Source organism: Archangium minus, assembly GCF_044360475.1.
GTDB lineage: Bacteria > Myxococcota > Myxococcia > Myxococcales > Myxococcaceae > Archangium > Archangium minus.
In genome coordinates this window covers 857,250-1,086,345 of record NZ_CP043494.1, presented here as the reverse complement: position 1 = coordinate 1,086,345, position 229,096 = coordinate 857,250, and the positions used below count along the sequence as shown (strand labels likewise).

The 229,096-nt window shown below is 67.5% G+C and carries 204 protein-coding genes (2 of these 204 only partly in view); 91 read left to right on the top strand and 113 right to left on the bottom strand.

Features of this window, described 5'->3' with window-relative positions; genetic code table 11:
- On the bottom strand, positions 1–513 hold the beginning of the coding sequence (locus F0U60_RS04620) for an LA_2272 family surface repeat-containing protein (RefSeq protein ID WP_395814440.1). 690 nt of this gene lie to the left of the window's left edge; the window shows 513 of its 1,203 coding nt (coding positions 1–513); it begins with the start codon at positions 511–513; its stop codon lies off the left edge, out of view.
- A gap of 86 nt (positions 514–599) precedes the next feature.
- Between F0U60_RS04620 and F0U60_RS04615 the strand changes: the two genes are divergently transcribed.
- A complete protein-coding gene (locus F0U60_RS04615; protein ID WP_395814437.1) occupies positions 600–1,421 on the top strand; it encodes an aldo/keto reductase in 822 nt (273 codons plus the stop codon).
- Between the two features lie 9 nt (positions 1,422–1,430).
- Here F0U60_RS04615 and F0U60_RS04610 read toward each other — a convergent pair whose 3' ends face one another.
- Positions 1,431–1,835 (bottom strand): hypothetical protein, encoded by a 405-nt coding sequence (locus F0U60_RS04610; protein WP_395814434.1) that lies wholly within the window; start codon positions 1,833–1,835, stop codon positions 1,431–1,433.
- Between the two features lie 127 nt (positions 1,836–1,962).
- Entirely contained in the window at positions 1,963–2,460 is a 498-nt protein-coding gene (locus F0U60_RS04605; RefSeq protein WP_395814432.1) for a hypothetical protein, read from the bottom strand.
- A 352-nt stretch (positions 2,461–2,812) separates the two neighbouring features.
- Here F0U60_RS04605 and F0U60_RS04600 point away from each other — a divergent pair, with 352 nt between their 5' ends.
- The 4 genes from F0U60_RS04600 (at position 2,813) to F0U60_RS04585 (ending at position 8,157) form a co-directional block, all read left to right on the top strand.
- Entirely contained in the window at positions 2,813–3,793 is a 981-nt protein-coding gene (locus F0U60_RS04600; protein ID WP_395814429.1) for a lysylphosphatidylglycerol synthase transmembrane domain-containing protein, read from the top strand.
- 126 nt (positions 3,794–3,919) lie between these two features.
- Positions 3,920–5,377: an ABC transporter substrate-binding protein/permease gene (locus tag F0U60_RS04595; protein WP_395814425.1), complete on the top strand. Its 1,458-nt coding sequence runs from the start codon at positions 3,920–3,922 to the stop codon at positions 5,375–5,377.
- Positions 5,374–6,060: an amino acid ABC transporter ATP-binding protein gene (locus tag F0U60_RS04590; protein WP_395814422.1), complete on the top strand. Its 687-nt coding sequence runs from the start codon at positions 5,374–5,376 to the stop codon at positions 6,058–6,060. Before F0U60_RS04595 ends, F0U60_RS04590 begins: the two co-directional genes overlap by 4 nt.
- Before the next feature lie 195 nt (positions 6,061–6,255).
- Complete coding sequence (locus F0U60_RS04585) at positions 6,256–8,157, top strand: glycoside hydrolase family 15 protein (protein ID WP_395814419.1); 1,902 nt, start codon at positions 6,256–6,258, stop codon at positions 8,155–8,157.
- Positions 8,158–8,173: 16 nt separating this feature from the next.
- On the opposite strand, the gene F0U60_RS04580 is transcribed toward F0U60_RS04585, so the two are convergent.
- Positions 8,174–8,881 (bottom strand): NAD(P)H-dependent oxidoreductase, encoded by a 708-nt coding sequence (locus F0U60_RS04580; protein WP_395814416.1) that lies wholly within the window; start codon positions 8,879–8,881, stop codon positions 8,174–8,176.
- A gap of 132 nt (positions 8,882–9,013) precedes the next feature.
- Here F0U60_RS04580 and F0U60_RS04575 point away from each other — a divergent pair, with 132 nt between their 5' ends.
- Positions 9,014–9,442, top strand: coding sequence for a winged helix-turn-helix transcriptional regulator (locus F0U60_RS04575; protein WP_395814413.1), 429 nt, complete (start codon positions 9,014–9,016; stop codon positions 9,440–9,442).
- 13 nt (positions 9,443–9,455) lie between these two features.
- Here the strand turns inward: F0U60_RS04575 and F0U60_RS04570 are convergent, their stop codons facing one another.
- Positions 9,456–9,797, bottom strand: a complete 342-nt coding sequence (locus tag F0U60_RS04570) for a hypothetical protein (protein ID WP_395814410.1) — start codon at positions 9,795–9,797, stop codon at positions 9,456–9,458.
- A gap of 380 nt (positions 9,798–10,177) precedes the next feature.
- On the opposite strand from F0U60_RS04570, the gene F0U60_RS04565 reads away from it, so the two are divergent.
- Entirely contained in the window at positions 10,178–10,705 is a 528-nt protein-coding gene (locus F0U60_RS04565; protein WP_395814407.1) for a pyridoxamine 5'-phosphate oxidase family protein, read from the top strand.
- A gap of 55 nt (positions 10,706–10,760) precedes the next feature.
- A complete protein-coding gene (locus tag F0U60_RS04560; protein WP_395814403.1) occupies positions 10,761–11,951 on the top strand; it encodes a cysteine desulfurase-like protein in 1,191 nt (396 codons plus the stop codon).
- Positions 11,952–12,008: 57 nt separating this feature from the next.
- Here F0U60_RS04560 and F0U60_RS04555 read toward each other — a convergent pair whose 3' ends face one another.
- Entirely contained in the window at positions 12,009–12,410 is a 402-nt protein-coding gene (locus tag F0U60_RS04555; protein WP_395814400.1) for a helix-turn-helix transcriptional regulator, read from the bottom strand.
- Positions 12,411–12,671: 261 nt separating this feature from the next.
- Between F0U60_RS04555 and F0U60_RS04550 the strand changes: the two genes are divergently transcribed.
- The gene (locus F0U60_RS04550; protein ID WP_395814397.1) at positions 12,672–13,070 is read left to right on the top strand and encodes a hypothetical protein; all 399 of its coding nucleotides are present in this window, start codon (positions 12,672–12,674) and stop codon (positions 13,068–13,070) included.
- Here F0U60_RS04550 and F0U60_RS04545 read toward each other — a convergent pair.
- Complete coding sequence (locus F0U60_RS04545; protein WP_395814394.1) at positions 13,067–14,377, bottom strand: CapA family protein; 1,311 nt, start codon at positions 14,375–14,377, stop codon at positions 13,067–13,069. The genes F0U60_RS04550 and F0U60_RS04545 overlap by 4 nt on opposite strands.
- Positions 14,378–14,583: 206 nt before the next feature.
- Between F0U60_RS04545 and F0U60_RS04540 the strand changes: the two genes are divergently transcribed.
- The 5 genes from F0U60_RS04540 (at position 14,584) to F0U60_RS04520 (ending at position 20,759) form a co-directional block, all read left to right on the top strand.
- Positions 14,584–15,939 carry a DUF2254 domain-containing protein gene (locus tag F0U60_RS04540; protein WP_395814391.1) on the top strand — a complete coding sequence of 452 codons (1,356 nt, stop codon included), beginning with the start codon at positions 14,584–14,586 and terminating at the stop codon, positions 15,937–15,939.
- 7 nt (positions 15,940–15,946) lie between these two features.
- Positions 15,947–16,690, top strand: a complete 744-nt coding sequence (locus tag F0U60_RS04535) for a TIGR02269 family lipoprotein (RefSeq protein ID WP_395814388.1) — start codon at positions 15,947–15,949, stop codon at positions 16,688–16,690.
- 14 nt (positions 16,691–16,704) lie between these two features.
- Positions 16,705–17,418 (top strand): double-CXXCG motif protein, encoded by a 714-nt coding sequence (locus F0U60_RS04530; protein ID WP_395814385.1) that lies wholly within the window; start codon positions 16,705–16,707, stop codon positions 17,416–17,418.
- 32 nt (positions 17,419–17,450) lie between these two features.
- Positions 17,451–17,996, top strand: coding sequence for a glutathione peroxidase (locus tag F0U60_RS04525; RefSeq protein ID WP_395814382.1), 546 nt, complete (start codon positions 17,451–17,453; stop codon positions 17,994–17,996).
- A 219-nt stretch (positions 17,997–18,215) separates the two neighbouring features.
- Complete coding sequence (locus tag F0U60_RS04520) at positions 18,216–20,759, top strand: VIT domain-containing protein (protein ID WP_395814379.1); 2,544 nt, start codon at positions 18,216–18,218, stop codon at positions 20,757–20,759.
- 9 nt (positions 20,760–20,768) lie between these two features.
- Here F0U60_RS04520 and F0U60_RS04515 read toward each other — a convergent pair whose 3' ends face one another.
- Positions 20,769–21,452, bottom strand: coding sequence for an SOUL family heme-binding protein (locus F0U60_RS04515; protein WP_395814376.1), 684 nt, complete (start codon positions 21,450–21,452; stop codon positions 20,769–20,771).
- 108 nt (positions 21,453–21,560) lie between these two features.
- On the opposite strand from F0U60_RS04515, the gene F0U60_RS04510 reads away from it, so the two are divergent.
- Positions 21,561–23,231 (top strand): hypothetical protein, encoded by a 1,671-nt coding sequence (locus F0U60_RS04510; RefSeq protein WP_395814372.1) that lies wholly within the window; start codon positions 21,561–21,563, stop codon positions 23,229–23,231.
- 85 nt (positions 23,232–23,316) lie between these two features.
- Here the strand turns inward: F0U60_RS04510 and F0U60_RS04505 are convergent, their stop codons facing one another.
- Positions 23,317–23,799: a RebB family R body protein gene (locus F0U60_RS04505; protein ID WP_395814369.1), complete on the bottom strand. Its 483-nt coding sequence runs from the start codon at positions 23,797–23,799 to the stop codon at positions 23,317–23,319.
- Positions 23,800–23,939: 140 nt separating this feature from the next.
- Between F0U60_RS04505 and F0U60_RS04500 the strand changes: the two genes are divergently transcribed.
- Together F0U60_RS04500 and gloA are read left to right on the top strand one after the other, a co-directional pair.
- Positions 23,940–24,683: a hypothetical protein gene (locus F0U60_RS04500; RefSeq protein ID WP_395814366.1), complete on the top strand. Its 744-nt coding sequence runs from the start codon at positions 23,940–23,942 to the stop codon at positions 24,681–24,683.
- A gap of 5 nt (positions 24,684–24,688) precedes the next feature.
- Complete coding sequence (gene gloA / locus F0U60_RS04495; protein ID WP_395814363.1) at positions 24,689–25,075, top strand: lactoylglutathione lyase; 387 nt, start codon at positions 24,689–24,691, stop codon at positions 25,073–25,075.
- 3 nt (positions 25,076–25,078) lie between these two features.
- Here gloA and F0U60_RS04490 read toward each other — a convergent pair whose 3' ends face one another.
- Entirely contained in the window at positions 25,079–26,764 is a 1,686-nt protein-coding gene (locus F0U60_RS04490; protein WP_395814360.1) for a CotH kinase family protein, read from the bottom strand.
- A gap of 195 nt (positions 26,765–26,959) precedes the next feature.
- Between F0U60_RS04490 and F0U60_RS04485 the strand changes: the two genes are divergently transcribed.
- The 5 genes from F0U60_RS04485 to F0U60_RS04465 all read left to right on the top strand — a co-directional run bounded on the left by F0U60_RS04485 (position 26,960) and on the right by F0U60_RS04465 (position 30,591).
- Complete coding sequence (locus F0U60_RS04485) at positions 26,960–27,133, top strand: hypothetical protein (protein WP_395814357.1); 174 nt, start codon at positions 26,960–26,962, stop codon at positions 27,131–27,133.
- A 108-nt stretch (positions 27,134–27,241) separates the two neighbouring features.
- Positions 27,242–27,526, top strand: a complete 285-nt coding sequence (locus F0U60_RS04480; protein WP_395814354.1) for a hypothetical protein — start codon at positions 27,242–27,244, stop codon at positions 27,524–27,526.
- 100 nt (positions 27,527–27,626) lie between these two features.
- On the top strand, positions 27,627–28,418 hold the full coding sequence (locus F0U60_RS04475; RefSeq protein ID WP_395814351.1) for an alpha/beta fold hydrolase: 792 nt from the start codon (positions 27,627–27,629) through the stop codon (positions 28,416–28,418).
- A 91-nt stretch (positions 28,419–28,509) separates the two neighbouring features.
- On the top strand, positions 28,510–29,160 hold the full coding sequence (locus F0U60_RS04470; RefSeq protein ID WP_395814348.1) for a GNAT family N-acetyltransferase: 651 nt from the start codon (positions 28,510–28,512) through the stop codon (positions 29,158–29,160).
- Positions 29,161–29,256: 96 nt separating this feature from the next.
- Complete coding sequence (locus F0U60_RS04465; RefSeq protein ID WP_395814345.1) at positions 29,257–30,591, top strand: HAD family hydrolase; 1,335 nt, start codon at positions 29,257–29,259, stop codon at positions 30,589–30,591.
- Between the two features lie 4 nt (positions 30,592–30,595).
- Here F0U60_RS04465 and F0U60_RS04460 read toward each other — a convergent pair whose 3' ends face one another.
- The 6 genes from F0U60_RS04460 to F0U60_RS04435 all read right to left on the bottom strand — a co-directional run bounded on the left by F0U60_RS04460 (position 30,596) and on the right by F0U60_RS04435 (position 36,855).
- Positions 30,596–30,877 (bottom strand): hypothetical protein, encoded by a 282-nt coding sequence (locus F0U60_RS04460; RefSeq protein WP_395814343.1) that lies wholly within the window; start codon positions 30,875–30,877, stop codon positions 30,596–30,598.
- An 89-nt stretch (positions 30,878–30,966) separates the two neighbouring features.
- Complete coding sequence (locus F0U60_RS04455) at positions 30,967–31,371, bottom strand: two-component system response regulator (RefSeq protein ID WP_395814340.1); 405 nt, start codon at positions 31,369–31,371, stop codon at positions 30,967–30,969.
- A 171-nt stretch (positions 31,372–31,542) separates the two neighbouring features.
- Positions 31,543–31,944 (bottom strand): response regulator, encoded by a 402-nt coding sequence (locus F0U60_RS04450; RefSeq protein ID WP_395814337.1) that lies wholly within the window; start codon positions 31,942–31,944, stop codon positions 31,543–31,545.
- Between the two features lie 185 nt (positions 31,945–32,129).
- The gene (gene polX, locus F0U60_RS04445; protein ID WP_395814334.1) at positions 32,130–33,896 is read right to left on the bottom strand and encodes a DNA polymerase/3'-5' exonuclease PolX; all 1,767 of its coding nucleotides are present in this window, start codon (positions 33,894–33,896) and stop codon (positions 32,130–32,132) included.
- Between the two features lie 98 nt (positions 33,897–33,994).
- Positions 33,995–34,831 (bottom strand): Uma2 family endonuclease, encoded by an 837-nt coding sequence (locus tag F0U60_RS04440; protein ID WP_395814331.1) that lies wholly within the window; start codon positions 34,829–34,831, stop codon positions 33,995–33,997.
- Positions 34,832–35,265: 434 nt separating this feature from the next.
- Entirely contained in the window at positions 35,266–36,855 is a 1,590-nt protein-coding gene (locus F0U60_RS04435; protein WP_395814329.1) for a glucose-6-phosphate isomerase, read from the bottom strand.
- A 144-nt stretch (positions 36,856–36,999) separates the two neighbouring features.
- Between F0U60_RS04435 and F0U60_RS04430 the strand changes: the two genes are divergently transcribed.
- Complete coding sequence (locus F0U60_RS04430) at positions 37,000–37,806, top strand: alpha/beta hydrolase family protein (protein ID WP_395814326.1); 807 nt, start codon at positions 37,000–37,002, stop codon at positions 37,804–37,806.
- A 6-nt stretch (positions 37,807–37,812) separates the two neighbouring features.
- On the opposite strand, the gene F0U60_RS04425 is transcribed toward F0U60_RS04430, so the two are convergent.
- From F0U60_RS04425 to F0U60_RS04380, 10 genes are all read right to left on the bottom strand, one after another.
- Complete coding sequence (locus F0U60_RS04425; RefSeq protein ID WP_395814324.1) at positions 37,813–38,616, bottom strand: sporulation protein; 804 nt, start codon at positions 38,614–38,616, stop codon at positions 37,813–37,815.
- Between the two features lie 200 nt (positions 38,617–38,816).
- Positions 38,817–39,554, bottom strand: a complete 738-nt coding sequence (locus F0U60_RS04420) for an SDR family oxidoreductase (RefSeq protein WP_395814320.1) — start codon at positions 39,552–39,554, stop codon at positions 38,817–38,819.
- A complete protein-coding gene (locus F0U60_RS04415) occupies positions 39,532–40,929 on the bottom strand; it encodes an FAD-dependent oxidoreductase (protein WP_395814317.1) in 1,398 nt (465 codons plus the stop codon). The genes F0U60_RS04420 and F0U60_RS04415 overlap by 23 nt, the downstream gene beginning before the upstream one ends.
- Entirely contained in the window at positions 40,916–42,196 is a 1,281-nt protein-coding gene (kynU, locus tag F0U60_RS04410) for a kynureninase (RefSeq protein ID WP_395814314.1), read from the bottom strand. The genes F0U60_RS04415 and kynU overlap by 14 nt, the downstream gene beginning before the upstream one ends.
- Positions 42,197–43,210: an amidohydrolase family protein gene (locus F0U60_RS04405; RefSeq protein WP_395814311.1), complete on the bottom strand. Its 1,014-nt coding sequence runs from the start codon at positions 43,208–43,210 to the stop codon at positions 42,197–42,199. It lies immediately after the preceding gene.
- Complete coding sequence (gene nbaC / locus F0U60_RS04400) at positions 43,207–43,731, bottom strand: 3-hydroxyanthranilate 3,4-dioxygenase (RefSeq protein WP_395814308.1); 525 nt, start codon at positions 43,729–43,731, stop codon at positions 43,207–43,209. The genes F0U60_RS04405 and nbaC overlap by 4 nt, the downstream gene beginning before the upstream one ends.
- A gap of 1 nt (position 43,732) precedes the next feature.
- On the bottom strand, positions 43,733–44,164 hold the full coding sequence (locus F0U60_RS04395) for a RidA family protein (RefSeq protein WP_203410376.1): 432 nt from the start codon (positions 44,162–44,164) through the stop codon (positions 43,733–43,735).
- Positions 44,161–45,603 (bottom strand): aldehyde dehydrogenase, encoded by a 1,443-nt coding sequence (locus F0U60_RS04390; RefSeq protein ID WP_395814305.1) that lies wholly within the window; start codon positions 45,601–45,603, stop codon positions 44,161–44,163. Before F0U60_RS04390 ends, F0U60_RS04395 begins: the two co-directional genes overlap by 4 nt.
- A gap of 112 nt (positions 45,604–45,715) precedes the next feature.
- Complete coding sequence (locus F0U60_RS04385; RefSeq protein WP_395814302.1) at positions 45,716–47,626, bottom strand: M48 family metalloprotease; 1,911 nt, start codon at positions 47,624–47,626, stop codon at positions 45,716–45,718.
- Between the two features lie 11 nt (positions 47,627–47,637).
- Positions 47,638–48,135 (bottom strand): DUF1579 domain-containing protein, encoded by a 498-nt coding sequence (locus F0U60_RS04380; protein WP_395814299.1) that lies wholly within the window; start codon positions 48,133–48,135, stop codon positions 47,638–47,640.
- A 197-nt stretch (positions 48,136–48,332) separates the two neighbouring features.
- Here F0U60_RS04380 and F0U60_RS04375 point away from each other — a divergent pair, with 197 nt between their 5' ends.
- The 3 genes from F0U60_RS04375 to F0U60_RS04365 all read left to right on the top strand — a co-directional run bounded on the left by F0U60_RS04375 (position 48,333) and on the right by F0U60_RS04365 (position 52,846).
- The gene (locus F0U60_RS04375; protein ID WP_395814296.1) at positions 48,333–49,805 is read left to right on the top strand and encodes a methyl-accepting chemotaxis protein; all 1,473 of its coding nucleotides are present in this window, start codon (positions 48,333–48,335) and stop codon (positions 49,803–49,805) included.
- A 75-nt stretch (positions 49,806–49,880) separates the two neighbouring features.
- A complete protein-coding gene (locus F0U60_RS04370) occupies positions 49,881–50,666 on the top strand; it encodes a 2-keto-4-pentenoate hydratase (protein ID WP_395814293.1) in 786 nt (261 codons plus the stop codon).
- 158 nt (positions 50,667–50,824) lie between these two features.
- Positions 50,825–52,846: an ATP-binding protein gene (locus F0U60_RS04365; RefSeq protein WP_395814290.1), complete on the top strand. Its 2,022-nt coding sequence runs from the start codon at positions 50,825–50,827 to the stop codon at positions 52,844–52,846.
- 3 nt (positions 52,847–52,849) lie between these two features.
- On the opposite strand, the gene F0U60_RS04360 is transcribed toward F0U60_RS04365, so the two are convergent.
- The 8 genes from F0U60_RS04360 to F0U60_RS04325 all read right to left on the bottom strand — a co-directional run bounded on the left by F0U60_RS04360 (position 52,850) and on the right by F0U60_RS04325 (position 62,809).
- Positions 52,850–53,155 carry a DUF5985 family protein gene (locus tag F0U60_RS04360; RefSeq protein WP_395814287.1) on the bottom strand — a complete coding sequence of 102 codons (306 nt, stop codon included), beginning with the start codon at positions 53,153–53,155 and terminating at the stop codon, positions 52,850–52,852.
- Positions 53,152–53,409: a DUF5985 family protein gene (locus tag F0U60_RS04355; protein WP_395814284.1), complete on the bottom strand. Its 258-nt coding sequence runs from the start codon at positions 53,407–53,409 to the stop codon at positions 53,152–53,154. The genes F0U60_RS04360 and F0U60_RS04355 overlap by 4 nt, the downstream gene beginning before the upstream one ends.
- Positions 53,402–53,779, bottom strand: coding sequence for a hypothetical protein (locus F0U60_RS04350; protein WP_395814280.1), 378 nt, complete (start codon positions 53,777–53,779; stop codon positions 53,402–53,404). Before F0U60_RS04350 ends, F0U60_RS04355 begins: the two co-directional genes overlap by 8 nt.
- An 82-nt stretch (positions 53,780–53,861) precedes the next feature.
- Positions 53,862–55,421, bottom strand: coding sequence for an ATP-binding protein (locus tag F0U60_RS04345; RefSeq protein WP_395825969.1), 1,560 nt, complete (start codon positions 55,419–55,421; stop codon positions 53,862–53,864).
- A gap of 14 nt (positions 55,422–55,435) precedes the next feature.
- On the bottom strand, positions 55,436–60,715 hold the full coding sequence (locus F0U60_RS04340) for a HAMP domain-containing protein (RefSeq protein ID WP_395814277.1): 5,280 nt from the start codon (positions 60,713–60,715) through the stop codon (positions 55,436–55,438).
- A gap of 137 nt (positions 60,716–60,852) precedes the next feature.
- Complete coding sequence (locus F0U60_RS04335) at positions 60,853–61,338, bottom strand: arsenate reductase ArsC (protein WP_395814274.1); 486 nt, start codon at positions 61,336–61,338, stop codon at positions 60,853–60,855.
- Positions 61,339–61,439: 101 nt separating this feature from the next.
- Entirely contained in the window at positions 61,440–62,198 is a 759-nt protein-coding gene (locus tag F0U60_RS04330; RefSeq protein WP_395814272.1) for a hypothetical protein, read from the bottom strand.
- A complete protein-coding gene (locus F0U60_RS04325; protein ID WP_395814269.1) occupies positions 62,195–62,809 on the bottom strand; it encodes an RNA polymerase sigma factor in 615 nt (204 codons plus the stop codon). Before F0U60_RS04325 ends, F0U60_RS04330 begins: the two co-directional genes overlap by 4 nt.
- 226 nt (positions 62,810–63,035) lie before the next feature.
- Here F0U60_RS04325 and F0U60_RS04320 point away from each other — a divergent pair, with 226 nt between their 5' ends.
- The 6 genes from F0U60_RS04320 (at position 63,036) to F0U60_RS04295 (ending at position 69,770) form a co-directional block, all read left to right on the top strand.
- Positions 63,036–63,680: a hypothetical protein gene (locus tag F0U60_RS04320; RefSeq protein WP_395814266.1), complete on the top strand. Its 645-nt coding sequence runs from the start codon at positions 63,036–63,038 to the stop codon at positions 63,678–63,680.
- A gap of 150 nt (positions 63,681–63,830) precedes the next feature.
- On the top strand, positions 63,831–65,090 hold the full coding sequence (locus tag F0U60_RS04315) for a hypothetical protein (protein WP_395814263.1): 1,260 nt from the start codon (positions 63,831–63,833) through the stop codon (positions 65,088–65,090).
- Positions 65,087–65,842 carry a hypothetical protein gene (locus F0U60_RS04310; RefSeq protein ID WP_395814260.1) on the top strand — a complete coding sequence of 252 codons (756 nt, stop codon included), beginning with the start codon at positions 65,087–65,089 and terminating at the stop codon, positions 65,840–65,842. Before F0U60_RS04315 ends, F0U60_RS04310 begins: the two co-directional genes overlap by 4 nt.
- On the top strand, positions 65,839–66,894 hold the full coding sequence (locus F0U60_RS04305; RefSeq protein ID WP_395814257.1) for an Ig domain-containing protein: 1,056 nt from the start codon (positions 65,839–65,841) through the stop codon (positions 66,892–66,894). The genes F0U60_RS04310 and F0U60_RS04305 overlap by 4 nt, the downstream gene beginning before the upstream one ends.
- Before the next feature lie 207 nt (positions 66,895–67,101).
- A complete protein-coding gene (locus F0U60_RS04300) occupies positions 67,102–67,737 on the top strand; it encodes a hypothetical protein (protein ID WP_395814254.1) in 636 nt (211 codons plus the stop codon).
- Positions 67,738–67,847: 110 nt separating this feature from the next.
- A complete protein-coding gene (locus F0U60_RS04295; protein ID WP_395814251.1) occupies positions 67,848–69,770 on the top strand; it encodes a S8 family serine peptidase in 1,923 nt (640 codons plus the stop codon).
- A 185-nt stretch (positions 69,771–69,955) separates the two neighbouring features.
- On the opposite strand, the gene F0U60_RS04290 is transcribed toward F0U60_RS04295, so the two are convergent.
- Complete coding sequence (locus F0U60_RS04290; RefSeq protein WP_395814248.1) at positions 69,956–70,504, bottom strand: molybdenum cofactor carrier protein; 549 nt, start codon at positions 70,502–70,504, stop codon at positions 69,956–69,958.
- Between the two features lie 162 nt (positions 70,505–70,666).
- Here F0U60_RS04290 and F0U60_RS04285 point away from each other — a divergent pair, with 162 nt between their 5' ends.
- Entirely contained in the window at positions 70,667–72,070 is a 1,404-nt protein-coding gene (locus F0U60_RS04285) for a cytochrome P450 (RefSeq protein ID WP_395814245.1), read from the top strand.
- A 15-nt stretch (positions 72,071–72,085) separates the two neighbouring features.
- Here F0U60_RS04285 and F0U60_RS04280 read toward each other — a convergent pair whose 3' ends face one another.
- From F0U60_RS04280 to F0U60_RS04270, 3 genes are all read right to left on the bottom strand, one after another.
- Positions 72,086–73,060, bottom strand: coding sequence for a hypothetical protein (locus F0U60_RS04280; protein ID WP_395814242.1), 975 nt, complete (start codon positions 73,058–73,060; stop codon positions 72,086–72,088).
- Between the two features lie 273 nt (positions 73,061–73,333).
- Positions 73,334–74,980, bottom strand: a complete 1,647-nt coding sequence (locus F0U60_RS04275; protein WP_395814239.1) for a M55 family metallopeptidase — start codon at positions 74,978–74,980, stop codon at positions 73,334–73,336.
- Positions 74,981–74,990: 10 nt separating this feature from the next.
- The gene (locus F0U60_RS04270) at positions 74,991–76,292 is read right to left on the bottom strand and encodes a c-type cytochrome (RefSeq protein ID WP_395814236.1); all 1,302 of its coding nucleotides are present in this window, start codon (positions 76,290–76,292) and stop codon (positions 74,991–74,993) included.
- A 264-nt stretch (positions 76,293–76,556) separates the two neighbouring features.
- On the opposite strand from F0U60_RS04270, the gene F0U60_RS04265 reads away from it, so the two are divergent.
- Positions 76,557–77,222, top strand: a complete 666-nt coding sequence (locus F0U60_RS04265) for a sterol desaturase family protein (protein WP_395814233.1) — start codon at positions 76,557–76,559, stop codon at positions 77,220–77,222.
- Positions 77,223–77,250: 28 nt separating this feature from the next.
- On the opposite strand, the gene F0U60_RS04260 is transcribed toward F0U60_RS04265, so the two are convergent.
- The 9 genes from F0U60_RS04260 to mmsA form a co-directional block, all read right to left on the bottom strand.
- On the bottom strand, positions 77,251–78,393 hold the full coding sequence (locus F0U60_RS04260) for a hypothetical protein (RefSeq protein WP_395814230.1): 1,143 nt from the start codon (positions 78,391–78,393) through the stop codon (positions 77,251–77,253).
- A gap of 287 nt (positions 78,394–78,680) precedes the next feature.
- Positions 78,681–79,244: an imm11 family protein gene (locus F0U60_RS04255; RefSeq protein WP_395814227.1), complete on the bottom strand. Its 564-nt coding sequence runs from the start codon at positions 79,242–79,244 to the stop codon at positions 78,681–78,683.
- 15 nt (positions 79,245–79,259) lie between these two features.
- Positions 79,260–80,573, bottom strand: coding sequence for an AHH domain-containing protein (locus F0U60_RS04250; RefSeq protein ID WP_395814224.1), 1,314 nt, complete (start codon positions 80,571–80,573; stop codon positions 79,260–79,262).
- A gap of 65 nt (positions 80,574–80,638) precedes the next feature.
- The gene (locus F0U60_RS04245) at positions 80,639–81,202 is read right to left on the bottom strand and encodes an imm11 family protein (protein WP_395814221.1); all 564 of its coding nucleotides are present in this window, start codon (positions 81,200–81,202) and stop codon (positions 80,639–80,641) included.
- A 16-nt stretch (positions 81,203–81,218) separates the two neighbouring features.
- Positions 81,219–82,508: an AHH domain-containing protein gene (locus tag F0U60_RS04240; RefSeq protein WP_395814218.1), complete on the bottom strand. Its 1,290-nt coding sequence runs from the start codon at positions 82,506–82,508 to the stop codon at positions 81,219–81,221.
- 75 nt (positions 82,509–82,583) lie between these two features.
- Positions 82,584–83,222 (bottom strand): uracil phosphoribosyltransferase, encoded by a 639-nt coding sequence (gene upp / locus F0U60_RS04235; protein ID WP_395825966.1) that lies wholly within the window; start codon positions 83,220–83,222, stop codon positions 82,584–82,586.
- A 76-nt stretch (positions 83,223–83,298) separates the two neighbouring features.
- Complete coding sequence (locus F0U60_RS04230; protein WP_395814215.1) at positions 83,299–84,489, bottom strand: URC4/urg3 family protein; 1,191 nt, start codon at positions 84,487–84,489, stop codon at positions 83,299–83,301.
- Positions 84,482–85,735, bottom strand: coding sequence for a GTP cyclohydrolase II (locus F0U60_RS04225; RefSeq protein WP_395814212.1), 1,254 nt, complete (start codon positions 85,733–85,735; stop codon positions 84,482–84,484). The genes F0U60_RS04230 and F0U60_RS04225 overlap by 8 nt, the downstream gene beginning before the upstream one ends.
- A 57-nt stretch (positions 85,736–85,792) precedes the next feature.
- Positions 85,793–87,277 (bottom strand): CoA-acylating methylmalonate-semialdehyde dehydrogenase, encoded by a 1,485-nt coding sequence (mmsA, locus tag F0U60_RS04220; protein WP_395814208.1) that lies wholly within the window; start codon positions 87,275–87,277, stop codon positions 85,793–85,795.
- A gap of 311 nt (positions 87,278–87,588) precedes the next feature.
- Between mmsA and F0U60_RS04215 the strand changes: the two genes are divergently transcribed.
- Positions 87,589–88,383, top strand: a complete 795-nt coding sequence (locus F0U60_RS04215) for an endonuclease/exonuclease/phosphatase family protein (protein ID WP_395814205.1) — start codon at positions 87,589–87,591, stop codon at positions 88,381–88,383.
- A 72-nt stretch (positions 88,384–88,455) separates the two neighbouring features.
- Positions 88,456–90,000, top strand: a complete 1,545-nt coding sequence (locus F0U60_RS04210) for an alpha/beta hydrolase family protein (protein WP_395814202.1) — start codon at positions 88,456–88,458, stop codon at positions 89,998–90,000.
- On the opposite strand, the gene F0U60_RS04205 is transcribed toward F0U60_RS04210, so the two are convergent.
- On the bottom strand, positions 89,964–92,075 hold the full coding sequence (locus tag F0U60_RS04205) for a CHASE domain-containing protein (RefSeq protein WP_395814199.1): 2,112 nt from the start codon (positions 92,073–92,075) through the stop codon (positions 89,964–89,966). The two genes, F0U60_RS04210 and F0U60_RS04205, sit on opposite strands and share 37 nt — an antisense overlap.
- Positions 92,076–92,290: 215 nt before the next feature.
- On the opposite strand from F0U60_RS04205, the gene F0U60_RS04200 reads away from it, so the two are divergent.
- Positions 92,291–96,274 carry a protein kinase gene (locus F0U60_RS04200; RefSeq protein WP_395814196.1) on the top strand — a complete coding sequence of 1,328 codons (3,984 nt, stop codon included), beginning with the start codon at positions 92,291–92,293 and terminating at the stop codon, positions 96,272–96,274.
- Positions 96,275–96,283: 9 nt separating this feature from the next.
- Here the strand turns inward: F0U60_RS04200 and F0U60_RS04195 are convergent, their stop codons facing one another.
- The 7 genes from F0U60_RS04195 to F0U60_RS04165 all read right to left on the bottom strand — a co-directional run bounded on the left by F0U60_RS04195 (position 96,284) and on the right by F0U60_RS04165 (position 107,134).
- Complete coding sequence (locus F0U60_RS04195; protein WP_395814193.1) at positions 96,284–97,246, bottom strand: DUF5995 family protein; 963 nt, start codon at positions 97,244–97,246, stop codon at positions 96,284–96,286.
- Between the two features lie 139 nt (positions 97,247–97,385).
- Positions 97,386–98,165 carry an SDR family oxidoreductase gene (locus F0U60_RS04190; protein WP_395814190.1) on the bottom strand — a complete coding sequence of 260 codons (780 nt, stop codon included), beginning with the start codon at positions 98,163–98,165 and terminating at the stop codon, positions 97,386–97,388.
- Positions 98,166–98,288: 123 nt separating this feature from the next.
- Positions 98,289–99,806 (bottom strand): fibronectin type III domain-containing protein, encoded by a 1,518-nt coding sequence (locus tag F0U60_RS04185; RefSeq protein ID WP_395814188.1) that lies wholly within the window; start codon positions 99,804–99,806, stop codon positions 98,289–98,291.
- Positions 99,807–100,108: 302 nt separating this feature from the next.
- Positions 100,109–104,608: a myxosortase-dependent M36 family metallopeptidase gene (locus tag F0U60_RS04180; RefSeq protein WP_395814185.1), complete on the bottom strand. Its 4,500-nt coding sequence runs from the start codon at positions 104,606–104,608 to the stop codon at positions 100,109–100,111.
- Between the two features lie 260 nt (positions 104,609–104,868).
- The gene (locus tag F0U60_RS04175) at positions 104,869–105,414 is read right to left on the bottom strand and encodes a DUF2062 domain-containing protein (protein WP_395814182.1); all 546 of its coding nucleotides are present in this window, start codon (positions 105,412–105,414) and stop codon (positions 104,869–104,871) included.
- An 84-nt stretch (positions 105,415–105,498) separates the two neighbouring features.
- A complete protein-coding gene (locus F0U60_RS04170) occupies positions 105,499–105,876 on the bottom strand; it encodes a hypothetical protein (RefSeq protein WP_395814178.1) in 378 nt (125 codons plus the stop codon).
- Positions 105,877–106,018: 142 nt separating this feature from the next.
- The gene (locus F0U60_RS04165) at positions 106,019–107,134 is read right to left on the bottom strand and encodes a metallophosphoesterase (RefSeq protein WP_395825963.1); all 1,116 of its coding nucleotides are present in this window, start codon (positions 107,132–107,134) and stop codon (positions 106,019–106,021) included.
- A gap of 333 nt (positions 107,135–107,467) precedes the next feature.
- Here F0U60_RS04165 and F0U60_RS04160 point away from each other — a divergent pair, with 333 nt between their 5' ends.
- Positions 107,468–107,980 carry a hypothetical protein gene (locus F0U60_RS04160; RefSeq protein WP_395814175.1) on the top strand — a complete coding sequence of 171 codons (513 nt, stop codon included), beginning with the start codon at positions 107,468–107,470 and terminating at the stop codon, positions 107,978–107,980.
- 22 nt (positions 107,981–108,002) lie between these two features.
- Here F0U60_RS04160 and upp (F0U60_RS04155) read toward each other — a convergent pair whose 3' ends face one another.
- Genes upp (F0U60_RS04155) through F0U60_RS04120 form a run of 8 tightly spaced genes read right to left on the bottom strand, consistent with a single transcriptional unit; the run spans position 108,003 to position 116,576 of the window.
- Positions 108,003–108,686 carry a uracil phosphoribosyltransferase gene (upp, locus tag F0U60_RS04155; RefSeq protein WP_395814173.1) on the bottom strand — a complete coding sequence of 228 codons (684 nt, stop codon included), beginning with the start codon at positions 108,684–108,686 and terminating at the stop codon, positions 108,003–108,005.
- Positions 108,687–108,712: 26 nt separating this feature from the next.
- Positions 108,713–109,915, bottom strand: coding sequence for a questin oxidase family protein (locus F0U60_RS04150; protein WP_395814171.1), 1,203 nt, complete (start codon positions 109,913–109,915; stop codon positions 108,713–108,715).
- Positions 109,912–110,361 carry a DMT family transporter gene (locus tag F0U60_RS04145; protein WP_395814169.1) on the bottom strand — a complete coding sequence of 150 codons (450 nt, stop codon included), beginning with the start codon at positions 110,359–110,361 and terminating at the stop codon, positions 109,912–109,914. Before F0U60_RS04145 ends, F0U60_RS04150 begins: the two co-directional genes overlap by 4 nt.
- A 3-nt stretch (positions 110,362–110,364) precedes the next feature.
- On the bottom strand, positions 110,365–110,835 hold the full coding sequence (locus F0U60_RS04140; protein WP_395814167.1) for a DMT family transporter: 471 nt from the start codon (positions 110,833–110,835) through the stop codon (positions 110,365–110,367).
- Positions 110,835–111,509: an HAD family hydrolase gene (locus tag F0U60_RS04135; protein ID WP_395814165.1), complete on the bottom strand. Its 675-nt coding sequence runs from the start codon at positions 111,507–111,509 to the stop codon at positions 110,835–110,837. Before F0U60_RS04135 ends, F0U60_RS04140 begins: the two co-directional genes overlap by 1 nt.
- Before the next feature lie 24 nt (positions 111,510–111,533).
- Positions 111,534–112,490: a pseudouridine-5'-phosphate glycosidase gene (locus F0U60_RS04130; RefSeq protein ID WP_395814163.1), complete on the bottom strand. Its 957-nt coding sequence runs from the start codon at positions 112,488–112,490 to the stop codon at positions 111,534–111,536.
- Positions 112,491–112,510: 20 nt separating this feature from the next.
- Positions 112,511–112,735 carry a tautomerase family protein gene (locus tag F0U60_RS04125; protein ID WP_395814161.1) on the bottom strand — a complete coding sequence of 75 codons (225 nt, stop codon included), beginning with the start codon at positions 112,733–112,735 and terminating at the stop codon, positions 112,511–112,513.
- Between the two features lie 28 nt (positions 112,736–112,763).
- On the bottom strand, positions 112,764–116,576 hold the full coding sequence (locus tag F0U60_RS04120; RefSeq protein WP_395814159.1) for an amino acid adenylation domain-containing protein: 3,813 nt from the start codon (positions 116,574–116,576) through the stop codon (positions 112,764–112,766).
- Between the two features lie 1,421 nt (positions 116,577–117,997).
- Between F0U60_RS04120 and F0U60_RS04115 the strand changes: the two genes are divergently transcribed.
- A complete protein-coding gene (locus F0U60_RS04115) occupies positions 117,998–118,612 on the top strand; it encodes an HD family hydrolase (protein WP_395814157.1) in 615 nt (204 codons plus the stop codon).
- A 51-nt stretch (positions 118,613–118,663) separates the two neighbouring features.
- Here F0U60_RS04115 and F0U60_RS04110 read toward each other — a convergent pair whose 3' ends face one another.
- Positions 118,664–120,808, bottom strand: coding sequence for an ATP-binding protein (locus F0U60_RS04110; protein ID WP_395814155.1), 2,145 nt, complete (start codon positions 120,806–120,808; stop codon positions 118,664–118,666).
- Positions 120,809–121,186: 378 nt separating this feature from the next.
- Here F0U60_RS04110 and F0U60_RS04105 point away from each other — a divergent pair, with 378 nt between their 5' ends.
- From F0U60_RS04105 to F0U60_RS04055, 11 genes are all read left to right on the top strand, one after another.
- The gene (locus F0U60_RS04105) at positions 121,187–122,404 is read left to right on the top strand and encodes a benzoate/H(+) symporter BenE family transporter (RefSeq protein WP_395814153.1); all 1,218 of its coding nucleotides are present in this window, start codon (positions 121,187–121,189) and stop codon (positions 122,402–122,404) included.
- Between the two features lie 256 nt (positions 122,405–122,660).
- On the top strand, positions 122,661–123,575 hold the full coding sequence (locus F0U60_RS04100; RefSeq protein ID WP_395814151.1) for a class I SAM-dependent methyltransferase: 915 nt from the start codon (positions 122,661–122,663) through the stop codon (positions 123,573–123,575).
- Between the two features lie 77 nt (positions 123,576–123,652).
- On the top strand, positions 123,653–124,459 hold the full coding sequence (locus F0U60_RS04095; protein ID WP_395814149.1) for a hypothetical protein: 807 nt from the start codon (positions 123,653–123,655) through the stop codon (positions 124,457–124,459).
- A gap of 13 nt (positions 124,460–124,472) precedes the next feature.
- A complete protein-coding gene (locus F0U60_RS04090; RefSeq protein WP_395814147.1) occupies positions 124,473–124,745 on the top strand; it encodes an acyl carrier protein in 273 nt (90 codons plus the stop codon).
- Positions 124,746–124,795: 50 nt separating this feature from the next.
- Positions 124,796–125,632, top strand: coding sequence for an alpha/beta fold hydrolase (locus F0U60_RS04085; protein ID WP_395814145.1), 837 nt, complete (start codon positions 124,796–124,798; stop codon positions 125,630–125,632).
- Between the two features lie 23 nt (positions 125,633–125,655).
- The gene (locus tag F0U60_RS04080; RefSeq protein WP_395814143.1) at positions 125,656–127,467 is read left to right on the top strand and encodes a non-ribosomal peptide synthetase; all 1,812 of its coding nucleotides are present in this window, start codon (positions 125,656–125,658) and stop codon (positions 127,465–127,467) included.
- Positions 127,468–127,490: 23 nt separating this feature from the next.
- On the top strand, positions 127,491–128,435 hold the full coding sequence (locus F0U60_RS04075) for a chlorinating enzyme (protein ID WP_395814141.1): 945 nt from the start codon (positions 127,491–127,493) through the stop codon (positions 128,433–128,435).
- A 14-nt stretch (positions 128,436–128,449) separates the two neighbouring features.
- A complete protein-coding gene (locus F0U60_RS04070; protein ID WP_395814139.1) occupies positions 128,450–129,115 on the top strand; it encodes an alanyl-tRNA editing protein in 666 nt (221 codons plus the stop codon).
- Between the two features lie 11 nt (positions 129,116–129,126).
- The gene (locus F0U60_RS04065; RefSeq protein WP_395814137.1) at positions 129,127–129,576 is read left to right on the top strand and encodes a VOC family protein; all 450 of its coding nucleotides are present in this window, start codon (positions 129,127–129,129) and stop codon (positions 129,574–129,576) included.
- 33 nt (positions 129,577–129,609) lie between these two features.
- Entirely contained in the window at positions 129,610–130,596 is a 987-nt protein-coding gene (locus F0U60_RS04060) for an isocitrate/isopropylmalate family dehydrogenase (protein ID WP_395814135.1), read from the top strand.
- Between the two features lie 41 nt (positions 130,597–130,637).
- The gene (locus tag F0U60_RS04055) at positions 130,638–131,429 is read left to right on the top strand and encodes a thioesterase II family protein (protein WP_395814133.1); all 792 of its coding nucleotides are present in this window, start codon (positions 130,638–130,640) and stop codon (positions 131,427–131,429) included.
- Between the two features lie 30 nt (positions 131,430–131,459).
- On the opposite strand, the gene F0U60_RS04050 is transcribed toward F0U60_RS04055, so the two are convergent.
- A complete protein-coding gene (locus F0U60_RS04050; RefSeq protein WP_395814131.1) occupies positions 131,460–131,870 on the bottom strand; it encodes a cupin domain-containing protein in 411 nt (136 codons plus the stop codon).
- Positions 131,871–132,152: 282 nt separating this feature from the next.
- Between F0U60_RS04050 and F0U60_RS04045 the strand changes: the two genes are divergently transcribed.
- The gene (locus F0U60_RS04045; protein ID WP_395814129.1) at positions 132,153–132,662 is read left to right on the top strand and encodes a Spy/CpxP family protein refolding chaperone; all 510 of its coding nucleotides are present in this window, start codon (positions 132,153–132,155) and stop codon (positions 132,660–132,662) included.
- Positions 132,663–132,726: 64 nt separating this feature from the next.
- On the opposite strand, the gene F0U60_RS04040 is transcribed toward F0U60_RS04045, so the two are convergent.
- The 3 genes from F0U60_RS04040 to F0U60_RS04030 form a co-directional block, all read right to left on the bottom strand.
- Positions 132,727–133,290 carry a Uma2 family endonuclease gene (locus tag F0U60_RS04040; RefSeq protein ID WP_395814127.1) on the bottom strand — a complete coding sequence of 188 codons (564 nt, stop codon included), beginning with the start codon at positions 133,288–133,290 and terminating at the stop codon, positions 132,727–132,729.
- Between the two features lie 85 nt (positions 133,291–133,375).
- A complete protein-coding gene (locus tag F0U60_RS04035; RefSeq protein WP_395814125.1) occupies positions 133,376–134,989 on the bottom strand; it encodes a glycine--tRNA ligase in 1,614 nt (537 codons plus the stop codon).
- Positions 134,990–135,171: 182 nt separating this feature from the next.
- Positions 135,172–135,873 carry a glutathione S-transferase N-terminal domain-containing protein gene (locus F0U60_RS04030; RefSeq protein WP_395814123.1) on the bottom strand — a complete coding sequence of 234 codons (702 nt, stop codon included), beginning with the start codon at positions 135,871–135,873 and terminating at the stop codon, positions 135,172–135,174.
- A 183-nt stretch (positions 135,874–136,056) separates the two neighbouring features.
- On the opposite strand from F0U60_RS04030, the gene F0U60_RS04025 reads away from it, so the two are divergent.
- From F0U60_RS04025 to F0U60_RS04015, 3 genes are all read left to right on the top strand, one after another.
- A complete protein-coding gene (locus tag F0U60_RS04025) occupies positions 136,057–136,449 on the top strand; it encodes a hypothetical protein (RefSeq protein ID WP_395814121.1) in 393 nt (130 codons plus the stop codon).
- Between the two features lie 597 nt (positions 136,450–137,046).
- Positions 137,047–138,054, top strand: coding sequence for a Rieske 2Fe-2S domain-containing protein (locus F0U60_RS04020; protein ID WP_395814119.1), 1,008 nt, complete (start codon positions 137,047–137,049; stop codon positions 138,052–138,054).
- Positions 138,055–138,114: 60 nt separating this feature from the next.
- The gene (locus tag F0U60_RS04015; protein WP_395814117.1) at positions 138,115–138,909 is read left to right on the top strand and encodes a TIGR00266 family protein; all 795 of its coding nucleotides are present in this window, start codon (positions 138,115–138,117) and stop codon (positions 138,907–138,909) included.
- Between the two features lie 33 nt (positions 138,910–138,942).
- Here the strand turns inward: F0U60_RS04015 and F0U60_RS04010 are convergent, their stop codons facing one another.
- Positions 138,943–139,443 (bottom strand): hypothetical protein, encoded by a 501-nt coding sequence (locus F0U60_RS04010; protein WP_395825961.1) that lies wholly within the window; start codon positions 139,441–139,443, stop codon positions 138,943–138,945.
- 34 nt (positions 139,444–139,477) lie between these two features.
- Positions 139,478–139,978: a cupin domain-containing protein gene (locus tag F0U60_RS04005; protein WP_395814115.1), complete on the bottom strand. Its 501-nt coding sequence runs from the start codon at positions 139,976–139,978 to the stop codon at positions 139,478–139,480.
- A 138-nt stretch (positions 139,979–140,116) separates the two neighbouring features.
- Between F0U60_RS04005 and F0U60_RS04000 the strand changes: the two genes are divergently transcribed.
- The 3 genes from F0U60_RS04000 (at position 140,117) to F0U60_RS03990 (ending at position 142,506) form a co-directional block, all read left to right on the top strand.
- Positions 140,117–141,409 carry a citrate/2-methylcitrate synthase gene (locus F0U60_RS04000; protein ID WP_395814113.1) on the top strand — a complete coding sequence of 431 codons (1,293 nt, stop codon included), beginning with the start codon at positions 140,117–140,119 and terminating at the stop codon, positions 141,407–141,409.
- Positions 141,410–141,487: 78 nt separating this feature from the next.
- Complete coding sequence (locus F0U60_RS03995; RefSeq protein WP_395814111.1) at positions 141,488–142,234, top strand: hypothetical protein; 747 nt, start codon at positions 141,488–141,490, stop codon at positions 142,232–142,234.
- Complete coding sequence (locus tag F0U60_RS03990) at positions 142,231–142,506, top strand: hypothetical protein (protein ID WP_395814109.1); 276 nt, start codon at positions 142,231–142,233, stop codon at positions 142,504–142,506. The genes F0U60_RS03995 and F0U60_RS03990 overlap by 4 nt, the downstream gene beginning before the upstream one ends.
- A gap of 132 nt (positions 142,507–142,638) precedes the next feature.
- On the opposite strand, the gene ychF is transcribed toward F0U60_RS03990, so the two are convergent.
- The 6 genes from ychF to F0U60_RS03960 form a co-directional block, all read right to left on the bottom strand.
- Positions 142,639–143,748, bottom strand: a complete 1,110-nt coding sequence (ychF, locus tag F0U60_RS03985; protein WP_395814107.1) for a redox-regulated ATPase YchF — start codon at positions 143,746–143,748, stop codon at positions 142,639–142,641.
- 45 nt (positions 143,749–143,793) lie between these two features.
- On the bottom strand, positions 143,794–144,333 hold the full coding sequence (atpF, locus tag F0U60_RS03980) for a F0F1 ATP synthase subunit B (RefSeq protein WP_395814105.1): 540 nt from the start codon (positions 144,331–144,333) through the stop codon (positions 143,794–143,796).
- A gap of 140 nt (positions 144,334–144,473) precedes the next feature.
- The gene (locus tag F0U60_RS03975) at positions 144,474–144,704 is read right to left on the bottom strand and encodes an ATP synthase F0 subunit C (protein WP_395814103.1); all 231 of its coding nucleotides are present in this window, start codon (positions 144,702–144,704) and stop codon (positions 144,474–144,476) included.
- Positions 144,705–144,846: 142 nt separating this feature from the next.
- Complete coding sequence (atpB, locus tag F0U60_RS03970; protein ID WP_395825958.1) at positions 144,847–145,872, bottom strand: F0F1 ATP synthase subunit A; 1,026 nt, start codon at positions 145,870–145,872, stop codon at positions 144,847–144,849.
- An 11-nt stretch (positions 145,873–145,883) separates the two neighbouring features.
- The gene (locus F0U60_RS03965; protein ID WP_395814101.1) at positions 145,884–146,282 is read right to left on the bottom strand and encodes a hypothetical protein; all 399 of its coding nucleotides are present in this window, start codon (positions 146,280–146,282) and stop codon (positions 145,884–145,886) included.
- Positions 146,279–146,542: an AtpZ/AtpI family protein gene (locus F0U60_RS03960; RefSeq protein WP_395825955.1), complete on the bottom strand. Its 264-nt coding sequence runs from the start codon at positions 146,540–146,542 to the stop codon at positions 146,279–146,281. The genes F0U60_RS03965 and F0U60_RS03960 overlap by 4 nt, the downstream gene beginning before the upstream one ends.
- 232 nt (positions 146,543–146,774) lie before the next feature.
- Between F0U60_RS03960 and F0U60_RS03955 the strand changes: the two genes are divergently transcribed.
- The 3 genes from F0U60_RS03955 to F0U60_RS03945 are packed head-to-tail and all read left to right on the top strand — an operon-like array spanning position 146,775 to position 148,690.
- Complete coding sequence (locus F0U60_RS03955; RefSeq protein ID WP_395814099.1) at positions 146,775–147,077, top strand: autorepressor SdpR family transcription factor; 303 nt, start codon at positions 146,775–146,777, stop codon at positions 147,075–147,077.
- Complete coding sequence (locus tag F0U60_RS03950) at positions 147,074–147,724, top strand: DUF1648 domain-containing protein (RefSeq protein ID WP_395814097.1); 651 nt, start codon at positions 147,074–147,076, stop codon at positions 147,722–147,724. The genes F0U60_RS03955 and F0U60_RS03950 overlap by 4 nt, the downstream gene beginning before the upstream one ends.
- Before the next feature lie 18 nt (positions 147,725–147,742).
- The gene (locus tag F0U60_RS03945; RefSeq protein ID WP_395814095.1) at positions 147,743–148,690 is read left to right on the top strand and encodes a lysostaphin resistance A-like protein; all 948 of its coding nucleotides are present in this window, start codon (positions 147,743–147,745) and stop codon (positions 148,688–148,690) included.
- Here the strand turns inward: F0U60_RS03945 and F0U60_RS03940 are convergent.
- Positions 148,672–149,190, bottom strand: coding sequence for a GNAT family N-acetyltransferase (locus F0U60_RS03940; protein WP_395814093.1), 519 nt, complete (start codon positions 149,188–149,190; stop codon positions 148,672–148,674). The genes F0U60_RS03945 and F0U60_RS03940 overlap by 19 nt on opposite strands.
- A gap of 191 nt (positions 149,191–149,381) precedes the next feature.
- On the opposite strand from F0U60_RS03940, the gene F0U60_RS03935 reads away from it, so the two are divergent.
- The 6 genes from F0U60_RS03935 (at position 149,382) to F0U60_RS03910 (ending at position 156,273) form a co-directional block, all read left to right on the top strand.
- Positions 149,382–149,873 (top strand): YbhB/YbcL family Raf kinase inhibitor-like protein, encoded by a 492-nt coding sequence (locus F0U60_RS03935; RefSeq protein WP_395814091.1) that lies wholly within the window; start codon positions 149,382–149,384, stop codon positions 149,871–149,873.
- Positions 149,874–149,938: 65 nt separating this feature from the next.
- Complete coding sequence (locus tag F0U60_RS03930) at positions 149,939–152,083, top strand: ATP-binding protein (RefSeq protein WP_395814089.1); 2,145 nt, start codon at positions 149,939–149,941, stop codon at positions 152,081–152,083.
- Between the two features lie 299 nt (positions 152,084–152,382).
- Positions 152,383–153,408 (top strand): hypothetical protein, encoded by a 1,026-nt coding sequence (locus tag F0U60_RS03925; RefSeq protein WP_395814087.1) that lies wholly within the window; start codon positions 152,383–152,385, stop codon positions 153,406–153,408.
- A gap of 51 nt (positions 153,409–153,459) precedes the next feature.
- Entirely contained in the window at positions 153,460–154,902 is a 1,443-nt protein-coding gene (locus tag F0U60_RS03920; RefSeq protein WP_395814085.1) for a hypothetical protein, read from the top strand.
- Between the two features lie 138 nt (positions 154,903–155,040).
- Positions 155,041–155,514, top strand: a complete 474-nt coding sequence (locus tag F0U60_RS03915; protein ID WP_395814083.1) for an ankyrin repeat domain-containing protein — start codon at positions 155,041–155,043, stop codon at positions 155,512–155,514.
- A gap of 204 nt (positions 155,515–155,718) precedes the next feature.
- A complete protein-coding gene (locus F0U60_RS03910) occupies positions 155,719–156,273 on the top strand; it encodes a DUF2378 family protein (RefSeq protein ID WP_395814081.1) in 555 nt (184 codons plus the stop codon).
- Positions 156,274–156,278: 5 nt separating this feature from the next.
- Here F0U60_RS03910 and F0U60_RS03905 read toward each other — a convergent pair whose 3' ends face one another.
- Positions 156,279–157,220, bottom strand: a complete 942-nt coding sequence (locus F0U60_RS03905) for a hypothetical protein (protein ID WP_395814079.1) — start codon at positions 157,218–157,220, stop codon at positions 156,279–156,281.
- A gap of 161 nt (positions 157,221–157,381) precedes the next feature.
- Here F0U60_RS03905 and F0U60_RS03900 point away from each other — a divergent pair, with 161 nt between their 5' ends.
- On the top strand, positions 157,382–157,648 hold the full coding sequence (locus F0U60_RS03900) for a hypothetical protein (RefSeq protein ID WP_395814077.1): 267 nt from the start codon (positions 157,382–157,384) through the stop codon (positions 157,646–157,648).
- 66 nt (positions 157,649–157,714) lie between these two features.
- On the opposite strand, the gene F0U60_RS03895 is transcribed toward F0U60_RS03900, so the two are convergent.
- Together F0U60_RS03895 and pip are read right to left on the bottom strand one after the other, a co-directional pair.
- Entirely contained in the window at positions 157,715–157,921 is a 207-nt protein-coding gene (locus F0U60_RS03895) for a PEGA domain-containing protein (RefSeq protein WP_395814075.1), read from the bottom strand.
- A 263-nt stretch (positions 157,922–158,184) separates the two neighbouring features.
- Positions 158,185–159,144: a prolyl aminopeptidase gene (pip, locus tag F0U60_RS03890; protein ID WP_395814073.1), complete on the bottom strand. Its 960-nt coding sequence runs from the start codon at positions 159,142–159,144 to the stop codon at positions 158,185–158,187.
- Positions 159,145–159,361: 217 nt separating this feature from the next.
- Between pip and F0U60_RS03885 the strand changes: the two genes are divergently transcribed.
- The 4 genes from F0U60_RS03885 (at position 159,362) to F0U60_RS03870 (ending at position 163,276) form a co-directional block, all read left to right on the top strand.
- Positions 159,362–161,017 carry an ATP-binding cassette domain-containing protein gene (locus F0U60_RS03885; RefSeq protein ID WP_395814071.1) on the top strand — a complete coding sequence of 552 codons (1,656 nt, stop codon included), beginning with the start codon at positions 159,362–159,364 and terminating at the stop codon, positions 161,015–161,017.
- Positions 160,923–161,657 (top strand): ABC transporter permease, encoded by a 735-nt coding sequence (locus F0U60_RS03880; protein WP_395825952.1) that lies wholly within the window; start codon positions 160,923–160,925, stop codon positions 161,655–161,657. Before F0U60_RS03885 ends, F0U60_RS03880 begins: the two co-directional genes overlap by 95 nt.
- A gap of 61 nt (positions 161,658–161,718) precedes the next feature.
- Positions 161,719–162,732, top strand: a complete 1,014-nt coding sequence (locus F0U60_RS03875) for an ABC transporter substrate-binding protein (RefSeq protein ID WP_395814069.1) — start codon at positions 161,719–161,721, stop codon at positions 162,730–162,732.
- Positions 162,733–162,817: 85 nt separating this feature from the next.
- Positions 162,818–163,276 carry a hypothetical protein gene (locus F0U60_RS03870; protein WP_395814067.1) on the top strand — a complete coding sequence of 153 codons (459 nt, stop codon included), beginning with the start codon at positions 162,818–162,820 and terminating at the stop codon, positions 163,274–163,276.
- A gap of 20 nt (positions 163,277–163,296) precedes the next feature.
- Here the strand turns inward: F0U60_RS03870 and F0U60_RS03865 are convergent, their stop codons facing one another.
- The 3 genes from F0U60_RS03865 to F0U60_RS03855 all read right to left on the bottom strand — a co-directional run bounded on the left by F0U60_RS03865 (position 163,297) and on the right by F0U60_RS03855 (position 167,317).
- The gene (locus F0U60_RS03865; protein WP_395814065.1) at positions 163,297–166,002 is read right to left on the bottom strand and encodes a phosphoenolpyruvate synthase; all 2,706 of its coding nucleotides are present in this window, start codon (positions 166,000–166,002) and stop codon (positions 163,297–163,299) included.
- Positions 165,999–166,850, bottom strand: coding sequence for a TetR/AcrR family transcriptional regulator (locus F0U60_RS03860; protein ID WP_395814063.1), 852 nt, complete (start codon positions 166,848–166,850; stop codon positions 165,999–166,001). Before F0U60_RS03860 ends, F0U60_RS03865 begins: the two co-directional genes overlap by 4 nt.
- 158 nt (positions 166,851–167,008) lie before the next feature.
- Positions 167,009–167,317, bottom strand: coding sequence for a hypothetical protein (locus F0U60_RS03855; protein ID WP_395814061.1), 309 nt, complete (start codon positions 167,315–167,317; stop codon positions 167,009–167,011).
- A 129-nt stretch (positions 167,318–167,446) separates the two neighbouring features.
- On the opposite strand from F0U60_RS03855, the gene F0U60_RS03850 reads away from it, so the two are divergent.
- The 8 genes from F0U60_RS03850 (at position 167,447) to F0U60_RS03815 (ending at position 179,759) form a co-directional block, all read left to right on the top strand.
- A complete protein-coding gene (locus F0U60_RS03850; protein ID WP_395814059.1) occupies positions 167,447–170,611 on the top strand; it encodes an ABC transporter substrate-binding protein in 3,165 nt (1,054 codons plus the stop codon).
- Positions 170,612–170,621: 10 nt separating this feature from the next.
- Positions 170,622–171,638, top strand: coding sequence for a ketopantoate reductase family protein (locus tag F0U60_RS03845; RefSeq protein WP_395814057.1), 1,017 nt, complete (start codon positions 170,622–170,624; stop codon positions 171,636–171,638).
- 166 nt (positions 171,639–171,804) lie between these two features.
- Complete coding sequence (locus tag F0U60_RS03840) at positions 171,805–173,517, top strand: glutamine--tRNA ligase/YqeY domain fusion protein (protein ID WP_395814055.1); 1,713 nt, start codon at positions 171,805–171,807, stop codon at positions 173,515–173,517.
- A 140-nt stretch (positions 173,518–173,657) separates the two neighbouring features.
- Positions 173,658–174,386, top strand: coding sequence for a hypothetical protein (locus tag F0U60_RS03835; protein ID WP_395814053.1), 729 nt, complete (start codon positions 173,658–173,660; stop codon positions 174,384–174,386).
- A 14-nt stretch (positions 174,387–174,400) separates the two neighbouring features.
- Positions 174,401–174,958, top strand: a complete 558-nt coding sequence (locus tag F0U60_RS03830; protein WP_395814051.1) for a hypothetical protein — start codon at positions 174,401–174,403, stop codon at positions 174,956–174,958.
- 47 nt (positions 174,959–175,005) lie between these two features.
- The gene (locus F0U60_RS03825; protein ID WP_395814049.1) at positions 175,006–175,602 is read left to right on the top strand and encodes an HD family hydrolase; all 597 of its coding nucleotides are present in this window, start codon (positions 175,006–175,008) and stop codon (positions 175,600–175,602) included.
- 52 nt (positions 175,603–175,654) lie between these two features.
- A complete protein-coding gene (locus tag F0U60_RS03820; protein ID WP_395814047.1) occupies positions 175,655–177,466 on the top strand; it encodes an OPT family oligopeptide transporter in 1,812 nt (603 codons plus the stop codon).
- 1,189 nt (positions 177,467–178,655) lie between these two features.
- On the top strand, positions 178,656–179,759 hold the full coding sequence (locus F0U60_RS03815) for an alpha/beta fold hydrolase (RefSeq protein ID WP_395814045.1): 1,104 nt from the start codon (positions 178,656–178,658) through the stop codon (positions 179,757–179,759).
- An 11-nt stretch (positions 179,760–179,770) separates the two neighbouring features.
- On the opposite strand, the gene F0U60_RS03810 is transcribed toward F0U60_RS03815, so the two are convergent.
- Positions 179,771–180,460: an endonuclease V gene (locus tag F0U60_RS03810; RefSeq protein ID WP_395825949.1), complete on the bottom strand. Its 690-nt coding sequence runs from the start codon at positions 180,458–180,460 to the stop codon at positions 179,771–179,773.
- 231 nt (positions 180,461–180,691) lie between these two features.
- Here F0U60_RS03810 and F0U60_RS03805 point away from each other — a divergent pair, with 231 nt between their 5' ends.
- Positions 180,692–183,070 carry an FdhF/YdeP family oxidoreductase gene (locus F0U60_RS03805; protein WP_395814043.1) on the top strand — a complete coding sequence of 793 codons (2,379 nt, stop codon included), beginning with the start codon at positions 180,692–180,694 and terminating at the stop codon, positions 183,068–183,070.
- A gap of 3 nt (positions 183,071–183,073) precedes the next feature.
- Here the strand turns inward: F0U60_RS03805 and F0U60_RS03800 are convergent, their stop codons facing one another.
- Together F0U60_RS03800 and F0U60_RS03795 are read right to left on the bottom strand one after the other, a co-directional pair.
- Positions 183,074–183,829, bottom strand: a complete 756-nt coding sequence (locus F0U60_RS03800; RefSeq protein ID WP_395814041.1) for a PP2C family protein-serine/threonine phosphatase — start codon at positions 183,827–183,829, stop codon at positions 183,074–183,076.
- 147 nt (positions 183,830–183,976) lie between these two features.
- Positions 183,977–185,686 carry a dipeptidase gene (locus F0U60_RS03795; protein WP_395814039.1) on the bottom strand — a complete coding sequence of 570 codons (1,710 nt, stop codon included), beginning with the start codon at positions 185,684–185,686 and terminating at the stop codon, positions 183,977–183,979.
- Between the two features lie 139 nt (positions 185,687–185,825).
- Here F0U60_RS03795 and ligA point away from each other — a divergent pair, with 139 nt between their 5' ends.
- Entirely contained in the window at positions 185,826–187,904 is a 2,079-nt protein-coding gene (ligA, locus tag F0U60_RS03790) for an NAD-dependent DNA ligase LigA (protein ID WP_395814037.1), read from the top strand.
- Between the two features lie 120 nt (positions 187,905–188,024).
- Here ligA and F0U60_RS03785 read toward each other — a convergent pair whose 3' ends face one another.
- Entirely contained in the window at positions 188,025–188,396 is a 372-nt protein-coding gene (locus F0U60_RS03785) for a hypothetical protein (RefSeq protein WP_395814035.1), read from the bottom strand.
- Positions 188,397–188,623: 227 nt separating this feature from the next.
- On the opposite strand from F0U60_RS03785, the gene F0U60_RS03780 reads away from it, so the two are divergent.
- Complete coding sequence (locus tag F0U60_RS03780) at positions 188,624–190,255, top strand: fumarate hydratase (protein WP_395814033.1); 1,632 nt, start codon at positions 188,624–188,626, stop codon at positions 190,253–190,255.
- Between the two features lie 51 nt (positions 190,256–190,306).
- Here the strand turns inward: F0U60_RS03780 and F0U60_RS03775 are convergent, their stop codons facing one another.
- Together F0U60_RS03775 and F0U60_RS03770 are read right to left on the bottom strand one after the other, a co-directional pair.
- Positions 190,307–190,705 (bottom strand): hypothetical protein, encoded by a 399-nt coding sequence (locus F0U60_RS03775; protein WP_395814031.1) that lies wholly within the window; start codon positions 190,703–190,705, stop codon positions 190,307–190,309.
- Between the two features lie 119 nt (positions 190,706–190,824).
- Complete coding sequence (locus F0U60_RS03770; RefSeq protein ID WP_395814029.1) at positions 190,825–192,732, bottom strand: M4 family metallopeptidase; 1,908 nt, start codon at positions 192,730–192,732, stop codon at positions 190,825–190,827.
- 611 nt (positions 192,733–193,343) lie between these two features.
- Between F0U60_RS03770 and F0U60_RS03765 the strand changes: the two genes are divergently transcribed.
- A complete protein-coding gene (locus F0U60_RS03765) occupies positions 193,344–194,936 on the top strand; it encodes a Kelch repeat-containing protein (protein ID WP_395814027.1) in 1,593 nt (530 codons plus the stop codon).
- Positions 194,937–194,969: 33 nt separating this feature from the next.
- Here the strand turns inward: F0U60_RS03765 and F0U60_RS03760 are convergent, their stop codons facing one another.
- From F0U60_RS03760 to hemL, 8 genes are all read right to left on the bottom strand, one after another.
- Positions 194,970–196,904: a response regulator gene (locus F0U60_RS03760; protein WP_395814025.1), complete on the bottom strand. Its 1,935-nt coding sequence runs from the start codon at positions 196,902–196,904 to the stop codon at positions 194,970–194,972.
- Positions 196,905–196,959: 55 nt separating this feature from the next.
- Positions 196,960–198,744 carry an ATP-binding protein gene (locus F0U60_RS03755; protein WP_395814023.1) on the bottom strand — a complete coding sequence of 595 codons (1,785 nt, stop codon included), beginning with the start codon at positions 198,742–198,744 and terminating at the stop codon, positions 196,960–196,962.
- Positions 198,741–199,754, bottom strand: coding sequence for an ATP-binding SpoIIE family protein phosphatase (locus F0U60_RS03750; RefSeq protein ID WP_395814021.1), 1,014 nt, complete (start codon positions 199,752–199,754; stop codon positions 198,741–198,743). The genes F0U60_RS03755 and F0U60_RS03750 overlap by 4 nt, the downstream gene beginning before the upstream one ends.
- Positions 199,745–200,149: an anti-sigma regulatory factor gene (locus F0U60_RS03745; protein WP_395814019.1), complete on the bottom strand. Its 405-nt coding sequence runs from the start codon at positions 200,147–200,149 to the stop codon at positions 199,745–199,747. Before F0U60_RS03745 ends, F0U60_RS03750 begins: the two co-directional genes overlap by 10 nt.
- Positions 200,130–200,531, bottom strand: coding sequence for an STAS domain-containing protein (locus F0U60_RS03740; protein WP_395814017.1), 402 nt, complete (start codon positions 200,529–200,531; stop codon positions 200,130–200,132). The genes F0U60_RS03745 and F0U60_RS03740 overlap by 20 nt, the downstream gene beginning before the upstream one ends.
- Positions 200,532–200,544: 13 nt before the next feature.
- Positions 200,545–201,423 (bottom strand): STAS domain-containing protein, encoded by an 879-nt coding sequence (locus F0U60_RS03735; RefSeq protein ID WP_395814015.1) that lies wholly within the window; start codon positions 201,421–201,423, stop codon positions 200,545–200,547.
- A 221-nt stretch (positions 201,424–201,644) separates the two neighbouring features.
- Positions 201,645–203,039, bottom strand: coding sequence for a serine/threonine-protein kinase (locus F0U60_RS03730; RefSeq protein ID WP_395814013.1), 1,395 nt, complete (start codon positions 203,037–203,039; stop codon positions 201,645–201,647).
- The gene (gene hemL, locus F0U60_RS03725; protein WP_395814011.1) at positions 203,023–204,318 is read right to left on the bottom strand and encodes a glutamate-1-semialdehyde 2,1-aminomutase; all 1,296 of its coding nucleotides are present in this window, start codon (positions 204,316–204,318) and stop codon (positions 203,023–203,025) included. The genes F0U60_RS03730 and hemL overlap by 17 nt, the downstream gene beginning before the upstream one ends.
- 338 nt (positions 204,319–204,656) lie before the next feature.
- Here hemL and F0U60_RS03720 point away from each other — a divergent pair, with 338 nt between their 5' ends.
- On the top strand, positions 204,657–205,586 hold the full coding sequence (locus F0U60_RS03720) for a DUF6929 family protein (RefSeq protein WP_395814009.1): 930 nt from the start codon (positions 204,657–204,659) through the stop codon (positions 205,584–205,586).
- A gap of 160 nt (positions 205,587–205,746) precedes the next feature.
- On the opposite strand, the gene F0U60_RS03715 is transcribed toward F0U60_RS03720, so the two are convergent.
- From F0U60_RS03715 to lspA (F0U60_RS03680), 8 genes are all read right to left on the bottom strand, one after another.
- Entirely contained in the window at positions 205,747–206,706 is a 960-nt protein-coding gene (locus F0U60_RS03715; protein ID WP_395814007.1) for a tetratricopeptide repeat protein, read from the bottom strand.
- The gene (locus F0U60_RS03710) at positions 206,706–206,963 is read right to left on the bottom strand and encodes a hypothetical protein (RefSeq protein WP_395814005.1); all 258 of its coding nucleotides are present in this window, start codon (positions 206,961–206,963) and stop codon (positions 206,706–206,708) included. The genes F0U60_RS03715 and F0U60_RS03710 overlap by 1 nt, the downstream gene beginning before the upstream one ends.
- A 68-nt stretch (positions 206,964–207,031) precedes the next feature.
- A complete protein-coding gene (locus tag F0U60_RS03705) occupies positions 207,032–207,418 on the bottom strand; it encodes a hypothetical protein (RefSeq protein ID WP_395814003.1) in 387 nt (128 codons plus the stop codon).
- Between the two features lie 181 nt (positions 207,419–207,599).
- Entirely contained in the window at positions 207,600–208,109 is a 510-nt protein-coding gene (locus F0U60_RS03700; RefSeq protein ID WP_395814001.1) for a KdsC family phosphatase, read from the bottom strand.
- Between the two features lie 11 nt (positions 208,110–208,120).
- Positions 208,121–209,134: an MXAN_5187 C-terminal domain-containing protein gene (locus F0U60_RS03695; RefSeq protein WP_395813999.1), complete on the bottom strand. Its 1,014-nt coding sequence runs from the start codon at positions 209,132–209,134 to the stop codon at positions 208,121–208,123.
- A 41-nt stretch (positions 209,135–209,175) separates the two neighbouring features.
- Positions 209,176–210,492 (bottom strand): prolipoprotein diacylglyceryl transferase, encoded by a 1,317-nt coding sequence (locus F0U60_RS03690; RefSeq protein ID WP_395813997.1) that lies wholly within the window; start codon positions 210,490–210,492, stop codon positions 209,176–209,178.
- Positions 210,493–210,603: 111 nt separating this feature from the next.
- Positions 210,604–211,224: a signal peptidase II gene (gene lspA / locus F0U60_RS03685; protein ID WP_395813995.1), complete on the bottom strand. Its 621-nt coding sequence runs from the start codon at positions 211,222–211,224 to the stop codon at positions 210,604–210,606.
- 9 nt (positions 211,225–211,233) lie between these two features.
- Complete coding sequence (lspA, locus tag F0U60_RS03680) at positions 211,234–211,854, bottom strand: signal peptidase II (RefSeq protein ID WP_395813993.1); 621 nt, start codon at positions 211,852–211,854, stop codon at positions 211,234–211,236.
- Positions 211,855–211,965: 111 nt separating this feature from the next.
- Between lspA (F0U60_RS03680) and F0U60_RS03675 the strand changes: the two genes are divergently transcribed.
- Positions 211,966–212,337: a hypothetical protein gene (locus tag F0U60_RS03675; protein WP_395813991.1), complete on the top strand. Its 372-nt coding sequence runs from the start codon at positions 211,966–211,968 to the stop codon at positions 212,335–212,337.
- Positions 212,338–212,356: 19 nt separating this feature from the next.
- Positions 212,357–213,109 (top strand): Mut7-C RNAse domain-containing protein, encoded by a 753-nt coding sequence (locus F0U60_RS03670; protein WP_395813989.1) that lies wholly within the window; start codon positions 212,357–212,359, stop codon positions 213,107–213,109.
- Positions 213,110–213,259: 150 nt separating this feature from the next.
- Here the strand turns inward: F0U60_RS03670 and F0U60_RS03665 are convergent, their stop codons facing one another.
- The 8 genes from F0U60_RS03665 to F0U60_RS03630 form a co-directional block, all read right to left on the bottom strand.
- Positions 213,260–214,759, bottom strand: coding sequence for a hypothetical protein (locus F0U60_RS03665; protein ID WP_395813987.1), 1,500 nt, complete (start codon positions 214,757–214,759; stop codon positions 213,260–213,262).
- The gene (locus tag F0U60_RS03660; RefSeq protein WP_395813985.1) at positions 214,756–215,403 is read right to left on the bottom strand and encodes a hypothetical protein; all 648 of its coding nucleotides are present in this window, start codon (positions 215,401–215,403) and stop codon (positions 214,756–214,758) included. The genes F0U60_RS03665 and F0U60_RS03660 overlap by 4 nt, the downstream gene beginning before the upstream one ends.
- Positions 215,404–215,607: 204 nt before the next feature.
- Positions 215,608–218,499: an isoleucine--tRNA ligase gene (gene ileS / locus F0U60_RS03655; RefSeq protein ID WP_395813983.1), complete on the bottom strand. Its 2,892-nt coding sequence runs from the start codon at positions 218,497–218,499 to the stop codon at positions 215,608–215,610.
- 52 nt (positions 218,500–218,551) lie between these two features.
- Positions 218,552–219,286: a hypothetical protein gene (locus F0U60_RS03650; protein ID WP_395813981.1), complete on the bottom strand. Its 735-nt coding sequence runs from the start codon at positions 219,284–219,286 to the stop codon at positions 218,552–218,554.
- Positions 219,283–220,236: a TadE family protein gene (locus tag F0U60_RS03645; RefSeq protein WP_395813979.1), complete on the bottom strand. Its 954-nt coding sequence runs from the start codon at positions 220,234–220,236 to the stop codon at positions 219,283–219,285. The genes F0U60_RS03650 and F0U60_RS03645 overlap by 4 nt, the downstream gene beginning before the upstream one ends.
- Positions 220,230–221,807 (bottom strand): pilus assembly protein TadG-related protein, encoded by a 1,578-nt coding sequence (locus F0U60_RS03640; protein WP_395813977.1) that lies wholly within the window; start codon positions 221,805–221,807, stop codon positions 220,230–220,232. The genes F0U60_RS03645 and F0U60_RS03640 overlap by 7 nt, the downstream gene beginning before the upstream one ends.
- Positions 221,807–222,649 carry a TadE family protein gene (locus F0U60_RS03635; RefSeq protein ID WP_395813975.1) on the bottom strand — a complete coding sequence of 281 codons (843 nt, stop codon included), beginning with the start codon at positions 222,647–222,649 and terminating at the stop codon, positions 221,807–221,809. Before F0U60_RS03635 ends, F0U60_RS03640 begins: the two co-directional genes overlap by 1 nt.
- 110 nt (positions 222,650–222,759) lie before the next feature.
- Positions 222,760–224,208: a sigma 54-interacting transcriptional regulator gene (locus F0U60_RS03630; RefSeq protein WP_395825946.1), complete on the bottom strand. Its 1,449-nt coding sequence runs from the start codon at positions 224,206–224,208 to the stop codon at positions 222,760–222,762.
- A gap of 69 nt (positions 224,209–224,277) precedes the next feature.
- Between F0U60_RS03630 and F0U60_RS03625 the strand changes: the two genes are divergently transcribed.
- From F0U60_RS03625 to F0U60_RS03605, 5 genes are all read left to right on the top strand, one after another.
- Positions 224,278–225,315 carry a RimK family alpha-L-glutamate ligase gene (locus F0U60_RS03625; protein ID WP_395813973.1) on the top strand — a complete coding sequence of 346 codons (1,038 nt, stop codon included), beginning with the start codon at positions 224,278–224,280 and terminating at the stop codon, positions 225,313–225,315.
- A gap of 137 nt (positions 225,316–225,452) precedes the next feature.
- Positions 225,453–226,124, top strand: a complete 672-nt coding sequence (locus F0U60_RS03620; protein ID WP_395813971.1) for a DsbA family protein — start codon at positions 225,453–225,455, stop codon at positions 226,122–226,124.
- A 131-nt stretch (positions 226,125–226,255) separates the two neighbouring features.
- On the top strand, positions 226,256–227,491 hold the full coding sequence (locus F0U60_RS03615) for a hypothetical protein (protein ID WP_395813969.1): 1,236 nt from the start codon (positions 226,256–226,258) through the stop codon (positions 227,489–227,491).
- A gap of 182 nt (positions 227,492–227,673) precedes the next feature.
- Positions 227,674–228,531: a carboxypeptidase regulatory-like domain-containing protein gene (locus tag F0U60_RS03610; protein ID WP_395813967.1), complete on the top strand. Its 858-nt coding sequence runs from the start codon at positions 227,674–227,676 to the stop codon at positions 228,529–228,531.
- Between the two features lie 211 nt (positions 228,532–228,742).
- Positions 228,743–229,096, top strand: the 5' portion of a protein-coding gene (locus F0U60_RS03605) for a class I SAM-dependent methyltransferase (protein WP_395813965.1). Its footprint extends 345 nt past the window's final position; only the first 354 of its 699 coding nucleotides appear in the window; it begins with the start codon at positions 228,743–228,745; the stop codon falls past the right edge of the window.

The window sequence follows — 229,096 nt, the reverse complement described above, 5'->3', positions numbered from 1 at the left end:
AGCCTGAAGACCCCGGGTCTCTCCCGCCGCGATGTTGACACCCGTGGAGAGCTGCGCGCCCACCATCTCCCCAGCAACCACGTTGGCGGCCAGCGACGCCTGCCAGCCCCGCATGGAGCCACCCGCCACGTTCACGCCCAGCGCCATCTGCGCGCCCCTCACCTGGCCGGCGTAGTTGGCGCCCATCGCCAGCGCGGCCCCGCTCGACTCCCGGTCCATCCAGTTGCCCACCATGGCCATGGCCAGGCCGTCCACCCGCCCCGCATTCGTGGTGAGCAGGCCGAGCGAGAGGCTGTTCACCACATTGCCGCTCGAGAACCCATTGGTGCTGAGCCCCCCCAGGATGGAGAGGTTCACGGGCTTGTAGACCTCCTGCACGGGCTGCACCGGAACAGACTGGGCGGCCTCGGCCGGAGCGGGCAGCGGAGCCTCGGGAGCCGACTCCTGAGCACCCGCCGAGAACGACACCATCGCCGCCATGACACCTGCACACACCGAGACCGAGCGCTTCATCGCGTAACCCTCTTTTTTCGTCATGAACCTTTCGGCGACTGGAACACCGGGGTGACGCGGAACTGTCACCTGCTACTTTCGGGTGCATGCTGACGCGCACCATTCCGAAGAGCGGTGAGAAGCTGCCCGTCATCGGGCTCGGGACCTGGCAGACATTCGACGTGGGGCCTTCCCCCGGCGACCGAAAAGACCAGAAAGAGGTGCTGAAGCGTTTCCTCGCAGCCGGCGCCCGGGTCATCGACTCCTCTCCCATGTACGGCCGCGCCGAGACCGTGGTGGGGGACCTGCTCCGGGAGCTCGGCGAGGAGCGCACGCCCTTCCTGGCCACCAAGGTGTGGACCAGTGGCCGCGAGGCCGGCGTGGAGCAGATGCGCGACTCGCTGCGCAAGATGGGCCACGGGCAGTTGGACTTGATGCAGGTGCACAACCTCGTGGACGTGCGCACGCACCTGGCCACCCTGCGCGAGTGGAAGAAGGCCGGGCGCATCCGCTACCTCGGCGTCACCCACTACCTGCGCAGCGCCTTCGACGACCTAGAGAAGCTCATCCGCGAGGAGTCGCTGGATTTCGTTCAGCTGCCCTACTCCATCGCGATGCGCGACGCGGAGCAGCGGCTGCTACCCGCGGCCGCCGAGCACGGCACCGCGGTACTGGTCATGCGCCCCTTCGAGAGCGGGGAGCTCTTCCGGCGGGTGAAGGGCAAGTCGCTGCCGCCCTGGGCCGCCGACTTCGACTGCAAGAGCTGGGCGGAGTTCTTCCTCAAGTACATCCTGGGACACCCGGCGGTGACGTGTCCCATTCCCGCCACCAGCAACCCGCGCCACCTCGAGGACAACCTCCGCGCGGGCACCGGGCGCCTGCCTGATACGAAGACGCGGGCCCGCATGGTGGAGTTCCTCGGCCTGTAGCCGCGCGACTCAGTAGAAGCGCAGCGAGGTGGTGACGTTGTCGAAGCCGGGAGGCATCGTGGGGCTGCTGGTCGGCGCCGCGAAGGAGGCTCCCGTGCAGTTGGCACCGTCGTAGAAGATCGTCCCACAGTTGGCGAGGCGGAAGGAGGACGTCAGGTTGTCCGAGGCCGCCGGAAGGTTGATGCACTGGCCCACGACCCCCGTCACCGGAAAGGGGTTGAGCGCCGGCGCTGCGAAGTTGGTGCTATCCAGCAGGTACGCATAGCACGTGGCCATCACGTGCACTCCCGGCTCTCCAGCCGCCTCCTCGGGAGCCACCTCGGAGGAATCCGTGTCGAGGCTCGGGTCGCTCCTGCCACACGCAACCAGCGACAGAGTGCACAGCGCCATCAGGGACAAGCGAAGCGTCTTCATCGGCTCGACTCCAAGGCTCCTGGATGGATCATTCCTCCAGGCTCACTTGAAGTATGAATCATGCTTTCCCGTTTTTTCAAGGAGATAGCGGCTACAAGAGCCCCTGTAGCCGCGCACGAGCCGGTGCTCAGTCTTCGAGCTGGGACTCGTAGACGAGCTCGCCCTTGAGCGTGAGGATGAGGCCGGTGCCCAGCTCGCCCTCCTCGTCGTCACGGCCCACATCGAGCTGCTGCGTCTCCTCGTCCCACTGGCCCACGTAGTACTCGCCACCGGCCGCCATCCACGCACGGTCGCCCGAGACGAGCGTCTCCACCGTTTCCCCCTTGTCGCTGGTGGCCCGGTAGACGCTCCACTCCACGCCGTCCTCCTTCATCTCGGACACCACCTCGGCGAGCTCCTCGTCCTGAGGCGTGCCTCCCTCCTTCGCCGGCTCCACCTTCCACTTGCGCTCGTCGGCCTTGGGCTTCTGCGCGAGCCAACCCCGCACCAGGTCCCGCATGGCCTGCTCGGCCTTGTCCTGGAGGCCCTTCATGTTCGCGGGCAGGCCCACCTCGTCCAGCGCCATCAGCGCCGTCTCCAGCTGGATTGCCTTCAGGGCCCAATCGTTCATCGCCGTCTTCAGCATCGCCTTCCATCTCCTCGGGCCATGTCCGGCCCGCAATCCAAACCCGGGGACGCCCCCTATCACGTTCCTTCTCCAGGGGGGGCCCTGCCTGTAACGCACAAGGGAGGGTTCCTTTCCTGGACTCCGGTACAACGCTCGTGTCCGCCCGTGAACGCGCGCCCACGCGCTTGCCGGCAGCCAACGGAGCGAGCAGCGCTCATGCTCGCCATATGGCGGGGCACTGCCCACCTTCACGGACACCGCCGCTCACACGGCGGCAAGGAGGCGGATGGTGGGCAGCGAGCGACAGGAACTGAGCCTGAATGGGCCCCCGGGAATTCCCCTAACGCGAGCCACGGGAAGCGTGCCCACCGTGAGCATCCCCCTGCAGATACGCAAGCCTACGCGGGCGAGGATGCTGGCGGTGCTACGCCCGGCGTTCGCGGTGGTGGGCCTGGGCGTGCTCGTTCTGCTCGTGCGGGACGTAGGGACCGAGGAGTTGGGGAAGGTCCTGTCCCGAGCGGCCCCCTGGCTGCCCCTGGTGCTCCTGCTCGAGGCGGCGCGTCTCGCACTGGACGCGGTGGGCACGTGGGTGGCGTACGGCAGCAGGGCCCAAGAGGTTCCCTTCCGCGCCATGCTCCGCGCGCAACTCATCAGCACCCCGGTGTCCACCCTGGCGCCCGCGGGGCGGACCGCGGGTGAGGCGATGAAGGCCGCACTGGTCAGCCGCTACACGGGAGGTGCCACGGCGGCGGCGGCGGCGGCCACGTCGCAGGCGGCCTCGCTGGTGTCAGGTGGCCTCATCTCCATTCCGTGCGCGCTCGCGGCGTACCTGTTGACGGGAAGTTCGTGGCTCACATTGGCGCTCGGAGTACACACGGTGGCGCTGGTGCTCGTGGGCATGGGAATGCGCGCGGGCATGCGAGCGCAAAGGATCGGGGCCTGGTTGAAGCGCCGCTTCCACCGCATCGCCACGCACACGGAGACCTTCCAGGACTCGGCTCGCTGCGACGGACTGCTCCCCGCCCGGCCCATCGTGGCCACCTTCCTCGGCCGCGCGCTGCAGGTGGTGCAGTACGGCACCCTCGCGGTGGCGGTGGGCATCGACACCAACACGTTGCAGGCGCTCGTCGCCCAGGGGCTCAACATGGTGGCGCTGGCGGTGGGCACGCTGGTGCCGGGGCAGTTCGGTGTGAGCGACGGGGCCTTCGCGCTGTCCGCGCAGCTCTTCGGCACCACCGTGGCCAAGGCCGTCTCCATCGCCCTGCTCGCGCATGTGGTGCAGGTGCTCTTCGTGCTGGTGGGCTCGCTCACGCCGATGGTGTGGAAGACGGACGCGCCGAAAGGTGATTAGACTCGCGCCCCCCGTTCCTGGAGGGAGCCCGCACTGATCAGAGCCCTGTTCCTCGGCCTCGTCCTCTTCTGTCTGCCCGGCTTCGCGCAGGAGCCCCCCTCCCCCGAGCCCGAGGGGCTCGCGGCGGTGAAGGCCCGCGGGGAGTTGTTGTGGGGTGCCGACGCGCAGGGCGGCGCCCCCTACGTCTTTCAGGACCCCATGGACCCCAACCGCCTCGTCGGCTTCGAGGTGGACCTGGCCGAGGCGATCGCCAGAAAGTTGGGCGTACGCGCACGGCCCGTGCTCGGACCCTGGGACACCCTGCTGGAGTTGCTGGCGCGCGGCGACTTCGACGTGGCGCTCAACGGCATTGAGGTGGCCGAGGAGAAGAAGCGCGTCTGCGACCTCTCACGTCCCTATTACACCGCCGCCGAGCGGCTCACGGTCCGCCGGGGAGACGCTCGCGCGCCCCACTCGTTGGCCCAGGTGAAGGGGCGTCCGGTGGGAACCCTGCCCGGCTCGCTGGCCGAGCGCATCCTCCGCCGAGAGGGTGCCCTGGTGAAGACGTATGAGGGCGGCCAGGACGAAATCTACGCGGACCTGAAGCTGGGCCGCACGGACGCGGTGCTGCTGGACGAGCCCATCACCCGCTACTACGGCGCCATCGACCCAGAGCTGGAGGTGGTGCCGGGCACCTTCGGCGAGGTGCGGTACGCGGTGGCCGTGCGCAAGGGCGAGGAGGAGCTGCGCCGGGCCATCGACTCGGCCTTGGAGGAGCTGCAGCGCGAGGGCACGCTGCGGACCCTCTACGAGCGGTGGGGCCTATGGACCGCGGAGACGGCGGCGCTGCTGGGCGACCCGAACCCGAGCCCCCGGGGCGTACCGGAGCAGTACGAGGCATGGCGCGCCTCGGTGGGGAAGATGCCCCCCTTCCTCGAGCGGGTGAGGGACCGCTACCCGAGCACGCTGGTGCTGTTCGCGCGCGGGGCGCTGATGACGTTGGGCGTGTCCCTGCTGTCCATGGCGCTGGCGGTAGTGGCGGGCGTGGTGCTGGCGGTGACGCGCGTCTACGGCCCCAGCCCCCTGCGCTGGCTGGCCATGGCCTATATCGAGGTGGTGCGTGGCACACCCCTGCTGGTGCAGCTCACGCTGGTGTACTTCGGGCTGCCCCAGCTCGGCCTGAACCTGGAGCCCCTGACAGCAGGTGTGCTGACGCTGGGGCTCAACTACGCGGCGGCCGAGGCGGAGAACTACCGGGCCGGGTTGTCCAGCGTACCCGCCGGCCAGCACGAGGCGGCGAAGGTGCTCGGACTCTCGCGGTGGCAGACGCTGCGCCACGTGGTGATGCCACAGGCCGTGCGCATCTCCCTGCCGCCGATGACGAATGACTTCATCGCGCTGCTGAAAGACAGCTCGCTCGTGTCGCTGGTGACGCTCACCGAGCTCACGCGCACCTACCTCAACCTGGCCAACGCCATGCGCGACCATCTAGGCCTCGGGCTCCTGGTGGCCCTCATCTACTTGCTGCTCGGCCTGCCCTTCGCTCACCTGGCGCGTACCGTGGAAGCCCGGCTCGGACGGCACCTCAAGGGGGTGCCGCGATGATCCGCGTCGAGGATGTGCGCAAGCGCTTCCCCGGCGCGGCCTCGGCCACCCTGGACGGTGTGTCCTTCACGCTGGAGACAGGTCAGCTGGCGGCCATCCTTGGGCCGAGCGGCTCCGGGAAGTCCACGCTGCTGCGCTGCATCGTGGGCCTGGAGCGGCTGGACTCGGGCTCCATCCACCTGGGCGGGCAGGCGGGGCTCGTGTTTCAGTCCTTTGAGTTGTTTCCCCATCTCACCGCGCTGGGTAACTGCACGCTGGCTCAGCGGCTGGTGGCCAAGCGCTCTCAGGAGGAGGCGGAGGCAAGGGCCCGTCTGCTCCTCGTGGAGCTGGGGCTGGGGCAGCGGCTGGATGCCTACCCGGAGATGCTCTCGGGCGGTCAGCGGCAACGCGTGGCCATCGCTCGCGCTCTGGCCATGGAGCCCGCAGTGCTCCTGTATGACGAGCCGACGAGTGCGTTGGATCCATCGCTGCGTCGTGAAGTGATGGAGGCCCTGCGCCGGGTGGGCTCGCTGGGAATGACTCAGCTCGTGGTGACGCATGATGTGCAGCTCGCACGAGCCGCCGAGCACGTCATGGTGCTGGACCATGGTCATCTCGTTGAACAGGGCCCTCCAGCGCAGGTGCTGGATTCGCCCCGACATGAGGCGACTCGTCGGCTGCTCGCTCAGGTCCACACTGACTGAGGTGGGAAGACGGTGACGGTTACCCTCACCCCGGCCCTCTCCCAGAGGGAGAGGGAGTGTTGTGCGCTGCGCACGGTCTCCTGCCTGGGGACGAGGCACACCTGAGCCGACCGCGTCACGGGCGTGGTTGCAACGTCGTCCTCCCGTACTCAATGACGGAAGAGGCCCCAAAGCTTGCGGCCTCCGGGAGATTTCATGAGGCAGCGGATCGACGACTACGCCCTGCTGGGTGACTGCCACTCGGCGGCCCTGGTGGGCCGTGATGGCTCTATCGACTGGGCCTGCTTCCCTCGCTTCGACTCGGCTTCGGTGTTCTGCCGCATCCTCGACGTGCAACGCGGCGGCTCCTTCCGCGTGAGCCCCGACGGCCCCTTCCAGTCCAAGCGCCGGTACATCGACGATACCAACGTGCTCATCACCACCTTCACCACCCCCACCGGCGTGCTGGAGGTGACGGACTGCATGCCCATCCGCACCGGCCTGGCTCGCAGCTCCCGCGTGGGAACACGGCACTCGTTGCTGCGACGGCTGCGCTGCACGAGTGGAGAGGTACATGCGCGCCTGGTGCTGGCTCCGCGCTTCGAGTACGGGGCCTTCGTGCCACGCATCCGCCTCACCTCACCCCAGACAGCCGAGCTGGTGGGGGGTGCGGACGCGCTGTGGGTGACGGCCACGCGCCCGCTGACGGCGCACGACAACGCCTTGCGCGCGCGCTGGCGCATGCGTGCCGGGGATGAGGTCTGGGTGGAGGCTGCGTGGACTCCCTCGCTCGTCGAGCGCACCCCGGCGGAGATGCCGGACCTGGCCACGCTGCGCCGACGGCTGGAGGACACGGTGTACTTCTGGCGCGATTGGATCTCCCACTGCGCCTACGAGGGCGAGTACACGCGCGAGGTGCGCCGCTCGGCGCTGGTGCTCAAGGCGCTCACGTACGCGCCCTCGGGAGCCATCGTGGCCGCCCCCACCACGTCCCTCCCCGAAGAGCTGGGCGGCGTACGCAACTGGGACTACCGCTACACCTGGCTGCGGGACACGACGCTCACGCTCATCTCGCTGATGCTCCTGGGCTACCAGGAGGAGACACTCGCCTTCCAGCGCTGGCTGGAGCGCACCAGCGCGGGCCGGGCCGAGGACGTTCAAATCATGTACAGCATCCGCGGCCACCGCCATCTGCCCGAGGTGGAGCTGCCCCACCTGGAAGGCCACCAGGGCTCGCGGCCCGTGCGGGCCGGCAATGGAGCGGTGAAGCAGCTCCAGCTCGACGTCTTCGGAGAGCTGCTGGAGGGAGCGTGGCTCTTCTCGAAGATGGGCGGAAGGATGTCACAGCGGCACTGGGACTTCCTGCGCGGGCTGGTGGATGACGTGTGCGTGCGCTGGCGCCAGCCGGACCAGGGCCTGTGGGAAGTCCGGGACGAGCCCCGGCACTTCATCCACTCGAAGCTGCTGTGTTGGGTGGCGTTGGACAGGGCCATCCGCATCGCGCGAACGCGGCGGCTCCCCGCCCCCGTGGGGCGCTGGGCACGCGAGCGCGCGTTGCTGCGCGAGTACCTCCTGAAGGAGGGCGCGCGCATCGGGTGGTTCTCCCAGTCGGTGGGCACGGACATACCGGACGCCTCGGTGCTGCAGCTCCCGGCGTTGGGCTTCCTCCCCTCGGCCCACCCGCTGGTGAGCCGCACGGTGAAGGAGATGCGCACGCGGCTGGAGAAGGACGGGCTGCTCTTCCGCTACCACGCGCCGGACGGCCTGAGCGGCGGCGAGGGCACCTTCCTCCTGTGCTCCTTCTGGCTGCACGACGTGCTGGTGCACTCGGGCAGGACGGGAGAGGCGGAGGATCTGCTGCGGCACCTGTTGAGCCTGTCCAACGACGTGGGCCTCTACGCGGAGGAGGCAGTGCCGGGCACGGGCGAGGCGCTAGGCAACTTCCCGCAGGCCTTCACGCACATGGCGCTGGTCGCCTCGTGCGCGCAGCTCTCCGCGGGCCGCAGCTTCCAGCTCCCGCGGCCGGGCGCGTACGACTACGCGGACTTCGCGCTCACCTACCACCTCGGCCGGCGCTCCATGTTCATGTCCCACTTCTCGTGGGAGGCCGCGCACTAGCCTCACCCCCCCGCGCTCAGCCCTGCCTGCGGGTGAACGTCACCGGGTCGTACTCCGAGAGCGGAAGGAAACGCAGCGGCTCCGTCGTACCGAGCGAGACGAGCCGCTGGCCATACTGCTCGAGGTAGCGGGCCCGCCCCTCGTCCCCGACGTGGGCGGCGCTCCAGGCCACGAACGGGGGCAGGACGTCGAACCCCGTGAAACGCAGGATGCCGTAGTGGATGGGGAGGAGCAGTTGGTCCAGGGAGCCGAACAACCCGACCTCGGAGAAGATGGACTCCGAGCCTCCCGTGGTCAACGAGAGCATGGCCCGTTTCCCCCGCAGCTTCCCGGCGTCGAACCACTGGCCTCCACCGTAGATGGTCCCCATGGCGAATACCCGGTCCACCCAGCCCTTGAGGATGGCCGGGAAGGAGAACCACCAGAGCGGGAATTGGAAGATGAGCACATCGCACCGCAGGAGCTTCTCCAGCTCGGTCTTGATGGCCGGAGTGAAGCCCCCGCCCTCCCGGGCGTGCAGCTCCTCCTGCTGCTGCTTGAAGAAGGTCGGATCCTTGCTCGTCACGAAGTTGCGGCGATCCGACACGGGGTCCCACCCCATGGCGTAGAGATCGGACACCACGACCTGGTGCCCCTGCGCGGTCAGCACACTCTGGGCGTGACGGGTGAGCGCGCCATTGAAGCTCTTCGGCTCCGGGTGCGCGTGCACGATGAAGACATTCATGAGGACCTCCCAGCAGACACACGCCCGGTCAGGCGGTGCCAGTGAAGGTCCTGTTTATCGGCTTGCGCTCGCGTTCGTTCAAGTACTCATGATTTTCGTATATAGTCATTAAAAACAGAGTATGGGTGCCGCATGAAGAAACAGCGCGAGCCCTCGGACTTCGAGTGTCCGGTGGAGCTGACCCTGGATGTCATCGGTGGGAAGTGGAAGGGCGTCATCCTCTACTACCTGCTCAAGGAGGAGACGCTGCGCTTCGGCGAGTTCCGGCGGCTCATGCCGCGGATCACCCTGCAGATGCTCACCAACCAGTTGCGCGAGCTCGAGGCGGACGGCGTGGTTCACCGTGAGGTCTACCCCCAGGTGCCACCCAAGGTGGAGTACTCCCTCACCGAGTTCGGTAAGAGCCTCGGGCCCATCATCCGCCTCATGCTCGAGTGGGGCCGCCGCCATGAGCAGCACCTGCGGGCGGATGCGGGTGAAGAGCGAGAGACACAGCTCCCGCCACCTCGTACGAGGCAGCCCGTAGCCCCTGGACGTCGCCGGGCAGCTTCCCCGGGATGACGCTACTGGCGGACTAATACCCCAGGCTTGGATCGTACCGGGGCGCCAGCAGCGAGAGCACCACCAGCTCCGTGACGTCCTTGCCACCCTGCAGGTTCGTGGCGAGGCACCGGGGCGTGTAGATGAAGCCCCAGGGCAGCCCCCACCACCCGAGGAACAGCGAGAGCAGGGTGTAGCCCAGACTCAAGATGAACGTGCCCTGTCCGGCCCGTACGAAGTACACGTCCGACGAGCGTTTCGTGGTCGTGACGAAGAATGAGACGCAGTACTCGAAGACCACGAACCTGCCGCCGCGGCGCAGCTCATCCTCGACTTGCGCCGTGGACAGGCCCTCCATACCGAGGATGCCAGCCATACAGCCCCCTGTCCGAGATTGCGGCCGGAGCCGCGAAGAACAGACTGTCACACGGTACATGGCGAAGATGCGGCTGCACAGTCACGCAGAGAGAGAAGTGGCGTGACACCACGACAAGAAAGAGGCCTCCAATACTCTGCGTACAGGTGCAATCCTGTAACGCCTCTCACCGTTGAAGACGACCACTCTCAGAGTCTGAGAACGGCCCTCCCAGACAGAATACAGAGGTTCAGTGTGTTGCTTTGGAAGCAACACACAAATGTCTCCACGTGAACGAAGGACACGGCATCGCCCTTTCCGAGCGGGCGGACGAGGGAGCGGCGTCCGCGCACGTGCCACGCCCGAGCCCCCTGCTTACCGTGAAGGGTCGGGAGGAAGGCATGGCCACGAAGAAGACGGAGAAGAAGGATCCCATCGCGCATCTGAGCGAGCTCATCCACGGCATCAAGGTCGCGATGATGACGACGGTGGAGGAGGACGGCACCCTGCGCAGCCGTCCCATGTGGACGCACGATCGGGACTTTGACGGGGAGCTGTGGTTCTTCACCCGCGAACACTCTCCCAAGGTGGATGAGGTGGAGCGAGACCACCACGTCAACCTCTCCTATTCGGAGCCCGGCAAGGATCGCTACGTGTCGGTGAGCGGCATGGCGCGGCTGGTGCTCGATAAGGAGAAGGCCCGCGAGCTGTGGAACCCCACCCTCAAGGCCTGGTTCCCCCTGGGTGTGGATGACCCCGAGCTCGCGCTGCTGTGCGTGACGGTGAACAAGGCCGAGTACTGGGACACGCCCAACAAGCGCATGGTGCAGCTCGTGGGCTTCGTGAAGAGCGTCATCACCGGCGAGCAGTTCCGCCCGGGTGAGAACGAGAAGGTGAACCTCGACGAGTCCGGCCCCGCGCTGCACTGACGCGGCCCCGCCGCACCCGGTGGGTGGAGGTCTTTCGCGCTATGCTGGGCGCGTCATGACCTCCTCCTTCGCCGAGCACTTCCCCGCCCTGCGGTCGGGTTTCAGCTACCTCGACAACGCCGCCGGGGCTCAGGTGCCCACCCACACCATCGACGCCCTCTCCCAGTTCCTCGCCAGTGGGAGCTGCAACGTGGGCCAGCCCTACGCGGCCTCCGTGCGCGCCACCGAGGTGAAGGCCCAGGCCCGCGCCGCCACCGCAGAGTTCCTCCACTGTCAGCCCGAGGAGGTCATGCTGGGCACCAGCGCGACCGCCCTCACCTTCCAGCTCTCGCGCGCCTTCTCGCGCCTGTTCCAGCCCGGAGATGAAATCATCGTCTCGGAGCTGGAGCACGAGTCCAACGCCAGCCCCTGGCGCTGGCTGGAGGCCCAGGGCGCAGTGGTGAAGGTGTGGCACGCGCGCTGGCCCGAGGGGCGTCTGGAGCCGGCCGATCTGCGCCCGCTGCTCACCCCACGCACCCGGCTCGTCGCCGTCACCGCCGCCGCCAACTCCGTGGGCACCACGCCTGACGTGGCCGCCGCCGGCGAGCTCGCCCACTCCGTGGGGGCGTGGCTCATCGTCGACGCGGTGCACTCCAGCCCGCACCTGCTGCCCGACGTGAAGGCCTGGGGCGCGGACTTCGCGACGTTCTCTCCCTACAAGGTCTTCGGTCCCCACCTGGGCTGCCTGTACGTGCGCCGGGAGCTGCTGCCCCGACTGCCCGCGGACAAGCTGTGGTTCGTGCCCGAGGACAGCCCGCAGAAGTTCGAGCCCGGCACCGCCAACCACGAGGGCCTCGCCGGCTGGCTGGGCTCGTTGCGCTACGTGCGCGAGGTGCTCGGTGGTGGGCAGCCCGGGCGCGCGGGACTGGAGCAGGCCTTCCGTCGCATCGAGTCGCTCGAGCGTCCGCTGCTGGAGTCCACGCTGGAGCGGCTGCGCACCCACCCACGCGTGCGGCTGTATGGCATCCCCGAGCCTCGGGGCCGAGTAGCCACCTTCTGCTTCAACGTCCCGGGACTCGCGCCGCGCGCCGTCGCCGAGCACCTGGCCCACCGCGAGGTCGGCGTGGCCGCGGGCCACTACTACGCCACCCTGGCCATGCAGGGGCTGGGCCTCATGCCCGAGGGCGCGGTGCGCGTCTCGCTGCTGCACTACAACACGCCCGAGGACGTCGACCGGCTCATCGCCGGACTGGACGCCCTTCCCTGAATCTCACGAGACAGGCCAACCTGCCCCATCGGGTCGGGCTGGCCTTCCCAACGTCACTCAGCGCGTGAGCGCGGTGGCGATGATGTTGAGCACCTTGAGCTGAGCTGGGGACAAGTTGCGCAACGAGCGCGCAAGCCGCCGCAAATCCGGCGAGCGCTCCTCCCGGGGCGGCAGCGAGTCCACCCAGGCCGTTACCTCCGAGTGACTCAGGCTCAGCAGCGTGTCGGAGGGAATCTTCAGGACGATGCTCAGACGGCGCAGCGTGGGGACGCTGGGCATCATTCCTCCGCGCTCGATGCGACCGTAGACGCCCGGGGCCAGGCCGACCTTCTCGGCCGCCTCCGCCTGGGTGAGCCCCGCGCGCAGCCGGGCGGCACGCGCCGCCGCTCCCAAGGCCAGAGCCAGCTTGTCGTCCATGCGCTGCTGCGAAGGGGGGGGAGGGGTACGTTTCGATGCCATGGTGCCTGACGTCCAAAGAGACGTTGGGGGACATTACCCGAGAGGCCAACCCGCGCCTAGAGACTTGCGGAATCCCCTCCCACTCGGAAGCCCCACCGCTCCGGTCCCCCTTGCCGTGTATTCCCATGACCTGAGGCGTCCCCCTCTTGCCACGTAGGGACGTAGGGCGTTCGGGTGAGCAGGCGCCTCCTGCGGGGTCGGAGTCCGCGTGCCCACGTTCGGGGTCAAGCAGCTGACACCCCAACCCACGGAGAAGAAACGATGGCCGGAAAGATGAAGACGCGGCTCACCCTGGCGGGACTGCTCGCGGCAGCCCTGGCGCTGGGCACCGTTGGAAGCCAGCGCGCCGAGGCACGTCCGCAGGATCTCCTCCAGCAGCAGCAGGGTGGGACCACCCAGGAGAACACCGATACGACCACCGAGGACCAGGACACGCTCGACGAGCCCGGCACCGGCGGTGCGGGTGACACCGGTGACACCGGCGGCACCGAGGGCATGACGAACGAGCCCGGCACCGGTGGCGCGGGTGACACCGGCGTGCTCGACGAGGACGAAGGCGTCCTCCAGCCGGGCGTGAATGACGAGGGGCTCGACTCCGACGAGGGTCAGGCCGACCAGGACACCGTGGAGCAGGGCACGCGCGCGCAGCCCGAGGACTAACCCGCTCCCGCCGGACGCCTCCCGGACTCCGCCGTGCCCACGTCGGAGCCGGGAGGCAGTACGATCTGAAGGATGAGCCCGCGCCGGCGTCGCGCCAGGTCCAGCCGACGCTCGAGCGCCATGCGCTCCTGGCGGACGTCCTGGGACTGGGTGAGCTGTGGCTGGGTGAGGACCCGCGCCGAGATCGCCAGGAGCCGCTCGTTGATGGCCTGCAATTCGTCATCGAGCAGCACAGGCTGGATGTGGCGCGGCACGTCGCGCTTGCTGAGCGCGAGGTAGTGGTTGTTCTCAATCCACACCGGCAGGACGGACATCCCCTCCAGCGACACGGGCGCCCCCGGCCTGGGACGCGACAGCGAGAGCTTCAGTAGCATCGAGTCCCGCTTCCTCCCGTTCTCCTCCATGTGACGACCCTGGATGAAGTGTCGGTCCTGGTTCGCGATGAGGTTGCCCAGGGAGAAGGCGATGAGCGTGTCGCGCCCCGAGGTGGTGCGGTACGACTCGATGGGCTGCAGCACGTGGGGATGGTGGCCGATGATGGCGAGCGCGCCGGCCTCCAGCAGGGCCCGGGCCAGCTTGCGGTCCTCCGGTTGCGGCGCGTGGGAGTACTCGATGCCCCAGTGGATGGAGACGATGAGCGCGTCACAGCGCCGGGCCGCGGCACGCACCAACTCCACGGCCGACTCGGGGTCGAGACCGACTTTGACTTTCGAGGGATAGGGCACGAAGGCGACGTGGGGAGAGGCATCCGGGTCCGTCGGGTTGCGAGCACCGTTCAGCCACCGGGTGAAGGACAGGAAGCCAATCCGCATCCCGCGCTTCTCGAGGATGAGGGGCTCCCACGCCGCGGCCTCGGAGGGACCCGAGCCAACGCCCTGGAGGCCCGCCTTGGCCAGGTGCGCCCAGGTGGCCTGGATGCCCGCGCGGCGCTGGTCGAAGGCATGGTTGTTGGCGAGTGACACCACGTCCACCCCAGCAACGGCCAGCGCGTGCAGCATGGCGGACGGCGCATCGAAGCGGAGGGGCCCGGTGGAGGCCAGCGGATCTCCACTGACAGGCGTCTCCAGGTTCACCATCGCGACATCGGCGGAGCGCAGCGCATTGGCGAGGGGGCCGAAGACGTGGTCCCACCCCTCGTTGTTGCGCGAGCGGGCCGGGCCGGCATCGCCCGAATCGACGCGCGCGTGGTCGGCCGCAGCCTCCTTCACCTCGCCATGGGGGATGACATCTCCTCCGAAGACGAGCTCCACGCGCTGGGGTGGGGTGGCACACAACAACGGGACGAGCAGGAACGCCGCAGCAAACACGCTCCCACGCTAGCCGAGCGGGCGGCCTGGAGGACAGCCCCCCATGTCCCAAAGGACATGGCCGAGGGTCCAGGTCGCCGCGCGGACCTCTCAGTGCAGGGACTCCCTTGTGGGGGAGCGGCTTGCGGCTGCCCGCATGCATCCACACGCTCGTGGAGAGGACCCACATGGTCCATTCAGGAGCCCCCTTGGCCAGAGGACCATCGATGTCACCGCACCTGGCGAAGTTGTGGAACTCCCTCCAGGCGAGCCTCTCGTTCCGGCCCGTGCTGTTCGTGACGCTGGGCATCACGCTCGGAATGGTGCTGCCAGCGCTGGACCAGAGCTGGCCGGCCATGGGCAGGCAGCTGCGCGGATTCTGGTTGTCCACCTATCTGCCCACCACCCCGGACAGCAGCCGTGATGTGCTCATCGGCATGGCGGCGGCGCTCGTCACCGTGATGGCGGTGGCGGCCTCCATGACGATGGTGACGGTGCAGCTCGCCTCCACGCAGTACACCCCGCGGCTGCTGGCCCGCTTCATGGCGGACCATGGCACGCAGCGGATGCTCGGCGCCTACCTGCTCACCGTAGTGTACCTCCTGCTGCTGCTTGGCGTGATGGGCACCCCCTCCGAGGACCCGCAGGGCACGTCCATCCCCGTCCTGTCACTCGGGGTGGCGCTGCTCCTCACGTTGTTCTGCCTGGTGCTGCTGCCCTACTTCCTCCACCACGCCGCCCGCTCCGTGGAAGCGAGCAGCATCATCGCGTCCATCGGGCGGGAGATCATCCGGGAGCTGGAGCAACTGAACGTCGATGAAGTCCTGGAGCTGAGCACCCCTCTACCCAGCCCCGCGGAGGAGGAGGCCACCGTCATTACCACGAGGGAGACGGGTTACGTGCAGCTCGTCGACTACGCACGACTGCTCGAGGCCCTTCCCCGGGGCGTACACACGGTGCGGCTCGACGTGCGCACCGGAGACTTCCTCTTCCCGGGCTTACCGCTGCTGTCACTCTGGCCCCAGGTGTCGCTGAGCGAGCGGCAACGGAGACGGCTCCACGCCGCGCTCGCGGTGGGACATACCCGGACCACGCAGCAGGACGTGCTCTACGGGGTGCGGCAGCTCGTGGACATGGCGCTCAAGGCACTCTCGCCCGCCATCAACGATGTCACCACCGCGGTGATGGTCGTCAACGAGCTGGGCGCGGTGGGACGGGCGGTGGCGGGCAGAGGTCGGCTCGGCCAGGGGTGGTGGATGCGGCGCTGCGACGGAGTGACGCTGCTGCGCCCCGGCTTTGGGCTCATCCCCTTCCTGCAGGATGCCTTCGGGGAGATTCCGCTCGCCGCGGCCTCGCAGCCCCGGGTCATCCTCCGCATCATGGAGGTGCTCGCGGAGATCGCCAGCGTGGAACAGGATCCGGCGATGCGGGTGGCGCTCGTCCAGACCGGGCGGGCGGTATACGAGGCGGCTCGACTCGCCAACCAGCGCGAGCGCGACGTGCGGCTCATCGAGGAGCGCTGGAGCGAGCTGCAGAAGAGGGCCACCACCCCGAGCACCCTGCCCTGCGAGACCGTGCACTGAGGCGTCCTTGTCCCGGAGTGCGAGGCCCTCTAGCCTCCACGGCTTGAGCCTTCTGCCCTCCATACGATGGCTCGCGCTCCTCTGCGTGCTGATGGCCGCATGTGCCACGTCGGCGCCAGGCGTGCGCGAGGACGACGAAACGCCGGATGCCGTGTCCTCGTGGGAGGAGGCTCGGGCGGATCCGAGTTGCGTGGTGCCGCTGTGCGACGAGGCGCGCTGCGCTCTGTGGCGCTGCCGGGACCTGGTGGAGGTGGATGACGCGCCTGCCCCGGCCGTGGTGCTGACACGCGGGCCCATGCCGCAGGCGATGCGTCCTCCCCTGGTGGGCAGTCCCAGCCGCTGGTGGGGACGCACCCTGGCCACCCCCACCTACGAAGAACCCGTCTTCGAAATCCCCTGGCACAACTGGAAGAGCCGCGAGCAGGGCACGCTTCAACCGAGGCACCCGCTCGCGTGCATGCTCCCGCCCGAGCCGCTCGAGAAGCACCACATCTTCCCGCAGGCCCGGGACCTGGCCGAATGGTTCGATACCAAGGGTATCAACATTCACGCCTTCACGATCAGCCTCCCCAGGAGCTTCCACCGAAGGCTTCATAGCGGCGGACCCAAAGGAGGCCAGTGGAATGAGGCCTGGCGTCAGTTCCAGGAGCAGAACCAAGGAGCCTCCACGAAGGAGATCTGGAAGTTCGCGTTCGAACTCATGTTCTTGTTCAAGGTGAATGGCTCATTCGTGCCCTACTGCCAGGATTGAGCCGAGGAGCAACAATGCGGTATTTCAGAGTCAAGAAAGACAAGGCATCGGGCTACACAGGGGATATTGACGCCACACATAGGTGGAAGATCCCAGGTGTCATTGGCTGCCCTGCCTGCCAGACCACCTGGGGTGACAATTCCAGAGCCTATCCCTCCGTGGACCTCACCCCCATTGCAACCCTGGCTGACTTCGAGAAGGCCCGGGCCGAGCCCATCGAAGAATATGAGAGACTGAGCGAGCTGGTCCGTCCCTTCCTGCCTCCAGGGGCACGGCTGCAACCCGGTGCCGCCTTTGGCCCACTCGTGGGCAAGGCCCAGGGCCGCTTCGGCTCGTTCACGGTCCATTCTCCCTGGTGGCCGCTCGTGCAGCGCGATGCGCTCGACAAATTGAAGAACGAGGGTTTGCAAGACCTCAAGGGTTGCCCGACCCAACTGCGCTTCCGCCAGCGGGCATCGCCCGAGTTCTTCGAGTTGGAGCTCCTGCCCGTGGGCCGCTCCCACCCGGACTGTCTCCCCCCCGACCGAAAACCGCCTTGCCCTCGCTGTGGCCGTTTCGGACTCAGGCTCCCCGATGAGCTCCTGTTGGATGCAGCCACCCTACCGGTCCACCTGAACCTCTTCCGCCTGGAAGACTTCTCCGTCCTCGTCTGCACCGAGCGCTTCGCCGAGGCCTGCCAGCGCTTGGAACTCGACGGTGTGACCTTCCACCCCCTGCAAGCGCGTTGAAACGATTCGTCGGCTCAGGCATCTGGGGCGGCATGCTCAACCGACTGATTCCCCTCACCGCGGCGGTCCTCCTGCTGGGCACCGCCGCCGTCTCCGCGGAGCGTGCGATGTCCTTCCATGACCTGCAGTCCAAGCGACTCAATGGCCAGCCCGTGAACCTCTCCGAGTACAAGGGCAAGGTGGTGCTCGTGGTGAACACCGCCTCCGAGTGTGGTTACACGCCCCAGTACGCGGGCCTCGAGAAGCTCTGGGGCCAGTACAAGGACAAGGGCGTGGTGGTGCTCGGCATCCCCTCCAACGACTTCGGCGGCCAGGAGCCCGGCAGCTCCGAGCAGATCGCCAAGTTCTGTGAGCTCCGCTACAAGGTCACCTTCCCCATGCTCGAGAAGGTGAAGACCAAGGGCGAGGGTCAGTCCCCTATCTACGAGTTCCTCGCGCGCAAGCACGGCGAGCCCAAGTGGAACTTCCACAAGTACGTGGTGGGCAAGGACGGCCAGGTGCGCGCCGCTTTCCCCAGCTCGGTGACTCCGGAGAGCGCCGAGCTCAAGGCCGCCCTCGACAAGGCCCTCGCCGAGTAGTCCCGGACGTCCCACCGGGGCTTCGTGGGAAGAGCACCCCCACCGCGAGCCCCGGCAGCATCCCGCGAGGATGCGAGTGCGGCCCGGCAGCCACAGCCCACGCCCGGCCCTCGCCTCCCGCCCCACCCGGCCCAGTTCTTCCGCGGACTTACCGCGACGCGACCCCTGGCCCGCTGGCTGCATTCCCCTGACGCGTACCCACCCAGTCCGAGGAATCCCATGCGAGCCGCACTCGCCGCGCTCATCGTCTGCCTTCTGTCCGTCCCCGCCTCCGCCCAGGAGCGGGAAGCGGAGACGCCCTGCCCCGCTCCCGCCTCGCCCCTGAGCTCCGGAGCCATCACCCAGGGCACGCTGGTAGCGAAGCTCCGCGGCCACGCCAACGCCCAGGGCTGTCCCGAGTCCCAGCCTCAGCACTTCAGCCTCAAGCACACCGAGGTGAACGCCGAGGTGAGCGGCTTCCTCGCCAGCGTCACCGTCACCCAGGTCTTCGCCAATCCCTACGCCGAGCCGCTCGAGGCCCTCTACGTCTTCCCGCTGCCAGAGAAGGCCGCGGTGGATGCCATGGAGCTCGTCATCGGCCAGCGCGTCATCCGCGGCGTCATCCAGACGCGCGAGCAGGCCCGTGACACCTACGAGCGCGCCCGCGCCGAGGGGAAGACGGCCGCGCTGCTCGACCAGGAGCGCCCCAACCTCTTCACCCAATCCGTGGCCAACATCCTCCCCGGAGAAGAAATCCGGGTGCGCATCCACTATGTGGAGCGGCTCGTCTACGAGAGCGGCCAGTACCGCTTCAACTTCCCCATGACGGTGGGCCCGCGCTACATCGGCGGCGAGCCCGTGGCCTTCCGTCAAGGCGAGGGAACCTCGCCGGACACCACCACCGTCCCCGACGCGAGCCGCATCACCCCGCCCGTGCTCCCGCCCGAGGTGCGCAGCGGCCGTGACATCCGCCTCACCGTGCGCCTGGACGCGGGCGTGCCCGTGCATGAGCTGCGCTCCACCTCCCACCGGGTGACGATGACGCGCGAGGGGACGAGCCGCGCCCGTGTGGAGCTGGCCGCGGACGACCGCATCCCCAACAAGACCTTCACGCTGGAGTACCGCGTGGCCGATGCGCTCATCCGCCCGGCCGTGCTGGTGCACCGCGCGCCCGGCGCCGAGGAGGGCTACTTCCTCGTGCTGCTCAACCCGCAGCTCGAGCCGAAGCAGGAGGAGGTGGTGCCGCGCGAGCTGTACCTGGTGCTCGACACCTCGTGCTCGCAGTCCGGCCAGCCCATCGAGAAGTCCAAGGCCATCACCGCCGAGGTGCTCCGTAACCTCCACTCCGAGGACACCTTCCAGGTGCTCAACTTCGACACGGCGGTGACGAAGTTCGCGCCCGCCGCGGTGCCGGCCTCGCCGGAGAACGTGGAGCGCGCCCTGCCCTACGTGGCCAACTTCTGGGGCAATGGTGGCACCGACATCCGCGTCGCGGCCGAGGAGGCCATGGTGCCCGCCAACGACCCGGCCCGGCTGCGCATGGTGCTGCTCATGACGGACGGCTTCATCGGCGGCGATGACGAGGTGCTCGGCACCCTCCAGGAGCACCTGCGCGAGGAGACGCGCGTGTTCAGCGTGGGCGTGGGCAACGACGTCAACCGCTACCTCGTCACCAAGATGGGTGAGGTGGGCCGTGGCGCCTCCACCTTCGTCAACCTCCGCCGCCCCGAGGACGAGGTGGCCCGCGAGTTCGAGTCGCGCATCCGAGGCCCGGTGCTGACCTCGGTGCGCGTGGACACGGACGGGCTGCCGGTGTCGGACGTCTACCCGCGCGTGATGCCGGACCTCTTCAGCGGCCAGCCGCTGTTCCTCGTGGGCAAGTTCCAGGGCACGGGCCAGGGCCTGCTGCGCATCACCGGCCGCGTGCGCGGGCAGGAGCGCCACTTCGAGGTGCCGCTCACCTTCCCCGAGTCCGCGCCGGAGCACTCGGCACTGCGCAGCCTGTGGGCGCGCCAGCGGATTGAGGAGCTGTCGGTGGAGAACTACCGCGGCGAGAGGCCCGAGGTCGTCCAGGCCATTACCGCCACGGCGCTCCAGTACGGGCTGATGAGCAAGTACACGTCCTTCGTCGCAGTGGAGGAAGTGGCGCGCACGCAGCCGGGCGGCGACACCGTGCGCGAAATGGTTCCGGTGGAGCTGCCCGAGGGCACCTCGTACGCGGCCGTCTCCGGCGAGCTGAGCCGCGAGGAGATTCCGCCCGGGGACCCCATCATCTCCGTGCTGGCGCCGAGGAACGCGCGCCGGGTGACAGCGTACTTCCCCTTCGGCCTGGTGAAGCCGCTCACCTTCGACACCGTGTCGGGCTACTGGCGGGGCCGCTTTCTCGTGCCCCTCTTCGTGAAGGACGGGTACTACGACGTGCTGGTGGCCGTGGAGATGAAGGACGGCACCGTGCGCCGCCGCGAGGTCCGCTACCGGCTGGACTCCCAGGGCAATGACATCGAGGTGACGCTGTCCTCGCGGCTGCTCGCGCCAGGTCAGACGCTGCGGCTGGACGTGGACGCGGTGGAGGCCACCAAGGAGGTGAGCGTCTACAGCGAGCTCTTCGGTGACGAGCAGCTCCTGCTGGAGACGCGCGACGGCCTGCGCTTCTCCCGCGAGCTGGTGGTGCCCGCCGGCACCGAGCCCGGCGAGTACGAGCTGGTGCTCGTGGCTCGGGATGCCGCCGGCAACCGCTTCGAGCGCCGCGAGAAGCTTCGCGTCGCTCTCACGGTCGAGCAGTAGCCCCGCGACTCAGTGCACCAGCTCCTCGGCCTGAACGTCGACGTGGATCTCATTGCGCCGCAGGAAGGGGGGCATGAAGGGCGAGTTGTACTGGGCGAGCACCGGCTCGCCCACCGGGCGCAGGCCCTGCTTCTTCAAATCCTCGAGGAGCCGCGCCTGCTCGGCCTTCGCCACGGACTCCGGAGCCGAGCCGGAGAAGCTCCGGACGGCCACGCGCCTGCCCGGCACGTTCTCCAGGCGCACCCGGGGGTCCACCGGCTCCGGCAGCGTCTCCAGCATGTACTCCGAGGGCATGGCGAAGGTCATGCGCCACACCTGGCCGCTGCGCTGCATGCCCACCGGGGCCGTCATGGGGATGGACTGCTTGCTCCGGTTGCCTCCGAAGATGTAGCCCGCGAGCCGCCGGAAGCCCTCGTTGAGGCTCGCGTCGAAGGCGCCCTCCACCTCCGTCACCGCCACAATTGAGGGCACGTACGCACGCAGCTCCACGCCGTCCTTCACGCTCAGCACCCGGTAGTGGGGCTCTTCGAGGTTCTTCTCCTTGAAGAACTGCCAGCCTGCCCAGCCGAGCGCGCCCACCAGGGCCGTCCCCGAGGCCAACAACACCGTCCGAGTCTGCTTGTTCATGCGCACGAGGTAGTCACGCAGGACCCCTATGGCCATGTCCTCCTCGGGCAGGGAGGAGTCAGCCACCCCGCATTCGAGTGCTGGCCCCCAGCCACACCTCGCGGCTGACAGAGGACAGGCCCGCGTGATTTCGCGGGGATGCACGCTGGCCCAAGCTTCGCAATGCAGACAGGCATGCTGCTCTCCACCCTGACCGCCGCCCTGCTCTCCGCCACCGTCACCAACACCGAGACGGTGCATGACCTCGCCGCCTACAACGACCACGTGGTGGCCTGCACCGAGGGAGGCCTGGAGCTCTTCACCCGCTCGGGGCGCCCGGTGCGTACGCTGACCGTGGAGGAAGGCCTGCCGAGCCACTTCTGCCGCGCGCTGGAGGTGGCGGGTGACCGTCTCTTCGCGGCCACGGACGAGGGCGTGGTGGCGGTGGACAAGCGCTGGCGCGTGGAGCCGGTGCTGGGGGCGAAGTGGTACGCGCTGCCGGCGGCGGGGAGCATGAACGCGGAGGTGTACCGCGCGGCGCTCGGCTGGCTCTCGGAGCGGCTGCCCGCGGGCCCCACGTATACGGCCTTCACCGAGCGCTATCTCGGCACGGCGGACGGGCGGGTGATGGCGCCGGCCTCGGAGCGCATGTGGACGGTCCCTGGCCAGGTGCTGCTGCTGGAGGAAGAAGGCGAATCGCTGCGCGTGGGCACCACCGAGGGCGCCTTCACGCTGGGACCGGACGGACTCGTGTCGCTGCCCGTGCCCATGGGGCCGCTCGCGTACGTCGCGGATCCGAAGGGCGGAACGCAGGTGCTCGGCAGTGACGGCGAGGCGCGGCGCTGGGGCGCGAGTACGGGCGAGCCCAAGGCACTGCCTTCGGGTGCCACGAGCACGCTCGAGGTGAAGGGCGTGGCCTGGGTGGGCACTCGCGACCAGGGCGTCTTCCGGCGCCAGGGCAGCGAATGGAAGCGGGTGACGCCCACGGGCCAGCTCTGTGGCAATCACATCACCGCGCTGACGCGGTACCAGGGGCAGCGGGTGGTGGGCACCTTCGACAGGGGCGTGTGCTGGGAGCTGCCCGACGGACGGTGGCGGACGATCCGCACGCCAAACCTCCCGAGCAACCACGTGCTGGGCCTCGCGACCGACGGGCGCAACCTCTACGTGGCCACGATGTACGGGCTGGGCCTCCACGATGGGAGGACGTGGACACCCATGGCGTACGGTGGCCGCAACCCCGTGGCGCTCGGCAAGCTGTCGGTACTGGCGGCGGTGGCGGGTACGGAGGACGGCGTCGCCCTGGTGGACGGACGTGGCACCTCCTTCGTGAAGCCGGCAAGCCAACCGATCGAGCTGGCGAAGCGACTGCAACTGCCCGAGGGCTGGAGCACCCACGTGTCGGGAGCGGATGGCGCAGGGCGCTACCTCTGGGTGGCGAGCGAGGACCGGGGCCTCCTGCGCTGGGACGGCATGCAGTGGACGCGCTTCCATGATGGAAAGCACCTCACGGACAACTGGGTGACGGCGCTCTCGGCGGATGCGGAGGGCCGTGCGGTGGCGGGCTCGTGCCAGGACGGCTTCAGCTACTTCGACGGCGAGCGCTGGACGCGCGTGCGCGACGCCGAGGGCCTGCCGAGCCGCTACGTGGTGTCCACCGCGCTGGTGCCGGGCGGCGCGCTGGTGGGAACACTGCTGGGCGCGGCGCACTACGATGCGATGAGCGGCAAGGTGCACCCGCTGCCGCGGCTCGCGGATCCGCGCGTGTACTCCATTCTTGTTGAGGAGGACTCGGTCCTCTTCGGCACGGAGGGTGGCCTCTCGCAACTGAGCTGGAGTGCCCCGGCTCCCGTCACCCGGCGCTGAGCCCTCGGAAGACTCACGCAGGCCTCACCCGGCACCGGGGTCCAGCGCACGACATTCGCCGGACCCCGGGTGTAGCCACTTCGACTCAGCCTGCCTTGAGGACGCCGGCCTGCGACGACTCGCTCGAGGGGCCCGCCGACAGCACGAGGACGGCCGACTGGCTCAAGGCCGCCTGGCCCAGCACGTTGAGCTGCTGCTGATTGGCCACCGCGTTGTGGAACGCCAGACCGAGCGCCTGCGCCGCCGCCTCATAGACGGAGGCCAAGGCCCGCGCTCGCACCTCGTCGGGGTGAATGGCCCGCGAGGTGGACTCCGCGGACTTCTCCGCCGGGGACAGGGCCTGCGCCGGCTCGATGGGCGGGAGCGAGGCGGACTTCGGCTCGTGAGCTGGACCGCGCACGGCCTCGCAGGCCATCCGCGAGTCCACGACGAGCTGCAGGATGCTTCGCTGCTGCTGCGCGGTGACATCGTTCAGCTTCGCCAGCACGTCGGCCACCGCCGTCCCGAGCCGCACCAACTCCGCCTCCGCGCCGAGCGTCGCCAGATTCACGTTGTCGCCATCCGCCATCGAGTTCCTCCTGGGAGTGAAGGGCACCACCGTGCCACCTGAGCGAAGTAAAGCCGCCCTGCCCGGCTGCGTCGAGCCAACTCGTCCCGAGGGCCACCTTCTCCTCCACCGCTCGGGCGTGACACACTGCGCCTTGCCCCATGCGACTGAGCGACGTGCAGGCGCTGCTGGACGCCTCCTTCCAGAATGTGAGGGAGGGCGCTCCCAGGATGTACGAACCCGAGGACTCTCGCTTCGACAAGCGCCTGAGCGCCGTGTGGCTGGAATACCGGTGGTACGTGCACGAGCGAGGGCTCGCCGAAGTCTTCGTGAAATGGAAGCGCGTGGAGAAGGAGGCCTGCGCACAGGAAGAAGTGTCCGTGCTGCGCATCCACTTGCTCGGGCACTCCGCCACACTCGCCGAGCGGGCCCAGCGTGTCTTGGACGCGGGCATGCCCTCCCCGGGACGGCTGCTCGAGCTGTTCGGCGCGGACGGAGTGAAGCGCGAGTGCAGCGTGGCGGGCACCACCGGCATCACGCTCGAGCACTGGCCGCACCCGGTGCCTCAGCCCCTGCTGCCGGAGGAGACATTCCAGGCGCTCTCCGCGGTCCTGGTGGATCCTCACGCCTCCTTCGAAGAGCGGCACGAGGCGGTGGACCGGCTGTGCCGCGAGCGCAGTCCCCGCGTGGTGCACACGTTGCTGGCCGCACTCGAAGTAGGTCCCTCGCTGTCCGCTCTTCGCCGGTTGTCCGAGTGGGGCGAGTCAGGCGCCCTGCCCCACCTGGAGCGGGCCCTCGCGGCCGTGGCGCCGGACAACCCCGCGGACCTCTGGGCGCTCACCGCCCTGCAGCGACGATTGCAGGCCTGGAAGCCCGAGACACCCGCGCACGAGCCCGCTATGTAGGGCGCATGCGAATCCTCCACACGATGCTCCGCGTCGGAGACCTCGAGAAGTCGCTCGACTTCTACACCCGCGTCCTCGGAATGCAGCTGCTGCGCCGCAAGGACTACCCGGACGGAAAGTTCACCCTGGCCTTCGTGGGCTATGGCCCCGAGGACACCCACCCCGCCCTGGAGCTCACCCACAACTGGGACACCTCGAAGTACGAGCTAGGCAACGCCTACGGCCACGTCGCCCTCGGCGTGACGGACATCCACGGCACCTGCGACGCCATCCGCAAGGCCGGTGGCAAGGTGGTGCGCGAGCCGGGTCCCATGAAGCACGGCACCACGGTCATCGCCTTCGTCGAGGACCCGGACGGCTACCGGGTGGAGCTCATCCAGCAGGGCACGTGAGCCCTACGGCAGCTGCCGATTCAGCAGCTCCCATCGCTCGTCCACCCACTGGCGGAGGTACTCCACCTCCTGCTCGTGGGTGGTGAAGTCCGTCCGGTCGCTCCAGCGCTCGAAGGTGCGGTACTGCTGAAGCCACCGCGCCTCGTCGCGCAAGGCCACGGCGTGAATCTCCCGCACGTAGCCGTCGATGAGCTTTTGCACCTCCTCCTTCGCCAGCGGGCCGCGCAGCATTTCCCGGTAGCGCTCGCGCATGGGCGTGGCGATGGTGGGCTCGGCCAGCATGCGGGCGAAGAGGTGGTTGGCGCTGGCGAAGTTCATGAGGGCCGTGGACCCGGTCCGGCGCGTGTCCCAGCTCTGGCCAAAGCTCGCGTCGAGGTCCCACGGGATGAAGCGCCAGGGGGCCTGCGTCGCCGGATCGTAATAGTGGTAGGCGTTCTTCCCGCCCGAGTCCACGCCGAGGATGGCCGTATTGAAGATCCACCAGTCCTCGTAGTCCTGGGTGTTCAGCCGGGAGCTCCACTGCGAGCGGAAGGTCTCCGCGTCCGAGTCCGCGATGAAGGCGATGAGGCCGTTCAGCGTGTCATAGGCGCCGACCCAACCGTCCTGGGGCTTGCCTTCCTTCTTCTCGAAGCCGAGCTGGAGCGGCTCCTTGGGCGCGCCATTCTTGTCGAGCCGCGAGAAGTTCGCGTCCGCCTCCACCGCCTTGAAGAGGTCTCCGTCATCGGAGAGGCCGTGCTGCTCCATCAGGTGCTCGTCCACGTGGTCCCCCACGGTGAAGAGGCCCCAGAAGCGTCCGTTCACATAGAGCACCGCGCTGAAGGTCTTCACCTGGATGTGATCCGGGGACATCCGGTTCCACAGGTCGAAGGCGAGCCTCGGCCGAATGTATGAGTTGTCATTGAAGCTGGTGATGAGCACCAGCTTGCGCCGGCCTGTGAAGCCTCCCGCGAGCTCCGGCTCGTTGAAGGGATCTTCCTTCGCGAATTTGAAGGTGTAGTTGCGCTTGGGGAAGATGCTGGAGGTGGCCCCGCGGTACTTGGCCTCCGCGGTGTAGCGGTGTCCGCGGTAGACGAGCTCCACCGGGCGATAGCCACCCGCCGTGAGCTGCCCCTCGAAGAAGAGGTGCATCACCGGCAGCCCGTACTCCTCCGTGTACGTGGTGGGATCCAACTCCCGGACGTTGCCCGGCGCCTGCCAGTTGTCAGCCACGCCCACCTTGAGGACGCCCGTCTCGCCCGTGCTGTGCTCGGTGATGGAGAGCAGCCACACGGCTGCCTGGGCCTTCCCGGGTGTCCAGGTGAAGGTGCCACTCGCCTCATCCACGCGAGCCCCCTCCGGGAGGGGAGACACGGTGAAGCGCAACCCCGCCGCCGAGTAACCGGTGCCACAGCGGAGCGTGACCGTCAGCGGCTCGCCTTCCTGGAGCCAGTGAGGACCCGCACCGGTAGGCGCGCAGACCGTGGGCTTCGGAGGCGGAGTGCTCTCATCCGGCCCCTGTGTACCCGCGTCGGGCGGAGACAGAGGCGGAGAGCCGTCCGTGGGTGTCTGTGCTCCCGGAATCGAGGGGGCCTCGGTGTCCACTCCGGCTCTTGATGTGTCGCCCGTCCCACCCGAGGACCCGCACCCCACCGCTCCGAGACACGCCATCAGCACCAGCGCGCGCCGGATCCACGCCCCCCTGCCCGCCATGTCCCCTCCCCTGAGTGCGAGGAGAAGTAACCATTCCGTGACCTGGAGGGCAGGGGAGTTCGAGCTGCCGAACTCTGTGCAAAGAGCCCTCGCTAAGTGAGCAGGCAGGCGTGCGTCATGAAAGCATGGAGGGATGAGATGGCTTCGAGAGGTCCATTTCCACCATGCACCCTGATGAATGGAACAAGTCGTCGGATGTCCTCGAACTCGAGGATGCCCCGGCGCGACCTGGACGAGGCCGCCGTGGTGGTGGGCGACAGAGCCTGGCTGCCCTTCCTGCGCGCCCGCCATTACCTGCAGTACCACGACGCCTCCCTGGACTTCTCACTCACCCAGTTCTTCCGCGAGGCGCGGAGGTTACGTGGCTGACGCTCGACGCTCGGCTACCTGCTCCCCTGCGGATGAAGCAGGCTGGCTTGTGCGCTCCTGCTCGGGGCGTTACTGCCCTCCGGGCTCGAAACGAGGAGACGGAGCGACGTGGCACAGCCGAAGGAAGTCCAGCCGAAGTGGGAAGGGCTGGTGTTCGTCTGCCGCAAGTGCATGAAGCGCGCGGGGGCAAAGGAGCTGCGAAGCACGCTGAAGGAGGAGCTGGGCCGGGGCGTGCGCGTCGTGAGCAGTGGCTGTCTGAAGCTGTGTCCCAAGAAACGCGTCTGCGTGGTGGTGGGCGGTAGCGAGCGCATGCGCTGCTTCCTCGTCGACCCCAAGGAGGACGTGGACCCAACCGTCCGCGCGATCTCCGACGCGCTCGAGCGCCCCTCGTAGCGCTCGCCTCGCACCCGGTGACACCTGCCCCCCCATGGCACGCGGTGCTATAGCCCCGGCCATGACCACCCCTCCTCCTCCCGTCCAGGATTTCGCCGCAGTGAACGGGGCTCGTCTGCACTACGAGCTCCAGGGTGATGGCTTCCCGGTTGTGCTGCTCCATGGCGGACTGCTCGATCTGCGCATGTGGGACGGTCAGGTCGGACCGCTCTCGCGGCACTTCACGACCCTCCGCTACGACCTGCGTGGCTTTGGCAAGACGCAGGCCCCCGTCGGACAGCCCTACGCGCCCCACGAGGAGCTGCGCGCCCTGCTCGACCACTTCTCCATGGACCGCGTCCATGTCATCGGCCACTCGCTCGGTGGACGCTTCGCGCTCGACTTCGCCCTCGCCTTCCCCGAGCGCGTCTCCTGTCTCGTCCTCGTAGCGCCCGGCATCAACGGCGCTCCGCCCTCGCCCCAGGAGTACGCCTGGTACATGTCCCTCATGGGCTCAGGGAGGGAGAAGGATCCCCAGGCCATCATCGAGGCGTGGCTCGGCAGCGACTACCTCGCCGCCGCCATGGCGCGTCCCGACCTGGCGCCCGTGGTGCGGCAGTGGACGCTCGACAACATGGCGAGCATGAAACCCGGAGCCAACCTCCCCCAGCCCCTGGAGCCCGCGGCGCATGGCCGGCTGGAACAGCTCCTCATGCCCACGCTCGTCATCGTGGGGGACAAGGACAACCCGGTCATGTTGAAGAACGCGGAGGAGCTGGCGCGGCGCGTGCCCGCCCTCACCCGCGTCACCCTCCCAGGCGTCGGACACCTGCCCAACCTCGAACGCCCCGAGGACTTCAACCGCGCCGTCCTCGACTTCCTCCTCCCGCGGAGCGTCTCACGCTCCCCCTGAGGCTCCTGTCCGGAGCGGGACATTCCTCCCGGGCCCCCTTGACGCAGTGCGGCATCACCCAGATGCTTGCACCTCGAAGGGAGCCCACGAGATGCAGCCACAACGTCGCTTCGATACCGGGTGGCGGGAGCGGCTGACGCTCACCGATGGAACGGAGGTGGAGCTCCGACTGCTCCAGCCCCAGGACGCGGAGTTGTTGCGCCAGGGCTTCGAGCGGCTGTCGATGCGCTCGCGGATCGGTCGATTCCACGTGGCCAAGCCACGGCTCTCGGATCACGAGGTGCAGTACCTCACCCAGGTGGATGGGGAGCAGCACCTGGCGCTGGGCGCGGTGCGCTGGGGACCCCAGGGAGAGGAGGAGGGATTGGGCATTGCCCGCTTCATCCGCCTGGCCCAGGACGCCGAGCTGGCCGAGGCCGCCATCACCGTGGTGGACCCGGCCCAGGGAAAGGGGCTCGGTCGCGTCCTCCTGGAACGGCTCGTGGAAGCGGCTCGGGAGCGCGGGGTGGATCGGTTTGAGTTCCGCATCCTCCCGGGAAATGTCGCGATGCTCCGCCTCCTCGAGGAGCACACCTCTGACAATCCACCCGAGGTGGACGAGGACTCGCTCTGCATCACCGTGCCCCTGGCGGCCACTCCCCGCCGCAAATGGAATCTGTTGCTCCTGCTGCTCTCGCTCGCCGCCCGGGGGGCGCAGAGCATGCTCGGGTCCGAAACACCCGCCCCACCAGACGAGCGCTAGGGGGGCTCCCGGAACACTCCACTCCTGGCGGTATCATGGGGCCGGGCGCTGCGAGGCGACACACCTTCCGCGCCCCTTCCTCTCAGGAGAAACCCCATGCCGCATTCCCACCGAGTTCCCTCGGGAGTCCGCCGCTCCGCGCTCTCCCTGGCCGGATGGCTCGCTGTTGGAGTCCTCGCCTGCGCCGGTCCACAGGGTCCCGAGGGCCCCGAGGGAAGCCCCGGGAAGGACGGCGTTCCCACGCCGGTGCGGCTCCTGGATGACAAGGTCGGACGCTGGCTCCCGGAGAACCGCACCCGGCTCAACGAGATGATCTCCTCCCTGGGCATCGCCAGCCCAACGTTCGACCCCAAGAACCGTCCCGTGGCCGTGTTCGACTGGGACAACACCGTGGTGAAGAACGACCTGGGGGACGCCACCTTCTTCTGGATGCTCCGGCACGACAAGGTGCTCCAGCCCGCGGACAAGGATTGGAGCGCCACCAGCCGCCACCTCACCCCCGAGGCCCGCTCGGCCCTCAACGCCGCCTGCGATTCCGCCGCCAACCCCGGCGAGCCCCTCCAGACGAGCACCTACGCTGACTGCGCGGACGAGCTCGTCCGCATCTACAACAACGGCCAGACGCGCGCGGGCCAGGCCGCCTGGAACAACCCCGTCACCCTGACGCTCAACACCTCCTATGCCTGGGTGGCCCAGCTCCAGGCCGGCTACACGCCGGAGGAGCTTCGCGCCTTCGCCCGCTCCGCCTACGCGGAGAACGCCTTCAACCCGCCGGGCACCACCCAGCGCGTGGGCACCACCACCGGGCTCACCTTCCATGTCCAGGTGTACGAGGAGATGGTGGACCTCATCGAGACGCTCCAGGCCAACGGCTTCGACGTCTGGGTGGTCACCGCCTCGCCCCAGTTCGTCATCGACGCCGTCTCCGAGGAGCTGGTCGGTATCAAGCCCAACCGGGTGATTGGCATCCGCACGGTGACGGACGCGCAGGGACGCGTGACGGCCCACTTCCAGGGCTGCGGAACCGTGGCCGATGGCGTGGACACGCTCATCACCTATGACCAGGGCAAGCGCTGTTGGATCAACAAGGTCATCTTCCACCAGCCCGCGGAGCAGCAGCTGCTCCGCACGCCGGACGAGCACGCGCGCCAGGTCTTCGCCGCTGGGGACTCGGACACGGACCTGTCCTTCCTCCAGGACGCCACGCACCTCAAGCTGGCCATCAACCGCAACAAGGTGCAGCTCATGTGCAACGCCTACGCGAACCACCAGGGCCGGTGGCTGGTGCAGCCCATGTTCGTCCAGCCTCGCGCCAAGGCGGCCCACTATGCCTGTACCACCTCGGTGGACGCGGCCGGACAGCCCCTCACCGACGAGGTGGGCAACCGCTTCACCCAGGACTACGAGGATCGCATCTTCGCGCTGCCTTGAGCCGCTACGGGCTCGTTCCGTCCCGACACCCTTCTGGATTCTTGCACTTGCAGACCTTCGGGGTGTTCGCTTCGGTCAATGGCTCGCAGGTATCGGCGGACTCGGGGCAATCATCGGCCGTTCTGCACATCTGCATGCACACCTTCTCGTCCGGATGGCAGAGCTCGGACTCGAGGCAGTCCTTGTCCACCGAGCACGACAGGTCGATTCCTCCCTTGCAGGCCGTCAGCGCCAGGCCCATCGCCGACAGCACGACAAGCACGCCCGTCATCCTCCGAAGCTGCATTCCCGAATTCCTCCTGAATGAGCCCTCCACCCCGAGAGCATACGCTCTTCGTGCTCCTCGGCGGACAGCTCACTCACGAAGCGCTCGGCTCAGGCAACCAGGTCGTCCACGTCCTCGGGCAACCTGAGGTGCCGGCGCACCACGGCCGTGAGCGCCGCGCTGGAGATGGGCTTGCGCACGAACTCGGAGACCCCCGACTCCAGCGCGCGTTTCTCGAGGTCCGGCGCCTTGCCGCCCGTGAGCAGCACGAGCGGCACGTGGCTCACCTCGTGCCGTTTGTCCGAGCGCACCTCGCGCACGAAGTCCAGGCCATTCATCCCCGGCATGTTGAAGTCCGCGATGACGAGGTCCACGGCGTTCGCGCCCAGCAACTTCAATCCCCGATCGGAACGGTCCGCATCGAGGAACTCCACCTGCTTCAACTTCATCAAGTAGACCTTGATGATGTGCCGGATGGTGTCGCTGTCATCGACGAGCAGCACGGTGCGCTTCATTGCATCCCCCTCGGCGAATCCAGCTACAAACGGAAAGCCGTGGAAGAAAGGATTCCGAAAGGTCCCGCGTGTGTCGACCCGAGGTCATTCGCCGCGGGCACCCGCTCGATCAACACTGAACACTCCAAGCGAGTGAATCCAGAATGCTGTTCAACACCCGACTGCGTTGGATCAGGCGACGAGCTCCACCCCCACAGGCAATCCGAGTTGCCGACGAACCACGCTGGCGAGCGCGTCAATGGAGACAGGCTTGCGTACGAACTCGGAGGCACCGGCCTGCAGCCCCCGGGCCTCGAGATCCGGCGCCTTGCCCCCCGTGAGCAGCACGATGGGCAGCTGTCGCATCGGCTCGCGCGCACTCGCGCGCACACGGCGCACGAATTCCAGCCCATCCATTCCGCCCGGCATATTGACGTCCGCGATGACGAGATGCACCGGATGTGTCTGCAACAGCTCCAGCCCCCTCTCGGCCCGGTCCGCATCGAGGAAATCCAGCTTCAACTTCATCAGATAGATTTTGAGGATGTGCCGAATGGTGTTGCTGTCCTCGACGAGTAGCACGGTATGTGTCACGGGAGCCCCCTCGCGCGATTCGCGTGAATTTGCTTCATTCCCCGAGTCCGGCCACCTCGCCACAGGGAGTGTCCAACGGTCGCCGTGACGACAAGGATTGAACAGACAGGGCCCACCATGATGACCCATCCCCAGACCCCCTCCATGGCACCGGAGGGTGATTGACGCCGCCTTTCATGTCTGAGTCATGGAGCGAGTCCAGGGCCCTCGCCCGTCCAGGTGGAGGGGGACACGCGGCGCGAGCGGCGGAAGTGACGCCGCAGCTCCGACAGTGACAGGGTATTGAGCACATCCCCCGCTTCCAGCCAACCCCGCCGCGCCACCCAGACACCGTGGCGCAGGTCGTCCAGGTGTTGCGCATTGTGAGAATCACTGGAGATGACGAGCTTCACCCCCGCTGCCTTCGCCCTCTGGCACGCCGAGTCCGTCAGGTCGAGCCGCTCGGGGTGCGCGTTCACCTCCAGCGCCACACCCTCCTCGCGCGCCACCTCCAGCACCCGCTCGAGGTCATACGGGTACGGGTCCCTGCTCCCAATGAGCCGCCCACTCGGGTGTCCCAGCACGTGCACGAGCCCGCTGCGCAGCGCTCGCACCATGCGCTCCGTCATCTCCTCCGAGGACATGTTGAAGCGCGAGTGCACGCTGGCCACCACACAGTCGAGCTCCGACAGCACTTCCGCGCCGAGGTCCAGCGAGCCGTCGGGGAGGATGTCCACCTCGATACCGGCGAGCAGGTGGGGACGCCCGCGCAGCTCCCGGTCCATCCAGCGGATGGTGTCGAGGTGCTCGCGCAGGCGCTCTTCGTCCAGGCCCAGGGGGCGCGAGCGCGAGTGGTCCGTGATGGCCAGGTAGCTCCGTCCGAACCCCCTCGCGGCCGAGGCCAGCTCCAGCAGCGAGCTGGACGCGTCCGCCGAGGCCTCCGAGTGCACGTGCAGATCTCCGCGCAGGTCCTCCTCCTCGATGAGGGTGGGGAGCCGGCCGGCCTCCGCGGCCTCCAGCTCGCCCAGGCCCTCGCGCAGCTCGGGGGGAATCCACGGCAGGCCCACGGCGCGGAAGACGTCCTCCTCGCGCTCTCCGGCAATGCGGCGACCCTTCGCGTCGAAGACACCGTACTCGCTGACCTTGAGCCCCCTGTGCAGCGCGCGCGTGCGCAGGGCGATGTTGTGGGCCTTGCTGCCGGTGAAGTAGTGGAGCGCGGCCCCAAAGGACTCGGGCGGGAGGACGCGCAGGTCTACCTGTAAGCCCACGCTCAGGCGCGCCGTGCTCTTCGTGGGCCCCTGGGCGAGCAGCGTGGTCACTCCGGGCAGCTTCGGGAAGGCGCTCACCACGCGCTCGGGGTCCGTCGAGGACACGAGCAGATCCAAGTCCCCCACCGTCTCCTTGTGACGCCGCAGGCTGCCGGCGGCGATGGCCTGCTTCACGCCTGGAATCGCGCGCAGGCGCGCCACGAGATCCTCGGCGTAGGGAAGGGCTCGGTGGAGGGGAACGCGCCCCTGACGGGAGCGGTGACGCGCCACCGCCGAGACGATGGCCTCCGCGCGTTTGGCGCCCATGCGAGGCAGCGTGGCCAGACGGCCGCTGAGCGCGGCCTCCTCGAGCGCGTCCACGGAGGTGAGGCCCAGCTCCTTCCACACGAGCGCGGCTGTCTTCGGGCCCACGCTCTCGATGCGCAGCAGCTCCATGACGCCTGGGGGAACCTTGCCGCGCAGGCGCTCGAGCACGTCACAGGTGCCCGACTCGACGAATTGGGCGATGCGCTCCGCGGTGTGGACTCCCACGCCGGGCAGGCTGCCGAGCTCTCCCTTGTGCACCAGCTCGGAGATGGGGACAGGAAGCGTGTCCACCACCTGCGCTGCCCGTCGGTAGGCGCGGACCTTGAAGGGATTCTCGTTCGTGAGCTCCAGGAGGTCGGCGATCTCCCCGAGCATGGCCACGACCTCGGCGTTCTCCATGGTGCGCTCCCCTGCGGTGGACCCTCCGACTCAATGTCAGTCGGTCCATGCAGCAGGGGAACTCGCGCGAACGATGAAGCAGCCAGACCCAGGAGCGCTCACTTCCCCCGGTGCTGGAGGCGATCCAGCTCGGCCTGGAGTTGCGCCAGACGGCGCTCCACCTCTTCCCGACGCCGGGCCTCTTCCTCTCGCCGCCGGGCCTCTTCCTCTCGCCGCTGGGTTTCCTCCGCCAACCGTCGTGCCTCCTCATCCGCACGCCGCTGCACCGCCTCTAGCTTCTCCTGCAGCCGAACCACCAGCTCCGCCGACTCCAGCAGCAGCGCGTTACCCGCCCACAACTGCAACTCCTCCCCCACTACCTCGAACTCCAACCCCAACACCTCCGAGGTGTAGCGACCCTGCTTCGCATCCACCCGCTCGTACTGCTTCGCCCCGGGCTCCGGCAGTCGGTAGACTTCCAGCCGCTGCCGGGACCGGTCGTAGATGAAGTACTCGGGGATGCCCACCCGGGCATAGCGCTCGACGTTGTACTCGGCGTCCTTCTTCCGATCGCCGCCCACGTGCACTTCCATCACCCAGTCCAGCCCCCTGCCCTCGTGGCTCACCACCCACTTGTCCCGCGCGTGCTGCTCCACCTCCAGCACCGCCAACAGGTCCGGAGCGAAACGCCGTTCGCCCGGGTAGTACACGGGTAGCTCCGCGCCCAGGTACACCTTGCGTCGCTGATGGCGGAAGTAGCCACGCAGCACGTCCAACGTGCGCACCTTGGCCTGGAAGTGCCGGTCGCCCTCCGGCATGGCCATCTCGTCCCACGTCACCTCCCCGGGCAGTGACTCCACCACCCGAGCCCTCTCCTCCGGCCCCATCGCCTCCCACTCCTCTTGTGTGGGCGCCCGGGGAAAGGCGTCCTCACCCTCATTCGTGTGCCGTCCCATGCCCTCAAGCCTGCGACGGGTGACCTCTTGGGTCAATCTCCCCGAGGCGACTTCTCAGCAAGGAGCGGGCCGAGTGGACAAAAGGACTGGCCCCGAGTGCACGGAGGCCAGACGGCTCACGCACCACTGCTCATGCGATGGAGGGGCGTCCCATTCCGCGGATGCACGCCGTCATGCTCCCTCTCCCCCTGGGAGAGGGCGGGGGGTGAGGGTAGTCGTCACCCGCGTGCACCCATCGGCCTGGTTCGCATCGGCTCACGCGGTTGCAGACAGTCTCATTGAGGCGCGCTCTGGGTCCCCGTTCTCGTGTTGGAAACACGGGAAGGGAATACCCTCACCCTAGCCCTCTCCCAGAGGGAGAGGGGACATCCACGGACACTCCTCTGGAGGCACTGATGCCGGACCTCCAGAGGGTTGAAGGCAACTCCCGCGGCTCAGCCCGCGCGGAAGCGCGTGTCGAAGCGGTTGGCTCCCGGCTCACGCTTCACACCGTGCGTCGTGTTCGCCGCCAGGTGCTCCAGCACCTTGAACACCGTCTCCACCTCGTCCGGCGCTCCCACGGTCGTGGCCATCTCCTCCGCGGTGTGGCCCTTCGCCTTGTCCTCGCGCAGCTTCGCCAGCACCTTGCGCTGCAGCTCCAGCACCACGCCCGCCGCCTTCTTCCCCGCCTCCACGCCCGGCTGGTGGTACGCGTTGATGTTCACCAGCGTCGCGTAGAAGCCCACCGCCCGCTCGTACAGCGCGATCAGCGCCCCCAGCGTCCGCGCGCTCACGTCCGGCACCGTGAGCGTCATCGACTCGCGGCCCTTCTCGAACAGCGCCTTGCGCGTGCCCAGGAAGAAGCCCAGCAGGTAGTCCCCGCTCGTGATGTCCGGCTCCACCTGCATCGACGCGCCGTCCCGGTCCTTCAGCACCTCCAAGAACGTAGCGAAGAAGTTGTTCACGCCCTCGCGCAGCTGCTGCACGTACGCGTGCTGGTCCGTGGAGCCCTTGTTGCCGTAGACGGCGATGCCCTGGTTCACCACCTTGCCGTCCAGGTCCTTCTCCTTGCCCAGCGACTCCATCACGAGCTGCTGGAGGTAGCGCGACAGCAGCATCAGCCGATCCTTGTACGGCAGGATGACCATGTCCTTCGCGCCGCGCCCGTTGCCCGCGTGGAACCACATGAGCGCCATCAGCGCCGCCGGGTTGCGCAGCGCGTCCCGCTCGCGCGTCGCCACGTCCATGTCCCGCGCGCCCGCCAGCATCCCGTCAATGTCCAGCCCCTGCAGCCGCGCCGGCAACAGGCCCACCGCCGACAGCACCGACGTGCGCCCACCAACCCAGTCCCACATGGGGAACGTCTTCAGCCAGTTCCCCTTCTTCGTGTAGCGGTCCAGCTCGCTGTCCGCCCCCGTCACCGCCACCGCGTGCCGGCCAAAGTCCAGGCCCTTCTGCTGATACGCGCGCTCGGCCTCCACCATGCCGTTGCGCGTCTCCTTCGTACCGCCCGACTTGCTGATGACCACCGTGAGCGTCTCGGCGAGCTTGTCCCCGAGCTGCGCCAGCACCCGGTCCATCCCGTCCGGATCCGTGTTGTCGAAGAAGAACACCTGCATCCGGTCCGCCGCCGTGCCGAGCGCGTCCGCCACGAGCTGCGGCCCCAGCGCCGAGCCGCCAATGCCCACCAGCAGCACGCGGGTGAAGCGGTCCGCCTTCGGGGGCTTCACGCGGCCGGCGTGCACGTCATCCGCGAAGGAGCGCACCGCCGCCACCGTGTCCTGGACCTCCTTCGTGATGCCCGGCTCCGGCGCGCGCTCGGGGGCTCGCAGCCAGTAGTGCCCCACCATCCGCTTCTCGTCGGGGTTGGCGATGGCCCCCTTCTCCAGGGCCTCCATCGCGTCGAAGGCCTTCTCCATCGGGCCGCGCATCCGCTCGAAGAAGTCATCGGCGAAGTTCATCCGCGACACATCGAGCGTCAGCCCGACCGACTCCACCCCACACAGGTACTTCTTGTAGCGCTCCCACAGTTGGCGCTCGCTCATCTCGTCTCCTTCTTCTGGAGTTCCTTGTGCCGCCCGTTCCTACCGCCATGCCGAGGGCGGGGAAATGGGTTTGATGCGCGCCGCGACCGGGGAATGACACTCAGCTTGATACACGCGCGGGCTCCACCCCATCATCCCCCCGCCATGAGCCAACCCTGGATGCTCGAGACGCCCGCTCCGCCCGCCGACCTGCGCATTCCCTACGGTGATGGCACCTACCAGTTCGGAGACCTGCGCCTACCTCCCGGAGAGGGTCCGCACCCGGTCGTCGTCGTGGTGCACGGCGGCTTCTGGCGGGCGAAGTATGACCTCGAGCACGTGGGCCACCTGTGCGCGGATTTGACGCAGCGGGGCTACGCCACCTGGAGCCTCGAATACCGGCGCGTGGGCCACCCCGGCGGAGGATGGACGGGAACCTTCGAGGACGTGGCTCGGGGAACGGACCATCTCCGCGCCCTGGCGGACAGGTACCCGCTGGACCTGAAGCGCGTCGTCGTCCTGGGGCACTCGGCCGGGGGACACCTGGCGCTGTGGCTCGCGGGGCGCGGACGGTTGAAGCCGGGACAGCCCCTGTATGTCGAGAAGCCCTTCGCGCTGCGCGGCGCGGTGTCGCTCGCGGGCGTGGTGGACCTGGAGCGCGCCTTCGCCCTGCGCCTCGGGGATGGCATCGTCGAGTCGTTCCTCGGCGGCACTCCCGAGCAGGTCCCTGAGCGTTATGCGCTCGCGTCACCCGCCGCGCTGCTGCCGCTCGGGGTGAAGCAGGTGCTGGTGCATGGAGCCGAGGACACCACCGTCCCCATCAGCCTCAGCGCCGGGTACCACGCCCGGGCCTCCGCGCTCGGGGACCCCGTTCAGCTCGTGAGCCTGCCGGGCGCGGAGCACTTCGAGGTCATCGACCCGCGTGCCAAAGAGTGGCCGCAGATCGTCGAGGCGGTGGCTTCCCTCTTGTGAGCGAGCTCAGATCGACCCGAGCAGCGCGGAGAGCTCGCGCACCCAATCGACACGCTCGAAGTTTCCGTGGTTCATGAGTAGCGAGCGATACGAGTCGCGCGAGGAGAAGCGCCGATCGACCTCGATCAGCACGCCGGTGTCCTGGACGCGCGGAACGAAGGACAGCTCCAGTTCGTTGATGCGTCTCGCGTAGGACCCGTGCTGCGGCCGGAACTCAATCTCCTGGTAGAAGCCGGCGGTCGACTGGAACCCCTTCCCGCGCAGGGTGCCCTTCTCGACATCCGCGGACACCATCCGGAAGCCCAGCTCCTCGAGCGCCGAGAGGATGCGCTGCATGGGAGGCGTGGGCTCCACGATGAGCGCGTCGCGGTCGGTCGAGTCGACGCCATTGTCGATCTCCAGTCCCGTGTCCAGCCACACCTTCGCCCCACGCCCGTGGTGCGGCCGGGAGTGGGTGTACGACAGCTTCGAGGAGCTCCAGTCCTGGGACGAGAGCGCCGTCACCGGCGTTTCGAGGTGGACGTACATCTCGAAGGGGATGGAGAGGCGCTCGTTCTCCCCGACGCGGAAGTCGCGGGCGAGGGGCGCGCGCGAAATGACGAAGTTCTGCCTGTACTCACTGTCGCCCGACTCCACCTCCACCTGCGTCATGAGGAAGAGCGAGACCTCCTCAATCTCCTGCGGCACCGCGCCTCCGGTGATGTGCACCTCGCCGCGAAGCGTACCTCCCGGCACCACGCGGTCATTGACCAGCCTGGTGTCGACCTGCGCCGAACCAGCCCCCATGCTCGCCAACAACTTCTTGAACATACCTGCCCTCCGATTGGGCCCAGGCCTTATCGCCGGAGCACACACGAGACACCTGTTCCTAGACCAGGGTCGCTGGTTCCAGGCACAGATAATCTCGATGGATTCCTTCGACCCAGACTGAGGATGCAGGGAATGAAATACCCTCACCCCGACCCTCTCCCAGAGGGAGAGGGAGTGGGAGTGGCAAGGAGTGGCGTCCGTTAGAAGCCTCGCATCCAGCCTCCGTCGATGACGATCGACTGGCCCGTGATGTAGCCCGCCTGCTCCGAGGCCAGGAATGACACCAGCGCCCCCAGCTCCTCGGGCTTGCCCAGCCGGCGCGCTGGAATCGCCGAGGTGATCTTGTCCTCGGGCACGCCCAGCTCCTTGAGCCGCTCCGTCGCGTGGTAGCCCGGCAGGACGCCGTTGATGGTGACGCCGTGCTCCGCCACCTCGTTGCTCACCGTCTTCACCAGCCCCAGCAGCCCCGCGCGCAATCCGTTGGAGATGGTCAGCAGCGGCATCGCCTCGCGCGCAGCCACAGACGTCACCAGGATGATACGCCCCCAGCGCCGATCCTTCATCCCCGGCAGCGCCGCCTGGAGTCCTTCCACCACGCTCATCCACAGGCTCTGGAAGCCCTCCTGCCACTGCTCCGCGGTGAGCTTCTCGATGCTGCCCTTCGGCGGCCCTCCCGTGTTCGCCACCAGGATGTCCACCCCACCCATGGCCCCGATGACCTTCTCCACCAGCTCCTTCGTCGTGCCCGGCTTCGTCAGGTCCGCCGTCACGGCGAGCGCCGCGCCCATCTTCCGGGCGGCCTCGCGGATGCGGCCCTCGTCGCGCGAGCAGATGGCCACCTGCGCGCCCTCCTTCACCAGCTGCGAGGCGATGGCATACCCCAGTCCACTCGAGGCGCCCAGCACCAGCGCCCGCCTACCTCTCAAGCCCAAATCCATCTGAATGCTCCTTCACGAAGGGCACCAGCCGCTCGTGGATGAGCGTGCGGGCCCGGTTCATGTCCACGTCTTCCGCTCGCGTGAGGCCCTCGCTCAGCTCGGCCACGATACCGCTCGCGAGCGCACCCACCTCGTACGCCAGACGGTACGGCACCCGGCTGAAGCTCACCAGCGAGTAGCGGCTGATGAACTCGCCCGGGAAGGCGTTGAGCAGCGCCTTCTCCACCGCCTTCTCCAGCAGGAAGCGCGGGTCCGCCGTCTTGTCCCGCATCTCCACGAAGTTCTCCACCGCCATGTCCGCGATGGCATCCGCGTTCGTCTTGCGCCGCCGGAAGAACTCCTCGAAAGCCTCCGCCCACCGCGTGTGCCGCCCCAGGCACGCGTCCAGCACCACGCAGTCCTCGAAGCCGCAGTTCATCCCCTGCCCGAAGAACGGCACGATGGCGTGCGCCGCGTCTCCCAGCAGCAACGTCTTGCCGCCCACGTGCCACGGTGCGCTCTTCACCGTCACCATCGTCCCCGTGGGGTGGTGGAAGAAGTCGTGCACCAGGTCGGGAATCAGCGGCAGCGCGTCCGGGAACTGCTCCTGGAAGAAGGCCACCACCTTCGAAGGCGAGTCCAAGGACTCGAAGCTCACCGGGCCCTGGAAGGGCAGGAAGAGCGTGCAGGTGAAGCTGCCGTCCTCGTTCGGCAGGGCAATCAGCATGTACGAGCCCCGCGGCCAGATGTGCAGCGCGTGCTTCTCCATGCGGAAGGCGCCACCCGGACCCGCGGGTATCGTCAGTTCCTTGTAACCGTGGCCGAGGTGCTCCTGCGTCGTCGTGTGGCCCGGGAGCCGCTCCACCTCGTGCCGCACCGCCGAGCCCGAGCCGTCCGTGCCGAACACCACCGGAGTGCGCACCTCGCGCGTGGTACCGCTCGGCTCGTCCAGCACGGAGAGCGTGCCCGTCTCGACGTCCAGGTGCTGCACGCGCTGCTTGAACCCAATGCGCACCCGGCCCGTGCCCTCCGCGTTCGTCATGAGGAACGCGTTCAGCCACGCACGCGACAGGCTGTTGATGTGCTGGGACTCGTCCTTGCCGTAGGCCTGGAAGGCCAGCGCTCCCGAGACGGGGTGAATCATCCGCCCGCGCATGGGAATGGCGTGGCGCAGCGCCTCCTCTTCCAGCCCCACCTGCCGCAGGGCGTGCAGCCCTCGGGTGGAGATGGCGAGGTTGATGGAGCGGCCCGCGCCAATGGACTCGCGCCGCATGTCCGGGCGCCGCTCCAGGACGTCCACCTGGAAGCCGCGCCTCGCCAGGTACATCGACAGGAGCGAGCCCACCAGGCCCGCTCCCACCACCGTCACACGCTCCGTCCGCTCAATCTCGTGCATGCCTTTCGAGTACCCCCACGAATCGGTATACGTCATGGAAGCTGTTGTAGAGAGGCGCTGGCGCGGCGCGGATGATGTCCGGTGAACGGAAGTCGCAGTGAACTCCGGCCGAATTGAGCTTCTCCAACAGGCGCCGCGGATCCTTGCTGAAGCGCAGCGAGAGCTGGGCGCCCCGCTGCTTCGGGTCGCGCGGCGTGGTGATGCGCACGACTCCGGGCGGGAGCCGATCCAGCAGGAACTCCAGGTAGGCGGTGAGCCGATCGCTCTTGCGGCGCAGCGCGGGCATCGTCGCGCGGTCGAACAGCTCCAGGGACGCACGCAGGGCCGCGAGCTGGAAGATGGGTGGGTTGGACAACAGCCAGCCCTCGGCGCCCGGAATGGGCTCGAAGTCGGGCCCCATCTGGAAGCGCGTCTGCTTGTCGTGGCCCCACCAGCCCGCGAAGCGCGGCAGCGCCTTGTTGTGCGCGTGGCGCTCGTGGACGAACACACCACCGAGCGTGCCCGGGCCACCGTTGAGGTACTTGTACGAGCACCACACGGCGAAGTCCGGCCCGTCGTCGTGCAGCGAGAGCTGGAGGTTGCCGGCCCCGTGCGCCAGGTCGAACCCCACCCGGCAGCCCTGCTTGTGCGCGGCTCGGGTGATGGCGGCCATGTCGAACGCCTGGCCGGTGAGGTAGTTCACGTTGCCGAGCAGCACCAGGGCGATCTCCCGCCCGTGCCGCTCGATGGTGTCGAGGATGTCCTCCGTACGAAGCGTCTCCTCGCCCTCGCGCGGAGCGAGGCGGAGGATGTCCTTGTCCGGGTCGTAGCCGTGGAAGCGCACCTGCGAAGCCACCGCGTACTGATCCGAGGGGAAGGCGCCGGCCTCCATGAGGATCTTCGGGCGCTCGCGCGTGGGCTGGTAGAAGGACACCATCATCAGGTGCAGGTTCACCGACAGGGTGTTCATCACCACGACTTCGATGGGGTGCGCGCCCACCAGCCGGGCCGTCTGCTCGGTGAGCATCTCGTGGTAGGGCATCCACGGACGCGTCCCGCGGAAGTGTCCCTCCACGCCCAGCTTCTCCCAGTCCTCCAGGGCCTCCAGGACGTAGGTCTTCGCCTTGCGCGGCTGGAGCCCCAGCGAGTTGCCCACGAAGTAGATGGCGGGCTCGCCATCATGGACGGGGAAGAGGAACTCCTCACGGAAGGAACGGAGCGAATCCTCCGCGTCCATCCGCCGGGCAAACTCCTCACTGGCCTCGAACCGCACGACTTCACTGCTCATCTACTTGAACTCCTCGGACGAACGCCCGAGCCACTCGAGCGCGTTACGCCACAACAGTCTTTCCCGGGTGGCGGCATCGAAGTCCACCAGAGACTCCACCAATGCGCCCGGCCGGTCCTCGCCGAGCGGGAACGGATAGTCACTGCCCAGGGCCACCTTCTCCGGGCCGAACAGCCGCACGATGAAGCGCAGCATGTCCGGGTCATGCACCAGCGAGTCCACCCAGAAGCGGCCCAGGTAGTCGCGAGGCGACACGGGGTTGTCCACCGCCACCAGGTCCGGCCGCACCTGGAAGCCGTGCTCGATACGGCCGAAGGTTCCCGGGAAGGCGCCACCGCCGTGCGCGAAGGCGAGCCGCAGCTTCGGCAGCTTCTCCAGCGTGCCGGAGAAGAGGAGCGAGCAGATGGCCAGTGCCACCTCGGCGGGCATGCCCACGAGCCACGGCATCCAGTACTTCTTCATCCGCGCCTCGCCCAGCATGTCCCAGGGGTGGACGAAGATGGCGGCGCCCAGGTCCGCGGCGGCCTCGAAGAAGGGGAACAGCTCCGGCTCTCCCAGGTTGAGGCCGTTGACGTGCGAGCCCACCTGCACGCCCGCCATCCCCAGCTCGCGCATGCAGCGCTCCAGCTCGCGCACGGCGAGCTCCGGGGACTGTAGGGGCACCGTGCCCAGGCCCACGAAGCGCTTGGGGTGCGCCCGCACCACCGAGGCGAGCTGGTCATTGAGGAAGCGCGACAGGTCCAGCCCGTGCTCCGGCTTCGCCCAGTAGCCGAACATCACTGGCACCGTGGACAGCACCTGCACGCTGACGCCGCACGCATCGCACTCCTCGATGCGCTTCACCGGATCCCAGCAGTTGCTCTCGATTTCGCGGAAGAACTTCCCGTCATCGCGCACCATCCGTGCCCGGCACGGCGCGTGGTGCTCCAGCGTCATGAAGCCGCCGTAGCCGTAACGCTCGGCGAAGCGTGGCAGCTCGGGCGGCAGCAGGTGGGTGTGGATGTCGATCTTCATGACGCACGCTTTTCCCGCGTCATCTGGAAGCCGCACTGCTTGCAGGTGCAGTGCTCGGGGTTGCCGTAGAAGCGGTCGAAGATGGGCGGGAGCTGGGTGACGATGTTGGTGACCTGGAGGTACTCGTCATACAGCTTGTGGTTGCACTTGGGGCAGTACCAGGCGAACCCGTCCAGCTCGCCCTCGCGCCGCTTGCGCTCGATGACCAGGCCCACCGTCCCCGCCGGCCGCTGCGGTGAGTGCGGCACCTTCGGCGGCAGGAGGAAGATCTCCCCCTCGCGGATGGGGATGTCCTGGGGCTTGCCGTCCTCGATGACCCGCAGGGTGATGTCCCCCTCCACCTGGTAGAAGAACTCCTCGCTCTCGTCGATGTGGAAGTCGGTGCGCGAGTTAGGCCCACCCACCACCATCACAATGAAGTCACGGTCCTGCCACACCATCTGGTTGCCCACGGGGGGCTTGAGCAGGTGGCGGTGCTCGTCAATCCACTTCTTGAAATTGAGAGGCTGCAGTCGGCTCATCTCAGTCCCCAATGGTGGCGATGCACTTCAGTTCGATGGCGATGGGCGTGGGCAATGCGGTGATTCCGAGCGTCGTGCGGCACGGCGGTGTGGGGACATCCTTGAAGTACTCGGCCCACAGGCGGTTGTACGTGGGGAAGTCCTTCTTCATGTCCGTGAGGTACACCGTCACGTCCACCAGCCTGTCCCACGAAGAGCCCGCCTCCTCCAGGATGTAGCGCACGTTGCGGAACACCGAGTGGCACTGCGTCTCGAGGTCGTAGGAGACGATGTTCCCCTGAGCGTCCAGCTCGACGCCGGGGATCTTCTTGCTCCCCCGCTCGCGCGGCCCCACGCCGGAGAGGAACAGCAGGTTGCCCACGCGCCGGGCGTGGGGATAGAGGCCCACTGGCTCTGGGGCCTTCTGGGAATCGACTCGCTCGGAATGGCTCATAGCTTCACGCACACGTTCTTGGGCTCGGTGAAGAAGCGCAGCGCGTCCCAGCCTCCCTCCCGGCCCACGCCCGAGTCCTTCACTCCGCCAAACGGCGTGCGCAGGTCTCGCAACATCCAGCAGTTCACCCAGACGATGCCGCTCTCCAGCTTCGCCGCGAAGCGGTGCGCCCGGCTCACGTCTCGCGTCCACACGCTCGCCGCCAGCCCGTAGCGCGTGCTGTTGGCCCAGGCGAGCACCTCCTCCTCTTTCTCGAAGGGGGTAAGCGTGGCCACCGGGCCGAAGATCTCTTCCTGGTTGGTGCGGCACGCGTGGTCCAGGCCCTCGATGAGCGTGGGCTCCACGAACCAGCCGCCCTGGCAGCGACCCGGCACCTGTGCGCGCTTGCCTCCGGTAAGGACGCGGCCTCCCTCCTGCCGGGCCAGGTCGATGTAGCCCATCACCTTCTCGAAGTGCTGCGGGGACACCAGTGCTCCCTGCTCCGTCCCCGGCTCCAGCGGGTCGCCTACCTTCAGCGCCCGCGTGCGTGCCACCAGCGCCTCCTTGAAGCGCTCGTAGATGGGGGCCTGCACGAAGATGCGCGAGCCGCAGAGGCAGATCTGCCCCTGGTTGGAGAAGGATGAGCGCACCGTCGTGGCCAACGCCTCGTCGAAGTCGCAGTCGGCGAAGATGACGTTGGGGTTCTTGCCCCCCATCTCCAGCGAGAGCTTCTTGAAGAGCGGCGCGGCGGTACGAGCGATCTCCGCGCCCGTGCGCGTGCTGCCGGTGAAGGAGATGGCGCTGATCTCCGGATGGCTGCTCATCGCGGCGCCCACCTTGGCGCCGTAGCCATGGACGATGTTGAGCACCCCCGGAGGCAGCCCCACCTCGCGACACACCTGCGCGAGCAGGTACGCCGTCATCGGCGTCACCTCGGAGGGCTTGGCCACCACGCAGTTCCCGATGGCCAGCGCGGGGGCGATCTTCCAAGAGAGCAGGTACAGCGGCAGGTTCCACGGGGAGATGCACCCCACCACGCCCAGCGGCGTGCGCAGGGTGTAGTTGAGCGCCCCGCCATCCGTGACGTGCGCCTCCGAGGAGAACTGCGTCACCGCGTCCGCGAAGAACTCGAAGTTGAGGATGCTCCGGGGGATGTCCACGGTGGACGCCACCCCCAGCGGCTTGCCGGTGTCGATGGCCTCGGCACGGGCGAAGGCTTCCATTCGGGAGCGAATCGCGTCCGCGACGCGGCGCAGCAATCGTGCCCGCTCGGTCGCCGGGGTGGCGGCCCAGGCCGGGAAGGCCTTCCGGGCTGCTTCCACGGCGCGCCGGATGTCCGCCTCGTCCGAGTCGGGAACCCGGGTAGAGGGCTCCCCCGTAGCGGGATCGGGCTTGTCGAACCAGACCTGCGAGCTCGGCGGTACCAGCTCCCCACCGATATAGTTGAGGACCTTCTCCACGCGCGAATCCTCCTCTCGGGCCAGCCGGGCGCCGGAATAGCACGGCCCCCGGTCACGGTCACCCCAGGAGGAAACCCGTGACGTTCACTTCTGGAGTCCCACGGCGCGCTCGTCAGGCCGCGGAGCTCTCTCCGCCCAGGGCGAAGCGTTCGCGCTCGAAGAAGGCCTGGCCCGCCACGCCCCGCAGACGCTCGGGGAGCGGCGCGTTGTCGCGGTTGTTGAGATTCACGACGAAGCACTCGCCGGGCAGCGTGAGCAGCTGGGAGAGCTGCCGGATGAGCTCCGAGTTGGCTTCGTCCATGTTCCAGCCCCCGCTGAACTCAATCCCGAGCACGTAGAGGGGCCGCTCCGGGAAGTGCTTCACCGACTTGCGCACCATCCACGCCTTCTTCACCCGCGGGTAGCCACCCAGCAGCTGCGCGACCACCATTTGCAGCTCCGCCTCCGTCAGGCCATGCGGCTCGAACGTGTCACTCTTGCGCAACGAGTCACGCTCCTCCTTCGACTCGTGCATCGTCCGTGCCCAGGTCTCGCCACGGGTACGCCAGGCGCGCGCCTCCTCCTCGCGGCCATGCGCCTCGAGCCAATGCATGGCGTGCTCGCATGCAGGGAGGATGGCGTCGGTATCGCGCTTCATCGCCTCCTCCAGATGACCGAGCCCCGCTTCCTCTCCGCGCGCCAGCAGCAACCGGCCCAACGCGAAGTGTGCGCTGACATGGCCGGGTGAACGTTCGAGCAGCCGCCGGAAGAGGGGCAGGGCGGCCTCGGCATCACGGTAGTCCTCGGTCAACGAGGCACGCTCCCACTCCTCCTCCAACGAGAGCGGCGCCTCGGGGCTGCGCGACTCCAACTCCGCGAGCCGCTTGCGGCCCTCCTGCGCGCGGCCGTAGGCCTGCGTCCACTTCTCCGTCACGGATGCGCGCCAGCCACCATCCAGCTCCGCGGCGAAGGTAGGCAGCGCGGCTCCCAGCAGCGTCTCTGCCGCGCTCCGCTCGAGCCGTCCAGGCAAGCGTGGCTCCTCGCCCAGCGCGCAAACCCGGTCACGCAGGCAGGGGTGCGTATCCGTGCTATCGGTGCTACGCGCCAGCCCCCTGTCGAGCCACTTCCGCGCCAGCGTTGGCTCCAGCTCGCTCTTGAGCGCCGCCGCCATCTCCGAGTGGGGCCGGGCCGGCTCCGGCTCGCGCGTGGCGCGCTCGTTCATCAAGGACCAGAAGCGCTCCTCGAGCTGTGCGTGCCGCAGCTCCCCCGCCACCAGCGCATCGGCGGCCGTGGCACGTCCCACCACGTCGGCCGAGGCACGATCCGCCTCGTACTCATTGGAGCGCGCGAGAACGAAGGAGTAGGCCGCGTAGAAGGGCGCGTACCAGCGGAAGAAGCGGGTGAAGATGGCCACGCCCCACCCCTCCTGTTGCTCGAGCGTCTCGTGCACCTGGCCCCACGTGCGGCGCACCCGGTACACCCACGCGCTCGTGCGACCGTGAGCCCCGGAGAGGTGGCCGAACTCGTGCGCGAGCACCGCGCGGAAGTGCTCGGGCGAGAGCGCCTGCATCAGCGGCAGCCCCAGCACCAGGTAGTTCTTCGTCGGCCCCAGCAACCCGAAGCGCGGCAGTTGAACGATGGCCGCGTTGAACTCGTCATTGAGGAGCAGCGTGTGGATGACGGGGCCCCCGAGCTTCTGGCGCACCGCTTCCACCTCCGCCCAGAGCGCCTCCGTCTCCGGCCCGCGCGGCAGCTCCCGTCCCTCCGGTGGGGACAGTCGAACCCAGAGCGCCTTGCCCACAGCCCCCACGAGAAGGAGCAGGGGAAGGCCCACCTTCAACGCGGTGATGATGTTGCGGCCGTGACTCGCCAGCAGCGCCAGTCCACCAATGATGCCCAACAGGAAGAGCAGACCGGTGAGCAGGTAGGCGTAGCCGAGCGCGCCCAGCAGCACCACCCGCAGCTTGTAGGCACCCGGGGAGCGAGCCGCCACGCGCTCAAGCCTGGCAACCTCTGCATCAAACTTCTCGCGGGAGAATTCCATTCACGGCCAATCTACCGCTTCCGTCGGTACACCGTCTCCACCGCCCGGGTCTCCTGACCCTCGGGCGAGATGTTGTAGTGGGTGATGATCAGCTGCTCCGGCGCGGGCTGCTGGATGTCGGTCCGCCAGCCCCAGGGCGGGCCAGACGGAGCTTCATAGCTGCCCAGGACGCCGTAGCCCCGGCCGTCGTTCGGGCCCTTCGAGAACATGATGCCCGTGCCGGTGTGGAAGGTATCGACCCAGGCCATCTCGAAGCGGTCCGGGTCAAGGTGGTAGCCATAGATGGCCATTCCCGCGAGCGGCTTGCCCTGGAACGTGCCCTCGTACTCATGCACCACAAACCGTCCCCCCAGCACGGGGCGGATGGTGCTCCGCCAGGGAGACTCGTCCGCGAGCTTGTCCGCCTCGAACCACGTCCGCGTCACGCCCTCCCACTCCCCCACGAGCTGGCCCAACCGGTGGTGAAGGCCGCCCTCCTGCCTGGACTCCTCGAACGAACGGCGCGTCATGTGAGAGCCTCCTCTGGACCCTGGGGGGGTGAACCCTGGTCGCCTGGAGAGTAGCCTGCCGACAAGGATAAAAGACGTACGGGGGGCGAAAAAACCCTGTGACTCCCAGGTGCACCCCTCCCCGCCCGCGCCTGCCGTAGAGTTCATGCCGGAAAACCGCTGGTGGAGAGCTCCGCCCCCCAGCAGGGAGATGATCGATGTTCTCGAAATTGACGCTGGGACAGCAGTTCGCGCTCACCTTCATCCTGATGGCGGTGTTGCTCGGGACCTTCATCACCCGGACCACCCAGCGCACCAACGACTTCACGACCTCCGTCGCCGACGTGAAGCGGAGCAATGAAACCCTCAACGGGCTCGAGCACATCCTCGCCCAGGTCAACGGCTCGGAGACGGCGCACCGCGGGTACTTCTTCACCGGCAACGCGTCCTACCTCGCGCCCCATGCCCAGGCCGAGGTCCAGCTCGAGAAGGCGTTCGCCAAGCTGCGCGTACACATCTCCGACAACCCCGAGCAGCTCAAGAGCCTGGAGGCGCTGCGGGAGCTCGCCGGGCGGGTGATGGCCCACCTGCGCTACAGCGCGGAGCTCCGCCGTACCCAGGGCGCGGAGAGCGCCCTGTCCACGCTCGACACCACCGAGGCCACCCAGCAGAGGGAGAGCCTGCGTCAGATGGTGGCGGAGATGCGCCGGGTGGAGGAGACGCTGCTCGCGGCGCGGGAGGAGACCCTCGCGAAGGACTCGCGCATGTTCAGCTGGTCCTTCGGCGTCGGCGCCGTCATGCTCATGTGCATCAGCCTGATTCTCTCCAGCGTCGTCGGCAACAACCTGAAGCACAAGCTCAACACCGCCATCTCGCAGGTGCAGGGCTCCTCGGCCGAGCTGCAGACGGCGGCCTCGCAGCAGGCCACGGGCGCGCGGGAGCAGGCCTCGGCCACCACGGAGATCTCCACCACCGTCAAGGAGCTGCTGTCCACCTCGCGGCAGATCGCCTCCAGCGCGCAGCAGGTGGCCCGCGTGGCGGACGAGACCGCGGGCGCCGCCGGCACCGGCAACGCCACGGTGCAGCAGGCCCAGGATGCCATCGACACGGTGCGCCGCCAGGTGGACGCCATCGTCAACCACATGCTGGACCTGGGCAAGCGCTCGCAGGAGATCGGCGGCATCCTGGACATCATCAACGAGCTGGCCGAGCAGACGAACATCCTCGCCATCAACGCCACCATCGAGAGTGCCGGAGCCGGTGAGCACGGCAAGCGCTTCGCCGTGGTGGCCGAGGAAATCCGCAAGCTGGCGGACCGCGTGGGTGGGGCCACCAAGGACATCCGCGTGCTCATCGATGAGATTCGGGCCGCCTCCAACACCACCATCATGGCCACCGAGGACGGCTCCAAGGCGGTGCAGAGCAGCGCGCAGCAGTTCAACGACGTGGCCGGCAACTTCCGGCGCATCGCCGAGTTGGTGCGCGCCAACCTGGACGTGGCGCGGGAAATCGAGCTGAGCACCCAGCAGCAGACGACGGCGGTGGAGCAGGTGAACACCGCCATCCTCGAGGTGGCGCAGACGGCGCGTCAGGCCGAGGGCAGCTCCACGCAGACGTTGCAGACGGCCACCCGGCTCATCGAGCTGTCCAAGCAGCTGTCCGCCATCATGGATCCGCGCGCCTCCGTGTGAGCCCGCGTCGCCCCGGCCCTTGCACTCCCGGCCGGGGCAGCGCAAAACGTGCCGTCCCCTGCTTCGGAGAAGGCGATGACGGCACGCATGCACGAAGAGCTGGCCCGGCTGCTGGATCAGGCCCGACTGGAGGCCCGCGAGATTCCCCCCCTCACCCAGCAGCACCCGGACCTCGCGCTCCCAGACGCCTACGCCATCCAGGCCGAGGGCATCCGCCTGCGCACCTCGCGCGGCGAGCGGGTGGTGGGCTTGAAGATGGGCTTCACCTCCGAGGCCAAGCGCCGGCAGATGAACCTGGACTCGCCCGTGTACGGCGTCCTCACGGACCGGATGGAAATCCCCGCCGGTGGCACCTTCCGGCTCCAGGGCTCCATCCATCCCAAGATTGAACCGGAGATCGCCTTCCGCACCTCGCGCGAGCTGCGCGGCCGCATCACCCGCGAGCAGGCGCTCGAGGCCTGCTCCAGCGTCTTCGCGGCGCTGGAGATCCTCGACTCGCGCTACGTCGGCTTCAAATACTTCTCCCTGCCGGACGTGGTGGCGGACAACTCCTCTTCTTCGCTCTTCGTCCTCGGCACCACCGAGCGTCCGCCTCGCGAGTTGGATCTGCCCCGACTCGACATGGTGCTGGAGGTGAACGGCGAGCGCGTGCAGGCGGCGCGCTCGGACGCCATCTCGGGGGACCCGGTCGTCTCCATCCTTCAGCTGTGCGAGTTGCTGGACCAGCGCGGGCTGTCCCTTCCCGCCGGCAGCGTCGTGCTCTCCGGCGCCGCCACCGCGGCACACATGCTCCACGCCGGGGACCGCGTCCGCCTCACGGTGGAGGGCCTGGGAGAAGTTACGGTTTCCGTCGAATCCTGAGTACCAGTCGTCTGGAATCGTACAGCAAAAACGTACGACCTGGACCCACACGGGGGGTGGATCCAGAGCGGCCCCTGTCCTGCAATGTATGATGTACGCCGGCCCACCCACCCTGACGGCGGACGAGTCTCAGCGTCCCATAAAGGGAGAGGAGCGCGATGCACATCATCATGCTGGGAGTTCCCCAGTCGGTCCGTGAGGAGCTGGAGCACAGGCTCCGCGAGGCAGGCGCGCGCCACGCGGTGGAGTGCCAGCTCCAGCACCCGCGCGGTCTGGAGGAGCTGCCCAAGACGCTGCCCCCGGGACTGCTGGTGCTGTGGGACGCGGGAGGGCCCCTCGAGGACACCCTCTCGCTCTGCCAACGGCTCCACACCGGCCGAGACCCCTCGCGCTCCCACCTGGTGGTGCTGACCTCCCGGGGCCCGGATGAGCTCGATGCGCTGGATCGCGCGGGCGCCGACGAGTGCATGACACCGCCAGGCGAGCGCTGGGGCACACGGCTGATCGCGCTCGAGCGGCGGCTGCGCTCCATGACGATGGCGCCCCAGGCCCTCCTGGTGGACAGCTCACATTCGGTGCGGACTCAGGCCACGCTCCAGACGCTGCTCGAGCTCACCCTGGCCGAGCCCGGCCCTGAGTTCTTTCAGAACCTGGTCAAGCAGCTCGCTCAGGCGCTCGGCGTCACCTGCGCCCTGGTGGGCGAGCTGGACGGGACGACCGTGCGCAAGCTCGCCTGCTTCAACCAGGGCGACTTCTGCGAGCTACCGCCCTACCCGCTCGCCGGCACGCCGTGCCAAATCACCGTGGATCAGACCCTCTGTCACTACCCGGACGGAGTGGCCGCGCGCTTCCCCGAAGACACCATGCTGCACGAGCAGGGCCTGCGCAGCTACCTGGGCGCCGCCTTGAGGGACTCACGCGGCAAGCCCATCGGCATCCTGGCCATCCTCAACGACAAGCCGCTCGAGGCGCGGCAGCTGGACTATGCGCTCATCAATGCCTTCGCCATCCGCGCGAGCGCCGAGGTGGAGCGCCTGCGCGCCCGCAACGAGATGGAGCGCTCGCGCGACATGCTCCAGAAGACGCTCGACGCCGTGCCGGAGCCGCTCGTGGTGAAGAACTGGGCGCACCGGTGGGTGGCCATGAACAATGCCTTCTGCCGGCTCGTGGGGCACCCCCTGGAGGAGCTCCTCGGCAAGACGGACCACGACTTTCTCCCCCCGAGCGAGGCGGATGCCTCCTGGCAACAGGACGAGCAGGTCTTCTCCACCCGGCAGCCTCAAGAGTTCGAGAGCCAGATCACCGACAGCTCCGGGCACCAACGCACGCTCATCACCCGGAAGGCGATCTTCACGGGCCTGGGGGGCAGTCCCCTGCTCATGGCCCTGAGCCGCGACGTCACCGAACACAGGCGGCTGGAGTCCCAGCTGCGGCTGGCGGATCGCATGGCCTCGGCGGGCACGCTCGCCACCAGCGTGGCGCATGAAATCAACAACCCGCTCACCTTCGTCTCCGCCAACCTCACCTTCCTGGAGGAGCAGCTCACCCAGCTGGTGGTGATGCCCGAGGCGCGCGCCGAGCTGCATGAGGTGCTCGAGGAGACGCGGGAGGGCGTGGGGCGCATCCGGGAGCTCGTCCAGGACTTGAAGTCCTTCGCGCGCGCGGACGAGGAGCACCGCGGCCCCGTGGACGTGCACCGCGTGGTGGACGGCGCGCTCCGGCTGATGCGCAGCGCCATGCGGCACCGCACCCAGGTGGTGCGCGCCTTCGGCGAGGTGCCGCACATCCACGGCAACGAGGCGCGCCTGGGTCAGGTGCTCGTCAACCTGCTGGTGAACGCGGTGCAGGCGCTGCCCGCGCGCCACCCCGACGACAACCGCATCCAGGTGTCCACGTGGCGCGAGGGGCCGCACTCCGTGGTGCTGGAGGTGGAGGACAACGGACAGGGCATGTCCGAAGAGATCCAGCGGCGCATCTTCGAGCCCTTCTTCACCACCAAGCCGGTGGGCGTGGGCACCGGCCTGGGGCTCGCCATCTGCCACAACATCGTGCAGTCCATGGGCGGGCAAATCGAAGTGCGCAGCGAGCCGGGCCAGGGCACCGCCTTCCGGCTGAGGCTCCCCGTGGATCCCTCGGCGCATACGCTGGAGAGCGAGCACGAGGCGACCTTCCCTCAGTAGTCCTCAGCGGGACGGAGCCGCGCTCCGGGGGGTGGTCTTCTTTCGGTTACGGGGTGCCGCCCGGTTCTTGTCCACGATGGCCACCAGGATGAGCACGAAGGACAGCAGCCGGATGAGGTACGCCACGAGGACTTGCTCGTTCTCGCTGTCCCTCAGGAACATCATCACGATGCGGTGCAGCGCCATCATGGCGAAGGAGGCGGCGAAGAACCCGAAGAAGCGATCGCGCGTCCTCCTCCAGAAGCGCAGGAAGAACAGCCCCGCGACGAGGCACAGGGCCGAGGTCATGCCGGAGAGGAACTCGTTCATTCGGAATCCCACACGAGGCCGAACACCAGGAGCGCGAGCGCCAGGAACCCGGACAGGTTCCGGAACAGCAGCAGATCCCGGCCGGGGATGATCATCAAGTCCACCACCAGCAGGATGTTGTTCACCGCCAGCCCCACGAAGCACAGGCTGCTCCACAGCAGCAGGGGAACACGGTTCCGGGCGTAGCCCCGCAGGAGCAGCACCGCGCAGGCGAGGCTCGTCGCCGCGCACAGCAGGAAGACCGCATCAGCCATTGTCGTCCCCCTTCTTCCGGAGCCGGAAGGCATCGGCGAAGGTCCGAATCTTGTCGACCGGCTTGGAGAAGATGAGGTTGATGACCGTCACCCGGCGCTCCGCATACGCCGTAGAGAGACCGCGCACCGCCTCGTCCAACGCCGGAGTCTCCGGGCCATAGCGATACTCGCCCGCACTGCCGTCCACGCGGGCCACGAGCCCGTCGTAGTTCAGGTCTTCCAGCCGTTCACCCGCGGAAAGGGCGGAAACCCGTAGCTCCCGAGCCACCGACTCCGCGTTCCAGGTCCTCTGCGGGTGCTGGAACAGGAGCAGGAGGATCTCCAGCTGCTCCACGGAGTCGATGTTCTCGGCGATGAGCCGCCGCACCATTTCGGGAAGATCGCCAGCCCGCAAACGTCATCCCTTTCTTTCTCCCCACCTCGAACAGCCCGCCTCGCGACGGGACGTTCCGCTACGGAAGATCAGATTGGATAGGCAGGCGCACGTGGAAGGTACTGCCCTCTCCTTCCACGCCCTGGGACTCCGCCCAGATGCGCCCACCATGTTGCTCGATGATGCCTTGGGAGATGGTCAGCCCCAAGCCGAGGCCACCATACCGTGCCCCATGGGCCTGACCGAAGCGCTCAAATATGAGCGCCAACTTTTCCGCGGGGATGCCGATGCCCCGGTCACGCACCAGCAGTGCGACCTGCCCCCCCTCCTCGGCCCAGACGCGCAGCTCCACCACGCCGCCCTGGGGCGAATAGCGGACAGCATTGGATACCAGGTTGGTCACCACCTGCTCAATGCGGCCTGGGTCGCCCCGCATGAGGAGCGTCTCAGGGGCATCCAGCCGCAGCCGGTGCTCGGAGGAGAGCGCCTGCAACCGCTCGCAGGTGGTGCGCAGCAGCGGCACCAGGTCAAACGACTCCAGTTCCAGCGACAGGCGGCCGGTGAGCAGCCGGCTCACGTCCAGCAGATCGGAGACCAGCTTGGTCATCCGGTCCACCTGCCGGTCCAGCCCCTCGAAGGCCCGGCGCGGGCCCTCCGTCAGCTCGTTGCCGAACTTTCGTTGGGCCAGGTGCACCTGCATCTTCGCCGCGGCCAGCGGAGTGCGCAGCTCGTGCGAGGCGGCGGCCAGGAAGGCGTCCTTGGCGGCGCTCGCCCGGGCCAGCTCCTCCTCGGCCCGCTTCTGATCGTCGATGTCCGTGGCGGTGACAATCCACCCGGTGATGCGACCGCGCTCGTTGCGCTCGGGCACGGCGCGGCCCAGGTGCCAGCGGTAGCTCGCGTCGCGCTGGCGGCGCAGCCGGAGTTGCACCTCGAAGGGGTCGCCGGAGTCCACGGAGCGGCACCAGGCGGCGTGCACGCGCTCCCTGTCATCCGGGTGCACGACCTCCGAGCGCCATAAGTCCTCCACCGCCTCAGCGGGAAGGCCGGACAGCTCCGTCCACGCGCGGTTGCCGTACCGCAGCCGCCCGTCCGGGCCCGCGACGAACACACACAGGGGCATGGCGTCGCCCAGCAGGCGGTAGCGGTACGCGCTCTGGCGCTCCAGGGCCTCGCGCTCGCGCTGGCGCAGCAGCGCCTCCTGGCGCTTGAGCTGCTCCTCCTTCTGGAAGAGCTCCACGAAGACGGACACCTTCGAGCGCAGAATCTCCGGAGCGAAGGGCTTGAGGACGTAGTCCACCGCGCCCTGCGCGTAGCCGCGGAACACGTGCGAGGCGTCCCGGCTGCGCGCGGTGAGGAAGATGATGGGGATGAAGCGCGAGCGCTCGCGCTCCTTGATGAGCCGGGCCGTCTCGAAGCCGTCCAGCCCGGGCATCTGCACGTCCATCAGGATGAGGGCGAAGTCCTCGCGCAGCAGGCGCAGGAGGGCCTCTTCACCGGAGGCGGCCTTCACCACCTCGCCCAGGTCACCGAGCGTGGCTTCCAGGGCAAGGAGGTTGGGAGCGTGGTCGTCCACGACCAGGAGGCGAGCCCGCGGCAGCTCCAGCTGAGCCTGAAACCCACCGCCGTTGCTCCCCTCCATCCACGTCATCGCCGTCATCTCGCTCCCGCGCAAGGTTCCACCCACCGACGAATCAACTCCAGTAGCCGCTCGGTGTCGACAGGCTTGGAGAGGTAATCCGAGGCCCCTGCCTCGAGGCACTTCTCACGGTCGTCCTTCAAGGCACGCGCGGTGATGGCGATGACGGGCAAGGAGGCCCACCGGGGGTCCGCGCGAATGGCGCGCATGGCCTGATAACCATCCATCTCCGGCATCATCACGTCCAGCAGAACCACGTCCAATTCCGGATTCTTCTCCAGAATGTCCATGGCTGCACGCCCGTCCTGCGCGAATGTCACCTGCATGCCATGATTCTCCAGGACGCTGGTGAGCGCGAAGATGTTGCGGGCATCATCGTCCACCAGCAGCACCTTGCGATTGCAGAGCGAGCGGGAGAGCTCCTTCATCTCCTCAGCGGAGACGCGGGACTGGTCTCCCACCCGGCGCAGGAAGCGACCCACCTCGGCGAGCACGGCCTCGGGCGAGCGAGCGGCCGCCTCAAGCAGCACGGACTCGGCCGAGCGTCGTAGCCGGCGCTCGTCGTCCGGTAGTAGCTGCGAGCCGCTGTAGAGCAACACGGGGGGCAACCGGGCGGGCCGGCGCACCAACTCCACCAGCAGCTTCATCCCCCGTCCGCCGGGTGAGGCCAGGTCCAGGGCCAGCGCGTCCACCTCTCCGCGGTCCAGCGCCAGCACGGCCTGGGGAGACTCCAGCTCGCGCATCTCCAGGGACTCGCCCATGTCGATGAGCTGCTGTACGCAGTCGCGCAGGTCGGGCTTGGGGTCCACCAGCAGCAGCTTGCGAGGCGCGCCGTTGGCCTTGAGCTCCAGGTGGCTGAAGGCACCCTGGATGGCCTCGGGAGAGAAGGGCCTGTCGAGGTAGACGAAACCGCCGCCGCATGAGGCGCCGCGCATGCGGTCCACGCTCACCACCTGAACGGGGATGCGGCGGGTGCGCGGGTCGCGCTTGAGGCGGTCCAACACGCTCCAGCCGTCGATGACGGGCAGGCTGAGCTGCAGGACAATGGCGTACGGCTTGAGCCGCTGGGCGAGCGAGAGCGCCACGTCACCGCGAGTGGCGACCAGCGCCTTGAGGCCGCTCTGGTGCGCGGCGGAGACCAGGCCGCGAGCGAACTCCAGGTCGTCCACCGCCACGAGCAGCACGCGGTCCTCCGCGCTCAGGTCATCGCGGTCATCCATCAACGGGTGGGGAGCCGCGGTGCCGTGCACCTCGTCGCGAGGCAGCAGCTCGCGCAGCATGGGCGTGTAGCCCACGTCCGCCTCGCTGGTCGTCTCGCTCCCCCGCTCGGGGCCGTTGTAGCTGCGCGGCAGGTAGAGGGTGAAGGTGCTACCCGCGCCGCGGGAGCTCTTCACACGGATTTCACCGCCCAGCAACCGGGCCAGCTCGCGGCTGATGGAGAGACCCAGGCCGGTGCCCCCGTACTTGCGGCTGGTGGTGCCATCCGCCTGCTGGAAGGCCTCGAAGATGAGCTTCTGCTTGTCCTCGGGGATGCCGATGCCCGTGTCGATGACGGAGAAGGCCAGCACCGTGTCGGCCTCCACCAGCTCGGGGGCGGCGAAGCGCTCCTCGGCGTCCGCCATGCGGATGCGCAGCGTCACCTGGCCCGTGCTGGTGAACTTGAAGGCGTTGGACAGCAGGTTCTTGAGGATCTGCTGCAGCCGCTTCGGGTCCGTGAAGACGGTGGCCGGCACTTCCGGGCCTACCTCGGTGAGGAAGCCCAGGTGCTTCTGCTCGGCCACGGGGCCGAAGGTGCGACGGGCGAACTCCACCAGCTCCGCCACGGCGGAGTCGCGCGGCTCCACCTGCATCTTCCCGGCCTCCACCTTGGAGAGGTCCAGAATCTCGTTGATGAGGGAGAGCAGGTCCCCCCCCGAGGAGTAGATGGTCTCCGCGTACTCCACCTGCTTGCGGCTGAGGCTGGCGTCGGTGTTGTCCGCGAGCAGCTTGGCCAGCACCAGCATGCTGTTGAGCGGCGTGCGCAGCTCGTGGGACATGTTGGCGAGGAACTCGCTCTTGTACTTGGAGATGAGCGAGAGCTGCTCGGCCTTCTCCTCCAGGCTGGCGCGCGCCTGCTCCACCTCGCGGTTCTTCTCCTCCACCTTGATGTTCTGCTGCTCGAGCAGCTTGGCCTTCTCCTCCAGCTCGAGCGCCTGGGCCTCCAGCGCCGAGTTGGAGCGCTTGAGCTCCTCCTGCTGCTGGGTGAGCTCGCGCGACTGGCTCTGCAGCTCGTTGGCGAGGCTCTGCGACTGCCGCAGCAGCTCCTCGGTGCGCATGTTGGCCATGATCATGTTCAGCACCACGCCGATGCTCTCGGTGAGCTGGTCCAGGAAGATCTGGTGGATGGCGCTGAACGGGTGGAAGGAGGCCAGCTCGATGACGGCCTTCACCTCGCCCTCGAAGAGGACGGGCAGGACGATGACGTTGAGGGGGCTGGCCTCGCCCAGGCCGGAGGTGATGCGGATGTAGTCCGCCGGCACGTGGGTGAGGAGGATGGTCTTCTTCTCCAGGGCGCACTGGCCCACCAGGCTCTCACCGAGCCGGAAGCGGTTGGCCACGTTCTTGCGCTCGCGGTAGGCGTAGCTGGAGGTGAGCTTGGCCACGGGCGCGCCGTCCTCGGAGTCCATGAGGAAGAAGGCGCCGTGGTGCGCGGACACCAGGGGCGTCAGCTCGGACATGATGAGCCGGGAGACGGCCTCCAGGTTCTTCTGGCCCTGCATCATGCCGGAGAACTTCGCGAGGTTCGTCTTCAGCCAGTCCTGCTCGGTGTTCTTCTGCGTCGTCTCCTTGAGGTTGACGATCATCTGGTTGATGTTGTCCTTCAGGGCAGCCAGCTCGCCGCCCGCATCCACCGAGATGAACCGCGTCAGGTCACCCTTCGTCACGGCGGTGGCCACCTCGGAGATGGCGCGCACCTGCGACGTCAGGTTTCCGGCGAGCTGATTCACGTTGTCGGTCAGCTGCCTCCAGGCGCCACGCGCACCGGGCACCTTGGCCTGGCCGCCCAGCTTGCCTTCGATGCCCACCTCGCGGGCTACCGTGGACACCTGCTGGGCGAAGGTGCCCAGCGTGTCCGTCATGCTGTTGATGGTGTCCGCCAGCGCGGCCACCTCGCCCTTCGCGTCGACGACCAGCTTCTGGGTCAGGTCTCCGTTGGCAACCGCCGTCACCACCTTGACGATGCCGCGCACCTGGGTCGTCAGGTTGCGGGCCATCAGGTTCACGTTGTCCGTGAGGTCCTTCCACGTGCCGGCCACACCGGGCACGCGCGCCTGGCCTCCCAGCTTGCCTTCCGTACCGACCTCGCGCGCGACGCGCGTCACTTCCGAGGCGAAGGCGTTGAGCTGATCCACCATCGTGTTGATGGTGTCCTTGAGCTCGAGGATTTCGCCCTTCGCGTCGACGGTGATCTTCTTGGACAGGTCCCCGTTGGCCACCGCCGTCGTCACCTTGGCGATGTTGCGCACCTGGTTGGTCAGGTTGGACGCCATCGAGTTCACGCTGTCCGTGAGGTCCTTCCAGACGCCGGACACGCCCTGCACCTCGGCCTGGCCGCCCAGCTTGCCTTCCGTTCCCACTTCCTTCGCGACGCGCGTCACCTCGGCGGCGAACGACCGAAGCTGGTCCACCATCGTGTTGATGGTGTTCTTCAGCTCGAGGATTTCACCCTTCACATCGACGGTGATCTTCTTGGACAGGTCACCATTGGCCACCGCCGTCGTCACCAAGGCGATGTTTCGCACCTGCGCCGTCAGGTTGGAGGCCATGAAGTTCACGTTGTCCGTGAGGTCCTTCCAGGTACCGGAGACCCCCGGCACGTCGGCCTGGCCTCCCAGCTTCCCTTCCGTACCCACTTCCTTCGCGACGCGCGTCACTTCACCGGCGAACGAGCGCAGCTGCTCCACCATCGTGTTGATGGTGTTCTTCAGCTCGAGCACCTCGCCCCGGGCGTCGACCGTAATCTTCTTGGACAGGTCACCGCGGGCAACGGCCGTGCTGACCTCGGCGATGTTTCGCACTTGCGCGGTCAGGTTGTTGGCGAGCAGGTTCACGTTGTCCGTGAGGTCCTTCCACGTGCCGGCCACACCCGGCACATCCGCCTGGGCGCCCAGCTTGCCTTCCACGCCCACCGTCTTGGCGACGCTGGTCACCTGGTCCGCGAAGATGCCGAGCGTCTTGGTCATGCTGTTGAGCGTGTCGGCCAGCGCGGCCACCTCGCCCTTCGCATCCACCACGAGTCGCTGAGACAGGTCGCCGTTGGCGACCGCCGTCACCACCTTCACGATGCCTCGCACCTGGGTGGTCAGGTTGGAGGCCATCAGGTTCACGTTGTCCGTGAGGTCCTTCCAGACGCCGGACACGCCGGGCACGTCGGCCTGGCCGCCCAGCTTGCCTTCCGTACCCACTTCCTTGGCGACGCGCGTCACTTCGCCCGCGAACGAGCGGAGCTGATCCACCATCGTGTTGACGGTGTTCTTCAGCTCGAGCACCTCGCCTCGCGCATCGACCGTAATCTTGCGAGATAGGTCGCCGCGCGCCACCGAGGTCGTCACCTCGGCGATGTTGCGCACCTGCGCCGTCAGGTTGTTGGCCAGTTGGTTCACGCTGTCCGTGAGGTCCTTCCACGTCCCGGCGACCCCCGGCACCCGCGCCTGGCCTCCCAGCTTCCCTTCCGTACCGACCTCGCGCGCGACGCGCGTCACCTCGGCGGCGAATGAGCTGAGCTGATCCACCATCGCGTTCACCGTGGTGCCGATGCGAAGGAACTCGCCCTTCACCGGCTGCCCCGGCAGGTCCAACGCCATCTTCTGGGTGAGGTCTCCCCTCGCCACCGCGCCCAGCACGCGCGCCACCTCCGTGGTGGGCTGCACCAGGTCCGCGATGAGCGAGTTGATGGAGCCGATGCTCGAGGCCCAGCCGCCACTCACCGGGCCCAGCGAGGCGCGCTCCGCCATCTGGCCTTCGCGGCCTACCACACGCTCCACGCGCACCAGCTCGTCCTGCATCCGCTGGTTCATCGCCACCAGGCCGTTGAAGGCGTGGGCAATCTCCTCCATCGCCACCGGCTGCTCCTCGGGCGGCAGGCGGACGGAGAAGTCCCCGTGGGTGACGGCTCGCAGGGACTCCAGGAGCGTCTCGAGCGCCTCCGCCGTCGCGATCCGGCGCGAGCGTGCGTGCGAGAGCCGCGCGAGCGTGGTGGTCTTACGAGTCTTCTTTCCAGTCTGGGTACGGGTCGAATGGCTGGAACGACGATTCACGGCCTTCTCCAGTTCGGAAGTTGGGCGATTTCCCAACCCGACCAGGCGGCGTGTTCGTTCCTGTATTCGCCGTCGTCCCTCCTCTGTCCAGGCAGGCGGGCAAGCGCCCCCGCATCCCGCCGTGCTCCGCCCCGGCGCTACATCGGTGCACTGGCCTGCTCACCGGGGTGCGGCAGGTGCCCCAGCTTCTCCATCGGCAACGCACACAGCAGGTCCAGCCGCATGGAGAGCTCCCGCCCCGTCTGGATGAAGCGCAGCTCCTGCTGCTTCTCGTCGCCCTCGAAGTCCGCCGGGTCCGGTTGGTTCCAATGGGCGGCGATGGGCTCCCAGCGGCTCCTCGGGAAGGCCTCGCGATCCTTGTCGCGCAGGGTGATGATCAGGTCGAAGTGCTCGCCCTGGAGCTCCTCCCAGGACTTGCTGCGTGCGTCGTTCGGCTCGATGCGGTAGCGCTCACTCAGCACCTTCAGCGTCATCGGGTGTACCTGGCCCCTCGGCTCCAGGCCCGCACTGCACGTCTCGAAGCGTCCGTGCCCCAGGCGGCGCAACAGGTACTCGGCCATGATGCTCCGCGCCGCGTTGTGGGTGCTCAGGAAGAGGATTCTCAGCGGATGGCTGGGCGTCATGGCGCCCACGGTGCGCGGTGACCCCCTCAACGGCAACCCGGGAACTTCTATACCCTCACCCCGTCCCTCTCCCAGAGGGAGAGGGGTGGGTTGGTCGCTTGCTACCTCGGGGAGAGGGTGAGTTTTGTTTGGGAGAGGGCTCGGCCCTTCGGGTCCTTGAAGGTCGCTCGCACCTCCAGCGGTCCTGACAGCCAGCCCCCCTGCACCGGCGTGCTGTAGGGCAACAACATGTCCACACCCGCCGCGACCTTCTCCGAGGGGCCTTCCTGTGGGAAGAACTGCAGCGGCTCACCCTCTGCCGAGACGGCTTCCACTGAAAGGCTCGCGGCCTCCGGCGCCGTGTAGCTGAACTGCACCGCGTCGCCCTCGCCACACACCAACGTCCCGCCCGGCCTCGCCTCGCCTCGCACGCCCCCGTCCGCCCCCACGCAGAAGGCCCGCAGGCCCCACGCGGTTGTCCCCGTCTCGGCTCCGCGCGATTGCCACTCGGGCTCCCGCGTCCCGAGCTCCGGCACCACCAGCACCATCGCCACCCCGGCCACCGCCAGCCCCACCGCCGCTGGGATGAAGAACGTGGGCCAGGAGCGCTTGCGCTCGGGAACCGGTGCCCGCGCAGGCGCCGGCTTCGTCGCCGCTCCCAACCGCGCGAACAGCTCCTTCTCCAGCAACTGCTCCCGGTACGCAGGGAGCACGCGCTGCTCCAGTGAGGACTCCACCCGGCTCAGCTTGTCGTAGGCCTCGCGGCACTCGTCACACCCCGCCGCGTGCGAACGCAACCGGGTGAAGCCCTCCCCGTCCAGCTCGCCCCGGAAGAGCGCCTCCAACGCCTGCTTCGCCTGTCGGTCCGCGCACCTCGTCATGAATGCCCTCGCCTCTTAAAGAAGCTCCACCCCTTCACCTCCATCCCTTCCAGGTAACCGCGTGCTTGCAGGAACTCGAGCAGCCGCGTCTTCAACCCCAGCTCCCTCCGCCGCACCTGAATGCGCGTCAGTCCCAGCTGCTCGGCCGCGCCTTCTTGCGCCAGACCGTCCTCGCCAAAGCGCAGCTCGAAGAGCCGACGCTCCTCCGCTGACAGTCCCGCCTTGAAGCTCGCCAGCAACCCCTCCACCTCCCGGTCCTCCAACACCTGGGCCAGCCCCTCGCCCTCTACGGGCGCCTCGCCCACCTCTTCGAAGGGCTCCAGCCCCACCGACACTTCACGCTGCCGCGCCTGCTCCAACAGCACGTTGCGCGCGATCCCCACCAGGAAGTGCCCGTACGGCCGCACCCCGTCGTACGCCCCCCGCGTCCTCGGCTCGAAGGCCCGGGCGAACGTCTCCAGCACGGTATTCTCCAGCTCCAGCGCGTCCCTCATCTGCCCAAACCCCCGCCCTCGCCACGCCATGGCCCGCAACGCCCGCGCCAACACCTCCACGTGCGCCCGGTACACCTGGCCCAGTGTCTCCGAGTCTCCGTCCCGGAAGCGTTGCAATGTCCGCGCATCCCACTCCATCCGTCAGCGACTTACCGTGCCCAACGCCCCGCCGTCACCCTCCCCGCATCTCGAATTGCGATTTGCTGGCCGCGGTGGATCTCCGACGTTCGGGAATCGTCAGGAGAGCGGCCTGGCAGCCCGCCCGGCGCCTCGCGCGTCTAAACTCGCAGCGGTGGCACGCTTTTGACCACGCGGATTCCTGCATTCCCCCTACGATCCAACCATGACCTCTCGCCTACCCCTTGGCTCGAAGTCCGCGGTGCTGCTCTTCTTCCTGCTGCTCACGCCCTGTGGAGTCCTCGCCGCCGAGGACGCGCCCCTGGCCTCGCTGGACACCGCGACCACCTCGCAGACCGAGGAGCACAGGCTCTCGCTGCTGGAGGCCCCCGCTCCTGAGGCCGGGCGAAGGCGGGCTCCCTTCGGACTTCGTCTGCTCGCGGAGGTGGGAGGGGGCGTGGCGATGACCGCGGCGGGAGGCATCGCGGGTATCGGGCTCTGCCTGCTCACCATCGCGTCCGCGGGGGAAATCGGCTGCTACTACGCCCTACTCCTCGGGGCCGTGACAGGCCTGTCAGTGGGCTATCCCATCGGAGCCTGGTGGGGCGGAGAGGCTGTAGGCGGAGATGGCCGCCTGTGGGCGTCATTCGTGGGAGGGTTCACGGGGTTCGTGCTGGGAGTCGTCGCAACGGCTTCTCGGGGCGAAATGGTTCTCGCCATTCCCCTGCTCACCATGGTGGGCTCCTCCCTGGGCTACGAGCTGTCTCTGCGCCCGGAGTACCCGGGGCGGACCGCCGCCTCCCCGCGCATCCAGCCGCTCCTGGCCTTGGGTGCCCGAGGGGGAATGCTCGGCCTGAGCGCCCGCTTCTGACACGCGACCTCTATGACGATAGGAGGAGACGGAAGGTCGGCTGCCCGACACTGCAGCCCCCCATCTCCTACGGAAGGTGCGTGAGGAGAGCCCCTCCGCGCACCCGTGGCACCTTGCCGCCCTGGCTCACTCCGGAGACACTGTCACCGCATGCGACCGCTCCGATGCGCTGCGGTGACCCTGTGGGCCGCGCTCCTCATTGGTACCGCCGCGAGCGCCGCGCCCAAGCGGGTGGCCTACGCGCTCATCCTCGCCAACAACACCGGGCTCGAGCCGAAGCAGGCCCCCCTGCGCTACGCCGACGACGACGGCGCGCGCTACTACGAGCTGCTCTCCTCACGCACGAAGGAGACGGTGCTCCTCTCCGTGTTGGACGCGGAGACGCAGGCGCTCCACCCAGGGCTCGCCGCCCGGACACGGCCCCCTACCCGTAAGGTGCTCAAGGAGGCACTCGGCCAGCTCAATGCGCGCATGGCCGAGGACCGCCAGCGCGGCGATGACCCGGTCCTCTACTTCGTCTTCACCGGCCACGGAAAGCGCGGGCCCGCCGGAGAGGGCATGGTGAGCCTGCTGGATGGGCCCTTCACGCGCACCGACCTCTACTCGCAGGTCATCGCGCCCAGCTCCGCCGCCTTCATCCACCTCATTGTGGACGCGTGTGACTCGTACTTCTTCGTCAACTCGCGCGGCGCACTGCCGGTGGCCCCGGCCCAGGCGCAGGCGGTGCAAGGCCTGCTGGCCACGCGCGAGCTGGGCCGCTACCCGCACGTGGGCGCCGTGCTGTCCACCACCCGCGAGCAGGAGAGCCACGAGTGGAGCGCCATCCGCTCGGGCGTCTTCAGCCACCAGGTGCTCTCCGCGCTCGCTGGGGCCGCGGATGTCAACGCGGACGGGCGCGTGGAGTACTCGGAGCTGAGGGCCTTCGTCGCCGCCGCCAACCAGGGCGTGGAGGACGTGCGGGGCCGGCTCGAGGTGTCCATCCAGCCGCCCGCGCAGGACCGCTCGGCGGCGTTGGTCGACCTCGGAGACAGGGCGCGCCTGGGCTTCCTGCTGCTGCCCACGGGCCTGGAGGGACGGCTGTGGATAGAGGACTCGCGGGGCCGGCGGGTGGCCGAGTTCAATAAGGAGCGCGAGCGCTCGGTGGTGCTGGGGCTGCCTCCCGGGTATGGCTACTTCCTGCGCGCCTTGGGGCGCGAGGCCTCCTTCAAGTTCGACCGCCCGGGCGCGGTGGTGGATGCCGCGAGCCTCTCCTGGCAGGACAACTCCGTTGCCTCCCGAGGCGCGGTGGATGACGCCTTCCGGGACAAGCTCTTCTCCGTGCCCTTTGGCCCTCGCTTCTACGCTGGATACATGGCCAGCCTGGGACAGACGCCCGTGGCTCCCGAGCAGGGACCTGACCTCACACCATGAGCCTTCTTTCGTTCGCGCTGGTGCTGTCGCTGGCGCAGGCACCGGCCCCGTGCAGAGGCGAGCGGGTGGTGCTCGTTCCCTTCCAGCCGGTGGCGCTGTCGACCGCGGAGGCCCGTGAGCTGGAGGATGCCGTGCGCCGCGTGGCGGAGAGCACTTCCGGCATGTGTCTGGAGCCGCGCACGACCACGGTGACGAAGGTGCGCAACCAGGGCGGACGGCTGGTGGGCTGTGTGGACGCGGCGTGCCGGGGTGCCCAGGTGCTGGCGTTTGGCTCGGACCGGGTGGTGCGCGGTGTGGCGCTCGGCGTGGGAGGAGGGCGCAGCGTGGCGCTCACGTTGGTGGACCGCGAAGGCCACGAGTCCCACACCCTCGTTCAGCTCTCTGGAGAGGGACTCCCGCCGGGGCTGGAGGAGGCGCGTATCCGCGAGGCCTTCGGCGAGCTGTGGTCGACGCGCCTGTCCTCGCGGGTCGTGGAGGAGCGTCCGAAAAAGGTGTGGCCCACGGTGGTGCTAGCGGCCGGAGGCGTCGCGCTCGCGGCCGGAGTGGGCTTCGGGCTGGCTGCGCGCCGCGCGGAGACGAGCCTCTCGCGAGGGAACGCGGGCTGCTCCGGTGAGGGAGAGGCGTTCCGCTCCTGCATCGCGGGGCGGCTCCAGGAAGGCCGGAAGCAGGCACGCACGGCCAACGTGCTGATGGGAGCGGGCGCGCTGCTGGGCGCCGGTGGTGCCGTCTTCTTCGTCTGGGAGCTGCCATGAGACACGGGGCGTGGTGGATGGCTGGAGCCGTGCTCCTCGGAGTGGCCGCGTGCGCCTTTCAACCCGACTTCTCCCGCTACCCCTCCTGTGATGAACAGGGCGCCTGCCCTGGGGGCTGGACGTGTCTGGCTCCCGAGAAGGTCTGTCTCCCGGACTGCGGTGAGCGAGGACCTTGTCCTCCCATCGAGGTGCCTTCGGACACGGACGGCGGAGAACCCGACGCGGGTCCGACGCAGCTCGTGCTCGTGCCGGATGGTCCCGGAAGGGGCCTGGAGACGGAGAGCTACGCCCACCGATTCCAGGCGAGCGGCGGAACCCCTCCCTATGCCTTCTCCGTCACCGCGGGCGAGACACCACCGGGCTTGACCCTCGACCCCGAGGGAATCCTCTCCGGCAAGCCGCTCACGGCCGGGGACTTCCTCTTCACCGTGGAGGTGGTGGACCAGGGCGCGACGCCTCAGCGCTCCAGCCAGGAGTTCTCCGTGCGCATCCGGCCCCTGTTGCGTCTGGCGGGGCCGGGCGTGCTCACGTTCTTCGAGACGGGCAAGGACTACGAGGATCAGCTCTCGGCCACCGGAGGCAGATCGCCCTACAGGTACGAGCTCGTGTCGGGCAGCGTCCTTCCCTCTGGCTTCATCCTGCGCGAAGACGGGCTGGTCTACGGAAAGGCCTCGGAGGACATCAGCACCCCACCCTTTGACGTGCGGGTGACGGATTCTGACGAGCCTCCGCAGACCGCCATCCGCCGCATCCAGCTCACATCCATCCCCTGCTCCTCCACGCAGGTCTGCATCAAGACCACCGCCCTCCCCGATGCACGGGTGGGCTCGCCCTATACCTATAAGCTCCAGACCAACCCCACCTCCGTCAACTGGTCGGTGGAGGACGCCACCAAGCTGCCGCCGGGCATCACCCTGAACACCAGCACGGGGGTCCTCTCGGGGCAGCCTACGCAGGCCAGGCTCGACCCTTATGAGTTCACAGTCTCCGCGTCGACGGGACTGCTGGGTCCGGCAACCTCAAGCCGCACACTGAAAATAACGGTGTACTGAGCGCTGGAGCGCCATCGCACGGCATTGGGGAATGCCCCGGAGGCCCCTGGGAGAAGTGTGTCCTCAAACCGCCTGGTAAATAATTTTTTAATCAGGGCGATCCAGCCCCGGGCTCTTTTTCCAAGAAATAGATGAAGGCGCGATTCAGGCGGGCAAGAAGGCCTGGCTGAAAACCCACCCCCACGCGCCTGAATGAGGAGCACCACCATGAGCAACCGTCACCTGAAGCAGGTCCTCGTTGGCGCCGCGCTGGCTGGTCTCGCTGTCCCGGGCGTCGCGCTGGCCGATCCCACCTGCGCCTACATCATCGGCAAAGTCAACTCGTACACCGTAGCCACCCCGGCCGTGGCCGTCGTCGTCCCCGACAGCGACGCCTCCGTCCAGCCCATCCGCGTCCACCTGGATGAGACGGGCCAGACCATCCTCGGCTACTCGGTGCGCGTGCCCGGCTTCGACGCGGAGACGGACGGCCAGCCGGTGTTCGTCCCCGGCGTCTCGCAGAACATCCCCTCCATCTCCGCCACCCTGCCGGAGCTCAACCTCACCCCCAGCCGCTGCGTCAACGTCGACGGCGTGAGCACCCCGGCCGTCCCCGTCTACATCCCCGCCTCCGCCCTCACCCTGCCGGGCGGCACTGCGGAAGTGGGCGGCATCATCATGAACATCGTGGGCCAGCCGGTAACCGCTCCCGGCCAGCTCATCACCTTCGACGGCAAGACGATCGTCATCCCCGAGCGCGAGGCCGGCATCCCGAGCGTTCCGGTGGGTACGCCCAACCAGAGCATCACCGTCGACGTCAACGGCACCGTGCAGACGGCCCACTACCTCTCGCCCAACAGCTGAGCGAGTAGCGGATCCAACCCGGAACACCCCAAGCAACTAGGAAACAAGGCGCCCGTGGCCCTCCGCCATGGGCGCCCGTTTCATCTGAGAGTCTTCATCTGGGAGCGTACATGACACCGCCGTTCAAGACGCTGGGCCTCGCCCTCACCACCACCGCCCTCCTCACGGGCTGCGGTGCCTCCGCACCGGAGAGCACTCTGGGTCCCGCCACGGAAGCCCGCACTGCCAGCACCGCGCTCCAGGGAAGCAAGAAGAAGCCCGTCGTGGAGCAGCCCACCACCGCCCCGAGCGCCTGTACCGCGCTCTACTCCACGCCCCAGGCGCAGGCCGCGCTCACCCAGGCCGTGGTGGATCCGTCGTTGGCCACCGACGGGCTGGTGAAGACGCTCATCCTCTCCTTCAATACGCAGGAGGCAGTGGCGCCCGCGGTGGACCTGCTGCGGAGCACACTCGGCATCTCGTTGGGAGAAGGCCTCGGCGCGCTCAACGCGCTGCCCATGGTGGCGCTCAAGGTGCCCGTCACGCCCCTGCTGCTGAACACGCTGCGCACCACGTTGCAGCCGCTCGGCCTGGTGTCCATCTACCAGGACCGGCCGCTGCACTACTTCCTGGACGAGAGCGTCCGCTACATCCAGGCGGACACCGCGCGCACGGCCTTCAACACCACCGGCGCGGGCGTGGGCGTGGGCATCATCGACTCGGGCGTGGACGGCACGCACGGGGACTTCCCCAACCTGGTGAAGAACGTGAAGGTGGTGGCGCCCATTCTCGAGACGGGCGTGAGCGGCGCGCTCTACATCGACGTGCCCAACAGCGACCTCACCAGCGGCCACGGCACGCACGTGGCGAGCACCATCGGCGGCTCCGGCGCCCGGTCCGGCGGCAAGTACAAGGGCGTGGCCCCGGGCGCGAGCCTCATCGCCGTGGGCGCGGGCGAGGCCATCAGCATCCTCTACGCGCTCCAGGGCTTCGACTACCTGCTGAACCCGGACATCCGCGAGACGTACAACGTCCGCGTCATCTCCAACTCGTGGGGAACCAGCGGCAGCCACTTCGCGCCGTTCGACCCTGTCAGCATCGCCTCCAAGCGCGCCTACGACGAAGGCATCGTGGTGGCCTTCGCGGCGGGCAACGACGGCCCCGGCGCGGACACGCTCAACCCGTACAGCGCCTCGCCATGCGTCATCTCGGTGGCGGCGGGTGCGGCCAAGGACACAAGCATGGCCACCAACCCGCTCATCAGCCAGGGCGTGCCGGGCCAGCTCGCCGACTTCTCCAGCCGCGGCATCCCGGGCGATGAGAACCACCACCCGGACATCACCCTGCCGGGTGTGGCCATCGTCGCGGCGCGCGCCACCACCGCCACCGTGGCGCAGCCCTACCTGGGCCTGGACGGCCTGCACCCGGAGCCCTTCTACGCGGCGCTCGATGGGACTTCCATGGCCACCCCGCACCTGAGCGGAGTCGTCGCGCTGATGCTGGAGGTCAACCCCGCGCTCAACCTGGACGGCGTGCTGGCGGCGCTGACGTCCACCGCGAAGCCCATGTACACGCAGGACGCCACCACGGGCACCACGCGCCAGCTCGAGACGTGGGAGGCGGGCGCTGGCTACGCGGATGCCTACGCCGCCGTGCGCGCCGCCTCCGAGTCCGCCGGCACCCGCACCACCACCATCACCACGACCCTGCCGGGCTGGAGCGGCAACGTGAGCTTGTCGGTGAAGGTACCCATCCTGGACGTCACGCTCGTCGAGGCCTCGCACCAGCACTCGCTCACCGTGCCCGCGGGCGCCAACGCCCTGCGCATCACCACGAGCTGGGGCAACCCGGTGCTCGACCTGGACCTCTACGTCTATGACCCGAGCGGCAACCTGGTGGGCACCAGCGCCACCGGCACCTCCGTCTCCGAGTCCGTGTCCATCCCCCGCCCCGTGGCGGGCACCTGGCGCGTGCTGCTCAAGGGCTACCTCAACACGCCCACCAGCTACACGGGCACGGCCGAGGTGGACACGCTCGTTCCGGTTTCTCAGTAACACGCGCGCGTCCGCTCCCTTGGCGCGCCGCCCACGGCGCTGGGTAAGCTCCCCCTCCCGGCGCCGTGGGTGTCTTTTCCCATGTCAGTCCATGGCACTTCTCGGAGAGCAGGCTCCATCACCTGCTGTCCTTGCTCGCGGATCTGCTGGAGGAGGCCCTGGGCGAGCGCTGAACCCCCCGTCCTCTAGCCAGACACCGCGGGCCCCTGGCGCAGCGCGGAGAGAAGGAAGGCACACACGCGCTCCAGTGAGGGCGTCCGCTCGAGCGCCGCGGGAAAGGCGTGGAAGGCCTCGGGCGGGCCGAAGAGGATGAGGGGCTTGTGGTAGCGCAGCGCGAGCACCGCCTCGGACACCGTGCCCGCCCCTCCCGGTAGCGCCACCAACGCGTGCGCGGTGAGCACGTTGAGGTGGTTGCGACTCATCGGCTCCGTCCCCTGCTCGCCGCTCAACGGCAGGTGCGTGAGGATGGGCACCTCTACCGCCTCGTTGGGGTAGCCCGGCTTCGGGCTCCACGCGCCGTCCACCACCGCTCCCGGCACGATGCCCAGCGACAGCCCCTGGCGCCCCTCCACCGCCACGAAGGCCTCCGCCGCCGCGCGCATCACCCCGCCTCCCGCCCCCGTCAGCAGGTGGAAGCCCCGCTCGGCAATCCACCGCGCCAGCGGCTCCACCCAGGCCCGGTGCTCCTCCTTCCCCGAGCCCAGGACACCAATCACTTCACGCCGGGTACGCATGGCCATGCTCCTGGAGCGGACGAGAGGGGGGATGGCCCTCACCCTAGCCGTCTGTCAGGGGGAGGGGGACCTGTCACGTCCCGTCAGTCGCTCGCTGTACGCTGGCCCCACCACGGCGCGGCGTACACAATGCCGCCTTCTTTTCCTGCCCGACTGGAAACCATGACGACCTCCGCACCGCTGCCTCCCATGCCCCCTGGTCACTGGCTCTGGGGCCACCTGCCCGAGCGCGCGAGCGATCCACTCGGCCTGTACCTGAAGAGCCGCGAGCGACTGGGCGACGTGGTGCGCTACCGCATGGGCTACATCTACGTGGAGCAGCTCACCCACCCGGACCACGTGAAGCACGTGCTCGCCGACGCGAACGCGCGCTACACAAAGGGAACCGTCTTCGACAAGACGCGCCCCCTGGTGGGCAACGGCCTGCTCACCGCCGAGGGTGACTTCTGGAAGCGCCAGCGCCGGCTCGCCCAGCCCGCCTTCCACCGTGAGCGCCTGGCCGCGCTCAGCGGGAGGATGACAGACACCATCACCGAGACACTCCAGACGTGGGAGCCCGCGGCGAACTCGGGCCAGCCGCTGCCGGTGTTCCAGGAGATGATGAAGCTCACCCTCACCGTGGCGGTGCGCTCGCTCTTCGGCGTGGACGTGGGCGAGCACACCCGCACCATGGGAGACGCCTTCACCACCGCGCTCTCCGTCACCAACGAGCGCATCATCTCCCCCCTGCCCTACCTGCCCTGGCTCTACCGGCTGCCCACGCGCGACAACCGCGCCTTCCGCAAGGCGGTGGACACGCTGGACTCCATCGTGCGGGGCATCATCTCCCAGCGCCGCGCGAAGGGGCCCGGGGCGGACGCGGGCAATGACTTGCTCGGCATGCTGATGGCCGCGAGCGACGCGGATACGGGCGACTCCTTCAATGACGCGCAGCTGCGCGACGAGGTGATGACGCTACTGCTGGCTGGCCACGAGACGACGGCCACCGCGCTCGCGTGGACCTTCCACCTGCTGGAGCAGAACCCCGAGGTGGAGGCCACCCTGCACGCGGAGGTGGACGCGGCGCTCGGCGGGCGGGTGCCCACCGTGGTGGATCTGCCAAAGCTGCGCTACGTGGGCTGCGTCTTTGAGGAGGCCATGCGCCTCTACCCACCCATCTGGGCCATCCCCCGCGTACCCCTGGAGGATGACGTGGTGGACGGCTACCGGATTCCCAAGGGGGACATCATCATCCTCGTCCCCTACGTCACCCACCGCCACCCGGACTTCTGGCCCGAACCGGAGCGCTTTGATCCCACGCGCTTCCTCCCGGAGAACAGCAAGGATCGGCCGCGCTGGGCCTACCTGCCCTTTGGCGGTGGGCAGCGCCAGTGCATCGGCAACAACTTCGCGATGATGGAGGCGCAGTTCGTGCTCGCCCTGGTGGCCCAGCGCTACCGCCTGCGAGGGGTGCCCGGCGTCCCCGTGGAACCCGAGCCTCACGTCTCGCTGCGTCCCCGCGGCCCCATGCCCATGCACGTGGAGCACCGCAAGGACGTGCTCCAGGCGCGCTCACGCACGGGGTGAGCCGCCCAGCGCCCCTCAGCGAGAGCAGGAGCCGCAGTCGCTCCGGCAGCTGTCGGCGGTGGTACCCCAGCCGCAGCTCTCTCCCTGCTGGCAGACGCCATCGCCGCAGCGGTGGATGTCCTGGGTACGCATGCGGGTGGTGATCGGCTTGTACTGCACGCCGTTGACGGTGCACTGCGTGTAATACGCACCGTTGGCATCCAATGAGCAGTGCTGCTCACACTGGCCAATGCGCTTGAGCTGCGTGCACTCCTCGTTCGTGAGCTCCCCGTAACCCCTCAGGCCACACGGACGCGAGGTGCTCTCCTCCGCATTCAGCGCGTTGCGATCATTGCCAGCAAAGAGCCCCTCGTTCGTGAAGACGTTGCCGAAGAAGCACGACTCCTTCCTGGAGAAGGTCACCAGCTCGTCTGCCGAGTAGGGGATGTTCGCCCCGTTCGCATCGCGCCCCAGCACGGAGATGGGGACGTGCAGCCCATAGTTGTTGGCGTGGGCCGCCAGGCACGCGGAGATGACCTGCTGCTCCGCCACGGTGGCCGGAGCCCCGTTTGCCCAGCTCGGCGCCAGGCCCAGCCCGCCCTGCCAGGTGTAGAGGGTACCCGAGGGCTGGCTGACGAAGCTGCGGGTCTGACCCGCCGGCACCGCGCAGCGGACCATGTAGCGCATCAGCTGATCATGGGCCGCGGGATTGCCGTTGAACCAGTTGGCGAATGCCGTCGTGGACAGCCCGTTGAGCGACAGGCCATTGAGCGACAGGCCATTGAGCGACAAACCGTTGAGTGACAACCCGTTGAGCGACAGCCCGTTGTCCTCCCGGATGGCCTGCTCCTGCATGTACAGCGCTTGCTCCTCGGCAGACAGCTCCTGCACCCCACAACCCGTGGCCCCCACCAGAGAGAGCGTCGACGCCAACACCCACGTCACGACGCTTCGACCCGCCCCACGCCCGGCCATCCCGTTCAGCAGACCCTCAAAAGACGTGAAACCCATGCCTCACCTCTCCAGCGCACGGCCACCTGGGGCTCACCAGGTGCCGAACGCCAGGTTGGTTATGCGCTGGGTTCCCGGCATGGGCCGGAAGTCCAGGAAAGCCGTAGAGGTGCGCTGTAGACAGCGAGGTCGTGCGGCGCTCGACGTTTGCTTCTCTCTGGCGTCAGACGAGCAACAACACAAAGGCCCTACACACATTTCCCTACTGCCCACAGATGGAAAGTCTTTTCCCTATGACGGGAAGATGAGGCCACTCGGGGTGTCACCCGGTCTTCACCGTGGGAAAAGTCTTTCCTCAGCACCTGTGAAAGCGAGAAGCGCGCCCGCGGTGGCATGGGCATCCCCCAAGTCGCCTTCGGGCCGCTGCTGCTCGACAATCAATGACAGAAGCGCCTCGTGGGCCCCGCCTTCGGCCTCGCCCACGCACTGGAGACAGAAGGCCACCTCTGCTGCCAAATCCGCGTCGCCCTGCTCCACTACCCAGGGCGTGGCCACCAGCAGCTCCTCCGTCCATGCCGCGGTGTTCGGATCCTTCGGGGGAGCGCGCAGGTAGCGGGTGTCCAGCAGGAACAGGTGCGTGAGCCAATAGAGGTCCGACAGACGCGACGAGTCCCGGAAGGCCCGCTCGGGGATGGACAAGCGCACGTCCAGGCCACACGTGGCGGCCATCTCCCCCAGCAACCACGCGTAGAGGCCATAGAGCTCGTTGTCGAGATGCTCCAGGTAGGCCCGGAGGACGTGAGGCACCAGCGGCGCGTGAGGCAGACCCCGCTCGCGACGCACGTACCAGGCGTCGACGCGGGACATACCCGCCTCTGGAGACAACCCCGCGGGGAGCGTCAGAGGGACCTCCGCCAGGGCAGCCACCGCGGCCTCCAGCGTGGGCCCCAGCTCCCGCCGCGCGAAGACCCTGGGCGCGTGGCCCTCCAGCATGTGCAGCGTCAGCGCGCGCAGCGCCCGCGCCTCGTCACTTCCCCCCTCCGTCAAGGAGAGGAAGGCCCGTAGCGCTCGATCCACCGCCTCCATCTTCGGAGGGCGCGGGTGCGAGGGAGGCCCCGGCAGACGGAAGAGGGCCGCGGCATCACGCAGGAAGTCGGCACTGCCGGGCTCACCCGCCACGGCTTGCCCCAACACCGAGCTCGCGGCCGACGCGGCGCGCAGGGCTCGGGTGTAGCGCTCACGGAAGGTGCGCCCCTCCACCTCCACCCGATAGCGGTCCACCCGCCGGGCGCCTGTCTCCGCCGCGAGCGCCGCCTGGTGTCCGCTCTTGAAGGTGAGGACGAGCGGCGCGTCCGGGAGCGGCTCCACGGGACGGCCTGGCAGCGCGGCGGCGCGGGTCAGCGCTGGGAGCACCTCCTCGGGAGAGCGCGAGTCCGCCCGGGTGGAGGACAGGGCCACCTTGGTGCGCACGTAGCCCACGCGCCCACCGAGCCGAGCCTCCAGCACGTCGTCGCCAGAGACGAACACCGCGGGCACGCCCGCCTCCGCCGCGAGCGCCAGCACGAGATCCGCTTCCGACAACCCCCGACCAGCGCAGGTCCATGCGCCCACCAGGTCCACGGTGTGCGCGCAGAAGCCCGCGAGCCCCGCCTCCGCATGCATCCCCATACAGGCCACCGCGTGGACGTCCTCGAAGAAGGAGGGCGCATACGCGTCCTCCTCGAGGAAAAACGGCTCGACCGCGGGGTGCAGCGCCTCAAGCAGCAGGTTCGTCTCTCCGGAGCCGGACAGGTGGCTGTCGCTCACCCGGACGCGCTGGAAGCCCGCGGCGAGCAAGCCCTCCACCGCGGCGTTCACCTCCGCCGTCAGCAGGGCTTGGGCGCGCACGTACTCCGGCGTCCCGAAGATGAGCGCGTTGGGAGTGTCCACGCCGGCCACGCCCTCAAGGTCGACCACGAGCAACGCCCGGCGCCCGCCCATGACGTACCTCCTACTTACCCGCCTTGGGGCCGCCAGCCTTGATCCACCTGGCCAGCACAAGCGCCGTAGGCTCGTCGATGAGCGAGGCGTACGTGGGCATGGCGGTGCCGGGGACGAACTTCTCCGGGTTGCGGATCCACTTCACCAACTCCTGCTCGGGCTTGCCGGCGGCATTGACGATGCGCTCGTGGTAGCGCGCGCCCGGGGCATGGCACAGCGTGCACCCCAGCCGAGAGAAGAGGGCAGCGGCGTCCACGTCCTTCCGGGGCCCGGCCTGCGCGAGCACGAGCTCCACGAGCTCGGCGGACGCCGAGGTGCGCACGAGCGAGCCCGGCTCCAGCGCCCGCGTGGACAGGGAGTCCGACGTCACCTCCGCGGACGGAGCCTCCGCGGCAGGAGCGGTGCGGGGCCGTGCACCGGGCACCTCGTGGCGGCGCGGGGGCAGCGAGCGCAGGTACTCGTAGAGCGCCTTCATGTCCACGTCATCCGCGCCGCGGTAGCGCGGCATGGGGAAGCGAACAATGGCCCCGGGCGCGAGCCCGTCACGCACGGCGCGCGTGAAGTCCTCGAGGCTCCACCCCTGGATGCCGGTGGCATCGAAGGTGATGTTGCTGGAGTGGATGGGCTTGCCATCGGCGCCGAGGAACTCGCGACCACCAGAGAAGCCCTTGGGCCCGTCGGCGTCCTTCGGGTCGAAGCTGTCCGTGTGGCAGCCGGCACAGTCGAGGACGCTGGCCATGTAGCGGCCATACTCCACGGTGGGGCCCTTGGGAGGCACGGGCATGCCCGAAGCGGGATGCTCAGGCACGCGAGACACCATCCGGTAGGCCAGGCCCCCGAAGAAGGAGAACTCCGTGCGCGGCGCCACGGTGGCATCGGCCTCGAAGAGCGGGTGCTGGGAGCGCATGAAGCCCAGCACGGCCGCGAGATCCTTGTCGCCCATGATGGACGACGGCATGGGGATGAGACGCCCGTCGCGGCTCACGCCGTAGCGGATGACGCGGGCGAGCTCCTCGTCCTTCGCCGAGCCGATGCCCGCGGTGGGATGGGCGGTGAGGTTGGCGGTATAGAGGGAGCCGAGCCACCCGGGCGCATCCTTCATGGGCGCACCGGTGACACGCTCCGCGTCGGGCCCCCGGTGGCAGCCTTCGCAGGCGCCCCGAAAAATACTCTCACCGCGCGCGAGAGCCTCGGAGGACATATCCGCCCGAATGGGGGGATAGGCGGTGTTGGCGACACTCGCGCACCCGGACAACAGGGCACTGCCCACCAGCAAGGTGCCATACACGGCGCTCGAGACTCGACGGTGCATCCTTCACAACCTCCAGGAAATCCAGAATGCCGTAACTCCAGGTTTAGCGGTAGACACCGCCCGTCCGCCCGTACCCCGAGGAGGCAGGGGAAGCGGACGCGGCCCACCGGACACGGGGTGGGAGGAGCCCGGCATTTTCGTGGCGTCGCCTTCCGGCCCCGGGGGTATATAAGGAGGGCGGCGGCGGTATCCGCCTGGCAACACCCCTGTTGCCCTTCCGGGGGCCGGCCCCTACCGACACCCCTCATTCAAGCTGGTACGGCCATGAAGACCGAATACGTGCGCCACTCCTCCGGGAGGATGTTCGAGAACGACTTCCTCGAAGCCGCCTCGAAAATCCACCCTGTCGTTCCCTTCGTCTTCTACATCCCCATCGTCATGGGCCTGCTGGCCTGGGGGCTGTGGAGCGGAACCACCACCGTGGGAAAGATCGCCCTGTTCGGAGTCCTGGGGTACCTCACGTGGTGCTTCATGGAATACACGCTGCACCGCAACCTCTTCCACTGGGAGGGGAACGGGCCGCTGACCCGGCGCTTTCACGCCATCATCCACGGCTACCACCACACGTACCCCGATGATCCTCAGCGGCTGGTGATGCCGCTAGGCGCGAGCATCCCGCTGGCCATCGTCATCGGCGGGCTGCTGTGGCTGGTGGGTCGGCCGGACGCCACGATTCCGTACTTCTGCGGCATCGTGGTCGGCTACCTCGTCTACGACTACCTGCACTGGGCGGTGCACTACAAGAAGCCGTGGACCAACTGGGGCAAGGCGCTGCGCGCGCACCACATGGCGCACCACTTCGCCTGCCCGGACAAGAACTTCGGCATCAGCCACCGGTGGATTGACGTGCTGATAGGCTCGATGCAGGTGCGCGGGCAGGCGGCTCGCGAGGCGGCGAAGCAGTCCACGGGCGGCAACACGGCGGAGTAGTCCCCGCCGTGCACCACCGGGGCATGCCTCAAGGGTGAGCGGCGGAGGCCGCCGCCCATTGCCAGGCGGAGCCCCGGTGCAGGGCCGCGTAGATGCGGTCTCTCAGCTCGTTGCACTCGGCATGGGTGAGCGAGCGGTCGAGCGCGCGCAGCACCACGCGCAGCAGCACGTTCTTCTGACCGGGTGAGATGCCGAGCCGCTGCACGGCGGCGGACGGCAGCGCCTCATAGGGCGTCTCCGAGAGCACCTCGACGGCTTCCACCACCTCGGCCTGGGCGCCGAGCGCGGCGCGCACCACGTCTCCGAGCTCCTCGGAGGTGGCGTCCCCCTCGAGTACAAGGGACAGGTCTCTGCGCACCGCGGGCATGGAGGACACCTCGCGGTAAGGCTCCAGGTCGAGCATTTGCGAGCAGATGCGTGGATCCTCAGCACGCAGCAGGCGGATGTCGTCCAAGCCCTTGCGCAGCATGAGGATGCGATCCATCCCCAATCCCATGGCGAGCCCCGAGACGCGCGCCGTATCGAGCCCGCTCTCCGCGAGCAGCTCAGGGTGAGCGAGACCACACTCGCCAATCTCCACCCACTCGCCGCCTTGGAGGACGTCAATCTGCAGTCCGTCCGTGGTGTACGGATGCCGAGCCGGGGTGACACGCGACTCGCACCCGGGGAGCAGCGCTCGCACGACCGTCTCCACCATGTGGCGCAGGTCCTCGACTCCGAGCGGAGCACCCCGCCGGATGCGCCAGAGGTCCATCTGGTGGGGCTCACCGGTGTGCAAGCGGTCAATGCAGTCGCGGCGGTAGACGAGCCCGGGACAAGCGAGCAGCACGTCCTCGGATGACTGGGGCGAGGAGGCGAGCTGGCGCAGCAGCGGCGGAATCATCGCCGAGGTCTGGGTGCGCAGCAGCGCGGTGTCACAGACGTAGCGCGTATAGCGCGCGTCGCGGGCGACACCGTCAGGCGGGTAGCGCAGCCGGTCGTAATTGTCAGAGACGGAGACGATGGGGCTCTGCCGGTGCAGCCGCACGTCGCAGCGCCACGCCTCGCGGAGGGCGGCGAGCACGTCATCGACAAGACGCTGCATGGCATGAGGGCCGGAGGAGGGGTCAGTCAGGTCACGAATGGACAGGGCACGGCGAACAGCGTCGGTGCTGAGGATGCAAACGGACATGGAAGGGCTCTCGGACTGGAGTGGAAGGAAGACAGCTCCAGGCGACGCCCGGTCCTCGAGGAGAGGAGGAGGCGGCGCCACGCTCGGACACCCCCCGAACCCCTGGTCCAGGTGGGCGTCACGCCGAGAGGCGATCCACCGAGGGAGAACGAGCTAGCGACGCAGCACGGCCTCCCGGCACCTGGTGGGGCTCGGGGGGCGGCTAAATCGACGCTGGCACGTCAGGAGAATCATCGCTCAAAGAAGGTAACCGCGGTCCGGGCCGAAATCAATCCCGAGCCCCGCGTTCACACTTCGACGAACCGCGTGCCGGTGAGACCTTCCTGCTCCATCGCCTGCTTGAGTTCCTCGGAGATGATGAGGGCTAGCGGCCAGCCCCAGGGACGGAAGATGCGGGCTCCTTCTACTTTCGTCGGGTCAATCCTCAGGCCCGCGACGAATCGGTACTCGCCCACCCGCTCGGGCTCGCCGTCCTCCGGCATCCAATACTGCACCTCTTCGCACTGGTCATCGTCGATGCATCGGATGACACGCAGGGTGTTGAGAATGAAATAGGGCCCCGCATGGCCTTCAACCTGCGCAGGAAGGAATTGCACCTCCTGAATGCCCAGACGCTCGAAGAGCTGGACGACGCGATAGTGGACCACGGGGATGAGGAAGGCATCCAAGGTGAAGTCCAGTGCCAGCCCGTCGGGCCTCACGGGAAACCGGATGGCGCCTTGCTGCGCGATCCGATGGCTCTGGGTGAACTGCCAGGGAGCTATTTTCTGTCCGTGTTCATCCACGGGGTGTCGCAGGTGCCAGCGCCCCGTGATGCGCATGTCATCCTTCAGCACGTAGTACTTGAGCACGCGTTCCGCTCCAGTTCAGTCTCTCGACTTTGTCACCAGTCGGTGGAGCCGTGACCCAGGAGTGCAAACCTCCTCCGCGATCTTCCCGAGCGCCTCCAGCAGCTTGGCTCTGCATCGAGCAACGGTTCCGCAGCCTCGGAGTTCCCTGTTGAGCCTCTCGAACACCGCTTCATGGTACTCCTCTGGATGAGGACCTTTATGGCCCTTGAGGTAGATGAGGTTCTCCGCCGCATCCAGGCTCATCCCCGCGAGCGCGAAGAGTTCCTCGAACCTGGGCGTCCAAGGTCCGCCGGCAACCGTCGAGATGTCGTTCTTGTTGGTGGCCAGGTGGTGCCAGTGGTAGCCCTCCTTCGCCTCGGTACCGTCGGCACAGGCACTACCCACCGTGGCCGCAGCCGTCCCCGCCGCCACTCCCGTCACCAGGACCGTTCCATCCGCTACCATCTGCACCGTCGCCGCTCCTTGCACCGTCATGCCCCCGGGCATCGCGAACCTCGGCGAGCGCAACAGCGCCCCGAGTCCTCCCTCGGGCACTCCGGGTAGCCCCTTCGCCACTCCCATGCTCGCCACCAGCATCAGCACCCTCAGCCCCGTGCCTCCCATCGCCCTACCGAAGCGCTCCGCCACCGCTTCGAGCTCCTGCACCGTCCTCGCTGCCTCCGCCTCCTGGTACAGCCGCACGCAGGCCCGTGCCACTTGCGTGAGCTCCACCGCCCCCACCGCCAGCGTCAGCCTCAGCGTCAGCGTCGCCGCGAAGGCCTTGGTGAAGACGGGCTCCGGCGCCAGCCATGCCGCGAAGTACACCAGCACCGACAGCGCCACTCCCGAGAGGAACACCGGCGAGCTGAACAACTCCTGCGCCGCTTCCCTCACCCCCTCGCCCATGTACCCAGGTGAGAGCTTCAGCGCCAGGAAGAGCCGGCTCTGCTCCATTGACTCAGGCATGGGCAGCAGCGGCGGGCCGTACCTCGACAGGTACTCCTGCCTCAACCGCGACTCCCACTCCGCGGGCTGGCCCCCTCCCCCTCCCGTCGATACCAGCACGAGCCGAGAGCGAGTACGTGGCTTCTCCGCCACTTGGAAGGAGTCCTGGAAGAATGCGAGGGCCGCTCTCGCCTCCTTCACTCGCACCCCTTCCAGGGCCGGCTCGGACTCCACCGGCTCGAAGGAGAGCCGGAGCTTCCCACCGGAGAGCGCGTCTACCTGTACAACCTTCGGCTCCGCCTCACGGCCCGCCCCAGGGGGAGCACCCCCCGGAGACACGGCGCATGAAACAGGCACCAGCAGCAACAGCGCCACGGCCGTACGCGACAGGACAGGAACGCTCATGTGCCAACAGCATGCTCTTCCCCCGGGTGCCGGGCGTATGACACGTCCCGTCTTGGTAAGACGCCTCACACTTCGACGAACCGCGTACCGGTGAGACCTTCCTGCTCCATCGCCTGCTTGAGTTCCTCGGAGATGATGAGGCCCTGTGACCAGCCCCAGGTGCGGAAGATGCGCGCGTCGCCCACCTTCGTCGGGTCGATACGCATTCCCACGACAGAGCGATACCTGCCCACCTTCTCCGGCTGGCCATCCTCTGGTTGCCAGTAAAGGGCCTCCTCGCACCGGGCATCGTCGATGCAGCGGATGGTGCGCAGCGTGTTGAGGATGAAGAAGGGCCCGGCATGACCCTCTACTTGAACGGAAATGAACTGCACGTCCTGGATGCCCAGACACTCGAAGAGACGGACGAAACGACTGTTAACCACGGGGATGGAGAAGGCAGCCCAACTGAAGTCCAGCTCATGCCCGGGAACGTCGAGAGGAAGCAGAGGCACGCACTCCAGCTCAAGACGCCTGCCCTTGAAGAACTGCCAGGGGTTGATGTCTTCGCCCCGCTCATCAACAGGGCCGCCAAGATGCCAGCGTCCTGGATGTTGCCTGGCATCTCTCAAATCGTAGTACCTGGGCATGATGGCCGCTCCAGTGTCAATCCTGAGACCTGGTCACCAGTTGGTGAAGTCGAGAACCGGGCGTGCATGTTTCATCGGCGATCTTCTTGAGCGTCTCCATCAGCTTGTCTTTGCAGTGCGAAACCGTCCCGCAGTCTTCGAGCGCCGCGCGGAGCCTGTTGTACACCACTTCATGGTACTCCTCGGGGTGGGGGCCTTTGTGGCCTTTGAGGTAGATGAGGTTCTCAGCCGCGTCCAGGCTCATCCCGGCCTTCGCGAAGAGCCTCTTGAACAGGGGCGTCCAGGGTCCGCCTGACACTGTCGAGATGTCGTTCTTGTTGGTGGCCAGGTGGTGCCAGTGGTAGCCCTCCTTCGCCTCGGTACCGTCGGCACAGGCACTGCCCACCGTGGCCGCAGCCGTCCCCGCCGCCACTCCCGTCACCAGGACCGTTCCATCCGCTACCATCTGCACCGTCGCCGCTCCTTGCACCGTCATGCCCCCGGGCATCGCGAACCTCGGCGAGCGCAACAGCGCCCCGAGTCCTCCCTCGGGCACCCCGGGTAGCCCCTTCGCCACTCCCATGCTCGCCACCAGCATCAGCACCCTCAGCCCCGTGCCTCCCATCGCCCTACCGAAGCGCTCCGCCACCGCTTCGAGCTCCTGCACCGTCCTCGCTGCCTCCGCCTCCTGGTACAGCCGCACGCAGGCCCGTGCCACCTGCGTGAGCTCCACCGCACCCACCGCCAGCGTCAGCCTCAGCGTCAGCGTCGCCACGAAGGCCTTGGTGAAGACGGGCTCCGGCGCCAGCCATGCCGCGAAGTACACCAGCACCGACAGCGCCACTCCCGAGAGGAACACCGGCGAGCTGAACAACTCCTGCGCCGCTTCCCTCACCCCCTCGCCCATGTACCCAGGTGAGAGCTTCAGCGCCAGGAAGAGCCGGCTCTGCTCCATTGACTCAGGCATGGGCAGCAGCGGCGGGCCGTACCTCGACAGGTACTCCTGCCTCAACCGCGACTCCCACTCCGCGGGCTGGCCCCCTCCCCCTCCCGTCGATACCAGCACGAGCCGGGAGCGAGTACGTGGCTTCTCCGTCACTCGGAAGGAGTCCTGGAAGAATGCGAGGGCCGCTCTCGCCTCCTTCACACGCACCCGCTCCAGGGCCGGCTCGGACTCCACCGGCTCGAAGGAGAGCCGGAGCTTCCCACCGGAGAGCGCGTCTACCTGTACAACCTTCGGCTCCGCCTCACGACCCGCCCCAGGGGGAGCACCCCCCGGAGACACGGCGCATGAAACAGGCACCAGCAGCAACAGCGCCACAGCCACGTGCGGCCATGAGAGGGTTCTCCGCATAGCGCGGCAGCATGCATGCCCTCGTGTTGCCGCACCACCTGACGCGCGCTACCGCGTGCCGAAGAGCCGATCGCCCGCATCGCCCAGGCCCGGCAGGATATAGCCGTGCTCGTTGAGCTTCTCATCCACCCCAGCGGTAAAGACACGCACGTCCGGGTGGTGTTCGCGCAAGTTGGTCAGGCCCTCGGGGCACGCCAGCAGGCACACGAAACGCAGGCTCCCGGGCTTGCTCCGCTTGATGCGGTTGAGCGCCGCCACCGCCGAGTTCCCCGTCGCCAGCATCGGATCACACACGATGACGTCTCGGTCCGCCAGCTGGTTCGGCACCTTGTAGTAGTACTCCACCGCCGTCAGTGTCTTGGGATCTCGATACAGACCGATGTGACCCACGCGGGCGCTCGGCACCAGCTGCAGCATCCCGTCCAGGATGCCCTGTCCCGCTCGGAGAATCGCCACCAGCACCAGCTTCTTGCCCTCCAGCACCGGTGCGCGCATCTCCATCATCGGCGTTTCGATGGTCTCCTCTGTCAGCTTCAAGTCCCGCATCGCCTCGTAGGCGAGCAGCAGGGAGATCTCCTGCAACAACGCGCGGAACGAGGCCGTGCTCGTGTCCTTGCGCCGCATCAGCGTCAGCTTGTGCTTCACCAGCGGGTGGTCCACCACGGTGCAGTTGTCCGGGTACGTCACGGCTGCCTCCTCGTTCTTCGGCTCGAGTAAAAGGAATACCCTCACCCCAACCCTCTCCCAGAGGGAGAGGGGGTTATCAGAACACCGTCCCGTCGCTCTCGATGCGGATCGGCGGTGTGCCTCCCGGGCGCTTCTCCGAGGCGATGCGTCTCCCCGCGCTCCACGTCCCCCCTTGCAGCACCTTCGCCAGCGGGAGCTCCTCCGCCGTCTTCCCCAGCCGCTCGCGCACCCGCTTCGCCACCTCGTCCAGCAGCGCAACCGTCAGCGCGCGCCACTCCACGATGGGTTCCGCTCCCGGTGCGAAGGCGTCCCTCAGCAGCCGCGCCTCCCTCGGCGCCAGCGCGCCCAGGTCCACCAGCAGGCCACCGTTTCGGTACTCGGGCAGCCCGGTGAGCGCGTCCAGCTCCGTCACCGTGATGCCGCCCTCCTCCAGTGGCTCCAGCAGCGAGTACGTCAGCCACTGCGACAGCTTGTGGAAGGGCACCAACGCCTCCGGGCTGTCGTCGGGCCCCAGCGCCGAGTGCCACCACACGTCTCCCAGGTTCACCCCGTCCAGCGTGATGCGTCCCGGCCAGATGGGGCCAAGCGACTCCAGCACCCGTCCCAGCACCTGTGCAGCGGGTACCCGTGGACCTCGCTCCACGAGCTGATCATAAAGTGCCCCGGGCCTCGGCAGCGCGTGCCCCAGCCCGTGCAGCAGCGCGAGCCGCCCCTCCAGGCCCGCCAGCGGGTTGGCCTCTGTCACCTGGAAGCCCCGCGCCAGCGCATCGAGGCTCAAGCGCCGCAACCCCTCGGCGTCCGCGCGCAGCGGCTGGCTCGGATCCGAGGAGAACGCCCCCGCCATGAACATGCGGAAGCTGGCCACCGCCAGGCCCTCGGAGCGCGCATACGTGCCCCCACCGGGCTCCTCGTACTTCCACGTGGGCCCACTGCCCGCATCCAGCAACACGCTCGTGACGACCAGGTCCAGCTTCGCCCGAGCCCGCTCCGCGGGCGGCAGCGAGGCCAGACGCGCATCCAGCTCCGCGTTGCGCCGCACTCCTCCCACGTCGAAGTGTCCCCAGCGGCTGTGCACTGGAATCTCCAGCGTGGGGTACGTCGCGCGGGTGACGTCCAGCACGTAGTCCGCCACGGCTGGCAGCCGATCCATGTCCACGCGGAAGTGCTCCAGCTTCCCGGCGAGCCCCAGCTCCAACAAGGCCCGGCAACGCTCGCGGATGGCGCGCGGGCTCCGCAGGTACGCAACAGTGGTAGAGGCCTCACGCATCGAGCGCCCTGCCCTTCACCTCCATGAGCTCCTCCTTCGAGGCCACCTTGCCCGTGGTGAAGTAGCCAGCGGCCTTCTTCGCCTCCATCTCCACCTTGGCGTCGGCGGGGACGAGCTCCTCCGGAATCGGCACGCGCTCGAGGATCTCAATGCCCGAGCGGACGATGGCGTCGTGCTTCATGTCGCTCATGGATACGAAGCGGTGGATGCGGGTGATGCCCAGCCAGTGCAGCGCGTCCGGCATCAGCTCCTGGAAGCGCATGTCCTGCACGCCGGCCACGCACTCAGTGCGGTGGAAGTAGGTGGCCGCCGAGTCCCCACCCTCTTGGCGCTTGCGTGCGTTGTACACGAGGAACTTCGTCACCTCGCCCAGCGCGCGGCCCTCCTTGCGCGAGTAGACGATGACGCCCGCCCCTCCCTCCTGCGCCGTCTGGATGCACACCTCGATTCCGTGCGTGAGGTAAGGCCGACATGTGCAGATATCACTGCCGAACACGTCCGAGCCGTTGCACTCGTCGTGCACGCGCACCGCCAGCGGTACCTCCGGGTTGGAGATGGTGCCCATGTCCCCGAAGAAATAGAGCGTCAACCCGCCAATCGGCGGCAGGAAGACCTCCAGGTCCGAGCGGGTAATCAGCTCGGGGAACATGCCGCCGGTCTGCTCAAAGAGCCCGCGGCGCAGCGCCGCCTCGGTGAGGCCGAAGCGCTTCGCGATGCCGGGCAGGTACCACACCGGCTCCACCGCGGCCTTCACCACGCTCACGTCCCCGTTGGCGCAGAGAATCCTGCCGTCTGGCTTGAGGCGCCCAGCGGTGATGGCATCGCGCAGCTCGGGCATGTTGATGTGCGCGCGGGTGATGGCGATGGTGGGCCGGATGTCCATGCCCTGGTCCATGAACGCGCGGAAGGCCTGCGGCGCCACCGCGCCCCACGGGTCCATCGAGACGATGCGCTCGGGGTCAAACCAGGCCTTGTGCGGACCAATCTGCTCGGCAGGCGCGGTGTTGGTGAGGTCCGCCCGATGGTCGTGCGGTAGCTGACCGGCGGCCACGGCGACGGCTCGGTAGATGGCGTACGAGCCCGAGTGCGTGCCGATGACGTTGCGGTGCGCGGGCTCCGTCAGCGTGGCGATGACGGGACCCCGGCGCAGCGGCTCGGGCTCTCCCCAACGAATGGGAACGGCCTGGGAATCGCTGTCAGGGTGCGAGGTGAGACGGATGTGATTGACGGGCTTCTTGTCGGACATGAGGCGCCCTCCTCGGAGTGCGCGCTGCGGTGGAAGTGAAACAGCGGGGGAAACGCGTCAGCTCATCCAGCTGCCGTCGGTACGAGTGGTCCACTTGCGTGTGACCTTCTTCAGGTCCGTCCAGAACCCCAGGCTGGACGTGCCCGTGATGTCGCCGTGGCCGAACTTGGACTCGCCCACGCCGCCAAAGGAGAAAGGCTCGCGAGGCACGGGCACGCCCACGTTGACGCCCACCATGCCCACGCGCGCGCCCTCCACCACCGCCTGCGCCACCGCGCCGTTGGTCGTGAAGACAGACGCCGCGTTGCCATAGGGTGAGGCGTTCTCCACCTCGAGCGCCGCTGACAGCGTGGGCACGCGGACGATGGACAGCACCGGGCCAAACAGCTCGCGCTGGGCCGCCTCCATCTCCGGGCTCACTCCGTCGAGAATCGTGGGGCCGAGCCAGTACCCGCCCGCCCACTTCTCACCCGCGGGCTTCTTCCCGCGCCCATCCAGCAGCACCCGCGCCCCAGCCCGCTCCGCCGTGGCGATCGCCGTCTCCAGGCGAGAGAGGCTCGCCCGGTCGATGATGGCGCCCATGCCGGGCCCCACCTCCAACCGCGAGGCGCGCTCCACCACCTGCTCGAGGATGTGCCCCACCTCCCCCACCGCGAGCAGCACGCTGGCGGCCATGCAGCGCTGGCCGGCGCACCCGGTGAAGGAGTCCACCACGGCCTGCGCGGTGAGGGACTCGTCCGCGTCGGGGACGACGATGAGGTGGTTCTTCGCACCGCCGAGCGCCAGCACGCGCTTGCCTTGCGCGCTGCCCTCCGCGTACACGCGCCGCGCCACAGCGGACGAGCCGACAAAGCCCACCGCGCGCACGTCTGGGTGGGCCACCAGCGACTCCACCGTCTCGCGCCCGCCGTGCACCACCGAAAAGACACCGCGCGGAATGCCCGCCTCCACCATGAGCTCTCCGAGCGCGCACGCGGTGAGCGGCACCTTCTCCGAGGGCTTGAGGATGAAGGCATTGCCCACCGTCACCGCGATGGGGAACATCCACAGCGGCACCATGGCGGGGAAGTTGAAGGGAGTGATTCCCGCCACCACGCCGAGCGGCTCGCGCCGGAACTCGCAGCTGACGCCGCGGCTCACTTCCATTCCACCGCCGGTGTCCAGGTTCTGCAGCGACAGGGCGAAGTCACACACCTCCAGCCCCTTGAGCAGGCCCGCTCGGGCCTCGGCCACCGTCTTGCCGGCCTCGCTCGCGGCGAGCTGGGACAGCCGCTCCAGGTTGGACTCGAGCAGCGCGCGGAAGCGCGCCATGAGCACGGTGCGCTCGCGCAGCGGCGTGGCGCGCCAGCCGGGCGCCGCGGCTCGTGCGGCCTCCACCGCCTGCGCCACCCCCTCGGCAGGCGTCATCGGCACTCGGCCGATGATGCTTCCCGTATAGGGGCTGTGCACGTCGAGAAGTGAGGCATCCCGCGGAACGAGCCACTCGCCTCCCACGAGGTTACGGCAGGTGGCAACGCTCTCGGGCAACTGGACAAAGGACACGTGCACTCCCCCCACTGTGACGACCACTGTCATGACTGAGTCACGGGGGCTCGGATGTGACGACCACCGTGACGACTGAGTCACGTGAGATCATAACTCCAAACAGGGAGAACCCGGCAACCGGGGGGGAGTCGAAGGAATGGAAAAGTGGGTCCATTTCCAGACACAAACACACCGCGTCATGGTGCACAGAGACGGAGATGACGTCTCCTGGGCCACGCTCGCGCGTCCCGGGAACCACGGGCGTGACTCCCTGGAGCCACAGCCGCGCCGCGAATCCCCTGGTCCTGTTCCTGCACTCATGCGGAGGCATGCACGCCCCCCTGCTCGCGGTGCTGGCCCTCGTATCGGCCCACGCAGACGCGCCCCATCCCGCCAGGCCCTTCAAGGCCATGACCTACAACGTCCTCTATGAGGCACCCGCGGAGGACGTGGAGAAGTCGCTCGATGTCATCGAGAAGGAAATGCCCGACCTCCTCTGCCTGCGCGAGCTGACGCCAGGCTTCGCCCAGGCCTTCCGGAAAAGGCTCGGCAAGCAATACCCACACACCGTGCTCGCGCCGCGCAAGGGCACCTGGGGCGTGGGCATCGCGAGCCGTCATCCCCTGCTGCGCACCGAGCGCTTCCCGGAGAAACCCCACCGCCTGCCCGCGATGGAGGCCGACGTGAAGCTCGGCGGGCGGGAGTTGAAGATGGTGTGCGTGCACCTCATGGCGCCCGGAGCGAAGCACAGCCCTTCCGAGACGCTGCTCGAGTCACTCGAGAAGAACGCGAAGCTGCGCGAGAGGCAGGGCGAGGCGCTGATGAAGCGTTACGAGAAGGAAGAGAAGCCCCTGCTGCTCCTCGGGGACATGAACGAGGGCCGTCAGGCCGCCGCGATGAAGGCCTTCGCCGCTGCGGGGTTCGTCCACTCCTGTGACGGGCCCAAGGCCTCATGTGGCAACACCTGGCCCGGAGCGAACACCGCCCTCCCCTCGGTGGTGGAGATCGATCACATCCTCGGGCGAGGACTCACCTTCTCGGAGGCCCGGGTGCTCCGCTCGGGAGGCTCGGACCACTACCCGGTCCGCGCGTTCTTCGGCTTCGAGCAGCCACGAAACAGGTGACACACGCACGAACCCGTGGTGTTCATCCCGCGCGACGTCATTCGTCATCACACCGCGCCTGGGGGGCTCCTCATGTTCTCGAAGTCATCTCAGCTGTTCACCTCGCTCGCCGCCGTCACAGTGCTCGTCACTGGATGCGGCGGCAAGAAGCCACCTCCAGAGCCGCTTCCCGAGGTCTGCACAGGAACCACGGCGCTCGACGTGCTCCCGGGCGTGTACCCGAATGCCGTGGAGCTGTCGGGCACCGACGCCCTCGAGGTGGCCGTCCTCGGAGACGCCACGCTCGACGCGCGCACGCTGGACCCAGCCACTGCCTCGCTGTCCGACCCGGACGGCTCCGCCCCGAGCGTCTCCGCCGAGAAGACACTCCGCGAGGAGGACGTGAACGGGGACGGTCAGGTGGACGCCGTGCTGCGCTTCCCTCGGCCCACGCTCGTGGAGCAGGGCGTCCTGCACGCCGAGGTGAGCCGTCTGAAGCTGGACGCGAAAACCCACTCGGGTGTCGAGGTGAGCGGCTGCGATCGGGCCCAGGCCTCGGACCACCTCCTCGCTCGGCTGCCGGCCCCCACCGGCCTGTATGCCGTGGGCACCACCACCTTCCATTGGGTGGACACCTCGCGCGAGGAGGAGTTCTCCGAAGCCAAACGCGACAAGCGCGAGCTGATGGTGCGCGTGTGGTACCCCGCCACGTCCCAGCTCCGGGCCCAACCCGCGCCCTACTTCCTCGTGCGCCGCGAGGGCATCGCCCAGATGACGGGAGGCAACTTCGACACCCCCGCGCGCACGCTGGACTTCGTCCACGCCCACGCCGTGGCGGAGGCGCCGCTCGCGGCCGACGCCCGCTTCCCCGTCATCCTCTTCTCGCCTGGAGCGGGCTTCTCGCCCACCTTCTACACGTCGCTGCTGGAGGAGCTCGCCAGTCACGGCTACGTGGTGGTGGCCACCTCGCACACGTACACCACCGGCGCCGTCATCTTCCCGGATGGCCGCTACGCCCCCAACACCGAGGATCCCGGAGGCCTCTTCGGGACGCCCTTCTTCGACACGACGGTGGCGGACCTGCGCTTCGTCCTCTCCCAGGTGCGTGCGCTCGACGCAGGAGACGCTTCGGGGCGCTTCACCGGGAAGCTCGACCTCGAGCGAATCGGCGTGTTCGGCCACTCCATCGGCGGCGCCGCGTCGACGCTCGTCTGTCAGCAGGAGCCGGGCGTACGCGCCTGCTCCAACATCGACGGCACCTTCCAGGGCTCCTGGGAGAAGGGCATCGGCCAGCCGTTCCTCCTGGTGCACACCCAGGCAGCCGACGACGGCACCCATCGCTCCTTCATCAAGGACAGACGGGCCCGGGTCTACGAGGTCTCGGTCTCCCAGTCCGGGCACCTCACCTTCTCGGACATGCCGCTCCTCCTGGAGCTGATGAGGAGCTACAACTCCAAGGTGACCGCCGACACGCTCGAGACGGGGACACTCGCGCCAGCGGAGCGAGCCGCAGCCATCACCCGCGCCTGGGTACTCGCCTTCGCGGACGAGACGGTGAAGGGCGGCGGCGAGTCTCCGCTCCTCCAGGGTGGCTCGGGGGACTACCCGGAGGTCACGTTGAAGGTGCACTCCCGCTGACCGGGAAGCCGGCCGAGGTCCGCCACCAGCGCGCGCACCGCATCAAGCTCCACGGGTTTGACAAGGTGCGCGTCGAAGCCCGCCTCGCGTGAGCGCTTCCGGTCCGAGGCCTGCCCGTAACCGGTGATGGCCACCAGCCGGAGGCCCGCGCCCGTCGTCCGTTGCCGTATCCGGCGAGCCACCTCATACCCATCCATCCCCGGCAGGCCGATGTCGAGGAAGACCACCTCGGGCTGGAGCGCATCCAGACACTCCAGCGCCGCCATGCCGTCGTGGACCACCGTCACCCGGTGGCCGTCCATTTCCAGCACCTCGCCGAGCATCTCAGCGGCATCCTCGTTGTCGTCCACCACGAGCACGCGGCGGCTCTCCTCGGGCACATCTTGCTCGAGACGCTCTTCCTCGGGCTCCGCTGGAATACGCTCCGCGGGCAGCAGCGGCAGGCGCACCGAGAAGACGCTGCCCTGTCCCACGCCCTCGCTCGCCACCTCCACGCGACCGCCGTGCATCTCGACCAGCCGCTTCACCAACGTCAGCCCCAGACCCAGGCCTCCCTGTGCCTGGTCCAACGTGCGCGCCACCTGCATGAAGGGCTCGAAGAGGTGGGGCAGCGCCTCGGCGGGGATGCCCATGCCCGTGTCCGCCACTCGCACCACCGCCTCCCCGGCCTCGCGCGCCAGCGTGAGGGTGATGCGACCTCCAGGCTCCGAGTACTTGGCCGCGTTGTGCAGCAGGTTGGAGAGCACCTGCTCGAGACGTACCGGATCCGCCTCCATCCACAACGGCCCCCTCGGCAGCTCCACGCGCAGCGTGTGCTCTCGTGACTCGGCGAAGGGCCGCGCCGACTCCACCGCGCGTCCCACCGCGGCCACCAGCTCCACCGGACGCTTCTGGAGGTGAATCTTTCCCCGCGTCACCCGCGACACGTCGAGCAGGTCATCCACCAGGCGGCGCATGTGGTGCACCTGGCGCTCCACCACTTCACGCTCCCGCTCGGTGCTCAGACCGGATTGCAGCTTGCGCTCCATGAGCTGGACGGCGGTGAGCACCGGGGCCAGGGGGTTGCGCAGCTCGTGTGCGAGCATGGCGAGAAAGTCGTCCTTGCGCCGGTCTGCCTCGCGCAGCTGCACCTCCACGCGGGCCCGCTCGGCGAGCGCCACGCGCAGCTCATCCGTGCTCCGCTCCGCCGCCTCACGCGCCCGCACCTGAGCACGCGTCAGGAAGAAGAAGGCCAGACTCACCAGCACGCCCGCCACCAGGGAGGGCACCACCACGAACTCCGAGGCCGTCTCGTCGAAGCTCGGCAACGAGGCGAAGGTGAGCGTCCAGGAACGTCCTGCCACGGTGAGTGTCTTCGTGGTGGTGAACATGGGCTCGCGCGCCAGGGCCTCCGGGTCATGCGAGACGTGCAGCAGGTGCTCCGGGGCCACCGCCGTGCCGTCGTAGACCTGGAAGCTCACGCGCGGCTTGTGCTCGATACCGAAGATGCCGTTGAGCAGATCATCCGCGCGGAAGGGGCTGTAGACAAAGCCGACGAGCGCCTCGCGCCGCGCCTCCACCGTGGCCGGCGTCTGGCCACCGCGATAGACGGGCAGGTACAGGAGGAAGCCCGCCTGCTTCCTCTCGTGGATTTCCTGCTTGAGCGTCACCTTGGCGCTGAGAGCGGGCTGCCCGGTATCGCGGGCGCGCGCCATGGCCTCACGGCGGTTGGGCTCGGAGTACATGTCGTAGCCCATGGCCGCCTGGTTGCGCGAGTCCCGCGGCTCCAGCAGGACGATGGAGTGGTGCTCATCCGAGAGACGCTGGGAGAAGCCGAGGCCCTGGATGCCTGGGTAGTGTGTCTGGAGCTCGAAGAGTTGGACGAAGGCAGAGAACTCGTCCGGCGATACCTCTTGCTGCGTGGCGAACAGCCCCTCCGTCCCCTGAAGGAGCGCAATATAGGTATCCAGCCGACGCAGGATTCGGTCGGAGGTCGACTGCACCAGGTTGTTGAAACGCGCCTGGTCCCTCGCCCGTACGTTCGCGTTCAGCAGCAGGCTCACACAGACGGTGAGCAACAGCGAGAGAGCGAGCACGCCCACGGGTACAAGGTGCCGCGGGAGACGATGGAGACGGGGATGGCGGAGGAGTTTCGTCACGGAGAATCGCAGAGGGACACCTTCTAACGACCAGGAGTCCTGGCTCCATCCCAGGGAAGACCGCCTCGTTGCCCAGGACCTGGACACTTCCTAATTTGAAACCCACCACGCCACGCACCAGAGCCCGGTGGGGACACACTGGGAGGGATGCGATGCCAGGGAACAGCGGATGGAAGAGCGGGGGGGAGCGCTCGGGCCCCGGCTTCGACGATTCAGATTTTGGCGATGAGCTAACGCGGGCAATCACTCAGGAGCCTGCCCTCCTGCATACCCCGGTGCGAGGTGAGCGCATCGGAGGCTCGGACGGTCGCCGGTTCGAAATCCTCGAGTCCCTCGGCAGCGGCTCCATGGGCCGAGTGTTCCGCGCCTGGGATGCTCAGCTGCAACGCGTGGTGGCGCTCAAGTTCCTCCTCCCAGGCGGTCCGCTGGAGGTGGAGCACCTGGTCTCCCTGCTGCAACGGGAAGCGCGGGCCATCGCGCAGCTCGCCCATCCCAACATCGTCCGTCTCTTCGACGCGTCTGAGTGGATCGGCGCGCCCTGGGAGCCGCGCATCCCCTTCCTCATCATGGAATGTCTGGAGGGAGAATCGCTCGCGGCGCTGCTGCTGCGGGAGCCCCGGTTGGAGCTGCGGCGCGCCCTGGACATCCTAGCCGGTATCGCCGCGGGGCTAGCGCACGCTCACGAGCACCATGTCATCCACCGCGATCTCAAACCCAGCAATGTCTTCCTCACCCAGCAGGGCGAGGTGAAGCTGCTCGACTTCGGTCTGGCTTGGCTGCTGGAGGAGATCCACCCGCCTGGTGGCGTGGACCTACCCAACGCCGGCACGCCGGCCTACATGGCGCCAGAGCAATGGAAGAGCGAGCAGCAAGACGAGCGAACCGACATCTGGTCCGTGGGGGTCTTGCTCTACGAGATGCTCACCGGAGCCCCGCCCTACCCGAGCACCTCCTTGAAGGAGCTGCGCACCCAGGTGCTCGCCCCTGAGCCCGTTCCGCCCGTGCGTGAGCGCCGCCCGGAGCTCCCCCGAGACGTGGAGCCGCTGCTGGCCACGCTCTTGGACAAGGACCCCGCGCGGCGCTACCAGACGGCGCAGGAGCTCGTTGAGGAGTTGCGCGAGCTGAGAGAGGTGCTCGGCTTCCAAGGACGAGGGCCACGCCCTGTGGCACCCGAGCGCAGACAGGTGACGCTCGTGTCCTGCCGGCTGACAGGGATTGCCGACTCCGGGCAGGCGCTGGACGCCGAGGATGTCGGCGAGCTGGAGGAGTTCTTCCACCAGCAGTGCGCGGAGCTCGTGCAACAGCGAGGGGGTGTCATCGTCCTGTCCATGGCCGACGAGGTGCTGGCCTGTTTCGGCTACCCCGTGGTGCACGAGGAGGACTCGGAGCACGCGGTCCAAGTGGGGCTGGCCCTGATGAAAGAGGTCCCCGCCGCCCTCCAACGCAAGCTCTCCCACGTCGCCTCGGAGGTGCTTGCGGTGAAGGTGGGCATCCACACGGACCAGGTGACGCTGAGTGAGCCCCCACGGGAGCGCGGAGGCCGAACGCTCGTCCTCCAAGGGGAGGCCCCGAAGGTTGTCACCTGGCTTGCGGAACAGGCCGCGCCCCACTCGGTGGTGCTCAGCGAGGCCACCTGGAGGCTGGTGCGCGGCACGTTCGAGGCCGAGTCCATCGGGCCACGCACCTACACGGGCCTGTCGGGGACGCGGCACATGGAGACATACCGGGTGCTGCGCGAGCGCCCGGCGACGTTCCGATTCGAACGGGCCATTGTCACAGGTGGCCTCACGCCCCTGGTGGGCCGAGAGCAGGAGCTGCAACGGCTCCTCGCGTACTGGGCCGAGGCCCAGCGAGGCCAGGGCTCCTTCGTGCTCGTCAGCGGAGAGGCCGGGCTTGGCAAGTCGCGACTCATTCAGGAGCTGCATGAGCGGATTTGCCAAGAGCAGTGCATCCACTTCCAGTGCCAATGCTGGCCCCAGTCGCGCACCAGCGCTTTTCAGCCCATCATCGAGGTGCTGCGGCGCTTCCGCATCTCGCACCAGCTCTCCGGGCGAGTGCCTGGCCTGTCGTCCGAGCACATCACCCTCCTGCGCCAGCTCCTCTCCCTGCCCATCCCAGAGGGACACCCTGTCCTCCAGCTCGCGCCGGAGCGGCGCAAGGAGCGCACCTTCGAAGCGCTGGCGCTGCTGTTGTCGCACGTGGCCCAGCAACACCCGGTGCTCGGTGTGGTGGAGGACCTGCATTGGGCAGACCCCTCCACCTTGGAGCTGCTCGGCTACCTCCTCGAGCGGGTGGAGGACCAGCGAATCCTCCTCGTCCTCAGCGCCCGGCCCGACTTCCATTCCACCTGGGCCCCCCACCCTCGGATGCGCCCACTCACGCTGGAGCGACTGACTCCGGAGCAAACCGCCACCCTCGTGCGTGAGTCCGCAGGCGGCCGAACGCTGCCACCTTCAGTCATCCAGCAACTGGTGGTCCGGACGGACGGCATTCCCCTCTTCGTCGAGGAGATGACGCGCATGATGTTGGAGCGCGGCACGACGGATGCCATTCCCATCACCCTGCACGAGCTGCTGCTGGCGAGGTTGGACCTGCTGCCTTCCCGGCAGAAGTCGCTGGCCCAGTCCTGCGCAGCACTCGGGCGCAGCTTCACCCACGCATTGCTGGCCACGCTGATGCGGCGCAGTCCGCTCGCGCTCCAACGCGACTTGGAGGGACTGGTCACGGCGGGGCTCCTCCAACGGCTGGATGACGGTGCTGGGCCGGGCTACCGGTTCCGCCACGCCCTCATCCAAGACGCAGCCTGGCGCTCTCTGCCGCGCAGCGCACGCCGCACGCTCCACCAGCACATCACCCAAGCCCTGCTGGAGCAGGCCCCCGAGGTAGTGGAGACTCAGCCGGAGCTGCTCGCCCACCACTACACCGAGGCTGGCGAGTACGCGGTGGCCATCGGCTACTGGGCCCGCGCTGGACAACGCGCCAGCCTGCGCTCAGCCAATGCGGAGGCAGTGAGCCACTTCCAGCAAGCCCTCCGGCTGTTGCGCTTCCAGCCGGACACGTCGCAGCGCCAGCAAGAGGAGCTGCGGTTGCTCATCTCCCTGGGCACGCCCCTGGCCCAGCTGCGAGGCTACCGCTCTCCCGAGGTGGAGCGGACGTACACCCGGGCGCGCGAGCTCATCCATCAGGTGGGCGAGGCCCTGCCCCAGCTCCAGCTCTCCTACTGGGGGCTCTTCGTCTATTACTTCTCGCGGGCCGAGTACGTGCTGGCGCACGAGCTCGCCGAGCAGCTCGTGGCCCAGGGTGAGCGCCACCAGGACTACGAGCTGCTCGCCCTGGGACACCGGATGATGGCGGCGGACTTCTTCATCTGGGGGGACATCCGTTCCGCCCGGGAGCACGTCGAGTGGGCACTGGCGTGCCCTGACCTGTCGCTCGAGGAGCACCGGTCCATTGCGGAGAAGCAGTGGATCAACCCTCGCGCCACGACGCTGGCGTTCGGAGCCATGGTGTACTCCGTGCTCGGCGAGGAGGCGGCGGCCTCCCGCACCAGCCAGGAGGCGCTGGAGCTGGCGCGGCGCATCGGCCACGCGCACACCTCCACGACCGTGCTGACCTATCTCTCCGTGGCCTGCCAGCTCCGCCGGGAGGCGCGGTGTGCTCTGGAATGGTCTGACCAGGCCATCGCACTCTCGAACGAGCACGGGTTCCGAGCCATGCAGGTCTGGGCCAAGATCATCCGCATCTGGGCGCTGAGCGAGCTGGGACATGCACGCGAGGGACTGGCGCTCATGCGCGAGGCCATCGCGGGCTGGCACGGGCTGGGTGTCAGCTCCGGCCTGTTCCACCACGACCTCGGTCTGCTCGCGGAGCTACATCTGAAGCTGGGACAGCCCGACGAGGCGCTCACCCTCCTCACCGAGGCCCTGGAGCGGGCCCCGATGCAGACCCAGCACTTCTACGAGGCCGAGCTGCACCGGCTGCGAGGCGAGGCACTGCGGGCGCTCGGCCGAGAGACGGAGGCGCGCGAGTTCTTCCGGCGAGCCATCCAGGTGGCTCGCCAGCAGGGCGCTCGCGCCTTCGAGCTGCGGGCCCTGGAGGACCTGACGAGGCCCTCCTCGGCACAGCACCCCGCGTAGCCCAAGGGCTCAGAAGGGCCGCTGGAGCCGGAAGTCCATGCGCCTCTTCTTCTTGTCGTGGGCTTTCACGTCCAGGTCTGGCTGGAATTCCTTCTGCATGCGCCGCGTGCGGAAGTGCCGCAAGGACTTGTCCAGGGCATACACCACGTCGTTCAGCAAGCCCCCCTTGATGATGAACCGGGCCATCTGGTGGGACTCCCACTCCAGCCGCAACTTCACCTTCCTGGCGTCCTCGGAGTACCGGGTCGACAGGAATCCGAGCACGTTGTGCCAGACACGGTCCCGGTAGTACCTCAGACTCGTGAAGGTGATGATCTCGTCGTACATCCCGAACAGCCAGCTCAACAAACCCATGCCTCCGCCGAACTCCCTGCCCAGGACCCGTAGGATCCTCGGGTAGGCGTCCACGAGGACGTTGTTCAGCTGGTCATGGTCGAACTTGCGCCGGGCCAGCAACTCCAGGGTCAGCCGATCGATCTCTCGCGGGTCGTCCAGCGCCTGCAAGGCCAGAAGCTCCTGCTGGATGGACTCGTGGATGCCCAGGGCCAGGTCGAAGTTGATGTGGGCGTTGATACCGAGCAGCAGGTTCAGGAGGACACTCGCCCCCTGTTCGGCGGCCTTCTTCATGGCCAGGTCCCACGCCTTGGAACTGGGCTCCGCGGACGAGAGGGAGCGCTCGAGCGACTGGAAGTAGAGCTCCGCGAACCGGCCAGCGACCTGATCGACCCAGTCGGGGTCGAAGAAGATGGGGCCAACCTTGTTGAACTCACCCACCCCACGAACCGCGGCGTTCACCTGGGTCGTCATGACGAAATAGGCGAGGAGGAAGATGGCACGGTCATCCTCCTGCGCGTAGAGCCGCGTCAACTCCTTGCGCATGCAGCGCAGCGCTTCGGTCGTGTTCTGGGGCTTGTGCTGGGTTCCGCAATGGACGCCGCACACAAGCGACGAAGCGGTAAAGGTATCCGCCATGGGCAACTCCCCCTGTTGAGACTTCGGATCCAGGACGGACAGAGAGGAGGAACGCCGGTTGTGACGTGGGCCGGCTCCTCGCCTGACCTGACACGAGCAGGGAGGAGCGCGGGCGCCCGTCAGGAAGAAGGCCCTTGCCTCACACCGAACCAGACAAGCCGCCGTCCACGTTGATGGCGGTGCCACTCACATAGGAAGCGCGCGAGGAGACAAGGAAGGCCACCACGTCGGCGAACTCACTGGCGCGTCCGATGCGCCCGAGCGGGATCCCGGCCTCGCGGCTGCGCTCGGCGTACAGCACCTCCGGCGGCTTGCCCACAGCCTCGGCGCGGCGGGTCCACTGACCGCTCTCAATCATCCCCACGAGCACAGCGTTGACGCGGATGTTGTCCGGCCCCAGCTCCTTGGAGAGCACCTTGGTGAGCGCCATGCCAGCGGCACGGGACACCGAGGAAGGCGTGGTGTTCTTCCCAGGCTCCTTCGCCTTGATGGACAGCACGTTGACGATGGCGCCGCCTCCCGCCGCGCGCAGATGCGGCACGGTCAGGCGCACGGTGCGCATCGCGGCGAACAGCTTGAGCTGGAGGTCCTCCTCCCACTCCGCGTCAGTGACGGAGAGGAAGGCCTTGGCCGAGGCCGAACCGGCGTTGTTCACCAGCGCGTCCACGCGGCCCCAGCGCTCGTGCGCGGCCGTTACGAAGCGCTCCACGTCCTGGGCGCGCGACACGTCGGCGGGAACGGCGAGCACCTCGCCGCCCAGGGAGCGCAGGGAAGCCGCGGTGGCCTCCAGCCGCTGTGGATTGCGAGCACACAGCGCCACGCGCGCGCCCTCCTGAACGAGCCGTTCGCACACGGCGGCGCCGAGCCCCTCCGAGCCGCCCGTCACCAACACCACCCTGCCTGAGAGCTGCAAGTCCATACGAGAGAGACGCCTCCTGATGAGAGTTCCCTCTCTATATACGCGGGACCTCCACGGCTCGCGCCCCAAGTGCTCCGAGCGGGCTCGGATGTCACCTGGGGCGCGGCGGGAGGTGCTACGTGCTCACGGCGTGGAGAGGAGGCCGCTCAAGGTGTCCGCATGACCGGCGGGCAGCTTGTAGAGCGCGGCCGAATTCTCCGCCGAGAACCCGGGGGCGGAGATGGCGGTGAGCTGGAGGATGTAGTGGCTCGCGGGCTTCAGGAGCTCGGGCGGGAGCCGCACCGACGTGGCATCCCCTCCCAGCCAGAAGACGAAGGACTCCGCATTCGAGACAATGCCCCACTCGGCATTCCACTCATACCGACGGAGCCGCAGCCGGTAGCCGCTCGCCTGGCCCGAGGCCGGCGGCTGCCACGAAATGACGTGGCTCCCCAGCGCGAGGGACTGTTGCGAGTAGGCCTCCTTGCCGTCGAGCCGCAAATCACGAGGCGCGAGGACGAGAGGCTGGAGGGGACCGGCGCCCAGAGAGGAAGCGTTTTCGTAGACATCCAACCGAGCGCCAACAACGAGCGGCTCCGTGGTACCCGGGAAGGCGTACTCCACACGGAAGGGGACGCTGAACCAGGCGACTTCACCCCAGGTAGACGGGAAGGGGTTACCGTAGTCAAGCGTGGCGCGGATGTCCGTGTCGTAGCCCATGGGCAGGTTGAACGAGAGCAGTTCGCCGGAATAGCCGACCCACCCGTCCTCCACCCCGTGCGCGGCCGGATGGAGTGCGAAGGCAGGTCTGCCAGCGGTCGCGGCCGGGTGCGCGTCGGAGACATGGGACATGAAGGAGGACAGCTTCCAGTTCAGGGCGAACTGCTTCGAGGGCAGCACACTGAACGTCCCGTTCACCGGGAGGGGCTCACTGCCGTCGTAGGAGAACGGCGGCAGGTGCAGGGAGCGAGCGACGGCGCCGTATTTCAGGGTGCTCCCATCCGCCAGTGTTCCCGCATTCCGAGGCACGAATTGGTTCACCCAGGCCCGGTCTCCACGCGCCTGCTCGAAGCGGTACATGAAAGGATTGGTGAAGTTGTCATACGACACGACCTCGCCACTGACCGACATCGTCCCCGGCTGCAAGACGCGATTGAAGGTGTCGAGGTTCCCCGCGACGTCCAACTCTCCGGAGACGAGCTGCAGGCCTCCAGGTCCCTCATCGGATTCAGGCCAGGGCTGGAGCCCATTGATGTCCAGCCGGGCCTCCGCCAATGCGGCAGGCGCGGTGAGCTCCTGGGCATCCGCCCGGCCAAGCCAGTCGGAGCTCAAGTCCACGCGTCGTGCGGAGGTGACGACATAGCTGCCCCCCCGCCGGAGGTAGTAGGTGCCGTCTGGCACGTCCGCGAACGCATACTCTCCCGGGCTCGCCAGCGCACCGGGAAGGGACTTGAAGGTCTCCCCCTCCAACAACAACAGCTCCACCGAATTGGCGGCGAAGTCCTGCGGGCGCTCCGTCACACCGCTCGCCGTGTGGTTGCGCTTGAAACTGCGCAGCCGGACACTCTTGTCCTCGACGACCGGGGTCGGCTTCTCTTCCTTGTCGCAGCCCACCAGCCCCAGTGTCGCCAGCAACAACAATCCCTTGCTCACCTTCGACATGCTTCTCCCCTCTTTGTGATTCCCATACGTCTGACGGCTTTCACGTCATCCATGGCGGGCGACCAGCCCCCCCCACTGGAGGTGCGCAGCCTACTAGCGAGGAGGGCGTGACGTCGCCGTGACGGCGAACGAACCTCCAGCGCCGGAAGAGCCCGCCAAAAAATCAGCGGCCGGCCCCCTGATAGAGGGAGCCGGCCGCCGGAGTACGACACATCGGGTTTGCACCGCTCAGCCTGGAATCCTTCAGCCCGGGCCTGGCGGCGCCCTCCCCCTCCCGGACGGAAGGAGAAGGGCGTTCACGCTCAGTTCATCCGGCGACGACGGTTCAGCAGACCCATGAGCGCCAGGCCGAGCAGGCCGACCGGGGCACCACCACCGGTGGCGGAGCAGCCACCGTGGTCGTCATCGTCATCACCATCGCCGTGGTCAGGCTTGGCGGTGGCCTCCACGGTGGCGCTGTTCGTGGCGCCGTGGGCATCCGTCACGGTGAGACGGAAGGTGTACGTGGCCTCCTCGGTCACGTCCACGCTCAGCACCGCCTGGTTGGCATCGCCGAGCTGCACGGCCGGACCACCCGTCTGCTCCCACTTGTAGGTGAGCGCATCGCCCTCGGGATCGCTGGAGCCCGAGCCATCGAGCGTCAGCGACGTCTGCTTGCCGGAGACGAGGACGCGGGCCGTGGCCACCGGCGCCTGGTTCTCGACAGGGTCGGCGGGCGTGACGGCAACATCCACCAGGTCGCTGGTGGTCACCGAGCCGTCGCTCACCACCAGCACGAAGGTGAGCGTCTCACCGGAGGCCGTCTGGGGCGCGGTGAAGGTGGCCTGCAGCGTGTTGGCACCGGACAGAGCCACCGGCGTGCCGGACACCTGCACCCAGTAGGCGCTGAGGGTGTCGCCATCCGTGTCGCTCGCCGAGCCGCTCAGCGTGAAGCTCTCGCCCGACTTCACGGAGCCGTCCAGACCCGCGTTCACGGTGGGCGCGTGGTTGACGTTCTTCACGCGCACGGTCACGGTGTCGCTGGCCGTGGTGCTGCCATCGTTGACGGTCAGCTTCAGCACCACCTCGCTGTCGCCGGTCACCGCGGGAGCGGTGAAGGACGGCGTGAGCGTGTCGGCGCCGGACAGGGTCACCGCCGGGCCGGACTCCTGCGTCCAGCTGTAGCTCAGGCTGTCACCATCCTCGTCGGACGCGCTGCCCGTGAGGGTCACCTTCGTGTTCTCCACCGCCGTCACGTCCGCGCCAGCGTTGGCCACGGGGGGACGGTTGGAGCACACGTTGTTCTCCTCCGTCATGGTCGTGAACGGGGTGTTGGTGATGCCGGAGAAGGCGAGGTTGTCCAGCACCCAGCCCGTGAACGCGGCGGCGTTGTCCGTGCCGATGCGGAAGCGGATCTGCACCGTCTTGCCCGCGTAGGTGGTGCCCAGGTTCAGCGTCGCCTTCGTGAACGTCGGGAAGTCCGCGGAGGAACCCACGATGGCCTTCTGGCCCTGCAGCGGGTTCCCGTTCCCGGAGTACGAGACGAGCGTGCCGGTGTACAGCGACTCACCGATGTCCACCCACGTCGCCCCATTGTCCTCGGACAGCTCGATGACGGCGCCATCGTAGTTGCCACTGGCGTCGGCCTCGAAGTCATAGGCGTGATCGAAGGACAGGACGAGCGGCTGGTCGGCGCTCACCTGGAGCGGCGGGGTGATGAGGCGGATGTCGCTCGCCATGCCCATGTTCGGACCGTAGAAGGCCCGGTTGAGATCGGAGAACACGACCGTCTCGAAGTAGCCCTCGGCCAGGGTGTCGTTGAACTCGGTGCTCCAGGGCGGAGTGAGCGCATCCACCGTCTCCGTGGCGCTGGTCGCGGGCGCCTCGTCGTAGTTGACCTTGAAGGCCAGCGAGTCGGTCTTGTCACCCGGATGCGCCTGGTTCTCGTCACGGATGGCGAAGTTGAAGCTGACGGCGCTACCCGTTGCCGCGCCGTGGAGCGACACGGGAATGGACGCCTCGGCCTGGCCGCCCATGGGGATCTCCGGGAAGCTCACGGAGCCCGCGTTGCCCACCGTCACGCCGCGGGTGCCGGAGAACACGGTGACGCTGGTGCTCTTGGCCGCCGTCGAGCCCGTGTTGCGCACGGTGATGATCAGCCGGCCCGTCTCCCCGTTGTCCAGGATACCGTCCTTGTCGCAGGAGCTGGTCGCGAGGTCGTCGTCGAACTCGACAGAGACGATCTCCACGTTCGTGCCCACCTCGAAGCTCTCCACCACGCCCGCATGGTTGGTGGAGTACCTGTCCGGGGCCACCGCGCCCACGCCCGCACCGCGCTTGGCGAAGGCCGCCCAGAGGCGCTCGCCGTCAGCCGGGTCGTTGGCGAAGGCCGCCGCGAGCACCGCGTCACGCGCCTCCAGGTAGGTGGGCGAAGCGGGCGTCATCTTGTACCCGTTGACCAGGTAGCTCTTCATGCGGTCCTGCGCCTCCTGGAACGGATGCGCACGCAGGAGCGCCACGTAGCACTCCCACAGCATGGTGGCCCAGACCTCGCCCGCGTTGTGGACCTCGGAGTTGGGGAAGGAGTTGGGGGAGATAGGCGTCGTGGTCGGCAGCGGCACGCCGTCCATGATGTGACGGAACGTCAGCGCGTTCTTGGCCAGGTCCGCCGAGTAGGTCACGCGGCGGATGCCGAAGAACGTGGAGTCCTCGGAGCTGCCACGCGTCGCGAACTCACCCGCGCCGTAGGCGCCGTTCCAGTTGGCGTTGGAGGGGACGTTGATGTCCTCCGCGCGCGCCATCATCAGCAGCGCGGTGAAGTCACCCCAGCCCTCGCCCATGGACCCGCCCTGGTTGTTGCCCAGACCGGCCGCGTTCTGGACGAGGCGGTTGCTGATGTAGTGACCCCACTCGTGCGCCACGATGGCGTTGTCCACCGTGCCGTCCAGGCTGAGGCTCTCCGCGCGGAACAGCGTCACGTTGAGCCCGGGGGCGGCGCGCAGCTTGTTGCCGTCGGCGAGCGTGATGCGCAGCGCGGGGATGGTGATGTTCGTGGCGTCGCCGCCGATGCCCACGACCGGGCCAGCCACGTTGTCCGCGACGATGACGCCAATGGCGCCCGCCGTCTGCGCGTTCGTCACCTTCACCGTGAAGTTGCACGCGCCACGGTCCACGAGGGCGATCTTCCCGGCCACGTCCGCCGCGTTGGTCAGCGCGGTGCACGCGTCAGTGGTGGAGGCACCGGAGGGGTTGGACTCGTCCTGGGCAATCACCACGTCGCCGGTGACGTTGAAGAACTGCGGACCGAAGCCGGCGGCGACACCCACCTCGTACTCACCCGCGACAGAAGCAGGCGCGTTCGCCGTCAGGTGCGCCTCCTGCAACCCGGAGAACAGGTACATCTGCATGCGCGGGGACGCACCGTCCGCCGGCGTGGACATGTTGGCGTTGTTGATGCCGCCGTGGTCCTGCGCCTGCGCGCGGATGGCGTCGTTGGCCAGGCCGCCGCGACCATAGTTGTCGGTCTGCGCGTTGCCGGACGCCTCGTCGAAGCCCGCGTCGTAGTACCAGTCGTGCAGCCAGTTGTTCAGGAAGAACAAGCTGGTGGTGGCCGCGGCGATCTGGTCCGCGTTGGCGTTCGGCTGGATGTCGAACAGCATGGTCCGGTCGAACACGCCCGGCGCGGTGACCGTGGGGCGCAGGTCGCCGGTGTTGTAGTTGTCCGGCGCGACGAGGTCCGCGTACGCGTCCACGTTGTTACCCTTGGTCTCCGTAGCGCCGTCTGGCAGCCAGGGATCGTTCTGGCTGTAGGGGACGTTCTGGAGGGTCACCAGGGCGGGCGGCACGAACGACGGGGCGAAGGTGCCCGGCGTGCCCGTGGGGTGCGGCGTGGCATTGGAGCCCGAGGGGCCATCGTGCGGCGTGTACGGAGGCGTGGAGTCCGCGAAGACGCGGTAGCTGTACTCCGCGTCCGCCGTCAGGTTGGTGCGCATCAGCAGCCGGCCGTCGACCGCGGACACGACGTAGGAGTAGTAGTCCGAGTCCTTGCCGTCCGGACGCCCCGTGTTGAGCTCCACGTAGTACGCGGGTACCAGCGCGTTGGGCAGCGAGAAGAGCACCTGCTTGGCGCGGGCCGGGATGACCAGCTCTTCCGCCAGCGGACGCGCGTAGGAGGCCAGCGAGTAGTGCACGTACTTGCCGGAGTCCAGCTTGTTCACCTGCGTGAGCAGGCTCCCATCCAGCGTATTGCCCGTCAGGTCCTTGTAGGCCACGGCGATGGCCTCGGAAGCCGGAAGCTGGAAGCGCACGCGCGCGGCGGGCACCTCCGCGGACACGTGCTTGGAGAGGTTGCCGGAGATGGCCACCAGCTCATTGTTCCGGTTGAGCATCAGGTGGATGGACTGCCGGAAGACCTCGATTCCCGCCGCCTCCTGGGTGAGCGTCACCACCTTGACGCCCTGTCGGTTCTGGTTGACGGACGTCACCCGCGCGCCCGCCGACTCGAAGGAGCTCAGTCCGTAGAGGGGAGCGTGGTCCGCCAGCTGCGCCAGCGCGGCCTTCTCCGGGGCCATCTTCGCGAACTGCGCGCTCAGCTTCGAGGGGGCGCCGCTCTTGTTGACCCAGATGAACGTGGGCGAATCCGTCAGCGAATCACGATGCGCAATGCGCGCACCCTTCGCGTTCACCAGCTTGAAACCCGCGGTAGCTCGACCCGCGGGCTTCGCATCCTGCAGTGCATCGTAGTTCGGCAACGTCCGAGCCGAAGCGCCGGCACCCGACAACACCAGCGCCAGCCCAGACAGCGTGGCAACCAACCTTCTCACGTGGGGATGCTCCCTGTTTCAGACTGCTTGGGGGGGGAGCTCCTTTGAGACCTCAACGGGGTGTCCCGGCACTATTGCCGCAACACCCCGTCACTCCACTCCAGGTGGCTCCCAGGTGACGAACCGTCACCTAGGTAAAAGGTTAGTGTCATTGTGCACGTAGGTTCAAATACGACACTTTTTTATCGCCTGCTGAGAGTGGCGGGTCTCACGCGCCCCACTGCGGGGGGCGCACGGATGGGCGGAAACCAACCAGACGACTACGCCTCGGGGGCCATCCTCAAGCCGCGCGCCCTGCGGGCCCGGCGCTCCTCACGGCGCGCCTGGTGGCGAGACACCATGCCGTAGGTGATGCGGTACCCCAACCACGCGGTGGGAACGCCCAGCAGCACCCCTCCGATGACGAGGCCGAGCCCCACCTCGAGCGCATCGGGGCCGGAGAGCGCCCCCAAATCGAAGCCCGCGGACTGGCTCCCCGCTCGCGGAGGGGAGAGCGGCAGGAGGCGGTGCGCGATGGGGCGGCCGACGAGGTAACACAGCCCGTACACAGGAGCGGCTGTGACGGGGTTGTTGATCCACACGCCCGCGGCGGCGGCGACGCGAGAGAGCCGGAAGTGCGTCAGCCGGCGAAGCAGCTCGGCGCTGACGAGGGCCAAGGGAAGTTGGAGGCCCATGATGGGCAACAGGGCGATGAACAACCCGAGCGCCATGCCTCCGGCGATCTCCGCCGGCGCACCCGAGCCGCGCAGCAGTTGCACATGGGCCCGGCGCAGCTTCCTCTTCGAGACCTTCCACCACGGCAACACGGGCCACCACTCTTCGCAGGCCGGATTTCTCCGGGACCGGCGCCAGAATAATGCGAAGCCGGCGCGTGCGCAGGATGTCGTGAATCAGATGGCGTGCAGAGCACCCGGAAAGGGGCGGAAGCCGAGCGCGGCCTCCACGAAAGCGCGCAGCTCCCCGGCGGCCCAGGGCGAGGCGAGCGCGAAGTGGATGATGCTGGCCTGACTGAGGGTGGCGGCCTCCTCAGGACGAAACTTGTTGGACAAAAGAATGCGTGGCCCCGGGTAGTCCCGCTCCACGAGGGTGGCGAGGAAGTCCGCCGACCCCTTCACGTCCGCGAGGCCCAGGTCGATGAGGATGGCAGCGGGGCTCGGCTCCACGTCGAGCAAAGGCAGCGCCAGGTTGAACGTGTTGGCGGGAAGCAGCTCGAAGCCAGGAGACAGCTCCCGCCGGGCGGCGTCACGCAGGACAGGATCATCGGCCACGACAAGGACGCGGATGGGCGTGGAAACGGCCCGTCGGGAAGGGGGCTCGGAAGGCACGGGCGCAGCGTAGCGCTGGGGAAGAACACCGAGCAACGCGTCCGCGCCCCGAGGTGACGGGCAGTGAACCCCGTGCGTACCCGCGCTACGCGCTCACGAGCGTCAGCTCGGTGATTTCAGGCGAGGGCCCCAGGCGCAGCGGCGGGCCCCAGTAGCCGGTGCCCCGGTTCGTATAGACGCGCACCCCGGCGATGGTGGCCAGTCCCTGGATGACGGGCTGCTGCAACTTCACGAAGGCCATGAAGGGGAACAGCTGCCCGCCATGCGTGTGCCCGGAGAGCTGCAGGTCCACGCCCAAAGCCTTCGCCAACACCGCCACGCGCGGCTGGTGCGCGAGCAGCAGGCGCGGCACGCCCTCCGGAGCCCCCGCGAGCGCCATGTCTGGCCGGCACGCATGCGACGGATCCATCCTCCCGCCCTCCAGGTCCGTCACACCCGCCACCGTCAGCCGCGCGCCCCCGCGCTCCACCACCCGGTGCGCATTGAGCAGCACCGTCAGCCCCAGCCGCGCCACCTCGGAGGACCAGGAGGCACCACCATGGTAGTACTCGTGGTTGCCCGTGACGTAGTAGACGCCCAGCGGCGCGCGCAGGCCCGCCAGAGGCGCCACCTCGTCACGCAGCCGCGTGACGCTGCCGTCCACCAGGTCCCCCGTCACCGCCACCAGGTCCGGCGCGAGCGCGTTCACCTGCTCCACCACCCGCTGCATGAACCTGCGGTCCAGCGTGGGGCCGATGTGGATGTCCGAAATCTGCACCACCTTCATCCCCGACAGCCCCGCGCCCAATCCCTTCACAGGCACCGTCACCCGCTCCACGCGTGCCGGGGCCCGTGCCGTGCGAAAGGCAAACAGCATCGCGGGCACCACCAGGCCCACCACCGCCAGCGCCTTGTCCCGCGCGAGCAACGGCGCCGGGCCCACGTGCCGCCACACCCACCCCACCCCATCCGCCACCACGGTGGCCGTCAGCAACAGCCCAAAAGCCCCCATCCAGAGCATGCCGCCCCAGTGCAGCACCTGCTCCTTCCACGAGGGCTGCATCCGCGTGGACGCCATGGCTGCTGGAATGGACGCGAACCCCAGACCCAGCACCGCCCAGCCGAGCCCCGCCCACGGCTGCCCAAGCCCCGGGTCCGAGATGAGCCGCACCCCGAGGTAGTAATGCAGCGCCGCTACCAGCCCCACCATCGTCGTCAGCATCAGGAGGCCGCGCAGCAGGAGGCCCACGGGGACCCTTCCTGGGCGGAGCTCCCGCTGCTGCGCGCTCGCACCATTGGACGGAGATGACACCTCGGCTAGCTCCTTCGCCGGACTGTCCCGGCGGGTCAGGTCTGGGGGGAGTACATAACGCTCACACCCTCCGCTCGCCTGGCAACCGGGCGGACGCCCGCCATGCCCTCCTGCCGGCGCACGCCATCCCCGAGGCCCTCTCCACGAGCGGCCGGGCAGGGGGACGGCACACGGGGACTCCTCCGTCCCTATCCTCCCCGCATGAAACGCTCATCCGCGAAGAACCTTGGTGGAGCGCTCGGGATGGCCGCCCTGCTCGCTTTCGGGACGGCGGCCGCCGCACAGGGGGACGGACAGTACCTCTACCTGCGCACCCCGAACGCCGCCATCACGGCCCGGGTGGACGAAGACAGCGTCTCCGGCCCTCACCTGCAGCTCTCCCGAGACGGGAAGACCCTGCGCGGGAGGGCCTTCGGCCGGACGGTGTTCCTGGGCCTCAATGGCGAGGAGCTGGGCGGCACCGTGGGCAGCACACTCACCCGGTTGAGCTTCGAGAACAAGGACGGTGTCACCTATGCAAGGGGCTCCTTCTACGGCCGCCTTTCGGAGCTGAGCCTCAGCGCGGAGTCACTCACCGGCACCGTAGGCCCGTGCAGCTATGACCTGAAGGCCAACGAGGACGCGGTCTACGTGGGCTCGCGCTCGTGTGGAGGAGGACCGGAGCGGCCCGTGGTGCTCTCCATTCCTCCCGCACTCGCGAAGCAGGGCCTCGCGATGACGCTGGCCACGCTCTCGCTCATCCTGGGCCCGCCGTAGGGGCTGAATGACGGGAGGCGCTTCAGGTGTCCGTACCAAAGAACCGATCACCGAAATCGCCGATACCCGGCAGCATGTAGGCGTTCTCATTCAGACGCTCCTCGATCGAGGACGTCACGAGCTTCACCTTGGGATGGCGCTTGCAAAGGGCGGTGATGCCCTCGGGCACCGTGAGCAGGTTGATGAAGACGATGTTCTCTTCTGGAACGCCCCGCTCGAGCAGCACCTGGATGGCGGCGAGCGCGGACCCGCCCGTGGCCAGCATGGGGTCCATGAGCAGGACGTGGCGCCGGGCGATATCATTGGGCAGGGACGAATAATACAAGCGCGGCAGCTTGGTGACCTTGTCTCGCTGGATCAGGATCTTGCCGATCCGGATGGACCTGCAGATCTCACGCAGCTCCGCTTCCATGCTCTCACCGGCACGAATCACGGAGACCCCGCAGAGCTGCGAGGCGAAGCGCAAACCGTCGTACTTCCTTCCCACGGGCGTTTCGACTTCCCACGACTCGAAAGGCAGGAAGTTCAGGCCCGCTTCGAGCAGCATGCGGAAGATCCGCCGCGAATAGAAGACGATATCCTCCCGGCGCGCGGTCCGGTCGCGGATGATTGAGTGCAGCGCACGCAGTTGCCTCGTTTGAGGCAGCAGGTGCACGTTCTTGCCGAGATACTCTTGAATGGATGGGGTCGTCGTCGTGTCTGTCATGGTTGCGAATCTCTCAACGCTAGGAGTTACTCCGTGGGCGGCTCCTCGAAGGACTTGGGCAGCTCCGGGGTGGTGGTGAATTGCGCGGCCGCGGCGCGGTAGATCGAGCGTCCCCCGGTCCGTTTCCACACCCGTTGCAGAACGTAGACCAGCTTGGGGTTGTGCTCCTCTTCCTCCTCGAACGACCGGGCGGCGATCCGCTCCCAATCCTGACGCATCGCCGGAAGCCCGACATCATCGACCGCGTCCTTGAACGTCGCGTGCAGCGCCGCCAGCTTCGTCCCCCGCGGAAAATCCGCACGGGAGAACATGATGCAAAGCATGCCGATCCAGAAGCACCTGACGACGTCCTTACGTTGCTCCTCGGGAAGCCGGTTGGCGATCTGCTCCATCGCGTGCAGCGATGTGATGAGGTGGAGGAGAACGAAGTTTCCTGGCATGGCCAGGTAGATCAGGGTCGTTACGTAGTACAGCTGCTCCCAGCTGGTGGAGACGTCCTGCGACTCGATCCAGGCCGGGGTCTCGTAGATCAGCGGGTGCCCTTCCTTGGCCATCCGGGCGATCCGGTACTGCAACCCCGACCTCGCGAGCTCGGGATGAATGCCCGCGGCCACGCCGGACGCGGTGTCGGCGACCAGCGCCTCGACCCAGCCATGGAGCGCCTCATGGTCGCCCTGCCAGACGCCCGCGAGGCGAAGCAGGGAGTCCACGGCATTCTCACCCGGGTAGCGGCCGCCCTGGCCCGAGGACGCTCTCTCCGGATGGCACGAGACATACGAGAAGGCCATGTAGGCGAGGCCTTCGATCGTCATCCAGCGGTGGTTCACGTCCAGCGCCCATCCCAGGTGGATGGTGGCATGCGTGAAGGAACCCACCCAGCCAGGAAGAAGCGGGGGCAGATACCGACGAAGGAGCTCGTCCATTCCCAGCTCCTTTTCCTTCTGGTCGAAGAAGTCACAATAGGAGGAATAGCTGGTGCGCTTTCCGAAGAAGCGCTCCCAGTTGTCCTCCGAAATCGTGTGCTTCGAGGTCCGCGGTGCCTCCAGGCCGTAGCCATAGGGCGTCAGCTTCGCGTAGTTGTCATAGTACGCCTTGATCTTCTCCGCGGATGCGCCAAGCCCCGCCAGGGCGACGACCGCATGCTTGACATGGTTGGTCAGATGCCCGTTGAACTCGATATGGTAGGACTTGTCATTCAAGAGCTCATCAATCACTTGGGAATCGATCATTGGGACTTGTCCTTGACGCGAGAGGTTTTTGACGCCCGGGTCAGGTAGACGCCTAACAGCACGATGACGACTCCCAGGCACCGGGTTGCGGTGGGAGCCACGCCCTGGTTCCGGTAGTCGAGCAGGACAGCGGAAATCATCTGGCCGCTGATCACCAGAAGGGAGGCATTCATTGCTCCAAGTCTGGGAAACACGTAGCTGTTGACGGCCACGAAGAGCGCTCCGAAGAATCCGCCGATATACGCCGACAATGGCGCCTCGTGGATGAGGTCGAACTTCCATCCTCCTATCAGCAGAAGCGCCGGCGTGAGGAACAGGAAGCCGATGAGGTGGTTCCAGAGGGAGGCCTTGAAGGACCCCACCTCGGCACCCAGCCGCCCGTTGAGCGCGCGGCTCGTGCCGATGACCGTACCATTGAAGAACGCGAGCAGGATGTAGGCGATCACCGGTTACGCCCTGCCAAAGATGATAAGCGCGCTTCCCGACAAGACACAGAGCGCCACGAGGAAGTCCGAGGGGACGATGCGCCGCTTGGGGGTGCCAAACAGCCCGAAGAAGTCCGACACGAGCCCGAAGAGCACCTGCCCGAGCAGCATGAGCGCGATGGTTCCGGACAGTGTCAGGCCGCTGTTCACCGTGACCGCGGCCAGGATCACCGTGAACGCACCGGGGATACCACCCAGGTAGAACCAGAGGGGTATCTTCGCGCGCTGCTGATCCGTCTCCTTGCCCGCGGAGCGGAAGACCCTCGAGTACAGGACGACGAGGACAAGCGCCGCGACCGCGCCCAGGCCGTGCGCCACCCAGGAGGCGAACATCGGCGTGGTGTGCTTCGCCAGGAGGCTGTTGTAATTGATCATCAACGCGAGGAGGGAACCTCCCACCATCGCCAGCAGCCAGTCCTTCGAACGGCCGATCATCAACGCGAACCCCCGTTCTCCGTCTGGACGCACTTCAGCACGCCGTCGAACGTATCGACGATCCAGGTCGGGCCGGACGACTCCAGCTCCCGCACGTTGTGCACGCCGTAGGTCACCGCGATCGAGCGCATGCCAGCCGCCCTGGCCATCAACAGATCGTGGGTCGTATCTCCGACCATCACCGCGCGCTCGACAGATACTCCCAGCTTCTGAATGATCAACTGGCCCATTTCAGGATGCGGCTTCGGCTGCTTCACCTGGTCCGCGCCGACCACCATGTTGAAATGGTCACGAAGCCCCGCGGCCTTCAACAAGGCGTCGGCGCTCGCGTAGAACTTGCTCGTCGCCACGGCCAGGGAGAGCCCCTGACCGCGCAAGGAGGTCAGCCCTTCCGCGACCCCAGGGAAGAGCAACTGTCCCGCCTTGGGCAGGATGAGCTCCTTGAAGAAGACCTGGTACTGCTTCACGCCCTGGGCCACCAGGCCATCATCCTGCGGAACTCCCAGGAGCTTGCTGAACGCCCGCTCGAGCGGAAGTCCGATGGTCGCCCGGATGGCCGAGGCCTCCTGGGCCTGGACACCCATGGACGCGAACGCCGCCGTGAACGTCTCGACGATCGCGCGCGGTGTATCCACCAACGTTCCATCCAGGTCAAAGATAACAAGGTCTATCATCACGGTCTCCTGGGATCCGAGGTTTTATTGGAGTGACGTTTCCCGGCGGTGCCGGGCGTGCGCCACCGCGAGACGGCCCGCCAGCTCCGCCGTGCTGATGAGAACCGACATGTTGGCCTTGGCGGATCTTCCCTCGGTGGCCTTGTCCACGGCCCGCATCAGGTACTTCGTGATCGCATTTCCCCTGACGCCCTCCTTCTCCGCGGCGCTCATCGCCTTCTCGATCACCGCATCGACCTCCCGGCTGTCGATGGCGTCTTCCTTCCGGATGGGATGGGTGATCAGGAGCGAGCTGTGGTTGCCCAGCGCCCAGTGCCACTCGATGGCGCGGGCGATCATCGCTTCATCATCCAGCCGGTGAGGGCTGCGCAGGCCGCTGGAGACACAGTAGAACGCGGGAAAGTCGTCGGAGCCGTAGGAGATCAACGGCACGCAATGCGTCTCGAGGAACTCCATGGTCAAGCCCAGATCGAGGATGCTCTTCGCTCCCGCGCAGACGACCGCGACCTTCGAGCGGGTGAACTGGATCAGATCCGAGGAGATATCCATGGTCCGTTCCGCACCGCGATGCACTCCGCCGATGCCCGCCGAAGCGAAGAACGGGATGTTCGCCAGGTCCGCCAACACCAGGGAAGAGGCAACGGTCGTCGCGCCCATTCCCCCTCCCGCCAGGACGACCGGCAGGTCCCGGCTGCTGACCTTCGGGATGCCCGGTGTCGATGCGAAACGCTCGATGTCCGCATCCGTCATCCCAATCAGGATGCGGCCGTCCGCGATACCGATCGTCGCGGGAACCGCACCTCCGGCCCTGACGGCGGCTTCCACCTTGCGGGCGGTGGCCGCGTTCTCCGGGTACGACAAGCCGTGGGTGATGACATTCGACTCCAGCGCGACCACGGGTCGACCGGCGCTGAGGGCGTCCGAAACCTCCTCGCTGAACACCATCGGGACGTTTCCATGGGAATTGCGGCGCATCGTCATTTCTCGTTTCGAATCAGGGTTCAGTAGTTGGGCGTTTTGCGCAGCAGGTCCTTGCGGTTCACGATCTCCGGCACGTAGACCCGCTCATTCCAGGCTTCCTTCTCCACGGGCTCGAGGGCGATCGAAATGACTCCCTCGTCGCATCCGAACGCGCTCTTCACGGCCTGGGTGACCGCCGCGACCAGCTCGGACTGCTTCTGCTCGCTGAGCGCCACGGGAAAATACTTGATGTTGATGTGCGGCACGCTGCTCTCCTTCGTTGTTGCTGGTTTACTACCCCTCGGTCCGAAGACGATAGCGGATCATCTTCAGGAGCTCGCCGATGCTCGGCTCCTTGAGCAGGCCGTAGTGATCGGCTTCGAGGTTCATGACAGCCGGGGCTTTCGCCGAGTACCCACTGCTGTTCTCGATGAACGAGTAGTCGTCCCCCTGGGCCTTGAAGATCGTGATCGGAGCACTGAGCTCCCGCTCCGCCAACTCGCGGAACTCATACTTGAACGAGTAGGTCTGCGCCACGATCTTGATGATTCTCTTCACCAGCTCCGGGTCGAGGTTCTCGAACCTTCCGCTGATGAAGGAGGCGAAGCTCTCCTCGTCCTTGGCGACCTTCAAGCACTCGTCCAATACGGGGCCGGTGATGCTCCCCGCGAACACCGAGAAGAGGATCGTCACATAGGCCTTGTTCGTATAGGTCGGCTCGCTGCCGTGGAGAGACGCGTCCTGCACCCGGACCTTCGGCATGCCCGGGGCGATCAGGAACAGGTGCTCCACCCGCTCGCCGGATTGCTCGAGCTGGTAGGCGGTTTCGAAGGCCACCCGCGCGCCAAAGGAGTATCCCCAGAGCGTGTAGGGCCCCACCGGCTGAAGCCGCTTGATGAGCTTGATGTCCTCCGCGGCCATCTCCTTGATGGTGGGATAGGGCGTCTCGTCCTTGTTGAGACCGTGCGCCTGCACGCCATAGAAGGGCCGCTCCGTTCCCATCTTGCTGGCGAGCACTCTCAGGTTCATGGTGTAGCCGCCGAGGCCAGGCCAGCAATAGATGGGGTTCTTCGTGCCCTCGGCCTGCAGCCGCACCAGACGCGAGGAGGACTCGGCGTTTCCACCACCAATCTTGAGCGCGAGTTTCTCGATGGTCGGGCACTCGAACACGACTTGCATTGGGAGCGAGGTCCGGAACTCCTTGTTGAGCTTGTTGATGAGTGCAACCGCGATGAGTGAGTTGCCCCCGGACTCGAAGAAGTCGTCCTGCACGGAGACGCTGTCCCGCTTCATCTCCTTCTTCCAGAGGACGCTGATCCGCTCCTCGATCGCCGTCCGCGGCGCGACGAACGGGCGCTCGACGAACTCCACATTCGTCTTCTCCAGCGCCTTGAAATCGATCTTCCCGTTGGCGGTGAGGGGCATCTTGTCCAGGATGATGACCCTGTTGGGCACCATGTAGTCGGGCAGGAAGTTGACCAGGTCATCCTTGATCAGCTCCGCGGGCCCCTTCATGTGGACGGAGTCTTCCTTCATGCCCTCGCTGAGCATCTGCTCCTGGCTGACGCGGCCACCGACGAAGAAGTAGGAAGGCCCCGCTTCCCGGCCGCAAGCCTTCAGGATGCTCTCCATCCTCTTCGCCGACGGCAGATCGTTGCCGGACTTGGAGCTATACCCCGAGGACATGAACCCGAACTGGAGGTCGTTCATCTGCAGGTGCTGGAGCTTCCTGCCGAGCTCGACGTATCGCATCCAGTCCTTGCGGGTCTTGCTGATCACCGTGATTCCAACGCTCGCGTCCTCGTAGACCCGCTGGTTGATGGCGATCACATGCTTCTTCAGGACGAGCTCGTCCGAGATCTTCTCCAGACCGCCATCCTTGTATTGGTATTGACCCGCCGGCAGGTCGGCGATCCTTCCAGGGTGGGCCTGGACGTAGAGCTCGAGCGAGTCGTCCGGCCGCGTCCCCGCATACGGGACGAGCTCGAACGTACCGAGGTAGTAGTCCTCGTCGGCGCACTCCAGGTTGGCCCTCGTGCTGGGCGCGTACTCGAGGTCCCGGATGTCCAGCCCATAGCGGGGGAGGACCTTCTCGAACAAACCGACCATGTGGCCGGTTTCGATCTCGAGGACCTCTTGGATGTTGTTCTTGTAAACAGGCTGGATCGCCCGCTTCTTCCCCATGAAGTGGATCTTGACCTGCGCCGTGGCCTGCCCGGCCTTCTCCCGGATGAGGATCAACTGGTGGTGCACGGGGTGGTAATAGTAGTACCCCGGCTTCAGACCCCCGATCTGGTCCAGCTCGAAGTACATCTGCGTCGCGCACAGCGCCCCTGGCGACGCATAACCGTACTTCGGCAACAGCCGCTCTTCACTGAGGTACTGCCCGAAGTAGCGCAGGAGCTCTCCGAAGTCGTTGAAGCTCAGTGCATCCAGGCCGCGGGAGAACGTGCCCGTGACCTGCTCTCCGAGCAGCCGCAGGAGGTCTTCTTTCTTGACGTCTCCGCCCTCGTAGAACCGGTACGTCTTGCGCGCGAACACCAGGCGCCGCTGTTCCTGGGTGGGTGTCTTCCCGGGGAGGTCGACCACCTCCTTGCCGGCGAGCTCCCCGATGTCCCGGCACCCCATGTTCGACAACTGCGCCTTGACCTGGAGCTTGCTCTTCTTCGACTGGTGGTGGGCGCCATGATTGCCCTGATCCATCAGCGCGGCTTCCTTCGGGTTCAGCTCGATGAAGGAGATCAGGTTCTGGAAGCCGGTGTGGGGGTCGTTCTTGATGATGACCGCCGCGTTCTTGACCCATTCATGGGTCTCGATGGCCACCCGGATCTCATCCAACTCGACGCGGAAGCCCCGCAGCTTCACCTGGTTGTCCGTGCGGCCGGCGAACTGGACGGAGCCATCGGCGTTCCAGAAGGCCAGGTCGCCGGTCTTGTACAGCCGGGTGTGCCGGGGATCCGTGCGGAACGGGTTGTCGATGAACCTGTCCGCGGTCAGGTCCGGCCGGTGCAGGTAGCCGCGCGCGAGCTGGACTCCACCGATGAACAGTTCGCCGATCTCCCCCACGGCCACCGGCGCGCGGTTCTGGTCGAGAATGTAGTACTGCGTATTGTGCACGGGCACGCCGATCGAGATCGTATTCGGACCGTTCTTGACGGTCGTCCGATCGACGGTGAAGGCAGACGAGTTGATGGTGCACTCGGTCGGGCCGTAGAGATTGACCAGCTCGCACTTCGGCATCGCCTTGAGGCATTGGAGCGCGAGGTTCCTGGAAAGGGCTTCCCCTCCACTGAAGATCTGCGTGAGCGACTCGCACGAGTGCAGCTCCTCGGTGTCCAGAAGGGCCTGCAACAAGGTCGGGACGCACTGCAACGTGGTCACCTTGTGCCGGGCGATGGTCTCGATGAGTCTGCCGGGATCCCGGTACACGCCGGGGCCGCCCATGATGACCCTGCTGCCGCAGCTGGGAGCCAGGATCTCCCATTGGGCCGCGTCGAAGCTCATGGGGGTCTTCTGGAGGACGACCTTCTCCCCATTCAGCTGGTAGACGGTCTTCAGCCAGTGCATCTGGTTGACGATGCTGCGATGCTCGATCATCACCCCCTTCGGCCTACCCGTGCTACCGGAGGTGTAGATGATATACGCCAGGTTGTTCGGGCGCAGGCCGGTGTCGAGCACACGCTGGCCGGGCTTCGTGTTGGCGCGGGCGAACTCCGCCGCATCGTTCAGGGTGACGATCCGGGTTCCCCGCGGCGCCAGCTCCGCCAGCCGCGTCTTGAGCCTCTCCTGGGAGAAGATGACCTTCGCACGACTGTCCTCGAGCATGTAGCGCAGTCGTTCCTCGGGGTACTCCGGCGACAGCGGCAGATAGGCGCCGCCGGAGGACAGGATTCCCCAAGCGCCCACCATCAAGTCGATCGATGGCTCGACGAACATCCCGACGCAGTCATCCAGTGCGACGCCGAGATGTTGCAGGTAGACCGCGAGCTCCGAGCTACGCTCCGCGAGTGCGTGGTAGGTGAGGATTTCATCCTCATAGACAACCGCCACGCTCTCGGGCCGCGCCCGCGCCTGCTCCCAGAGTAGCTCCGGGAGGCACTTGTCCATGGGAAATTCCCGCCTCGTTTCGTTGAACTTCCTCGTGACCAGATTCTTCTCTTCCGGCGAGAGCAGGCAGATGCCGTTGGTTCGCGAATCGGATCCACCATTGACAGTCACAGCATGACTGTTCGCCAAGGCGTCTTCCTTCAACACCAAAGAATTGCTCTTCATTTGGGATTCCCCTGGTCCAAGGGTCGAGCACGGACAACTCACTTCGCGGCTCAATACCGTTGGAATGAAGCTCGGACACCAGATGTCCAGGCGCAAAGACTCAGGCGGCGCGCTTGCCATTACAGCTCGCCGCGAAAATCATCTGAATTCGTTTTTGATCAACTCTCAAATCGAGAGCATTTTATCAATGCACATATCTGTGGCGATCGAGTCTCACGCGGGTGACGTCAGGCCGTCCAACCCACGACGGGCCCACGCGCTTCCTCGTACCTCATGCTGTTCGAGGACGTTCTCTGCCTCGCGCGGAGAGCACATCCTCTCCACGAGGCTCACCCGGACGAGGCGGCCCTACCCGAGTCGCTTCCGCTCTAACACATGGTGTGGATGCTACACCGGGAGTGCGCGCCAGAGCGCAGAAGGACCCGCGAACCAATCCACTCCGAACAACTGGTATCATCCCTCAACGAGTACTGCAGATCCTTCCTCCCTTGGAACCGGCTGGCTGTCTCTCTCGTATGTTGCGGTGCGGATTTCGGTCCCATCTCGACTCTCTCGTCTCCGCGAATGCGGCTTACTGCCCGCTGCGTCATAACATGTTCATAACCGGAAAAACATATTTTTGTTGTTTTCACGGCGTTACTCAATTTCACCAGAGTTAAATGGGCACAACGGTGCCGTCTCCAGCCGGACCCGCGGGAGCGGAGTTGCCAGGAGTGGTTGATTTGACAATCAATTCCGCTCCAGATCGCTACTTTCCACGATGGACATTTCCCGCGCGTTACATTGACCGCCCAGCCGGGTCCAAACAGGTGCTCCCCGGCGCTTCGCGGGTGGAGTCTGTCTGGCAGAGCCGGCCGAAGCGTCCCCGCTCGCGAGACTGTTCCGCCTCCCACTTCCGAGGTGGAGAGGAAGAGGCGGAAATGTGACGGCTCCGGCGGGATGAAGGAGTGCGGACGCACCACGGGGGGCTGCCCGCCTCCTCTCCAGGCCGACAACCCCCCTCGAACCGCTCAGCCGGGTCCAAACGGGTGCTCCCCGGCGCTTCGCGGGTGGAGGCTGTCCGGCGGGGATGGCGGGCGCCTGACCACGGGCCCGGCGCTACGTCTCCGTGACATCCCCGTGCGAGAGCGCCGGCCACGGCTCCTCTGGCGCTGTGCCATGGGCGCTCTTCCCGGTGCTCGTCGCCTCCTCGTCGCCTCGCGACGACTGCCGCGATAGTAGAGTGGGCCGCTCAGATGACTCTTGGAGGCACGACGGTGGATGAAAATCGGGTCGATTCTCACGGCGGCGGCATGCAACAGATCGTCGAGTTCATTCTGGAGCTGGACAAGCTCAAGGGGGTGACACGCAAGACCCGTCCGCTGGGCCTCGAGCGCTACGAGAACTCCGCGGAGCACAGCTGGCAGATCGCGCTGATGGCCACCTCGCTGGCGCACCATGCCGGGACCGCCGTTGATATCAACCGGGTGGTCGGCATGCTGTTGGTGCACGACATTGGCGAGATCGATACCGGAGACACCCTGGTGTATGCCGAGGGAGGCTGGGAGGAGCGCAAGGCGGCCGAACTGGCGGCGGTGAAGCGGATTTTCGGGATGCTGCCGGAACAGCAAGGCGCGCCATTCCTGGCGCTGTGGCGCGAGTTCGAGCAGGGAGAGACAGCGGAGGCCCGTTTCGCCCATGCCGTGGACCGGGCCATGCCGGTATTGCTGAACCTGGCCAACGAGGGTCAAAGCTGGCGCGAGAATGGTGTCAGCCATGAGCGCGTGGTTCGCCGTATTGCTCCGCCGATCAAGGCGGGCTGTCCAGCCCTGTGGAACTATCTGGAAGTCCGGCTCGAAGAGGCTCGCCAGAAGGGCTGGTTCGGTGCCTGAGGAGCTGAGCCGTCGCCAGCGGGTACGCGGTACGAGGTGGAGCCCGGCCCATCATCGAGAGAGTCCTCCATATTCACCTTCAACGGGAGGACGCGCGGGAGTCTCGCCCGAGGTCCGCCCCAGCGCGGGTTGTCGCTCGAGCAAACGTGGCAGACGTAGACGTACGCTGGTTCCCTCCCCCTCTCGGCTCTCCAACTCCACCCGCCCCCCATGTTGCAGGACGATGCCCCGAGCCAGAAACAACCCCAGGCCCAGTCCTCCGCGATCGTGGGGCGTGCCTGCGTGGGCGCGGTAGAAGCGCTCGAATACCCGGTCCCGTTGTTCCGTCGGAATGCCGATGCCCTTGTCATGAATGGAGAGCTCCACCTCGTCACCGTCCAGGGAGAGGGCCACCTCCACCTCCTGGCCCCCGGGTGAGTAGCGCGCGGCATTGTCGAGCAGCTCGGAGAGCACCTGCTGCAGCCGCGCGCGATCTCCGAAGACCCACGCCTCCGGGTGCGGCTGGAGGTGGATGGGATTGTGCGGGTGATTGGCGGCGGTTCGCGCGGTGGCGACCTCCACCAGCGACCCCAACTCCACCCACTCCTTCTCAAAACGCAACTGACCGCTCTGAAGTTGCGAGGCATCGAGCAGCGTCCGTACCAGCCGATCCATGCGATCCACGCCGCGGCAGAGGCCCTCGAGCAACCGGCCCAGGGCGGAGGAGGCGCTTTCCGTACGCCGGGCGATCTGCGCGAAAGACTTCATCACCGTCAGGGGAGTCTTCAGCTCGTGCGCGGCCATCCTCACGAAGTCGCCCTGGAGGCGCTCCAGCTCAATGGCCTGGGTGATGTCGCGCGCCACCGACACGGCGGCGACGACTCGGCCCGATTCGTCGCGGATGGGTGCCGAGTTCAGCCGGAGGACGAGCTGCTGAGGTTCTTGGGGCGCGGTGATGATCAGCTCCGTGTCGCTCACCTGCTCGCCCCTCAGGGACCGGACCATGGGCAGGGCGTCGTAGGGAATGTCCTGCCCATCCAGCCCCCGGGGGTGGTGGTGCGGATACACGGTGTCCAGCCGAGTCCCATCGTGCGCAGCCTGCCCGAAGAGCGTCAGCGCGGCTCGGTTGGCAAGGGTAATGACTCCCTCGGCATCGGTCACGACGACGGCGTCGACCATGCCTTCGAGGATGGCTTGGAGCTCCGCCGAGCGCTGTCGTACCTGGGCAAGCAGCCTCTGCCGCTCTTCCTCCTGACGCTGGCGCTCGGCGAGCGTGCGCAGCAGGGAGCGGTTCCTTTCCGAGCGAGCCATCGCCATGCCGCTCGCCCCCAGCCCCATCCAAAGCATCACGCACAGGGCTACCACCAGCCTCCGCTGTCGGCTCACGCCCTTGAAGAGCACACGTTCGTCCGTTGAAGCGAAGACCCTCCAGCCCGCCTGGGGGACGCTTACCTCCGTGAGGTACCGCCCTCGGTCCAGTCCCTGCTCCTGTTCCCACGTCCGCAGATCTGCGAGGGAGAGTTCGCACAAACACCGCACGGGTCTGCCCCGCGCACGTGCCCAGGCGAGCAACTGCTCCTCCTGCGGGTGGGTGAGGAGCGCGCCAGCGGGGCTGGCAACATAGAAGGTCTCCGAGGGAGAGCCGTTGGCATGGCGGACCATGTCCCGCTGCTGAGGGAGGTGGAGGTCCACACTGACAACCCCGCGCAGCCGGCCCTGGTCGTCGAAGAAGGCCCTCGAGAGCGTCTCGTACGCCTGGTCCACTTCAACGTAGGGCTCGGAAATGACGATGCGGCCTTCTTTCTCGCGCGCCTGCCGGTACCAGGACTGCTGGAAGTAGTCGTAGGCAGGCGTGGACCACTCATAAGTGAGGATTGGAGGACCTCCACGCCTCGCCACGTCCCGGTGGACGTATGGCCCCAGATAGCGCACCCCTGGCACGAGCTGACCGGGCTCGAACCACACCCCGAGCCCATACACGGAGCTCTCTGGCGCGGAGACCAGCATGCGGCGCAGCAAGTCCTCGAGCTCGCGCTGCTCCTGGTGGGAGCCCGCGAGCACAGCCAGCGTGTCCCCGAGTTGCTCGGCGCCACGGAGTGTCGCGTCCAGCTCCGAAGCCAGCTCCTGGGTGCGGGCATGGTGTTGGGCAAGGGCCTCTTGCTCCAGGCCGTGGCGAGCCCTCCTATCAAAATCGAGCAGTCCAATCGTGAGCAGCACCCCTACCGCCACAGTCAGCAGCAGGGCGAGCGAGAGCGACCAGCGCGCGGTTGCTTTCTCGCGGCCCGAGGAAGAGCGGTTGTGGATGCGAAACAGGTCGATGAGTGTCCTCCAGTCTCCAAGTGATGGATGAGGGCGGAGGAGCGGTCTGCCAAGACGGGAGGGGGGATGGGCCCGTTCGTGAGCCTGCCAGAAGGGTGTTCGTCCAACTCGGTTCACCCGTCCAGGTAAAATCCAGTCTCGCTCAAGTCCTGCGTTGCGAATTCTTTGCCACCGCGTCGAGAGTGTTTGTCTTGCGCGGCGTAAGGCTCGGATACTCACGGGCCGCGAACGCCCATCGGCGCACCAACCCCCCGTCATCCTGCTGGAGTCAGCGTCATGGAAGCATTGACAACCCATTCCTCACAAGCAAGAGCGCTCTCGTGGTCCAACATCACGGCGGGATTCGTCACCGTCCTGGTCGGCTTCTCGAGTACCGGAGCCATCGTCTTCCAAGCCGCGGCGGCGGCTGGCGCCACGCAGGAGCAGGTCAGCTCCTGGATGGGCGCCCTGGGTCTGGGGATGGGGGCGACCTGCATTGGGTTATCGCTTCGGTACCGAGTTCCCGTCATCACGGCCTGGTCAACGCCGGGTGCAGCCCTCCTCGCCACCAGCCTGGCGGGGGTCCCCATGGCAGAGGCCATTGGGGTCTTCCTGTTCTCCGCCGCGCTCGTCACCCTCTGCGGAGTCACGGGCCTGTTCGAGAAGGCCTTGAACCACATCTCCCTGCCGCTGGCTGCCGCCATGCTCGCGGGCATCCTCGCGCGCTTCGGAATCGACGTCTTCGTCGCGATGAAGTCCCAATTCGCCCTCGTCTTCGCGATGCTCGCGACCTACGTGCTCGGCAAGCGACTGTGGCCGCGCTACGCCGTCATCGTCGTGCTCGCGCTGGGCAGCGCCGTCGCCTGGGCTCTGAACCTGATGCATTTCGACGCGTTCCAATTCGCGCTGGCCACCCCCAGCTTCACGGCCCCCGCGTTCTCCTGGTCCACGCTGCTCGGCATCGGCGTTCCGTTCTTCGTGGTCACCATGGCCTCCCAGAATGTGCCCGGCGTGGCTGTCATTCGCGCCTCGGGCTATCAGACGCCCATCTCTCCGCTGATCACCACAACAGGGCTCACCACCCTCCTGCTCGCGCCTTTCGGCTGCTTCTCCCTCAGCCTCGCGGCCATCACCGCAGCCATCTGCATGGGCAGAGAGGCCCATGAGGATCCATCGAAGCGCTACGTCGCTGGCATCTTCGCGGGTCTCTTCTACCTGCTCGCTGGGTTGTTCGGAGCCACCATCGGAGCGCTGTTCGCCGCCTTGCCCAGAGAGTTGGTCCTCGCCGTGGCCGGAATGGCGCTCTTCGCAACCATCGCCAACAGCCTGAACACCGCCCTGCTCTCTGAGCATCACCGCGAGCCAGCCATTGTCACCTTCCTCGTGGCGCTCTCTGGCGTCTCCCTCTTCGGGATTGGGGCTGCCTTCTGGGCGCTCGTCGGCGGGGCCTTGACGTCCTTCGCGCTGAACTGGCGCCGCGAAGCCCGTCCGCCTCCGGCTGGAAAATCTCCCTAACCCTGGTGCCCGGGTCAGAACGCGCGGCTGAGCACGTGTGACGTGGACCCCTCAATCCTGTCACACCCCCGTAATTTCTCTTATCCACGAATTTTCCAAATAGCCGGCTTTTCCTGGAGTTGGTTGACACAAAAAATAGATACGTTTATGAACACACACCATGAACAATCTCACGCATTCAGGCGCGCAGAAGAGTTCTGCTCAGACCATAACCGGAAGAGCTATCCTCCTGGAGATTGGAGCCAAGCTGGGCATCGTGGACTCCTTTCTGACGAACAAGGAGATCTCCATCGCAGACGTAGCGAAGAGCACGGGCATCCAGGCGTCCTGGATCTCCGCCTATTACGCTGCGCTCGCACACGCCGGCCTGGCCGTGCCAGGTCCAAAGGTCTCCAACGAGATCACCCATTACGTCGCCCCGCCGGACCTGCAGCAGTCTATCAATGACGTGGGATATGTCCTCTGGGGCCTGGGCTCCTGCGCCCCGCTGATCGCGAACGCCCACCACTTCGTCAAGAATCTGCCCTCCGCGGCGGAGACCTATGTTCGCGATGGCGAGCACGTCGCGCGGACGTCGCGGTGGATGGGGGAACAGGACTTCTATCCCCAGGCGGAGGCGGCAATTACCGCGTCCCGACCGAAGAAGATCGTCGATCTCGGCTCGGGCACCTGCGGGTTGCTCCTTCGCTGTTTGCGCAAGCTGCCCGAGGCCCAGGGGGTCGGCATCGATCTCAGCCACAGCGCCTGCGTGAAGGCTCGGTCCATCGTCCAGGCCGCGGGGATGGAGAACCGCGTGTCGGTCATCGAGGCGCCGATTCAGAGCCTGATCGACAACCCGGCTCCGCTTGAGGGCGCGGAGATCATCCACGGCGGCTTCGTCTTCCATGACCTGATGCCAGACGAAGAGGCGACGCTGAACGCGCTGCTTAAGACCTTCCGCCGGACGGCGCCGAACGGCGCCCTGCTGGTCGTGGATGCCGTGCCCTACGGACCCAATCCCGATGAGCATGCGTTCTCCGCCGCGTTCACCTTCCTTCACAGCCACTTCATGGGACGCCGGCTACAGCCCGAGAGTGAGTGGAAGGAGCGGCTCTCCGCAGCGGGCTACACCCGTGTCGACGTCGCGCCGTTGGGAATCTCTGGCGGACGCATCTTCACCGCTCGCGCCTGAAATTGATCCCATCATTCTGATTGAACGCAGTTCCGCGTGCTCCAACCGTCAGCCGAAATCAAAGGGGAGGATATTCCATGCTCGTCGATGAGATTGTTGCCAGCGTCAAGGCCCATCGTTGTTACACCCATCCCGTTTTCAAGCACTGGGCGGACAACGAGCCTTCCACGGAAGTGATCGGCGCGCTGTTCCACCAGATCCGTAACTTTTGCGACTCCACCCGCCCCGGGCTGAACCTACCCGACGGCTTGAGGGCGCTCAATCTCGTCAAGGAGAGCGACATGCTCCTGGAGATTGTGGCGAGCGAGGCGGATCACGGCCCGGAGCTCGCGGCCATGGCCGGTCATATCCTCAATCGCTCGGCCAATCGCACCGTCTGCCCGAACGTCTTTGATCAGCACGCGGTCGAGAGCAAGCTGAAGGAGTGCTCGGACAAGATCCTCGGCTCGCTCCCCGGCTACGACTCGAAGACGGGCCTCATGCCGCAGACTCGAAATGCCATCGCCGTATTCGAGCGCCGCCGGGACACGGACGAGAAGTCGATCTACAGGAACCTGGGAACGACCCTCGCGCTGGAGATGATCTCCAACCGGCACCTCATCCCTGGCGAGAAGCACTGCCTGGTCGACAGCGGCTTGTACAGCGCCACGCTGGACGAGCCGGAGATGCACTACCTGCAGGAGCACTGGGGTGAGGCGGGCGCGGAAGCGATGCACGAGCAGCACGGCATTGGCGCGCTCGCGTCGGTCCTGACTCCCTCCAACAAGGCCCTGGTCCAGGAGGGCGCGGACGACTTCCTCCGGACCGTGAGCGCCATGTGGGACCTCTTGGATGCCGCGCTGCTCGAGTCTGGCAATCGCCGGATGGCTGCGACTGGGAGCTAGTGGGGGGCCCATCATGGAAGCGCAAACCTCGGTCGAACCCCAGGCCGTTTCCGCCTACCTGACGCGCCTGTGGTCACAGCTCCTGCAGCGGGATGTGAACCCTTCGGATGATTTCTTCGACGTGGGGGGCAGCTCCCTCGCCGCCATCCGGATGGTCATGGAGGTCCAGTCGGCCTACCACATCGAGATCGATGTGGAGACCTTCTTCGAACAGTCCTCCATCAACCGGCTGACTGACATCATCGTCAAGGGAGTCTCGCAGTCCGCAGGAGCCAGGAAACAGTAGTCCCCGCGGCTCCTGGCGTCTCAGGGGCGTATCCGAACAAGGAACACTGGATGAACGAGCTCGACATCGAGAGTTTCGACGGCGTTCGGATACGCGCCTACCACACCCCGGCCGCTCCTGGCCGGGACAACCTCGTCATCGCGTTACCGCTCGCGACGAAGCCGTCCTTCATTCAGCGAGTGGTCGCGAGCCTCTCCCGTCACTTCAACATCATCACCTGGGAGGCCCGGCTACTCCTGACACCCCAGGCCCCGCTGGCCGACAAGCAAGCGCTCTCAACCGAAGCGCATGTCAGAGACCTGAATATCCTCCTGGACCACCTCGGCATCCAGCGCACCTCCCTGCTGGGGTATTGCTCGGGTGCGGCCATGGCCTTGCGTATCGCCGCCATGGATGAGGGCCGGCTCGACAAGCTGGTGCTCATCAATGGGGCCTATTTCCTGAAGCCAGAGGGGTGTGAAGTCACGCAGTACGAAAGGGACATTCTGGCCCTCGCACCGCAGCTCGCGGCCAGCCGCGCTCAATCGTCGTACATCTTCAGCCGCTTCTTTGAGGGAAACCCCTCCTTCCGGAAGCGCGAGCTCGAGTTCGCTGACGAAATCTATCGGCCGTATGACCATGCCGAGTCGTTCTTCCGGTTCGGCGTCAGCCTGGATCAGTTCATTCGCAGCGATTCGAGACGAGTCGCCCGAGAGATCAAGCTGCCAACCCTTGTTGCATCAGGTGGGCTGGACGACCAGACACACCCAGCGAGCTCTACGCTGATCGCATCGGATATTTCCGCCAAAGCCATCTACTTCGACAAAGTTGGGGATCATTACGCGTTCTGCCGCGCCAAGAAGGAGACCATCGAGCGGGTGATGGAGTTCCTAGGAACCGGCACCTAGCGCAGAAGCGGGGGGAGTTCGAGATGAGAGCAGGGGATCAGCAATCCTTCGCAAAGTGGAACAGGGACATCGTCTCCTTGTTCGAGGAGCAGGTACGGCAAGCGCCCGAGGCCACCGCGCTCGTCGATGGCGAGGCCACGCTCAGCTACCGCGAGCTGAACGAGCGAGCCAACCGGCTGGCACGCCATCTGGTGTCACTGGGGGTGGCGCCACGCTCCTTCGTGGGCATCTGCCTTGAGCGCTCCTTCGACTCCGTCGTGGGGGTCCTGGCGATCCTCAAGGCCGGCGCCACCTACGTGCCGATCGATCATCAATACCCTCAGGAGCGCATCCGCTTCATCCTGCGAGACTCGGCGGTGCCTTGGACCCTGGCGGCGAGCACGCTCCCGCCCAGCGTTCTGAGCACGCTGCAGCGCCCTGTCCTTGTCGACGAGGCCAGCCTCACCACGGCCTACGACTCCTCGAACCTGGGAGTCGACATCGCGCCCTCATTCTCCGCCTATGTCATGTACACCTCGGGGACGAGCGGGGAGCCGAAGGGCGTGGCAATCCCCCAGAGTGGAATCTCCAGGTTGGTGCGGCACGCGAACTACATCGACCTCGACTCCACCGACGTCATCCTGCACCACTCCACCTGCGCCTTTGACGCCGCGACCTTCGAAATCTGGGCCGCGCTGCTCAATGGCGGCACCCTCGTCATCCACCGCCCCAAGCTCGACCTGGACGCATTGGGTGGGCTCATCCGGCACTACGGCGTCACGACGCTGCTGCTCACCACCTCGGTGTTCCACCTCGTCGCGGAGCACAAGCCAGACAGCCTCGCCCCGCTGAGGCAGGTCGTCACCGGTGGCGATGTCATGCAGGCCAAGGCGGTGAAGAAGGTACTTGCCCTCCACCCTCACCTGAAGCTCGTCAACGGCTACGGACCCACCGAGAACACGACCTTCACGTGCTGCTTCGTCATCACCCGTGAGACGAAGCTCGAGGACACGGTTCCCATTGGGAAGCCCATCAGTGGAACCAACGTCTTCATCCTCGACAAGGAACTACGCCCCGTGCAGGTCGGCGAGGTCGGGCAGCTCTATACCAATGGCCTCGGCATGGGCACGTGCTACCTGAACCGCGAGGAGCTGACGCGGAGCCACTTCGTCACGTCTCCTTTTCCGGAGCAGGGTCCCTTGCTCTACAGGACGGGAGACCTGGTCCGCGAGGACGCGGATGGCAACATCCACTTCATCGGGCGAGCGGACGGCCAGGTGAAGATCCGCGGCTACCGGGTTGAGCCGGGCGAGGTGGAACATGCGCTCAACCTCCGGCCTGACGTCGCGGACTCAGTGGTGTTGGCCGAGGTAGCGGCCTCGAGTGGCGAGAAGCAGCTCGTCGCGTACGTGAAGCGAGCGGATCCTGCCTCGACCCTCGATGCGCGCGAGCTCAAGCGCGACCTGTCGACCCGGCTGCCCCACTACATGGTCCCAGCGCGCATCCACCTGATGGACCACTTTCCCCTGACGCACAACGGGAAGATCGACAAGGAGCGGCTGCGGAAGAGGGTGGAGACCGCCGAGCCAGAGCCGGTCGACACGGGCCTTCCGGAGACCCACTTCGGCCAGGTGGTGCTCGACGTGTGGCGGCGGCAACTGGGAGCGCCAGCTCTTCGGGAGGACACCTCCGTCTATGATCATGGGGCCTCGTCGCTCACCCTCATGGTTGTGCAGAGTGAGTTGAACCAGCGGCTGCGGTGCTCCGTCGAGCCCACCTCGCTGGCCATGGCCCAGACGCCGCGCGAGTGGGCAGACATCTACGAGAGATATCGAGCATCCGTGCACGAAGCGTGAGAGCAATCCAGAGGAGAAGGTCCATGACGACGACCCGGCAGTTCAAGTTGAGTGAGAAAGAGCAACAGGACTTCGACAGGAATGGCTTCATCGGGCCCTTCACGCTGTATTCCCCCGAGGAGATGAAGGCCATCCACAAGAAGGTCCGGGCCTCGCTGTTGAACAGAGACTACGCGCCGTACCAGACGGCCCTCGAGAGCACCATCGCCAATTACGACAGGCACCTGGATGTCTCGCTGCTCAGCGAGCACGTCTGCCGCGCGGAGATCGTCGACCGTCTGGTGGACATCCTCGGCGAGGATGTCCTGTGCTGGCGGAGTGAGTTCATCCCCAAGCCTCCGGGCGCCGAGGGCACCGACTGGCATCAGGCGGACACCTTCGAGCACGCCTCGGGCCAACCGCAGCTCGTCTGGCCCGAGGAGGAAGGCGGCGGCGCTGGCGGCACCATCAACGTCTGGACGGCGTTCACCGAGGCCACCGAGCGGACCGGGTGCCTGATGTTCGTCCCTGGGACCCACAAGCAGATGTACTACGACGAGTCCAAGGGCATGGAGTGGGATCCGGAGAAGAACGCAAACGTCCTCAAGGAAGGCACCCGGCGGGGCTTCAACGGTTATGACTACCGCGCGCTCCAGAAGGACCCCCACTGGAAGCCGGACGAGTCGCGCGCCGTCAACATGGTGATGAAGCCAGGCGAGTTCATCGTGTTCCGCTCGACCCTGCTGCATGCGTCGAAGCCGAACAGCACCACGGACATCCCGCGGCTCGGCTACGTCGCCCGCTATGTGCCCGGTCGGGTCAAGGTCTACCCGGACACCGACGTCGTGAAGGAGTTCGGGAGTGAGATCTCCCTCGAGCGGTATGGGACGGTCGTCGTCTCGGGCAAGAACCGCCAGCCGACGAACCGGGTGCGCAACACGAATCTGCGAGGCGAGCCCTTCAAGGCCACGGGCGTCAGCCTCCAGTAGTCGCGAGCCAAGACATGACCCGCAAGGTATTTTGGTTTGAGCCCTACCGGACCGAGTTGGAGACGCGCGTCCGCGACGTGAATGGGGACAACATCACGCTCGAGGAGACGATCTTCTACGCACTCTCCGGAGGACAGGAGAGTGATCACGGAACGATTGGGGGCCATCCAGTCCGTGAAGCCCGCAAGAGCGGACTGGACATCCTCTATACCCTTGAAGCGGGTCATGGCTTGAAACCAGGCGATCCGGTGGCGATCCGGATCGACTGGGAGCGCCGGTACCGGCTCATGCGGCTGCACTTCGCCGCTGAGCTGGTGCTGGAGCTGGTCTACCAGAAGCTGGGCTCCGTCAACAAAATCGGGGCCCACATCGCCCAGGACAAGGCACGAATCGACTTCGAGTACGAGCGCAACATCACGAGCCTCCTGCCTGAGCTCACGAGCCAGGTGCAGGAGATCGTCAGCTCCGACCGGCCCATCATCAGTGCGTTCTCGGATGAGGCCGCGGGACGTCGGTATTGGGAAATCGAGGGCTTTTCGCGCGTTCCCTGCGGCGGCACCCACCTGAAGAAGACGGGCGAGGTCGGAGCCGTCGAACTCAAGCGCAAGAACCTCGGCAAGAGCAAGGAACGGATCGAAATCCACCTGAAGCACGATCCGACCCACCATCAACCCTCGTGAGGTGTCGAACCATGTCGGATCAATCGCTCTTCATTGGGTACGATCACGTCGCGTACGCGACTCGCGATACGGACGCCAGCGTGAAGGTCTTCGAAGCACTCGGCTTCACCGTGAAGATCTACAAACAGGAGCTCGACAAGTTCAACGTCTACGTCACCAAGCTGGTGTCGAGCGCCAACCATGTGGCGGAGCTCGTCGAGCCGAGAGAAGGCCCCAATGTCGTCAGCAAGGTGCTGGAGGACAAGGAGACAGCGGCCTACCACGTCTGCTTCAGGACCAATGATTTTCACCAGGCCCAGGACAAGCTCAAGAAGTCAGGGGCGGTGGTCGTCACTCGGCCGATGAGGATCCCCTATCCCGTCACAGAGGAGCACAAGACCTATTGGGCCAGCCACATGTATCACCCCCATCTGGGGCTGTTCGAGCTCACCGGACCCGAGCGGGAAAAGAGTCCGGAATAGTCGCAGGTCGAATCCATCAGCCTCGGAGGGTGCATGAAAGCGCAGATCGTGGTCGTTCACGGTAGACATACGGAATCCTTCACCGAACAAGCGTGCACCCTCTTCGACTGGGTCTCCGAACAGTTTGGTCATGAGCTCCAGCTCGACAGGCGCCCCATGGGGTCATCCGAAGCCGAGTGGTCGGGGCTGGTGAGTGCCTGCAACCGGGCCAACGCCGTGCTGAGCGGAGTCCCCGCGACCAGCCCCGTGGGGGCGGACGAGGAGACACTTGCACTGAAGCGGCTGGGGCGGGAGCTGTCGCTGTTCGCCTCGGTGCGCTCCTTCCGGTTGTTCCCGCATGCCATGACCGCCATGCCGCTCCGTCCGGAGCAATTCGGCGGGAGTGATGCCCTCATCGTCTCCGCGGGAGCGCCAACGGCAGAGCACGCGGAGGTACGTGCCACGTGCCAGCTCGCCTTTCGGCTCGCCCGGCACAGATGGGCCCATGTCACGGCGGTCGACACGTTCCCCGCGCTCGCGTCCGAGTGGAATGCCCTCATCACGGAGACAGCGACGGAGTTCCCCGGCATCTTGCTGGAGCGCAAGCCCACCCGTGACGTCCTGCTTCAGCTCATGAGCGCGCCCGCGCACTGGGATGTCATCGTGGCTCCGCCGCGAATTGCGGACACGCTGCTGGACCAGGGGGCGCTCCTCGCGGGCTCCATGGGTCTGCTGCCCCATGCGCTCCTAGGGGAAGGCAGGCAAGGACTCTATCAGCCGCTCCATGGGCATGTACCCGAGGCTCGATGGGAGGAGCATGCCAACCCCACGGGAGGCATTCTCGCGGCAGCCATGCTGCTGCGCCACTCGCTCGGGCTCGAACGAGAGGCGACCGTCATCGAAGCCGCCGCGGCCCGCGGGCTCGCGGAGTGGGTGCGCAGGCGTGGCGTGCGTGGCAGCCTGCCCGTGGGCACGCCGCGTCTCTTCGAAACCATCCAGGCCCAACTCACGACGGACCCCTTCCACTCGCTGGCCGTCTAGAGAGCACTGAACCCCATGGAGAGGAGCGGAGGCCTGCCGACATGAAGGAATCCCGAGCGTTACCAGGGCCCTGGCTCGTGCGCATCAAGCCCTGCGAGCAGCCCCGGTTGACATTGATCTGCTTCCCATTCGGAGGAGCGGGTGCCGGGAGCTTCTGGGAGTGGGGCAAGGCACTGGCGGACGACATCGAGCTCTGGGCCGTGCGGCTCCCTGGCCGAGAGAGCCGGAGCACCGAGGAGTACGTCACAAGCTCCGAGCAAGCGGTGGCGTGCATCGTCCGAGAGCTGAAGGCCCTGCGTGAGCGAAAGATTGTCTTCTACGGCCACAGCATGGGGGCGGGGCTCGCGTACCAGACGGCGATGGCGCTTCGCTCGATGAACGAACCCCTTCCAGAGCTGTTCATCGCCTCAGGACGCATGCCGCCGCACAAGCCCTATCCCGGAGGGTGGGGAGAGCGACCTGACAAGGAGTTGCTGGACCACGTCATCAAGATGGGGGGGATTCCGGCGGAGCTCTCCCGGAATGAAAGCATCCTGTCGCTGTATCTGCCGAAGATTCGGGCCGACTTCCGGCTGAACGAGAACCTGTTCTATGGCAGGGCCCCGGTGTTCGACTTTCCCATCACCCTCATCAACGGTGTGGAGGATCCCCTGGTTCAAGAAGACGGGCTGGAGGAGTGGCGAGAGCACACGCGAGGAGCAGTCAAGTCCTTCAAGCTTCCTGGCGGGCACTTCTTCCTGCAGAGCCACGCCGGGGAGTTCCTCAAGCTCGTAGCGAACGAGCTAGCGGAGGCTCGACCGCGCCTGTCATCCGCTCCTAGCAATGGGTCCTGAGGCAGCCCCCTTATGCAGCCGTCTGGTCGCTCAATGCACGGGCGGCGAGGTCAGCGGCGTCTCCGCCTGTCCCGTGGAGGCTTCGCGCTGCGCGTAGTCGGACATGCCCTCGAAGTCCACCAGCACGCACGGCTCGTCGCCCACCACCCACGCATCATGCCCAGGCGGAATGTAGGCCACGTCCCCCGCGTGAACCGTCTTCCGGGTGCCGTCGTCCATGGCGATCTCAAGGCTTCCGGAGACGTAGTAGCAGAAGTGGGCAACCTGGCAGCTCTTCGTCCCCGCGATGGGCTGGACGTCCTTCGACCACTTCCATCCGGGCTCGAAGACGGCCAACCCCAGGGTGCGGCCGTCGAGATGGAGGACGTCGACATGGCCATGCGCGAGGAAGGGCCGTCGCTCATCAGGTTGGGAGAACTTCTTCGTGACTAGCTTGCTCATGGCATTCGCCTCCGCGACCGTGAGCGAGACGCGACATGCGCCCGAAGCTCCTGGCGGTCGCCATTCAAGAGGAAGTTAGGGATTCGCCGGCCGTCAACGCCTGACGTGTGGACGCATGTCCCAGCGTCCGCTCCAGAGGCGAACAAGCTCGCCCGGCCACGGCGACACACTCCGTAACGGTCGAGAAATCTTCGCGGCACGTGCGCAACGCATCTTCCTCGTCGCCAGCCTGGATTCCCCAGGCGCGTAGTCAGTCACCCGATGAACGAGGAGCGTCGCACCATGAAACGTCCCTTTCTTGCGCTGTGCCTTCTGCTTCCACTGCTCGCCACGGCCCAGACCCAGACGGCACCGTCCGCGAACGAGCCCCACGGGCCCCCTTCCCGCTTCGCTCACAAATCGTCGGTGGCCCTGCTGCTCGAGCACAGCCAGGACCTGGCGCTCACGAGCGCGCAGCTCTCCGAGTTGGAACGCATCGCGGCCACCCTCACCGAGCAGAGCGCCCCGCTGAAGCAGTCCCTGGAGTCGCTGCGCCCGCCCCGAGGCGAACGGCCTCACACGCATGGGCAGGCGCCCACCGAGGAGATGCGCGCCCGAAGGGAGCAGGCGCACGGCCTCATGAAGCAGCTCCACGACGCGGACACGGCGGCGTACCAGCAGGCCGAGGCGCTGCTGAGCGATGCCCAGAAGACAGCAGCGCGCGAGCTCATCGCCGAGGAGCGGCAGGCGCATGAGCAACACCGGCGGGAGATGCACCAGCGCATGGGTGGTCATCGGCCGCACGAGCACTGACACCCGCCCTACTCCGCCTCCCGGACGGTCCAACCTTTACGACCCGGGAGGCGGAGGTAGAGGCTCAGCGCACCTGCTCCTCGCCCCAGAGAAAGGCCAACTCCAGCTCGAGCGCCTCGAAGGGCTCAGCGCGCACGTGGGCCGGGCCGGAATGCGTGACGAGCAGTCTGTAGCTCGCCCCATCCAGCCGGAACACCTCCAACGTGAGGGCCTCCGGATCCATCAGCCAGACGTGCCGCACGCCCTCGCGCGCGTACACCGGCAACTTGATGGCCCGGTCCAGCGCCACGGTCGAGGGGGATAGCACCTCGCACGCCCAGTCCGGCGCGAGCGTGAAGGCCGCGGTGCGCGGAGGGCGCGGCATCCGCTCGCGGCGCCAACCGGCCAGATCTGGCACCAACACATCCTCGCCCAGGTGCAACTCCGGCTCGTCGAGCAGGAGCCACCCTCCGGGACCACCCCGTCCTCGGTCGAACGGGCCCGTCAGCTCGCCGCCCAACCGGGACGCCGCCACCGTATGAGGGGCCGCGGGCCGGGGGCTGACGTGCAACTCCTTATCGATGAGCTCCCCCACCACCTGCTCGGGGAGCGCCTCCAGGTCCGCGTAGGTGGCTGGTCTCCGTCCCATTTCTTCCCCATGTTCCCCGACGCCCGTCTCCGTTTCCATGAGGAGAGAGCATGACGCTCGGGTCCGACGTCCCAGGACGCGAGCCCTACTGCATCTTCTCTCGCAGGTAGGTCTCGAGCTCGGAGATGGCGACGCGCTCCTGCGCCATGCTGTCGCGGTGGCGCACGGTGACGGTGTCCTTGAGCGCCGCGTCCTTGCCCTCACCGAGCGTGTCGAAGTCGACCGTGATGCAGAACGGCGTGCCGATCTCGTCCTGGCGCCGGTAGAGCTTTCCGATCGCTCCGGTGTCGTCGTAGACGATGCGCATCGCGCCGGTGGACTGGAGCTTCCTCCGGATGCTCTTCGCGGTGCTGACGATCTCCGGGTGGTTCTTCTTGAGCGGAAGCACCGCCACCTTGATGGGCGCCAGGTGCGGCTTGAAGTGCAGCACTGTCCGGTAGAACTCGTCGACCACCGGGTCCACCTGGCCGCGCAGCTTCTTCGCCACCTCGATGCTCTCCGCGCCGGGCATCGACAGGAGCCCCGCGATGGACGGCAGCCGCTCGCCCAGCGCCTGAGCAATCCGCTCTCCCTCGGCGATGAGGGCCTCCTTCGCCTGGGCCGGAATCTTCTCGTTGCGGCCCACCGACTTGAGGAACGTGCCGAGCGCCTCTTCCACGGGCTTCAGGCGCTCCGCCGGAGCGGGCTTCACCTGCTCCTCCGCGTAGGCCTCGCTCAAGAGCGCGAGCACCCCGCGGTCCACGCCGGCCGACGGCTCAATCACGAAGGGCACCACGTGCTGCTTCGTCTCGGGGTCGAAGTACGAGAGCTTGTCGGTGCTGTGCGAGTTGGGGCTGACGCGCGCCTTCAACCCGAGCGAGCCCTGGTCCTTGCTGTGCGAGCCCAGGTCGTAGTCGGTGCGGTTGGCGATGCCCTCGAGCTCCTCCAGACCGTGCGGGAAGCGGTAGAGCAGGTCCACCGTCGCCTTGGCGTAGTGAGCGAGTTCCTCGGGCTTCTGGTGGTACGGCTGGAGGTTCTCCCGGGACAGGCCCACGGACAGCCACCAGTTGATCCGATCCTCCACCCACTTCTTGTGCCACCCCTCGTCCTCGCCCGGGCGGACGAAGAACTCGATCTCCATCTGCTCGAACTCGCGGACCCGGAAGATGAAGTTGCGCGGGGTGATTTCGTTGCGGAACGCCTTGCCGATCTGCGCGATGCCGAAGGGGAGCTTGCGCGACGTGGAGTCGAGGACGTGCTTGAAGTTGACGAAGATGCCCTGCGCGGTCTCGGGCCGCAGGTACGAGAACGACTCCGGGTCCGGCACCGGCCCAATCTGCGTCTTGAACATCAGGTTGAACGGACGCGGCTCGGTGAGCTCCGTCGACGCGCAGTTGGGGCACTTGCCGGAGATCTGATCCGCGCGCCAGCGCATCTTGCAGTTCTTGCAGTCGACCATCGGGTCCACGAAGGTCTCTTCGTGGCCGGAGTAGCGCCAGGTCAGCTTGTTCATGAGGATCGCCGCGTCGATCCCCTCCATGTCCTCGCGCTCCCAGACGTTGGCGCGCCACCACGCGAGCTTGAGGTTGTTCTTCAGCTCGACGCCGAGCGGACCGTAGTCGTAGGTGCCCTGAAGACCGCCGTAGACCGCCGAGCCAGGAAAGATGAATCCCCGGCGTTTACACAGGGAAACCAACTGCTCCATCGTCTGCGCGGCCATCGGTGTATCGCTCCTTCACATGCCAGATTGGCAAGGGGTGGCAGCCTACACCGATTAGAACGCGAGGGCGCGCTTCCGAGGCTCAGTCCCGGCCGGCGGTGACGAGTCCCTGAGCCAGCGCTTGAGGGTCGGAGAACATGAGCTCGTGACCGCCGGGAATCTACTGCATTCGTGGCAGGGGGTCAGCGTGGTGTGCCGTAGGTCTTCTCCAGGTAGGCGATGATGTCGGCGGACTCGAACATCGCCGTGCCTGTGTTGGGATCAGAGAGGAAGGGCACCATCATCCGGCCCGAGCGGGCGACGAAGTCCGAGCGGCGCGGGCTGCCCTTGGCCACGTTATGCAGCAGGTAGGGCAGCTCCAGCCGGCAGAGCGCCTCGCGGACGAGGCGGCAGTAGGGGGACGACTCGTAGCTCCACAGCTCCAGCGGCTTTTCCGGGGCACGGCTCGGCCGGGCCAGCGCGCCGCCAAACCCACGAGACCACGACGCGAGCATGGAGCCGACAGTGGTGAGCGGCCCGAGTGCCAACGCGATGGGCACCTTGCCATCGCCATACGTCTCGAAGAGGTAGCGGACGATGGCGTTGGACTCGTACATCCGCTGGCCGGTATTCGGGTCCACGAGATAGGGGAACTGCTGCTTGCCCCCCAGCTCCACAGCGCGCGGGCGGAAACGGGTGCCGCCCTTGGGGCACGGGTAGATGAAGGCCTCCAGGTCGAGCAGACTGAGGGCCTCGCGAACCTTGCGGCAGAAGGGGCAGTTCTCGAACTCGTAGAGCTCCAGCGGCTTCTCGGGGCGCCTGCCGAGCGCGCTCACGCGCATGCCCAACCCGAGCCGGGCCACGCTGGCGACAAAGGACGTCGACACATCCACGGTACGGTTCATGTTCGCGTTCCTTCCTGTGGGGGGCTTCTTCCCCCAGCCTCTCACGCAGCTGCTCGTGCGGGTGATTTTCCTCCACGATGCCGGGTTCCATCAGATATCCCTTCGGGAGACACCTGAGGCACCAGCCCTGGTGTTAGGACCCGCGGCGCGCAGTCGCGCAGCCGCATCAACTGGAGATGAAACATGTACAAGTGGATTCCGTGTCTGGCCCTGGCTGTCATTGGATGCGGTGGGGGCTCGGGCCTCGAAGGCACGTGGAAGGGAGATGCCGCCGGCTGGTCGGTGACCGTGGTGTTGAATGAGTCCGTCGAGCAGAACGGGACGGCCGTCTACTCGGGGACCGTCAGCTCCAACAAGTCGACCTGCTTCAACAACGGCACCGCGGTAGGCACGCTCGTCAACGAGTCGAGCGCGACCGTCTCGTCGAGCGCCTCGGGCTCCGCCAGCTCCACCACGATCCTCGAGATCACCGGGGAGGTGTCCGGCGACAAGCTCACCGGCTACCTCGAGGCGGTCAGCAGCAACACCGCGGAGTGCGACCTGGACCGCACCGCCATCACGCTCACGCGCCAGTAACCCGAGGCCCGGGCATCCCGACCCAAACCCCGCCGGGATCCACCATGGAGGCTCCGCCTTCGAGCGACTGGCCGCACAGCGTTCCACATCCATAGACCGGCAGCTCGCCCCCGAGAGCTGCTCCTGGTGCAGCAGACCGAACACCACCGGGCACACCAGCTCCAGCGCGGCGTGGCGCACGTCACAATGCCGCAGCTCCCCGTCCGCGATGTGGCGGGACAGGCGCGCCTCTGCCGCCTGTAGCATGGGGCTCCAGCAACCCCCGCACGTACACCGGCCCGAGCGTCTCGTGGCCCACGCGCGCCCCCCATGCCCCAGCCCGAGAGGAGCGACTGGAGGAACCAGGGAAGCTCGCCTGGGCCCCGTCCAGAGCGAGCAGGCGCAAGCGCACCTGGTCCGGCAGTCGCTTCCGCTGATCCTCATGGTCCGCGTTGCGGCTCCCCTTGAGCCGGCCCATGTGGATTTGAATCATACGACTGAGGTATGGAATCCACCTTCCTGGAGCAGACCTCCTTCCCGACTATCCCATTCCGGCTTGAAATTAAATAGACCGACCTTGATATTCTACTCGGTGTGAGGGCCGTGCTGGAGGAGATCATGTTGGACGGTTTCGCCGACGAGGGCATCGCGAACCTGTGGACGCCGGTGGCGATGTCGAAAGAGGTGGGCAAGGCGCCGCTCGGACTGACGCTGGCCTCGGAGCGCATCGTACTCTTCCGGGACAACGAGGGCCGGGTATCGGCGCTGCACGACCGGTGCCCCCACCGGGGCGTGAAGCTGTCCCTGGGGAAGGTAAGCAAGGACGGGTGCCTGGAGTGTCCCTTCCACGGGTGGCGCTTCGCGTCGGGCGGGTCATGCACGCACATCCCGCTCAACCCCATGCCCGAGGAGAAGCGACGGCGCTTCTCCGCCACCGCCTTCCCCGTGCAAGAGCGCGGCGGCCTCATCTGGCTCTATACGCATCCGGGCACCGACACCCCGGAGGAGCTGTCCATGCCCTCGGTGATGGAGCAGCCCGGCATCCATGTGTGGCACTACGCCGAGACGTGGAACGCGCACTGGACGCGGGCGATGGAGAACATGCTGGACTCGCCGCACCTGCCCTTCGTGCACCGGCGCACCATTGGCGGAAGTCTGTGGCGGCGGATGAAGCCGGACTCGAAGATGGAGATGGAGGTGCACCCCACACCCACGGGCTTCCGCACCTCGTGGAGCCTGGACGGCGGGTCCTCGTCCGCGGCGCTGGAGTGGCTGCGGCCCAATGGCATGGCGCTGCACATCCCCATCCCGAATCGCATCATGCGCCTGCACATGTGGTGCGTGCCGGTGGACGCGACCCATACGCGGATGATGCTGGTGAGCACGCGTGACTTCCTGAAGCTCCAGCCGCTCGCGGCCGTGCTGGATCGCTACAACAAGCGCATCCTGCGCGAGGACCAGGCGGTGGTGGAGTCGAGCGACCCTGTCGAGGCCCCACCCGCCTCCGAGGAGCGCAGCGTGGCGACGGATCGGGCCACGCTGGCCTTCCGCCGCTGGTACCTCGAGCGCAAGAAGCACGGCGGGCGGGAGCCCCTGGGTACGGAGCTGGCGCCTCTTGCGAGTTGAAGAACCCGCGCTCCTGGTTATGGTTCGCGCGTCTCTTTACCCGACGAGAGGACCCCAGCCATGGCGCAGATGCACGAGGTGGATTTCCGCATCCACGGCAGCGAGATGCAGTTCGTGGAGGTGGAGCTGGACCCGAACGAGGCGGCGGTGGCCGAAGCGGGCGGGCTCATGTACATGGAGGACGGCATCGAGATGGAGACCGTCTTCGGTGACGGCTCCGAGAAGAAGGGCGGCTTCTTCGGCGCACTGATGGGAGCGGGCAAGCGGCTCCTGACGGGCGAGTCTCTCTTCATGACCGTCTTCCACAACCGCGGGAGCGGCAAGCGCAAGGTGGCCTTCGGCGCGCCCTACCCCGGGAAGATCATCCCGGTGAAGCTCGGAGAGGTGGGAGGCGAGCTCATCACCCAGAAGGACAGCTTCCTGGCGGCGGCGAAGGGCGTGTCGGTGGGCATCGCCTTCCAGCGGAAGCTGGGCACGGGGCTGTTCGGCGGCGAGGGCTTCATCATGCAGCGCCTGCAGGGGGATGGCCTGGCCTTCATCCACGCGGGCGGCACGGTGTACTCGCGAGACCTGAAGCCAGGCGAGTTGCTGCGGGTGGACACGGGCTGCATCGTCGCCTTCCAGCCGTCGGTGGACTACGACATCCAGATGGTGGGCGGCATCAAGACGGCCTTCTTCGGAGGCGAGGGTCTCTTCTTCGCCACGCTGCGAGGCCCGGGCAGGGTGTGGCTGCAGTCACTGCCGCTGAGCCGGCTGGCCGGGCGCATCCTCTCCGCGGCGGCGCCGGGTGGCGCGCGTGACGAGGGCAGCGTGCTGGGCGGAGTGGGGCTCGGCGGCCTCCTGGGCGACGAGTAGCGCGGCCGACCTGGAGCGACTCCAGGTCGTGGCTCAGCGTTTCTCCGTCATGCGCTCCAGCGCATCGCGGTTGTGGGGCTGGAAGAAGCGCTCGCGCAGGAGCCGAGGAAGCGCGCGCTTCTCCACACACAGGAGCTGGAGCGCGTCGTTCCACTCGCCGAGCACAGCGACGGCGCGCACGTCCGGGGCTTCTCGGTAGAGGTCGTTGAGGTTGTGAACGAGCGCTGCGAGGTCCTCCACCTCCCAGCGCTCGGACGTCTCTCCAGCGAGGATGTGGAGCTCCAGGACGGGGCGCTCGCGCACGTCGACGACCTTGAAGCGCCGGGCGGCCCCGCCCATGGCCAGCGTGAGAGGCCCCACGAGCTCATCGGGCCGCACGCCGAAGGACACAGTGAGGCCACCCTCGAGGAGACCCGCGTCGCACAGGCGCAGGAGGGAGACGTGAGGTGGCTCCGCGGGGTTGAGCACCTCCCGGGCCGCGTCCCGGTCCTTGAGGAGGCGCGAGCGTTCGAGCGAGTCGAGGAGGGAGGCCATGGGACGCGAGGGTGCCACGGCGTCTCCCCCTGGCTCAACCCTCCTCGCCGTCCCAGTAGCCCACCTGCGTGGCCAAGGGCAGATAGGCCTCGAGGGTGCGCGCGGCCTTGTTGCCCCCGGGAGCAGCCCCGGCGAGCACGCCCACCTTGTTGGAGTCCGGGTACACGATGACGTCGGGCTCGAGCATGGTGGAGAAGGCGAGGTAGCGCAGCGGCTGCTCCCCGTCGTTGATGAGCTGGTGCGCGCACGCGGGCCCGGCGGGGAGCGCAACGTAGTCCCCGGCCGTCACGGGTACGGTCTCGTCGCCGAGCCGCAGCTTGCCGGAGCCCTCTAGGAAGAAGAGGGCCTCCTCATTGGCGAGGTGATAGTGGCGGGGCCACGACTGTTTGCCCGGCAGGAGCTCAAGCAGACTGCACCCGAGCTTCTGTCCATGGGCGGCGGCTCCGAGCTGCTTGCGTCGGATGGCGACGCGGGAGCCACGGGTGGTCTCGGTCCAGGGGAGGTCCTGCGCGTTGACGATGTGGTGATGAGCCATGACGGGTGCTCCCTCTCCCTCTGGGAGAGGGCTGGGGTGAGGGTCTACGGCCAGGTGGGCATGATGGTCCAACTCCTCGGCATCACATCTCGACGTGCCATCGAGTCGAGTCGACAATGCATCCTGGGAGACAGGCGAATGGTTAAAGCGAGAGAGCCAAAGGCTCAATCTCGATTCGACAGTCGACATGAGGAGCTGCTGCCCGCGGCGGAGGCAGCACAGCTGCTGGGAGTAAAACGGGCGACGCTCTACACGTACGTGAGCCGGGGCCTGGTGCGGTGCGTGCCCGAGCCAGGGAGCAAGGAGAACCGGTACGTCCGGGCGGACCTCGAGCGACTGAAGGCACGGCACGACGCGCGGGCGGGGCACGCGGCGGTGGCAGCGGGAGCGCTGCGCTGGGGAGAGCCCGTCATCGACTCGGCGGTGTCGATGGTGGGGGCGCAGGGACTGGCGTACCGAGGCCATGCGGCGGTGCGGCTCGCAGTAGAGGGACGGAGCCTCGAGGATGTGGCGGAACTGCTCTGGACGGGAGCACTGCCAGCTGAGCCGGTGCGATGGCCTTCACCGGAGTTGCCCTTCGCGCCCTCGGCGGTGGCGGAGTTATTGCCGAAGCGCTCGCCTCCGTTGGCGGTGTTGCTGGCGGTGGTGCCGCTGCTGGGGGCCTGGGACGAAGTACGCTTCGCGGCTCCGGCGGAGCAGGAGCGGCTGCGGGGCAGGCGTCTGCTGCGGCACCTGGCGGCCTGGGTGTGCGCAGCGCATGCACCAGGGCGAGTGCTCAAGGCGCTGAGGGAGGAGACGGTCGCGGCCTCGCTGGCGGTAGCCTGGGGAGCGACAGCGAAGCGAGCACCGGAGATACTGAACCGGGCATTGGTGCTGTGCGCGGACCACGAGCTGAACGTGTCCACCTTCGCGGCGCGGGTGACGGCATCGTCGGGAGCGGATCTGTATGCGTGCGTGAGCGCCGCGCTGGCGGCGATCTCGGGCCCGAAGCACGGGGGCTCGAGCGATCGCATCGAGGCACTGCTGCAGGAGGTGGGCAAGCCAGAGCGAGCACGCACGGTGGTGCACGAGCGGCTGCGGCGGGGTGAGACGGTGCCGGGCTTCGGCCACCCGCTGTATCCGGAGGGAGATCCCCGCACGCCACCCTTGCTGGAGGCGGCGTATGCGTTCCGTCCGGAAACGCCGGGCGTGCGGATGCTGCGAGCGGTGGAGGAGGCGATGCGCGAGGCCGGGCACCCGGCGCCGACGGTGGACTTCGGGCTGGTGGCGCTGGCCTCGGCGCTAGAGCTGCCCGCGGGAGCAGCGGCAGCGCTGTTCGCGGTGGGACGCGCGGCGGGATGGGTGGCGCACGTGCTGGAGCAGCGTGAGCAGGGACACGTGCTACGCCCGAGGGCCCGCTACGTGGGAGCAGCTGTCACTCCAACCTCGTGATAATCCAACTGGCGCTGGACTCTCGTGTCAGGAAGAACGCTCAACGCATCTGGGTACTTGGCCGACAGGAGGTCGGGCATGAGCCTCGACACATCCACGCTCTTCACAGCCCTCCACCAAGCTCGGCAGCGTCCCGGTATTTCGGCCGAGGATGTGGCGGCTCTCGTCTCCGCCGCGCATGCCATCCATTTCATCGAGCTGGGTGGGCATGAGTACAACTTCGAGGACTATCTGACGGTCTTCAACGCTCCCGCCGCTCCCCCCATCCGCTCTTTCGCCACCCTGGACGAAGCCAGCACCTGGCTGAAGGAGCACCCCATCACCCCTCGAGTCGCAACCCCTCTGCTGATCGCGAGGGCCCGATACTGTGTTGCCTATTCCCTGGAGAGCGGTCTCCCCACCCCGCTCCGCATCCCCACCGCGGAGGAGCTGAAGAAGTTGGACAGCCCGATGAGTCTCGCTCTCCACGAGGCGCGGAAACACCTCGGGGCCGTTCCCGAACATGAAGAGGCGCTCATCTCCATCGAGGTTGCTCTCCAGTTCATCCAGGAAAGTGGCCTCTCGAACGACTTCGCGGGCTATCTGGCAGAAGCCTCCAACGTCCCTATCCCCCCCATCCGCTCGTTCACCAGCCTGGAAGAGGCGGACACCTGGCTGAAGAATCATCCAAGACCTCCCCACGGAGGATGGGTGCGCATCGGGCAGGACCGTTACTCTGTCGGCTATTGGCGCGAGAGCGGTCGCCGGGTGCTGCTCCGCGTTCCTACGCAGGAAGAGCTGAACAAGGCGGACGAGTTGGAAGATAAAGACTGGAGCACTCCATGAGCCCCTTCCTCCGCCTCCAGCTGGTGCTGCTGCTCGGCAACCTCGCCTTCATCGCCGCCTGGGCTGTGGCGCTCACCCGCCCCCCCGGTTGGCAATGGATTGGGGTGGTTCTGCTCGCGCTCTTCGTCGTCGTGCGCGTGGGCGGCATGTGGCTGCGCGCCCGGAAGTATCCCGACGAGGGTCGCTCCCGCCGCGCCGCCATCCTCTCCACCTTCGTCGCCGCGCTCGCCGTCGTCCTGTGGGTCTATACCGCCCTGCGCGGGGCTCCTTAGCTTCTTCCTGCCCCCGCAATGCAGAGAGGGTGCCCGGGACCTTCTCGGTCCTCTTGGCACCCTCTCGCGCAACCCTTGGGCCTCTATACCCTCACCCCGTCCCTCTCCCAGGGGGAGAGGGGAGTGGCTTCGCTACACGTTGAAGCGGAAGTGCATGCAGTCGCCGTCCTGCACCACGTACTCCTTGCCTTCCACTCGCAGCAGGCCCTTCTCCTTCACCGCCGACTCGCTGCCGTACTTGATGAGGTCTTCCCACCTCATCACCTCGGCCTTGATGAAGCCACGCTCGAAGTCCGAGTGGATGACCCCCGCCGCCTGCGGCGCCTTGTCACCCTTGTGGATCGTCCACGCCCGGCACTCCTGCTCGCCCACCGTGAAGTACGTCTGCAGGCCCAGCAGCTTGTAGCCCTCGCGCACCACCTTGTGCAGGCCCGGCTCCGACAGCCCCGCGCTCTCCAGGAAGCCCGGACGCTCCTCCTCGGGCAGCTGCTGGATTTCCGACTCCATCGCCGCCGCCAGCACCACCACGCCCGCGCCTTCCTTCGCCGCCATCTCCCGCACCGCCTTCACGTACGGGTCGGCGTCTTCCTTGCCGATCTGCTTCTCGCTGATGTTCGCCACGTACAGCACCGGCTTGTCCGTCAGCAGGAAGAGCTCGCGGATGGCCGCATGCTCATCGGTCGTCAGCTTCTGCCCACGCACCGTGATGCCCGAGTCCAGCCCCGCCTTGACGCGGTCCAGCAGCGCCAGCTCGGCCTTGGCCTCGTCGCCCGCCTTGCCACCCATCTTGGCGTTCTTCTGCGCGCGCTCGCGGCGCTTCTCCACCGTCTCCAGGTCCTTGAGGCAGAGCTCGGTGTCCACCACGTCCCGGTCGCGCACCGGGTTCACGCCACCCTCCACGTGCGTGATGTTGTCGTCCTCGAAGCAGCGCAGCACGTGCAGCACCGCGTCCACCTGGCGGATGTTGGCCAGGAACTGGTTGCCCAGTCCCTCGCCCTTCGAGGCGCCACGCACCAGACCCGCGATGTCCACGAACTCGAGCGAGGTGGGGATCTTCTTGAGCGGCTTCACCAGCGCCGTCAGCTTGTCCAGCCGCTCGTCCGGCACCGGCACCACGCCCACGTTGGGCTCAATGGTGCAGAACGGGTAGTTGGCCGCCTGGGCCCCCGCTGCCGAGAGCGCGTTGAAGAGGGTGGACTTGCCCACGTTGGGCAGACCGACGATGCCGATGGAAAGCGCCATATTGGAATCCTGAACAGCGGTACGCGGACCCGGAAATCCGGTCGGCTACGCCCGAGGCGTGGACGAGCCCTTGGCCGGCAGGCCCTGCACGAACTGCTCCGCCAGCGCGCGCTGCTTGCTGTCGTCCATGCGCTCGTTGATGAGCTTGCCCGCCACCTCCATGGCCAGGTCCACCGCCATGGCCTTCACCTCGGCGATGGCCTTGGCCTTCTGCTCCTGGATTTCACGCTGCGCGGACGCCTTGAACTCGTCGGCCTCCTTGCGGCTCTTGGCCATCAACTCCTCGCGGAACTTCTCCACCTCCTGCTGGTTGCGGCGGAGCATCTCCTGGGCCTCGCGGCGGGCCTCGGCGATGGCCGTCTTCTGCTCGGCGAGCAGCTTCTCGGCCTCGGCGCGCTCACGCTTGGCCGCCTCGATGGAGCTGGCGATCTGCTTCTCGCGCTCCTCCACGAGCGACAGGATGGGGCCCCACGCCTTCCAGCGCAGGATGAAGGCCACGATGATGAAGGTGACGAGGGTCCAGAAGATGAGGCCCGGGCGGACCTCCACGAAGCTGCTGGCGGCGAGAACGTTGGGCAGGAGCATGGCGGCCTTCGGAGGTACGGCGTGCAGGGTTACGGCGGTACAGCCAGAAACTGTTCTACGGATGCTACGAGGGCCGGCGCCCCCCGCGAGAAGCGAGCGAGCGCCGGACCCGGGGTCCTACTCGACGACGAGAACCTGAATCAGGTCTTGACGGCGAGAAGGACGCAGACGACCAGCGCGAACAGCGTGGCGCCTTCGATGAGGGCCGCGGCGATGATCATGGTGGTGCGGATGTCACCACCAGCGGCCGGCTGACGGCCCGTGGCGTCCATGGCGGCGGCGGCCAGCTTGCCGATACCGAGGGCGGCACCAATGATGGCGAGGCCGGCACCGATGCCGGCGGCGAGGAAGGCGAGAGCGACGTTGGTCATGGGAGTGCTTCTTCTTTCTTCGGAGGGGACCCACTTGTGGGGGGGTCGTTGCTGCCCTTGGGGACGACCTCCGGCGACCTTTCGAATCGCCGGGTACTCACCGGGGCCCCGGACTGAAGGGCCCCGCTAACTCGAATGCGGCTCAGGAGCCCAGGACGTGGGCCTTGCCATGGTCGTGGCTGTGGCCCGGCTCCTTGTGGCCATGCTCCTCGGCGTGCTCGTGGCCGTGGTGACCCATGGCCACGCTCATGCCGATGAAGAGCGCCGAGAGCATGGTGAAGACGTAGGCCTGCACGAAGGCCACGAAGAGCTCCAGCAGGTAGATGCCCATGGCGAAGGGCACGCTCACCAGCGCCACCGCGGGGTGGCCGAGCATGAAGATGAGGCCCAGCAGGAAGAAGATGACGATGTGGCCCGCCAGCATGTTGGCGAAGAGACGGATGGTGAGCGCGAAGGGCTTGGTGAACAGGCCCAGGAACTCCACCGGAATCATGATGAACCAGAGCGCGGGGTGCACGCCGCCCGTGAGGTGGGCCAGGTAGCCACCGAGACCCGCGGCGCGGATGCCCGCCGCCTGGGTGATGATGAAGGTGCACAGCGCCAGGGCGAGCGTGACGGCGATGTTGCCCGTGGCCGTCGCCATCCAGGGGAACAGGCCCAGCAGGTTCATGAAGAGGATGAAGAAGAACGCCGTCAGCAGGTAGGGCGTGTAACGCGGCCCCTCCTCCTTGCCGATGTTCTTGATGGCCAGCTCGTCACGCACGAAGAGCACGAGCATCTCGAAGAGGTTGGCCGCGGTCCCGCGGGGCACCAGCTTCGTCTTGTCCCGGTTGCTGAAGAGCAGCACCGAGCCGATGAGCAGCACCGCCGCCAGCCACATCATCACCGTGTGCTTGGTGATGGAGAGGTCCAGGCAGCCCTCGGACAAGCCGGGGACGGCCATGCCGTGGCCCGTGTCGCGCGGAGCGCACGAAGCACCCGCGCGGATGGGGATACCGAACTGCGGCAGGTGGATGGCCGAGTGATCGTGGCTGAGCGGGATCTCGATCTCGTACTCGTTCGAGTCGGCGACGTGGTGGAGGATGTAACCCGCCACATCCTCCTTCTCGCCCTCCGCCGGCTCGCTGGCGAAGGCCACGCTGGCCACCAGCCCCACGAAGAGAACCATTGCCTTGCGCATCACTCGTCTCCGCTCGCCGCGTCCCGGGACGCGGCCATCACGTAGCTCACTTCAATCCACTGCAGCACGAAGTAGGTGCCGAAGAACCCCGCCACGAACGCCACCGCCCCCAGCCCTCGCTGCACCACCCACAGCAGCCCCACCACCACACCTACCGCCCGCATCCCAAACACCCACCCCACGACCTTCAGCGCGGCGTTCAAGTCCCTGCTCACCGCCCGCCGCTTGAGCAGCAGCGCCACCACCCCCGTCACCGCCGCCAGCCCCACCCCGATGAACGCCGCCTGCCGCGACTCCGCGTCCTTCGGCAGGAAGGCCGCAAGCGCCAGCCCTACCCCCGTCACCGCCGCCGCCAGTCCGGAATGCTTCCGGAAGATGTCCGCGCCGTGCCCGCTCACCGCTTGCGCTTCCCCAACCGCGCCATCTCGAGGAGGAACCCGTAGAAGCCCACGGAGATCCCCGCCAGGCTCAACCCCAACAACAACCAGGGAGACGTCCCCAACCACCTGTCCAGGAAGTACCCACCCAACACTCCCACCACCGCCCCGCCCACCAGCTTCCACACCGCGGAGATATAGGGCTCCGCCGCCCGCATCTGCCGGGCCGTGTCCGACAGCTCGCTCCCTTCCCTGTCGTCCTGGGGCTCCTTCTCCGCCATCGCCTCGACAACCCCCAGGAAAACCACGGGTTTCCCACCCAAACAGCCCCGCCCCGCCCTTCCTATGCGCGGGCGCCGCTTAGCATTGAAGGTGCGCACCGCGCAACTTGTACGCTCCGGGGTGTTCGCCACTTAGAAGGGAGGCAAATGCCTAGGGCAAGCCGAAGCCCGGGTGGACCCACAGAAAGGGGCTTGTGTTTCGATGTTCATCTAAATAGATGATTGTCGAAACATGACTCGCTCCTCCCGCAGCCCCTTCGAGGCCCTCGCCGACCCGAACCGCCGCGCCATCCTCCGGCTGCTGCGCCAGGGCTCGCTCACCGCCGGTGAGATCGCCGTCGCCTTCGAGCTGACCCGTCCCACCCTGTCCCACCACTTCAAGGTGCTCGAGGGCGCTGGGCTGGTGCGCTCGGAGAAGCGCGGCACCCATGTCGTCTACACGCTGCAGACCAATGTCCTCGAGGACCTGGCCTCGGAGTTGATGGAGCTGACGGCCACGGTGAAGGCTTCCACCCAAAAGAAGGGCAAGGCATGAAATCCCCCCGCTTCAACCACGCGGACCTGGCCAGCCTAGGGCTCGCCGCCCTGGGCCTGGGACTCTCCGCCCTCCTCTACCCCCGTCTCCCCGAGCAGGTGCCCGTGCACTTCAACTGGCAGGGTGTCCCTGACGGGTGGATTCCACGCACCCGGGGTGCCTTCCTCCTGCCCGTGCTCGCGTTCGTGAACTGGGTGTTGCTGCGCCACAGCGGCCCCCTGCTCCCGGCCCGCCTTCGCGCCGCGCTCGCCCGCTCGCCCATGGATGTGGTGGCCCTGCGCAACGCGGCCCTGCTCACCGCCCTGCACCTCATCATGCTGCACGTGGCCCTCGGCCGCGCGGAGGCCGTCGGCACGCCGCTCGCGCTCGTGTGCGGCGTTTCTTGGCTCCTCTCGGGGCAGCTCATCCCCCGACTCCGCCGCAACCCCTTCGCCGGCTTCCGCAACCCCTGGGCCCTGAGCTCGGACGAGGTGTGGCAGCGCACCCAGCGCTTCGGCGGCTACAGCCTGACGCTCGGCGGGCTCGCCACCCTGGGCCTCGCGCCCTTCTCCACTCCCGCCGCCCTCGGGGCCCTCCTCGTGTCCGGCATCGCGCCGGCTGTCTACTCCTTCCTCCTCTCCACCTCCTCGCCCGCGCGCGAGCGCTAACCGCCCGGAGCCCACGTCATGGATACCGCCACGCCTTCGCGGATCGATACGCGCGGCATCACCGCCTTCGTGGCCATCGCCTACGGCTTCTCCTGGCTCTGCGTCCTCGCCTACGTGCTGGGCTTCGGCACCCAGCCCGAGCAGTCGCCCATCGCGTTCCGAGTCGTCGCCGCCCTCTCCATGTTCGGCCCCACCGTGGCCACCTTCCTCGTCGCCCGCCGGGTGTCGCCCCTGCCCTCCCTCAAGGCAGACACGGGGCTGGGGCTCGGCCAGCACCGGCTGCGCTTCCTCCTCCTCGCGGTGCTGGGCACCCCCGTGGTGGTGCTCGGGGCCCTGCTCCTCTCCGCCGTCTTCTACCCCGGCGCCATGGATCTCTCCGGGCTCTCCGGCCTGCGCGCCCAGCTCGCGCAGCTGCCCCCCGAGGCCACCCAGGCCATCGACAAACTCGGCGGACCCCAAGTCCTCCTCGTCATCCAGGTGGTGCAGGCCGCGCTGCTGGGCCCCTTCCTCAACCTCCCCGTCATCTTCGGCGAGGAGTGGGGCTGGCGCGGCTACCTGCTCCCCCGCCTGCTGCCGCTCGGCCAGTGGAGTGCGCTCGTGCTCGGCGGCGTCATCTGGGGCTTGTGGCACGCCCCCCTCATCCTGCTCGGCTACAACTACCCCCAGCACCCCGTGCTCGGCGTCCTCCTCTTCACCGTGGTGTGCGTGTTGCTCTCCATCCTCCTCGGCTGGATGCGGCTGGCCACCGGCAGCATCTGGCCCGCGGTGCTCGCCCACGGCTCCATCAACGCCCTGGCCCCCATCGTCGTCATGCTCGGCTACGCGGAGAAGCCTATCGACACCGCGCTGGTGGGCATGACGGGATGGCCCGGTTGGCTGGTACTCGCCGCGCTCGTGGGCGTGCTGGTGCTCACCCGGCAGCTCCCGGTGCGCGCGCCCGAGGGCGCTCACTTCTCCCAGGCGTAGGCCACCTCCGGGTAGGCGCGTCCGCTGAGTTCGATCGGCTGCTCTCCCACGAGCATCCCCCCGAGCCGCTCATAGAAGCCGCGCGCCGGGGCATTGTCCTTCAGCACCCACAGGACAAAGGGGATGAGCCCGTTCTCCCGCAGCCACTCCGCGCCGCGCTGGAACAGGGCCCGGCCCACGCCCCGCCGCTTCACCTCCTCCACCAGGTAGAGGGCATACAGCTCGCCCCGGTAGCCCGGGAGCGACTCGGGCACCGCCCGGTTCCTCCCCACGGCGCACAGGCCCACGATGCGCCGGGTCTCCGCCTCCACGGCGACGAAAACCGCCGCCCCTGACTCCGCGAGCCCCTGGCGCCACCCCGAGAGCCGCTCCTCGAAGTCGAGCCCCTCGAGGGACTCCCGGGGAAGCAGGTCCCGATAGCTGCTGCGCCAGCTCTGGAGGTGCGCCCGGGTGATGCCCTCGGCGTCCTCGGGGACTGCACGTCGGATGGAGATGTCCACGGCCCATCCTCCACACCGGGCCCCCTACAGGGTCAAGGCCCTCGCTGGAACCGTCTCGCAGGAGGCGGCCAACCTGGCGCCGAGGAGGATGATCGGCACCGCACCCGCCCACCGGGCCCTGCTCGCCGCCAGGTGCTCCCGTTCCCAGCTTGCACGGGGATCCCTTTCCCACACGTCAGGAGGACCGTGGCATGCCCATTCCGTTCCAGATCTCCTCGCCTCGTTTCCAGAATGGAGAGTCCATTCCCATCGCCTACACCGGAGAGGGAGATGACCTGCCCCCGCCTCTGCACTGGCAGGGCGAGCCCCCGGGTACGAGGAGCTTCGCGCTCGTGATGCTGGACCCCGACGCACCCGACCCGCGCAACCCGAGGGCCACCTGGGTGCACTGGGTGCTCTACAACCTGCCGCCCAACATCCACGACATTCCCGACTCCATGCTGCCCGAGAGCCTGCCCGCCGGCGCCCGCCAGGCCCTCAACGACTGGAAGCGGATGGGCTACGGAGGCCCCAATCCGCCCATCGGCCGCCACCGCTACTTCTACCGGCTGTATGCCTTGGACACCGTGCTGCCCGACATGGGGCACGCCACCTGGCAGCAGGTAGAGAAAGCCATAGCCGGCCACGTGCTCGCCCAGACGGAGCTCATGGGCACCTACGAGAAGTTCAACCACTACCAGTGACACCTACCCAGGCAGGCTCGGAAAACTCCCGGGCCCGCTTCCCCCAACCGGTCCAAGGTGCAATCGTGTACTTTGTGACGATGCTCGACGGACTGGGGGGGGCCCCGTACCAGCACCTGGAGACGCTGCCTTTCGCCCTGGCCGTCATCCGCGACGGCCTCATCGTCTACGCGAACCCCGCGCTGCTCGCACTGGTCGGCCGCTCCCGCGAGGAGGTGGTCGGCGGCACGTCCTTCTCGATGCTCTCGACGGACCAGCAGCACCTCGTCGCCGAGCGGCGCGCGAGCCGACTGCGCGGAGATCCGGTCCCGGACACCTACGAGACGGTGATGCGTACCGCCACGGGCGAGCGGCGCGTGGAGCTGTCCATCTCGCTGACGGGGCCGGAGACCTGGGTGCTGGTGCGCGACCTCAGCATGCGCGTGGCCAACCGCCAGTTGCTCCAGCGCGTGGCCACGCTCGGCGCATCGCTGCCCGGCATCCACTCCGAGGAGGAGGTGCTCCGCCGCGTCTTCGAGGGTCTGGCGGAGCTGGAGCTGTCCTACGGCTACCTCGTCCCGGACGGCGAGCGGGTGTGGCTGGGCCATGCCTTCGTGGCCATTGGAACCGCCGCGGGCGAGAAGCGGCTCACCGGCCAGCACCTGGTGGACGTGCCGGGCACCTGGTCCCCCATGCTGGAGCGCGCCTGGCGGGACGGCTCCGCCTATGGAGAGGACTTCGGCTGGGAGGCAGCCCGGTTCGTCGGCCGGGATTGGGCCGAGCCGGTGCGCGCCCACCTGCAGCGCGTGGGGCCCCTGCGCTCTATCTGCGTGCGCATCGACATGGAGGGCAGGCCCCGAGCGCTGCTGACGGTGGCCACGGACTGGCTCCGGGAGGAGGAGCTGCCGCCGCTGCGCCTCTTCGCCGCACAGGTGTCCGCCGCCCTGGAGTCCGCGCACACCATCTCCCGACTGTCCAACCGCAACACCGCGCTCGCCGCACTCAGCCGGCTGGCCGCGGTGGCCGCCACCGCTCCAGAGCCGCGCGACTTCTTCGAGCCGGGCACGGAGGAGATCATCGGGCTGCTGCGCTGCGCCTCGGTGATCCTCATGCTGCGCTCCGAGGACAACGAGGAGCTGGAGCTGGTCTGGTCCCACGGCACCACCGAGGCGTCAGTGGCGCCCTTCCAGCGGCTTCCCATCCGCGGGAGCCTGGTGGGCAGTGTGGTGGAGCTGGGCTTCCCCCTGGTGCTGCAGGTCGATGACTTCCCCGAGACCGTGCGGGAGCACCTGCGCGCCCACGGACGCACCACCCTGGCCATGGTGCCCCTCCAGGTGCGCTCGCGCATGGTGGGCGCGCTCATCGTCACCTTCAGCCAGCACCGCCTGCTGTCCGCCCTGGAGCTCGAGACATTCCAGGCCATGGGCGCCCACTTCGCCGCCGCCATCGAGTCCCACCGGCTCCTCCAGGATGTGCGCGGGCGCGCCGAGGAGCTCGCCCGCCTCCACACGGAGCTCAAGCACGCACAGCAACAGGTGGTGGAGCACGAGCGGCTGGCCGCGCTCGGCGAGCTGTCCGCCGTGGTGGCCCACGAGGTGCGCAACCCCCTGGGCGCCATCTTCAACGCCGTGGCCACCTTGCGCCGCTACGTCCCGGGCACCGGCCCCGCACACACCTTGATGGGCATCCTCGAGGAGGAGGCCAACCGCCTCAACCGGCTCGTGGATGACCTGCTCGACTTCGCCCGCCCCACCTCTCCCCAACCCCACCCCATCCCGCTGGCGCGCCTGCTGGAGGAGGCCGTGCGCACCGCGACGAGTGGCCAGCCCCGCGTGCACGTGGAGTGGGCGTTGGAGCCAGACGTCCCTCCCGTCCCGGTGGACGAGCGGATGATGCGGCAGGCCTTCCTCAACCTCGCCCTCAACGCCGTGCAGGCCATGCCCCACGGCGGCACGTTGCGCATCTCCGCCCGCCGCTATCACGAGTACCCCGGCGCCCTCATCGAGTTCACCGACACCGGCCCTGGCATTCCCCCCGAGCTGCGCGAGCGCCTCTTCAAACCCTTCTTCACCACCAAGGCCACGGGCACCGGCCTGGGGCTCGCCATCGTCCAGCGCACCCTGGATGCCCACTCGGGCCACATCCGCATCGAGAGCCCTCCCGGCGGCGGCACGACCTTCCAGTTGGTGCTGCCACTCGGAGTTGACGCCCCGGCCACCCAGGTAGGCTAGGCACGGAAGCCACAGAGGGCTCGCCCCCCCGCCCGCCCTCTGAACAGCTGCCCTACCGTCCCCTGACATGTCTGGTATTGCACCATCCAGGCTCCGTCAGGAATCACTTTCAATCCTTTGTCAAGGAAGTGTTCCGGGGGTCCCTGGTCATCCGAGAAGAGCAGAGGTAGAACGGCTGGACCCCCAGGTATCGTTCTGCAGCTCGGTGTGGCCGGCGTCTCGTCTCGCGGCCTGGGCGGAGTGCCTCGCGGAGCCGGACCACCCCCCGAGCCCCATCCCGTCCTTCGGGAGGTGTCCTGATGCGTCGTCTGCTTGCAGCAAGTGTCGCAGTGTCCGCGCTGGCGTTGGCGGGAAGCGCCCACGCCGAAGGAGAGTGTGGCTCGACGTCCGCGGGTTGGAACGCGCCCAATGGCGCGGTGGTGTTCGACCGAGGCCCTGGCCCCATCCGCGATGTGCTGGACGCCGTCGGCGAGTACCGCACGCACTCGATGCTCTCACACGGCCCCGGCGCCAGCGTGACTCACGCCACCATGAACACGCCGTCACAGGCGAGCTGGCCCGGCGTGTGTACCAAGCCGATGCAAGGCAATGACCTCCGCTACGGCTACCCGGGCCTGCAGCAGGTCAACCAGGGCGGCATCTACATGTACATGTATGGGAACGGCGTCGGCCCCGAGTGGACGGGCTGGCAGCAGGGAGACCCCGCCCAGGCGGCGCTGATCGGCGACTCCATCTGGTACAACCACCCCTTCGTCACCGACGTGTCCAGGCACGACGGGGGTCAGACCATCGACCGGCCGGTGCGCAACGGCTACCGCGTCAACTACTCGCTCTTCCAGTACCGGGACCTGCAGTCCGCCCACCAGACGCCCGGCGACGCGGTGAACAGCGGCATGGTGTGCTCCACCTTCATGGCCTACGCGCACAGCTACGCGGGCCGTGGCGTGGTGACGCCGTACACGTACTCGCACGCGCAGATCGCCAACGCGTCCAACTCGCTCTACACGGGCGTCTACAACCAGTGCAAACAGTCGCTGGGCTGGTTCACCAACGCGCTGCTCACCGTCGCCTGCCCCTTCTACAACGTGTGCGGCAACGCCGGTAACCAGGTGGCCAACTGCATGTCCGCCAACATGTGCGACTCCTCCGACAGCCGCTACTGGAAGAGCGTGCGCGATGATCCCAATGCCACCGCTCGCTCCATCAGCCCGGACCGTGTCGGCGGCTGGGGCGTGCACCCCATCAACAACACCACCTGGGGCCCGGACTACTCGCACCAGCTGCAGTGGAACTCGGGCGGCAACGTCTACGGCTGCTGGCAATAACCCACCCCGCTTCACCTGACGCACCCCCACCCGGAGAGAGGAGCCCACGCGATGACGTCGACCCCCGAGAACCGTCCCCAGCGGCCCTGGCGATGGGTGCTCATGCTTGCACTGCTCGCCCTCGGGGGAATCGTGGGCTGGCTCCTCTCCCGGCAACCTCCGGCTCCTGAGGCCGCGGTGGTGGCCCAGGCGCCCCGCACGCGCGCCCAGGAGGGCTCCGCCACGGATGCGCCGCCGATGCTCGCCGCGCAGAAGACGCCCGAGCCCGAGCAGCCCGCCGCCAACGAGCCCGCGCCTCCCATCGTGGATGAGGTGCTCGTGGAGAAGCAGGAGGTGTGCTCGGGCGAGGACAACCTCATCACCGTGCGCGCCCACACCCCGGATGGCAACGACGCCTACCTGCACTACAAGGTCGGCGATGGCACCGGCCAGCGCATCCCCGTGCGCGTCTGGCGCAACGACGCGGACGGCTCCTACGAGCTTCCGCAAGTCACCGTCTTCACCAAGAACAACGTGTCCGTCACCGTGCCCGTCCCTCCCTTCCAGGTGAAGGAGTGCGAGCCCGAGCGGCTCGTGCACGTGATGTCGCGCCGACAGCCCAACTCCGAGGATGATTTCGAGTTCTTCGCCAAGGTGGTGGAGCGCCCCGCCCAGCCCGGACAGCCCGCCCCCAAGCCCTTCGTCCCCGTGCGCTACGTGTGGACCTTCGACAACGAGGCCTCGGAGACCACCACCAGCCCCATCGTCTCGCACACCCTGCTGAGCAACCTGGGCGCCGAGAGCATGTACACGCAGCACCTCGTACGCGTAGAGGTTTATGACGCCTCCGGCCGCAAGGAGACGGGCCGCTCCTCCCTCCAGGTGCTCAACACCTCCTTCGAGAACTTCGACAAGAAGGGGATTGTCACCCTCCTCGCCGTGGGCACGCCGCGCTTCCCCGTGCTCGACTCGGACGGGGTGGTGCGGCAGACCTTCCGTCTCTACCACCGCTTCCGCGGGCCCGTGCGCATCACGAAGGTCACCACCATCCGCGCCTTCCGCGGCTCCGAGGAAGGCCCCCCTCCCCCCGAGCAGGTGGACGTCGCGTCGCTCCCCGTGAGCGAAGTGCCCGAAGGCAAGGGCACCGAGGTGAAGGTCTCCTTCGACACCAACGCCGAGCCCGAGGTCTTCGCCATCACCTACTCGCTGGAGGGCGTCAGCGCCGAGGGCCACCCCGCTCGCGGCACCTTCTCCGTCATGCGGCCACCTCCCCGGCCCACCAAGGAGAACAGCAACCCTGTCAGCGACCCTGTCCTGCTCGCTAAAATCAAGCGCGCGCGCGAGCTCCTCAAGCAGGAGTACGTCACCGATGAGGACATCTTCCGCCTGGAGCGCGAGGGGAAGTTCGCCGACTTGAAGGTGGATGCCTCCCAGAAGCCCTCCGGTACTGTTGCTCCCGCCGGGGGCACGCTGAACGGGCGCCCTCGCAATCCAGCGAGTGGTTCGGGGCGGTAGCTCGGGACGGTAGCTCGGGGCCCTGCTCGGTGACGGGTACCCTCACCCCGACCCTCTCCCGAAGGGAGAGGGAGGGAGGGAGGGAGTACGATGGCATGCCGGGGGCGAACAGGCCATGCTCTGCCCCGGAGGTTGTTTATGTCCCTCTTCGATGCCGTGACCGCCGGTGACCTCGCCCGCGTGGAGGCGCTGCTCTCCAGCGGCGCGGACCCCAATCCCTTCGACTCCGAAGGTCGTACCCCTCTCATGGTCGCCGCCGAAAACGGCCATGAGGCCCTCGTGCGAACCCTGCTCGCCGCCGGCGCCGATCCCATCCTCACCGACCGCATGAGCGAGTCCGCCCTCATCAAGGCCGCCGCTCATGGTCACGGCCGCGTCGCCGCCCTCCTCTACCCCCACGCCTCCGAGGAGGATCAGGCCATGGCTCGCACCCTGCTCCAGGTGGGCACCGACTTCTTCAAGCTCCCGCGCGAGCAGCCCCAGCCCCCCGACGACTTCCGCCGCAAGCTCGCCTCCGCGGGCGCCTATATCGCCGGCAAGCTCGGCGACAACTCGCCCACCGAGCGCCTCGAGCGCCTGCACCGCGCGGAGAAGAACTCCAAGAAGTCCTGAGGGCCTCGCCAGGAATTCGTGCGGAATCCGCCCCCTCCGTCTGGGTTCCGACAGCCCATCCGCCAGCTGGTGAACATCCGAACTGGCCGGTTTCGGGCGAGTCCTGTGACTCCGTGTCACCATTCAACCCGTCCAGTGCGGCCCTGTGGGTCGCCTGGTGCCACTCAGGCCTCCTGTAGGGGCCTCACGACCGGGGGGACGTGCATGATGCTTGCGGATGAGCGTGTGGTGTTTGGCAACACCTTCGACGGCCTCTTCCGGATTGCTCTCGAAGGAAGGCTCTCCACAGGCGCCCGGAGCGCGCTCAAACGCATGGGGCTGCACATCGACCAGCAACCCCTCCCCTTCTACCCGGCGTCTGTCTGGCGCCCCTCCCTCGACATCGTCGTGAAAGATCTCTTCCCGGACCTGCACCTGGAAGAGGCCTACCGCCGACTCGGCCAGAAGATGGTGACCGACGTCAGCGAGACGGTCCTCGGTCGCGGCATGCTCGCGGTGGGTCGCGCCCTCGGGCCACGCCGCCTGCTGATGCGGATGAATCACAACTTCCGCAATGCCGACAACTACGTGCAAATGCAGCTCACCGAGCTGGCCCCCACCGCGTACGAAGTGCTCATCAACGAGACGCTCGGCATGCCCTCGTACTACCAGGGCATCATCGAGGCGGCGCTCAGAGCTGCTGGTGCCCGAGAGCCCCACGTCCAGCGCATGAGCATACAGGGCAGCAGCTGTACGTACCGCGTCGAGTGGCGCTCGTAGCCCTGTCAGAACTGGTTGGCGCGCGCCTGCTCGAAGGGGACGCGGTGCTTCATGTACGTCTCCTGGAAGTTGTGGTTGGCGACGACGTTGAGGCCCCCGTCGCCGAAGCGGTGCACCACCGCCCCCTTGCCCGCGTCCTTCAGGAACTTCAGCGGGTCCACGCTACCGCCCAGGCCGGTGAGCGTGGGCACCAGGTCCCGGTTGTTGATGTAGTGCACGTACTTGGGTCCATCCGGGTACTTGGTCGAGGCCGCCCCGAAGGTCTCCACGTTCAGCTTGCTCATCAGCTTCTCCGTGTCGGCCTTGGACAACCCATCTTCGATGCGCAGCCTGCGCTGCACGTCGAAGAGCGCCCGGGCGGTGATGAGCCCCCCCTGGCTGTAGCCCATCAGGTGCACCTCACGGCCGGCCTTCAGCTCCGCGTAGACGGTGTCCGCCAGCGTGTCCACGGCCGGGTTGGTGCCCTTGTCCAGCTTGTCCTTCACGCACTGGGCCAGGTCCGTGATGACGCCCTCGGTGGAGTTGTGGATGCCGATCGCCTTGGCGTTCGCCTTGTCGGCAATGGCCTGGAGGTCGCTGGACTGCGCCTCCTTGGGCGTCAGGATGCCGTTGACGTAGATGATGGTCTTGTCCGGATTGGGGTTGTTGCGCGGCGTGACGCCCGGAATCTGGCTCAGCGGCGTGCCCGGCGGGAACGTCTGGCCCCCGGCCCCCACGAACTGGCCGTCATGCACCTTGTCCGACGGCTTGCCGCCACCGAACAGGCTCACCGACACCTGACGCGCGGGTCCGGCCTCGAAGGTGTCCACCTGCTTCGCCACCTTCGCGCCCTCGGCCACCGTGTTCTTCACGGTGTTCGCCGCCGTTCCGACAGGCTGCTGGGCCTTCTCCGCGGTCTGGCGACCCACCTGGGAAAGCGGGTTTCGGTTGCGGTCGATGGCGGTCATGGGGGGCTCCTGCGTTATTCCGTGAGAAATCCGTTGTTCCATTTTCTCACGGAGCAGTGCGGAAGTTGCGGACCCCCCCATTTTTCAGCCCGGTGGGCAGATACGCTGCCTGGACCCCCCCCTCCACCCGTTTCACCCTCAACCAGAAGGACGAGGAATCCATGAACGCGAAGCGTCTGCTGTCGTCGGCGTTGCTCCTGGCAGGACTGTTGGCCGTGACGGCCTGCGGCAAGGCGGAGATCGGCGAGGAGTGTGATGAGACGGGCAGCACCGACGAGTGCGTCGAGGGTGGCATCTGCGACACCCTCGGCGGTGACACCACCGGCCTGCAGTGCCTGAAGATCTGTACCCAGGACTCGGACTGCCCCGCCACCCAGGCGTGCACCGGCGTCAGCGGCAGCAACCAGAAGGCCTGCCACAACAAGTAGACAGTGGCCGTCTCCCTCTCGCCAGGTCCGCCCTTAGGGCGAGTGAGCTCCGCCAGCGCGTCCGCCTCACTCCTCGAGGAGGTTGATCGTGAGGATCAGGGGCCGGTCGGGCGACACATCGATGCTCTTCGTCACCGTCTTCGCGAGGGTCTTGTTGACGAACTTCACGGTGTACGTCCCCGCCGGCAACTCCATCGGCGGAATGGGCGTGTCACCCAGCACCTGGCCGCTCAAGAAGACGGTGGCAGAGGGCCGGACGCGAAACTCGACCATCCCCCTGAAGGAGGACCTGGAAGTGACCTTGGTCTGACGCTTGGGCTTCGCGACCTGGGGAGTTGGGGTCGTCGGCTGAGAGGGAGAAGTTCCCGGCGCTGCCGGTGCCGTCTGAGGCCCGGCCGCGGAAGCGCCGTTCGGATTGCCCTGAGCCAGAGGTGAGGCGGGAGGCGTGGTCGATGGCGACGTCGCTGGGGCGGAGGGAGGTGGCACGCTCTGGGCCACGGGCGGCGATTGCTGGGGCTCAGCCCTGGAGGCGTCACTCACCCGCGAAACCGGTCCGTGGCCTCGACGAGTGCGGCGGCGATGCCCGGCTCATACGCCGAGTGCCCCGCGTTCGGGATGATCTTCAGCTCCGCCTCGGGCCAGGCCTTGTGCAGAGCCCAGGCGCTCTCCACGGGGCACGGCACGTCATAGCGACCCTGAACGATGACGCCTGGGATGTGGCGAATGCGCGGCACATCCTCCAAGAGCTGGGTCCGGCTGCGCAGGAAGGCGCCGTTGACGAAGTAGTGGGACTCGATACGCGCGAAGGCGAGTGAGAACGCGTCCTCGCCAAAGTGTGCGACGACATCCGGGTTGGGCAGGAGAAAGCTCGTGCGCGCCTCCCAGACGCTCCAGGCTCGCGCCGCCTCCTGCCGCACCCGTGCGTCCTCGCTCATCAACCGCCGGTGATAGGCGTGGAGCAGGTCTCCCCGCTCCTCGGGAGGAATGGGCGCGAGGAAGTCCTCCCACGCGTCCGGGTAAAGGGCGTGCGCGCCGTGTTGGTAGAACCAGTGAATCTCCTGCTCGCGCAACAGGAAGATGCCGCGCAACACCAGCTCGGAGACACGCTCCGGGTGCTTCTGCGCGTAGGCGAGCGAGAGCGTGCTGCCCCACGAGCCGCCGAAGACCTGCCACCGCTCGATGCCCAAGTGGCGGCGCAGCGTCTCCATGTCCTCTACCAGGTGCCAGGTGGTGTTCTCCTCCACACAGGCGTGCGGCGTGCTCTTCCCACAGCCGCGCTGGTCAAACAGGACGATGCGGTACGCCGCAGGATCGAAGAACCGCCGTTGCTTGGGATCCGTGCCGCTCCCAGGGCCTCCATGGACGAAGACGACCGGCTTGCCCTTCGGATTGCCGGACTCCTCGAAGTACACCTCGTGAAGCGCGGAGACGCGCAGACGGCCGGTGTTGTAGGGCTCGATCGGCGGATAGAGGGTGCGAGGCGTGGCCTGGGACATGGGCATCGCCTTAGTGAAAGCCCTCTGGGAGTGCAAGCGAGCGAGCAGTCGTCCCTCCCTCTGGTCGGAGTCAAGCCCTCGTCTGGTGGCCCGCCCCACCTTGGCGTTTGAAGGTGTCAGACACACCTTCATCGAGCTTCACTCCCCGTCCGCTTTCCCAGACGAGGACGGAAGGAGAGCGACAATGGAACGCAGCCCACCGACCAGATCGCAGGCGATGGACGCTGCTCTCGTACTTGAGCCCGAGACGTCCATCCCTCCCCGCTCCCTTTCCCTGAGGCAGTTCATCCTACGGTTGCGCGAGGCCTATACCCGCGGCGGCTACCCGGCCATCGAGGAGGTGCTCCGGCAGGGCAACCTGCACCGGCGCGCGGTGGAACCCTATGCCCTGCTCCAGGAGGGGCGGTACACGCGCACGCTCGTGTACCGGGACGAGGACCTGGAGGTGCTCGTGCTGGGCTGGGGCCGCAACGCGCGCGCGCCCGTGCACGGGCATGACGGCCAGGAGTGTTTCCTGATGACCGTGGCCGGGGAGCTCGAGGTGGCCGACTACCGCCTGGTGGCCGGAGGCCAAGAGCCTGGATACGCGCTCGTCGAGCGCATGGGCCCTCGCCGCACGCTGCTGCCCGGCGCCATGGATCACCGCAACCCTGACGCGGAGCTGCACTCGGTGCGCACCGGCGCGCGCAGTGGCTTCGCCATTTCCCTGCACATCTATTCCCGTCCCATCGACTCCTGTTTGGTCTACGACCTCCGCCGCTCCAGTTGCGAGCTGCGCCAACTCCGTTACGACCGTGTGATGCGCCTCGCCGACCCGACCCCCTCGTCCTCTTCCAAGTCAGCGCCGGCCAGGCAGCGCTCCGGACGCTTCTCCCGCCTCTGGCGCACCCTCTTCCGGCGCGTGCAGGAGGTCAAAGAGACGGTGAAGGAGACGTTGGTGCCCGCCCTCGTGGCAGAGGACGCGGCGAAGATCGCCGTCAAACGGGTAGAGCACCGCTACGCCAATAAGGTGGTAGCGCTCCAGGACGTCAACCTCAACATCCGCTCCGGTGAGTTCGTGTGTCTGCTGGGGCCCTCGGGCTGCGGCAAGTCCACGCTGCTGTACGCGCTGGCGGGCCACATCGCGCCCACGGGTGGGCAGGTGCGCATCGACGGCAAGACCATCACCGGACCGGGGCCGGACCGGCTGCTCATGTTCCAAGAGGCGGCGCTCTTCCCGTGGCTCACGGTGCGGCAGAACATCGAGTTCGTGCTCGCCGCCCGGGGCCTCTCCAAGGCCGAGCGCTCCGAGCGCGCGCGCCGCTACATCCACTACGTGCAGCTGGCTGGCTTCGAGAACACGCTGCCGCACGAGCTGTCGGGCGGAATGAAGATGCGCACGGCGCTCGCGCGGGCGCTGGCGGTGGACTCGCCGGTGCTGTTGATGGACGAGCCCTTCGGCTCGCTGGACGCGCAGACGCGCCTGCACATGCACGTGCTGCTGCAGCGCGTCTGGACGGAGACACACAAGACGATCGTCTTCGTCACGCATGACGTCACGGAGGCGCTGATGCTCGCCAACCGGGTGGTGGTGATGGCGCCCCGGCCTGGCCGCATCCTGAAGGACCTCGAGGTGAGGCTGCCCATGCCCCGAGGCCCCGACGACGTGGCGCTGGTGGGGCTGGCCCGGCAAATCCGCGCCATGCTCCATGAGAGCGAGTCCATGGACGCAGCCGGGCCTGGCAGCAGGGAAGGACGAGGGACGAACCATGAAGGCGTGGCACCTGGGTCAGAAGCTGCTGTTCTTCGCGGGGCTCCTGGCGGTGTGGGCACTACTCGCCCGGTTCGGGCCCTGGCCCCACCACCTGTTCCCGGGTCCGAAGGCAGTCACTGAGAGCCTGTTCGCCATGGCGCGCGATGGGCGGCTGTGGGACGCCCTCGTGCGCTCCATGGGACGGCTCGCGCAGGGCTATGCCCTCTCCGTGTTCATCGGCGTGCCGCTCGGCATCATCATGGGACGGATGAGGCCCGTGCGCCGCTTGCTGCGCCCGCTGGTGGTGGGCCTGCAGGCCCTGCCTTCCATCTGCTGGCTGCCACTGGCGCTGCTGTGGTTCGGCCTCACGGAGACGTCCATCATCTTCGTGGTGGTGATGGGCTCGGTGCTGGCTATCGCCATCGCGGTGGAGGACGGCGTCATGAGTGTCGACCCCCTGCTCCTGCGCGTGTCCTCCACGTACGGCATCCGCGGGGCGCGCTTCCATGCGGGCGTGCTGCTGCCAGCGGCGCTGCCCGGCATCGTCACCGGGCTCAAGCTGGGGTGGAGCTTCGCCTGGAGGGCCCTCATGGCCGGCGAGCTGCTGTACGTCTCCGGAGGCCTGGGCCAGCTGCTCACCATGGGCCGCGAGCTGATGGAGATTCCGCAGGTGATGGCGGTGATGGTCTGCATCATCGCCGTGGGCACCTTTATCGACCGCGTCCTCTTCCAGACGGTGGAGCTGCGCGTGCGCCGCCGCTGGGGATTGGTGCCCGGCTGACGAACATTCCTGACTCCAGTCCATTGCGGCGGGCCCCGACCCGCACCACTCTCGGTGACATATGCGTTTCGGATTGCTCGTGGTGGGTGTGGCCGCCGTGTGTCTGGCGGTGGGTGGGTGCAAGAAGGAACAGGGCGGAGAGCAGGGGGCGACGAAGCAAGGCGCCACGGAGCAGCGCCCGCTCCGGGTGGGCTTCTTTCCCAACATCACCCATGCCCAGGCGCTGGTAGGCAACGGCACGGGCGCCTTCCAACAGGCCGTGCCCGGCATTGAGCTGAAGATGTTCAACGCGGGGCCCGCGGCCATGGAGGCGCTCTCCTCGGGCTCGCTGGATGCCTCGTACGTGGGCACCGGGCCGGCCATCAACACCTTCCTCAAGGCAGGGCGGGAGCTGCGCATCATCGCCGCGGTGGTGGACGGTGGCGCGGTGCTGGTGACGAAGACGGCGCGCTCCCCGGCGGAGCTCAAGGGCAAGACGCTCGGCACCCCGCAGCTGGGCAACACCCAGGACATCGCGCTGCGACACTGGCTCGGTCAGCAGGGCTTGAAGGTGGGCCAGGACGTCACCGTCACCCCGCTGTCCAACCCGGACATCCTCGGCCTCTTCCTGAATGGAAAAATCGAAGGCGCCTGGGTGCCCGAGCCGTGGGGCGCGCGCATGGTGGCCGAGGGCGGTGGTCACATCCTCGTGGACGAGCGCGACCTGTGGCCGCAGCGGCGCTTCCACACCACGGTGCTCGTCACCACCGCCAAGACGCTGAAGGAGCGGCCCGAGCAACTCAAGAAGCTGCTGCGCGCCCACGTGGAGCTCACCCGGCAATGGCAGCAGCAACCCGACGCCTTCCTCTCGCGCGTCAATGAGGCCTTCGGCAAGGTGACCGGGCACCCCATCTCCGAGCCCATCCTGAAGGACTCCTTCTCCCGCCTGGAGCCCGCCCTCGAGGTGATGCCCGAGCAACTCCAGCAGGCCGCGCAGCACGCGCAACAGCTCGGCTTCATCTCCAGCTCCGACCTGTCGGGGATGGTGGACACCTCGCTGCTCAAGGAGGTGATGGGTCAGGACGCGGGGCCCTGAGAGTCGTTGGGGCTCATAGCAGGGCCCGAGGGGAGCGGTCTTCCCCTCGGGACAGGCGTGGGCGCATGCTTGAGCGGAACGCGCCATGTCCTCCGCATCCAGCTTCCACTTCGACGACTCGCTCTGGCCCCTGCTCATCATCCGCGTCCCCAAGGGGCCAACCCCGAGGGAGCTGGAGGCATACCTCGCGAAGCGGCTCGACTACATGAAGCGCCGCGAACAGCACGTCATCCTCTATGACACGCGAGCGATAGGCGTGCCGTCGAACACGTTGAACCAGCGGCACCTGGAGTGGCTGCGGGAGCACGACATGCTCATCCGGGAGACGCTGATAGGCAGCTCCATCATCATCACCTCGCCCCTCATGCGGCTGACGGCAAGCACCCTCCTGCACTTCAAGCCGCCGACCATGCCGTACTACATCTCCGCGTCCCTGACGGATGCCGTGCGGTGGGCGGCGGACCTGCTCCAGAAGGCGGGACACCCCATCCCGGCCCATCGCATCCACCAGCACATGGGCTCCGTCCCGCCAACCGGGACGTAGAGCGGCCTCACTCGACGAGGCTACGCCGCCTCGGCGGACGTGGACTCGAGCAGCACCACCTGCCCGCGATCCCCATCCACCCGGAGGCGCTGTCCGGTGTGAATGCGTTGCGTGGCTCCCGTCACCCCCACCACCGCCGGCAACCCGTACTCGCGCGCCACCACCGAGCCGTGGGTCATCAACCCGCCCACCTCCATCACCAACGCGCGGGCGTGGATGAACAGCGGCGTCCAGCCAGGATCGGTGAACGGCGCGACCAGAATCTCTCCCGGTCGCAGCACCTCGCGCGCCGGATCCAGCACCACGCGCGCCGTCCCCTCGACGACCCCCACCGACGCGCCCATGCCCTTGAGGACACCGGGCGTCTCGGGTCCCGAGGACGCGGCGAGCGGAGGAATTTCCCCCTCGCTGGTGAGCATCGGCGGCGGCGAGAGCCGGGCGTAGCGCTTCCAGGTCGCGCGCCGGGCCGCCACCTTCTCGCGCATGCCCTCCGTGTGGCCCTCCATCAAGGCGATGAGCTCGTCCAGCTCCAGCATCCACACGTCAGAGATGTCCGCGAGCAGCCCTCGCTCCACCGCCTGCCGCCCGGCCTCCAGGATGGCCTCGCGCCCGTGCTGGAAGAGGCGGATGAACAGGAACTTGGGGTGCTCGCGCAGGGACAGGTAGGCACGGGCCTTGGCCACCAGCCCTCGCGCCATCCGGCGGCGGAGGAACCCGAGGGGCCCCTGGCCCGCGACCTCGAGAATGCGCTCCGTGGCCAGCTCGGCCTCGCGAAGCGCGGCGGCATGGCGGCGACGGTGCTCTCCCGAGACATCGGAGTGAAGCATGCCGGAGAGCACGCGGAGCAGGCTCGAGGGGTCCTCACTCCAGCGAGGCAGGGCGATATCGAGCTCCCCCGGACAGCGGTGCCCATACCGCGCGAGGAAGTCGTCCCAAGCCAACAGGAAGCGCTCGGCCTCGGCAACGCCTCGCAGCTCCTCGATGATGGACGCCGAGGTCGCATCCCTCAAGCGACTGGCCACGGCGGGGGTCTCGCGCGCCACATCGGCCACATCCCCGAGCGAGAGATCCATGTCCGTCGTCACGTTGCCTTCGAGCCCACGAACCACTGCCTGCAGGGTGCGCTCGTCGACGCGCCCGCGCACCAGCGTGCCCACGAGCTTCCATGACATCAGGCCCGAAGCGATGGCCGGCGCAGCCTCGGTGAGCAGCACCTCCCGGAAGACCGTGGACACCTCCTGGCGGAAGAAGCGCAGACGCGGTGCCCCAGGTGCGAGCTCCTGAAAGCCACGCGACCACTTGCCGAGCCTGGACTCCATCGCCGCTTCGAGCCCGGCCCGGGCCTCCTCCGGCTTCGCGTGCAGGAGCCTGCGCCGCACACGCGAGAACAACGGACGGAGCGCTCCCACCAGGGGCCCGAGCCGCGCGGCGACTCGCTTCCGTCCCGCCAGGAACTCCGGCCGGGACTGGATGGAGGCCAGGCGCTCGGCGGTCCCGGTGACGACGCTGTCGAGCAACCGGGGTGCGAGCCGCGAGAACGGCGCGCGGTGTAGCAGCGGCGTCAGGTCGACGTAGAGGCGACCACCGGCCTGGACCATCAGCTCCGCGCCTCCGTCGGACCTCCGCCGGCCGAAGGGGAGGAGCAGGGGCGGCAGGCACAGGGCCATGGGCGGAAACACCGCGGTGTTGACCTGCGCGTGGCCGAAGCTCAGGTACACGTGCAGCGCGCCATCACTCGGCGCGGGCTCTGGCACGGGGTACAGCGTGGTGATGGGACGCGACTGGACGACGTAGAGCTGCCCTCCTTCGAGGCACCACTCGATGTCCTGCGGCCCTCCCCGGAGCACTTCGATGCGCCGGCCCACCTCCACCAACCGCGCCACCGTGGCGTCGTCCAATGCGCGTGCCCTCCCCTGCTCGGGAGGAACCGGGCGTTGCTCCGTGCCTCCCCCGCGCGCGGGCCAGAGGGCGATGGCCTTGTCACCGAGGCGCACCTCCAGCACCTCGCCAGTGGCCTTGCGCGCGCGGTAGAGGTCCGCGTTGACGAGCCCCGACACCAGCGCCTCGCCCAGCCCGTAGCTGGCGTCAATGGAGCACACGTTGCGATTGCCACTGAGCGGGTCGGCGGTGAAGAGGATGCCGGAGACCTCCGGGGACACCATGCGCTGGACGACAACGGCCAGCCGCGCCGCAGACGAGGGGTAGCCGTGCTGGCGTCGGTAGAGGATGGCCCGGTCCGTGAAGAGCGACACCCAGCAGCCTCGAACGCGCTCAAGCAACTCCTGCTCGCCGCGCACGTTGAGGAAGGTGTCCTGCTGGCCTGCGAAGGAGGCATCGGGCAGGTCCTCGAGCGTCGCACTGGAGCGGACTGCGTAGGCATGCTCGGTGCCGAGCCCCCGCCATGCCTCCACCACGGCGCTCGCAACCGCCTCCGGCACCGCCACGTCGGAGAGGCGCTGACGCACACGTTGCCCGACCCGCCTCACGCCCTCGACGTCCTCGGGCTCCACGGCATCCAGCGCGGCGAGCAACTCCGGCGCCTCGGGGCACCCGGCGAGGAAGCTCGAGAAGGCCACCGTGGTGACGCAGAAGCCCGGAGGCACCGGCAGCCCCGCACCGGCCATCTCCCCAAGGCTCGCGCCCTTGCCACCCACCACCGGCAGCGCTCGTCCACCCGGCTCCTCGAACGCGAGGACCCATCGACTGCTCTCCGAGGCCTGGCTCATGACGCGTCTCCTTCCGCCCGAGAGGCGGCGACTCCGTGAAGGAAGAGCTCGACGACAGCACGGGCCCGCGCTTCCTGATGGCCTGGCTCCGTGGAAGCCTCCGCAGTGGCGGGCGGGGGCTCTGCCAGCAGCCGCCGCACATCGAACGTCGCACCCAGCGCAAGCCCGATCAGCCCCAGGGCCCTGTCGACAGGGCTTCCCGGTCGCAGCCGCCCGCGCTCCGCCTGCGCAGCGAGGTAGCGCGCGAGCCGATCCGTCGTCCCATACTGGCGCTCGCGCAGCTGCTCGACGTACCGGGCCTCCTCCCCCTGGCTGAAGATGAGCATGGCGAAGAACGCGGGCTGCTCGGCCCTCCATCGGAAGAGCGCGAGCACGAACCGGGTGAGTGTGTCCTCGAGGGGCGCATCGAGCTCCGCGAACAGCGCCGCCGCCTCGCTGCGTGGACCCAGCTCGGCGAACATCGTCCGCAGCAGGGCGTCCTTGTCCCCGAACGTGCGGTAGATGGTCACGGGGCTTACGCCCGCCGCTTCCGCAATCTGCTCCACCGTGAGCGCCACCAGGCCCAGGCGACCTACGAGCTGGCGCGTCGTCTCCAAGATCTTCTGTCGCGACGGCTCGCGGGTGAGCGCCGTCCCCGGCTCCACCGCCCGCTCCTGCCGCAGGCGCTCGGCGAGCTTCTCGCGGCTCGGCACCCGCCGGTACAGGGTCGCACGCGACACGCCCACCGCCTGCGCCAGCGCCTCCATCGTGAAGCCTGGCCCCTCGCTCGTCAGGAGGGCCTCGGCCGCACGCAGGATGCGCTCCTCCAGGTCTTCTTCGTCCGGGCGCTGTCCTTTGCTATGAGACACGGGAAATATGTATCTTTCATCGCGTATCAACGCAAGCCGAACGGGTGTGGGGCCAGGGCCTACAGTGGGTCTGGTCGGTGATTGTCTGCTCGGTGGGAAGCCAGGGGACGTTTACCCTCACCCCGTCCCTCTCCCAGAGGGAGAGGGGAGATTGGCTCTCAGCTCAGCTTCGGGGGGACGCGGTAGATCTCCTCCACGTCATCGTGGTTGAAGAGCCCCATCGCCTCGCGCTGCACGATGAGCGTCCACTTGCGGTACTCGGCCTCGCGGCGTTTCTCGTTGTACTCCGCCAGCTTCTTGTCGCGCAGAGGGCTCGGCGCCATCGCCTGCACCTGCTGTCCGAGTTGCTGCAACTCCGTGAGTTGCCGATCCAACCGGTGTCCGAGCGCCTTGAGGCTCGCCGCCGCCTCGGCACGCAGCTGCACTTCGATGGCGAGCGAGCCACCAACGGGTCCCTTGCTCGACATATGCCGTCGACCTCCTTCCGGAACTTCTACGCGGAAGATAGGGGGGCGGCCAGTAGGGCGCTTGAATGAATGCGACACGCGTCGAATTTGGGAATTGGGCTACGGTGTGAGGAGCATCTTCGCTCCCTCATGGCCGCCAAAAAGCACCTCTTCGTCTTCCCGGCCCTTGGAGGGCTCGCCGTTGCCCTCGTCATCGGCGGGCTGCTCCACCTCACCACCGGCCAACCCAATGACTGGCGGGGCTGGTCCGTGCTGGTCCTCGGCTCACCGCTGGTGCTGCTGCTGACGAGCTACTTCTTCTGGCTCATCTGGGAGGCAAGGCCGTCCCAGGAGCGCACCAGCCTGCTTACCCGGCTGGCGGAAGGAGACCTCACCCACACCGCCCAAGCGGGCATGGCGGACGAGCTCGAGGTGCGCCGGCTCCTCCTCTCCCTGCGCCGCGCGCTCGGCCAGGTGCAGCGAGTCACGAGCAACGTGCGCCGCACCTGCCAGGGCGTGTCCGAAGAGGTGCGTGTGTTGCTGGAGGCCGCACGCCGGCAAGGCGGCGCCGTGGAGCGCTCGCAGGAGTCCGTCAACAGCATGGGCCAGAGCCTCCATGCCGCGGGCAAGCGCGTGACGCAGCTGGAGAGCTTCGCCCAGGAGACCAACGGCTCGCTGGTGGAGATGAGCGATCGGCTCGGACAGGTGGCCGAGGCCCTGCTTGCGCTGGATGACTTCTCCCACCGCACCACCCAGCAGGTGCAGGCCATGAGCGAGCGGCTGCACCACATCGCCTCCTCGGGTGACGAGTTGGCGCGCTTCGCCAGCGAGGCCGAGGCCTTCGTCCAGGTGGTGCAGACGGGCATCGATGCGGTGCGCCACCGCGCCTCGGAGACCAACCAGCTCGCCCACGCGGTGACCGCCACCGCCGAGCGAGGCGAGGTGCTCGTCAACGACTGCGTCCAGGGCATGTACCGAGTGGAGGAGACGGTCCGCAAGACCGCGGAGCTGGTGGACTCGCTCGGGGTGCGCTCCACGCAGATTGGCCGCATCGTGGACGTCATCCAGGAGATTGCGGACCAGACGAACCTGCTGGCGCTCAACGCGGCCATCATCGCCGCGCAGGCCGGAGAGCAGGGACGCCCCTTCGGCGTGGTGGCGGACGAAATCCGCAGCCTGGCCGAGCGCACCGCGCGCTCCACGCGCGAAATCGCCAGCATGGTGGGCGGGGTGCGCCGGGAGGTGGACACGGCGGTGTCGCTGGTGAAGGAGGGCCGAGAGCAGGCGGGCACGGGCGTGCTGCTGGGAGACCGGGCCGCCGAGGCGCTCATGGAGATTCGCACCATCACCCAGCGCACCTTCTCGGCGGTGGAGGCCACGCTGGCGGAGACGAAGCGGCTGGAGGCCCAGGGCTCCACGGTGGTGGAGGCCAGCCGGCGGGTGGCACGGCGCGTGGACGACGTGACCCGGGCGGCCATGGAGCAGGCGGCACACGGGCGCGAGCTGGTGCACCAGACGCAGCAGATGGCGCGGCTGGCGCAAGAGGCCTCGCAGAAGGCCGAGGGCCAGGCGCGCACCGGAAGGGACCTGTCCAGCGCGGTGGTGCGGCTGAGCACGGCCATCGAGGAAATCCGCGCGGCACACGTGGTGCTGATGCGGGGGGACTCGGCCATTGGCGAGGAAGTGGCGCGAGTGCGCGAGGACGCGCTCCAGGTCATCCGCATCGGCGATGGGCTGAGCCGCACGGTGGACCAACTGGCGCACGAGGCGGCCAGCCTGGACAGCGAGGTGTTCCGCTTCCGGCTCCCGGCTCCGCACCCGGGCGGCACGCTGCGCGCCGGCATCCACCAGACGTCCCACCTCAGCGCGGTGGGCCGGTTGGATCCCCTCTTCGGTGTGGAAATCCAGCTCGTGGAGATGAGCTGCTGCGTCTTCTCCAACCTGCTGCGGTCGGAGGACGGAGTGCTGGTGCCGGACCTGGCCGAGCGCTGGGAGGCAGACCCCTCGGCCCGCATCTACCGCTTCTTCCTGCGCAAGGGCGTCACCTTCCACGACGGGGCTCCCCTGACGGCACGCGACGTGAAGCGCCACTTCGAGCGGCTGCTGAACCCCGCGGAGAAGTCGCCGGAGCGAGGGCTGATTGCGGACGTGGAGGGTGCCAGGGACTTCGCGGAGGGCCTGGCCAGTGAGGTGTCGGGTATCGAGGTGTTGGATGACCTGACGGTCGAGATCCGGTTGGAAAAGCCCAAGGCCTTCTTCCCCCAACTCATGTCGCAGACCGCCGCGGCGATTGCCCGGGTGGACGCACGGGGCCAGTTGCAGGGCACGGGCCCGTTCCGGCAGGTGGACTTCGGCTCGGACCTCATCGTGCTCGAGCGCAACCCCGCCTACTGGCGCAAGGGACAGCCCTTGCTGGACCGGCTTGAGTTCCACCTGCTGGGCTCTCGCGACAAGGCGCTCGCGGCCTTGAAGGAAGGGAGGGTGGATTTCGTCTCGTACCTGCACGCCGTGCACGCGGAGGAGCCCGAGAAGGAGGGACTCCAGGTGGTGCCCGGCATCACCCCGACGACGTCGTTCCTCGGCTTCAACCTGGGCGAGCCGCCGTACAACGACGTGCGCGTCCGCAAGGCGCTCCGCGCGGGCTTGGACATCCAGGGGCTGGTGGACCGCTTCCACAAGCGAGCGCGCCTGGCCCGCACGGTGACGCCGCCCGAGCTGCTGGACGAGGAAGGCCTGCTGCCCGAGCCGCGCCTGGACATCAGCCTTTCCGAGCGGCTGCTGCGTGAGGCTGGGGTGCGCCGGGTGAAGGTGACGCTGTACCAGACCGTGGGTCGCGACACCTCGGCCGAGGACGCCATCCTGTTCCGGCCTCTGGTGGACGCGGACCTGGTGGAGCTCGAGCACATCCAGTTGGGTGCGGAGGACTTCGCGGAGCGGCGGAGTAATGGGCGGCTGCCCATCTTCCGGTTGCATTGGGTGGCCGACTATCCGGACCCGGACAACTTCCTCCACTTCCTGCTGAGCTCGCGAGCCCAGACGCTGTACACGCTGCGCTACCGCAATGAGGAGCTGGACGCGCTCACAGCCGAGGCCCGTGTCACCATCGACCCCGAGCGGCGCAAGCAGCTCTACCGGCTCGCGGAGCGGATTGCCCACGAGGACTGCCCCCTCATTCCGCTCTTCCACCCCCGCGTGCACGCGGCGGCGAGCGGCCAGGTCCAGGGGCTGCGGCTGCACCAGACGCCTCCGCAGGTCCGCTACGATGAGCTGTGGCTGGATGGGATGAACACCTCGGAGGCACGCCAGGCGCGCTAGTCTCGCGCCCATGAGCGTGAACCCCAGAGTCCTGCTGGTCGGCGCGGGAGCCGTCGGCCAGGTGTTCGGCAAGTACCTCCAGGCGGCCGGCTGCGAGCTCTCCTTCCTGGTGAAGGAGAAGTACGCAGAGGAGGCGCGGCGGGGCTACACCCTTTATGAGCTCGGCCTTCTCGACAAGGACTACGAGCCGGTGACGTTCTCCGGCTTCGGCGTCCTCGTCTCCATGCGGGAGATCGCGGCGCAGCGCTGGGATCAGGTCTGGCTCTGCGTCTCCTCCACGGCGCTGCGCGCGGGAGGCTGGGTGGGCGAGCTCGCCCGCGCCACGGGAGACGCCACCTGGGTCATGCTCCAGCCCGCGCTCGATGACCGCGAGTGGCTGCTGCAATGGGTGCCGGCGGAGCGGCTCGTCTCCGGCATGATTCCCTTCATCAGCTTCCACGCCCCGCTGAAGCCCGGAGAGCCCGTACCGCGGCCAGGCACGGCCTTCCTGATTCCCCCGCTGACCCGAGGCCCGTTCAGCGGCCCCCCAGAGCGCCTCGACCAGGTCGTCCGGACGCTGCGCGCAGGCGGGTATCCGGCCAGCCGCACCGGGGATGTGGCACGCGGCGCGGCGCTTCCCACCGCGGTGCTGACCGCCTTCGTGGAGGGACTGGAGGCGGCGGGCTGGAGCTTCGAGCGGTTTCTCCAGCGGGACTCCCTGGAACGGACCATCCGGGCCGCGCGCGAGGCGGTCCAGATCGCCGCCTGGCGCACGCACGCGAGCGCCTCCGCCCTCCTGCCGCTCCTGAGGCCCGCGCTGTTCAAGCTGCTGCTGCCGCTCGCCGCGCGCGTCACCCCCTTCGACCTGGAGACCTACCTGAGGGTCCACTTCACCAAGGTCGGAGAGCAGAGCCGGTTGATGATGCGGACGTACGTGGACCTGGGCAGGAGTGCGGGACTCCCCGTCGACGGCCTCCAGGCCCTGACACCGGGAGACGGCACGTCTTCCCCGGAATCCGCCCGGTCCCGGGCAGAACGCCCCGGATGACGCCCGTCCGCCCGCCCGCTGGGAATACATCGCCCCCCTGAAGGGCTTTCCCTTGGGTTGCGGACCTCGTCCCCGGGTGCCCCAGGCGCCTGGCGACCCCGGACGATTCTCTTTCGTTCAGCCTGCTTTTGGGCGAGTGTTCGCACCTTCAGGAGAGCAATTCCAGATGGCCGAGACCGAGTCCAAGCCCGTTCATTTCATCCGGCAGATCATCGCGGACGACAACAAGTCGGGGAAGTTCGGCGGGCGCGTGCACACGCGCTTCCCCCCCGAGCCCAACGGCTACCTGCACATCGGGCACGCCAAGAGCATCCACCTCAACTACAGCATGGCGGTGGAGCACGGCGGGCAGTTCAACATGCGCTTCGACGACACCAACCCGTCGAAGGAAGAGCAGGAGTACGTCGACTCCATCCTGCGCGACGTGAAGTGGGTGGGCGGCGACTGGGGAGACCGGCTCTTCTTCGCCTCGGACTACTTCGAGCAGATGTACGAGTACGCCGAGCAGCTCATCAAGAAGGGCAAGGCGTTCGTCTGCGACCTGAACGCGGACCAGATGCGCGAGTACCGCGGCACGCTCACCGAGCCCGGCCGCAACAGCCCCTACCGGGACCGCAGCCCGGAGGAGAACCTGGACCTCTTCCGCCGCATGCGCGCCGGCGAGTTCCCTGATGGTTCGCGCACCCTTCGGGCGAAGATCGACATGAGCTCGCCCAACCTCAACCTGCGCGACCCGGTCATGTACCGCATCATCCACGCCCACCATCACCGGCAGGGCGACAAGTGGTGCATCTACCCGATGTATGACTGGGCGCACGGGCTCGAGGACTCCATCGAGCGCATCACCCACTCGCTGTGCACGCTCGAGTTCGAGAACCACCGGCCGCTCTACGACTGGTACCTCGATGAGCTGGGCGTGTACCACCCGCAGCAGATTGAGTTCTCGCGCCTCAACCTCACCTACACGGTGATGAGCAAGCGCAAGCTGCTGGAGCTGGTGCAGGGCAAGTACGTGCGCGGCTGGGATGATCCGCGCATGCCGACCCTGTCGGGCTTGAGGCGGCGCGGCTGCACCCCCGAGGCCCTGCGCGCCTTCTGCGAGGACGTGGGCGTCACCAAGTTCGACGCCAGCATCGACGTGGGCCGGCTCGAGAACGCCATGCGCGACGACTTGAACCGTCGCGCTCAGCGCCGCCTGGGCGTGCTGCGCCCGCTGAAGCTCGTCATCGAGAACTTCCCCGAGGGCCAGGTGGAGATGCTCGACGCGGTGAACAACCCCGAGGATCCCTCCGCCGGCTCGCGCCAGGTGCCCTTCTCCCGAGTCCTGTACATCGAGCAGGAGGACTTCATGGAGAACCCGCCGAAGAAGTTCTTCCGGCTGGCGCCGGGGCAGGAGGTGCGCCTGCGCTTCGCCTTCTTCGTGAAGTGCACGAGCGTGGTGAAGGACGACAAGGGGAACATCACCGAGGTGCGCTGCACCTATGATCCCGCCACGCGCGGCGGCGAGTCCCCGGACGGGCGCAAGGTGAAGGCGACCATTCACTGGGTGTCGGCGCAGCACGCGGTGAACGCCGAGGTGCGCCTGTTCGACCGGCTCTTCAACGTGGCCGAGCCGGATCGCGCGCCGAAGGATCCGAAGGCGGCGGCGAGCTTCGACTACAAGCAGAACCTCAACCCGAACTCGCTGGAGATCCTCCAGGGGGCGAAGCTGGAGCCGTCACTGGGCTCGGCGCAGGAGGGCGAGCGCTTCCAGTTCGAGCGCCTGGGCTACTTCTGCGTGGACTCGGACTCGAAGCCTGGAGCGCCGGTGTTCAACCGCACCGTGACGCTGAAGGACACCTGGGCCAAGGAGCAGGCCAAGGAGAAGGGCGCCGGCTGAGCCGGGCCCGTGGACCCACGCGCGGAGCGGCCCCCACGAGGGCCCCGCGCGTGGGCCGCACGTCTCACGTCCAGAGGCGCGCGAACCGGAGCCAGAGCGAAATGGCTCCACGGATGCGAAGCAGCTCGTAGAGTGGATCCATGAAGCAGCGTGTCCTGCTCCTGGTTCCGCTTCTCGTCGGCTTGGCGTGTTCGTCACCCAGGGCCATGGCTCCCCACGTCTGGCGGCCCACGTCCGACGAGAGCCCGGACAGCATCCCGGGACCCCTGAGGAACTTCGGGCCGTTCGATTCTTTTTCGGACGCGCTCAAGGCGACCTGCCCGCTGATCCTCTCGAAGCCGAACGCAACCGTCGTCCACCTCCAGGAGCGGGACCCCGAGCTGGCCCAGCGAGTCTCCACCGAATACTGCGCTTGGCTCTATTACACCCCAGAGCACAAGTACGAGTTGAGCATGCTGACGGACCTGTCAGCCCCAGGCAGCGCACTGCGGAGGGAAGCAAGCTGCCTGCTTCCTCCGAATGTGGACGACCCGCGCTACCCGCCGAGCAGCATCAAATACATCTTCCTTCTCCACAACCATCCCTTCGCGGGTGAGATCTCCGATAAGGATATTCATCTCGCAGCAACCATGGCCAATGCCCATGGATTGGTTTCACAACTGGGAAACAGACGAGTCCCGCTCTCCGTCGTCGCGTTCTTCACGAACTCGAAGGATGCACATCACCCCACGTGTGATGGCTTCCACCAGTACATCCCGGCAACCAGGGAGTTGATGAAGTGGCTCAGTACGGAGAGAGGCTGGCGGTCGGAGAGGATGGGTACGGTCAACTGGATCAGCGCCACGACGTTCGTCATCACGAGGGAGTAGTTCGAGGACGCCCAATGAAGGTACGAAGAATCGCTCCCCTATTCATCGTCGTACTCTTGGGATGTGGGTATCTGCGGAGTATCTTTCCGCATCAATCGCCTCTTGAGGAAGACACGTCCATTGTCTTCCCTCAATTCTACGAGCAGATCCCTGTTGAGGTCGGTGCGCGGGGTGGGACGTATGAACTGGACGGGGAGATGCTCCGGGCGCTCGTCATTGCTTCCAATGACTACATTCCCCCAGAAGCAAAGGACCTGCCGTGTCATGACAGGCAAGAGGCACAGCTCTACCGCGTCATCCGCCAGGGAAACATCATCTTCATTTATATACACGAGAACCACGCCTATTGCGGCAATCCCTATCCGATGCGACATTCAGGCGCGAAGTACGCCATCAGCACGGACGGCCGTATTCTCCGTCGGCTCATCGGGGCTCAACCCGAGCGCCCCATCGAGCCAGTCCAGCCCGATGATGGCGGCCAGTGGGAGGAAAGCGCCGAGATTGGCGTCTCCCCTACATTCGATGCCATCTGGAACTCACCACAGGACGGTGGCTCTCCCGACGCAGGATGAACCGCCTAGGAAAAGGTCTAATGTCCTGGCCTCCGAGGTGATGACCCATGCAGACCAAGGCCCCACCGCCCATCACGCACCTTCAAGGCAGGCGGACCCTCCCGCTCATCGAGGCGTACTTCGAGCTCAACCACCTCAAGCAGCTCTTCCGGCAGGGGTGGTTGCGCGTCGGCCTCTCGCGGGAGCGATGTGAGAGCGTCGCCGAGCACTCGTTCGGCGTGGCGCTGCTGTGCCTCTTCCTCGCCGACAGCTACTTCCCCGAGGCGGATGCCACCAAGGTGGTACGCATCGCGCTGCTGCACGACCTGGGCGAGGCCTACGTGGGAGACATTACACCCCATGACAAGGTGAGCCGAGAGGAGAAGCTCCAGCGCGAGCGCGACGCCGTGGAGCGCATCCTCGCCAAGCTGCCGCGCGGTGCCGAGTACCTCGCGCTGTGGGAGGAGTACGAGCACGGCACCTCCTTCGAGGCCCGGCTCGTGCGCCAGGTGGACCGGCTGGAGATGGGTCTGCAGGCCACCATCTACGAGCACCAGGGCGCGGGAGATCTCTCGCAGTTCTTCGCCTCGGTGCACAAGGCGTTGGAGACGCCCGAGCTGAAGGCGGTGCTCGCCGAGCTGGAGACGCTGCGGCCCAGCGTCTAACGGCCCCCCATCGGAGCGCGGCCTGGACCCGGGGTATCCTGGGGACATGCGGGTGGGCGCATCGAGAGACGAGGCCGAGGCGACGCCAGTCGCCCCTGACACAGGTACGCCACGGGCTGGCACACCGCCCCCTACGGCACTCACCTTGCGCGCGCTCGGGCTCGGCAGCCTCATTGGCGCGCTCATGTGTCTGTCCAACCTCTACGTGGGGTTGAAGACGGGCCTGGCCTTCCCCGCGGCCCTCATCGCCTGTGTCGTCGGGCTCGGCACGCAGCGGGCGCTCCTGAAGGTGAGTCCCACACGCTTCGGGCCCGCGCTCAGCCTCCAGGAGACGAGCGCCATGCAGTCCGCCGCCTCCTCCGCGGGCTACTCCACCGGGGGGACGATCGTCACCGCCAGCGTGGGCTACCTGCTGCTCGCCGGCCATCACCCTCCCGTCTGGGCGCTCCTGTTGTGGACGCTGTTCGGCTCGGCGCTCGGCGTGGTGCTCGCCCTGCCCATGCGGCGCGCCTTCATCCAGCGCGAGCCCCTGCCCTTCCCCTCGGGTCTGGCCGCGGCCTCGGTGGCGCGCTCGTTCCATGCCGGAGACGAGGCGGGCCAGCGCGGAGCACGGGCACTCGGGATGGGGGCACTCGGGGCAGGACTGCTGTCGTTCATGCGCGACGGGCTCCAGTGGCTCCCGGCTTCGCTTGCGCTGCCCGGGGCCGTGCTCGGCGTGCCGCTGGCGGGCCTGTCCTTCTCGTTGGATCTCACGCTGATGCCGCTGGGCACGGGGGCGCTCGTGGGGTTGCGCGTCGGGGCCTCGCTGCTGCTCGGCGCGCTCGTGTGCTTCGGAGGGCTCGCGCCCTGGATGTACGAACAGGGGCTCCTCACCCAGACGGGTTTCTTCGGCGTGCTCGAGTGGAGCATGTGGCCCGGGGCCGCGCTGGTGACGAGCGCCTCCTTCACCCACCTCCTCCTGCAACGAGGACTCCTGCGCCGCACGTTTGGCTCGCTGCTCGGCACGAGCCGGGTCCCGGACGAGGCGCCCGATGCGGCGGGGGCGGAGGTGCCCCGCTCGTGGTTCCTCGCCGGGGTGACGCTGCTCTCGCTGGGGCTCGTGACGGTGGGCGCGGTGGCCTTCGGCATTCCCTTCCCGCTCGGGCTGCTGGGCGTGCTGCTCTCCTTCGCGTTCGCGGCCGTGGCGTGCCGAGCCACGGGAGAGACGGACATGACCCCCTCGGGTCCACTGGGGCAGGTGGCGCAGCTCGCCTTCGGCGTGCTCATGCCGGGCAACACGCTGGCCAACGCCATGGCCGCGAGCCTCTCCGGCAACATCGCCGCCTCTAGCGCGGACCTGCTCACCGATGTGAAGGCGGGCTACCTGCTCGGCGTGCGCTCGCGGCAGACGTTCCTGGCGCAGCTCTGCGGATGCATCGTCGGCTCGGCCCTCATCGTCCCCGTCTTCTATCTGCTCGTTCCGGATGTCTCGGCCATCACCGAGGAGCGCTTCCCCGCGCCCGCTGGATTCTTCGTGGCCGGGGTGGCGCGCGTGCTCTCGGCCGGACTGGGAAGCCTGACAGTGGCGGCTCGCTGGGGCGCCCTCGTGGGAGCACTGCTGGGCGTGGTGCTCGTCCTCCTGGAGCGCTTCGCCCCCGAGCGGGCCCGGCGCTTCATCCCTTCGCCCATTGCCCTGGGGCTCGCGTTCGCGCTCCCAGCCTCCATGTCGTTGTCCATCTTCCTGGGCGCGGTGGCCGCAGCCCTCCTGGCTCGCACGAGGCCAGCGTTCGCGGAGGCCACCACTGTGCCGCTGGCGTCAGGACTCATCGCGGGTGAGAGCCTGGTGAGCCTGGTCACGCTGCTCGTCCTCAGCGCGCCGTCCTGAAGCTGGAGAGGAAGAACACATGCGCTTACGACTTGTCTTCATCTCGGCATCACTCCTCATCATCTACACGGGCTGTCCGGATACCTGGGGGAAGGGGGGCAAAATGGATAGAGCCATGGCAAAGGACATCCAGCAAACGACGAGCCATACAGACTGCCCGCTGGACGAAGACGAGTTTGAGTATCGTTGTGAAAGTGAGGAACAGTGGACAGCTCGAGGCTGCCCACCGGAATGCCAATGAAATGGCGTACGCTCCTGGCAGTTGTCCTCGGCCTCCTACTGCCCGCGCCGTTGATCTGGCTCTTCCTCAGGGAGGCACTTCACATGGCGCAGCCTCGAGTCTCGGGCCGCGAGACGCTGCCCATGATTCCTCTCGAGGAGAGTCGGAGGCTACCGACCTACGAACACAGCTGTCGGAACAATGAAGACTGTGAACCTCCTTTGCGCTGCGTCTACAACACGCGGCGCGGGGAGCGTTACTGCACTGCCAGCACCTGCATGAACGACCAGCACTGCCCTGAGGGGTTTGCCTGCCGCGCATTGCTGACAGACGACGAGAGCGCCCTGGTTCGCATGTGCTCCCTGGTGGGGAGCCGGAAGGAGGGTGAAAAATGCGAGTTTCTGCCCTCCACACCAGAAACGGGGTGCGAACAGGGATTACTCTGCCAGGGTTGGTGCGGTCGCTCCTGCATGATGGACGACCCCTCTTCTTGTCCGCAGGGATTTCTCTGCAGCAACGGGCCCAATGGGGCTTCTTGCCTCCCCACGTGCAAGCACCGCACATGCCCAGACGGTCAGCAGTGCATTGATTTTGGCGAGCACGTCTCGGTCTGCGCGGCGGTCCATGGGCAGAACTGCCACCTGACTCCATGTCAGGAAGGACAACGGTGTCATACCGAAGGCATTTCAAACCGTTCGGACGAGGTCTGGATGTCGTGCCTCACCCTCTGTGGCGCGAACAAGCCGCCCTGCCCGGACGGGCTCGTCTGCGATGTCTTCCGGTGCCGCCAACCCTGTGACCCCACTGGGCCCCATACCTGCGGTCCCCACCGCCACTGTGGCCGTCGCGCGGAGAACCGGCCCTGGACGTGCATTCCCGACGTCTGAAGCCCGCCTGCTCCAGGTACGAGCCAACAGCGGTCTGGGAGGGCCCATCCCATGACTAGCTTTGGAGGCCAGGAGGAGTGCCATGGAACGTTCGACCCGACGCATCCTCGCCGCGGCGGGAGTAGGGCTTCCGCTCGTGGCCCTGGGTGCCCGGTTGTGGTCCAGCCAGGGCTCCACGCCCCCCATCCGGGATGAGTGGGGCCGGCTTCAGCCCGAGGGGATCGCCTCGCTGGAGCAGGTCCGGCTCGGAGGCGTGGACCAGTGGGTGCTGATCCGCGGGCGGAGCATCCACAACCCGCTGCTGGTCTACCTCTCGGGAGGCCCGGGCATCTCCGAGCTCCCCTGGGTGCGCCACTTCAACGCCCCCCTGGAGGAGCACTTCCTCGTGGTGCAGTGGGACCAGCGCGGTGCCGCCAAGTCCTACTCCGCCTTGAAGGACAGGGACTCGCTCACGCTGGACCAGTTCGTCTCCGATGCCAGTGAGTTGCTCGAGTTGCTCACCAGCCGCTTCTCCCAGGAGAAGGTGTTCCTCGTCGGCCACTCGTGGGGCAGCATCCTCGGAGTGCTGCTCGCCCAGCGCCGTCCCGAGCGGCTCCACGCCTATATCGGCACAGGCCAGCAGGTGAACTTCCTGGAGAACGACACCCTCAGCCATCTGCGCGCCTACGAGCTGGCGATCCGCTACGGGGACAGCCAGGCGCTCGCGAAGCTGGCACGCATCGGCCCGCCGCCCTACACGGGCCCGGACATGACGCGGCGGTACATGACGCTGATGTCGCTCGCGAGCCGCCATGCCCACCGCCGGAGTCTCACCCCCGAGATGCTCCTGTCCGTCCTCAAGGCCCCCGAGTACTCGCTGCGCGACAAGGTGAACCTCTTCCTCGGACTCAAGGAGACGTTCCCCCTGGTGTACCCACAGCTGGCCGGGGTGGACCTGGAGGCGCAGGTGCCCCGGCTGGAGGTGCCCGTGTGGTTCCTGCTCGGGCGCGAGGATTACGTCACACCGTCGGAGATCGCCTCGCGCTACTTCGAGAAGCTGGAGGCGCCGAGTAAGACACTCCTCTGGTTCGAACACTCCGGACACTCCCCACCCTTCGAGGAGCCAGAGAAGTTCAACGCCATCCTCGACCAGCAGGTGCGCTCCGTGTTGATGACCGAGGCGCGTGCCGAGGCCCTGCTCCATTGAGGCCCGGCCCCCTACGACTCTCCCCGGGCCGAGCGGCGCACGTCGTTCACCAGGCGATGCGCATGCCGCGTCGTCTCCGGCTCGCGGTAGCGGGACGTCATCCGCAGCACCAGCTCAACGGCCGTGGGCAGGTCCATCATGTGCCCCGGTGACACGTAGACGGGGAGCACGCCGAGGCGGGTGCGCACCGCCCGGCCCACCACCTCGCCGTCGTGGATGATGTCCGCCACCGAGCCGCGCTCCTCGCCCAGCGGCCCGTGCTTGCCCACCAGCAGCGACTTGGCGCACCCGATGGAGGGGACGCCGAACAGCAGCCCTCCGTGGCACGCCAGCCCGAAGCGCCTCGGGTGCGCGATTCCCTGACCGTCGAAGATGAGCACGTCCGGCCGCACCTCCAGCCGGGTCCACGCCTCCGACAGCACCGGTAGCTCCCGGAACGACAGCAGCCCTGGCACGTAGGGGAACGTCAGCCGCACCGCGGCGCTCGACCGGGCCACGGGCGCCAGCGTCCCCGCGTCCAGCACCACGATGCCGCCATACGCCCAGACATCCCCGCGGCTCATGGAGATGTCCGCGCCCGCCACCCGCTCCACCGTCAGCCCTGCTGGTGGACGTGGGTCCAGGCGCTCCCGCAGCTCGCGTTGCAGCGCCACCGCCTGCTTCGGTGTCAGGTCCCATTGGTGCAGCGGTTCGAGCTCCATTCCGTCTCCCGGGCGAGGCACGACCCTCCTCCTGAAGTGGGCCGCACCATGTGACCTCTGAGATTAGGTCGTCCAGTCGCCCGCTGCACCTCCTCCACGGGTCTTGTTCACTCGATAAGGGGAGCAAGGGAGCGAGCACCGCATCCGAGGGCTGACGGCGAGCCGGAGCGATAGACTCCCCGAGCCCCGGCAACCGCGGCCCCCTCCGCGTCCCCGGGCCAGGAGGAAGCCATGGCGGAAGCAAGGCGGCAGGAGCAGTCGGCGGAGGCTGGCAAGGACACCCCCACCCAGCCCAACACGCTCCCGAGCGCGCAGCCCCCCACCACTCCCGAGCCCCTGCGTGTCGGCGCTCCCTCGAAGTCCGCGGGTGGCGTGGCGGCGGTGGTGTCCGCGATGAAGCACGCCTGGGGCGAGATGGGGCCGGTGCGTGGCTCCCAGACGCTGCTGAAGGTGAACCAGACGCACGGCTTCGACTGTCCGGGCTGCGCGTGGCCGGATCCGAAGCACCGCACAGCCTTCGAGTTCTGCGAGAACGGCGCCAAGGCAGTAGCGGAGGAGGCCACCACGGCGCGAGTGACGCCGGAGTTCTTCCGTCAGTGGAGCCTGGTGGACCTGGCCGCGCAGACGGACCACTGGCTGGGCAAGCAGGGCCGGCTCACGCACCCCATGGTGCTGCGTGAGGGCGCCTCGCACTACACGCCCCTCTCCTGGGACGAGGCCTTCACGCTCATCGCCGAGGAGCTCAACGCGCTCGGCTCGCCGGACGAGGCGTGCTTCTACACCTCGGGGCGCACGAGCAACGAGGCGGCCTTCCTCTACCAGCTCCTCGTGCGGCAGTTCGGCACCAACAACCTGCCGGACTGCTCGAACATGTGCCACGAGTCGAGCGGCACGGCGCTGCTGGAGACCATCGGCATCGGCAAGGGCACGGTGACGCTGGAGGACTTCGACAAGGCCCAGGTCATCGTCGTCATCGGGCAGAACCCGGGCACCAACCACCCGCGCATGTTGACGGCGCTCGAGGCGGCGAAGCGCCGGGGCTGCCGCATCGTCAGCATCAACCCGCTGCCGGAGCCGGGCTTGCAGCGCTTCAAGCATCCGCAGGCGGTGCGAGGTGTCCTCGGCACGGGCACGCCGCTGGCGGACCTGTTCCTCCAGGTGCGCATCAACGGGGACGTGGCGCTGCTGCAGGGCCTGGGCAAGGCGCTGCTGGAGCGCGAGGCGAAGCAGCCGGGCACGGTGGTGGCAAAGGACTTCGTCGAGGGCAGGACGCTCGGCTTCGAGGCCTACGCGACGCACCTGGCCAGCGTGTCCTGGGAAGACGTGGTGGAGCAGAGCGGCGTGTCGCGCGAGCTCATTGAAACCACCGCGGAGTGGCTGGCGGGCACGGAGCAGATCATCTGGTGCTGGGCCATGGGGCTGACGCAGCACCGCAACGCGGTGGGCAACATCCAGGAGATCGTCAACCTGACGCTGCTGCGCGGGAGCATTGGCAAGCCGGGAGCGGGCGTGTGCCCGGTGCGCGGCCACAGCAACGTGCAGGGCGACCGGACCATGGGCATCTGGGAGAACCCCCGGCCCGCGTTCCTGGATGCCCTGTCGCGCGAGCTGGGCTTCGAGCCACCGCGTCACCACGGAATGGACACGGTGGCCACCATCCAGGCGATGTACGAGGGCCGGGTGAAGGTCTTCTTCGCCATGGGAGGCAACTTCCTGTCGGCGACGCCGGACACGGAGCGCACCGCCGAGGCCCTGCGCCGCACGCGGCTGACGGTGCACGTGTCCACCAAGCTGAACCGGGCGCACCTCGTCACCGGGAAGCGGGCGCTCATCCTGCCGTGCCTCGGCCGCACCGAGAGCGACGTGCAGACGAGCGGGCCGCAGTTCGTCACGGTGGAGAACTCGATGGGTGTGGTGCACGCCTCGCGAGGCACGCTGCCCCCCGCCTCGGAGCACCTGCTCAGCGAGCCGGCCATCGTGGCGAGACTGGCGCGAGCGGTGCTCGGGTCGCGCAGCCAGGTGCGGTGGGAGTGGCTGGTGGAGGACTACGACCGGGTGCGCGATCTCATCGCGCGGGTGATTCCGGGCTTCGAGGACTTCAACCGGCGGGTGCGCGAGCCGGGAGGCTTCTCCCTGCCCAACGGGCCGCGCGAGGGCCGCTTCACCACGCAGAGCGGCAAGGGGCACTTCACGGTGCACGAGATGTCACGGCTGAAGCTCGAGCCGGGGCAGCTCCTGATGATGACCCTTCGCACGCACGACCAGTACAACACCACGGTGTACGGGCTGGATGACCGCTACCGAGGCATCCGCAGCGGGCGGCGCGTGGTGATGCTCAACGCCGAGGACATGAAGGAGCTGGGCGTGGCGGCCGGACAGCTGGTGGACCTCACCAGCCACTTCGAGGGCCAGCAGCGCGTGGCGCTGAAATTCGTGGTGGTGCCGTACGACATTCCACGCCGGTGCGCGGCCACCTACTTCCCCGAGGCCAACGTCCTGGTGCCGCTCGACAGCTTCGCGGAGAAGAGCCGCACGCCGACCTCCAAGTCGGTCGTCATCAGCCTCACGTTGTCCAGGGAGCAGCCCGCCCTGGCGGCTTTCGCGTCCTGACGGTCAGCCGACCTCCTGCACCCGGACCACCACGCCCGTGATGTTGTCGGTGCCTCCACGGTTGTAGGCTTCAATCACAAGCCGCTCGGCCATCTCCTGGGCCGAGCCGCCCTGGTCCAACAAGCGGACCATCAGGTCCGGAGGCACGGGCTCATACAGCCCATCGCTGGCGAGCACCAGCACGTCCCCCGGCTGCAAGGCCACGCGAGTGCACTCGGGGTCGACGCTGGCCTCCATGCCCACGGCGCCTGTGAGCGAGTTGCGGTGCATCACGGCGAAGGGGTTGCTCGTATCGAGCCCCGCCTCCTCCATCTCCGCGAGCACGGTGTGATCCCTCGTGAGCCGCCGCAGCAGGCCGCCACGCACCAGGAAGGTGCGGCTGTCCCCGAGGTTGCACACCACCGCCTCCCCATCCCGTAGCAGGACCGAGGTGAGGGTCGAGGCCATCATGGACAGCTTGCCGCACTGACGGGCATGGACCTCCTGGTGGGCCAGACGCACGGCCTGGACGATGAGGCTCTCGGGTCCACCGCCCGGCTCGCCTGGTGTCGACAGGGCAGACTGCTCCGGGTCCACCTGGGCGGCCAGGAAGTCAGCCACCGTGCTCAGCACGAGCTGACTGGCCACCTCTCCGCCCTCGTGTCCTCCCAGGCCATCCGCGACCGCGAAGAAACCCAGCTCGGGCCTCCGACAATAGGAGTCCTCGTTATTCGGACGGCGGCCCACGTGCGTGGCCGCGCCGCTGTCGATTCGTGCCATAGCGGACTCGGGACGTCTCGGGAGAAAGATGTTCATCCCTGAGGCGAGTCTCGACTGGCGCACCGACAGGGCCAAGGAGATTGACGACTCCCTGGCCCCTTGCTCCCCAGGCGCGGAGCCACTCCGCACCCGGGGGCCTTCACGTCATTACGGGGCCGGTGCGACCGAAGGCTTCTGCTCAGCCTTCTGTCCCGGCTTCACCTCGGCGGGCTTCGGCTCCGGCTTCGCCTCGGCGGGCTTCGGCTCGGCGGGGAGCGCCAGGCGCGAGCCCGTGTCCTTCACGATGTGCCGGTACCAAGAGTCCGGGTACTTGGGATGGTTCACCTTGCCCATCTCGTCGCGCACGTTGCCGTCGATGTACTTCACGAGCAGTTGCTCGCCCAGCTTGCGCCAGCGGCCGTGGACCTTGTCTCCCTGCCGCGTCGAGTACTCGGTGAGGTAGGAGCGCGCCTGCTCGGGCGAGGTCTTGTACAGCTCCAGCGCGGCCTTCTCGATGTCGGCCTGGTCGGCGAGGAACTGGCCCTCCAGCTCGCCCTGCGCCTTCTGGACGTCGACGATCATGTCGCTCCAGCGCGAGTAGGCCTGGTTGGAGACCCAGTTGAACACCCAGAAGGACGAGTCCCAGGAGAACTCGCCGCGGCTGGCCACGCCCTGGGCGAGGTTCTTCGGCGCGGTCCGGATGCCCGCGTACATGGGCGTGTACACGGTGGTGAACGTGTCATCCACGCCGAACCAGAGCACGCCGCCGACGGGGGCCGGCATCCAGGAGCGCATCTGCGCCACGAAGGAGAAGCCCGTCTGCTGCGTGGAGATGGCGCGCTCGTGGAGGTACTTCTTGCCGTCCACCTCCCACGTCATCGGGCGCCAGCGGTAGGGCACGGCATAGGGCCCCGCGCCCACGTCCTTCGTCATGTCCAGCGGCGTGCCCTCGAAGTGGTCACGCATCAGCCCCATCACGTCCTGCACGGCCAGCTTCTGGTCCGGCTTCACCCACAGGGGCAGGCGCTTGTCGGGGGCCGAGCCATCCACGTAGTCCGCGCCCAGCCTGGCCGACGGCGCCGCGCGGCGGAGGATGCTCCACACGCGCGCCTCGGCGAAGCGCGTCCCCTCGAAGTCGAGCGGGTGGTAGGTGTCCGCGAAGCTGAAGTCCTTGTCCGCGCCCTTGAACCAGCCCTTCTCGCGCGCGAAGGAGATGACGTCCTTGGAGTAGAGGACGTCCGAGTCGTTGAGCGGGAACTGGCGGATGCGCGCCTGGTTGGCGTGCGCCGAGATGTACCCGTCAGGCAGCCGGCGGGCCACCCACACCGCGCCCTTCTGACCCGCGCCCTTGCCGATCATCTCCAGAATCCACACCTCCTTGGGATCGGCGATGGAGAAGGACTCGCCGGTGGAGGCATAGCCGTACTCGGCGACCAGGTCGGTCATGACCTTGATGGCCTCGCGGGCGGTCTTCGCGCGCTCCAGGGCGATGTAGATGAGCGAGCCATAGTCGACGATGCCGGCGGGCCCCTCCAGCTCCTTGCGTCCGGTGAAGGTGGACTCGCTGATGGAGAGCTGGTGCTCGTTCATGTTGCCCACCACGGTGTACGTGATGGGAGCTTCCTTGATGCGGCCGAGGAACTTGCCCGTGTCCCACTCGATGATGTCGCGCATGGCACCGGGCGGGTTGCGACGCGCGGGGGTGTAGTACAGCTCGCCGTACAGCTCGTGCGAGTCCGCGGCGTAGGTGATGAAGGTGGAGCCGTCGGACGAGGCGCCCTTGGTGACCAGCATGCTGGTGCAGGCGAGCGCGGCCGGAGCGACCAGTCCCGCCGAGACGGCCAGGGCCGGGAGGAACTTCGAGTAGGGTCGGGTCATGGCGGCGGATGCTACCCAGGGAGCCCCCGGATGGCACCCCTTCCGAACGTTCTTCCTTCGCGCCCAGCAGGCAGGGAGGCGGGCGTCAGGTGCCCAGAACGCGGACACGGCCTAGGTTGAAGGAAGGTCGGGTAGGCCCATGCAACCTGAACTTCCTACGGGAACACCCCCCCTGCGCGGGGACGAGCGGCGGCGCGAGGTGGCCCAGCGCCGGGTCGAGGAGCTGCGCGACCTCATCAACACCCACGACTACCGGTACTACGTGCTCGACAGTCCGGAGGTGACGGACGCCGAGTATGACGCACTGGTCCGTGAGCTGCGCCAGCTCGAAACGGAGTTCCCCGAGCTCGTTACCCCCGACAGCCCCACCCAGCGCGTGGGAGGCAGGCCCGGCGAGCTGTTCGCCCCCGTCGAGCACCGGCTGCCGATGCGCTCGCTCGACAACGCCTTCTCCGACGAGGAGCTCGCCGCCTGGGCCGCACGTGTGGAGCGACGCATTGGCGCGGGGGCGGACTACGTCTGTGAGCTGAAGATCGACGGGCTGGCCGTGTCCCTCCTCTATGAGAACGGCGTCCTGGTGCGGGCCGCGACCCGGGGAGATGGCTTCGTCGGCGAGGACATCACCGCCAACGTCCGCACGGTGCGCTCGGTGCCCATGCGCCTGCGCGGCGGACAGGTCCCCCGCGTGCTGGAGGTGCGGGGCGAAATCTATCTGCCCGTGAAGGCCTTCGAGCGTCTCAACCAGGAGCTGACCGGGCGCGGCGAGCGGCCCTTCGCCAACCCTCGCAATGGCGCGGCGGGGAGCATCCGGCAGAAGGACCCGGCGGTGACGGCCTCGAGGCCCCTGCGGCTGTGGTGCTACGCCTTGGGCTTCGCCGAGGGGGTTGCCTTCTCGCGGCACTCCGAGTCACTCGCCTGGCTCGAGCGCATGGGCCTGCCGGTGAACCCGGAGCTGAAGAAGGTGCGCACCTTGAAGCAGGTGCAGGCCTTCTGCGCGCACTGGCAGGAGCATCGCCACGACGTGGACTATGAGATCGACGGCGCCGTGGTGAAGGTGGACGCGTTGGAGCTCCAGCGGGAGCTCGGGGAGACGAGCAAGGCGCCGCGCTGGGCCATCGCCTTCAAGTTCCCTCCGGAGGAGCGGACCACTCGCGTGAAGAGCATCGCGGTGAACACGGGCCGGACGGGGAAGGTGACGCCGTTCGCCGTGCTGGAGCCGGTGCGGGTGAGCGGTGCCACGGTGACGTACGCCACGCTCCACAACGAGGAGGAGGTGCGCCGCCGAGACGTGCGCGAGGGGGATACCGTCATCGTCCGGCGCGCCGGCGAGGTCATCCCCGAGGTCGTCGGCCCCGTGCCCTCCAAGCGCCCGCCCGACGCACGCCCCTGGCGGTTCCCGAAGAAGTGCCCCTCGTGCGGCACGAAGCTGGTGCGCGAGGAGGGCGAGGCCGACTGGCGCTGTCCCAACCGCGTGGGCTGCCCGTCCCAGGCCGTCGAGTGGCTCTTCCACTTCGCCTCACGCGGCGCCATGGACATCGAGCACCTTGGGTACGTCACCGGCACTCAACTGCTGGAGCGGGGCTGGGTGAAGGACCCGGCGGATGTCTTCTTCCTCACCGCCGAGCAGCTCGGGCAGCTGCCCAACTTCGGGGAGAAGTCCGTCCACAACCTGCTGTCCGCCATTGAGGCCGCGCGGCACCGGCCCCTCTGGCGACTGCTCGTGGGACTCAATATCCGGCACGTGGGGCCGTTCGCCGCCCGGCTGCTCACCCAGGCCTTTCCTTCCATGGACGCGCTGCGCCAGGCCTCGCTCGACGAGCTCCTCACGGTGCAGGGCGTCGGGCCCCGGATTGCACGGAGTCTCCACGGCTGGTTGGAGGAGCCTGAGAACGTGCGGCTCATCGAGAAGCTGCGGCGCGCGGGTGTCCAACTGCGCGAGGAGGCTCCGGCGCGCGAGCCAGATGCATCAGGGGCACTGGCTGGGAGAACCGTGGTCATCACGGGCGAGCTGGAGACGATGAGCCGCGAGGAGGCCACGCACGCGGCCGAGGCCGCTGGGGCCAGAGTCACCTCCAGCGTGTCGAAGAGCACGTCCTTCGTGGTGGTCGGAGCGAATCCGGGGGCGACCAAGTACGACAAGGCGCAGGCGCTCGGCATCGAGACGGTGGACGAGCAGGAGTTCCTTCGTCGTCTGGGCACACGAAGAACCGTCCACTGAGGGTCCGTGTATGTCCCCTCTCCCTCTGGGAGAGGGCTAGGGTGAGGGTATTTCCCTCTCTGTGTTGCTCCATGGGCGCACTGTGGACCCTGGGGTGAAAAACCCGGGTGACGACTACCCTCACCCCCCGCCCTCTCCCAGAGGGAGAGGGAGCACCCTCGGTATTCGCAGAATGTCCTCCAACCTCACGGAACCGAAGGCCACCGCCGGAATCTCCGAGATGCTCCAGTCCTCCAGGGACTCGGCATCCACCAACACCTCGGGCTTGGGCAGAAAGGCCCGGAAGCAGTCCTCAATCCCCCGCTCCGCCGCCACCTTCCGGGCGTGCTCGGCGCCGTGGCGGCTCCACAGGTACAGGCCCCCTCCCCTCCGCGCGAGCTCACGGATCCGCGTCACCATCCGCTCGGGAGGGATGCGCGTGTCAGCACCGGACACCAGCGTGTCCTCGGCGTCAAGGTAGATGGCCGAGCAGGGAACGACGGGGGCAGTCATGGGCGCCACAGGATGGCACCCCTAAAGACGCTGTCCAGCGCGTCACCTCCCGCCCGCCCCCAGGGCATCCGGGCGGCTCCCTCTACAATCGCTCGTTGCTCACATGAGAGCAGGTTTTTGGCCTGTTCGAGGCAAACTCCCCAGACGGACAGCTCCCTGCTGACAATCGGGGAATGGGGACCCAGACTCGCCGGTCCAGGTCCAGCCAACCGTTGGAGAAGGCCACGATGAACGACTTCCAGTTCCAGGACATGCTGCCGCTCGGCAAGGACGAGACGCCCTACCGGCTGCTCACGAAGGACCACGTCTCCACCTTCGAGGCGGGCGGGAAGACCTTCCTCCAGGTCGCTCCCGAGGCGCTCACGCTCCTCACCCGCGAGGCCATGCGGGACATCTCCCACCTGCTGCGGCCCGGTCACCTGAACCAGCTCGCCAACATCCTCAAGGACCCCGAGGCCTCGTCCAACGATCGCTTCGTGGCGCTCGAGCTGCTCAAGAACGCCAACATCGCCGCCGGTGGCGTGCTGCCCTCCTGCCAGGACACGGGCACCGCCATCGTCATGGGCAAGAAGGGCCAGTATGTGATGACCGGCGGGGGCGACGAGGCGGCCATCTCGCGCGGCGTGTTCGACACGTACCGCACCGCCAACCTGCGCTACTCGCAGATGGCGCCGCTCGACATGTACAAGGAGGTCAACACCAACAACAACCTCCCGGCGCAAATCGAGCTCTACGCCACCGACGGTGACGCCTACAAGTTCCTCTTCATGGCCAAGGGCGGTGGCTCGGCCAACAAGAGCTACCTCTTCCAGGAGACGAAGGCGGTCCTCAACCCGCAGAGCCTCCTGACCTTCCTCGAGTCGAAGATTCGCTCGCTGGGCACCGCGGCCTGCCCGCCATACCACCTGGCCATCGTGGTGGGCGGCACCTCCGCCGAGTTCGCGCTCAAGACGGCCAAGTACGCCTCGGCGCGTTACCTGGACTCGCTGCCCACCGAGGGCAACACGCTCGGCCGCGGCTTCCGCGACGTGGCGCTGGAGCAGGAGGTGCTCAAGCTCACCCAGCGCACCGGCATCGGCGCCCAGTTCGGCGGCAAGTACTTCTGCCATGACGTGCGCGTCATCCGCCTGCCCCGCCATGGCGCCTCGTGCCCCGTGGCCATCGCCGTGTCCTGCTCGGCGGATCGCCAGGCGCTCGGCAAAATCACCAAGGACGGCGTCTTCCTCGAGCAGCTCGAGACGGACCCGGCCAGGTACCTGCCGGAGACGAAGGACACGGACCTGTCGGGCGACGTGGTGAAGATCGACCTGAACCGCCCCATGGCCGACATCCGCGCCGAGCTGTCGCGCTACCCCATCAAGACGCGCCTGTCGCTCACGGGCCCCATGGTGGTGGCGCGCGACATCGCCCACGCCAAAATCAAGGAGCGCCTGGACCGCGGCGAGGGCATGCCGCAGTACCTCAAGGACTACATGGTCTACTACGCGGGCCCGGCGAAGACGCCCGAAGGCTATGCCTCCGGCTCGTTCGGCCCCACCACGGCGGGCCGCATGGACGCCTACGTGGACCAGTTCCAGGCGCAGGGCGGCAGCTTCGTGATGCTGGCCAAGGGCAACCGCTCGCCGGCCGTCACCGAGGCCTGCAAGAAGCACGGCGGCTTCTACCTGGGCTCCATCGGCGGCCCGGCGGCGCGGCTCGCCAAGGACTGCATCAAGAAGGTCGAGGTGCTCGAGTACCAGGAGCTCGGCATGGAGGCCGTCTGGAAGATCGACGTGGTGGACTTCCCCGCCTTCATCGTCGTGGACGACAAGGGCAACGACTTCTTCGCGGACATCAACAAGCCCTCGAAGAAGGCCTGAGCCCTCGTCCCACGCGGGAGGCCCGGTCTCGCCGGGCCTCCTCGGGACACCTCAGTGCTTCAGTCCTCCCGCCACATGCGGCGTGGCGGGCAGGTTCTCCAGCCCGTGGGCGAGCTGGAAGGTGTAGCGCACGCGAGGCGCTGACTTGAGGCCCCCCACGAGCTTGAAGAGGAAGTAGCCGCGCTCCGCGTTGTCGGGGTCGGGCGTCACCTGCACCTGGAGCAGGTCGGAGGTGTCGAGCACCATCTCGCCCACCAGACGCTTGCCCAGGATGAGCTGCACCACGGGTGTGCCGCTCTCCTCGGCGAAGAGGACCCAGTGGAGCGCCTCGGCGTCGTAGAGCCAGCACTCCTCCGTGCCGACACTGAGGATGCAGTTGGTGTGGTCCAGGAGCCAGTCCCAGAACCGGTCGAAGGGGAGCGTCACTCCCGATTCTGTCTCAATCGCCATGTCCCCCACATACCGCAGGTCGGGGGGTCCGTGGGGAATGGCCCGCCCAAAACGAAGCCCCCGGGAGGCATGCCTCCCAGGGGCCCGTTCACCTCATGACGTGCTCGGCTTCAGGGTGCTCAGTAGGAGCCCTTGAGCGAGAGGCCGGAGTACGCGCTGTAGCCGCGCACCAGCACGTAGATACGGGTGGCCGCGGTCTTCGCGGGGATGCTGCACGACTCGGCGTTGCCATCCTTGTACGGACGGCAGTCGTACGAGCTCGTGGAGGCCTGCGAGCCCGCCTTCACGTACAGGTCCGCGTCACCCGTGCCACCGCTGATGGCGATGGTGGACGCCTTGTTGGCCGGCACGTCCAGGTAATAGTAGGTGGAGGAGCTGGCGGCGCCCGACAGGCCCGTGAGCGCCTGGCCGTTGGTCAGCGCCGTGCCGACGGGAGGATTCGTCGTGCCGCCCACGCCCACCGCGGCCCAGGCCGCCGTCACGGACGCGACGTCCGCATCGGAGTAGCCGAGCGCCTTCGCGGCCTCCTCGGTGTACGTCTTCGCCTGCGCGTACTTGGAGGAAGCCGTCAGGTAGTCCGTGTTCGCCTTGTAGAAGATGGCGCCGGCCTTCTGCACGCCGATGCCCGTCACGTTGACGGTGCTCTTGCCGCGCGGGTGCGTGCCGCCACGGGACAGCAGGGTGAATGCCAGGTTGGCGATGCCCGAGCTGTAGTGCACGTCCACGCTGCCAGCGCTGGTCGTCCAGAAGTCGAGCGACTTGCCGTCCTTGGCCGGGTCATACATGTAGCGGAGCGCGTCACCGGCGGTGGCGGGCGTCCAGATGTCATCGCCGACCATGAACACCGCGTTGGTGGTGGCCCAGGTGCCCGAGTCGTAGCTCTCGCAGTAGGCGCCGAAGATGTCGCTCATCGCCTCGTTGAGGCCGCCGGACTCACCCGAGTAGGTGAGGTTGGACTCGCTCGACGTCACCGCGTGGGTGAGCTCGTGCGTGGTCACGTCCGCGGACAGGCCGAGCGGGCCCGAGGTCGTGGTGTCGCCATCGCCGTACACCATCTGGGTGCCGTCCCAGTACGCGTTCACGTAGTTGCGGCTGTAGTGAACGGTGCTGATGAGCGTGGCGCCCTTGTTGTTGAACGAGTCGCGGTTGAAGTTGTTCTTGTAGCAGTTGTAGGTGCCACCCAGCTTGTCGTAGTTGCCGTCGACGTGGGCGTCACCCACGGCGGCCTGGCCCTCGGAGCGCTTGAGGGTGCCCGGCGTGCTCGAGCCGTTGTTGGCCGAGTACACCTTGCGGTTGAGCGCCGAGTGAATCTTGGAGTGACGCTCCAGGATGGAGCCGTCCAGCGCGCTCACGTAGACGAGGTCGTGGATGGGCAGGTCCTCCCCCTCACCCGAGACCGTCACCTCGTAGGCCAGCTTCAGCCGGTTGTCCTGGCTGGAGCGGATGTACACCAGGCGCGCGCCCTCGATGTCCAGGTGACGGCCCGAGGTGCTGTCGAGCGCGGCGAACTCGGCGGCCTCGGCGGAGATGGAGGCCTTGGCGGGGGCGATCTCACCGTCGCGCGCCGTGCCGTTGGCCGCGGTGATGATGCCGTTGGGCGCCACGTGGACAATGAGCTCCTCGTTCACCACCGGCAGGCCGTTCTTCAGCTGGCCATAGCGGATGTGCGTGACGCCCTGCTCGTCCATCCTGGAGCGCTTCGCCACCAGGTTGGCCGCATCCAGGCGGAACACCGCGGCGATGCCGGGCAGCGCCTTGCTCACGCGCCCGTGCGAGTCACCGGCCGCGAGGCCCTGCACGGACTCGCTGGCAGCCCCCAGGTTGCCGCTGATCATGAAGGGGAAGTCCTTCTCATCCGCGCCAACGACCCGGGCGGAGGGCAGCGCGGCGAGCGCGGCCTGGACGTCACCGAGCGACTCGGCGTCGTCGAACTTCTGGGCGCCCTCGGGGAGTTGGGAGTTGTCGACCTCGCACGCGGCGAGGGGAAGGGCGAGCAGCGCAGCAGCAAGGAAACGCGGACGAAACACGGGGGTAACGCCTCCTGACCCAACCCGGCGAGATGCCGTTGGGCGCGCGGACAGGAAGCAGAGATCAGGCCAACTCAAGAAACCCCTGAAACTCCTTCACTTCTCGTCATCCCCGTTTTCCGCTTGGAGGGCCAATGCCGCACCCAACATAAGCCCGAATGTACCCAGACTTTACATTCGCCTTATGCAAGCAATTGATTTCAAACGGATTGGGCTGGCAGCAGGGGGTGTCTTGTTTTGAGACGAATTTCTCAAAAAAGGTGTATGGATTGACCCTTCCAGATGTCTGACTTTGAACATCTGGCCCCCTCTCAACCCTCAGGAAATAAGAGAAGAATATTACGCAAAGGGGCGAGGGCTTTCAAGCCAGTAATTGTGAAATCTTCTCGCATCCCCACCCAGCTCGCAACTTCAATCAGAAATCCTCCCGGCCGAAAGCCATCCACTCCTCGTGACCATGCACCCGGGCGTGCTCGGCAGGGAGAGAGGAACCCCAAAAAATCCGATGCTCCAGGAAAAATACAAATAGACGAAAGCTCTCAGAAACCGGAAAATAGGAACCGCCGCGCACAACAGTCGTTGGTGCGGCATCCCTACAGGACCCAGAACGCATGCGAACCGTGAAACTCGTCTCCTCCCTCGCCGTCGCCCTCTTGATGCCGGCCTGTGGAGGCTCCACCGCTGAAGACTCGAGCAAGCTCGTCACGAGCGCCGCCGCGCTGACCACCGGCGTCTCGCGCGGGTGCTCCTTCACCGTCTCGTACAAGGAGGTCGCGCCTCCCTTCCCGCCCAAGTACGTGCCCGTCATCACCCGGCAGCCCTCGGCCACGTGCCCGTGGGGCCCGGGCAGCGTGGAGCTCCCGGGCGCGTACGACGTCCCCCAGCTCTCCCTCGTGGCCAATGACCTCGGGGTCGCCGTCAGCTACACGAACCGGTACTCGCCGAGCGGCTCCTCGGGCCGTTGGCTGGAGATCCGGCACCTGGCGCCGGACACCCTGACGGTGGTGCGCTCCGAGACCCTCCAGGCGGACGTCGATACCCGCCCCACCTACGTCAACGGGTCGCTGTCCATCCAGACCGATGGCACCACCCTGAAGGTCCAGGGAGAGAGGGGAGGCAGGTTCTACTTCCTCGGAGAGGAGACCTTCGGCGGCAAGTACTACGTCGTGACGTACCCGGACTTCTTCACCAGCACCACGGCGCCCAACCTCGTGGCCTCGGAGACCCCGATCCAGGTGCAGGAGGGAGCCTGGGCCGCCAACGGCAACCTGACCTACGGGCGCTCCGGCCACACCGCGACCATCCTCAACGGTACGGGAGACGTGCTGGTGGTGAGCGGCACCTTCGCGGAGGTGTACAACCCCTATCTCAACAGCTCGACGCTCACGGGCTCGCCCCTCTTCCCGCGCACCCTGCACACCGCCACCGCGCTGCCCTCGGGCAAGGTGCTGGTGACGGGTGGGTTGAACAACACGGGCTGGAGCGACACCGCGGAGGTGTATGACCAGGCCACGGGCACGTGGACGTCCGCGGGCACCATGAGCCAGCCGCGCGGCAACCACACGATGACCGTGCTCGGCTCGGGCAAGGTGCTGGTGGTGGGTGGCCACTCCTCCACCGGTGAGACGAGCTCCGTGGACGTGTACGATCCGGAGACGAACGAGTGGAGCCCGGCGGCCCCCCTCCCCGCGGCTCGCGCGGGCCACACCGCGACGGAGCTCTACTCGGGCAAGGTGCTGGTGACGGGCGGAACCTCCGCCTCGAGCGCGCGCCGGGAAGCGATGGAGTACGACCCGGCCACGAACACCTGGACGACCTTCGTCACGAGCATGCCGCGGGCGCGCTCGGGCCACCTCGCCGTCCGGCTCTACTCGGGCAGGGTGATGATCGTCGGTGGTGGGCACGACACGGTCGACTTCTATGACCCGTACAGCGGCTTCATCTGGCTCCCGGGTCCCAGCCTGCCGGGCGCGGCCTCGGCCGTCAGCGCGACGATGCTCTACTCGGGCGAGGTGCTGGTGACGACCGCGAGCGGACAGACCTACCTGTATGCTCCGTCGACGGACGCGTGGCTGTCCGCGGGCACGCTGTCGGCGCCGCTCGCGGGCCATGCCGCGACGCTGCTGCACACGGGTGAGGTGCTGGTGACGGGCGGCTCCGTCTCCGGCACCACGGTCTCCACCGTGCAGCGCTACACGCGCTGAGCGGGGACCGACGGACCCGGCGCCGGACGACGCTCAGGCGGTGGGATGCCGCTCCAGGGTGGGGAGCTGCTCCAGCAACCGCTCCAGCTCGTCCGGCTTCACCGGCTTCACCATGTGCAGGTTGAAGCCAGCCTCCACCGCCTGCGTCCGGTGCTCGCCGCTGTAGCCCGTGAGCGCCACCAGGAAGACGTCCTGGCCGCCCTCGCTCTCTCGAATCTTGCGTGCCACCTGGAAGCCATCCATCCCCGGCAGTCCCAGGTCCACCAGCGCGACGTGCGGACGCAGCGAGGAGAAGGCCTGGACGCCCTTGAAGCCGTCCTCCGCCACCTCCACCCGGTGGCCCCACATCTCCACCAGCTCGCGCAGCACCTCGCGCGTGTCCTCGTTGTCCTCCACCAGCAGCACCCGCCGCACCGAGGACTCCTCGGACTTCTCCGGCTTCACCTCGACGGGCGCGGGCGCGGCCACCTCCTGAGCGGCCTCCAGCGGCAGGCGCACCGAGAGCTCGCTGCCCTTGCCCTCGCCCTCGCTGTGCACCGACACCGTGCCGCCGTGCAGCTCCACCAGGCGCCGCACCAGCGTCAGCCCAATCCCCAGTCCGCCCCGCGAGCGGTCCAGCTGTTGCTGCGCCTGGACGAAGAGCTCGAACACGCGCGCCATCAGCTCCGGGCTCATGCCGATGCCCGTGTCCCGCACGCGCAACACCGCCTGGCGCTCCTTGCCGTGGCGCTCCACCGTCACTCCCACGAAGACGTGGCCTCCGGGCTCGGTGTACTTCCTCGCGTTGTCCAGCAGGTTGGAGACCACCTGCTCCAGCCGCGTGCCATCCCCGTTGAGCCACAGGCTCTCCGAGGCCGCGGGCAGCGCGACCTCCAGGTGCAGCCCCTTCTCCTCCAGCGCCTTCCGACGTGCCTCCACGCTGTGCTGCACCACCAGGCGCAGGTCCACCGGCGCCCGCCGCAGCTCGATGTGGCCGCGGTTGAAGCGCGACACGTCCAGCAGGTCGTCCACCATGCGCGCCATGTGCTGGCTCTGCCGCACCATCACCTGCATCGCCTTGGACTCGGAGCCCCCCGCCTGCGTGGCCTCCGCCAGGTGCAGCGCGTTGACGATGGCCGCCAGGGGGTTGCGCAGCTCGTGCGCCAGCATCGCCAGGAACTCGTCCTTGCGCCGGTCCGCCTCCGCCAGGTCCGCCGCCCGCTGCCGTAGCGCGTCCTCCAGCTCGCGGCGATGCGTAATGTCCGTGAGGATGCGCACCGCCCCCACCACCGTGCCCTCCGCGCCCTCCACCGGATTGGCCGCCACGCGGAACCAGCGCGCCCGCAGGCACACCTCGGCCTCCTCGTGACAGGCCAGCACCGCCCCGCAGCACGGAGGCAGCGCGGCCTCGGTGTCCGACGCCGCGCGCATCAGCGCCTCGAAGGGACACCCCAGCACCTGCTCATCCGACAGCCCCAACAAGGACACGAAGGCCCGGTTGGCGCGCATCACTCGCCCGCCCCGGTCCAACAGGCACACCCCGTCGCCCAGCGAGTCAAAGGTCGTCTTCCACTGCAGCGCCGCCGCGCGCGCCTGCTCCTCCGCCTGGCGCATGCGCAGCAATGAGCGCACCGTGGCCAACAGCTCCGCCGAGTCCACCGGCTGCGTCAGGTAGCCATCCGCCCCGCTCTCCAACCCCTCCACCTTGTTCTCGGTGCGGATGTAGTTGGCCGACAGGTGCAGCACGGCGATGCCCGCCGTGCGCGGGTCCGCCTTCAGCCGCCGGCAGACCTCGATGCCATTGAGGTCCGGCAGCTTCACGTCCAGGATGACCAGGTCCGGCCGCTCCTCGGCGGTCAGACGGAGCGCCTCGGCCCCGGTGCCCCCCTCCAGGACCTGGAAGCCCGCCGCCCGCAGCATGCGCGTGACGGCATAGCGGTTGGCGTCGTTGTCGTTGATGTTGAGGAGGATGGGTTCCCTATGAGACACGCTGCGGTCTCCTCAAAATGACTCGCGAATACTCGCGAAGAAGGTGGGGGGGCGCTCAGGGCTGGCGGGAGGCGCCCCCAGGTCGGTGACCCGGACCGGTAAGCGCCCTTTGTACCATTTCGAACGCCGCCTCCCGCGTGAGCCCGCTCTTGGAGAGGATACCCACCACGTGAGGAAGAAGTCGCCCGCGCTCCTGCTCGGTCAGGGAGCGGCTGGTATGGATGATGACCGGGATGCTCCGGGTAGCCTGCTCGCGCCGCAAGGCCTCTAGCACCTCGAAGCCATCCATGCCCGGCAGCGACATGTCCAAGAGGATGACGGCGGGCCGCACCTCGCCCGCCAGACGCAGCCCCTCCGGACCTGACGCCGCCTCGCGGAACTGGAGGGAGGCATCCCCCAACAGCCGCTGGAGCAGGTAGCGAGCGACCTCATCGTCGTCGATGATGAGCACCGTACGGGCATGTGAACCTTCCGCCTCCAACGTCTGGGAGGAGCCCTCCTCTTCCCCCGTCCCCCCCTGCCGTTGGGAGTAGTCGCGGGACACCGTCGCCAGGAAGGTGCTGCCCTGACCCGGCTGGCTCTCCACGGTGAGCGAGCCGCCGAGCAGCTCCGCCAGGCGCCGCGACAGCGGCAGTCCGAGCCCCGTGCCCTTCACCCCCTGCTGGTGGGGGCCCTCCACTTGGACGAACTCCTCGAAGATGCGCTCCTGGTCCTCGGGGGCGATGCCCACCCCGGTGTCGCGTACCGAGAACACCACCGTGTCATGGGGACCGGGCGCCACCGCCACCCGCACCTCGCCGCGGTGGGTGAACTTGAGCGCGTTGGAGACGAGGTTGCGCAGAATCTGGGACAGCTTCCGCTCGTCCGTGTGCAGCTCCGGCATCTCCCGGGGCTCCTCGAAGACGAGCGACACGCCCTCGTGCACACGCAGCGGCCGGAGCATCCCGCGCAGCGCGCCGAACAGCTCCATCACGGAGAAGCGCGTGCACAGCACCTCCGAGCGGCCGGATTCGATCTTCGCCAGGTCCAGCAAGTCGTCGATGAGCTCCTGCAGGGCCTCGCCGGACTTGCGGATGAAGAGGACCTGCTTCTCCTGCTCGGCGTTGAGCGGCCCGTCGATGCGGTCCAGCATCAGCCGCGAGAGGTTGAGCACGGAGCTGATGGGCGTGCGCAGCTCGTGGCTGACGTTGGAGATGAAGCGCGTCTTCATGTCCGAGGCGCGGCGCAGGGCCTCGGCCTTCTCCTCCAGCTCGGCGTAGAGGGCCACCACGCCGCGGTTGGTCTCCTCCAGCTCGCGGTTGAGCCGCTCCACCTCGGCCTTGCGCGCATGCAGCTCCTCCAGCGTGCGCAGCAGCTCCTCGTTCTGCCGCTGCAGCTCATCCGCGGCGCTGTCCCGCCGATGCCGCTCCAGCTCCTGCCGGAGCGACTGCACCACCAGGGACGAGGGCGAGGCGTGCGGCAGACGCTGGGCCATCTCCAGCAGGAGCCGGCCATCCCCGCCCGGCCGCAGCGCCATCCGGTCCATCAACCGCTGCGCGGGAGCGAGCGCGGGCCCCGGCCGGAGCGTGTCCGGTGTATTGCCCGCGACGAGCCCATGGTTGGAGTTCGGGGCGAGCACCCGCACGACCAGGGAGGGCTCCGGCGAGTCCTCCAGCAGGAATTCGATGTGGCCGTTGGCCTCGGAGACGGCGAGCCGCGCCACCTCGGAGATGGCGGTGGCGATGCGCACCTGATCCTGCCCATCGAAGCCCAGGGCCTGGGCGATGTGCCGCCCCCGCTGCCGGGTGCTCACCACGTCCTGTCCGGTGCGCAGCTCGGCTTGGAAGATGGAGGCGCTCAAGGTGTGCCCCTCCGGGAGGTCTCCCGCGCCACCAGCACCGTCGCGTCGTCGCGCCCTCGGGAGAAGTCCCGGAACAGCACCCCGGCCACCACGCCTGGATGCCTCGCGAGCAAACCGGGGTAGGCGTCCACCCGCCACTGGGTGGCCAACCCGTCCGAGCACATCACCAGGGTGTCCCCCGGGTTCCACGTGTAGCTGAACTGCTGCATGCGGTGCGTCTGGTGCCCCAGCGTCCCATTCATGGAGACCAGCCGCTGGATGCCGCCACCCGGCGACAACACGGCCGCGGCGATGTTGCCCACGCCAGAGAAGTGGAGCTGCGCCCCCTCCAGCGCGGTGAGCGCCACCGCCGCGCCCCGGGTGCTGTGCAGCTCCTGGTGCGCGCCGCGCAACAGCTCCACCACATCGCTCGAGCCCTGCTCGAGGAAGGACACCACCGCCGCACGCGAGGCCCGCGCCGCCTCGGGCCCGTGCCCCAGGCCATCCGCGACGAGGAAGACAAGGCGACCGCCTTTGCGGTCCACGGACCAGGAGTCCCCGCACACCTCCTCGCCCGTCTTCGGCACACACACCACGCCCACGTCCAGGCCGTCCTCTGGGGGAGGCTTGCCGGACCACAGCCGGGCCAGCACCACCGTGCCCACGCCGGGCTGGGAGTAGATGTCGAAGAGCGAGGACATGCGCCGCATGGCGCCCAGGCCCGAGCCCCCGGTGCCGGCGGTGGAGTAGCCGTCGCGCAGGCAGCGGTCCACGTCCACCATGCCCGGCCCCTTGTCCAGCGCGAGCATCTCCACGCCCACATGGGGGCCCGCGTGGAGCGTGCGCAGGAGGATCTGCCCCTCGCGAGCATGAGCCACCAGGTTCTTGGCGGCCTCGCTCACCACGATGGCGACCTTGCCCTGGTCCTCCTCGCTGAACCCCAGACGGGCAGCCAGGGCCGACGCGGTCCGGCGCGCATGCCCCGCCTGGCTGCTCTCCGTGACTGCAATCGCCGTGGAGCTCACTTCCATCGCGTCACCGTGACCCGGGTCCCCTCCCCTACTTTGGAGACGATGTCGAACTCGTTCACGAGCCGCTTGGCGCCCCCTAGCCCGAGCCCCATGCCGCCGCCCGAGGTGTACCCGTCGCGCAGCGCCAGCTCGATGTCCGGAATACCCGGCCCCTGGTCCTCGAAAGACAGCCGCAGCCCGCGGCGGATGCCTTCCTGGATGACCTGAAGGGTCACCTGTCCGCCCTTGCCGTAATCCAACGTGTTGCGCGCCAGCTCACTGGCGGCAGTCACCATCTTGGTCTGTTCCACGAGACTGAACTTGAGCTCGGCCGACCACGTTCGCACGGCCTGGCGCACGAGCACCAGGTCCTGCGACGAGCGGATGGGCATCACCTCAGTCCTCAAGACTTGCATCCGGGACCTCGAGCTCCGCGTCGTCGGCCTCCATGGAGGCCTGCAACAGGGCCATGCCCTTCTCAACGTTGAGGGCGGTGCGGATTCCCGGCAGCGACATGCCCAGCTCCACCAGGGTGATGGCCACCGCGGGCTGCATGCCCACCACCACCGTCTGCGCGTCCAGCACGCGCGACATGGTGGCAATGTTGCCGAGAATGCGTCCGATGAAGGAGTCCACCACCTCCAGCGAGGAGATGTCGATGAGCACGCCGCGAGCGCCGGTCTCGACGATCTTCGAGGTCAGGTCGTCCTGCAAGGTCACCGCGAGCTGGTCGTGCATGTCCACCTGGATGGTGACGAGCAGGACCTTGCCCATGCGGAGGATGGGAATGCGCTCCATGCGAAAGCTCCGCCTAGGCCTTTCCCGCCGCGTTGCGAGCGCCCGTGGTCGTGTTGGCGACGGACTGGTTGAGGCGCTTGAGGGCCCAGTTGAAGGCCCCCGCCACGCTGGACTTGGTCACCACGCCAGCCAGGTCCACGCCCAGGTGGACGATGGTCTGGGCAATCTGCGGCCGGATGCCGCTGATGACGCACTCGGCGCCCATCAGCCGGGTGGCCGTCACCGTCTTGATGAGGTGCTGCGCGGTGAGGGTGTCCACGGTGGGCACGCCAGTGATGTCGATGATGGCGATCTCCGCGCCCGTCTCGACAATCCGCTGCAGCAGCGTCTCCATCACCGTCTGGGTGCGCCCGCTGTCCAACGTGCCGATGAGCGGCAGACAGACGATGCGGTCCCACAGCTGCACCACGGGGGTGGACAGCTCCAGCATCTCCTGCTGCTGGCGGACGATGACCTCCTCGCGCGTGCGCTGGTGCACTTCCGTGGTGTAGAGGCCCAGCTTGTCCAGCAGCACGTTGGCGACCCACATCTCGTCCACCACCACCTGCGGCTGACTGGCGAACTCGCGGCGCAAACGGTCGAACAGCGGCTGCTTGAGGCTGAAGATGAAGGTGGCCGTCTCCGACGGGGAGAAGCCCTGCAGGCTGCGCGAGCGCGACAGCCGCTCCAGCATCTCCCGCACGCCCGCGTACCCGGAGGTGGTGACGTCGGAGAGGTTGCCTGACTCGGTAGCCTGGGTGAGGAGCCGAAGGAACTCGGAGCACTGCTCGCGCAGCTCGGCTTCCTTCATCAGCGCATCGCGGCGGACCCCGCTGGTCGCAAGGGCGGCGAGCCACTCGGTGATTAGCTCGGTGGAATACTTCTTCAGGATCTCGTGGATACGAGTGTTCAACGAACGCCTCCTGGGGACCGCCTGTAACACATGGACAGGGAGGCGCTCGTGGGTCGAAATCCACCCGTAACGTAGACCTGTGTTCGTGTGTTCATTTCCACGCGGAGCACCCTGCTGGACGATAGCCAGCGAGCCGGAAGCGAAATTCCCGCCACCGGTACTGACTCGGTATTCGAGTCGATCCACTTACCTGTGGGAATAGGCGAGCTGAAGGGGCGTGCTCACCCCAGCAGCCACACCACCAGAAAGCCCATCGCGAGCGCGACGAGAAACAGCCCCGCGGCGAGCCACCTCTTCTGGGACATTCCGTCCACCGGAGCAACGGCCACACCCTCGCCGCCCTCTTCGAGGGCCTGCACCAGCGAGGACGGCTCGCCCGGCCGCGCCACGGCGGCCTCTCCGGTGACGTCCACGTCAAAGGCCATCCGCACCTCGCGCGAGCGCGGTGTCATCAGGGCCCGGTCTCCCGAGCCCGGCGTCTCCGACTTCGCCTCCTCTACGACCAACTCGACCTCCGCGGAGGGCACGAAGTCCGCCGGGGCATCGAGCGCCCGGTGCTCGAAGGCCAGCGCCGTGGGAGGCGCGAAGGTGGACAGCTCCTTGTCGGTGAGGGGCGCTCGGGGCCCGCCCTCTCCCCGCAGCAGCTCCGCGAGCACGCCATCCTCCACCGCCTTCTCCTTCGCGAAGGCCTGACCCATCAGCCGCGCCAGGTCCGCCTCCCCCACGTTGGGCGCGAACTTCTCCCGCAGCGCCCGGAGCGCCGCCCCGAACGCCGCCGCGTCCTGGAAGCGCGCCTCGGGCTCGGTGGCCAGCGCCTGGAGCACCACCGCGTCCACCTCGGGTGGCAGGCCCGCTCGGTGTTGGCTCGGTGGCTCCCACTTCGGGTATGCCGCGCGCTTCCACCGCTCGGAGACATCTCCCCGCTGCGCCAGCGGTTGCCAGGCGAGCAACTCCCAGAGCACCACGCCCGTGGCGTACACGTCCGCACGCCGGTCCACGGGCTTCTTCCGTGCCTGCTCCGGCGCCATGTACGAGATGCTGCCCATCACCACGCTCGGCGCCGTCTGCGCCTGCTTGAGCGTGGACTGCGCCGCGCCGAAGTCGATGATCTTCACCTCGCCCGCGTAGGAGATGCACACGTTGGCCGGCGACAGGTCACGGTGCACCAGGTGCAGCGGCTGGCCGTGCTCATCCGTCGCGTCGTGCGCGTACGCCAGGCCCTGGCACATCCGCTCGCCGATGAGCAGCACCAGCGCCACGGGCAATACCCGGCCCCGGTTGCGCAGCCGCCACGCGAGCCGGTTGAGCGTCTTGCCCTCCACGTACTCCATGGCGAGGTAGAGCTCTCCGGCCACCTCGCCCATGGCCCACACGCGGGCGATGTTGGGATGGGCCAGGCGCCGCACCACCCGCGCCTCGTCCCGGAAGCGGGCGAGGAACTGCACGTTCCCCGCCAGGGAGGGCAGCACCTTCTTCACCACGCAGGCGCGGCCCGGCCCCTCCTCGCGCGCGAGGAACACCTCTCCCATCCCCCCATACCCGATGCGCCGCACCAGGGTGTAGGGGCCGAAGGGGATGGCCGGCCTCGAGGCCTCTTGCTCAGGCCCCTTGTCCAAGCGAGCGGAATGCCTTGCGGGCCGCCCGGAGGATGTGCGCCACCTCGGGCTCGTTGATGGACAGGGAGAGGAACGCCGCCTCGAACTGACTCGGCGGCAGGTACACGCCCTCCTCCAACATCTGGTGGAAGAAGCGGCCGTAGCGCGCCGTGTCGCTCTTCTTCGCGCTCGGGTAGTCGTACACCGGCCCCTCGGTGAAGAAGACGGTGAACATGCTGCCCACGCGGTTGATGGTGACGGGGACGTTGGCCTCCTTCGCCTCCGCGCGCAGGCCCGCCTCAATCTCCCGGCCGACGTAGTCCAGGCGCTCGTACACGCCCGGGGCGCGCAGGGCCTGGAGGCTCGCGATGCCCGCGGCCACCGCCACCGGGTTCCCCGACAGCGTGCCCGACTGGTACACCGGCCCCTCGGGAGCAATCTTCGACATGATGTCGCGCCGCCCGCCGTAGGCCGCCAGCGGCATGCCGCCGCCGATCACCTTGCCGAACGTGGTCAGGTCCGGACGCAGGCCGTACACCTCCTGCGCGCCGCCTCGGGCCAGCCGGAAGCCCGTCATCACCTCGTCCAGGATGAAGAGCACCCCGTGCGCGCGGCACAGCGCCTGGAGGCCCTGCAGGTAGCCCTCCTCGGGGATGAGCACGCCCATGTTGCCCACCACCGGCTCGATGATGGCGCACGCGATGTCCTGCGCCCGCTGCGCGAACAGGCGCTCCACCGCGCCCAGGTCATTGAAGGGCGCCGTCAGCGTGAGGCTCGCCACCTCCTTGGGCACGCCCGGCGAGTCCGGCAGCCCCAGCGTCTCCACGCCGCTGCCCGCCTTCACCAGGAAGGGGTCTCCCGCGCCGTGGAAGCAGCCCTCGAACTTGAGGATGTAGTTGCGACCCGTGAAGCCGCGCGCGAGCCGCACCGCCGCCACCGTGGCCTCCGTGCCGCTGGAGACCAGCCGCACCTTCTCCACGCTCGGCACCGTGGCGCAGATGAGCTCGGCGAACTGCACCTCCAGGTCCGTCGGCGCTCCGAAGGTGGTGCCCCGGCGCGCCGCCTCGACGACGGCCTCCACGATGGGCGGATAGGCATGTCCCAGGATGAGCGGACCCCAGCTCCCCACCAGGTCCACGTACCGGTTGTCGTCCACGTCCGTCAGCCACGCGCCCGCGCCCTCCTTGAAGAAGACGGGCTCACCGCCAACGCCCCGGAAGGCGCGCACCGGGGAGTTCACTCCACCGGGAATTCGCTCCTGCGCTCGGGAGAAGAGGGCCTTGCTCTGCGAGTGGTTCATGTGCGCTCCATAGCACGCGGCATGTGTGCTCACCGGTTTCCACCCATCATCACCAGCCGGCTGACAACTTGATTCCCGCGATGCATTCGTCTACATCGCGCCGCCACTTTCTGGTTTTACGGCTTATCGGGAGTAGGTGAACTATCCGCGACAGGGGTTTTATACGTTCCCGCGCCCGAAAGCATGCTGTTGCCGGGTTGCCGTAACGAGCGCTGGGGTGGGGGTATCCGGGGGGAAGGCCCCCACCCCAGCACGCTCTCCACGCAAGCAGCGGCAGAGATGTTGAAAAGCGAGCAAAGGCGTCGGCACGAGGCGCCCGGCCTGTCATCTTCCATCCCATGCTCCGACTCACTCAGCGCCGGAAACTGACCCTGCAAACGTCCGAGACGCCGGGCGGCCATGCCCACGTGTCCGCCGCGAGTGGACTCGTGCGCACGGGCAACTGGCTGCACGTCGTCGCGGACGACTCGCTCTTCCTGGCCACCTTCGCGCTCGAGGGCGGTGCACCCGGGCAGCTCCTGCGCCTCTTCCCAGGCGAGCTCCCGCTGGAGCCGAAGGCGCGCAAGGCGCTCAAGCCGGACCTGGAGGCGCTCTGCCTGCTCGGTGCGTTCGCGGATGCGCCGCATGGGGCGTTGCTGGCAGTGCCCTCGGGGAGCACGCCGGTGCGGATGAAGGGAGCGCTGGTGCCGCTTGCGGCGGACGGGAGCCTCGCCGGCCCGGTGCGCGAGGTGGACTTCACCAGCGTCTACGCGCAGCTCACCCGGGAGCTGGGGCCGCTCAACGTGGAGGGCGCCGCGGTGTCTGGCCCCCGCCTGCGCTTGCTCAACCGCGGCACCGGGGACCAGGGGACGGACGCGGTGGTGGACCTGGACGCGGGCCGGGTGCTGCGCACACTGGAGGCGGGCGAGCCCCTGCAACCGGACGTGGTGCGCACCGTGCGCCGCTGGGAGCTGGGCCGCTCGGGCAACGTGCGCCTGTCCTTCACGGACGCCGCGCCGCTACCGGACGGTCGCATCGTCTTCACCGCTGCCGCCGAAGACACCCGTGATGCCTACGCGGACGGCGCGGTGATGGGCTCAGCGGTGGGCGTGCTGGCTCCGGACGGCTCGCCGATGTTCCTCGATGGCGTGGACGCGAAGGTGAAGCTGGAGGGCGTGGACGCGCGGGTGGAGCGTGGTCGCATCCACCTGTTGCTGGTGGCGGACGCGGATGACCCCGCCCAAGCCGCCCCCCTTTTCGAGACCGTGCTGGAGGGCGTCCCGGGTTGAGCCCCTTCCCCCCCTCTCCCCTTGGGAGAGGGACGGGGTGAGGGTATCGGGTGAGCTCGGGTTGAACCCCCTGTCCCCACTATGGGCCACGGGTTGAAGAACGGGCGCGGCTACCCTCACCCCAACCCTCTCCCGGGGGAGAGGGAGTAAGCACGGCGTATCAGTCGCCGTAGTCGCGAGCGGCTTCCTCGGCCGAGCCCCCCACGGCCTCCACCGAGTTGCGGTGATTCTTGCGCGGGGGTGGGGTGGGGATGGGGCCGCGGCTGAAGACGGTCTTGCGGTCGACCTGCTCCGGCGTCGTCGCGGCAATGCGGCGGCGGGCCCGGGCGATGGCGTCCTGCACCATGGTGGGGTCCGGGTGGTTCTTCAGCGCCTGGACCCACGTCTCGATGGCCTTCTCGTTGTCCCCAGACTCGGCCTTGATCTTCCCCATCTCGAAGGCGGCGTGGGGCGCCAGCTCCGAGTCCGGGTAGCGCGCGATGAGGTCCGCGTACGTGCGTGAGGCCTCCTGGCGGTAGCGCTGCACCTCGGCCATGCTGGTCGGCGAATGCACGGCCTGCATGTGCAGCGCCTGGGCCTGCAGGAAGATGGAGTCATCCACGAAGGCGCTGGTGGCAAAGCGCTCCGTCAGCTTGCGCGTCTCCAGCACGCACTGCTGATAGTCCTGCAGCTCGAAGTACAGCTTGGCCACCTGGTAGTGCAGCTCGGCGCCCTGGGGAGGGTTGCGCGCCAGCGCGGCGGTGAGCTGATCAATGGCGCCCCGCAGGTCGCGGAAGTGCACGTGCAGCAGCTCCGCGAGCACCACGCGCGCCTCCAGCGCCTCGGGTGACTCGGGGCACTGGGCGATGAGCTCCTTGTAGACGCTCACCGCCTCCTTCACCTTGCGCAGCTCGAGCCAGTAGACGTCCGCGGCCCCCTTGAGGGCGCGGGCCTTGAGCACCTGGGCCTGCGCGGAGTCATCCCTGCGCAGCGCATCCAGCGCCTTGCGGTACTCCACGAGCGCCTCGTCGGGGCGCTTCTCGAAGATGGAGTCGCGCGCGCGCTGCATGTGGTCGGTGGCACCGTCCCGGGAGCAGCCCGGAGCGAGCGCGAGGGCCAGAAGGAGCGTCAGGCGTCGCACTAGCAGACCTCCGGGAAGACGCGGACACACTCCGTCTCCAGACAGCGGATGCACGGATCCAGGACGTCGGCATCGCTAACGCACAGCGTCAGACGCGAGGTGCGCGGACAGTCCTCGGAAGCAATGCAGCGGTAGACGTCGCCATCGCTGTCGAGCAGCTTTTGCGGCTCCTGGGCACACCCCTCGGGAGGGGTGCTGTTACAGCCGGCGAGCCCGGCCACGACAGCAAGGACGAGTGCTCCAATCCGGGTTCTCACGGGGCGGGTTGTATCCGGATTTGAACCCTTCGTCACGGAAGCCGGCGCCCGCCTGCCCGGCTCCTGGGCTAGTTATTGCCCAGCGGCTCCCGCTTGCCCGAGGTGAGCACCGCGGAGTCCACCGCCGCCATGCTGCGATTCTTCTTGGCACGGCGCGCCTTCTCCTCCATGCGCGCGTAGTGCTTCGCCATCCCCATCAGGTGCTCGTCGGTGACGCGGCACTGGATGGCCGACACCTCCTGGTGCCGCCGTCCCAGCTCCTCCCACAGGTGCATCATGGCCTGGTTGCCGAGCAGCCGCGTCTCCACCTCGTCGAGCGCCTCGTCCATGCGCTCTTCCTCGGCCTGCAGCGCCGCGAGGCGGGCCTCCGCGTCCTCAGGGGGCTCCACGCACCCGCTCGCCAGACACAGCACGGCCACGAGCCCGAGCCCCCACCACCGCGTCCCTCCTGCCATCGCCCACCTCGAAGTCCGGTGCATGTGCCAGTCCACGTTCCACGAGCGTCAGGCGGGGCCTCGACGCGTGGCGGAAACTAAGGACCGACCGCCACCGGCACAACCTCTGCTGGCGCGGATTGGCACCTTCCCGATGCAACGGATTCCAAGAAACTGACGCTGGGCCCGTCCTCGGCGCCCCTCAGGGGGCCTGCCGGTGACGGAGAATGAACTCACACACCTCGCGCGCCGCGCCAAAGCCTGCTGGCCGCTGCGCCACGTAGTGCACTTGTGAACGGACCTCGTCCGGAGCCTCGGGGGGCGCCGCGGAGAACCCCACCGCCTTGAGCAGCGGCAGGTCCACCAGCTCGTCGCCCATGTACCCACACCGGTCCGCCGTCACCTTCAAGAGCTCCAGGAGCTTCTCGAAGTGGGCTACCTTGTCCTGGCTACCGAAGTGCACGTGCTTGATGCCTAGCGACTGCATCCGCATCTGCGCCGAGAGGCTGTCGCCGCCGGAGATGGCCGCCACCTCCAGCCCCGCCTCCTGCAGCCGCTTGATGCCCATGCCGTCGCGCACGCTGTACATCTGCGTCCAGCCCGAGTTGGGCACCCAGAAGATGCGCCCATCGGTGAGCGTGCCGTCGATGTCGAAGATCATCACCGACAGCTGGCTCACCCGCGCCTTCAGCGACTCGAGGTTCTGGTTCATCCGCGCACGCTCTACTTCGGAACGGCCTTGAGCACGGCCTTGCCGTCCTTGATGACGACCTTGAACTCCACCGACTTCGCGCCGTGCTGCTTCATCAGCTCCGGCACCTGCTTGCGCAGCGAGGCGGCGATGGAGTCGTAGCTCATCTTCGACGTGTCCTCGTTGTTGCGCCGCTTGGCGGCGACGTACGCGTTGTAGACGGACTTCAGGTTGTCATCGGAGAGCTGGGTGGGGCCGCTCGCCGCAGGAGGACGCGGCGCCGCGGGCTTGGGAGCGGTGGGCGAACGGGCCGCCACGGGAGCTACGGGCGGCACCGCGGGAGCCACGGGCGGAATCGCCGGCGCGACGCGCGGCACCACGGGCGCCACCGCCGGCACCAGCGGCGCGACGGAAGGAATCGACGGGACGCCCGTGCCCCGAGGCGGCGTCACCGGTGCCACCGACGGCACCAGCGGCTTCACCGACGGCACCAGCGGGGCGACGGAGGGCACCAGCGGCGCCACCGACGGCACACCCCGGAAGGGCACCGGCTCCGACACCTCCTGCACGTCAAAGTCCTCGTCGGGCAGCTCCACCACTTCCTGGGAGCGGGCCTTGGCGTCCGGCTTCTTCTGCTTCTCGACGCGGCGCTTCGCCTTGACGAGGTCGCGCTTGTAGGTGCCGTTCTCGATTTCCTGCAGCGTGCGCTGCCACAGCCGCTCGTAGGTGACGAACTTGCCGTGGATGGACTGCACGCGGAACTTGGCCGCGGTGTTGCGCACGAAGCTGGTCTTGAGCCGCTCCACCCGCTTCTTGAGGTCCTCGTACTGACGCGTGGGCGGCACGCGCTCCATCCCCAGGAAGTACTGCTCGTACGTCACCTTCAGGGCGGCCAGGTCCGCTTCGATGGCGTCGCACTCCTGGAACGCCTGCTCACTGCCCGACTTCGCGGGCATGCCGGACTTCGTGTCGCCAGAGGCAGCGGCCAGCCGAGCGGAGGACTTCACCGAGGCGCCGGTCTTCGATTTCGAGGGCTCGTACGACATGGGCTCTCAGAGTGTCCCCAAGACGCGACCTGGGATCAACCTCATGCCGGGCTCGGCGTCGGACCGGCGCCAGCCACCTCGCTTGCCTGGCGGATCCGCCTGTACAGCAAAGTAGCGCCAAAGGTGAACATGCACAGGGAGATGAACTGGCTGGTGGAGATGTTGTACCAGGCCTCCAGGGGCACCGAGTCAGCCAGCCCCGAGGCGCCCAGGGACCGCAACAGGCCGTTCAGGGTGCCGCGCTCGACGTCGCCCCGGAACAGCTCCACCGAGGTGCGCAGCACCGCGTAGCACATCAGCCACAGGGCGAAGATCTGCCCGTGGAAGCGCCGGAAGCGCCGGGCGTACAGGAGCGCCAGGAAGAGGACGAGCTGTCCCACGGACTCGTAGATTTGCGTGGGGTACACCGGGAGCGTGGTGCCGTGCTGGGCCACCCACTCGGAGATACGCACCGCGCCAGGAGCCGCGTGATGCAGGATTTCCCCGGTGGCCTCCACCACATACCGGGAATCCTGGGCCTGCGACTGGAAGGCGAGGCTGGAGGAGCCCCCGAGCCGCCCGAAGAGGTCCCTGGCCAGGCCGGAGCCGGGGAAGTGGGCCATGAAGCGCGAGCCGGCCGCGGCGACATCCCCCCAGCAGCAGCCGGCGGAGAAGCACCCCAACCGCCCCAGGCACTGACCGAGCGACACCGTGGGGATGGCCACGTCGGCCAGCCGCAGGAAGTCCATGCCGTTCGTCCGCGCGAAGTACCAGGCCGCCAGGGCCGCGCCGATGAGGCCGCCGTAGAAGACGAGCCCGCCGCCCAGCGAGAAGGCCTGCGTCCAGTCGCGCGCGTAGTCCTGCCAGTTGACGAGCACGAAGAGGACGCGGCTGCCCACGAGGCCGCCCACCAGCACGTAGAAGGACAAATCCAGGATCGCCTCACGCTTGCGAGGGCCCTCGGTGTCCACCCACTGGCCGCCGCCCTGAGCGTCCGGCACCCAACTCAGCTTGCGCCACTCCTCCTGCGCCAGCCGCGCCGCCACGGACGCCGCGGTGATGAAGCCGGTGGCCAGCAACACGCCGTAGGTGTGGACGGGGATGCCCTCGCCCTTGCCTCCCGGAATGGCGCTCGCGGGCAGGGCGTAGCGCAGCCCGAACCACGCGATGGCCGCCGCAATCGCCCCGTAGGTGAGCGCGCGCGTCATCCGCTGCTGGGACGTAGGCGCCGCGGGCTTCTCACCCTTGGCCCCAGGAGTCCCCTCGGCGTTACGCCAGCCGTTGTAGGCAATGTACGCCACGGCGGCGAGCGCCACGGCGTACAGCAGGAGTTGGGACCACAGGGCCGTGAAGGTGAAGTGGACGAGAACGGGAAGCATGGGCAGGCACCGTGAACGAGCGAGGCCGTGCACGTTACCCGTTCACGGGCCCTCGAAGGTGGGAGGTGGCGGCACCGGAGCCGGGCCGCCGGGAGGGGGAGCAACCCGACGTCAGGGGCGGGCCTCGGCCGACTTCTCCTGCTCCTTGGGCGTCTCCTTGCGCACGAAGGCGTCCACCATGAGCAGCCCCACGCCCACCACAATGGCCGAGTCCGCGACATTGAAGGACGGCCAGGCGGCCTTGTCGTACCAATGGGCCTCGAGGAAATCGATGACGAAGGCCCGGGCAATCCGGTCGATGTAGTTGCCGATGGCCCCACCGAGCACCAGGGGCAGACCCCACAGCGCCCAGCGCTCCTTGGGGTCCGTCCCACTCAGCCGGCTGAAGTACCAGGTGATGAGCACCACCGCGGCGATGCTCACCACGTGGAAGAGCAAGCCGCGCGCGGTGGGCGGCAGGTTGGCGAAGAGGCCCCAGGCGGCTCCCGGGTTCTCCGCGTAGCGCAGGCGGAAGAAGTTGGGGGAGACCTCGATGTGACGCTTGGGCCGGTAATGCAGTCCGGTGAAGCCCGGGGCCGGAGGCTCGCCGTACATGGCCGCCAGCCGCTCGCCGAACGTCGGCCGATCATCGAAGCGGGTGGTCAGCTCGCGGACGACGAGGTACTTCGTCCACTGGTCGAGGACGATGACGCCGAGCGCCACCGTCAGCAGGATGAGGTATTTGCGGGGCACAGGTGCGGCTTATACCACCTGGCCCCCCGCCGTCACGGATTCCACGGGCTTACGCTCGAACAGGGAGTCCAGCAGGAGCAGCCCCACGCCCACGCAGATGGCGGCATCGGCCACGTTGAAGGTGGGCCAGCGCATGCCGGGCTGGTTGCGCCAGTGCCAGTCAATGAAGTCGATGACATAGCCGCGCAGCAACCGGTCCATGAAGTTGCCCAGCGCCCCGCCCGTGACGAGCGCCAGCGCCCAGCGCGTCATCCGCTGGTCCGGGGTGAGCCGCACGTACATGAAGAAGATGAAGCCAAGCGCCACCAGGCTCACCAGGTGGAAGAAGGGCCGGCGCACGGACTCGGGCAGGTTGGCGAAGAGGCCCCAGGCGGCGCCCGGGTTCTCCACGTACCGGAAGTGCCAATAGTTCTCGATGAAACGGTAGGGCCGAGTGGACTTGCGATACGCGCCCGCCACGGGTGGGTCGTTGTCCAGGTTCTGCTCGGAGAAGAAACCCTCCACCCGTGCGAGTCCGGCGCGACCGTCGAGCGCCTCCGTCAGACGAGACACGGCCAGGTACTTGGTCACCTGGTCGGCGGCGAGGGTGGCGAGGCCCACGAGGATCAGAACACGGAAGCGATGCACCATAAGGCCCGCAGGTCTACCTTGACCCTGGGGGCCTGGACAACCGGGCCGGGAATGCAGCCAGGCAGTCAGCGGGTTGACTCGCGGGACGCCTCGAAGTGGGGCATGGTGGGGATGATGCAGACTGTTGAGCCGCCTGTGACGCCGAATCCGAACGAAACTCCTGTCTCACAGGCCGTGGCGGCGAAGCCGTCCCTCAAGGAGCGCTTCAAGTCGCTCATGGCCGACTATGGCCGGCTCGCCATCTGGGTGTACTTCACCATCTTCTTCGCCACCTGGGCGGGCTTCGCCCTGGCCATCCACCTGGGCTTCCAGGTCGAGGGCGCCGGCGGCACCACGGGAACCATCGCTGGCGGGTACGTGGCTGCCAAGGTCACCCAGCCGGTGCGCATCTTCGCCACGCTCGGCCTCACGCCTCCGCTGGAGCGGGTGCTGCGCGCCCTGCCGAAGATCCACCGCTTCTTCACCGGCCGCTCGCAGTCATGACGCCCCGGCGGAGCCTGGCATGCTCCAGGTGACGGTCCGCTGCTACGGCTCGCTCAACGACTTCCTCGCCCCCGAGCGGCGCGGCGTCGAGTTCATCCACACGCTCAACGGGCCGTGCTCGGTGAAGGATCTCATCGAGTCACTCGGACCGCCACACCCTGAAGTAGACGTGGTGCTCGTGGAGGGCCGAGCGGTGGACTTCACGCACCGGGTCGAGGACGGACAGCGGCTGGCCGTCTACCCCGTCTTCTCCTCCATCGACGTGACGCCGCTGGTGCGCGTAGGGCCCCCTGCCCTGCCTGAGTTGCGCTTCCTGCTCGACGTGGGGCTCGGCCGGCTCGCGGGCCTGCTGCGCATGCTCGGCTTCGACACACTGTGGCGCAACGACTACGCCGACGACGTGCTCGCCCGGCTCTCCCGTGACGAGCAGCGCATCCTGCTCACGCGGGACCTTGGAGTGCTCAAGCGCTCCGAGGTGGTGCACGGGTACTTCCCGCGCGAGACGGACCCCTCGGAGCAGCTCGTGGAGGTGGTGCGGCGCTTCCGGCTCACCGGGCACATGCGCCCCTTCACCCGGTGCATCGCGTGCAACGCGTCCCTGGCCGCGGCCTCGCCCGAGGAAGTGCGAGACCGGGTACCCGAACGCGTGCATGCCACGTTCACCCGCTTCCAGCAGTGCCCCGAGTGCAAGCGCGTGTTCTGGGCCGGCTCGCACCACACGCGCATGCAGGTCATCATCGACAAGCTGCGCGAGTTGGAGCAGCACCCGTAGGCCGCAGGGACAACGAATGCGGTGGAACGTCGCGTCTAAGGCCATGCAGCCGCAACTGAAGCCGCAGCGTGGGCGTTCAAGAACATCGCCACTGAGGCAAACACGTTCCCTAAGTGCAACTTCCATGCGTGCCGTGATGGGGCTCCTTGACTACATCCAGATTGCTTGCCCGAGGATGTTACGGATCCTACTCACCATGGCGGAGCCAATCTTTGGGAGCTCATCAAGAGTCTTATCATCCGCTTCGGCAAGATCTCCCACGGTGTGAATGCCAGCATTGGTCAGAATCTGGATCTTTTGTTCTGTAAGGCCATATGGGTACGCGGGGGACTTCTTGAGCTTCTCAATTGGCTCGTTGAAAATAGCAAGATCGGCCGATTCCGGCAGGGTTGGCAGTGTGACTGCAGCGAGCTTACTCGCCTTATTATACTGAACGGCCTCTTCTCGGGTCGGCAAGGTCCACCGATCGAAGAGTTCTTTGGTCAGGCGTGCTCCCGGAGTATGCTCATGCAGAGTGCAGAGGTTGAGAGCGTAGCGCGCGCCGCGGCCTCCTGACTTCATCGCACGAGACGCCTCACGTTTTGAAATGAAACCGGCGTACTCCAGAATCTGGAGCGGCTTTGCCAGCCTTTCGTCCACCTCTCGATGGATTATTATGTCCCTTGGGTTTTTAGGCTTCTGACCGCAATCTTCGAAGACCGGCTCGGCGATTTGTCGGGCCACATCCACCATCGGCTCATACTTACCGAGCTTCGGCTTGATCTCCTCAAGCAGAGGCCAATAGTAGTTGCTCGCCAAATGGAGCAACGATTGGCCGAGTTCAGTTATCCCGATAGTTCCATCTGCGCAGATTGCCTTCAACGCGTTGCAGGCGAACACAAAACCTCGCATATTCCCCAGAACTGACTGAGCGAGGAAGCTCGCAACTGCTTGCTTTGTTAGCCCAGGCCGGAAAACACCCTCTCCGAACGCATCGGGATAGCGGACGGTCATCACCTCAAGGAAGGTCTCCCCGAAGCCAGGAAGTTCTTCGCTTCGAAGGAGATCGATGACAGTCGCATCGTTGTAAACGTCGAAGCGGGTTCCGAACCGCGTCACACCAGGGTAGATAGCAGCTTTGCAGGAGACTGTGCTGCTTGAGAGGGTCCGGTAAATATCGAAGAACTCTTCAAGAGAGGCTTCCCGACCAAGGTGGGCAGCATCATCGAAGAAGAGCACGATGCGCTTGCCGAGCGAACTCGCCAGCTTCGCCAGTGCGTACTGGACCGAACTGACATCAGGAGACGGATCAAAACCGTCCGCCCGTTCGCCAAGACTACCCTGTACGTGCCTGATGATGATGTCGCAAAGGATTCGCTCGTACGCTTCGCCTGTGCTCTTCAGAAGCGGCGCGTTGCGAAGACTCATGTAAATGCCCACCGCAGTCGCGTCAGGCTTGAACGGGTCGAGTTGTCGCGATGCCGCGATCATGAAAGCACTCTTGCCGGTGCCACGCCCTCCACGGAGCAGCACTGGTCCATGGGCAACAAGCGTGAGGAGAACGCGCTGATCGTTCCGAGTTGAGAACTTGTGAAGGTCGTCGAACAAATCGGGCGCACAGTCCTCGGCAGCCAGAATCAACTCTGCTTGGGTTTCAGACTCCTGGCTCATTTCATCACCTCAATGGTTTCAATTCGGTTAAAGGCTGCTAGTGCATCGTCGGGCTTCAGCGAGAACGACGCGTGCGCGATAAAGTGCGAAATCAGCCCGAGATCAGCAACCATGTGAACGGTGCGCAAGACAAGGTCTACGACGGTGTTCCGGTCATAAAGTGCGCCGGGCGGCATCACGAACTCGTGATGAATTCCCTTCGAAAGCGACGAATAGAGGCGCCCAATCTCATCTCGTTTCCGAGAAATGAAGGCCTCTGCATCAATGGCGGCGAGCTCTGCGAGCCAAGCACCACCTCCTTTAGCGCTCCCAAGCATACGTTGGATCGCTGGCCGCCAGATGAGATGGTCGTAGTAATCGCCAAAGAGGGCTTTAGTCACCTTCTCGTATTCCAACTCCTCTCCCCATAGGTTCGACACCTTCTTCGCGAGGACATCACCCTGCCAACGCATAGATGCTTTCCAGGGGATCGCTGTATCGTACTTGGCCTGCGCCTGAACTTGGCGAATGACCAGAACACGGAGCGGATCGAGCCGACCGATCAAGGCCGTTGCCGACAGTTCAAGCAATGAGCGCCCGAGGAAAGGGCCGAGCAGCGAAATGCGCCGGGCCTCTTGCTCGCCAAGCCAGGCGAGTTGCTCCATGAGATAATCCATAGACCCCTGAACGTGGGTAAGAATATCTCCCAGTTCTGAGCCGCCATCTGCGGCCCCCGTGGGATTACCACAGGTCAATATACTCAGATCGTTAGGCAAGTGTGCACCCATACCACCATGACAAAAGAGATGAAACCCGAGTTGGGCCCTCAGTTCGTGCGCAGAAATTGGAACTCGAGGTTATAAGCATTTTCAGCTCAGCGCCTGCTGGCACTTCTCACAGACGGTTGCGCCCGACGCGACCTGCTCGGAGTAGGTCCAGCAGCGCGGGCACTTCTCGCCCTTCGCTGGCAGCACCTCTGCCTTCACGTCCTCGCCCAGCGCCTGCGCCACGTTCAGCGCCTGCGCCTTCTCCCCCGCCGCGTCCGCCAGCTCCACCTGGCTCACGATGAGCAGCGCCGGCAGCTCCGCCTCATTGGCCTTCAGGAACTCCCGCGCCTTGCCGCTCGCGCTCAGCACCACTCGCGCCTCCAGCGACGAGCCAATCATCTTGTCCCGGCGCGCCGCCTCCAGCAGGCCCTGCACCGCGCTGCGCACTGCGAAGAGCTTCTCGTACCGCTCCGCCAGCGCCGCATCCACCTTCACCGCCGGCTCCGGGAAGTCCGTCAGGTACACGCTGTCCGCCTTCTTCCCCGGCAGGTACTGCCACGCCTCCTCCGCCGTGAAGCTCATCACCGGCGCGAGGAGCTGCAGCAGCACCGTCGCCACCTCGTGTAGCACCGTCTGCGCGCTGCGCCGCCCGGGGCCCGTCGCCTTCGTCGTGTACAGCCGGTCCTTCAGGATGTCGAAGTACACCGCCGACAGGTCACCCGCGCAGAAGTCCACCACCGTCGCGTACACCAGGTGGAACTCGTACGCCTCGTACGCTTTGCGCACCCGCGCCACCACCTCCGCCAGCCGGCCCCTCGCCCACGTGTCCAGCGGCAGCAGCGCGTCTGCCTTCACCGCGTCCTTCGCCGGGTCGAAGTCATACAGGTTGCTCAGCGCGTACCGGATGGTGTTGCGAATCTTCCGGTAGCCCTCGGAGAGGCCCTTGAGAATCTGGTCCGACAGGCGCACGTCGTTGCGGTAGTCGCTCGAGGCCACCCACAGCCGCAGCACCTCGGCGCCGTACTGCTGGATGATCTTCTCCGGGGCCACCACGTTGCCGCGGCTCTTCGACATCTTCTCGCCCGCCCCGTCCACCACGAAGCCGTGCGTCAGGCACGCCTTGTAGGGCGACACGTCGCGCGTCCCCACCGACACCAGGATGGACGAGTGGAACCAACCCCGGTGCTGGTCGCTGCCCTCGAGGAACAGGTCCGCCGGAATCCGCTGCCGCCGCTCCGACACCGCGCTGAACGCGCACGCCGAGTCGAACCACACATCCAGGATGTCCGTCTCGCGGCGGAACTCGGTCTTGCCGCACTTCTGGCACGCATAGCCCGAGGGGAGGAACTCCCTCACCGGCGTGCGGTACCACACGCCCGCGCCCTCCTTCTCCACCGCCTCGGCCACCTTCCCCATCAACTCCGGGGAGATGACCGCCTCCTCGCAGCCCTCGCAGTACGCGATGGGGATGGGCACGCCCCACGTCCGCTGGCGGCTGATGCACCAGTCTGGACGCGTCTCCAGCATGCCCCGGATGCGGCTGTGCCCCCACGAGGGCACCCACTGCACCCGGTCCACCTCGTCCAGCACCTGCTGGCGGAACGTCTTCCCTCCCGCGAGCGGCTTGTCCAGCGGGATGAACCACTGGTACGTCGCGCTCAGAATCACCGGGTTGTGGCAGCGCCAGCAGTGCGGGTAGCTGTGCTCGACCTTGTCTGTCTTGTCGTTGAGCAGCACGCCCTTGTCGGCCAGCGCGTCGATGATGACCGCGTTGGCCTCGAAGACCTTCTTGCCCGCCAGCCACTCGCCCACGCTCTCGTCATAGCGGCCGTCGTGGCGCACCGGGTTGTAGATGTCGAGCCCGTACTTCAAGCCGACCTCGTAGTCCTCCTGGCCATGCCCGGGCGCCGTGTGCACCAGGCCCGTACCGGCCTCGAGCGTCACGTGCTCGCCCAGGAGGATGCGGCCCTGCCGCTCGTAGAAGAAGTGCTGGTAGGTGCAGCCCTCCAGCTCGTCACCGCGCGCGTAGGCGATGATTCGCTCGGGGTCCACCAGCGCCGCCGCCGACACCTCACCGCCCGGCAGCTTCACGTTCTTCACCGCCAGCTCGTCCGCCTTCACCTCGGCCAGCACCTTGGGCAGCAGGTCCTTGGCCACGCAGATGACGCGATCGCCGAGCGCGTAGAACACGTACTCGTACTCGGCGTTCAGCGCGATGGCCAGGTTGGCCGGCAGCGTCCAGGGCGTCGTGGTCCAGATGACGAAGGAGACGTTCTTCCCCTTCAGCGCCGGCACCTTCTCGTACACCTCGGGACCCGCGGGGAAGGCCACGTACACCGAGGGGCTCGCGTGCTCCTCGTACTCCACCTCGGCCTCGGCCAGCGCCGTCTGGTCGTAGACGCAGAAGTACACCGGCTTCTTGCGCCGGTAGAGCATGCCCCGCTTCGCGAAGGTGGCCAGCTCGCGGATTTCCTGCGCCTCGTAGGAGAAGTCGAGCGTGCGGTACGGGTGCTCCCAGTCCCCCAGGATGCCCAGACGCTTGAACTCGGTGCGCTGGATGTCGATGAACTCCATCGCATACGCGCGGCACTGCTCCAGGAAGGCCTCCCGGTCCAGCGTGCGCTTGTCGATCTTCTTGTCCTTCAGCCGCTTCTCGACGGCCTGCTCAATGGGCAGACCGTGGGTGTCCCAGCCGGGGATGTAGTCGCACCGGCGGCCCGCGAGGTTGCGGTACTTCACCACGATGTCCTTGAGGACCTTGTTCAGCGCGTGGCCCGCGTGGATGTGCCCGTTGGCGTAGGGGGGCCCGTCCGTCAGCACGAAAGGCTCCGCGCCCTGACGCCGCTCGAGAATCTTCCCCCAAATGCCCTTCTCCGCCCACCAGCCGAGCATCTTCGGCTCCAGCTGGGCCAGGTTCCCCTTCATGGGGAAATCCGTCTTCGGGAGATTGACTGAGTCTTTGTAGTCCTTCGGGGGTACGCCGGTGTCGCTCATGGCCTCTGGCCGTAACACGCGCCTCCGGCCGCTTCAATTCCAGTCAGGCGGTTCAGCGCTTGTCCGCGCCGGCCTTTGGGCTGGTCGACCGGGGACCTTCCCGCACGGCGGGCTGCAGCGCGTCCTCGACGACGGTGCGGCGCAGGACGATCACCGCCACCCGGCCCACCTTGACCGGGCGCACCGACACACGCAGCTCCTCCGAGCCCTTGCGCCACGTTCCGCTGGAGTTGGAGTCCTCGGAGTAACCCGCCGAGCCGAGCGCCGACACGTAGAAGGCCTGGACCTTCTCCGGTTCCGCATTGGCCAGGTACGTCATCGTGCGCGCGCCCTCCATCTCGCTCTGCATCAGATCCGTCCCGCCGGGGAAGACGGGAGCGAAGGCGGACTGCTCGCGCCGGGCCATTCCGAGGTTGGCCTCGCCCAGCACCACGGTGGTGGTGCCGTCCGGGTTGGGCTGCAACACGAAGGTGTAGGAGATGAGCCGCTCCGTATCCAGCGCGGTGAGCTGAGGCTCCGCGAGCCACTGGGTGCGGTGTTTATCCGGGGGAATGTAGAAGCCCGCGGCCTCGAAGGTGCGCACCAGGTGCTGGAGGATGACCTGGGGCTTCTCCGCGCTCTTCACCGAGCGCAGCTTCACCGGGATGCCGTCGGCCCGCATCACTCCCGGCACCTCCACCGACTCCAGCACCCGAGGCACGTCCCAGGTGAAGCCCGACTGCTGCGCGGACGCGACGCCCGCGGCCCACAACACCGCCAGGAGCAGCAGGCCTGTCCGAGCGCTCACTCGCATGCGTTCCCCAGGAAGCACGGCTGACGCCGCCCATAGGCCTTGTCGTACTCCGGGCTGCGGCTCTTCTTGCCCGGCGTCGTCCGCCAGTCGTTCGGATCGCTATCGCCGCCGGGCCCATTCTCCTGGAAGTCGCTCTCCTCACCTCGGAAGCTCATGAAGAACTTGCCCGGGTCAATGGGGGCCTCATCCACGATGGTCTTCGCCAGCTTCTCCGCTTTGCCGGACACCGTGTTGTGCTTGTCGTAAACCACCTTCGCGGACTTGAAGTAGGCCTCGTTAGCGCAACCATCCATCCCCAGATGGCACTCCTTGGACTCCGCCTCGCTGGAGAGCCCCCAATCATCGAGGAGGATGCCAAAGCCCCCTTCGCACTGGCCCCCCTTCGCGCGGCCCAGGCCGCACACGGGGATGACGGCCCCGGTGTAGTGCGGCACACCGAAGAAGGCCCCTTGCCCCTTGTCCAGGAAGCTGCGGGTGAACGCCTTCACAGGGGAGAGCTCCGCCCGGGCGTTGCAGCGCATCCCTCCCACGTTCTTGTAGACTTGGTCCTGGGTGGACTCGGACGGCTCGAAGGCGATGCCTCCCGCCTCGCTACACGTGACGTTCAGGCCCTCGGCCGAGGTGAAGAGCTGGGCCAGCTTCGCCTGCCCCTGCTTCGAGGTGCGGCCGTCGAAGTCCTTGTAGCGCTCGGTGGCGTTCTTGCCCGGCGTGTTCGAGCTGATGAGCTGGGTGAGGTGGTCGAAGTTCTTCGGCAGCTCGTGCATCTGCGCGCTGGTGGTATCCCACAAGGCGCTGGTGGCCGCCTCCTGCACCTTGAGGGACAGGTAGCCAATCTCGGCGAAGTGGATGCCGAAGATGAGCACGGTGACGAAGACGAGCAGCCCGAGCGCCAGCTCCGTGGTGCTCTGGCCGCGCGGTGAAGCCCTACCGTGGAGCCTTACCATCCCTCGTACCCCTTCTTCTTGAGCGCCTCGTAGGCCTCGGCGGTAAAGGGCGCGACGGCCTGCAGCGCCGCCTGCACATCCTCGTTCTTGCCCTGCTCATCCACGTGGGCCGACACGAGCGTGGCCCGCCAGAAGGGGTTGAGGAAGTTGGGCGGCTCGCGCCAGTGGGGGCCCGCGCGCTTGTAGTAGGTGATGCCCGCGGAGAGCGCCGTGGCCTTGGAGATGTCCGTGCCGCCGTTGACCTCGGACAGCTTGATGCCGCTGTTGTCGAACTCGACCGCCTCCCGGCTCGGGGAGAAGCGGAAGCGGAAGAAGAGGTTCCACGGGTCCGCGCGCTTGGGTGGGCGCTTCCCGTAGTCACGCTGGATGACGGCGTAGTTCTTGGGCTGACCCCAGTTGTCCGTATCCCTCGTCACCAGGTTGTAGTTGTAGTCCATGTGCGACGGCCACATGCCAGGGCACTGCGTGCACTCGCCCATGGTGTGGTGCTGGGCGTCCTCGTCGCCGCCTCCGGTCCACTGGTGCTGATCCGAGGAATCCCCCTCATGGTTGCTACGCACGTGCGACTCGGCAGAACCCGTCCCCAAGCTCGATCTCGGGCACGGCGAGTCGCCCCGGTTGAATTGGATGCGCACGTTACCGTGATCGTCCGCCCAGACCTCGGTGGCGTCGATGGGGTTCGCGGCGTGCGTCTTCTTCCCCTCGGCCGGGAAATAGCCACTGCCCTCGTTGGAGACACCCATGACACGGTCCTCATCAGGCAGGAGGGTCTGCAACTTCCGCTTGATGGGATCACCCGCCCCGCGACGGGTGACGAAGGGGTAACCGCGGCTGCCCATGGCGGCATCGACGAAGTGCAGCTTCCTGCCCGCGTTACGGCGGGAGCAGGCGGCGCCCTCGCCATCACAGCCCCAACCGCCTTCGAGCTCCCGCTTGTTGACCTTGCTCACCTGCGCCACGAATTCCTCGCCGAACCGGGAGCCCGCCTGGGCCTCCTCGACGATCTTCTTCGCGAGCCCCGCGTCGATGACGCGCTCGGTGAGCTTCGTGTAGACGTCTTGCTGCTCCTTCGAGATGGAGGAGATCTGCAGCCCCTTGGCCTCTTCACCCGCGTCCTTGTCCGGGCCCTCCCAGTCCCCCTTGAGGTCGCGCTCCTTGTCCTGCAAGTCCTTCTGCGTCTCGGCGATGTCCAGAAGGGCCTTGGTGGCACACTTGCAGAGCGCGGGATTGCTCGTGCAGCTCGAGAGCAGCGCCACGTAGGGCAGGGAGGCCATGTTGTAGGCCTCGACCGCGCCGTGGATGGAGCCCCGGTAATAGCCGCTCCAGGAGATGAGGCTCTCCACGCCCGTCATCGCCACCATGTGCCCCATCAGCGCGCGGTTCATCAGCGAGATGGAGTTGAAGGCGCGCGCGGTGGCCACCGCGTTGGAGTAGGCGGCGGCATCCGCCATCGTCTGCAGCTCCATCTTCTCCTTCACCTTCATGCCGATGGAGAGCGTCATCATCACCATCAACACCAGCAGCAGCAGGGTGAGCGCGAACACCACCAGCGTCTGGCCACGGCGTTTCATCACAGCCCCTCCGGAGCGGGCGCACAGTTCTGCTGCTCGAAGAACGCCTTGCGCACGGGCGTCATCATCCGCATGCCGTAGGTGGCCTGGATGGGGAACACGTACTGGCGGGAGTTGACCCGGGAGAGCAGCTCGTCCCGGATGAGCGGGTCCAGGTTCACAACGGTCCCGGGCTCTTGCTTCCAGCCCGCCTTCACATCCGCCGGCATCAGCGGGTTGACGGCGTCGTAGTTCTTCAACCCCATGTGGGCCAGGGTCATCCGGCTGATGACCCAGTCCGCGAAGGGGATGCGCAGCCGGTACCAATAAATGAGGCGCACCTCCAGGCGCATGGCCTCCGAGCCGTCTCCCTTGGGGAGATCGAACTCGGGGTCCTCCTGTCCGGCGAACGCCAGAGCCGCGCCCCGGGGAGACTCGCGTACCAGCCAGAAGATGGGCCCGTCATGTCTGACGTCGAACCCGCGCTTGGGCACGTACTTGGGATCTGGCTGGGCGGGATTGGAGCCGATGCGCGCCGCCCAGGCCTCGGCCAGCTTCTCCGCTGGATTGCCACCCCCATTCCCCAGGTAGGGCGTCACGCTGGGCAGCAACCCGGCCAGGGCCGCATGCACCATGGGCACGCAGTTGCCGTGGTTGCGGCTGCCAGCCCGCACCGCCTCGAAGGCCGCGTACTCGGCGATGATGCGGCCCTGCAACATCATGAAGAGCTGCAGCGTCCCCAGCACCAGGAAGATGACCAGCGGCAGCGTCAACGCCGCTTCCACGGACGCCTGACCGGATTCACGTCCCTGGAGGGGGCAGTCCTCGGTACTCACCTGGGGGGGGCAGTCCTCGGTACTCATATCGGTGCGCTTCTCCCACTCCACCCGGGGCCTTCCCATCGGTCAACTGGACGGATGCTGGACGGACGCCGCTCGCCCGGTTGCCTCCCCCCCTCGGCCGACACATTGCATCAGCGCGGCTTCATGCCCTTTGCATCCAACTGGTACTTCTTCACCAAACGCTCAATGGACTTGCGGTGAAGGCCACTCTCACGCGCTGCGCGGGAGAGGTTGCCCTCACAGCGGGTGAGAACGCTGGTGATGTATTCTCGTTCGAAGTTCTCCAAGAGTTGCTCCTTGGCGTCCTTAAAGGTGAGGTGCTCGTTGAAGGGCAGCGGCCCCTCGCGCGCCTGGCCCCGGACGCGAGGCGGCAGGTGCTCGGGCAACACCTCCTCGCCCTCGCTGAAGGCGAGCACGTGGGAGAGAACGTTCACCAGCTCGCGCACGTTGCCCGGCCACCCGTAGGCCATCAACAACGACAGGGCCTCGGGGGAAATCCACTTGCGGCCGTGCCGCGCCAGCACCTCCGAGTCCGCCAGCAACCGCTTGAGGATCAGGGGAATGTCCTCGCGGCGCTCGCGCAGGGGCGGCAGCTGGAGGTTGATGACGGAGAGGCGGAAGAAGAGGTCCTCGCGGAAGTTGCCCGCCGCTATCTCCTTCTGCAGGTCGCGGTTGGTGGCGGCAATCACTCGGCAGTCCACCTCCACGATGTCGTTGCCGCCCACGCGCCGCACCTCGCGGTTCTCCAGCACGCGCAGAAGCTTGGGCTGCAGGTCCAACCGCAGCTCGCCCAGCTCGTCCAGGAAGATGGTGCCCCCGTGCGCCCGCTCGAAGGCCCCCGGCCGCGCCGTCGTGGCCCCCGTGAAGGCCCCCTTCTCGTGGCCGAACAGCTCGCTCTCAATGAGGTTGGGCGGAATGGCGCCGCAGTCCAGCACCACCATGGGCCCCTTCTTGCGGCCACTCAGCTCGTGGATGGCCCGCGCCACCAGCTCCTTCCCCGAGCCCGTCTCCCCGCCAATGATGACGGAGATGTCCATGGGGGCGATCTTCTTGATGAGCGCGAACACCTGCCGCATCTTCACGCTCTGTCCCACCAGCCCGCACAACTCGCCCTCGCGATCCGGCTCAACGGACACCTCCTCGTCGATAGGGGCGAAGGCGAGCGTCGAGGAGCCGGCGCGGATCTGCGAGCCGCTGGAGAGGTAGGCGCGCTCGATGCGCCGGCCATCCAGGAAGGTGCCATTGGTGGAGTTGAGGTCCACCAGGAGCCAGCCCCGCTCGGTGTTGATGATTTCGAAGTGGTGGCGGCTGGCGGTGCGATCCTCCGCGAGCACCAGGTCGTTGGTGGGGTGGGCCCCACAGCGCAGGCGCTCCTTGTCGGACACCAGGGACTTGCCGTCATCCGGGCCGGCCGTCACCTGGATGCGACACTTGCGCAGCTTGAGCGTGGCGCGTGTCTCCAGCACCAGGACCTCGGTGCCGGAGCCTGCTCCACCGTCGGGAGGTGCGACGATGGAGTCGAGACCGTTCTCCCCCGGATTGGTGAGGATGTCGTCCGGGTGCGGTTCATGAGGACTCATCATTATGGGATGATAACAAACACCACGGACACGGCCCGTCCCTGGCCGTGCTAGGGTCGAACCTCTTCCATGCCCGCCAAGAAGGTCTCGTCCAAGAAGGCGCCTACCAGGGCCCGCCCGGAAGCCCCCGCGCGTCCCGTCGAGCCGAGGCCGTCCGACACCCCGCCCCCAGAGGCCCCCCGCCGCCCTCGGCTCAAGAAGACGGTGGTCATCCTCTCGCGCAAGCGGTCCCTGTACTCCACCCGGCGGATGGTGGAGGCCATCAAACAGCGTGGCCACCGGCCGTTGGTGCTGGACACCCTGCGCTGCACCATGGTGCTCGCCCCGGGCCAGCCGCGGATGCTCTACCGCGGGGTGGACATCAAGGGCGTGGACGTGGTGATTCCGCGCATTGGCGCCTCCATCACCGGCTACGGCCTGGCGGTGGTGAACCACTTCGAGATGATGGGCGTGCCGGTGCTCAATGGCGCCGGGCCCATCTCCCAGAGCCGCGACAAGCTACGGGCGCTCCAGCTGCTGTGCCGAAGCGGGCTGGACGTGCCCCGGACGGTGATGGCGCATGACCGCAGCAATGTGCGCAAGCTCGTGGAGGAGGTGGGCGGGCTGCCGGTCATCATCAAGCTGCTGCGCGGCACGCAGGGTGTGGGGGTGATGATCGCCCACTCGCTCCAGGAGCTGCAGACCATCGTCAACACCTTCTGGGACCTGGGGCAGGAGGTGGTGCTCCAGGAGTTCGTGGCCGAGAGCAAGGGCCGGGACGTGCGCGCCCTGGTGGTGGGCGACAAGGTGGTAGGCGCCATGCGGCGGCGGGCCAAGAAGGGCGAGTTCCGCTCCAACATCCACCGCGGCGGCGAGGGCCACCCCGTGGAGCTGTCCCCCGCATATATAGACGTGGCGGTGCGAGCCGCGCGCCTGCTCGGGTTGGAGATCGCCGGTGTGGACATGCTCGAGGGACGCGCGGGGCCCCGGCTGATGGAGCTCAACTCCAGCCCGGGCTTCGAGGGCCTGGAGAAGGCGACCGGGCAGGACATCGCCGGAGCGATGATGGACCACGCGCTCGCCTTCGCCAGCGCCCGCACAGCCGCCTACTCGCGTCCGACGCTCTAACGCAGGGCGGCACCGCACGCGGGGCAGGCGGGCGGACGAGCCTCTTGCTCGGCCCTCTTGGGAATGGGCACGTCCGCGAAGTGTCGGAGGGGATTGGCAGTGGGAGTGCGGCCTTCGTAATCTGTGGGGGCTCGCACATGAAGCCCCTGTCCAAGCCGCTGCAGATCACCATCTACCAGGATGTGTTGTGCTCCTGGTGCTATCTGGCCGACCTGCGGCTGGAGTCCCTCAAGCATGAGTTCGGAGACATCCTCCGCTGGCGCGTGCGCCCCTACCCACTGCGGCTGCATGACAAGCGGCCCACGGAGAAAGAGCTGCGAGGGCTGACGGAGGAGGTGCAGCGGGCCCAGCAGGAGCCAGAGCCGGTGGCGAAGCTGCTGTCGACGGAGCTGTGGCAGGGCGGAGATGCGCCCCGCTCCAGCATCCCGGCGCTGGCGGCGCTCGAGGCGGCGCGGCTGCAAGGCCCCACGGCGAGGGCGTACCTTGCGCGCGCCATGCAGCACGCGGCGCTGGAGCAAGGCGTCAACGTGACGCGCACAGACGTCATCTTCGAGCTGGCCAGCCGCGTGGGCCTGGACATGGGCCCCTTCTCGGCGGCGTACCAGTCGCAGAACACGCGCAAGCTCATCCTCGACGAGCACCAGCTGGCCGCCAGCCGGGGCGTGCGCGGGGTGCCCACGCTCGTCATCGCCGGCCGGTGGATGGTGTGCGGCCTGCGCGAGGTGTCCGAGTACCGCGAGCACATCCTCACCTGCCTTGGCAAACTGCACACCCCGCGCTCCGGCTCGTCTGAGCGCATGGTGCACTAGGCACCGACCTCCGAGGCGTCACGGGCGGGGAACGGGGTGTTGAATATTCCTCCGACCCGCCCGTCTGCATCCCTGTCGTCGCCATGATGAAATGGGCGGGCCGGCTTCGGCTCCGGCCCCGGAGAACCTCCATGCGTCGCCTTCTCGTTCTCACAGTCCCGACTGCCCTGTTGATGGGAAGCGGCTGTGTTGCCCACTACCACCAACCCGGCCACTACTCCTCGACCATCTCCACCGAGTACCACTACTCGGGAGCGCACCCCGACCCGTACGGCGGCTGGTGCACGGAGCAGTACGGCCACGTCCATGGCTACACGCCCGAGGACATCGACGCCTACACGTACGCGGACAATGTGTACGTCTACCGGGGCCCGCGCGTGGTCTGGTACCTCGACTACCACCCCCTGCCGGACGGCGGCTCCTGCTACATGCACGGGCGCCACAACCACGACTACTTCCCGCACACGTACTCGGGCAGCACGTACCGCTGGGATCGCGGCCGCTCGGTGTACGTCTACAACAACTACCGGCCGCCCCCGCCGCCGCGCTCCTCCGGTGGCTGGGGGGATAACTCGCACGACGCCTCGCCCGTGGGCGGTGGTCGCCCGAACCGGCCTCCGGCCTCGCATGGCGGTGGCTGGGGTGACAACTCCAGCCGGCCTCCGCCTCCTCCGGGCTCCGGCTACGGCAACCGGCCTCCGACGAGCGGTGGCGGCTGGGGCACCCCCAATCCTCCTCCTCCAGGCACGGGTACCGGCAGCCGGCCTCCGACGAGCGGTGGTGGCTGGGGCAACCCGAATCCTCCTCCGGGCACGGGCACCGGCAGCCCGCCTCCGACGAGTGGTGGTGGCTGGGGCAACCCGAATCCTCCGTCCAACCCGGGCGGTGGCAATGGCAATCCGGGTGGCCCGAACACGAACCCGCCCGGAAAGCCCGGCGGTGGCTGGGGCAACGGCGGCACCACGCCTCCTGCGGGCAACCCCGGCCGCGGCCCTGACCGGGACCGTGACGACGACAAGCCGTCTCGGGGTGGTGGCTGGGGCAACAGTGGCGGCAACAGCGGCGGCGGCAACGACACGCCCCCGCCTCCACGCGGTAATGGCGGCGGTTGGGGCAGCGGTGGCGGCAACAGCGGTGGCGGCAGCGACACGCCTCCTCCGCGCGGCAACAGCGGCGGCGGCCGTGGTGGCGGCTGGGGCAGCGGTGGCAGCAACAGCGGTGGTGGCAGCGACACGCCACCTCCTCCGCGCGGCAGCAGCGGCGGTGGCGGCAATGGTGGCGGCTGGGGCAGCGGTGGCGGCAACAGCGGTGGCGGCAACAGCGGAAATGGCGGCGGTAACGGCAATGGCTGGGGCCGTCGCAAGTAAGTCGTAACGTTCAGCAGGCCATCATCCGAGGGCCGCTCTCTTCCTCTCGCGAGGCAGGGGCGGCCCTCTGTGTTTTCCACCTGTGAGCACTCGGAAGGCGGACTGTTTCGTTGCCCACGGGACGTCTGGGACCCGGGATGGATTGCCGACCCACGGAAGCGTGAAGAGCTTGGCACGCAGTCATGAAGCGTCCGAGTCTCATCCTTTGCTGCGCTCTCTTTGGGATGGCCCCAACCGCCTGTGGCCCGGGTACAGACCCGGATCCCGGTGTTGATCGCAGTGACAGTACGAAGGTGGACCTCGACCACCTGACCATCACCGTCTCCGGCCGTGCCGAGGTCTTCCCTGAGGCCGCTCGCCTGCTCGAAGCCCAGGGCCAAGCGGTCCCCACGCTCGAAGGGGTCGCCCTCACCATCGAGGAGCCCCTGCGCGTCGGCGTGAGTGACGCGGAGTCTGTTTTTGGCCAGGGCAGCATCGGCTCCGACGGCGGGTTCTCCGTGGCCGACGTGCCCGTGCGCAACATCCACCTGAGCCTCGCCGCCAGCCTCGAGCATGAGGGCTTCGTGCGCAGCTCCAGCGTCGTCTTCGACACCGCCTTCACCCGCACCCGGCCGCGCACCGACATCATCGGAGCCGAGGCCTGGGCGCTGCCCAACACCTTCCACGACGCCCTGACTCGCGCCGTCGGCGAGATGGGGATCCGCACCCACACGGAAGACCGGGCCCGCACGCTGCGCGATGCCGGCTTCGTCCTCGGCCGCGTCGTGGATGCGTCCGGCGCTCCCGTCGCGGGCGCTCGCGTCGTGCTGGAGCCCGGAGAGCTCGCCCACCGCATCTACTACCCCGCCCCGGACTTCCAGAGCGCCAGCCAGGACGCCACCAGCGCCACCGGCCTCTTCATCTACGTGCACTCCGGCGCGGCGGCGGAGACCTTCACCCTGTCCATCCAGGACAGCCAGGACTACCTGCCCCGCAACGCGGGAGCCATTCCGGGCAGGGGGCTCGTCCTCACCCTGTTCCCGGGCAGCACCCCTCCGTAGGTCCCCTTCAGGGCAGCGAAACCCGGGCAGACTGCGCAGGAGACCCTCCGGGCGCAGTTGTCCGACTGTCGGACAAGTTGGAGAAAAGTGTGGCCGGAGGTCGAAATCCACGCCGATCCAATCTCAATCCCCGCTCTGCCGCGGCCTCGGCCCTCGCAGCATCCTCCGGGTAGCTCAAACACCCGCCCGTAACCGGGCGGCGGAGGATCTCATGCACGCGAATGAAGCGATGGCGCACAAGTTCGGGGCCCAGCGGGCCGCCGTGTACGATGCCCAGTCGACGGCCTACATCGCTGGCTACCAGGCAATGCACGAGCTGAGCGCCGCGGCGATGACAACGGCCCTGGCGGGACGAGACGTGGCCTCGGTGCTGTGCGTGGGCGTGGGGACGGGGCAAGACGTGCTCCCCTACGCTCGATATGGAGCGCCGGGCTGGCGCTTCACGGGCGTGGATCCGTCCGCGGACATGCTGGCCGTCGCCGAGAAGCGGCTGGCCGCCGCGGGCCTCCTGGAGCGCACGCGGCTGCTGACCGGTCACCTGCGAGACCTTCCGCCGGAGCCCCTG

Coding starts and splice junctions, on each gene's coding strand:
- F0U60_RS04195 (WP_395814193.1), bottom strand. CDS start 97,246: ATGGCGGATACCTTTACCGCTTCGTCGCTTGTGTGCGGCGTCCATTGC.
- F0U60_RS03675 (WP_395813991.1), top strand. CDS start 211,966: ATGATGCAGACTGTTGAGCCGCCTGTGACGCCGAATCCGAACGAAACT.
- F0U60_RS03900 (WP_395814077.1), top strand. CDS start 157,382: ATGAACGCGAAGCGTCTGCTGTCGTCGGCGTTGCTCCTGGCAGGACTG.
- F0U60_RS04610 (WP_395814434.1), bottom strand. CDS start 1,835: ATGAAGACGCTTCGCTTGTCCCTGATGGCGCTGTGCACTCTGTCGCTG.
- F0U60_RS03795 (WP_395814039.1), bottom strand. CDS start 185,686: ATGACCCGACCCTACTCGAAGTTCCTCCCGGCCCTGGCCGTCTCGGCG.
- F0U60_RS03630 (WP_395825946.1), bottom strand. CDS start 224,208: ATGAGTCCTCATGAACCGCACCCGGACGACATCCTCACCAATCCGGGG.
- F0U60_RS03855 (WP_395814061.1), bottom strand. CDS start 167,317: ATGTCGAGCAAGGGACCCGTTGGTGGCTCGCTCGCCATCGAAGTGCAG.
- F0U60_RS04135 (WP_395814165.1), bottom strand. CDS start 111,509: ATGATAGACCTTGTTATCTTTGACCTGGATGGAACGTTGGTGGATACA.
- F0U60_RS04210 (WP_395814202.1), top strand. CDS start 88,456: ATGTTCTCGAAGTCATCTCAGCTGTTCACCTCGCTCGCCGCCGTCACA.
- kynU (WP_395814314.1), bottom strand. CDS start 42,196: ATGAGCAGTGAAGTCGTGCGGTTCGAGGCCAGTGAGGAGTTTGCCCGG.
- F0U60_RS03915 (WP_395814083.1), top strand. CDS start 155,041: ATGTCCCTCTTCGATGCCGTGACCGCCGGTGACCTCGCCCGCGTGGAG.
- F0U60_RS04120 (WP_395814159.1), bottom strand. CDS start 116,576: ATGGACAAGTGCCTCCCGGAGCTACTCTGGGAGCAGGCGCGGGCGCGG.
- F0U60_RS03910 (WP_395814081.1), top strand. CDS start 155,719: ATGATGCTTGCGGATGAGCGTGTGGTGTTTGGCAACACCTTCGACGGC.
- F0U60_RS04555 (WP_395814400.1), bottom strand. CDS start 12,410: ATGGCATCGAAACGTACCCCTCCCCCCCCTTCGCAGCAGCGCATGGAC.
- F0U60_RS04415 (WP_395814317.1), bottom strand. CDS start 40,929: ATGCACGAGATTGAGCGGACGGAGCGTGTGACGGTGGTGGGAGCGGGC.
- F0U60_RS04270 (WP_395814236.1), bottom strand. CDS start 76,292: ATGCACCGTCGAGTCTCGAGCGCCGTGTATGGCACCTTGCTGGTGGGC.
- F0U60_RS04230 (WP_395814215.1), bottom strand. CDS start 84,489: ATGCGTGAGGCCTCTACCACTGTTGCGTACCTGCGGAGCCCGCGCGCC.
- atpB (WP_395825958.1), bottom strand. CDS start 145,872: ATGGTTCTCTTCGTGGGGCTGGTGGCCAGCGTGGCCTTCGCCAGCGAG.
- F0U60_RS04050 (WP_395814131.1), bottom strand. CDS start 131,870: ATGAGCAAGCTAGTCACGAAGAAGTTCTCCCAACCTGATGAGCGACGG.
- F0U60_RS04010 (WP_395825961.1), bottom strand. CDS start 139,443: ATGGCCTCCCTCCTCGACTCGCTCGAACGCTCGCGCCTCCTCAAGGAC.
- F0U60_RS03805 (WP_395814043.1), top strand. CDS start 180,692: ATGGCGGAAGCAAGGCGGCAGGAGCAGTCGGCGGAGGCTGGCAAGGAC.
- F0U60_RS04185 (WP_395814188.1), bottom strand. CDS start 99,806: ATGTCGAAGGTGAGCAAGGGATTGTTGTTGCTGGCGACACTGGGGCTG.
- F0U60_RS04560 (WP_395814403.1), top strand. CDS start 10,761: ATGACCTCCTCCTTCGCCGAGCACTTCCCCGCCCTGCGGTCGGGTTTC.
- F0U60_RS04150 (WP_395814171.1), bottom strand. CDS start 109,915: ATGATCGATTCCCAAGTGATTGATGAGCTCTTGAATGACAAGTCCTAC.
- F0U60_RS04380 (WP_395814299.1), bottom strand. CDS start 48,135: ATGACGCGCCGTTCGTTCGAGGAGTCCAGGCAGGAGGGCGGCCTTCAC.
- ychF (WP_395814107.1), bottom strand. CDS start 143,748: ATGGCGCTTTCCATCGGCATCGTCGGTCTGCCCAACGTGGGCAAGTCC.
- F0U60_RS03920 (WP_395814085.1), top strand. CDS start 153,460: ATGACGTCGACCCCCGAGAACCGTCCCCAGCGGCCCTGGCGATGGGTG.
- F0U60_RS03955 (WP_395814099.1), top strand. CDS start 146,775: ATGACTCGCTCCTCCCGCAGCCCCTTCGAGGCCCTCGCCGACCCGAAC.
- lspA (WP_395813993.1), bottom strand. CDS start 211,854: ATGGTGCATCGCTTCCGTGTTCTGATCCTCGTGGGCCTCGCCACCCTC.
- F0U60_RS04460 (WP_395814343.1), bottom strand. CDS start 30,877: ATGCAGCTTCGGAGGATGACGGGCGTGCTTGTCGTGCTGTCGGCGATG.
- polX (WP_395814334.1), bottom strand. CDS start 33,896: ATGGAGAACGCCGAGGTCGTGGCCATGCTCGGGGAGATCGCCGACCTC.
- F0U60_RS03690 (WP_395813997.1), bottom strand. CDS start 210,492: ATGCTTCCCGTTCTCGTCCACTTCACCTTCACGGCCCTGTGGTCCCAA.
- F0U60_RS04140 (WP_395814167.1), bottom strand. CDS start 110,835: ATGATCGGCCGTTCGAAGGACTGGCTGCTGGCGATGGTGGGAGGTTCC.
- F0U60_RS04485 (WP_395814357.1), top strand. CDS start 26,960: ATGTCCTCGAACTCGAGGATGCCCCGGCGCGACCTGGACGAGGCCGCC.
- F0U60_RS04310 (WP_395814260.1), top strand. CDS start 65,087: ATGAGCCTTCTTTCGTTCGCGCTGGTGCTGTCGCTGGCGCAGGCACCG.
- F0U60_RS03620 (WP_395813971.1), top strand. CDS start 225,453: ATGAAGCCCCTGTCCAAGCCGCTGCAGATCACCATCTACCAGGATGTG.
- F0U60_RS04245 (WP_395814221.1), bottom strand. CDS start 81,202: ATGCCCAGGTACTACGATTTGAGAGATGCCAGGCAACATCCAGGACGC.
- F0U60_RS04190 (WP_395814190.1), bottom strand. CDS start 98,165: ATGGACTTGCAGCTCTCAGGCAGGGTGGTGTTGGTGACGGGCGGCTCG.
- F0U60_RS04510 (WP_395814372.1), top strand. CDS start 21,561: ATGCTGCTCTCCACCCTGACCGCCGCCCTGCTCTCCGCCACCGTCACC.
- F0U60_RS04090 (WP_395814147.1), top strand. CDS start 124,473: ATGGAAGCGCAAACCTCGGTCGAACCCCAGGCCGTTTCCGCCTACCTG.
- F0U60_RS04505 (WP_395814369.1), bottom strand. CDS start 23,799: ATGGCGGATGGCGACAACGTGAATCTGGCGACGCTCGGCGCGGAGGCG.
- F0U60_RS03660 (WP_395813985.1), bottom strand. CDS start 215,403: ATGGAGCAACTCGCCTGGCTTGGCGAGCAAGAGGCCCGGCGCATTTCG.
- F0U60_RS04105 (WP_395814153.1), top strand. CDS start 121,187: ATGGAAGCATTGACAACCCATTCCTCACAAGCAAGAGCGCTCTCGTGG.
- F0U60_RS04525 (WP_395814382.1), top strand. CDS start 17,451: ATGCTCAACCGACTGATTCCCCTCACCGCGGCGGTCCTCCTGCTGGGC.
- F0U60_RS04420 (WP_395814320.1), bottom strand. CDS start 39,554: ATGGATTTGGGCTTGAGAGGTAGGCGGGCGCTGGTGCTGGGCGCCTCG.
- F0U60_RS04370 (WP_395814293.1), top strand. CDS start 49,881: ATGACGGCACGCATGCACGAAGAGCTGGCCCGGCTGCTGGATCAGGCC.
- F0U60_RS04075 (WP_395814141.1), top strand. CDS start 127,491: ATGACGACGACCCGGCAGTTCAAGTTGAGTGAGAAAGAGCAACAGGAC.
- F0U60_RS04575 (WP_395814413.1), top strand. CDS start 9,014: ATGAAGAAACAGCGCGAGCCCTCGGACTTCGAGTGTCCGGTGGAGCTG.
- F0U60_RS04025 (WP_395814121.1), top strand. CDS start 136,057: ATGTACAAGTGGATTCCGTGTCTGGCCCTGGCTGTCATTGGATGCGGT.
- F0U60_RS04365 (WP_395814290.1), top strand. CDS start 50,825: ATGCACATCATCATGCTGGGAGTTCCCCAGTCGGTCCGTGAGGAGCTG.
- F0U60_RS03905 (WP_395814079.1), bottom strand. CDS start 157,220: ATGACCGCCATCGACCGCAACCGAAACCCGCTTTCCCAGGTGGGTCGC.
- F0U60_RS03885 (WP_395814071.1), top strand. CDS start 159,362: ATGGACGCTGCTCTCGTACTTGAGCCCGAGACGTCCATCCCTCCCCGC.
- F0U60_RS03830 (WP_395814051.1), top strand. CDS start 174,401: ATGAAGGTACGAAGAATCGCTCCCCTATTCATCGTCGTACTCTTGGGA.
- F0U60_RS03615 (WP_395813969.1), top strand. CDS start 226,256: ATGCGTCGCCTTCTCGTTCTCACAGTCCCGACTGCCCTGTTGATGGGA.
- F0U60_RS03665 (WP_395813987.1), bottom strand. CDS start 214,759: ATGAGCCAGGAGTCTGAAACCCAAGCAGAGTTGATTCTGGCTGCCGAG.
- F0U60_RS03925 (WP_395814087.1), top strand. CDS start 152,383: ATGCGTCGTCTGCTTGCAGCAAGTGTCGCAGTGTCCGCGCTGGCGTTG.
- F0U60_RS04000 (WP_395814113.1), top strand. CDS start 140,117: ATGGTTAAAGCGAGAGAGCCAAAGGCTCAATCTCGATTCGACAGTCGA.
- F0U60_RS04465 (WP_395814345.1), top strand. CDS start 29,257: ATGCCGCATTCCCACCGAGTTCCCTCGGGAGTCCGCCGCTCCGCGCTC.
- F0U60_RS04165 (WP_395825963.1), bottom strand. CDS start 107,134: ATGCTGACGACGATGGTGGGGCTGGTAGCGGCGCTGCATTACTACCTC.
- F0U60_RS03625 (WP_395813973.1), top strand. CDS start 224,278: ATGCCCGCCAAGAAGGTCTCGTCCAAGAAGGCGCCTACCAGGGCCCGC.
- F0U60_RS04360 (WP_395814287.1), bottom strand. CDS start 53,155: ATGAACGAGTTCCTCTCCGGCATGACCTCGGCCCTGTGCCTCGTCGCG.
- F0U60_RS03640 (WP_395813977.1), bottom strand. CDS start 221,807: ATGAAACGCCGTGGCCAGACGCTGGTGGTGTTCGCGCTCACCCTGCTG.
- F0U60_RS04335 (WP_395814274.1), bottom strand. CDS start 61,338: ATGACGCCCAGCCATCCGCTGAGAATCCTCTTCCTGAGCACCCACAAC.
- F0U60_RS04020 (WP_395814119.1), top strand. CDS start 137,047: ATGTTGGACGGTTTCGCCGACGAGGGCATCGCGAACCTGTGGACGCCG.
- F0U60_RS03720 (WP_395814009.1), top strand. CDS start 204,657: ATGCTCCGACTCACTCAGCGCCGGAAACTGACCCTGCAAACGTCCGAG.
- F0U60_RS04435 (WP_395814329.1), bottom strand. CDS start 36,855: ATGAGCGAGCGCCAACTGTGGGAGCGCTACAAGAAGTACCTGTGTGGG.
- F0U60_RS04375 (WP_395814296.1), top strand. CDS start 48,333: ATGTTCTCGAAATTGACGCTGGGACAGCAGTTCGCGCTCACCTTCATC.
- F0U60_RS04355 (WP_395814284.1), bottom strand. CDS start 53,409: ATGGCTGATGCGGTCTTCCTGCTGTGCGCGGCGACGAGCCTCGCCTGC.
- F0U60_RS04470 (WP_395814348.1), top strand. CDS start 28,510: ATGCAGCCACAACGTCGCTTCGATACCGGGTGGCGGGAGCGGCTGACG.
- F0U60_RS03670 (WP_395813989.1), top strand. CDS start 212,357: ATGCTCCAGGTGACGGTCCGCTGCTACGGCTCGCTCAACGACTTCCTC.
- F0U60_RS03840 (WP_395814055.1), top strand. CDS start 171,805: ATGGCCGAGACCGAGTCCAAGCCCGTTCATTTCATCCGGCAGATCATC.
- F0U60_RS04385 (WP_395814302.1), bottom strand. CDS start 47,626: ATGGAATTCTCCCGCGAGAAGTTTGATGCAGAGGTTGCCAGGCTTGAG.
- F0U60_RS04530 (WP_395814385.1), top strand. CDS start 16,705: ATGCGGTATTTCAGAGTCAAGAAAGACAAGGCATCGGGCTACACAGGG.
- F0U60_RS03850 (WP_395814059.1), top strand. CDS start 167,447: ATGGCCGCCAAAAAGCACCTCTTCGTCTTCCCGGCCCTTGGAGGGCTC.
- F0U60_RS04580 (WP_395814416.1), bottom strand. CDS start 8,881: ATGAATGTCTTCATCGTGCACGCGCACCCGGAGCCGAAGAGCTTCAAT.
- F0U60_RS04005 (WP_395814115.1), bottom strand. CDS start 139,978: ATGGCTCATCACCACATCGTCAACGCGCAGGACCTCCCCTGGACCGAG.
- F0U60_RS04060 (WP_395814135.1), top strand. CDS start 129,610: ATGAAAGCGCAGATCGTGGTCGTTCACGGTAGACATACGGAATCCTTC.
- F0U60_RS04160 (WP_395814175.1), top strand. CDS start 107,468: ATGGCCGCCCTGCTCGCTTTCGGGACGGCGGCCGCCGCACAGGGGGAC.
- F0U60_RS04095 (WP_395814149.1), top strand. CDS start 123,653: ATGCTCGTCGATGAGATTGTTGCCAGCGTCAAGGCCCATCGTTGTTAC.
- upp (WP_395814173.1), bottom strand. CDS start 108,686: ATGACAGACACGACGACGACCCCATCCATTCAAGAGTATCTCGGCAAG.
- F0U60_RS04565 (WP_395814407.1), top strand. CDS start 10,178: ATGGCCACGAAGAAGACGGAGAAGAAGGATCCCATCGCGCATCTGAGC.
- F0U60_RS03815 (WP_395814045.1), top strand. CDS start 178,656: ATGGAACGTTCGACCCGACGCATCCTCGCCGCGGCGGGAGTAGGGCTT.
- F0U60_RS03645 (WP_395813979.1), bottom strand. CDS start 220,236: ATGGTAAGGCTCCACGGTAGGGCTTCACCGCGCGGCCAGAGCACCACG.
- F0U60_RS04350 (WP_395814280.1), bottom strand. CDS start 53,779: ATGGTGCGGCGGCTCATCGCCGAGAACATCGACTCCGTGGAGCAGCTG.
- nbaC (WP_395814308.1), bottom strand. CDS start 43,731: ATGAGCCGACTGCAGCCTCTCAATTTCAAGAAGTGGATTGACGAGCAC.
- F0U60_RS04295 (WP_395814251.1), top strand. CDS start 67,848: ATGACACCGCCGTTCAAGACGCTGGGCCTCGCCCTCACCACCACCGCC.
- F0U60_RS04315 (WP_395814263.1), top strand. CDS start 63,831: ATGCGACCGCTCCGATGCGCTGCGGTGACCCTGTGGGCCGCGCTCCTC.
- F0U60_RS04055 (WP_395814133.1), top strand. CDS start 130,638: ATGAAGGAATCCCGAGCGTTACCAGGGCCCTGGCTCGTGCGCATCAAG.
- F0U60_RS04045 (WP_395814129.1), top strand. CDS start 132,153: ATGAAACGTCCCTTTCTTGCGCTGTGCCTTCTGCTTCCACTGCTCGCC.
- F0U60_RS04280 (WP_395814242.1), bottom strand. CDS start 73,060: ATGGGTTTCACGTCTTTTGAGGGTCTGCTGAACGGGATGGCCGGGCGT.
- F0U60_RS04490 (WP_395814360.1), bottom strand. CDS start 26,764: ATGGCGGGCAGGGGGGCGTGGATCCGGCGCGCGCTGGTGCTGATGGCG.
- F0U60_RS04215 (WP_395814205.1), top strand. CDS start 87,589: ATGCACGCCCCCCTGCTCGCGGTGCTGGCCCTCGTATCGGCCCACGCA.
- F0U60_RS03875 (WP_395814069.1), top strand. CDS start 161,719: ATGCGTTTCGGATTGCTCGTGGTGGGTGTGGCCGCCGTGTGTCTGGCG.
- F0U60_RS03785 (WP_395814035.1), bottom strand. CDS start 188,396: ATGACTGCCCCCGTCGTTCCCTGCTCGGCCATCTACCTTGACGCCGAG.
- F0U60_RS04540 (WP_395814391.1), top strand. CDS start 14,584: ATGTCACCGCACCTGGCGAAGTTGTGGAACTCCCTCCAGGCGAGCCTC.
- F0U60_RS04330 (WP_395814272.1), bottom strand. CDS start 62,198: ATGACGAGGTGCGCGGACCGACAGGCGAAGCAGGCGTTGGAGGCGCTC.
- F0U60_RS04300 (WP_395814254.1), top strand. CDS start 67,102: ATGAGCAACCGTCACCTGAAGCAGGTCCTCGTTGGCGCCGCGCTGGCT.
- hemL (WP_395814011.1), bottom strand. CDS start 204,318: ATGAACCACTCGCAGAGCAAGGCCCTCTTCTCCCGAGCGCAGGAGCGA.
- F0U60_RS03825 (WP_395814049.1), top strand. CDS start 175,006: ATGCAGACCAAGGCCCCACCGCCCATCACGCACCTTCAAGGCAGGCGG.
- F0U60_RS03935 (WP_395814091.1), top strand. CDS start 149,382: ATGCCCATTCCGTTCCAGATCTCCTCGCCTCGTTTCCAGAATGGAGAG.
- F0U60_RS04440 (WP_395814331.1), bottom strand. CDS start 34,831: ATGGGACGGCACACGAATGAGGGTGAGGACGCCTTTCCCCGGGCGCCC.
- F0U60_RS04345 (WP_395825969.1), bottom strand. CDS start 55,421: ATGGAGGGGAGCAACGGCGGTGGGTTTCAGGCTCAGCTGGAGCTGCCG.
- F0U60_RS04425 (WP_395814324.1), bottom strand. CDS start 38,616: ATGTTCAAGAAGTTGTTGGCGAGCATGGGGGCTGGTTCGGCGCAGGTC.
- F0U60_RS03990 (WP_395814109.1), top strand. CDS start 142,231: ATGAGCCCCTTCCTCCGCCTCCAGCTGGTGCTGCTGCTCGGCAACCTC.
- F0U60_RS03945 (WP_395814095.1), top strand. CDS start 147,743: ATGGATACCGCCACGCCTTCGCGGATCGATACGCGCGGCATCACCGCC.
- pip (WP_395814073.1), bottom strand. CDS start 159,144: ATGTCCCAGGCCACGCCTCGCACCCTCTATCCGCCGATCGAGCCCTAC.
- F0U60_RS04225 (WP_395814212.1), bottom strand. CDS start 85,735: ATGTCCGACAAGAAGCCCGTCAATCACATCCGTCTCACCTCGCACCCT.
- F0U60_RS03810 (WP_395825949.1), bottom strand. CDS start 180,460: ATGGAGCTCGAACCGCTGCACCAATGGGACCTGACACCGAAGCAGGCG.
- F0U60_RS03765 (WP_395814027.1), top strand. CDS start 193,344: ATGCGAACCGTGAAACTCGTCTCCTCCCTCGCCGTCGCCCTCTTGATG.
- F0U60_RS03740 (WP_395814017.1), bottom strand. CDS start 200,531: ATGGAGCGCATTCCCATCCTCCGCATGGGCAAGGTCCTGCTCGTCACC.
- F0U60_RS04040 (WP_395814127.1), bottom strand. CDS start 133,290: ATGGGACGGAGACCAGCCACCTACGCGGACCTGGAGGCGCTCCCCGAG.
- F0U60_RS03845 (WP_395814057.1), top strand. CDS start 170,622: ATGAGCGTGAACCCCAGAGTCCTGCTGGTCGGCGCGGGAGCCGTCGGC.
- F0U60_RS04590 (WP_395814422.1), top strand. CDS start 5,374: ATGATCCGCGTCGAGGATGTGCGCAAGCGCTTCCCCGGCGCGGCCTCG.
- F0U60_RS04290 (WP_395814248.1), bottom strand. CDS start 70,504: ATGCGTACCCGGCGTGAAGTGATTGGTGTCCTGGGCTCGGGGAAGGAG.
- F0U60_RS04030 (WP_395814123.1), bottom strand. CDS start 135,873: ATGAACCGTACCGTGGATGTGTCGACGTCCTTTGTCGCCAGCGTGGCC.
- F0U60_RS03610 (WP_395813967.1), top strand. CDS start 227,674: ATGAAGCGTCCGAGTCTCATCCTTTGCTGCGCTCTCTTTGGGATGGCC.
- F0U60_RS04080 (WP_395814143.1), top strand. CDS start 125,656: ATGAGAGCAGGGGATCAGCAATCCTTCGCAAAGTGGAACAGGGACATC.
- F0U60_RS04265 (WP_395814233.1), top strand. CDS start 76,557: ATGAAGACCGAATACGTGCGCCACTCCTCCGGGAGGATGTTCGAGAAC.
- F0U60_RS04395 (WP_203410376.1), bottom strand. CDS start 44,164: ATGAGCCATTCCGAGCGAGTCGATTCCCAGAAGGCCCCAGAGCCAGTG.
- F0U60_RS04570 (WP_395814410.1), bottom strand. CDS start 9,797: ATGGCTGGCATCCTCGGTATGGAGGGCCTGTCCACGGCGCAAGTCGAG.
- F0U60_RS03750 (WP_395814021.1), bottom strand. CDS start 199,754: ATGGAAGTGAGCTCCACGGCGATTGCAGTCACGGAGAGCAGCCAGGCG.
- F0U60_RS03950 (WP_395814097.1), top strand. CDS start 147,074: ATGAAATCCCCCCGCTTCAACCACGCGGACCTGGCCAGCCTAGGGCTC.
- F0U60_RS04305 (WP_395814257.1), top strand. CDS start 65,839: ATGAGACACGGGGCGTGGTGGATGGCTGGAGCCGTGCTCCTCGGAGTG.
- F0U60_RS04550 (WP_395814397.1), top strand. CDS start 12,672: ATGGCCGGAAAGATGAAGACGCGGCTCACCCTGGCGGGACTGCTCGCG.
- ileS (WP_395813983.1), bottom strand. CDS start 218,499: ATGAGCGACACCGGCGTACCCCCGAAGGACTACAAAGACTCAGTCAAT.
- F0U60_RS04455 (WP_395814340.1), bottom strand. CDS start 31,371: ATGAAGCGCACCGTGCTGCTCGTCGATGACAGCGACACCATCCGGCAC.
- F0U60_RS03870 (WP_395814067.1), top strand. CDS start 162,818: ATGTCCTCCGCATCCAGCTTCCACTTCGACGACTCGCTCTGGCCCCTG.
- F0U60_RS03975 (WP_395814103.1), bottom strand. CDS start 144,704: ATGACCAACGTCGCTCTCGCCTTCCTCGCCGCCGGCATCGGTGCCGGC.
- F0U60_RS04035 (WP_395814125.1), bottom strand. CDS start 134,989: ATGGCCGCGCAGACGATGGAGCAGTTGGTTTCCCTGTGTAAACGCCGG.
- F0U60_RS03700 (WP_395814001.1), bottom strand. CDS start 208,109: ATGAACCAGAACCTCGAGTCGCTGAAGGCGCGGGTGAGCCAGCTGTCG.
- F0U60_RS04065 (WP_395814137.1), top strand. CDS start 129,127: ATGTCGGATCAATCGCTCTTCATTGGGTACGATCACGTCGCGTACGCG.
- F0U60_RS04200 (WP_395814196.1), top strand. CDS start 92,291: ATGCCAGGGAACAGCGGATGGAAGAGCGGGGGGGAGCGCTCGGGCCCC.
- gloA (WP_395814363.1), top strand. CDS start 24,689: ATGCGAATCCTCCACACGATGCTCCGCGTCGGAGACCTCGAGAAGTCG.
- F0U60_RS04015 (WP_395814117.1), top strand. CDS start 138,115: ATGGCGCAGATGCACGAGGTGGATTTCCGCATCCACGGCAGCGAGATG.
- ligA (WP_395814037.1), top strand. CDS start 185,826: ATGCAACCTGAACTTCCTACGGGAACACCCCCCCTGCGCGGGGACGAG.
- F0U60_RS03995 (WP_395814111.1), top strand. CDS start 141,488: ATGAGCCTCGACACATCCACGCTCTTCACAGCCCTCCACCAAGCTCGG.
- F0U60_RS04085 (WP_395814145.1), top strand. CDS start 124,796: ATGAACGAGCTCGACATCGAGAGTTTCGACGGCGTTCGGATACGCGCC.
- F0U60_RS03695 (WP_395813999.1), bottom strand. CDS start 209,134: ATGTCGTACGAGCCCTCGAAATCGAAGACCGGCGCCTCGGTGAAGTCC.
- F0U60_RS04430 (WP_395814326.1), top strand. CDS start 37,000: ATGAGCCAACCCTGGATGCTCGAGACGCCCGCTCCGCCCGCCGACCTG.
- F0U60_RS04585 (WP_395814419.1), top strand. CDS start 6,256: ATGAGGCAGCGGATCGACGACTACGCCCTGCTGGGTGACTGCCACTCG.
- F0U60_RS04500 (WP_395814366.1), top strand. CDS start 23,940: ATGCGACTGAGCGACGTGCAGGCGCTGCTGGACGCCTCCTTCCAGAAT.
- F0U60_RS03895 (WP_395814075.1), bottom strand. CDS start 157,921: ATGGTCGAGTTTCGCGTCCGGCCCTCTGCCACCGTCTTCTTGAGCGGC.
- F0U60_RS03835 (WP_395814053.1), top strand. CDS start 173,658: ATGAAGCAGCGTGTCCTGCTCCTGGTTCCGCTTCTCGTCGGCTTGGCG.
- F0U60_RS03745 (WP_395814019.1), bottom strand. CDS start 200,149: ATGCAAGTCTTGAGGACTGAGGTGATGCCCATCCGCTCGTCGCAGGAC.
- F0U60_RS04275 (WP_395814239.1), bottom strand. CDS start 74,980: ATGGGCGGGCGCCGGGCGTTGCTCGTGGTCGACCTTGAGGGCGTGGCC.
- F0U60_RS03635 (WP_395813975.1), bottom strand. CDS start 222,649: ATGAGTACCGAGGACTGCCCCCCCCAGGTGAGTACCGAGGACTGCCCC.
- F0U60_RS04260 (WP_395814230.1), bottom strand. CDS start 78,393: ATGTCCGTTTGCATCCTCAGCACCGACGCTGTTCGCCGTGCCCTGTCC.
- F0U60_RS03775 (WP_395814031.1), bottom strand. CDS start 190,705: ATGGCGATTGAGACAGAATCGGGAGTGACGCTCCCCTTCGACCGGTTC.
- F0U60_RS04520 (WP_395814379.1), top strand. CDS start 18,216: ATGCGAGCCGCACTCGCCGCGCTCATCGTCTGCCTTCTGTCCGTCCCC.
- F0U60_RS03780 (WP_395814033.1), top strand. CDS start 188,624: ATGAACGACTTCCAGTTCCAGGACATGCTGCCGCTCGGCAAGGACGAG.
- F0U60_RS03960 (WP_395825955.1), bottom strand. CDS start 146,542: ATGGCGGAGAAGGAGCCCCAGGACGACAGGGAAGGGAGCGAGCTGTCG.
- F0U60_RS03705 (WP_395814003.1), bottom strand. CDS start 207,418: ATGGCAGGAGGGACGCGGTGGTGGGGGCTCGGGCTCGTGGCCGTGCTG.
- F0U60_RS04070 (WP_395814139.1), top strand. CDS start 128,450: ATGACCCGCAAGGTATTTTGGTTTGAGCCCTACCGGACCGAGTTGGAG.
- F0U60_RS04320 (WP_395814266.1), top strand. CDS start 63,036: ATGACCTCTCGCCTACCCCTTGGCTCGAAGTCCGCGGTGCTGCTCTTC.
- F0U60_RS04605 (WP_395814432.1), bottom strand. CDS start 2,460: ATGCTGAAGACGGCGATGAACGATTGGGCCCTGAAGGCAATCCAGCTG.
- F0U60_RS04405 (WP_395814311.1), bottom strand. CDS start 43,210: ATGAAGATCGACATCCACACCCACCTGCTGCCGCCCGAGCTGCCACGC.
- F0U60_RS04285 (WP_395814245.1), top strand. CDS start 70,667: ATGACGACCTCCGCACCGCTGCCTCCCATGCCCCCTGGTCACTGGCTC.
- F0U60_RS04615 (WP_395814437.1), top strand. CDS start 600: ATGCTGACGCGCACCATTCCGAAGAGCGGTGAGAAGCTGCCCGTCATC.
- F0U60_RS04250 (WP_395814224.1), bottom strand. CDS start 80,573: ATGAGCGTTCCTGTCCTGTCGCGTACGGCCGTGGCGCTGTTGCTGCTG.
- F0U60_RS03800 (WP_395814041.1), bottom strand. CDS start 183,829: ATGGCACGAATCGACAGCGGCGCGGCCACGCACGTGGGCCGCCGTCCG.
- F0U60_RS04130 (WP_395814163.1), bottom strand. CDS start 112,490: ATGACGATGCGCCGCAATTCCCATGGAAACGTCCCGATGGTGTTCAGC.
- atpF (WP_395814105.1), bottom strand. CDS start 144,333: ATGCTCCTGCCCAACGTTCTCGCCGCCAGCAGCTTCGTGGAGGTCCGC.
- F0U60_RS03865 (WP_395814065.1), bottom strand. CDS start 166,002: ATGAGCCAGGCCTCGGAGAGCAGTCGATGGGTCCTCGCGTTCGAGGAG.